Genomic DNA, 221742 nt, shown 5'->3' with positions numbered 1-221742 from the left:
GGAACGGCATGAGATAGGGGCTGAGACGCGCCTCCAGGCTGATCTCGCGCCCGAACAGCGCACGGCAGCGTACCCGGGGGTAGATGTGCTCGACGAGGCCGCGGGAAAGGCGATCGTCCTGGGTTCCGGCCGCGTCCGCGATCTTGGCGGCGATGCGGTGGAGGAACTCGGCCTGGTCGAACCGCTCGGTCGCGTCCTCGCGGGTGAAGCGGGCGTAGAAGGTGCGCGCGACCGCGCCTGCGCCGATCGGCCGGTCGGGAAGGTAGAAGAAGTTGCGGTAGATCTCCCCGCAGCCGCCCGATGCCGCGAGCCCGCCGCCGGCGTGACGGGCCTGCTGCGCCGCATGGTTGCCGCCGTTGTCGAAGATGTTGCCGTAGGTCGGCAAGCCGTCGAAAGCGTGGAAGTTGCGCTCGACCTGCTCGGCGAAGGCGTCGGGCGCAAGCGGCTCGGCGGCCTTGTTGATCCATTCGACGTGGAAGCCCTCGGCGGCGCCGATCGCCTTGGCGATGGCGACGTCGGCATCGCCGGGCGGACCGTAGACGTAGATGTCGGGCTGCGACCCCGCTGCTCGCAGCGCCCCCAGGAGCAGGCGCGAATCGAGGCCGCCCGAGAGGGGGCAATGCACGCCGTTCCCGAACTGGCGGACATGGGCGCCGACGATCGCCTCCAGCCGGGCGCGGTGGCGCTCCAGCCGCTCGCCGGTCGGCATCGGCGCGATGCCGGGGAGCGGCTTGGCGGCGGGATGGGCGATCGTGCCGTGCTCGGTCAGCTCCAGGATCGTGCCGGGGCCGAGAGTCTTCAGCTCGGCGAACACCGTATCGTCGCCGATCGGCATGACGTTGAACGCGAGCTCGTACACGCCCTGCGCGTCGAAGCTGACGCGGGGCAGCGCCTTGGCAGCCGCCAGGAGGGAGGTGGAGAACAGCCGGCGATCGGCGTCGTGGAAGAGCTGGAAGGCGGCGAAATAGTCGGCGAACAGGAAGGTGCGGCCGGCGCTGCGCACCAGCGCCACGAACTGGCCGCCGATCCGCGACCAGTCGAGCGCCGGCAGGGCCATCGCGCGCAACCGCTCGAGCGCCGGCCGGCCCATCAGCCCGTCGACGGTGATCGTGCCGGCTACGGCGACGCAATCCTCGTCCGCCGTCAGCAGGCATTCCGGCCCGCCGATCGCATAGGGCCAGTGCAGCAGCTCCCAGCCGGGCAGCGCGACCGCGCTCGGCGCGTCGAAGCCGTGGCGAGCATATTGCGCCCGCGCTTCCGCCAGCGCCGCACCGGCGAACGCACGGTCGTCGGTTCGGACGAGGAACAGGCCGGCCATCAGGCCACCACCGGCTCGGCGGCGGGACGCGGTCTGCGCAGCGGCTTCCAGCTCGTCTCGCTGCGCTTGCGCCCGACATAGGTGTCGAACCCGATCTCGGTCCCCAGCAGCAGGAACAGGAACGGATTGAGCGCGATGCCGACGAAGGCGGCGCCGAGCAGGTAGATGAGATGCGCGTGCTGGAGCGCACTGGCGAGCGGCGCGATCCATGCCTCGTCGCCCTCGGCCTTCGCATAGCGCCGGCGCAGCACCTCCATGCGGACGAGGCCGATGACCTGGATCAGCAGCCACAGCGCGAGGCCCGGATAGCCCTGCTCGCCCAGCATCTCGAAATAGGCGCTGTGATAGGCGCGCGCCTTGTCGACCTCGAGCGAGCGCTCGACGGTAGCGTTGTTGCCGTTCTTCTCGATCGCGACCTTGTCGTAGCGGATGTGGTTCTGGCGATAGGCCTCGAACCCGCCGCCCATCGGATTGCGCTGCACATAATCGAGCGTCCACTTCCACACCGCGAGCCGGGTCGAGGCGGAAGCGTCGGCCTGATAGGTGCGGATCGTGTCCATGCGCTGGGTGAAGGTGGAGGGCAGCAGCGGCACCGCCACCAGCCCGAGCACGCCGATGCCGGCGATGTAGAGCAGCCGCCGCTTGACGTCGCGCAGCATCAGCACGCCGAGCAGCGCGACGCACAGCAGCCCGGTGCGCGCCGAGGTGCCGATCGGCATCAGCAGGCAGGCGAAGATCAGGGCATAGCAGAACAGCTTCACCCGCCAGTCGGGCGGGAAGATGGTGCCGTGGCGGGTGAACCACAGCAGGATCGGCACGATCGCGATCGCCACCGCGGAGATGATGCTGCCTTCGAACAGCCCGGTGTTGTTGGCGACCATCAGGTTGAGCTCGCCGTAGCCGCCGCCGGAGGCGAGCGTCTTGATCCCGCCGACGATGACGATCGCGCCGACCGACAGCAGCGAGAACATCAGCAGCGCCTCGATCCTGAGGCGCGTGCGCAACGTCAGCGGCAGGAAGATGCCGAAGGCGATCGCCTTCCACGCCCATCCCCATTTGAACTGCGCCTCGACCGGGAAGTCCGCGTTGATCGTGGTGTACCAGCAGTAGAGCAGCAGCAGGAACATCAGACCCTGGCGCGGCGCCACGCGCACGTCGCGCTTGTCCTCGGCTGCGAAGGACAGCACGGCGAGGGCGGCGGTGATCAGCGAATAGGGGATCGAGCCCAGCGCCGTGTACATCATCAGCTGCGGCGACAGCGTGTCGATGTAGACATAGGCGAGCACGAACAGGAACGGCCGCTTGATGCCGATCCCGAGCAATGTGGCGATGAAGCCGAGAAAGACGAGATCACGCACCCGGCCGGCCCCATCGCTTCGTGTGCGCCGCCGCCTCGTCGCGCGGGCCCGGCTCGCGGTCGAGGTCGTCCCGCCGCCACAGTCGGATCGCGGCGATCAGCATCAGGCCGTGGGTGAGCGCGAGCGCGAAATTGTCGATCATCGGCTCGTCGTCTCGTCCCCGGGGTGGCGCCTGAGGCCCGCTTACGCGCTGCCGGTTGACGCGCCGTTAAACAGTCGCGTGGCAGGGGAGCTCCGGCATGCGTATCCTCCACGTCCTCGATCATGGCCTGCCGCTGCACAGCGGCTATGCCTTCCGCACCCGCGCCATCCTGACCGCGCAGATGCGGCGAGGGCATGAGATCGCCGCCGTCACCGGCCCGCGCTATCATGACGGCGAAACGGGCGAGGTGACGATCGACGGCATCCGCTTCTTCCGCACCCCCGCTTTCGCGCCGGCACCGACGCCGCTCGGCGAATGGCGCGAGATCGCCGCCTTCGCGCGGCGGATCGGCGAGGTGATCGAGGACTTCCGGCCGGACGTGCTCCACGCCCATTCGCCGGTGATCGACGCGTTGGCGGCACTCAGGGCGCGGCGCGGCCTGCCGCTGGTCTATGAGATCCGCGCCTTCTGGGAGGACGCGGCGGTCGGCAACGGTACTGGCAGCGAGGGATCGCTGCGCTATCGGCTGACCAAGGGGCTGGAGACCTGGGCGGTGCGGCAGGCCGATGCGGTCGCGGTGATCTGCGAAGGACTGCGCTCGGACCTGGTGGCGCGCGGCATTGCTGCGGACAAGATCATGGTGTCGCCCAACGGCGTCGACATGACGCTGTTCGGCGCGCCCGTCCCGCCGGATTCGGCGCTCGCCGCGGAACTGGGCGTCGACGGGGCGGAGACGATCGGCTTCATCGGCAGCTTCTACGACTATGAGGGGCTGGACACGCTGATCGCAGCAATGCCGGCGCTGGTCGCGGCGCGGCCGGGGCTCAGGCTGATCCTGGTCGGCGGCGGGCCGGAAGAGGCGGCGTTGCGGGCGCAGGCGGCCGCCTCGCCGGCCGCGGAGGCGATCCGATTCGTTGGGCGGGTGCCGCACAGTGAGGTCGAACGCTACTACAGCCTGATCGACGTCCTGGTGTATCCACGCAAGGCAATGCGACTCACCGATCTCGTCACACCCTTGAAGCCGTTGGAGGCGATGGCGCAGCGCCGCCTCGTCGCCGCATCCGACGTCGGCGGGCACCGCGAGCTGATTCGTGACGGCGACACCGGCACGCTTTTCGCCGCCGACGATCCAGCGGCACTGGCCGAGGCGGTGGCGGCGATGTTCGCCGACCGCGGCGGATGGGACGCGCGGCGGGAGCGTGCCCGTGCCTTCGTGGAAGCGGAGCGCGATTGGGCCGCGAATGTGGCTCGCTACGATCCCGTTTACCAAAAGATCACCCAATCCGGGGCAAGGAAGGCGCCATGGTCGCGTTCTCCTTCCGTCAGCGCCTGACGCTTTCGCCGGCGGCGCTCGCTGCGATCGTCGCGGCGGGTGCGGTGGCGGCGGCAATGGTCGCGCTGCCCACGCACGTTCTCGAATCACTTGCCGTCGACAGTGGCGTCGCCGCCTTCGTGCCCTCGGCCGAGCCGCCGCTCGGCGCCACCGCGCGCACGCTGCTGGCGATGTTGGGCGGTGCCTTTGCCGGTGCGGTCGGCTGGGCAGTGGTGACGCTGCTGCCGCGCCGCGGGCCGCGTTCGGCCGCGCAGCCGCAATCGGACGAAGAGACGGTGCCGGTGCTTCGCCGCGCCGACGCGCATCCCGACGCGCCGCCGCGCGCGCCGCTGCTCGCCACCCGCGATCTCGGCCCGCCGCCGTTTCCGCCCGAGCGGGCCGAACCGGCGCCGGAGCCGGAGCCCGAACCGATCGAACGCGACCTGCCGCGCGACCTGGAGGCGCCGCTCTCCGCTTTCGATCCGGGCGCGATTCCCGAAGTACCGGCGGTGCCGGTCCCGCCGGTGGCGCCGCTCTATCGCAAGCCGGATCTCCGGCCCGGCGAGCGGATCGAGACCTTCGAGCTCGCCCGCCCGGCGCCGCTGCCGATCGACGAACGCCCACTCGCCGCGCCGCGCACCGAGGCGACGATCCAGGCGCTGCTCGACCGGTTGGAAAAGGGCGTCACGCGCCGTGCCGCGGCGGCTCCTGAACCGCAGCAGCCAACGTCGCCTGCCGAATCGTCGCTGCAAGGGTTGGAGCGGGCACTCGACGAGCTTCGCCGGCTGGCGGTGCGGGTGTAGGGCGGATCCGCTCTCATCCGTCACCCCGGACTTGTTCCGGGGGCCACTGGGCAGCCGAGCGTAGGTTTCACGCCTCCAGCTACAACCGTGGCGCCAGTCCAGGTGGAGACGTGGATGCCGGAACAAGTCCGGCATGACGATTCGGGTTCATTGCAGCCGCCGGTAATCCATCCCATCGCTTACGCCGCCGGCGGCAAAGTGAAGGGGATCGCGCTGCATTCGTTCACGTTCGTCCACTTTGCCCGCTCTCATCGTTCCTCCACCGTCAGCGCTTCGACCACCGCCTCGATCCGGTCGCTCGAACGCTGCTTGCGCACGACCGCCAGGTCGGCGACGAGATGCCCGCGCAGCGGCAGCTCCGCTTCGGGCAAGGCGGCGAGCCAGCGCCCGCTCGCATCGTCCCTCCCGACCGTCATCGTCAGCACATGCCGCGCGCCGCTGAACGTCGCGCTCGCCCAACGCGTCGACTGCGCTTCGGCGACCTGCACGGGCACGCCGGCCCGAGCGGCATTGTGGATCAATGCGCGCTCGAGCAGCGTCGCCGCGTCCGGACCCCGGCTCATGGCCGGCGCTCCGGGTGGGCGGCGATGAAGGCCTCGATCCGCGCGATCATTCTCGCCCCCGGCTCGCGGCCGTTGAGGAGATCGGAAACGAGCCGCGGATCGTTGGCCGCTCTCCGCCCGAACTCCGTCGCCGGCATGCCGGTCTGTTTCATGTAACGGCGCACGCGCGCCAGCACTTCCGCCACGATCCATACCTCCGACTCGCCGTTTGTGTTCCTGATATGTTCTGTTTGGTCATTTCCAACTTGTCTAGGAAATTTCCTACGCTATGGATGAGATGTGGATGGAGCCGAGCAACGTCGCGCGCTCGAGGCGCTGATCGCCGAGGGAGGTGTGAGCTTCGCCGCGCTCTCGCGCATGCTCGGCCGCAATCCGGCATGGCTGCAGCAGTATCTGAAGCGCGGCACGCCGAGGCTGCTGCCGGAGGAGGATCGCGGACGGCTCGCGCGCTTCTTCGGGGTGGACGAGGCGGTGCTCGGCGGGCCGGCGACGAGGCTGGTCGCCGTGCCGCGGATCGAGGTGAGCGCCGCCGCCGGCTCCGGACGGCTGGTCGACAGCGAGACGATGCGGCCGACGCGCTATCCGGCCGAGGAGCTGGCCCGCATGGGCGTGCGGCCGGAGGATGCGTCGGAGATCACCGTCAGCGGCGATTCGATGGCGCCGACGCTGCACGACGGCGACCGCATCCTCGTCGACCGCGGCCAGTGCCGCCCCGGCACGCGCGCGGCGATCTGGGTGATCCGGGTGGACGAGGCGCTGCGGGTCAAGCGGCTGGCAGGCGAGGGACGGCGCTGGCGGATCGTCAGCGACAATCCCGACTGGCCGGAGGAGCTGCGCGACAAAGCCGAGGTCGAGGTGCTCGGTCGCGTGGTGCGCCTGACGCGGGAGTTTTAGGGCGGATCGGCATTTGGGGGATGGCTGACATCCCAACCCTCTTCACCGTCACCCCGGACTTGTTCCGGGGTCCACCGGGAGGCAAGAACCGGACAAGAGGCTTGGGCGCAGCCCGCGAGGCTCAGTGGACCCCGGAACAAGTCCGGGGTGACGCAGAGGAGGGCGAGATGTCAGTCCCCTCCTCACCCTGTTCGGCGCAAGTCTCCATCTACGCCGCCTCCGACAGCTCCGCCGGCAGCCGGATCAGATAATCGAACGCCGACAGCGCCGCCGTCGAGCCCGCGCCCATCGCCACCACGATCTGCTTGTAGGGCTCGGTGGTGGCATCGCCCGCCGCGAACACGCCAGGACGCGAGGTCTCGCCGCGATGGCCGATCTCGATCTCGCCGCGCGGGGTCAGCGCCACCGCGTCCTTCAGCCACTCGGTGTTCGGCACCAGCCCGATCTGCACGAATATGCCCTCCAGCTCGACCTGGTGCATCGTGTCGTGGTTGCGGTCCTTGTAGCTGAGGCCGGTCACCTTCTGCCCGTCGCCATGCACCTCGGTGGTGAGCGCCGAGGTGATGATCTTGACGTTGTTGAGGCTCGCGAGCTTGCGCTGCAGCACCGCATCGGCGCGCAGCTGGCTGTCGTACTCGATCAGCGTGACGTGCGCGACGATGCCGGCGAGGTCGATCGCCGCCTCGACGCCCGAGTTGCCGCCGCCGATCACGGCGACGCGCTTGCCCTTGAACAGCGGCCCGTCGCAGTGCGGGCAATAGGCGACGCCCTTGTTGCGGTATTCGGCCTCGCCGGGGACATTCATCGTCCGCCACCTTGCGCCGGTCGACAGGATCACCGTGCGCGCCTTGAGCGAGGCGCCATTGGCGAGCCGCACTTCGTGGAGGCCGCCCTCATGGCCGGCCGGGACCAGCGCCTCCGCGCGCTGCAGGTTCATGATGTCGACGTCGTACTCGCGGACGTGCTGCTCGAGATGTGCGGCCAGCTTCGGTCCCTCGGTGTGGGGGACGGAAATGAAATTCTCGATCGCCATCGTGTCGAGCACCTGCCCGCCGAACCGCTCCGCCGCGATCCCGACGCGGATGCCCTTGCGCGCGGCATAGATCGCCGCCGCCGCGCCGGCCGGGCCGCCGCCGACCACCAGCACGTCGAACGGCTCCTTCTTCGCGATCGCCTCGGCCGCGCGCTTGTCGGCGCCGCTGTCAAGGCGGGCGACGATCTGCTCCAGCTCCATGCGGCCCTGGCCGAACGGCTCGCCGTTGAGGAACACGGTCGGCACCGCCATGATCTGCCGCGCCTCGACCTCGTCCTTGAACAGCCCGCCGTCGATCGCCGTGTGGGTGATGCCGGGGTTGAGCACAGCCATCAGGTTGAGCGCCTGCACCACGTCCGGGCAGTTCTGGCAGGTCAGCGAGAAATAGGTCTCGAAATGATGCTCGCCGTCGAGCGCCTTGACCTGCTCGATCACCTCCTGCGCGGCCTTGGACGGATGCCCGCCGACGTGGAGGAGGGCGAGGACCAGGCTGGTGAACTCATGCCCGAGCGGAATGCCGGCGAAGCGCACGCCGATGTCGGTGCCGACGCGGCGGACCAGGAAGCTCGGCCGGCGCGCGTCGTCGTCGGCGCGGACCACTGCGACCTTGTCCGACAGCGCGGCGATCTCGCCCAGCAGCTCGCCGAGCTCGCGCGACTTGGCGCCGTCGTCGAGGCTGGCGACCAGCTCGATCGGCTCGCGGATATTGACCAGATAGGCCTTGAGCTGCTGCGTGAGATTGGCGTCGAGCATCGGGTAATCTCCGGAAACTTCAGACAAAACGGCCCGGGGCGGAGGGTCATCCACCCCGGGCCGCGGTTCGCCCAAGGGGGCTGGGCTAGCTTAGATCTTGCCGACGAGGTCGAGCGACGGGGCGAGGGTCTCTTCGCCCTCTTCCCACTTGGCGGGGCAGACCTCGCCCGGGTGCGCCGCAATATATTGGGCCGCCTTGATCTTCCGCAGCAGCTCAGCCGCGTTGCGGCCGACGCCTTCCGAGGTGACCTCGACGAGCTGGATCACGCCTCCCGGATCGACGACGAAGGTGCCGCGGTCGGCCAGGCCCTGACCCTCGCGCAGGACCTCGAAGTTGGTCGACAGGACGTGGTTCTGGTCGCCCAGCATGAAATAGTTGATCTTGCCGATCGCGGGCGAGGTGTCGTGCCACGCCTTATGGCTGAAATGCGTGTCGGTCGACACCGAATAGACTTCGACGCCCATCTTCTGCAGCGTCGGGTAGACGTCGGCCAGGTCCTCGAGCTCGGTCGGGCAGACGAAGGTGAAATCGGCCGGATAGAAGAAGAACACCGCCCACTTGCCCTTGGTGTCGGCGTCGGTGACGGTAACGAACTTGCCTTCCTTATAGGCCTGCGCGGTGAATGGCTTGATGGTGCTACCAATCAGCGACATGTGTCTCTTTCTCCAGTTTTGCGTTGCGGCACAAATCGGCGCTGCACTGCCGCATATAGGGGCGGTGCGGCGGAGGTAAAATGGGAAGCCTTGGTCGATGTGATCGACTGAGGCGATCAATCGAATAGGACTGATCGGGCAACAAGTTCCTCCCCGTGCCGGGGAGGATCTAAGATCAGCTCACCGCCTGGTAGATGCTGTACGCGCTGATGACCGTCAGCAGCGTGCCGACTAGCGCCATCATCGGCCGTGCCGGCACGTGGCGCGCGAGCCAGCCGCCGAAGGGCGCCGCGGCGACGCCGCCGATCAACAGCCCTACCGTGTGCAGCGTAAAAGCCTCCGGCCCCAGGGCGACGAGAAACGTCGCCGAGATGGTGGAGGTCAGGAAAAACTCGGCGGTGTTGACGGTGCCGATCGTCGTGCGCGGGGTCGATCCCTGGATCAGCAGGTTGCTCGTCACCACGGGCCCCCAGCCGCCGCCGCCCGCCGCATCGAGGAAACCGCCGACGAGCCCGAGCGGCTCGATCACCTTGGGCTGTTTGGGCTCGACGCGCCCGCGCCAGGCGCGCAGCAGCAGGTAGAGGCCGATGGCGGCCAGATAGGCCATCACGAACGGCCGCGCGACCGACGCGTCGACGCTCGACAGCACGAAGGCGCCCAGCGCACCGCCGATCACGCCGGGGATCACCAGACGCCGGAACAACCGCCAGTCGACGTTGCGGTGCGCGACATGGCTGATGCCGGACGCGGCGGTGGTGAAGGTCTCCACCACATGCACGCTGGCCGAGGCGAGGGCAGGGGAGACCCCCATCACGCTCACCATCAGCGTCGAGTTGATCACCCCGAAAGCCATGCCGAGCGCGCCGTCGACGATCTGCGCCGCAAAGCCCACCGCGATGAACGGCAGCAGCTGCGACCAATCGATACCGCCCATGCACGTCTCCAGCTGCCCAGGGTCCAGAATGGCTGCGGCGGCCAAATCCCACAAGACAGATAGAGTTTTACCACGCCAAACCGAAAGTTGCCGACGCTGGAATTCGGCGGCGGAGAGGCCTACATGCAGCCGATTAAGGGGATCGTGCCGATGTTTGCTGGGCTCGTGGCCTATCTTGATTCGATCAAGGCGCGTGATCCCGCGCCGCGGTCGCGCTGGGAAATCCTGTTCTATCCGGGCGTGCTCGCGCTCGGGATGCACCGCATTGCCCATGCGCTCTACCGCCGCGAGCTGTTCTTCCTGGCGCGTGCGGTGAACCATTATGCCCGCTTCCTGACCGCGATCGACATCCATCCGGGCGCGAAGATCGGCCGCAACTTCTTCATCGATCATGGCTTCACCGTGATCGGCGAGACTGCCGAGATCGGCGACGACGTGACGATCTATCAATGCGTGACGTTGGGCGGTACCAGCCCCGACAACGGCGTCGGCGGCAAGCGCCACCCGACCATCGCCGACGGGGTGATCGTCGGCTCGGGCGCGCAGGTACTGGGGCCGATCACGGTCGGTCCGCGCGCGCGGATCGGCGCCAATGCGGTGGTCACGCGCGACGTCCAGCCAAGCGCGGTGATGGTCGGCATCCCCGCCAAGCCGACTCTGGTCGAGGCCGACACCTATCAGCGCGAGTTCGTGCCCTATGGCACGCCCTGCAGCAGCGAGTGTGATCCCGCCGGCCAGCGGCTGGAAGCGATGCGCGCCGAGCTGGAGGGGCTGCGCAAGCGGATCGACAAATTGCTCGCCGAGCGCGAGGTGGAGCGCGACCGCGCCTGATGGGGACGGTCACGCCCTTCCCGCTGCCGGGCCGCACCCCGCTGCAGATCGGCTTCGAGCGGCTCGAGCTCACCCGCATCCTCGATCTCTACGGCCGGATGGTCGCGGCGGGGCATTGGCGCGACTATGCGATCCAGCTCGGCCATGAGGCGGCGGTGTTCGCCGCCTTCCGCCGCTCCGCCGAACGGCCCGAGTTCCGCATCGAGAAGCGCCCGGCGCTGCGTAACCGCCAGGGCATGTGGGCGCTGATCGGCGAGCATGGCATGGTGCTGAAGCGTGGGCATGAGCTGAACCCGGTGCTGGCGCCGGTGGAGCGGCGGCTGCTCAAGATCGTCGAAGCATAACTCCCTCTCCCCTTGGGGAGAGGGTAGGGGAGAGGGGGTGGGGTCTCACCGAGACCGTCGCTCGCGGCACTGCCCCTCTCCCAACCTCTCCTCGGAGGGAAGAGGGCTCATGGACCCTACACCGCCGCCACCGCCTGCTGCACCGGCGGCAGCCGCTTGGCGAGGTCCCGAGTAGGGACACCGCCAGCCGCCGCGCCGGATGCCAGAAGGCGGAGAGCAGCAGCAGCGCCGACCCGATCACCAGTGCGGTGAACGCCGCCGACAGCTCGACCGCGCCGACCTTTTGGAACAGCGCGTAGAGTGCATAGAGCACATAGGCGAGGCTGGAGACGAGCAGCGCGCGCCGGTCCACCGCCAGCGCGACGAAGCCGAACGCGACGTAGAGCGCCAGCACCACCAGCGCCATGCCGATCCCGATCGTCCCGTCGAACACGCCGAGCATGTGGAACACCGAATGCGCGATCATCGGCGCGGCGGCGAGGTGCAGCCAGAAGGCGACGTCGGCGCGGCGGGTACGGCGCTCGCGGTCGCTCATGTCCCACCACATCGCGACGGCGAACATCGCGACGCCGCCGACCAGCACCATCGGATAGACGGCCTCATCGCGCGCGCCGGTCGCGGCCATGAACAGCGCGACGACCACGCCGACCAGCGCCGCGCCGCCCGCGGCGACGGTGATCGGCACCATGAAGCGGCGCCAGTGCAGCCATGCCGCGCCGGCCGTCACCAGCGCGATGCCGGCGATGATCACCGCATCGAGCCGGTCGGGCAAGTCGGGATTGGTCTCGGTCATCACGCCGATCAGCGCCGCGGCGACGCCGCCGACGAAGGTCAGCAGCAGCAGGATCGACGGCAGTGCCATCCGCCGTCGGCGTGTGAAATATTCGGCGAGGGCCCAGGACACGATCGCGACCGCCGCGCCGCCTGCGGGGTCGGCGATCCATCCGCCGATCCATGCTACCGCGGTCAACAGCAGCGCGATCGCGATGGCGACGAAGATGTCGTTGAAGCCGGTGAGGAGCCGGAACGACTCCTCGTCGACCGCCGGCGCGAGCCGGGTCGCGGCGATATGGTTGCGGAACGCCGCGGCCGCCTCGGGGGTCAGCACCCCCGCGTCGACCGCGCTGTTCAGATCGGTTTCGCTGTACATGCCATGCTCCTCCCCCTCGCGACGGGGAGGATAGCATTAGTGTATTGCTTGAGCAATACAGTTGATGTGAAAGCCTTGGGACGGCCACTTTCAATCCTCCCCCGCCAGGGGGAGGTGGCACGCGAAGCGTGACGGAGGGGGAGGAAGCACGCCGATAGCGGGCCGCCGTCCGCCCCCTCCGTCAGCCTGGGGCTGACACCTCCCCCTGGCGGGGGAGGATTGAAGTGATCACCCCTGCAGCAGCTTCATGATCGACATCGCCTGCTCGGCGCCCGACTGGGGGGTCGTCTCGCCGGTGCGGTCGATGATCTCGGCCCAATGTGCCGCGACTCCCTCCGGGCTCAGTTCCTCGCCTTGCAGCCGCTTGCCTTGGGTCAGCGTGACATAGGCCGCCTGGAATACGCCGGCGCCGGCGCCGACGATCATGTTGGTCGGCGCGTCCTCGCTCACCAGGAACAGCGCCGCCGGCGCCACCGCTTCCGGCGCGAACAGCTTGAACGCGTCGCCGGGGAAGATGTCCTCGGTCATGCGCGTGCCGGCGGTCGGCGCGATGGTGTTGACGCGGATGTTGTACTTGGCGCCCTCCAGGTACAGCGTCTTGGTGAGCCCGGCGAGGCCGAGCTTGGCCGCGCCGTAATTGGCCTGGCCGAAATTGCCGTAGAGCCCGGTCGACGACGCCGTCATCAGGATCCGGCCGTAGTTCTGCTCGCGCATCGTCTCCCACACCGCCTTGGTGCAGTTGGCCGAGCCATTGAGGTGGACATCGACGACGAAACGGAAATCCTCCGGCTCCATCTTGGCGAAGCTCTTGTCGCGAAGCACGCCGGCGTTGTTGATCAGGATATGGACGCCGCCCCAGGCCTCCTTGGCCTTGGCGACCATCTCGACCATCTGGGCATATTCGGTGACGCTGCCGCCGTTCGACATCGCCTCGCCGCCGGCGGCCTTGATCTCTTCGACCACCTTGAGCGCCGCGTCCGAATGGCCTGTGCCGTCGCGCGCGCCGCCGAGGTCGTTGACGACCACCTTCGCACCGCGCCGCGCCAGCTCGAGCGCATAGGCGCGCCCCAAGCCGCCGCCCGCACCGGTGACGATCGCGACCTTGCCGTCGAAGCGAATGGACATGGAAAAACCTCCCCGAATCCGTGATCCGGGGAGGCTGTAGCGCACGTTTACGTAAAGGGAAAGCGGCCTATTTTGGGCTGCGGCGCTGCATGCAATGATCGGTCTCGCCCTTCTTGCACGGCGGGTATTTGGCGAGCGGAGCCGGCGGCGGGAACGCCTGGTCCGGCGGAGGCGCCTGCTGGAAGGTGGGCTGCACCCCAGGCTGCGGCGTGCCCTGGAGCGCCGGCGTGCTCGGCTGATAGCCGCCGGCCGGGTCTGGCGTAGTGCCGGTGGTGGGCGCCGTGGGGCTCGCCGTGTCGGGCGGCGGCGGTGGAGGTTGCGTCTGATCCTGCGCAAAGGCGGGAGCGGCGATGGCGAGCATTCCCGCCACGATGATCGACTTCATCAGTCTCTCCTCGAGAACGGCGCACGAAGCGCGTGCGTCGAGGAGGCTAACGCAGAGCGGCGAAAGTCGTTTCGCGCCTGACGCAAATGTAATGTGGGGGAGCGTTAAAGCTCCTCCCCGTGCCGGGGAGGAGCTTTGAGTTCACCCTCCCGCGTCAAGCGCGTAGCCGGCGGAGCGGACGGTGCGGATGATGTCGGGCCGGCCGCCGACGTTGATCGCCTTTCTGAGCCGCCGGATGTGGACGTCGACCGTGCGGCTCTCGATGTCGCTGTCGTGCCCCCATACCGCGTCGAGCAGCCGCTCGCGCGAGAACACCCAGCCGGGATGCTCGAGGAAATGCTTGAGCAGCCGGAACTCGGTGGGTCCCAGCGGCACCACGTCGCCGCCGCGGCGGACCTTGTGGCCGACCGTGTCCATCTCGATGTCGGCATAGGTCAGCGCCTCGCCGGCCAGCGCCGGCCGCACGCGGCGCAGCACCGCGTTGACGCGCGCGACCAGCTCGCGGGGCGAGAAGGGCTTGGTGACGTAATCGTCCGCGCCGGTCTCGAGGCCGCGCACGCGGTCCTCCTCCTCGCCGCGCGCGGTCAACATGATGATCGGCACGTTGGCGGTGTCGGGCGAGCGCCTGAGGCGCCGGCACACCTCGATGCCGGACAAGCCCTCGACCATCCAGTCGAGCAGCACGATGTCGGGCGTCGCTTCCCTGGCGAGCAGCAGCGCCTCCTCGCCGTCGGGCGTCTGGCGCACGTCGAAATCCTCGCGGCGGAAGTGCCAGGTGACGAGTTCGGCAAGCGCCGGATCATCCTCGACCAGCAGCATTCGGGCTCGGCTCATATCGGTTCCCCCGGTACTTTAGGGTTCAAACGCCGCCGCCAGCGTCGCCGGTCTCGCGGTCGGCGAGATAGCGGCCGGTGGCGGCGAAATAGACCATTTCGGCGATGTTGGTGGCGTGATCGCCGATCCTCTCCAGGTTCTTGGCGACGAACAGCAGGTGCGCGACCTGGCTGATCGTGCGCGGGTTCTCGACCATGTAGGTGACCAGCACCCGGAAGATCGAGTTGTAGAAATCGTCGAGCGCGCTGTCGCGCTCGTGCACGCGCACCGCCGCCTCGGCATCGCGCGCGGAGAAGGCGTTGAGCACATCGTGTACCATGTCGGCGGCGAGCGCGGCCATCGCCGGCAGGATCGAGATCGGCTCGATGCGGTCCTCGCCGTGGATCGACGGCACGCGCTTGGCGATGTTCTTGGCATAGTCGCCGATCCGCTCGATCACCGCGGCGATCTTGAGCGCGGCGATCACCTCGCGCAGGTCGTCCGCCATCGGCGCCCTCAGCGCGATCACGCGGACCGCCAGCTTCTCGACCTCGGCCTCGAGCGCGTCGAGGTCCTTGTCCTTGGCGCGGACTTCGCTCGCCAGCGCGGTGTCGTTGCGTTGGAGCGCGGTGATCGCGTCGGCGATCGCCTGCTCGGCGAGGCCACCCATCTGGCTGATGAGGCCGCGCAGCTCGCCGATGTCCTGGTCGAAGGCCTTGACGGTATGTTCGTGGCCGGTTGCCATTCTACTCGAACTCCTCAGCCGTAGCGGCCGGTGATGTAATCCTTCGTCCGGGGCTGCTGCGGGTTGGTGAACAGTTCGCTGGTCTCGCCATATTCGACGAGCTGCCCCAGGTGGAAGAACGCGGTGCGCTGCGAGACGCGGGCGGCCTGCTGCATGTTATGCGTAACGATCACGATCGCATAGTTGCCGCGCAATTCGTGGATCAGCTCCTCGATGCGCGCCGTGGCGATGGGGTCGAGCGCCGAGCAGGGCTCGTCCATCAGGATCACCTCGGGATCGACGGCGATCGCGCGGGCGATGCACAGCCGCTGCTGCTGGCCGCCGGACAGCGCGGTGCCGCTTTCCTGCAGCCGGTCCTTGACCTCGTCCCACAGGCCGGCGCGCTTCAGCGACCGCTCGACGATCGCATCGAGATCGGCCTTGGACGCGGCGAGCCCATGGATGCGGGGGCCATAGGCGACGTTCTCGTAGATCGACTTGGGAAAGGGGTTCGGCTTCTGGAACACCATGCCGACGCGGGCGCGCAGCTGCACCACGTCCATCGCGGGGGCGTAGATGTCCTCGCCGTCGAGCGTGATGTTGCCCTGGACCCGCGCCGACGGGATGGTGTCGTTCATGCGGTTCATGGTGCGCAGGAAGGTCGACTTGCCGCACCCGGAGGGGCCGATGAAGGCGGTGACATGCTCCATGTCGATGTCGATCGACACGTCGCTCACCGCCTGCTTGGCGCCATAGAAGACGCTGACGTTGCGGGCCGCCATCTTGAGCGTTTCGGTCGTGTCGATCGTCACCAGCGGGTCTCGAACTTGTTGCGAAGATAGATGGCGAGGCCGTTCATCGCCAGCAGGAAGAGCAGCAGCACCAGGATCGCGGCGCTGGTCTTCTCGACGAAGCCGCGGCTGACCTCGTCCGACCACAGGAAGATCTGCACCGGCAGCACCGTCGCCGGATCGGTGAGGCCGTCGGGCGCCTGGGCGATGAAGGCGCGCATGCCGATCATGAGGAGCGGCGCGGTCTCGCCGAGCGCGCGCGCCATGCCGATGATCGTGCCGGTCAGGATGCCCGGCAGCGCCAGCGGCAGGACATGGTGGAACACCACCTGGATGCGGCTCGCGCCGATGCCGAGTGCGGCATCGCGGATCGAGGGCGGCACCGCCTTGATCGCATTGCGCCCGGCGATGACGATCACCGGCATGATCATCAGCGCCAGCGTCATGCCCCCCACGATCGGCGCCGACCGCGGCAGGTGGAAGGTGCCGAGGAACACCGCGAGCCCGAGCAGGCCGAAGATGATCGAGGGCACCGCGGCGAGGTTGTTGATCGACACCTCGATCAGGTCGGTCCAGCGGTTCTTGACCGCATATTCCTCGAGGTAGATCGCCGTGAGCACGCCGACGGGAAAGGCGATCAGCAGCGTCACCAGCATGGTGAGCAGCGACCCCTTGAGCGCGCCCCAGATGCCGACCGCGCCGGGATCGGTCGCATCGGCGCGGGTGAGGAAGCCCCAGTTGAAGCCGCTCTTCACCGCATCGGCCTCAGCGAGCTTGGCATAGGCCGCCTCGGCTTCCGGGCGGCCCGATCCGCGGGCGGCGCCGTCGATGTCGGTGGAGGCGGGGACGGCGATCACCGCCTTGCGCTTGAGCAGCGAGGGATCGGCCTTCACCGCGTCGCGTACCGTCGTCCAGGCATTGCCGGCGATCCAGTTGTCGGCACCCTCGCCGAACGCCTTCACCGCCGCCACCGACACCTGCTCCTCCAGCCCGGCGCTGGCGAGCGCCAGGTCGGCGCCGCGGCCGGAGAGCTGGTCGCGCGTGACGGGCAGTTCGAGCGCGGCGAAGTCGATCGGCAGACGGATCTCGGTGCGCTGGAAGCCCTGGATGCCGCTCCCCAGCATCGTCGCCAGCAGGTAGACAAGGAATGCCGCCGACAGCACGATCGCGCCGAGCCCGAGCAGCCGGAACCGCCGCTCAGCGGCGTAGCGGCGCTTCAGCCGCCGCTGCATCGCCTGGGTGCGCCAGTCGGTCGGCACGCGCGCCGGGGCGGCGAGGGCGGGCGCGCTATTCATAAGCCTCCCGATAGCGCTTCACCACGCGCAGCGCGACGATGTTGAGCAGGAAGGTGATGACGAACAGCGTCAGGCCCAGCGCGAAGGCAGCGAGCGTCTTCGGGCTGTCGAACTCGGCCTCGCCGGTCAGCAGGTCGACGATCTGCTTGGTGACGGTGGTCGCGCTCTCGAACGGGTTGAGCGTGATCGTCGCGGCGCCGGAGGCCGCCATCACCACGATCATCGTCTCGCCGATCGCGCGGCTGACCGCGAGCAGCACGCCCGCGACCACGCCCGGCAGCGCCGCCGGCAGCAGCACGCGGGAAATGGTCTCGCTGGTGGTGGCCCCCATCGCCAGGCTGCCGTCACGCATCGCGGTCGGCACCGCCGCGATCGAATCATCGGCCATCGACGAGACGAAGGGGATGATCATCACGCCCATGACGAGTCCCGCCGCCAGCGCGCTCTCCGAGGAGGCATAGGTCATGCCCAGCATCACCGCGACGTCGCGGATCGCCGGTCCCACCGTCAGCGCGGCGAAATAGCCGTAGACCACGGTCGGCACGCCGGCGAGGATCTCCAGGATCGGCTTCATCCACCTGCGCACGGCGGGGGCGGCGTACTGGGTCAGATAGATCGCGCTCATCAGCCCGAACGGGATGGCGACGATCATCGCGATCACGGCGCCGATGAAGAAGGTGCCCCAGAACAAGGGCACCGCGCCCAGCACCGATCCGGGATCGTTCGCCGGGATCACCTGCGGGCTCCAGTGCAGCCCGAATAGGAAGTCGGTGACCGGCACCACCGCGAAGAAGCGCGCGCTTTCGAACAGCAACGACACGAAGATACCGAGCGTGGTCAGGATCGCGATCAGTGACGCGACCAGTAGAGTCAGCATCATCGTCCGCTCGACCCGCTGGCGCGCGCGGAACGCCGGGGCGAGGCGGCTCAGCGCATAGGCCCCGCCCGCGAAGGCGAGCAGCACCGCGATGCCGGTCGCGATCCAGCGGTAGCGGTGCTCGGCGGCGGCGAACAGCGGCGCGAGCTGCTCCGACAGAGGGAAGAAGGCACCATAGGCATGGCCGTTGGCGAGCGCGCGCGCCTCGTCCAGGATCGAATCGCGTTCGAAGCCGAACGGCGGCAGCGCGTTCGCGGCGGGATCGGCGAGCACGCTCGCGGCGACGATCTGCGGCTCGATCACCGCCCAGACGGCGAGGAAGATCAGCGTCGGCACCACCACCCACAGCGCGACATAGGTGCCGTGCTGGCTCGGCAGCGAATGCGGCCGCTCCGGCCCGTCGGCGAAGCGCACTGCGCGGGCGCGCGCCGTCAGCCAGCCGATCAGGCCGAGTCCAGCGACCAGGAACAGGAGCGCATAAGGATTCAAGCGGCGAAATCCGGACGGAGCATGAGGATGATCGGCTGCCTTCTCAGTGGAGCGTCGCCGGATTGAGCGCAATCCCGTTGTTGAGGATGTCCTGCGAGCGCAGCCGCGTGGTGTTGGTCGCCGCGATCAGCCCGCGCTTGACCAGCGGGCCGCTCGGCTTCCACGCCTCGGCATATTCGTCGAGGAATTCCTTGAGGCCGGGAACGGCCTTGAGATGCGCCTTCTTGACGTAGAGATAGAGCGGCCGCGCGCCGGGATAGCGGCCCATCGCGATCGTCTCATAGGTCGGCTCGATCCCTTCCAGCGGCACGCCGTGCAGCCGGTCCTTGTTCTCCTCGAGATAGCTGTAGCCGAAGATGCCGACCGCGTTCGGATTGGCCGCGAGGTTCTGGACGATGAGATTGTCGTTCTCGCCCTTGTCGACATAGGGGCCGTCGTCGCGGATCTTGCTGCACACGTCCTTGAACCGGTCGGGATTACCGGCCTTCATCGCCTTGGCCGCGGGCATGGCCGCCTCGCAGCCGGGGTCCATCACCAGCTCGACGAAGGCGTCACGCGTGCCGCTGGTCGATGGCGGACCATAGACCTGGATCGGGATCGCGGGCAGCGCCGGATTGACGTCCTTCCACGTCCTGGCGGTGTTCTTCTCCCCCTTGGGATTGGCAGCGAGCGCCAGATAGATGTCCTGGCGAGTGAGCTTGAATTTCGGCCCGTTGTTCGATTCCGCGAGTGCGATGCCGTCGGTGCCGATCTGGATCTCCATGATCTCGCCGACGCCGTTCTGCTGGCAGGTGTCGTACTCGGACTTCTTCATCTGGCGCGAGGCGTTGAGGATGTCGGGGTGCTGCGGCCCGATTCCGGCGCAGAACAGCTTCACCCCGGCGCCGGTGCCGGTCGATTCGACCACGGGCGCCTTCATGTTGGAATGCTTGTTGACGAACTGCTCGGCGACCGCGGTCGTGAACGGATAGACCGTCGACGATCCGACGATCTTGATCTGGTCGCGCGACTGGCTGCCGCAGCCGGCGAGCGCCAACATCGGCAGCGCCGCTGCCACCAGCTTTCCGAACATGCGCATGTCGATGCCTCCCGAGGACCAGGGGCGCGACTCGCGCGGCCCTCAGGCGCCCTGTGTTTCAGTCACGTTACGGGTTGATGACACCGCGGCCGGCAGCAGGATCGAAACGGTGGTGCCGCGCCCGACTTCGCTGGCGATATCGAGCTGTCCGCGGTGGCGCTCGACGATATGCTTGACGATGGCGAGCCCCAGACCGGTGCCGCCGACCGAGCGGCTGCGCCCCGAATCGACGCGGTAGAAACGCTCGGTGAGCCGCGGCAGGTGATCGGGCGCGATACCCTCGCCCTCGTCGCTGACGGTGAGCCGCACCATCGTGCTGCCGGCCGGTGCGACGGCGATCCGCACCGGCGTTCCGGCCTTGCCGTATTTCATCGCGTTGCCCGCGATATTGTGGAGGAGCTGCGAAAGCTGCGCCCTGTCGCCGATCACCACCGGGACCGCCTTGGCCTCGACCACGAGGTCGGCCCCGCGGGGATCGGGCGTCGCGGCGAGCTCCGCACGGACCTCCTCGACCAGCGCCTGGAGATCGACCTTCTCCTCCGGCACGCGGTATTTCTCCGCTTCGATGCGGCTCAGCGACATGAGGTCGTCGATCAGCCGCTGCATCCGCCGCGCCTCGTCGAACATCACCCCCAGGAAGCGCTTGCGGATCGCGGGATCGTCGCCCGCCTCGTCGCTCAGCGTCTCGATGAAGCCGAGCAGCGCGGCGAGCGGCGTGCGCAGCTCGTGGCTGGCGTTGGCGACGAAGTCGACGCGGATGCGCTCGGCGGCGTGGCGGCCGGTCGAATCGGTCAGGTGGACGACGCGGCGGCCGTCGGGCAGCGCGCTGACCTGCATCGCCCAGCGCTGGTCGCGCGCCCCGAGCCCGACGAGATGGATGGGCTGGTGGCCCTCGTCGCCGCCGGCGTTGACCAGCCGTTCGGCCGCGGCCGGATGGCGGATCGCGAGGCGGACGTCCTCGCCCAGGATATGCTCGCCGAGCAGCTGCCGCGCGGCGGCGTTGGCATGGGTGACGCGGGTGCCGGCGATCACCAGCACGGGTTCGCCGATCGCCTCGATCAACGCGCTGGTTGCCGCATGTGGCGACGGCGTCGCTGTCGGCTGGGGCGCGCGCTGCTCCGCCTCGGGCAGCGCCGCCAGCAGCAGCACCGCTGCGAAGCCGGCGACCAGCACCAGCAGCATCGCCGAGACGTCGTGATTGAGCAGATAGCCGACCAGCGCGGCGACCGCGATCAGGCCGAAGGCGACGAGCGCGCGTGCGGACAAGCCGAACCCCATGGACGATGCCTTAAACGTCAAGCGTGCGATGCGATAGGGCGAGGAGCAGGCGGCGGTTCAAAGCTCCTCCCCGGCACGGGGAGGGGGACCGCCGCGCGTAGCGCGGTGGTGGAGGGGGCTCGCCTCACTCGAGCCGCTGGCGGAGGGCCCCCTCCACCAAGCCGCTACGCGTCTTGGTCCCCCTCCCCGTGCCGGGGAGGAGCTATGCCGTCACCGAACTCAGTCCCCGCAACGCCGGCACCAACTCTTCGTAGGAATCGATCACCGCATCCGCCCCCAGCTCCTCGACCGGCTGCATCAGGAAGCCGAAGCTCACCGCAATCGACGGTATGCCGGCATTACGTGCCGCCTGCATGTCATAGATCGAGTCCCCGACGAACGCGGCGGGACCGCGCCCGCACAACTCGATCATGTGCAGGATCGGCGTGGCGGAGGGCTTGGCATTGCCTTTGCCGAGCGTGTCGCCGCCGATCAGGCAGTCGAACCGGTCGCGCAGGTTCAGCTCGCGCATCAGCTTCTCGGCCAGCGCCTCGAACTTGTTGGTGACGATCCCGACCTTCACCCCCATCGCCTTCAGCGCATCGACCGCCTCGATCATGCCGGGGAAGGGCCGACTCTCGACCGCGATGTGAGCCTCGTAGAAGCCGAGCAGCAGCTTGTAGAGCCGCCGGAACTCCTCGTCGGAGCAGCCGCCGGTGGCGTCCAGCGCGAGGCGCAGCATATTTTTGGCGCCCCCACCGATCATCGGCTCGACCTCGTCGCGCGTCAGCAGCGGCCGCCCGGCCTCGCTCAGCGCGTGATTGACCGCCGCCGTCAGATCGCCGGAAGTGTCGAGCAGAGTGCCGTCGAGATCGAACCCGACGATCGCAAAGGGAAAATCATGCATCGCCCCTGCGCATGGCCGCTTCGCTATGGAATTGGCAAGACGTTCGTGGCAGGGGCGCCGCTGTGACCCGTCCTCGACCGATCGCCGCCATCATCCTCGCCGCCGGCCAGGGCACGCGGATGAAGTCCGACCTCCACAAGGTGCTGCACCCGATTGCGGGGCGGCCGATGCTGCTGCACCTGATCGCCAGCGTCGCCGAGCTCGCGCCGCAGCGCACGATGGTGGTGGTCGGCGCGCGCCGCGAGCAGGTCGAAGCGGCGGTGGCGCCCGTCGGGGCGGAGATCGTCCATCAGGCCGAGCAACTCGGCACCGGCCATGCCGTGGCGCAGGCCGAGAATGCGCTCGGCGGCTTCGCGGGCGACGTGCTGATCCTCTACGGCGACGCGCCGCTGGTCACCGCCGCGACGATGCGGCGGATGATCGAGCGCCTCCACGCGCCGGACCAGCCGGCCTGCGTCGTGCTCGGCTTTCGCCCCGCCGACCCGGGCGCCTACGGCCGCGTGATCGCCGACGCGGATGGGCGTATCGCCAAGATGGTCGAGTTCAAGGATGCCAGTCCTGAGGAGCGTGCCGAAACGCTTTGCAACTCCGGCGTGCTGGCGGTCCGCAACGAGGATCTGTTCGCGCTCCTCGCTCGCGTCAGCAATGCCAATGCCGCTGGCGAATATTATCTTCCCGACATCGTCATGCTCGCCGCCGCCGAGGGCCGCGCCTCCGCAGTGATCGAGACCGACGCGGCGGAGGTCGCCGGCGTCAACAGCCGGGCCGAGCTCGCTGAGGTCGAGGCGATCTGGCAGGCTAAGCGTCGCACCCGCGCCATGGCCGAGGGCGCCACGCTGATCGCGCCCGAGACCGTGTGGTTCTCCTACGACACCGAGGTGGGTCGCGACGTGACGATCGAGCCCAATGTCGTGTTCGGCCCGGGCGTCAGCATCGCCGATGGCGCGACGATCCACGCCTTCTGCCATTTCGAAGGTGCCACGGTCGGACATGGGGCGGAGGTCGGCCCTTATGCGCGGCTGCGACCCGGCGCCGTGATCGGCAAGCGTGCCAAGGTCGGCAATTTCGTCGAGATCAAGAAGTCGAAGCTGGGAGAGGGCGCCAAGGCCAACCACCTGACCTATCTCGGCGACGCGACGGTGGGCGCGGGGGCGAACATCGGCGCCGGTACCATCACCTGCAATTACGACGGCTTCTTCAAATACCGGACGGAGATCGGCGAGGGCGCCTTCATCGGCTCGAACAGCGCGCTGGTCGCGCCGGTCAGCATTGGCGCCGGCGCGATCACCGGCGCGGGCGCGGTTATCACCAGGGACGTCGAGCCCGACGCGCTCGCGCTGGTCCGCCCGGAACAGACCGCCAAGCCCGGCTGGGCGAAGCGCTTCCGCGAGACGATGCTCGCCCGCAAGAAAGCCGCGAAATGACCGACCGCTACGACGGCAAGCCGTTCCTGCGGCTGCTCGACAGCTATGTGCTCGACGCGATCGGCTTCCTCGACGCGGGCGGCGAAGCGGCCGCGCGCGATGCCGAGGCGGCGGTGCGCGACACCTACGGCCTGTCGGGCGGCTGGCGTGAGATGGTGGCATCGGAGATGAAGTTCCCGGACGGAATGCCCGGCGCGCTCCGCGAGATGTGGACCAGCGGACGCAAGCGCTTCATCGAGACAGAGGGCCATGAGCCTGATCCCGGCGAGTTCGTCCGGACGTTCGTCGATACCAATTTTGCGCGCTGAGGCGCGGGGGGAGAGCATCGCGCCATGTGCGGAATTGTCGGTATCCTGGGCACCAGCGAGGTCGCAGAGCGCCTGTTCGAGGGCCTGAAGCGCCTCGAATACCGCGGCTATGATTCGGCGGGCATCGCGACGCTCACCGACCGCGGCATCGAGCGCCGCCGCGCCGAGGGCAAGCTCGCCAATCTCGCCGCGCGTCTCGCCGCCGATCCGCTTCCCGGCACGATCGGCATCGCCCACACCCGCTGGGCGACGCACGGCGCGCCGACCGAGGACAACGCCCATCCGCACATCGTCGGCGACGTGACGATCGTCCACAACGGCATCATCGAGAATTTCAAGCCGCTCCGTGACGAGCTGATCGCCGCCGGCCGCGAGTTCAAGTCGCAGACCGATACGGAGGTGGTCGCGCACCTCGTCGACCGCGAGCTCAAGGCCGGCAAGTCCCCGCGTGACGCTGTGGCGGCGGTGCTGCCGCGGCTCCACGGCGCCTTCGCGCTTGCGGTGCTGTTCGCGAGCGAGCCCGACCTGCTGATCGCTGCCCGCCTCGGCGCACCGCTCACCGTCGGCTACGGCGAAGGCGAGAACTACCTCGGCTCCGATGCCCATGCGCTCGCCGGACTCACCCAGCGCATCGCCTATCTCGACGAGGGCGACTGGGCCGTGCTGACCCGCGAGCGCATCGAGATATTCGACCGCGACAACAATCCCGTCACGCGCGAGATCGTCGCCTCCGGCGTCTCGCCGGCAATGATCGACAAGGGCAACTACCGCCACTTCATGCTCAAGGAGATCCACGAACAGCCGGTGGTCGTCGGCGACACGCTGCGGAGCTACATCCGCCCGGTCGAGCAGATGGTGGCGCTGCCCGACATGGACTTCGATCTCGGCAAGATCGAGCGCGTCGTGATCATCGCCTGCGGCACCGCCAGCTATGTCGGCATGATTGGCAAATACTGGATCGAGCGGTTCGCCCGCCTGCCGGTCGAGGTCGATGTCGCCTCCGAATACCGTTACCGCGATCCGGTGCTGCCGCCGAACACGCTCGGCGTGGTGGTGTCGCAGTCGGGCGAGACCGCCGACACGCTGGCGGCGCTGCGCCACATGAAGGCGAACGGCGTCACCACCGCCGGCATCATCAACGTGCCGACCAGCTCGATGGCGCGCGAAGTCGACCTGCTGCTCTCCACCCATGCCGGGCCGGAGATCGGCGTTGCCTCGACCAAGGCGTTCACCTGCCAGCTCGCGGTGATGGCGGCGCTCGCGGTCAACCTCGCCCGCGCCAAGGGCAGGCTGACCCCGGAGGAGGAGCGCGAGATCGTCCGGCACCTGATCGAGGCTCCCGCCGCGATCAACGCCGCGCTCGCGCATGATGAGGAGATCGAGGCGATGGCCCATACCATCGCCGGCGCCCGCGACGTGCTCTACCTCGGCCGCGGCCCTGAATATCCGATGGCGTTGGAGGGCGCGCTCAAGCTCAAGGAAATCAGCTACATCCACGCCGAAGGTTACGCCTCGGGCGAAATGAAGCACGGCCCGATCGCCCTCATCGACGACAAGGTCCCGCTGATCGTCCTCGCGCCCTCGGGTCCGCTGTTCGACAAGACGGTCAGCAACATGCAGGAGGCCCAGGCCCGCGGTGCGCAGGTGGTGCTGATCTCCGACGCCGCCGGCATCGCTCAGGCGGGCGAGGGCACGATCGCGACGATCGAGATGCCCGAGGTCCATCCGCTGATCGCGCCACTGGTCTATGCCGTGCCGGTGCAGCTGCTGGCGTACCATGTCGCGGTGGCGAAGGGCACCGACGTCGACCAGCCACGCAACCTCGCCAAGTCGGTGACGGTCGAATAACCTCGCGCGGAAGCGCTCACGGGATTGTGCAACGACAATAAAGTTTTCCCATGAACAATAAAGTCGTCCCGCCACCAATAAAGTTTTCCCCACTATCGGCGGGCTAAGCAGTTATCGAAGGAAGCACTATCACGTGGAGTTCAGCGGCAGCGCGGCAATGAAGTCGATCGTCTTAGGACCTTGAAGTCGCCGATCCGCTCGCGAGCTTGCGCCAGGATTGATGCTCGTCGAGCGCGGTGCCGGGCTTAAGCACCATCACGGCCTCGACCTCCTCGTCATTTGTCGCGGGCAAGCCGATCACGGCCATGTCCTGCACCGCCGCATGACCGAAAATCGCGCTTTATCGGAAGATAACAAGCTCGTTCCAAAATGAAATTTGTTCCAATCCTGCATGGGAATGAACTCGTTTCATTTTGTGCTGTAGACGGCTGGTCATTTATCCATGCACCGCGCCGGCCTGGAAGCCGCCGATCCGAATTGATGCGCGGTCTTTTCGTGAGCATGATTCAGTCACGGGGCGAGGCATCGCCGAGGAGATTGCCAGAGGGCTGAGCCCTATACCTCGCCGATGCCTCCATCCATCGCGAGTCGCGTACCGGTCATGTAGCTGCTCGCGGCCGATGCTAGGAAAAGGGCGGCCTGCGCCACTTCGTCCGGCTAACCGATCCTGGCCATCGGAATCCGCGGTAGAAGGCTTTCGGCGACCTCCGGGTTGACGTCGGGCGCGACGCCCGCATCTCGAAACAGTGGCGTCTCTATGCCCCGGGCATCAATGCGTTGACCCGTATCCCGCGGTTGCGGAGATCAATGGCCCAGTTCCGGGCAAGCGAACGGACCGCAGCCTTGTCGCTCCGTAGGAGGTGTAGCCGGGTGCTCCCATCTCAGCCATGCAGGAGCTCATCAGCACGATGGAAGCTCCTTCGCTCATCATCGGCAGCGCCTTTTGGATGCCAAATACGATTGCCTTGAGATTGATCGCCATGTGCCTGTCGTAGACGTCCTCTGTGATGCTTCCGAGCGGCTGTGGCGTGATGATGACCGCACAAGCAAAGTAGACACCGATCCTGCTCCACGCGTCACGCGCCGCATCGGTGACCCGGTCCAGTTCGGACATGACGGAAAGGTCGGCCCGGACCGTGATCCATCGACTGTCCGTAGCACTGACGAGGCCTTCTGGATGCTCTATTGGCTCCCGATCCGCGAGTAGCAGATTGGCACCCTCTGCGAGAAAGAGTTTCGCAGTGGCGAGGCCGATCCCTCCCGCCGCGCCTGTGATGATCACGTTTCGACCCGTCAACCTCCCATGCCATCTCTCCTGCTCGTTTTAACTTTTCATTGGCTTGCGTTGCGCTGACGCCGGCCCATGCGTTCATTCGGGGAGCACGAGTTCCTCGGCGATGGTGGGGTAGAGCGCGACCATATCGTCGAACGACTGCCTGGTGAGGCTTCTCGGCAACGGCAGCCGCTCGAAAAATTCGGGATCGGCCATCCCTCATCAAAGCTCTGCACATCCAAGTAAAACTATGATCAATTCGATGAGCCAGTTCTATTGTGACATCTTGATTGAGGCGCGGCGCCATCGGCGCTTTCGCCGAGTTGCTCGGTTCGATCACTTCTGCATCACGTCTTGATCCATGCACAAGAAACCCTGCCAAAGATCACGCTTGTGATGACGCCGCCGCTCTCGGCGGACGAAAGGGAAGGCGAGCACGCTCGAGATAGAGGTGGATGACCGGACGATTCGCATCGCAGCCTGAGCATGTGTGGCCGCCTCGTGTTGCGCACGGATAAAATTGCCTCATTCGTAAAATAAGACTGCCTCAGCGCAATGTCTGCAATGCGCCCTCCATTCGCGGCCGCTAAGCCGATGCCTAAAAGCTGCCGCTCCGGCCACTGCTACGCCGACCCGGTGGACCTCAGGCGAGTGCGCCCGCATCGGCGTTGAGGACAGCGCCGGTAATCACGCTTGCGGCCGGGCTCGCCAGGAAGACGACAGCATTGGCGATCTCGCGCGGCTCTGCATAACGCCCCAGCGAGGTCATGCTGCGTTGGAAGTCGGCAGCGTCGCCATCGGCGGGGTTAGCATCGGTATCGGTCGATCCGGGCTGGACGAGATTGACGGTGATACCCTTCGACCCGAGTTCGCGCGAAAGGCCGCGCGTGAACGAGGTCAGCGCCGCCTTCGAAACGGCATATGCCGTCACACCGGGGAACGGGACGCGCTCGCCCAGACCTGAACCAATGGAAACGATCCGCCCACCGGTCGGCAGATGCGGGATGGCGGCTTTGGCGAACAGCATTGGCGCGCGCACGTTGACGTCCATCAGCTTCTGATACTCGTTGAGATCGAGCTCGGCGATTGAGCCGTAATAGCCGATCGCGGCGCTGTTGATGAGGATGTCCAGTCCGCCGAGCGCGGCCGCAGCCTCACTGACGGCGCGGGTGATCGCATCGGGATCGGCGCTGTCGGCCTGGATCGCGATACCGCGGCGACCGGTCGCCTCGACGAGCTTGGCCACCGCTTGTGCCTTCTCGGCCGAGTTTTGGTAGGTGAAGGCGACATCAGCGCCGTTTTCGGCCAGCGTCACGGTGATCGCGGCGCCAATGCCGCGCGAACCGCCGGTTACCAGCGCGCGCTTTCCACTCAGATCGATCATATTCTTGCCCTTCCTGGCCGCGACAGGACCGCGAAGATGTTCGTGCCTATTCTGGGGGGATAAGCAGGCACCGGTAGCCCCATGAGCTGCTCAACTGTGTTGCCGGAACGGAACACGGCCGGTTAGGCCATTGCCGGCATGTGCAGCGATGGGCGACGACAGCAGTTTGCGACGCGCCGATGGCGCACCGCCCAGTGCCGTTCGCCACCCGATCGGGTCAGACCCCTGCCGTCTCCTCGGCGGGCACTGGCGTGTTCAGCAGTTGCTGTTCCCACATGTATGCGATGCCGCTGCCGGCAAGGTGATCAATCATGATCTGCGTCACCGCCCCGGCAGTTTCGAGGCGTGCCCAGTCGCGCTGCCATTCGGAGGCAACGGCGGTCCAGGTCATCATGTTGACGCCGGCTCGGATCATTCGCTGGATCGCGACCTCATGCGATTCGACTGACAGGCCGCCGGAGGCATCGGTAACCACCGTGACGTCCCAACCCTCGCCAGCCGCCTGGATCGCCGGCATCGCGACACACACTTCGGTCCACAGGCCCGCAATGATCAGCTGCTTGCGGCCGGTCGCCTTGACCGCATCGACCACCTTGTTGTCTTCCCAGGTGTTGATCAGGGTGCGGTCGATCACTTCCTGCCCGGGGAACACGTCGGTCACATGCTTGAAGATCAGCCCGCCGCGATCGGCGATCACGCTGGTCAGGATCGTGGGTACCCCGAATGCCTTCGCCGCCTTGGCGAGCCCGGTCGTATTGTTGACCACCGCCTGCGGATCGTGGCTGTTCAAGTTGGTCAGCTGAAAGGGCTGGTGATCGATCAGGACGAGGACCGAGTCCTCCGGGCGAAGAAGCGAGTCGAGGCCGTTGCGGAATTTCATGGCAGTTCCTTGGCTGCAGTTGCATGGGATCGTTGCGGCGGACATCGGCTGATCGGTGCCGCCGCGATGCGCGTTTGCCATTGCAGAAATCGCCACGGTAGCCTCACAAGCTGCCATGCTGTGTCGCGCATCGGGGAACGCTGGATGGACATCGAGGAGTTGCGAACGTTTGTGGAGGTCGCCGACGCGGGCGGGGTGTCGGCAGCTGCCCTGCGCCTCGGCCTATCCAAGTCGATCGTCAGTCGGCGTCTCGCGAGGTTGGAGGCAGACCTCGGCATCCAGTTGCTGGCGCGCACCACGCGCGGCGCTGCGCTGACTGAAGCCGGCGTCATCTTCCGCGATCATGCCGCAAAGGTCTGTGCCGAGATTGACATCGCCCGGGAGACGATCCTGCCCGAGGGCGAACTGCGCGGCAGCTTCCGGATTGCCGCGCCGCTTACCTTCGGTCCGACCCACTTCGCCCCGGTCATAGCCGAGATGGCGCGCCTCAATCCCCAGTTGCAAGTGCGATCCTGCTACACCGACCGCTTCGTCGATCTGATCACGGAAGGGTTCGATTGCGCGATTAGGGTCGGCCATCTTACCAACTCCAATCTGCTCGCACGACGCGTTGGGCAGACGCCGGCCGTTTATGTCGCGTCGCCCGCATACATCGAACAGCACGGCGCGCCGCAGACGCCCGAAGCGTTCGCTACCCACGAAGTCGTCATGCAAGGCAACGAGACCTGGCTCGCCATGGACGGCGATGCGGCCATCACGCTGAAGCCGCAGGGGCGGTTCAAGGCCGATAATGCTATCGCGCTGATCGCCGCAGCGCTGGCAGGCATTGGCGTGGCCGGCGTGCCCAGGGAGTTGGTCACGGAGCATCTTGCATCGGGGTCACTGGTCCCCGTGATGAGGCGCTTTCCGCCGCCAGCGCTGGGCATTCATGTCGTGCGGCCAGCCGGGCACCATCCTGCGCGTAAGGTGAGAGTGCTGACCGAAATGATGATCGAACACTGCCGTGCGTTGGGGTGACGGGTAGGCGGGGGCCGGCGACAGGCGGTTGCGGAGCTGACGGCTCTCATGCCCCGCATGATTCCCTCACGATCAGGTCGGTCGGCAGCAGCGCCGAATGATGGTCCGGCGCCGGATCGAGGATGCGAGCGACGAGCTGCCGGCCGGCCTCGTAGGTATCCTGTCGGATCGTGGTCAGCGTCGGTGTGCTGAGACGGCTCAGCAACATGTCGTCATAGCCAACCACCGAAACGTCGCCCGGCACTGACAGCCCAGCGCGGCGCAGCGCCCGGATCGCCCCGAGCGCGATGAGGTCGCTCGACGCGACGATGCCGTCGAAGGCGACGTGCCGCCGCAGTAGCCGGCTGACCGCGGTCTCGGCGGACTCGAACTCGAAATCGACCGGTATGATCAGCTTCGGATCGGCCTCGAGCCCGCTCTCGCGAAGCGCTTCGAGATAGCCGTTGCGGCGCTGCATCGCCTCCGGGTCGGTGCTGCCGACGAACAGGATGCGCCTGCGTCCCAGACGGGCGAGATGGAGCGTCGCCCGCCGCCCGCCGAGCAGGTTGTCCGACCCCACCGAACAATATTTCTGCCCCGGCATCTGCGCGCCCCACACCACGAAGCGCGCGTTGGTGGCGACGAGGCGGTTCAGCTCCTCGTGCAGCATGCTCTGCCCCAGGAAGATCACGCCGCTCGCCCGGCTGGTGGTGACGGCGGTAACGAGGTCGTCGTAGGTTGACGGCGCGACATGGCTGACGGTGAAGTCGCAGGCGCGGGAGCGCGCCGCCTCGCCGATGCTGGCCAGCAGCTCGAGGAAGAACGGATGCGACAGCGGCAGCGGCCGCCCGCGCATATAGGGGGTGACGACCGCGATCGATCCCTCGGCCCCGATCGGCCCCGCCGGCATGTAGGAGCGGAACGGATAGTCATGGTCGCGCGCCAGCGCCCAGATGCGCTGCTTGGTGCGCATGCTGATCAGCGGGTGATCGTTGAGCGCTCGCGACACCGTCGAGATCGACACCCCCGCCAGCCTGGCGAGGTCCTGCAGCGTCGTATTGCTGTTGCTACTGCTGCCCATTGCGCCCAAGCTCTGGAGTGGCCGACAAGCGCCGCTTTAGCGCATCGGGGGGAGGGCTTTGCAAGCGAGCGTCGGAGCGGCGGCGGGTGAGGCGGAGCTTCGCAGCCTCGCGCGGCCGCGCCTCAGCGTCCTGCAGATCTGGAACATGTGCGTCGGCCTGTTCGGCGTGCAGATCGTCTGGGGCCTGCAGAACGTCAACACCAGCCGCATCTTCCAGACGCTTGGAGCGGAGGTCGGCGAGCTGGCGATCCTGTGGATCGCGGGGCCGGTGACCGGGCTGCTCGTGCAGCCGATCATCGGCTATCTCAGCGATCGCACCTGGGGACCGCTCGGGCGGCGGCGGCCCTATCTGCTCGGCGGGTCGATCCTGGCCGCGCTGGCGCTGTTCGCCATGCCCAATGCATCGAGCCTGTGGACGGCGAGCCTGGCGCTGTGGGTGCTGACCGCCGCGGTCAACATCGCCATGGAGCCGTTCCGCGCGCTGGTCGCCGACCGCCTGCCCGAGGAGCAGCGCACCACCGGCTTCGCGCTGCAGGTGTTCTTCATCGGCGCCGGCGCGGTGTTCGCCTCCGCGTTGCCGTGGATGCTGACGCACTGGTTGGGGATGAGCGGGGAGGGCGCGCCGGGCATGCTGCCGCCGTCGGTGCGCATGGCCTTCTACATCGGTGGGATCGGCGTGCTCGCCGCGGTGAGCTGGACGGTCTTCACGACGGGCGAGCAGCGGTGGGTGGGTACCGGCCCTTGCGAGCCGGTGCCGCATACCGTGCCGACCGCGGAGGGCGCGGCCGCGCTGGTTCGTCAGGGCATGTCGTGGATGGGGGCCGGCGCCGCAGTCGCGCTGGCTGCCGCCGCGATCGGCTGGGAGCGCGAGATCTATGTCGTCGCGGCGATCGCCTTCGCCTTCGGGCTGTCGCAGCTCGCGGCGGTGCGGATGCGGCGGCGCGGCCGTGTCCGGCTCGGCATGCTCGAGATCGTCGAGGACATCCTCCACATGCCCGAGGCGCTGAAGCGGCTCGCGGTGGTGCAGTTCTTCACCTGGTTCGGCCTGTTCGCGATGTGGATCTACACCGTGCCGGCGGTGGCCGCACGTCATTTCGGCACGGCCGATGCCGCTTCCGCCACCTATAGCGAGAGCGCCGACTGGGTCGGCATCCTGTTCGCCGGCTACAACGGAGTCGCCGCGCTCATGGCGTTGCTGCTGCCCGGCATTGCCGCGCGGATCGGCCGGCGGGCCTGCCATATACTGTGCCTGATGCTGGGTGCGGCCGGGCTGACCGGCTTCCTGGTGATCGACGATCCCGCGCTGCTCTGGCTGCCGGCGGCGGCGATCGGCTGTGCCTGGGCGTCGATCCTGTCCCTGCCCTATGCCATGCTCGCGAGCGCGGTGCCGCCGCGCAAGACCGGCGTCTACATGGGCGTGCACAACATCTTCCTGGTGCTGCCGCAGCTGGTCGCCGCGATCGTGCTCGGCCAGCTCGTCGGGCGCCTGTTCGGCGGACAGGCGATCCATGCACTCGCCCTGTCCGCCGGCTCGCTCGCGCTGGCGGCGGCGTTCACGCTGGCCATTCCGCGCTCCGTCGACCGCAACGCCTGACCGCCCGACGCGGCGGATGAAAGCCTCATGGGCAAGCTCACTGGCAAAGCTCCTTTATGCAAAACTTGCATATTGATCGGTCGAAATCAAGCGTGTCCATTGGCCGATGCGAACAGATATGCAGCTAGGTAACCTGCGTATCAGGCGTTAAAATGAGTGTTAATCAGATAGTTATCTGCATCGACATCTCGATGAGAGATTTTGCTTGCCAGTTTGCGTAAACTGAGCAAAATTACGCAAATCAATAAGGGGCATGGCAGCGTCGAAGCAGCGCGGCTGGCCCGGGAGGAGAGGCCATGGAACGCTATCGGCGTCCCGACGCGATCAGGTTGGATGAAATCCGCACAGTTGAGACGATCGGCTGGTGCGCCGCCGCCTTTGCGACGCCTTTGCAACAATTCTGACGAATGCCCGTGCGCGAAGGCGCGCGGCTGCGACGAGTTATGAGGCGAGCCAATCCCGGAAAAGGGGATGGCGGGAGAGGGGAGATCGACATGGAAGACAATCGCTCGGCTGCGCATGGCAGGTTTCTGAAGGGTGGCGCGTCGCTGGTCGCGCTGATGGCGATGGGGATCGGGTCCGTTGCCCATGCCCAGACCGCGCCGCTGAGCGCGCCCGCCGCGCAGGAGGCTTCGCCCGGCGGTGCGGCTCAGGAGGAAGCGCCCGCCGCCGGTGACGGACAGCAGGACGACATCCTCGTCGTCGGCGTCCGCCAGGCGCTCGAGACCTCCCAACTGGTCAAGAAGAACGCCGACACCTTCGTCGATTCGATCACCGCCACCGATATCGGCGCCTTCCCCGACAAGTCGGCCGCGGAAGCGCTGCAGCGCGTTCCCGGCATCACCGTGAACCGGCTGCAGTCCGCCGACGATTCGACCCATCCGTCGGGCGAGCCGACCGGGGTGCTGATCCGCGGCCTGACGCAGGTCCGCACCGAGATCAACGGCCGCGACAGCTTCTCGGCGGACTCGGCGCGCGGCCTTCAGTTCAACGACGTTTCCCCCGAATTGCTCGGCCGCGTCGACGCCTACAAGAACCAGACGGCGGACATGATCGAGGGCGGCATTGCCGGCACCGTCGATCTGCGCACCAGGCTGCCGTTCGACCAGAAGGGCCTGGTCGTCACCGGCGCGTTCCGGGAGAATTACGGCGACCGTTCCGGCCGCTGGACGCCCGAGTTCTCGGGTCTCGTCAGCAAGACCTGGGATACGGCGATCGGCCGCTTCGGCGTGCTCGCCAGCTATGCCCAGAGCCATGTCGTCACGCGCACCGAGAGCGTGATCATGGACAAGATCGACACCTATTGCTCGAGCGGCTTCGGTACGGTGGACCCCGACGGGACGGCTCGCGGCACGGTCGGCGGCGACGGCAGCATCCCGTGCGCCGCCAACCCGTTCGGCGGATCGGGCTGGGCCTTCGCGCCCGACGGCATCCGCTATTCGCAGGTCGACTACGACCGCAAGCGGCGCGGCATCGCGGGGGCGCTGCAGTATGAGAACAACTCGGGCACGCTGCTCGCCACCGTCCAATACATCGACTCGCACTATCGCAATGCCTGGCTGGAGCGCGCCAGCCATGCGATCCTCGACGGCAATTACTTCGGCACGCGCGCGTTCAATCCGCGCTCCGGATCGGTGCTGGCCGGCAGCAAAGGTCTCAGCTTCGGCGCCGACGGCATGCTCGAATCCGGGCTGCTGACCCAGCCGCACGGCAGCTTCAGCGGCACCACGGAAAGCGTGCAGGCGGCGATCAATGCGGGCTCGGCGGTGCCGGGCATGCCGTTCGTCAATTACTGCGGGCCCGGCCCCGGCGGAGCGTGCGCGACACAGCGCGACGGCCTCTACTTCCAGAACGAGGCGCGCAACTTCGCGCACCGGGAGGGGACCCGCGACCTTTCGGGCAACATCCGGTGGAGCCCGAGCGAGCGGCTGCACCTCAATGCCGACGTGCAGTATATCGACGCCTCGACCTACAATAACGACATATTGGTCGCGGCCGGATCGATGGCCGATTTCGACTATAGCGTGAACCGCGACGGCACGCCGCAGGTGACGCTGCTGCCGGGCTCGAACGTCAACTATGCCGCGGGCGGCCTCGCCAATCCGCACAATTACTGGATTCCCTTCATCCAGGGGCATGTCGAGGACAATGACGCGACCGAGCTCGCGCTGCGCGGCGACGCGGAATACGACTTCCCCGACAGTGGTTGGCTCGACTCGCTGAAGGTCGGCGTGCGCTATGCGGACCGCAAGCAGACGGTGCGCTACTCGACTTTCAACTGGACGCCGATCGCGGCCAACTGGAACTGCAACGGCCCCGGCTTCAACGCCGACAACACCAGTGGCGGTGCTTATCCGACCGACACCGGGAACTGCGCCGGCAATGTCGGCCACGCGCCCTTCGCTGGCTATGGCGAGGGCATCTGGGAGGCGGCCAGCCTCGGCGATTTCTACAACGGCAGCGTCTACGACAATGGAGAGCTGGTCTATCTCAACCGGTCGACGCTGCGGGATTTCCCGCGCCTGATCGACTCGCTCAGCGGCGCAACCACCCATTCGCCGATCGGCGGCGGCTATACGGCGATCTGCGACCGCGCCGAGGCGACCGTCGACGGATGCTTCACGCCGGGCGAGGTGATGCGCGTCCGCGAGCAGACCCAGGCCGCGTACGTGATGCTCAAGTTCGGCGGCGACGACAAGCTGATGCTCGGCAACGTCGCGGTGAAGGGCAATGTCGGCCTGCGCGTCGTGCGGACGAAGGAGACGAGCTACGGCAGCGTCGCCTTCCCGGCGACCAACATCTTCGACAATCTAGCGCCCTGCGGCACGCCGCTGTCGGGCAACAATGTCGTCAATCCGAGCTGCTACCTGACCGACGCGATCCGCGCCTTCGCCAATGGCGGGAGCACGGAGGGCACCTATCGGGCGAGCCGGACCGACTGGCTGCCGAGCCTCAATCTGCGCTTCGGGCTCGACGACAAGAACTTCATCCGCTTCGCCTATTCGCGCGCCATGTCGCGGCCGGACATCGGCCTGCTGCGCAACACGCTCGCGATCAACGCGCCGGTCATCAACGCGACGCCGGACTCGCCCTATGTCGTCTATAGCTCGCCGACCGCGCCGCGCACGCCGGAGAACGTCGTCGGCTACAACTTCGTGTTCCTGGCCAATTCGGGGAACGCGGCGCTGAAGCCGTTGATGGCGCACCAACTCGACCTGTCGTTCGAGCGGTACATGGGCCGCAACAGCTCGCTGACGGTCGGCCTGTTCTACAAGAAGCTGACCAACGCGATCGCCTATGGCCAGTTCGCGCGGACGATCGCCAACGGCACTTCGACGCAGACCGTGCAGATCAACGGGCCGAGCAACGTCAAGGACGGCGGCAAGCTGCTGGGGGCGGAGGTCGCCTACCAGACCTTCTTCGATTTCCTGCCGGGATTGCTGAGTGGCCTCGGGGCGCAGCTGAACTACACCTATGTCCATCAGTCGGGAATCAACAATTCGAACCTGATCACCGCCTCGTCGAGCGGCGACGTCGGCGCGTTCGGGGCGGGGCAGCAGGCGCTGGGCGGGACGGGCTATGTGCTCGACTCGCACCGGCTGGCCGGCATCTCGACCCACACGTTCAACGCGGTGGGATTGTACGAGAAGGGGCCGATCGGCATCCGGATCGCCTACAACTGGCGCTCGCGCTATCTGACGCAGAACCTGGACTGCTGCATCGGCCTGCCGGTGTTCCAGAAGTCGGCCGGCTTCCTCGACGGATCGATCCGCTTCTCGGTCAACCGCTTCGTCGAGCTGTCGATCGATGGATCGAACCTGCTCAACACCACGACCGTCTACCAGCAGCAGATCTTCGGCGACTCGCCGCAGACGCCGGGTGCCAAGCCGGTCTATCGCGACTCCGCCTGGAACCGCGTCGACCGCCGCTTCCAGTTCGGGGTCCGCTTCAAGTTCTGATGTCCTCCCTGGGCGCCGCCGATGCTTGGTCCGGCGGCGCCCGTTTTTCGTGAGAGCCGCCCGATGATGTTCCGCGCCTTGCTGTTCCTCGCGGCGCTCGCCGTGCCCGCCACCGCCCGCGCCACCGGGCGCGAATGCGCGCAGTCGCCCGGCAAGGCGATCGAGCTATGCGTATTCGTGGAGGGCGGCCAGGCGCTTTACGAGGTTCGCCGGGGCGGCGTCGCCGTGCTCGCCCCCTCGGCGCTGGGGCTGGGCTTCGCGGGCGAGCCGGCGGCGCGCTATACGGCGCTGGGGCAGGCGAGGCGCAGCAGCGTCGATACGCGCTGGGAGCAGCCGTGGGGCGAGCAGCGCACGATCCGCGACAATCATACCGAGCTGACGGTGACGCTGACCGGCGACACGCCGCTCAACCGGGAGGTCGAGGTCACCTTCCGCCTGTTCGACGACGGCATCGGCTTCCGCTACCGGTACAGCGCCGTTCCGGCCGGGCAGGCGGTGGCGGTGACCGCCGACCGCACGCAGTTCCGCACCGTCGGCAGCTATCGTGCCTGGTGGTATCAGGCGCTGGGTGTGGATCGCGACGAGTATCTCTATACCGAGACCGACGCGCGCCGGGTCACGCTGGCCGAGACGCCGCTGACGCTGAAGGGCGACAACGGCCTCTATCTTTCCTTCCACGAAGCCGCGCTGGTCGACTTCCCCAGCATGTTGCTCGCCGGCGACGGCGCCGGCACGCTGAGCGCGTGGCTGATGCCTTGGCCGGACGGCGTGCTTGCGCGGAAGACCGGCCCCTTCACCACGCCCTGGCGCACCGTGCTGATCGGCGACAGCCCCGCCGCGCTTGCCGACAGCCGCATCGAGCTCAACCTCAACGAGCCGAACAGGCTCGGCGACGTGAGCTGGTTCAAGCCTGGCAAATACGTCGGCGTGTGGTGGGAGATGCACCTCAACCGCTCGACCTGGGCGAGCGGCGCGCGGCACGGCGCCAACACCGCCAATGTGAAGCGCTACATGGATTTCGCCGCGAAATACGGGTTCGACGGCGTGCTGGTGGAGGGCTGGAACCAGGGCTGGGACGGCGACTGGACGGTCGAGGGCGACAAGTTCAGCTTCACCCGATCCTATCCCGATTTCGATCTCCCGGGATTGGCCGCCTATGGCCGCAGCAAGGGCGTGAAGCTGATCGGCCACCATGAAACCGGCGGCGCCGTGCCCAACTACGAGGCGCAGCTCGAGGATGCGATGACGCTCTACGAGCGCGCCGGCGTCTCGACGGTCAAGAGCGGTTATGTCCGCCACAGCGGGGACATCGTGGATGCCGAGGGCGGGCGCCAGTGGTTCGCGGGGCAATATATGGTCCGCCACCACCAGCACGCGGTCGAGGTCGCGGCACGCCACCATATCGCGGTCGACACGCACGAGCCGGTCAAGGACACGGGCCTGCGCCGCACCTGGCCCAACTGGGTGAGCCGCGAGGGCGCGCGCGGGCAGGAATACAACGCCTGGGGCGTGCCGACGAATCCGCCCGAGCATGTCGCCATCCTGCCGTTCACGCGGATGCTCGCGGGGCCGATGGACTATACGCCCGGCATCTTCGACCTGGCGCACGGTAAGGACGACGTCACCCGCCGCGTCCAGTCGACGCTGGCAACCCAGCTTGCGCTCTACGTGGTGCTCTACAGCCCGATCCAGATGGCGGCGGACCTGCCCGAGAATTACGAGAAGAACCTCGCTGCCTTCCAGTTCATCCGCGACGTGCCGACCGACTGGGAGACCTCAACGACGCTCGCCGGCGAGATCGGCGACTATGTCGTCGTCGCCCGCCAGCAGCGCGGCGGGCGGGACTGGTTCCTGGGCGCGGTGACGGACGAGAACGCGCGCAAGGTCACGCAGCCGCTCTCCTTCCTCGCGCCCGGCAGGCGCTACGAAGCGCAGATCTATCGCGACGGTCCCGGCGCCGACTATCGCACGAATCCGCTCGCTTTCGAGACGGCGCGGCGGGTGGTGACCAGCAGGGACAGTGTCGAGCTGGACTTGGCGCCGGGAGGCGGCGCAGCGATCCGGTTCCGCGCGCTCGACTGACCGCCGCTCTATCGGTCGCTCAAAGGGCATGAATACGATCTTCAGCACCATGAAGACGAGGATCACCGGGATCAGCAGAACGAACATAATGATCTTCACCGGCCAAGATCTCTCGTCGCTGATTACGAGGTGTCGCATCGGACAGCTGTAACATGCTCGCGGCTATCCGTTGAGGGTGGCCTCGCATGGGCGCATCGGCATTGTCGCTCGTTTGGGCCAAACGTGCGTGACCGTGCTGGGATTCGGGCAGCCTTTCAGAACGCGCAAGCCCGTGAGGCGTGGCTCAGTGCTTTTCCAGCTTATTTCTCCGCCGTGGCGACCATCACCTCCGTGAGCGTTCCCGCGAGGCTCTGGACGAACTCAGCGCCAGGGTGCTGGCGGCTGCGGTCGCTGGGTTGGTTATCGCGCTGGCGACGTCCCTGATGGCGGAAGAGGGACTGCGCTCCGGGGGGCTTGTTAGGTTCGCCTGGTGCGGCGGCGTGATCGTCGCGCTTGCCGATGAAGGTTGACGTGGCTGACGCCGTCCCAAGCGTATCGAGATAGGGATAGCCGACAATTGCTCGCAGCCCGGACGGCGGGCCGAGGCTCCTCCGGAAAGCTCAATCCCGCGGGTGCGCTGCAGGACGAAACCGGCAACCTGGATCGAGAGATGCTGATCGAGCAGCGAATATTTCGCGCCGATTTCCTTGTTGTTGATCTTCTCGGGTGCGATGTCGGCACTGTTCGCAAGCGCGAAGGTCTCGGCCGAGGGCTGATTTGCAACAGTAAGGATCGGCGGAACGCTACGTCGGTGCCATGCCTTTGTTCCCTTCCGGTCGCGGCGGCAGCAATCGTGCCGGGACGAGGCCGCGCAAGGAGTTTCCCAGCAGGAAACCGGCCCGGCAATCCTCCGGACGCAGGTCTCCTTCGACTGCGCGTCCGGTCTCGATCAGCACCGATCGCAATACGCCCGGCAACAACCCGCGCGACAGCGGCGGCGTCACCAGCACGCCGCCCCGCTCGACGAAGAGGTTCGTGAAGCTTCCCTCGGTCAGATAGCCGTGCTCGTCGACGAGCAGATATTCGAACGCTCCCGAACCAGGCGCGGGCCAGCGGTAGAGCGAGCGATCGCTCGTCTTGTGCATGAGGCGGAAATCCCTGGCGTCGGTGGCCCTGGTCATCAGGCCGACCGGTACCGGGCCGGGGATCGCGGCGGGCACATCGGCGATCTCGACCGTGACCGCCCCGCTTGCGGCCAGAACGAGGCGGACGCGTCTCGGTTCGCCTATGCCGTCGAGCGCGGCATCGAGCTCGCGTCCGATCGTGACGGGATCGCAGGCAAACCCGAGCGCCGCGGCGCTGCGCGCCAGCCGCGCGAGATGATGATCGCGATGGCGAAGCCCAATCTCCGGGTCATAGGCCATCGTTTCGATGAGATCGAGGTCGCGCCTTGCCGCATCGAGGAACTGCGCCTTGACCAGGCATTCCGCCCATTCGCCGGCGGGATCGGAATCGGCGACGATCCCCGATCCGAGCCCGATCGTCATGCGACCGGTTCCCGGTGCATGGCGCAGCGTCCGGATCGCCACGTTGAAGCGCGCATCGCCGCCAGGGGCGATGTGGCCGATCGCGCCGGTATAGATGCCGCGCGGGCCGTCCTCGAGGTCGCCGATGACCTGCATCGCGCGCACCTTCGGCGCTCCGGTTATCGAGCCGCATGGGAACAGAGCCTCGAGTACCGCAACCGCATCCGCGTCCCGCCGCTTGCGTGCTTCGACCGAGGAGACGAGCTGCAGGACCGTCGGATAGCGTTCGACGGCAAAAAGTTCGGGAACCGCGACGCTGCCGGGCTCGGCGATCCGTGCCAGGTCATTGCGCATCAGATCGACGATCATCAGATTCTCGGCGCGCTGCTTGGGATCGCTCGCCAGCTCGGCTGCCGCCTCCCGTACATCGCGTGCGCCATGGTGGGGCATCGTGCCCTTCATCGGCCGGCACCGCACCGTGTTGCCCTCGACCGCGAAGAACAGCTCCGGCGAAAGCGACAGGATCATCTCGTCGCCGGTCGAGATCAGCGCCGAATGTGCGGCGCGCTGGGCGGCGCGAAGGCATCCATAGAGCGCGAACGGATCGCCGGCGAAGGTCAGGTCGGCCATGAAGGTCAGATTGGCCTGATAGATGTCGCCGGCGGTGATCAGCGCCTTGACCTGCTCTATGCGCCGCTGATGCGTGGCCGCCGACGGTCGCGGACGCAAGGGACCCAGCCAGGCCGCATGGGCGCCGGGCAGCAACTGCATGACCTCGGCGCTCGAGAGGATCTGGGGCGCATCGAAGGCGCCGAACCACAGCAGGCGATCGTCCGTGTCCCGGGCGGGTATCTTCGGATTGAGCGCCGCACCGGCTTCATAGGCCAGATACCCGGCCACATGATGGCCGGCGACCAGCGCATCCCGCATCCGGGTAAGCGCCGGTGCGATCTGGTCGAGCGACCTGGCCTCGAATATCGCGCGCGGAGATCGGAACAGCAGGTTCGATGCCGCCGCGTCGCGCGCATCGTCGATGAGCACGAAAGGTCCGATTGAGTGGAGCGACTGGATCACGACCCCGGGTCGTTAGAACCGGCTCCGCATCGGAACAACAGACATACGGCGGTGGTCGTCGGGATCGATCCGCTCGGCCGCGGCCCGCGTCCGGCCTAGAGCCGGCCGCGGATGCCGAAGAAGAAGGAGCGTCCCGAATATTCGTAGAAGTTCGGCACGTTGCGATAGGTGTTGAACCGCTTGATCGCCGAGCCGAGCAGGTTCGATCCCTGGACATAGACCGACAGGTTCTTGGTCACGTCGTAGGACAGGCTCGCCGACATCTCGTGATAGGGATCTTCCTTGACCGGCAGATAGCCGAGGTTGCCCGACTGCGCATAGACGTAGCGCGACTGGTAGCTGTACGACACCTGCGCGCCGATGCCGTGGTTTTCGTAGAACAGCTTGGCGTTCGCCGAGAAGGGGATCGCCCCCGGCAGGTCGGTGGTGATGTCGCCCGACTTGGCGCGCGAGTGGTTGTAGGTCGCGTTCGCCTGGATGCCGAAGCCGTTGTCGAGGAAATACTGGCCGCCGACCTCGATGCCGTAGACGTTGGCGCTGTCGCCGTTGACGACCTGATATTCGACGAAGTTGAAGTTCTGCTGCTGGTTGGCCGGCTGGTTGGTCGGCGTGACGACCACGTCGACCGGGATCGTCGAGACGAAGTTGGTGATGTGCTTGTAGAAAGCCGCGGCGGTCAGCGCGAGGCGGTTGGTCGGGTAATATTCGAGCGAGACGTCGAACTGGTCCGCCTCGGTCGGCTTCAGATTGGGATTGCCGGCGTCGTAGATGATGTAGGTGCCCGACTGCGCCGAGGTCGCGTCCTTGGCCGGGGACAGCTCGCCGAAGGTCGGCCGCGAGATCGCCTGCGAGGCGGCGAGGCGTACGCGGAAGCCGTCGGCGATGTCGTAGGAGAAATTGGCCGCCGGCAGCAGGCGCAGATAGTCGCCGCCGCCCGTGATGTCGTCCACGGGATTGAAGTTCACGTCATTGTCCTGCGTGCCGACGCGCGGGATGATGCTGGCGATGGTGGCGCCGTAGCCGGTCGACGACACCTTGGTCGACACCAGCCGTGCGCCGAGGTCCGCGCGCCAGCCCTGGCCTTCCAGGTTGAACTGGACATAGCCCGCCCAGGTCCGCTCCTTGATGAGATAGGAGGCGGGCAGGTCGGCCTCGATCACCTGCGTCGAATAGCCGGCAGGGTAGGGCGACAAGGAGCAGCCGGGGATCGGCGTCCCGGTCGCGTCCAGGCAGCTGTTGGGATCGAGGATCGCCGGATTGTTGTCCGCCCGCGGCAGCGCTGCGAGGTAGGTGTCGATGTCGAAATAGGGGAAGTTGCGCGGGAAATTCCCCTGTCGCTTCGACAGGATGTTCTCGCGTCCCGGCTGGACCACGTCGGCGCCGAGCTGGCCGAAGGTGAAGGGGTAGCCGCAATAGTTGCACGACGTCGTGTACTGGTTGTCGATCTGGTCGACGGTCTTCCTGCGGTCGGTCCAGGCGACGCCGAAGGTGATCGACTTGAAGATGTCGTTGGCCACCTCATACTCGCCGTCGAGCTTCACGCCCTGGGTGCGGTCCGCGATATTCTGGCCCTGGATGCCGATGTAGTGCGCGCGGAAATCGTCGTTGGTCGCCTGGTCGAGCGTCCGCCCGCCGGGGATGGTGATGGCGAGGTCGGGCAGGCCGTTGTCGCGGGTGGCGAACGATGCCGAGGCGCCCGGGATGCCCGCCACGACGAAGCGGTTCTGCCCGCCGCTGTTGTCGGTGGCCTTGCCGTAATAGCCGTCGAGCGCGAACTTCCACTTCTCGCCCGCCCGCCAGTCGATGCGGCCGCCGATCTGATAGGTCTCACTCTTGCGCGGCTCGTCGGTGGTCAGCACCTCGGCGACGAGATCGTTGACGTTGAAGCCGGTGACGACATTGTTGTCGTCGGTGCGGATCGAGGCGGGATCCCAGCGCAGCGAGCCGTCGTCGCCGAGCGGGTTGAGGTAGTTGGACGAACGGTAGTTGTGCTGCGACACGTCGAAATGGCTGTAGAGGCCATCGATCGTCAGCTCGAAATCGCTCGACGGCTTCCACTGGAACGATCCCGCCGCGCCGATCCGCTCGCGCTCGCCAGTGACATAGCCGACGCTGTAATAGTCGGGCCAGATATAGGCCGGGCCATTCGCGTCCGGGTCGACCCGCCCGTCGCCGTTGAAGTCGACGCCATAGCCGGCTTCGGTGCCGTCGGTGATCGAATATTCGCCGAGGTTGTCGGTGCGGAATTTGTACTTGTTGTAGCTGCCGCCCAGCACGATGCCCATGGTGTCGTCGGCGAAGGTGGTGCTGACCACCCCGGTGACCTTGTAGCCGCCTTTGTCGACCAGGTCGTTGTACTGCCCCTCGATCGAGGCGGAGGCATGGAAGCCCTTGCGGTCGAGCGGGCGCGCGGTGCGCAGGTCGACGTTGCCGCCGATGCTGCCTTCCAGCTCGGACGCGCGGACCGCCTTCTGCACCTCGGCGCCGGAGATGATCTCGGACGGCAGCACGTCGAAGGAGAAGGAGCGGTCGGGCCCGTCGGTCGGCAGGATGCGCCCGTTGAGCGTGGTGATCGCGAAATTCTCGCCGAGCCCGCGGACGGTGATGGCGCGGCCCTCGCCGCGGCCGTCGCGGCCGACGGTCACGCCCGGGATGTTGGCGAGCGCCTCGGCCACGTTGCGGTTGGGGAACTTGCCGAGCTCCTCGGCGGAGATCGCATCGACGATGGTGTCGGCGTCGCGCTTCGCCTGGATCGAGCGCAACAGGCTGCCGCGGACGCCGCGGACGACGATGTCGGGACCCGCGGCCGTCTCGGTGCTATCCGTGGCATCGGGCTGCTGGGCCGGATCGGACAGGACCGTCGAGGGGTCGGGTGCGGCGGTCGAGGACTGCGGGTCGTCAGGCTGGTTCGCCTGGGCAGCCGCTGCGGAGGCGGCCAGCAGCGCCGTCGCGCTGGCTCCAGCGAGCACCACCGTCCGCCACTTACGCCCTCTCGTCATCACCATTCCCCTTCGATGTTTCGCCACATTCTGCTCGGCTCTGGCGAACCGTCGGCGCGATATATTTCGTTTTCGTAACCCGCCTGTAGCAACACTGTCAAACAGAAAAGAAACGAAACGACGGCAATGTTGTCGGGCGCATCCCATGTTGATAAGCATCGCGTAACAGGAGGTTTTCATGTCCGTCACCCGGGACACCAGCGAGAGACGTCAGCAGATCAGCGCGCTCGTGCGCGAGCGGGGGAGCGTGCAGGTGGCGCCGCTGGCGGCGCGGTTCGGGGTATCGGTGCAGACGATCCGCAAGGACCTGCATTTCCTGGAGAAGCGCGGCGTCGCCGAGCGGTCCTACGGCGGTGCGATCTCCGCCGATGCGGTGAACGTCGCGGTCGAGCCCTCCGTCGAGACCAAGCGGGCGATCCACATCGACGAGAAGGCGCGGATCGGGGCGCTGGCGGCGTCGATGGTGAAGCCGGGCGATTCGATCGTGCTCGATTCGGGCACGACCGCGCTGCAGATCGCGCACCACCTGCCGGACGACGAGGACATCACCGTCCTGACCAACGATCTCGACATCGTGTGCGCGCTGGCGCGCAAGGAGCGGATCACGGTGGTGATGCTTGGCGGCACGCTCAGGCGCCGCAACCGCGCCTTCTACGGCGCGCAGACGGTGGGGGCGCTCGACGACCTCCATGTCGACAAGCTGTTCCTGGGCGTGGACGGCTTCGACCTCGAGCGCGGCATCACCACCCATTTCGAGCCCGAGGCGATGCTCAACCGCAAGATGGTGCAGGCCGCGCGGCAGGTGATCGCGGTGACCGACCGCTCGAAGTTCGGCCGCGTCTGCCTCCACCGCATCCTCAACGTCGGCGAGATCGACGATCTCGTCACCGACGCGACCGAGGCCGACGGGATGCACGCCGCCGCCGACCGGCTCGGGTTCCGGCTGCACATCGTCTGAGGGTTCGCCCGCCTGCGATGGGGCGACCGGTTTCCATGCACTATCGTCACCCCGGACTTGTTCCGGGGTCCACTCATCGTCTTCGTGAGGCGAAAGAGCCTCTCGCGCTACCCGTGCGGCACGGTGGCCCCCGGAACAAGTCCGGGGTGACGGTGGGGGTGGGGCTTGTCCACCCAGGCAAACGCAGTCAGCCCTTCAGATGGAAGAACCGCTGCGCGTTCTTCCAGTAGATCTTGTCGATCACGTCTCGAGGTAGGTTGAGGCCCTTCGCGTCGGCATTGATCGCCTCCACGCGCTGGCTGAGCGGCGTCGCCAGATAGCGCCAGTCGGCGCGCCACACCCGGTCGGCCTCCTCGGCGAAGTTGCCGGTTGCGGGCGGGTTCTGGGCGCGGGCGGCGGGATCGGGCGGGCTGTCGGTCAGGTCCGTGCCGTACAGGATGCGGTCCTGGTACTTGATGAAGAACGCGCGCACCTTGGCGAGGTCGGCGTTGGACTGGACCTGGAGGTTCGACATGCGCGCCGCCAGGTCGACCACCGTGTTGGGATAACGGTCGAAGAAGCGTGCGAGCTCGTCCACGCTCCACTCCAGGCTCGCCATGTGCGCGCCGTCGAAGGCGAGCTTCGGATGCCGCCCCACGAAGCGGTCGCGCGCGGCCATCAGCGCCTCGTAGCTCGGCTCCTTCGGATGCAGGTACATGTAATATTCGGGATGCTCGCGGAAATAGCTGCGGTCGTTCTCCGTCGTCATCTGGTCGAGCGGCAGCCAGCAGTTCCTGGGCTCGGCCTGATGCGCGATCAGCGGGATGCCGCGCTGCTCGAGATGCGCCATCACGCCGTCGAAGCGCGGATCGTCGAGGAACACGCGCTTGCCGTCGGCATCCTTGGCGACCATGCCGATGTTCTTCCACACCTTCACCGCGATGGCGCCCTGCGCGAACGCCGCGTCGAGCGCGCGGATGGTGCGCTCCGTCCACCCCGGCGTGCCGAAGCCCTGCATCGAGAAGGTGGTGGCGAAATGGAAATGCTTCGGATCGGCGGTCTGCATCCGATGGGCGACCGTCGCCTGATCGGCGAGCGGCGGGAAATCCGGGTAATCCACATTGATCGACAGCAGCTCGAACCCGTCGCGGCGCACGAGTTCCAGAAAGCGCTGGTCGTCGACGTTGGCATGGAAATGCGCGTCGAACTTGGCGATCTTGGTGAAATCCGCCTCGCTATAGCCCGCCTCCGGTGCAGCGCCGATCAGCAGCGCCGATCCGGTCAAAAGCAGCATCCTGGCCATCATCCGCATCGCGACCTCCCAAACGAAAACGAAACGAAACGCTCGATTATGTTGCGTTTTTGATTTGCGCCGCGCGAGCGGTTGGTGCAAGCTCTTTCTCAACCGCCGCTCGTCGCCCCCGGTGGCGAGGCCGGCCACTGGAAGGAGAGCCAGCGACATGCCGTCCAATCCCGTCACCCGCCGGATCATGCTCGGGCGCCTGCTGGCCAGCGGGGCGCTGATCGCCGCTCCGGCGATGACCGGCCGGGCTTGGGCGGCCGCGCCGGCGGGCGTGCGGCTGTCGGACGGCACGCTGACCATCGATTTCGACGCGGCGATGCGCTCGACCGTGTCGCACGCCGGCAAAGCCGTGACGCCGGGCGGGGCGGGGGAGGCATTGTTCCTCGCCGATCGCCGGCCGGTCGACCGTTTCCTCCTGCTCGACCACCAGGAGGCTCCGGTCAGCGGTCCGCACGGCGCCGGGCGGCAGCATCGCCTGCGCGGCACCGCCGAGGGCGCGGTGGAGCAGCAGCTCGCGATCACCTTCTTCGATCGCTATCCCGGCCTCGCTCTCTACGAGGTGCGCTTCCGCAATACCGGGACGGCGCCGCTGGCCGTCGCGGGCTGGCGGATCGCGACGCACGACCTGCTCGCGCATCCCGACGGCGCCTGGAGCTTCGCGGGCGCCTCCTATCCCGATCGGCGCGACTGGGTGCAGAAGGTCGGTCCAGGCTTCGAGCAGCGCAACTTCATGGGCATGAACGGCTCGGACTATGGCGGCGGCACGCCCGTCGCCGTGGTCTGGCGCCGCGACGTCGGGCTGGCGGTCGGCCATGTCGAGACGGTGCCGCGCCTCGTCTCGCTGCCCGTCGCCGCACAGCCCGACGGCACCCGCATCGGCCTCACCGGCGACGAGCCGACATTGCTCGCCCCCGGCGCCACGCTGACGCTCCCGACCGCCTTCCTGATGGTGCACACGGGGGATCATTTCCGCCCGCTCGACGCCTATCGCCGCATCATGGCCGAGCGCGGGCTGGCGGCGCCGGCGATCCCCGAATCGAGCTATGGCCCGATCTGGTGCGCCTGGGGCTATGAGCGCAACTTCACCACCGAGCAGGTCTACGGCACGCTGCCGAAAGCGAAGGCGCTCGGCTTCGAATGGGCGGTGCTCGACGACGGCTGGCAGACCGCCGAGGGCGACTGGAAGATCGACCGCACCAAGTTCCCGCGCGGCGACGCCGACATGAAGGCCTTCGCCGACCGCATCAAGGCGGAGGGGATGCGTCCGCGGCTGTGGCTGGCGCCGCTTGCGGTCGATCCGGGCACCGATCTGCTGCGCGACCATCCCGACATGCTGCTGCTCGATCAGAGCGGCGCGGCGCAGAACGTCAGCTGGTGGAGCGCCTTCACCCTGTGCCCGGCCTATCAGCCGACGATCGACTTTTTCCGTGCCCAGGTGCGCCGCATCATCGGCGACTGGGGGTATGAAGGGCTCAAGCTCGACGGCCAGCACCTCAACGGCGTCGCGCCCTGCTACAACCCCGCGCACAACCACGCCCGGCCCGAGGAATCCTACGAGAAGCTGCAGGATTTCTGGAAAGCGATCTACGACGAGGCGATCTCGATCAACCCGCAGGCGATCGTCGAGCTCTGCCCCTGCGGCGACAGCTTCGCCTTCCACAACATCCCGGCGATGAACAACACGCCGGCCTCCGATCCCACCTCGTCCTGGCAGGTCCGCTCGAAGGGCAAGACGTTCAAGGCGCTGATGGGCCCGTCGGCGCCCTATTCCGGCGACCATGTCGAGCTCAGCGACGGACGCGACGACTTCGCCTCGACCTACGGCATCGGCGCGATTCCCTCGACCAAGTTCACCTGGCCCAGGGACACGCCCAATCCCACCGACCAGCTGCCGCCCGGTGGCTTCGTGCTGACGCCGGAGAAGGAGGCGCTCTGGCGCAAGTGGATCGATCTCTACAAGACGAACATGCTCGCCAAGGGGACGTATCTGGGCGGCCTCTACGACATCGGCTTCGACAAGCCGGAGGCGCATGCGATCGAGAAGGACGGCGCGCTGCATTATGCCTTCTACGCGGGCAAGTGGGACGGCCCGATCGCGCTGCGCGGGCTGGGCGAAGGAAACTACACGCTGACCGACGCCTTCACCGGCCGCGCGCTCGGCACGGCGACCCGGACGCGCAACACCATTCCCGCGGCGTTCGAGCGATTCCTCCTGGTGCGCGCCACCCCGGCCCAGGGCGCCGCCGCGTGAGCCAGGTTGTCGCGCCGTCCAGCCGCGCCTGGCTCGTCAATGCACTCGTCACCGTCGTCCTGTGGGGCGTGTGGGGCGCCTTCTCCGGCCTGTCCCCGCAGCACGGTTTCCCCGAGACCTTGGTCTATTGCGTCTGGGCGCTGACCATGATCCCGCCGGCGCTCGTCGTGCTGGCGCAGGCGGGATGGAAGCTCGACCGCTCGCCGCGGGCGATCGGCTATGGCCTGGCGATCGGCCTGCTCGGCGCGGGCGGGCAGATGGTGCTGTTCTACGCCGTCGCGCGCGGGCCGGCCTATCTCATCTTCCCGATCATCTCGCTGTCGCCGGTCGTCACCATCGCGCTCTCGTTCCTCCTGATGCGGGAGCGGACGGGGAAGCTGGGCGCGTTCGGCATCGTGCTGGCGCTGCTCGCGTTGCCCACCTTCGACTTCGCGCCCGGCAGCGGGGGCGGGGCGTCGGCGGCGTGGCTGGTGCCGGCGCTGGTGGTGATGCTGTGCTGGGGCGTGCAGGCCTATTTCATGAAGGCGGCCAACCATATCATGTCGGCCGAGAGCATCTTCGTCTACATGACGCTGACCGGGCTGGTGCTGATCCCGGCCGCCTGGGCGATGACCGACTTCGCCAGGCCGGTCAACTGGGGGCTCGAGGGCCCCGGCCTCGCCGCCCTGATCCAGCTGCTCAACGCGATCGGCGCGCTGACCCTGGTGTTCGCCTTCCGCTACGGCAAGGCGATCATCGTCGCGCCGCTCGCCAATGCCGGGGCGCCGCTCGCCACCGCGCTGATCTCGCTGGTGGTGCTGGGCGTGATGCCCGGGCCGCTCAAGACCGTTGGCATCCTGCTCGCGCTCGCCGCGTCGCTGCTCCTCGCCATCGAGCCCGATGCCAAGGACGACGAGATGGTTGCCGAGACCGCGTAGTTTCGTTATATTTCGATTTATTGCGTTATGCGAATTTCATCGCTAACGACGATCCGGAAAGGAGCCGACGTGAAAGCGATTCGAGACATGGTGCTGCGGCACAAGGCCGGCGAGCGGATCGGCGTGACTTCGGTGTGCTCGGCGCACCCGCTGGTGATCGAGGCGACGCTGCGCCACGCGCTCGCGACCGGCCAGCCGATCGCGCTGGTGGAGGCGACCTCCAACCAGGTGAACCAGGACGGCGGCTATACCGGCATGGTGCCGGCCGGCTTCCGCGACTTCGTGCACGGAATCGCGGACAGGGCCGGTTTCCCGTGCGAGCGTCTGGTGCTCGGCGGCGATCATCTCGGCCCCAACGCCTGGACCGTGCTGCCGGCTGCCGAGGCGATGGACAAGGCCGAGGTGATGGTGGCCGACTATGTCCGCGCCGGCTTCCGCAAGATCCACCTCGACTGCTCGATGAGCTGCGCCGACGATCCGGTGCCGCTGCCCGAACGGACGATCGCCGAGCGCGCCGCCCGCCTGTGCCGTGCCGCCGAGGATGCGTTCGAGGGCGATGCGGACGACGCGCCGGTGTACGTGATCGGCACCGAAGTCCCCGTGCCCGGCGGCGCCGCCGAGGACCTGGAGGAACTGGCGGTCACCACGCCCGAGGCGGCGATCGCAACCGTCAACATCCACGACACCTTGTTCCGCGATGCCGGTCTAGGCGGCGCACTGGAACGCGTGATCGCGACCGTGGTCCAGCCGGGCGTCGAGTTCGACCACGACAAGGTGGTCGACTATCGTCCCGAGCGGGCGACGGCGCTCAGCCGCGCGATCGAGCCGGTCGACCATATCGTGTTCGAGGCGCACTCGACCGACTACCAGACGCCGGAGGCGCTCGCCGCGCTGGTCCGCGACCATTTCGCGATCCTGAAGGTGGGGCCCGGCGTCACCTTCGCGCTGCGCGAGGCGCTGTGGGCGCTCGACGCGATCGAGGCGGAGACCATCGCCGCGCCGCGCCGCGCCCGCGTGCGCGAGGTCACGCTCGCCCGGATGCATGCCGAGCCCAAGCACTGGCGCAAATATTACCACGCGACCGGCGAGGCGCTGGCGCTCCAGCTCCAGTACAGCCTGTCCGATCGCATCCGCTACTATTGGCCCGACCCCGAGATCGCCGCGGCCCAGGACCGGCTGTTCGCCAATCTGCGCGAAACGCCGCCGCCACTGCCGCTGGTCAGCCAGCATCTCCCGCTCGCCTATGCCGCCGTGCGCGCCGGCCGGGCCGCCCTCGACCCTGCCGAGCTCGTCATGGCGCATGTCGCCGCCACGCTCGACGCCTATCATGGAGCTTGCCACCCCGATGCCTGACACCCTGCGCGCCCCCGATGCCGACGGCAGCGACCCGGTGCCCTGGACCCGCCGGGAGATCGAGCAGCAGCCCGAAACGCTGCGTGCCACCCAGGCGGTGCTGCGCGCACGCCAGGCGGAGATCGAAGCATTCGTCGGACCGCTGCTGGCCCGGCCGGAACTGCGCATCGTCCTGACCGGCGCCGGCACCTCGGCCTTCATCGGCGAGTGCCTGGCACCGTGGCTGTCCGACCTGCTCGGCCGGCCCGTCGAGGCGATCGCCACCACGGACATCGTCAGCGCGCCGGCGCTGCACCTGCGCCGCGACGCGCCGACGCTGCTCGTCTCCTTCGGCCGCTCGGGCAGCAGCCCGGAAAGCATCGCCGCCGTCGATCTCGTCGACGCGACCGTCGCCGAGGCGTACCACCTCGTCATCACCTGCAACCCCGACGGCGAGCTGGGCCGGCGCACGAGCGCGAACACCCATGTCGTCGTCCTGCCGGAGGCGACCCACGACCGCGGTTTCGCGATGACGTCGAGCTTCAGCGCGATGACGCTGGCGGCGCTGTCGATCCTCGGCGGCATCACGGCGCTCGACGCACGCGTCCCGGCCATCGCCGCGGCGGTCGGTGACACGCTCGCGCGATCCGAGCCGGTGACGGCTGATCTCGCCGCGCGCGGGTTCAAGCGCGTCGTCTATCTCGGCAGCGGCGTGTTCAAGGGCCTTGCGCGCGAGGCGGCGCTGAAGCTCATGGAATTGAGCGACGGCGCGGTGGTGACGGCGTTCGACACCGCGCTCGGCTTCCGCCATGGTCCCAAGACGATCATCAACGGCGAGACGCTTGGGGTGATATTCGTGTCCAACGACCCGCTCACCCGCCTCTACGACCTCGACATCGTCGAGGAACTGCGCGGCGACGGCCGGTGCGGTGCGGTGATCACCGTCTCCGCCCGACCGGAGGACAGGGCCGACATCGCCGTCGGCGGCATGGCGGAGGCGGCCGATGCGGACCTGCTCTTCCCCTTCATCGTGCCGGCGCAGCTGTTCGGCCTCCATGTCTCATTGGCGCTGGGCCTCACGCCCGATCGCCCCAATGCGAGCGGCACGGTGAACCGAGTCGTGCAGGGCGTGCGGATCCACGCGCTTCCGGCATGACCGCCCGCGATTGCTTCCTCGGCGTGGACGGCGGCGGCACCAAGACCGAGTTCGTCTGCATCGATGTCGCCGGCACGGTGATCGCGCGCGCCGTCACCGGGACCACCTATCACCTCGAGGTCGGCCTCGAGGAGACGGTACGGCGTCTCGAGCAGGGCATCGGCGCGGTGTGCGGCGACCTCGGGATCACGCCGGCCGTGCTCGGCTTCGCCTTCTTCGGCCTGCCTGCCTATGGCGAGGACAATGTCGCCGACCCGCAGCTGCACGCCGCCTGCCGTCGCCTGCTGGGGCACGACCGCTACGCGTGCGGGAACGACGTCGTCTGCGGCTGGGCCGGATCGCTCGGCTGCGAGGACGGGATCAACATCGTCGCCGGCACCGGCTCGATCGGTTACGGCGAGCGCCAGGGCAAGGCTGCGCGCGTCGGCGGGTGGGGGGAGGTGTTCGGCGACGAAGGCTCGGCCCATTGGATCGCGATCCGGGGCCTCGCCCTGTTCTCGCGCATGAGCGACGGCCGCGCGCCCAAGGGCGTGCTGTACGACCGGATCGTCGAGGCACTGTCGCTGCGCAACGATCTCGACCTGTGCGAGCGCATCATGGGGCCTGCGGGTATGGGCCGCGGCGAGATCGCCAGCCTCGCGAGCCTGGTCTCCGGCGCGGCGACCGAGGGAGATATCGGTGCGCAGGCCATTCTCGTATCGGCCGCCGAGGAGCTGGCGGCGCTGGCGCTTGCCCTGCGCGACCGGCTCGGCTTCTCGCCCGAGGCTCTGGTACCAGTCTCCTGGTCCGGCGGCGTTCTCCTGCGCGAGCCCCTGGTGCGCGACGCGTTCCTTGCGGAGCTGGCGGGCAGGGGAGGCTTTGCCGCGGTCGAGCCTCGCTACGATCCGGCCTATGGAGCCGCTCTCTATGCCCAGCGGCTGGCGGGCTCCGTGGCGCGCGCGGACACGTAACACGCCTGTCATCCGCTTCGGTTAGCGGCCGCGTCCTTTGAACGACGGGAGCGATCGAGTGGTGTCCAGCAAGGCCGAAACTGTTCGCGAGATTGCCCGGTGGCTTCTTCTCCTGCTTGCCGCCGCGCTCGCGGCACCCGCCGCCGCCGCGTCGCCCGCGCCCCTGCCGCTCAAGCAGAACGGCGGCACCTGGCCGTCCGGGCACGTCCAGGGCATCGCGGTCGACGTGCAGGGGGGCTTCATCTACTATTCGTTCACCAATCTCCTCGCGAAATATGATTTCAACGGTCGGCTGATCGGCACGCTCGTCGGCTGGACGGGCCATCTCGGCGACCTCGACTTCAACCCGGCCGACGGAAAGGTCTACGGCTCGCTCGAATACAAGGACGACAGGGCCTTCTACGTCGCCGTGATCGACGTCGCCCGGCTCGACCGCGTCGGCATCGAGGCGAGCGGAACGGACATCTTCCGCACCGTCTATCTGCCCGAGGTGGTGAAGGACTATTCCGCCGATCTCAACGGCGATGGCAGGGTCGAGGGCGATAAGGCAACCGCCTCGCCCGATCACCGCTACGGCTGCTCCGGCATCGACGGTGTGGCGTTCGGCCCCGCGTTCGGCCGCAGCGACGGGCCGCGCTATCTGACCGTCGCCTACGGCATCTACGGCAACACCGCGCGCACCGACAACGATCACCAGGTGCTGCTCCAGTACGACGTCAGCGATTGGGCGCGCTACGCCAGCCCGCTGACCGAGGCTGCGCCGCACCGCAACGGTCCCGCCGCCGTGCACGGCAAATATTTCGTCCGGACCGGCAACACGAGCTACGGCGTGCAGAACCTCTCCTACGACGAGACGCTGCAGCGCTGGTTCCTCGGCGTCTACCAGGGCAAGAAGCCGTCCTTCCCCAACTACCTCCTGTTCGCCGTCGAAGCCCGCGAGCGGCCCGTGCTGTCCGATCTCGTCGGCGTGCCGGGACCCGGGGGCAAAGGGTGGGAGCGGGGCCTGCTGCTCGACCTCGCCGACGACGGCCTGAAGGACGCCGCCACCGATATCCGCGGATGGAACCAGAAGGCTGACGTCGGCTTCCAACCGGTCGGGCAGGGCTTGTTCTACGTCGCCGCGAACTCCGGCGGCAAGGGCGCGCAGACCGCCGACCTCACGCTCATGCGCTGGACCGGGGACGCGGCGTGGCCGTTCGTTCCGGCGACGGCGGAAGACGCGGCCAGGCGATGACCCGCGGAGCGTCCGCCGAAGCCTGAGTGTCACAATTGACGTCTAGGCGTCGCCTCGAATCGAAGCGGCGCTCGGCGGAACAGGGATGAACGGCACCGACAGGGAAAGAGCGCACTGGCTGTTGCGCAATATCCTGCCGCATGAGCCTGCGCTCAGGGGCTGGCTGTCGCGGCGCGCGCTGCCCGGGCTCGATCCCGACGACATCATCCAGGAAGCCTATACGATCCTGGCCGAGCTGGAGAGCGTCGACGCCATCCATTACCCGCGTGCCTATCTGTTCCAGGTCGCACGGTCGGTGATCACGCGCCACGTCCGCCGCACGCGCATCGTGCCGATCCATGCGGTCGACGACCTCGATCGGCTCGACCATCCCGACGACGCCGCTTCGCCCGAGCAATATGCGATCGACCGCGACGAGCTGCGCCAGCTCGCCCGCGCGATCGCGGCGATGCCGCACAAGACCCGGGAGGCTTTCATCCTCCGGCGCGTCGAGGGATTGCCGCAGCGAGAGATCGCCGCGCAGATGTGCATTTCGGAAAATACGGTCGAGACTCATATCTCGCGAGGCATTCGATTCTTGATTGATTGGTTCGGTCGTGGCGGAAAGGCACCGTCCCAAACCTCTAGGGTCACGGAATCGGAGATTGCCTGGGTTGATGGCCGAGCGCGAAACCAGTCGAGACATTGATCGGGCGGCGTCCGAATGGACGGCGCGGCTGGATCGTGGGCCACTGACTCCCGAGGAAGATGCGGCATTCCAGGCCTGGCTGGGTGGCGATCCGCGCAGCCGGGGCGCGCTGCTGCGCGCGCAGGCCTTGTCGATCATGAGCGAGTCCGCCCGGGCGCTCGGTCTCCGTTTCGACCCGGCCGCGTTCGAGGAACCGAAGCGCCCGGCCGCCGCGCGCTTGTCCCGCCGGCAGGCGCTGAGCTGGACCGGAGGAACGGTGGCGGTCGTCGCCTCGCTGGTGGCGCTGGGCGTCGGCATGCCGGCGGCCGGCGCCGTCATCAGCACTGGGCGGGGGGAGATCCGCCTGGTGCCGCTCAAGGACGGCTCGACCGTGCTCCTGAATACCGAGAGCAGCGTCAGGGTCCGGTTCGACGAGGGGGAGCGGCTGGTCACGCTGCTGAGGGGCGAAGCTTATTTCTCCGTCGCGCGTGACGAGAGGCGGCCCTTCGTCGTCGAGGTGGACGGACGCCGCCTGCATACCACGCAGGCGGGGTTCAGGGTCCGCAAACTCGACGCGGACCCGGTCGACATATTGGTGCAGCGGGGGCAGGTCGATCTTGCCGCGCTGGCGCTCACGGCCAATACGCGGCTGACCCTGGTCGATTCCACGGAACGGCCACAGTCGATCACGCCCGAGGCGGTCACGCGCGAGCTGGCGTGGCGCGAGGGGAAGCTCGCCTTCGAGGGGGAGACGTTGAAGCAGGCGGCGGACAGCTTCGCACGCTACAGCGACACGCGCATCCTGATCGGCGATCCGGGCCTAGCGCGCGAGCCGGTGACCGGCCTGTTCGCCGCCAACGATCCAGTCGGCTTCAGCCGCGCCATCGCGCGCGTGTTCGACGCCCGGCTCGAGCAAAGAGGCGACGACGTCGTGCTGACGCGCCGCGCTGCACCACACCCGTTTTAAGCCCTCCCCTTCAGGGGAGGGGTTGGGGGTGGGGGAGTGCGGCAGGCCGTGTTGGTTGAGGCGAGTCCCCACCCCAACCCCTCCCCTGAAGGGGAGGGGCTAGATTTGCTGAAAAATTTTCGCCGCCGATAGCGGAAACGGCCGGCCGACGGCTCTCAACCGCAAACGCCGCGACCGACGCGGCAAGCGGGGGAAGTCAGTCGATGAAATCTCGTCATTCCATCCTCACCTGTGGTGCTGCCATCGCGGCACTGGCGATCGCCGCGCCGGCCCAGGCGCAGGAACGCGTCTTCGACATTCCGGCGCAGCCGGCGGTCCGCGCCATTCCCGAGCTGGCGCGCCAGGCGCAGGTGCAGATCGTCGCACCCGCGCGCGATCTCCAGGGCATCTCGACGCCGGCGGTCAAGGGGCGGATGGACGTGCGGACGGCGCTGCGCCGCCTGATCGCGGGCACGCCGCTACGGATCGATTCCGACGATGGCCAGATCATCACGCTGCGTTCGTCCAGCCAGGGCGCGTCGAACGCGGGGCAGGGCGAGGCTATCGGCACCGGCGGTCTGCGCGGCCGCATCCTCAACACCGCGACCGGGGAATATGTACGCAATGCCGAGATCCGCGTCGAAGGCACGCCGATCGTCGCCTATTCCGAGGACGGCGGCGCCTTCCGCCTGACCGGCGTGCCGGCCGGCGAGGTGACGGTTGCGGTCAAATACACCGGCCTCCAGGAGGAAAAGGCCGCCGTCACGGTCGCCGCGGGCGAGGTGACGACGCTGGATGTCGAGCTGAAGGCGCTGTCCTACATCGCCTCGGGTGAGGAAAATCCCCAGGACATCACCATCACCGGCCGCCGCGACGGCCAGGCCAGCGCGATCATGGAGCGCCGCGCCGCGTTGAACGCCAAGAACGTCGTCCCCGCCGACAATTACGGCGCGCTCACCATGGGCGACGTCGGCGAGTTCCTGAAGAACATGCCCGGCCTGTCGCTCGACTATACCGAGGTGGATGCGACCAAGGCCCGCATCGGCGGCCTCGATCCCAAATATACGACCTTCACTACCGACGGCGCGCGCATGGCGACGGCGACCTCGAACAACAACAACGGCCGCGAGAACTCGTTCGAGCAGATGTCGATCACCGGCATCGCCGCGATCGAGCTCAACAACACGCTCACCGCCCGGATGGACGCCGACGCCCCCGGCGGCACCATCAACCTGCGCAGCAAATACGCGTTCGAGCGCAAGGGGCGGCAGTTCCGCTTCCAGCTCGGCGGCGTCGGCACCTCCGATTCCGGCTTCTCGCAGGCCTATTTCCCCGACGACCGGAAGCATCCGCGCATCTTCCCGTCCGCCCAGATCGGCTATTCCGACGTGCTTCTGGACGGCCGCCTCGGCATTTCGTTCAACGCCAGCTATAATGCCAATTACGTCCAGCAGGACCGTATCCAGACCGACTGGTCCTACCTCCCCGACGGCCGGGTGATCCCCTATCAGGTGATGTGGCGCCCGGGTCCCAAGCGGACGCACCGCAAGGCCGCCAATCTTGCGGTGGACTACAAGATCTCGGACAAGCTCACCTTCGGCGTGCGCAGCACCTATTCGATGTACGACGTCGAATATTTCAACCAATATACTTTCCTGATCTTCGGCACGACCGCGCGATCCTATGCCACGGCGGATTCGACGCCGACCCATATCGTCGTCAATCCCAACGGACAGAACACCCGTCTCCACACCCAATATTCGCATCGCTATGCGGGCACGCCCTCGTGGCTGGTGGCGCCGAAGCTCGAATATAAGGACGACACGTTCGAGGCGACGCTGCGCGGCAGCTATTCCAGCTCCGCCTTCCACTTCCGCGACAACAGCAAGGGCTTCTTCCAGCGTACCGACAGCTGGTTGACCGGCATCGGCTTCACGATGGACCGGGCGTCGGAGGATTCGAATGCCTGGACGCTGACGCAGACGGCCGGCCGATCCTGGGGCGATCCCACCAACTTCAACCGCGACCTCGCGATCGGCTACAACATCCGCACCTCGGAATCCGACGCCCGCAACGAGATGTACGGCGGCAACCTGGACCTGAAGAAGCAGCTCGACCTCGGCGCGCTCCCGGTCACGCTCATGGCCGGCGCCAGCGCCCGCAAGAACGACTGGCGGACCAACGAGGGCTCCTATCAGCAATTCCGATACGTCGGCCCGACAGGGTCACAGACGGCACCCGAGGCCGTCATCCCCTGGACCGAGAACTACAAGTTCCAGATCATCGGCTTCGACGCCGGCAACCTGAACGCACAGAACTGGCGCGCGGACAGCAACTATGGGGTCTACGACATCTACCAGGCGCATCCGGAGTATTTCCTGCCGGACACGCTGGGCAACCTGAAGCGCCGGCTCGACAACGACAAGCGTGTCCAGGAGGATGTCTACGCCGCCTATTTCGAGGCCCAGACGCGCATCGGCCGCGCCTCGTTCGACCTCGGCCTGCGTTACGAAAAGACCGAAACCGCGGCCAAGGTCGCGAACACCCGGCCGATATCGGAGGTCAAGGCGGCCGGCTATCCGGTGAACGGGAACTCCGCCACGACCGTCGACGGTCTGCTCTACCAGTATAACGGCGGCACCTATTCCACCCGCCGCGGCGACTATGACGACTGGTTCCTGAGCGGCGGCGTCAAGTACGACTTCACCGACAAGCTGGTCGGCCAGCTCGCCTTCAGCCAGTCCATCCTGCGCCCCGACTACGGCAACCTCGGCGGCGTCGTCTCGGTCAACGACGACACGCAGATCGTCACCGTGCCGAACCCGCTGCTGAAGCCCGAGCATTCGACGAAATACTACGCCAGCCTGCAATATTACCTCGAGCCGTCGGGCATCGTCGGCCTGTCCGTCTACAAGCTCGACATCAAGGACATGCAGGTCACCGGTATCACCGTCGATCCCGAGGACGTCGGCTACGACCCCGGCGATTATGCGGGCTACACCTTCCGCAGCGCGCAGAACGCGCCCGGCACCAGCACCAACACCGGCCTGACGCTCGAATACGACCAGCAGCTCACCTTCCTGCCGGGAATGCTGCGCGGGTTCGGCCTGCGCGGATCGGTCACGATGATCGACCCCGATGGCGTGCGCGTGAACATGCCGAAAAGGTCGGCCAACTGGGGCGTCCGCTACAGCTACAAGGCCTTCGACATCCAGCTCACCGGCAACGCGCAGTCGAAGTACCGCACCAGCGCGCTCGGCAACACGCCGACCACCGCCAACAACGGCATCCTCTACCACGACGCCCGTCAGCTGTGGAACATCAGCGCCAGCTACAAAATCTCGAAGAACTTCGAGCTGATGCTGGCCGGCCGCAACATCTTCAACGCGCCCGACGTCATCTATTCCAACATCCCCAGCCGCGTTCAGCAATACAGCATCTACGGCTCGATGTGGAATTTCGGGATCAAGGGCGTCTTCTGAGGAAATCCGCGATGACGCTGACCATCGATCGCCGCAGCCTCGTTCTCGGCGGCACGCTCGGGCTGGGAGCGCTCCTGCTCCCGACAGGGGGCGGCCTCGCGGCCGAGCTGCTCGGCGCGACGGGGTTCACGCACAATGTGGCGAGCGGCGAGCCCGGCTCCGATTCCATGCTGCTGTGGACGCGCTACGTGCCCGCAGCCGGCGACGGCATCGTGCGGCTCGACGTAGAGCTGGCGCTCGACCCCGATTTCACGAAGGTGGCCGCCGGCGGAAGCGTGCGCACCGGCGCCTATCGCGACTGGACCGCCAAGATCACCGTCGACGGACTGCGGCCGGGGACCGTCTACTGGTACCGCTTCATCGCCCCCGATGGCGCCAAGTCCCCCGTCGGCCGTACCAAGACCTTGCCTGCGGACGATGCCGCGCGCTTCGGCCTCGCCGTATTCTCCTGCTCGAACCTCCCGATCGGCTGGTTCAACGCCTATGGCCATGCGGCAGCGCGCCCGGACCTCGACCTCTGGCTGCACGTCGGCGACTATGTCTACGAATATGGCATGGCGCCCTATCATGCCGAGGACCTGGTCGCCGGCCGCATCGTCGATCCCGACCGCGAGATGATCGCGATCGGCGACTATCGCCTGCGCTACGCCTGCTACCGCGCCGACCCCGATCTCCAGCGCCTGCACCAGATGGCGCCGATGGTCGCCCTCTGGGACGATCACGAATCCGCCAACGACAGCTGGGAAGGCGGCGCGTCCAATCACCAGCCGGCGAGCGAGGGCGACTGGAACGCCCGCCGCGCCGCCGCGATGCAGGTCTATCGCGAGTGGATGCCGGTCTCCGACGAACCTTGGAAAACCTATCCGCTGGGCCGGCTCGCCACGCTCTACCGCACCGAATCGCGCCTGCTGGCCCGGACGAAGCAGGCCGACATCGGTGCGGCCTTCCGCGCGGCAAATCCCGACGCCGCGCTCGAGGCGTTCCGCGACGGCGCCTGGCAGGACCCGTCGGCGACGATGCTCGGCACGACCCAGGAAAGCTGGCTGGCGCATGAGCTGAAGGCCAATGCCCGCTCCACCGCCTGGCAGCTGATCGGCATGGGCACGATCCTGGGCCGCACGGTGATGCCCGCGGACGCGGTCGGCTGGCTCCGCCCTGACGCGAGCGAGAAGACGGTCAACGGTTTCAGGAACAATATCCGCGCGGCCAAACTCGGCCTGCCGATGTGGATGGATCGCTGGGACGGCTATCCCGCCGCGCGCTCGCGTCTGCTGAAGGCGGCACAACAGGCGGATGCCGACCTGGTGATGCTGTCGGGCGACAGCCATAACGCCTGGGCCTATGCGATGGCCGAGGACGGTCGGCCCGCCGGCGTCGAGTTCGCCGGCCACGCCGTCACCTCGGGCGGGATGGAAGGCGGCATGGGCGCCGATCCCGCAACCGTCGCCAAGGGCTTCGTCGCCGCCAATCCCGAGCTCAAATGGGCCGACACCAGCCGCCGCGGCTACATGATGATCGAGATCACGCCGAAGCGCGTGACCGGCGAGTGGCTGTTCCTGCAGACGATCAAGGCGCGCAGCACCGCGCTCGCCGGCTCGCACCGCATGTCGGTCGATCGCGGGTGGAGGGTATTCGGCGGCTGACGGAATTACCGGTTACCGGCGCTTCTGCAGATAACGCTATCAGGCGATCACCGCGCATATCGGCTTTGTGTGCACTGCACCGTTGACAGGTCTGACCACTCTTGCGTAGCTTGAAAATGTGACCGCTACCAAAAAGGGCGGCACGTCGAGCCAGGAGAGGATCATGACCAAGCTTCGCACCCGTCCGCCTATCCGTTCGGCCGCGCTGACCGCCGCAGCGCTGCTGGCCGGTGCGTCCTGGCCCGCCCTCGCGCAGGATCAGGCGCAGACGCAGCAGCAGGCCGCGCCACCCGCGACGCAGGAACCCGCCACCGCCGACGATCAGCAGGCGGATATCGTGGTCACCGGTTTCCGCGCCTCGCTGCAGAGCCAGACCGAGGCGAAGCGCAACTCGATCGGCTTCACCGACACGATCTTCGCCGAGGACATCGGCAAGTTCCCCGACACCAACATCGCCGAATCGGTGAACCGCATCCCCGGCGTCACCATCACCCGCGAGGTGACGGGCGAGGGCAGCAACGTCGCGATCCGCGGCCTCGGCACCAACTTCACCCGCGTGCTGCTCAACGGCGCGCCGGTCGCGGTCGCCTCGGTGCGCTTCGATGCGCAGAGCACCAACCGCGAGGTCGACCTCGACCTGCTCCCGACCGAGCTGTTCACGCAATTGACCGTCAGCAAGTCCCCGGTCGCCTCGATGGTGGAGGGCGGCGCCGCCGGCACCGTCAACCTGCGCTCGGCGCGTCCGTTCGACAACCCCAAGCCCTACATCAGCTACGGTTTCCAGGGCTCCAAAGTCAGCAGCGCCGACAAATGGGGCTATCGCGGCTACGCGATCGCCAGCGCGACCTTCGGCGACTTCGGCATCCTGGTGGGCGGCGCGGCGGTCAAGAACCGCTTCCGCGTCGATGGGTTCGAGACGATCGGCTGGACCAACCCCAACCTGTCGGCGACGCAGAATACGGGGGCGAACCGCAACGCGACCGGCGGCGGCAACTGGGCGATCCCCGGCACCGTCCCGGTCAACGCCGGAAATGGTCTGACCACCGGCACCGTGATCGACCAGGCCTTCCTGCTCGCGCACAATCCCGGCGCGACGATCGAGCAGATCGACAACGGCCTGCTCCCGCGCCTCGGCCGTCCGCGCACCGAGATCGGCGAGCGCACGCGCTACAACGCGCTCGCCTCGTTCGAATGGCGCCCCAGCGACGCCCTCCATTTCTACCTCGACGGCATGTACGCCAAGCGCGACACCGATTTCACCCGTACCGCGATGAACTGGGCGGTGCGCAACGGCGCGGCGATCCCCCTCAACACCACCTACGACAAGAGCGACTGCTCGGCCGGCTGCACCGTCACCGGCGGCACCTATGCCAATGCGCAGTTCTTCCTCGAATATCGCCCCTATCGCGACAAGCAGGAATATTGGGGCGTCAATCCGGGCGCCGAATTCACCATCAACGAATGGATCAAGGGCGACCTCCAGGCCAATTACACCAAGAGCACCTTCCGCCGCGAAAGCCCGACCGTCCTCGTCATCACGCCGCCCAGCAGCGGGACGACGGTGACCTACACCAACAACGGCGGTATCCCCGACATCTCGACCAACATCGACCTCAACGACCCCAACAACTTCGGCTGGGCCGGCGGCGGCCGCGTCAACTTGAACGGCGAGGAGCGCGAGACCGAGACCAAGGGCATCCGCGGCAGCCTGTTGTTCGGCGACGAGAAGCGCTTCAGCGTCCGCGTCGGCGGCGCCTATGACGATACCAAGCGCCGCATCACGCCGTTCGACAACACCAATCCCTGGCAGAACCTGATCTGCGGCAACGGTCCCAGCGTCACGCTGCCTGCGCCCAACCGCCAGCCGATCTGCGACGGCGCCAACCTGCCGGGAACGGCGGCGCCTCCCGGCTATCCGACCTATCCGGCCTATGGCACCGGCTATTCGAGCGGCCTCCCGCCGCTCGTCTATGCCGGCTCGCGCGTTCCCACCGCGCTGGTGCCGAGCTACCTTCGGCCCGGCAGCAACGGCTTCATCACCGTCGATTGGGACAAGTTCCGCGCCGACACCAATTATGACGAACTGTTGGCCGGCGCGACCGAGGTCGGCAGCGGCAGCAGCGGCGCCAACGGCGGCCTGATCCGGGAAAAGGTCACCGGCATCTTCGCCGAGGCCAACGGCGTCATCGACATCGGCGAGAATACGCTGCGCCTCAACGCCGGCATCCGCTACGTCCGTACCGAGCAGATCGTCGGCGGCCGCGTCAGCGTGCCCGATCCGCGCAACAGCGTCGGCGGCGTGACCTGTCCGGGTACGTCTCCCGCTTTCGCGCTGAACGGGGCCTGCTATCCGAACATCGACACCTTCCCGAACTCGCGCACGCTCTATTCGAACTTCCTGCCGTCGGCGAGCCTGGTGTTCAACATCGGCCGCAACGCGGTGGCGCGCGCATCGGTCTCGCGGACGATGACGCGGCCCGATCCCAATGCGATGCTGCCGGGCGCGAGCTTCGTCCAGCCTTCCGCCGACGTCGGTACGCTCGGCAACAGCGAGCTCGATCCGTACATCTCCGACAATATCGACCTCGGCTTCGAATATTACACGGGCGGCGAGGGCGTGATCGCGGTCGCGGCGTTCCGCAAGTCGATCACCGGCTTCACCGTCAACGGCCTGCGCACCGTACCGTTCAGCTTCCTCGCGCCCTACGGCATCACCTTCGCCTCGCTGACGGCGGCGCAGCAGGCCGCGCTGATCTCGCGTGCCCAGCCCGGCCAGCGGCCCGAGGATGTGGACATCGTGCTGCAGCAGCAGGTCAACGCCGACGGCAAGCTCAAGGTCAACGGCCTGGAGTTCCAGATCACCCAGCCGCTCGATTTCCTCACCCAATATATCGGCGTGCGCGGCTTCGGCTTTCAGGGCAACCTGACGCTGATCGACCAGAAGGGCGAGGGTGCCGGCGCGCCCGCGGTGGCGCTGGGCGTGGCGCCGACCACCTACACGCTGACCGGCTATTATGACGGCGGCCCGCTGTCGGCGCGGCTGACCTATACGTTCAACGAAGGCTCGCAGGGGTCGAACCCCAACCAGAACGGCATCCCCGCCGCCGCGATCTTCGGGCGCGACTATTCGCAGCTCGATTTCTCGGGCAGCCTCGATCTCGGCAAGATGTTCGACAACAAGTACCTGCCGACGCTGGTGCTGAACGTCATCAACATCACCAAGGAAGCGCAGAGCAGCTACTTTCAGTTCCCCAATGCGACGTACAACGAATACAATCCGGGCCGCACCATCCTGGTCGGCATCCGCGGCAAGTTCTGACCTTTTCCCCTCTCCCCTTGGGAGAGGGAGGGGCCCGCCGGCGCAGCCGGTGGGAGGGTGAGGGCGACCACGCTGGCCGCAGTCACCCTCACCCTCCCGCCGTCTTCGGCGGCTCCTTCCCTCTCCCAATGGGAGAGGGACAGTAGCTGCGAGATTCCCTCCCGCGCGGACAGGCGCTAGTATCCACCCGTGCCGATGCCGGGGACCGTCACCATCCGCGACCGATCGCTGCGCCTCAGGCGCAAGAGCGGCACGCCCGTCTGGCTCTCGCTGCTGTGGCGCATCGCGTTGGCGTTCGGGCTGATCGGCATCGCGCTCGCGGTCCACTGGTTCGACCGCGACGGCCTGCGCGACAATCTCGACGGCCACGTCAGCTTCGTCGACGTGCTCTACTTCACGATGATCACCGTCACGACGGTCGGCTACGGCGACATCGTGCCTGTCACCCCGCAGTCGCGGCTGTTCGACACCTTCGTGGTCACGCCGATCCGGCTGTTCGTCTGGCTGATCTTTCTCGGCACGGCCTATGATTTCCTGCTCAAGCGCGTTTGGGAGCGATGGCGGATGAGCATCATCCAGCGGAACCTGCACGGCCACGTCGTCGTCGCCGGCTATGGCACCAGCGGATCGGAGGCGGTGAACGAGCTGATCCGCCGCGGCACCGATCCGAAGCGGATCGTGGTGATCGAGGAGCGCGACGCCGCGCTCGCCGAGGCGGAGGAACGCGGCGTCGCGGTGATCGACGGCGACGCCACCCGCAACGCCGCGCTGGAGGCGGTGAAGCTCGACCGCGCCAGTGCGCTGATCGTCTCGGCCGGCCGCGACGACACCTCGATCTTGATCGTGCTGACCGCCCGCCGCATCGCGCCCAACGTGCCGATCAGCGTGGTGATCCGCTCCGAGGACAATGAGCCGCTCGCCCGCCAGGCCGGCGCCGACACCGTCATCAACCCCGCCAGCTTCGCCGGCCTGCTGCTCGCCGGATCGACGCACGGCCCCCATATCGCCGATTATCTCGCCGACCTCGCCGCCGCGCACGGGCGCGTCGCGCTGCGCGAACGTGCGGTGGCGCCGGCGGAGGTCGGCCGCCCGCTCGCCGCCATCGAGACCGGGCTCGGCGTGCGCATCTATCGTGGGGACAGCGTGTTCGGCTTCTGGGACGCCGAGGCGCGCGCGCTCGCGGCCGGCGACCAGATCGTCGAGATCGTTCCCGGTACACCGCGGGAGAGGCAGGCTTAGGGCCGGTGCAACAATTGTTTGCGCGATTTTTCGGCGCTGCCGCCTAGATAGCGCTGGCAATGCCGCATCTGACCCATCTCGACCGCCTCGAAGCCGAATCGATCCACATCCTGCGCGAAGTCGCCGCCGAGGCTGAGCGTCCGGTGATGCTCTATTCGATCGGCAAGGATTCGGCGGTGATGCTGCACCTCGCACGCAAGGCGTTCTTCCCGGCACCGCCGCCGTTCCCGCTGCTCCACGTCGACACCACCTGGAAGTTCCGCGCGATGTACGAGCTGCGCGACCGCGCCGCCGCCGCCGCGGGCATGGAGCTGTTGGTGTGGAAGAACCCCGAGGCCGAGGCGCGGGGGATCAACCCGTTCGACCACGGCAGCCTCCACACCGACCTGTGGAAGACGGAAGGGCTCAAGCAGGCGCTCGACCATTATCGCTTCGACGCCGCGTTCGGCGGCGCCCGGCGCGACGAGGAGAAGAGCCGCGCCAAGGAACGCGTGTTCAGCTTCCGCACCGCGCAGCACCGCTGGGATCCCAAGGCCCAGCGCCCGGAGCTCTGGCGCCTCTACAACGCCCGCAAGGCGAAGGGGGAGAGCATCCGCGTCTTCCCCCTCTCCAACTGGACCGAGCTCGACATCTGGCAGTACATCGCCCGCGAGGGGATCGAGATCGTCCCGCTCTACTTCGCCGCACCGCGCCCGACGGTGGAGCGCGACGGCCTGATCCTGATGGTCGACGACGACCGTTTCCGCCTGGCGCCCGGCGAGGTGCCGGTGGAACGCTCGATCCGCTTCCGCACGCTCGGCTGCTATCCGCTGACCGGCGCGGTCGAGAGCAACGCCGCCACCCTGTCCGAGGTCGTGCAGGAGATGCTGCTCACCACCACCAGCGAACGTCAGGGCCGTGCGATCGACCATGACGCGGCGGCGAGCATGGAGAAGAAGAAAGTGGAGGGCTATTTCTGATGGGAGGCGTGACTCAGATCCTCCCCGGGACGGGGAGGTGGCAGCGCGCAGCGCTGACGGAGGGGGCTCTCCTCCCGGCGTCGTCCTCGTGGCGCTCCCCCTCCACCACACCGCTGCGCGGCGCGGTCCCCCTCCCCGTGCCGGGGAGGAGCTTGTGAACCACTACCAACCCGACGCCCTCATCGCGGCCGACATCGACGCCTACCTCGCCGAACAGGCGAACAAGTCGCTGCTGCGCTTCCTCACCTGCGGCTCGGTCGACGACGGCAAGTCGACGCTGATCGGTCGGATGCTCTACGATGCACGCACCGTGTTCGACGACCAGCTCTCCCAGCTCGAGGCGGACTCGCGGCGCGTCGGCACCCAGGGCCAGAACCTCGACTTCGCCCTGCTGGTCGACGGCCTCTCCGCCGAGCGCGAGCAGGGCATCACCATCGACGTCGCCTATCGCTTCTTCGCGACCCAGCGCCGCAAGTTCATCGTCGCCGACACGCCGGGGCATGAGCAGTACACACGCAACATGGTCACCGGCGCCTCGGCCGCCGACCTCGCGGTGATCCTGGTCGACGCGCGCAAGGGCGTCCTCACCCAGACGCGGCGTCACGGCTTCCTCGTCAACCTGCTCGGCATTCGCCGCATCGTGCTGGCGGTGAACAAGATGGACCTGATCGGCTGGGACCGCGCGGCTTATGACCGCATCGTCGCCGATTTTGCCGCCTTCGGCCGCTCGATCGGCATGGCGGAGGCGGTGGCGATCCCGATGGCCGCGCTCGGCGGCGACAACATCGCCGCGCGCTCGGAACATACGCCCTGGTATCAGGGCCCGACGCTGATCGAGCATCTCGAGACGGTCGAGATCGACGCCGACGGCGACGCCGCCAAGCCGTTCGCGATGCCGGTGCAATGGGTCAACCGGCCCAACCTCGACTTCCGCGGCTTCTCCGGCCTGATCACCGCCGGCACCGTCCGCCCGGGCGACCGTATCCGCACCGTCCCCTCCGGCCGCGTCTCGCACATCGAACGCATCGTCACCCTCGACGGCGACCTCGAAGAGGCGGTCGCCGGCCAGTCGGTCACGCTGACCCTCACCGACGAGATCGACTGCTCGCGTGGCGACGTCATCGCCGCCGCCGACAGCCCGCCCGAGGTCGCCGACCAGTTCGCGACCACGCTCGTCTGGATGGACGACGAGCCGCTCCAGCCCGGCCGCGGCTATTGGCTGAAGTCGGGCGCGACCTCGGCCACCGCCAGCGTCCGCGAGCCCGACCACGCGATCGACGTCAACACCCTCGCCGAGCTGCCCGCCAGGACGCTCGGCCTCAACGACATCGGCGTCGTCGAGATCCACCTCGACCGCCCGATCCCCTTCGCGCCCTATGCCGAAAGCCGCGACCTTGGCGGTTTCATCCTGGTCGACAAGCTCACCAACAAGACCGTCGCCGCCGGCATGATCACCCGCGCGCTGCGCCGCAGCCGCAACGTCCATTGGCAGGCGATCGAGATCACCCGCGAGGCGCACGCCGCCCAGAAGCACCAGACGCCGCGCCTCCTGTGGTTCACCGGCCTCTCCGGCTCGGGCAAATCGACCATCGCCAATCTGGTCGAGAAGCGGCTGCACATGCTCGGCAAGCACAGCTTCCTGCTCGACGGCGACAATATCCGCCACGGCCTCAACCGCGACCTCGGCTTCTCCGACGCCGACCGCGTCGAGAACATCCGCCGGGTGGGCGAGGTCGCGCGCCTCATGACCGACGCCGGCCTCATCGTCCTCACCGCCTTCATCTCGCCGTTCCGCGCCGAGCGCGAGCTGGTGCGCGGCCTCATGCCCGAGGGCGAGTTCGTCGAGATCTTCGTCGACACCCCGCTGGAGGTGGCGGAGGCGCGCGACACCAAGGGCCTCTACGCCAAGGCGAGGGCAGGGGAGATCGCCAACTTCACCGGCATCTCCAGCCCCTATGAGCCGCCCGAGCACCCCGACATCCGCATCGACACCACCAGCATGTCGCCCGAGGAAGCCGCCGAGCTGATCGTCGACCGCGTGATCGGCGCCTGGACGCCGGTGATATGAGCCCCGCCGCAAAGCTCCTCCCCGGCACGGGGAGGGGGCGTTGCGGCTTTGGCTTGCCCCCGGCAAGCCAAGATCGTGTCCGGGGGACACGATCTCGCCGCAACGCCGGCCGCAGGCCGGGGGTGGAGGGGGCCCAGTTGCAACGGATTCCGGTGCCGAGGGCCCCCTCCACCGCGCCGCTGCGCGGCGCGGTCCCCCTCCCCGTGCCGGGGAGGAGCTTTGCGACAGGACTCCAACAATGACCGACGCCGAACTCGCCCACGCCATCGCCGGGGAAGCCGGCACGCTGCTGCTCGAGCTGCGCCGGGGCCGCGCGCCCGGCCGTGCGCTCGGCGACGCCGGCGACCGCGAGGCGCAGGCGCTGATCGCCGCCCGCCTCGCCGCCGCCCGGCCCGACGACTTCGTGCTGTCGGAGGAAGCGGCCGACGACCCCGCCCGCTGCGCCGCCTCGCGCCTGTGGGTGGTCGACCCGCTCGACGGAACCGCGGAATATGCGGAAGGCCGCGACGACTGGGCGGTCCACATCGGCCTCAGCATCGACGGCGCGCCCGCAGCCGGCGCGGTGGCGCTCCCCGCCCGCGGTCTGGTGATCGCGACCGACGCCCCGCCGCCGCCCGCGCCGCTCCACCATCCGCCGCGCATGGTCGTCAGCCGCTCGCGCGCGCCGCACGAATGCCCCGGCATCGCCGCCGCGATCGGTGCCGAGCTGGTGCCGATGGGCTCGGCCGGCGCCAAGGCGATGGCGGTGGTGCTGGGGGAGGCGGACATCTACCTCCACTCCGGCGGCCAATATGTCTGGGACAATTGCGCCCCGGCCGCGGTGGCGCTGGCGGCGGGGCTCCATGTGTCGCGATTGGACGGCAGCCCGCTCGTCTACAATTGCGTCGACACCTATTTACCGGATTTGCTGATCTGCCGGCCGGAGCTTGCCGAACCGGTGCTGAGATTGGTCCGCGGCTGACACCCGCACCGAGCGGCACTTCATCTCGACCATATACCGCCGGAAGTGGCCGCCACACTCTCCAAACCCGCGCACACCGTATACCGACAAAGCCATATCTGAAACTGATTGTGGTTAATAAGCAACAGTTGCGAAACAAAACTTCGTGCTTTGGAAACTTTGTGTTGAACGCTGACTGTTAAGAATTGACCATGGCGCCTCCATCGGTCCGGCAGCGATATCGCTCGCCCGCATCAAATGGGGGTTCGCATGACCAGAATATTGCGTCGTCATCTCTTGGCCACCACGTTGCTGATCTCGACGAGTGCCCTTGCTTCACCGGCCTTCGCACAGGATGCCCAGCCCGCGCAGTCAGGCCAGCCGCAGACGCCAGCCGCTGCCGATATCGCCCAGCAACAGAGCGATGCGACCACGCCCGACACGCAGGGCACCGGCAACGACATCATCGTCACCGGGACGCTGTTCCGCCGCACCGATACCGAGACGGCTTCGCCCGTCACCGTGCTCACCTCGGACAATCTCGCCAAGGCGGGCGTCACCAACATCGCCGACGCGATTCGTTCGGTCTCCGCCGACAGCGCCGGCTCGATCTCGACGGGCTTCCAGGGCGGCTTCTCCGCGGGCGGCCAGGCGGTATCGCTGCGCGGCCTCGGCGTGTCGTCGACGCTGGTGCTGATCGACGGCCTGCGCTCGACCAACTTTCCGCTCAACGACGACGGCCACAACGCTTATACCGATCTCAACTCGATCCCGTTCAGCGCGGTCGAGCGGGTCGAGGTGCTGAAGGACGGCGCCTCGTCGACCTATGGCGCCGACGCGATCGGCGGCGTGGTCAACGTCATCATGAAGAAGCAGTTCACCGGCGTCGCCGGCACGGTCGAGGCGGGCGTCGGCGAGGACGGCTATGCCTCGCGCTACCGCGCCAACCTGACCGCCGGCATCGGCGACTATGATGCCGCCGGCTGGAACTTCTACATCAACGGCGAATATCAGCGCGACGGCCGCGTCTCGGTGCAGGACGTCGGCTTTCCGTTCAATACGACCGACCTGAGCTCGATCGGGCTCAGCGACAACAACGCCGACGACAGCTCGCTGACCGGCACCGGAGCCAACGGAACGGTCAGCGCAGTGGTGCGCCGGACCACCCAGACCAACCTGAACGATCCGTTCACCGGCGGCACGACCGAGACGGGGCAATATACCACGCTCAATCTCGGCAGCTGCACGAACGGCACCTTCACCGTTGCGGGGGCGAGCGGCGGCACCGGCTGCCGTCATGATACGACTTATGAGTATTCCCAGGTTCAGCCGAAGCAGGAACGCTTCAGCTTTACCGGCCGCCTGAGCCTCCGCCTCAGCGACAATATCGAAGCCTATGCTCTCGGAAGCTATGCCCAGAGCGAGGTCGATATCATGGGCCTGCCGCCCTCGGTCCGCCAGCGCCAGCCTTATGGTGCGCCGCCGACGGTCGCATCGAACAACCCCGGCGTCGTGCTGCCGGTCTGGATCTGTCCGTCGGGCGTGGATTGCGCCAATCCCGCGACGGCGGGTCGCCAGCTCAATCCGAACAATCCCTATGCGGCCGCTTTCGCCAATGATCCGGCTAATGGTGCGGCGCGCATTTACTACCGCTTCGGCGATATCCTGGCCCAATCGCACCGCAACAATGAAGTGATCCGTGGCGCCATCGGTTTGAACGGGCAATTCGGCGACGATTGGAATTGGCGGGTCGAGGCGGTCGGCGCCCGCGACAACTACCGCCAGAACTCCTTCGGCGTGATCAACATTGCGGGGCTCCGGCAGGCGATCAACACCGGCGCATACAATTTCGTCGATCCCAGCCAGAATACCGACGCCGTACGCCAGATGATCGCGCCGGAGGTCGTATCGCGCGCCTATACCTCGATGGCATCGCTGGACGCCTCGATCGCGAAATCGCTGATGCAGCTGCCGGGCGGCCCCCTGCAGCTTGCCATCGGCGGGCAGGTGCGCCGCGAGACGCTGAACAATCCCGGCATCAACCCGGATCTCGAGAACTACGGCAACACGGCGGCCGCGTTCGGCAAGCACACGGTGTCGGCCGCCTATTTCGAGCTCAGCGCGCCGATCCTCGAGCAGCTCGAGGTTACCGCCTCGGGCCGCTACGACCATTATTCGGAAGGATTCGATCACTTCTCGCCGAAGGTTGGCTTCAAGTTCACGCCGATCCGCCAGATCGCGTTGCGCGGCACTTATTCGGAGGGCTTCCGCGCGCCGACCTTCGCGGAAAGCAATCCGCGGTCGAGCTTCCCCGGCTTCGTCAACCTGACGCCGCCATGCAGTTTCCAACTACAGCATGGCGCTACGCCGGGTCCGAACGGCACTTGCACGTCCACCAATCCTTATAACCAGCGCTATGCCGTCGGCGGCGGTTTCCAGGGTAATCCCGATCTGAAGCCTGAAACGTCGCGCAGCTTCACTGCAGGCTTGATCGCCCAGCCGACCCGCTGGCTGAGCCTCACTGTCGACTATTATAACGTGAAGAAGAAGGACGTGATCGTCGCCGGACCGGATCTCGGCCGGGCGCGCGACCTCTATTTCTCGTCGAATAGTCTCGCCGAGGCGCAGGCCGCGGTGGCGTCGCTGCCGGGCTATTCGGTCGGCGCCGTCGACGCGATCGACCCGCTGTTCCCGAATGCTCTGCCGCGTGTGCTCGTGATCAACGCGCCGTACGTCAACGCCGGCTACTTCAAGACCGAGGGTGTCGACTTCTCGGCCACCGCTACGGTGCCGTTCAGCGATACGGTGAAGTTCACGAGCCGCCTCGACGTCACGGCGATCCTCAAGTTCAACGTCGATTTCGGCGATGGCGTGATCCGCAAGTACGTCGGAACGCTGGGGCCGTATGAGCTGTCGTCGGGCGCCGGCACGCCGAAGTGGCGCGGCAACTGGCAGAACACGCTCGAGATCGGCGACTTCTCCGTGACTGCGACGACCTATTATGTGTCGAAGATCAAAGCGGTTGCCGCCGATGAGGTGAGCCCCGACGACGACGGCAACATCGACCTGTCGTGCGAGAATGCCGAGCTCTATCCGGGCCAGTGCCATATCAAGCGCTTCATCTACGCCGATCTGAACCTGGCCTATAAGGTGAACGACAACTTCACCTTCTTCGGCACCGTCAACAACGTCACCAACGAGCGGGCACCGCTGGCGGCGGCGTCCTATTCGGGCACCAACTACCTGCCGACCTGGCATTATGCCGGCGTCATCGGCCGCGTGTTCCGGGCGGGCGCCAGCTTCAAGTTCTGACGCTTATCCGCTTGCCGAATCAGGAGGGCGGCCCTTCGGGGCCGCCCTTTCTGTTCGCTGCGGCGGCCAGCGGAAACTGGAACTGGAGCGGGTCGACGTTCAGGCGTGCCGCGTCCATTTAAGCCCCCGAAGGGGGGAAACCTTGTTTGCTGAATGCTGGTCCGGGAATCGTGCTCCTGCGAAAGCAGGAGCCCTGGATCACGGGACATCGCCTGCGGCCTGAGCTCCTGCTTTCGCAGGAGCACTGGCACTGCTTCATTCTGGACAAGATCCTAGTTGCCGGCGGATCGCGGGGCGTGGTTGGACACTCTCTTGAGCAATGGCTCCGCGCCGTCACCGGGACGCGCCCGAAATAAGGGTCGCAAGCTAGCGGTAATAATTGTTCGCATGCTATTTTTACCGTGATTTACATGCAACAGTGTTGCCGTTCCTTTTCTCAAATCTGTCATTTTGTATTGAACGGCGGTCGGAAACCCTCGACGATAAGCTATCGGGCCGCAGACCCGTCTCATTCGCGTAATCGGGGGGATTACATCATGACCTATACGCTGCGCCGTCGCCTGCTGGCGACGACTCTGTTAATTTCCGTTGCCGCTTTCACCACGCCTGCGTTTGCTCAGGACGCCGGGTCCTCGAATCAGGCAGCGACGCAGGATTCCCAGACGGCCGAAGGGCAGGGGACGGGTGAGGACATCGTCGTCACCGGTTCGCTGTTCCGCCGCACCGATACCGAGACGCCGTCGCCGGTCACCGTGCTGACCTCGGACAACCTCGCCAAGGCCGGCATCACCAGCATCGCCGAAGCGATCCGCTCGATCTCGGCCGACAGCGCCGGCTCGATCGGCACCGGCTTCCAGACCGGCTTCTCGGCCGGCGGCTCGGCCGTCTCGCTGCGCGGCCTCGGCGTGTCGTCGACGCTGGTGCTGGTCGATGGCCTGCGTTCGACCAACTTCCCGATCAACGACGACGGCCACAACGCCTATGTCGACCTGAACTCGATCCCATTCAGCCTGGTCGAGCGGGTCGAGGTGCTGAAGGACGGCGCCTCCTCGACCTACGGTGCCGACGCGATCGGCGGCGTGGTCAACCTCATCCTCAAGAAGCATTTCACCGGGGTCGACGGCCTGGTCGAGGCCGGCGTCGCCGAGCGCGGCGATGCGGGCCACCAGCGCGCCAACCTGACGCTGGGCTACGGCGACTATGACGCGAACGGCTTCAACGTCTACATCAACGGCGAATATCAGCGCGACGGCCGCGTCTCCAACCACAGCCGCGGTTTCCCTTACAACACCCGTGACCTGACGCCGATTGGCGGCAACGACGGCAACTCCGCCGATCAGTCGCTGACGGTCAACACGCCGACCGCCTATGTCACCCGCGTCGGCCAGACCGATCTCAACAATCCGTTGAGCGGCGCGGCGGGGTCGCCGGCGACCAACCAGTATCTTGCGCTCGGGCTGCAGAATTGCACCACCGGCACCTTCACCGTGACCACGGGATCGGCGCGCGGCACCGGCTGCAAATACAATCTCGAGGACATGTACCGCCAGATCCAGCCGCTGCAGGAACGCTGGTCGATCAACGGCCGCGTCAGCGTGCGGGTCTCCGACGATATCGAGGCCTATGTCACCGGCAGCTACAGCCGCAGCGACGTCAGCATCACCAGCGCCTTCCCCTCGGCGGTCCGCCAGACGCAGCCGTTCGGCGCCGCGCCGAGCGTGGCGTCAAGCAATCCCGGCATCGTGCTGCCGGTCTGGATCTGCCCGTCGGGCAACAACTGCGCGGACCCCGCCACGCCGGGTCGCCAGCTCAACCCGAACAATCCCTATGCCGCCGCCTATGCCGACCGGCCGGCAGAGGGTGCGGCGCGCATCTACTACCTGTTCGGCGACATCCCCGCCGGCAGCGACCGCCGCAACGAGGTCTACCGCTTCACCGGTGGCCTCACCGGCAGCTTCGAGGGCGGCTGGGACTGGCGGGTCGAGGGCGCCTATGCCCGCGACAACCTCCACATCACCCAGCACGGCCTGCTCAACATCGCGGCGCTGCGCCAGGCGATCAACACCGGCTCGTATAACTTCGTGAACCCGTCGGCGAACAGCGACGAGCTCCGCCAGACGCTCGCTCCGGACAAGACCACGCCGTCGCATTCGGAGATGTACGGCCTCGACGCCTCGGTCGCCAAGAAGCTGTTCGACCTGCCCGGCGGCCCGCTCCAGCTCGCCGTCGGCGGCCAGGTCCGTCACGAGGAGCTCGAGAACAACAATCAGAACGCCGCGCTCGACACCTACGGCCTCACCACCGCGTCGGCGTTCGGCAAGCACACGGTCTCGGCCGCCTATTTCGAGATCGACGCGCCGGTCCTGAAGCAGGTCGAGCTCAACCTTTCCGGCCGCTACGACCATTATTCGGAAGGGTTCGACCATTTCTCGCCCAAGGTCGGCGTCAAGTTCACGCCGATCCCCGAGCTGGCGCTGCGCGGCACCTATTCGGAGGGCTTCCGCGCGCCGACCTTCGCCGAGTCCGGCCCGCGCAGCCAATATGCCGGCTTCGTCACCACCTCCCCGCCGGGCAATTTCTGCGCCCAGCACGGCGGTTCGGCGGGAGCGCAGAATGCCTGCGTCTCGGGCGGCAACCCCTATAACCTGCCCTATTCGCTGGGCCGCGGCGTCGCCGGCAACCCGGATCTCAAGCCGGAAACCTCGCGCAGCTTCACCGCCGGCGTGATCTTCCAGCCGGTCAAGTGGCTGAGCCTCACCGCCGACTATTACAACGTCAAGAAGAAGGACCTGATCATCGCCGGCCCGCAGATCGGCGATGCGGTCAACGCCTATTTCAGCGCGCCTAACCTCGCCGCGGCGCAGGCGGCGGTGGCGGCGATCGGGCCGGGCTATTCGGTCAACACGGTCGATGCGGTCGATCCGCTCTATCCGAACGCCCTGCCGCGTGTGCTGATCATCAACGTGCCCTATGTGAACGCCAACTACGCGATGACCTCGGGCCTCGATCTCGCCGCGACCGCGACGATCCCGCTCGGCGGCGACGCCACCTTCACCAGCCGGGTCGAGGTGACGCACGTCTTCAAATACGACCTCCACACCAGCGCGGGCGTGCAGCATTATGCCGGCACCATGGGGCCCTACGACCTGTCGTCGGGCAACGGCACGCCGGATTGGCGCGGCAACTGGCAGAACACGCTCGAGGTCGGACCCTACTCGATCAGCCTGACCGCCTATTATGTCGGCAAGATCAAGGCGGTGGCGACCGACCAGGGCAACCTGTCGACCGACTGCTCGGCGGCGCTCTACAAGGCGGCGGGCGACACCACCGGCGAGAAGTTCTGCTACGTCAACAGCTTCATCTCGACTGACCTCAACATGTCGGCGCGGGTGGCCGACAACTTCAGCCTGTACTTCAACGTGAAGAACCTGCTCGACGCGCGCGCGCCGGTCGCCCCGGCGGCCTATTCGAGCGCGCCGAACTTCTTCACGAGCTGGCACTATGCCGGCCTGATCGGGCGCCAGTTCCGCGCCGGCGCCACCTTCAAGTTCTAACCACGGCCAAAAGGTTGGGGAGAGGGTAGGGCGGTCCCGCAAGGGGCCGCCCTATTTTCGTGCGCGCCGTCCCGTGCGGGTACGGGATACCTCGATCCATCCGTCGTCCCGGCGAAGGCCGGGATCTCAGGCCGGATCGGATCATCGCATGAGATCCCGGCTTTCGCCGGGATGACGGCCATCTGCCGTTTCTCCGAAATCTCCTCCGCCCATTCAACCTAGAAGCCGTGCCGCAGGACCCATCGAACATCCCATGTTCTTATGAAGAACATTCCACAAACATCGCCGTTTTTCCCCGTTTCAGGCAGATTTTCCCCGTCTGTGGCAGCTAAAACCATTGCGGCCCCAAGCCAATTTTGGTAACCAAAGCAACAGAGGGGCAGACTCCCGCCTTCATGAGCCGATCCTGGTTCGGGAAACCGATTCCGGAGGCGGGGAGCCGTTTGTCCGTGGAACGGCAAAGTGGACGAGGCGGGACTTTACGAAGGTGCGGGATTGCAGGCCGTCGACCCCAAGGGTCGCGTCGCCATCCCCGCAGACTTCCGCTCGACCATCGACCGCAACTCCCAGGCGAAGATCATCGTCGTCGGCTTCCACCCGACGCTGCCGTGCCTGCGCGCCTACGACACCGCCTGGTCGCAGTCCGAGGAGCGCCGCTTCCGCAAGATGGCCGACGAAGGCGTCGACATCCGCGAGATCGAGCGCCAGCGCGAGGCGGTGTTCGGCGACGTCGAGCGCGCGAGCTTCGACCCCAGCGGCCGCTTCATCCTGCCGGAGTTCTTCAAGGACGAGGCGAAGATCGCCGACTGGGCCTTCTTCGTCGGTGCCGGTCCCACCTTCAACATCTGGGCGCCCGATGTGCTGCTCGCGTCGGACGAGGCGAGCCCCCGCCTCAAGGGCCGCTGCGCGCACATGATGGCCAACCGGAAGGCGCGCGGATGACCGCCGCGCGCGCCCATATCCCCGTCCTGCTCGACGAGGTCGTCGACGCGCTCGCCATCGCCCCCGGCGAGCGCCACGTCGACGCGACCTTCGGAGCGGGCGGCTACACGGTCGCGTTCCTCGAGCGGGGAGCCGAGGTGGCCGCCTTCGATCGCGACCCTACCGCGATCGAAGGCGGTCGACCCCTCGCTGCCGAGGCGAATGGCCGGCTGATCCTGATCGAGGCGCCGTTCTCCGCGATGGAGGGCGAGCTGAGCGCCCGCGGCCTCGTCCCCGTCGACGGCGTGACGATGGATATCGGCGTCTCGTCGATGCAGCTCGACCAGCCCGATCGCGGCTTCTCCTTCCAGGCCGATGGCCCGCTCGACATGCGGATGAGCCGCTCGGGGATGACCGCGGCGGACTTCGTCAACACCGCCGACGAGGGCGAGATCGCCGACGTGCTCTACCATTACGGCGAGGAGCCGCGTGCCCGACGCGTCGCGAAGGCGATCGTCGCCGCGCGTCCGATAACGCGCACCGGCGAGCTGGCCGAGGTCGTGCGCAAGGCGCTCGGCCACAAGCCGCATGACAAGAAGGATCCGGCGACCCGCACCTTCCAGGCGATCCGCATCCATCTGAACCGCGAGCTCGACGAGCTGAGCGAAGGGCTGGAGGCGGCCGAGCGCGTGCTGAAGCCGGGCGGCCGGCTGGCGGTGGTGACCTTCCACAGCCTCGAGGACCGCATGGTCAAGCGCTTCCTGCGCGAGCGCAGCGGCGGCGAGCCCGCGGGATCGCGCCACCGCCCGGCGGCCCAGGCGGCGAACGATCCGAGCTTCGAGACACCGGCGCGGGCGGTCCGCGCCAGCGAGAACGAGATCGCGCGTAACCCGCGCGCGCGGTCGGCGACGTTGCGGGTGGCGCGGCGCACCGCCGCCGCGCCGTGGCGTACCCTGGGAGACAAGTAATGGCGTCCATGAGCTTCAAGGGATTCGGCTGGGTCCTCGGCATCGCGACGGTGCTGCCGGCATGCTACATGGTGACTTCGGCGGTCGCCTCGGAGCGCGGCCGCGTCGAGTCGGTCGATCGCGCGATCGTGCAGGCCAAGCGCGACATCCGCAGCCTCGAGACCGAGTTCGAGACGCGCGCCAGCCTCGCCCAGCTCGAGCGCTATAACGGCGAGGTGCTCGCGCTCACCGCGCCGCGCCCCGAGCAATATCTGGCGAGCGACACCGCGCTCGCCTCGCTGCAGCCGCTCGGCGGCGGGCAGGCGCCGCAATATGCCTCGCTGGTGGTGCCCTCGGGCATCCAGGCGGCGCAGCCGCAGACCGCCGCGGTCGAGGCTCCGGCCGCCGCCCCGGCTCCGGCGCGCGCCGCCCCCGCCGCGGTCGAGGTCGCGTCGAACGAGGGCGCGTCAAACGAGGTCAGGCGCGCGGTCGCCACCGGCCGCGCGCAGGCGGTGGCGATGCTCGACCACCGGCTGATCAGCGAATCCACCCTCGGCGACGTCGTGGCGCGCGCCCGCAGCGAGACGGCGGCGTTGCGTTGATCGTCCTCGTCGCTCCTGCTGCGGCCGAGCGCCGCCGGGAGGGCGGCCGGCATTCGCTGGTCGCGGTGGCGCATCTGCGCCTGACGATCCTGATGCTGCTGTTCGTCTTCTCGACGATCCTGATCGTCGGCCGGCTCGGCTGGCTGGCGCTGTCGGCGGAGCCCGCGACCACGCGTGACGCCGCCGCGGCGCTGGTGCCGCTGCGCGGCGACATCGTCGACCGCAACGGCGCGTCGCTCGCGCGCACCATCGACGCCTGGTCGATCGGGGTGCAGCCCGGCAACATCATCGGCGACAAGGTCGAGCTGGCGCAGAAGCTCGCCGCGTTGATGCCGGAGCGCGATCCGTCCTATTACTACCGCCTGCTCACGCTGAAGGCGCCCTTCACCTACATCCGCCACCGCGCGATGCCCGAGCTGGTGACCGCGGTGAACGCGCTCGGCGAGCCCGGTATCACCTTCGCGCGCGAGCCGGAGCGGCTCTATCCGCAATCGGCGCTGGCGGCGCAGGCGCTCGGCTATCTCAACGCCGAACGGCGCGGCGTGCGGGGCATGGAGAAGGCGCTCGACGCGCGGCTCACCAACCGCGCGCTGCGGTCGCAGCCGGTCGCGCTGTCGCTCGACCTGCGCGTGCAGGGCGCGCTCGAAAGCGAGCTCGGCCGGGCGATGACCTCGTTCCAGGCCAAGGGCGCGGCCGGCATCGTCCTCGACGTCCACACCGGCGAGGTCATCGCCATGTCGTCGCTGCCGACCTTCAACCCGAACAAGGTCCGCAGCGGGGAGGGCACGCTGCTCAACAACGTGACGCAGAGCGTCTACGAGCTCGGCTCGGCGTTCAAGCCGATCACCGTCGCAGCGGCGATCGACACCGGCACCGTCACCTCGATGGCGCATCGCTACGATGCGACCCAGCCGCTCCAGGTCGGCCGCTTCAAGATCCACGACGATCATGCGCAGAAGCGCTGGCTCACCATTCCCGAGACGCTGATCCACTCGTCCAACATCGCGACGGCGCGCATCGCCGACGAGCTCGGGCAGGAGCGGCTGTCGGCGATGTTCCGCAAGCTCGGCTTCGACACGACGCCCGATATCGAGATCGAGAAGGCGCATCCGCTGTGGCCACGCTTCTGGGCGCGCACCACGGTGATGACCACCGCCTACGGTCACGGCATCGCGGTGACGCCGCTCCACCTCGCCAGCGCCTATGCCGCGCTGGTCAACGGCGGCATCTGGCGGCCGGCGACGCTGCTCAAGGTCGAGCCGGGCCATGCTCCCGAGGGCCGCCGCGTCATCTCGGAGGCGACCAGCGCGCGGATGCGCCAGCTGCTTCGCCTGATCGTGCTCGACGGCACCGGCCGCAAGGGCGAGGCGCCCGGCTACCGCGTCGGCGGCAAGACCGGCACCGCGGAGAAGCCAGGAGCGGGCGGCTATTCGAAACATGTCAACGTTTCGACGTTCGCGGCGGCTTTCCCGATGGACGCACCGCGCTATGTGGTGATCGCAATGCTCGATTCGCCCATCGGCAATGCCGAATCCTTTGGCCTGACCACCGCCGCCTATACCGCTGCGCCGGTGGTGAGCCGTCTCATCACGCGCGCGGGGCCGCTGCTCGGCGTGCAGCCCGACATGAACCGCGACGTCGACGTGTCGGACCTGGAGCCGCTGATCTGGCACAAGCCCGGCGAGGACCCGGGGCTGGCCGAGTGAGGTTGGGGAAATTTTCTCTGCCCTCGCCCCTCCGAAGGAGGGGAGAGGGTTGCGCAGACTTAGGTCTTGCGCAGCAAGGCCTTAGTCGGAGCTGGGAGAGGGGTGGGCGCTTGCGCAGCAAGCGCGCGAGGCTCCGCCTCGCTCTACCCCTCTCCCAACCTCCGCTAGGCGCCCCGGCTACGCCGGCGCACCAAGCTGCGGTAACCCTCTCCCCTATCAAGGGGAGAGGGCAGCAATGAAACTCGGCCAGCTCACCGGCAATGGCGAGGACGCAGCCGTGACCGGTTTCGCCATCGATCACCGCAAGGTCGCGCCGGGCACCGTGTTCGGCGCATTCGAGGGCACGCGCGTCAACGGCGAGGATTTCATCCCCCAGGCGGTGGCGAGCGGCGCCATCGCCGTGGTCGCGCGGCCGGAGGCGCGGGTCGAGGGCGTGCTCCACATCGCGGATACCCATCCGCGCGAGCGTTTCGCCCGGCTGGCGGCCAAGTTCTTCGCGCCCTTCCCGGAGACGGCGGTCGCGGTCACCGGCACCAACGGCAAGACCTCGACCGTCGAGCTCACCCGGCAGCTGTGGCGGATGGCGGGCTACCACGCCGCCTCGATCGGCACGCTCGGCGTCACCACCGCCGACGACCGCGTGACGACCGGCCTCACCACGCCGGACATCGTCACCTTCCTCTCCAACGTGGCGGGCCTGGCGCGCGAGGGCGTGACCCATCTCGCCTTCGAGGCGTCGAGCCACGGCCTATCGCAATACCGTACCGAGGGGCTGCCGGTCCGCGCCGGCGCCTTCACCAACCTCAGCCGCGACCATCTCGACTATCATGGCGACATGGCCGCCTATTTCACCGCCAAGCTGCGCCTGTTCGCCGAGGTGATCGATCCGGACGGGACGGCGGTGGTGTGGGTCGACGATCCCCATTCCGAGCGGGTGATCGACCTCGCCCGGATGCGCGGGCTCAAGCTGGTCACGGTCGGCGAGCACGGCGACACGCTGCGGCTGGTGTCGCGCGATCCGACCTTGCTCGGCCAGGCGCTGGTGATCGCGGCGGAGGAGCGCGAGCACAAGGTCACGCTGCCGCTGATCGGCGCCTATCAGGCCGCCAATGCGCTCACCGCCGCGGCGCTGGTGATCGCGACCGGCGGCGATGTCGCCACGACGCTCGCCAATCTCGCCCGCCTGGCGCCGGTGCGCGGCCGTCTGGAGCGCGCGGTGATCACCAAGGCTGGGGCGCCGGTCTATGTCGACTATGCCCATACTCCCGACGCGCTCGAGGCGGCGATCGCCGCCCTCAAGCCGCATACGGCGGGCCGCCTGATCGTCGCCTTTGGCGCCGGCGGCGACCGCGACACCGGCAAGCGCGAGGAGATGGGCGCGGTGGCGGCCGCACGCGCGGACGTCCTGATCGTCACCGACGACAATCCCCGCAGCGAGGATCCCGCCGCGATCCGCGCCGCGATCCTCAAGGGCGCGCCGAACGCGACCGAGATCGGCGACCGCCGCGCCGCCATCGCCCACGCCATCGCCGAGGCCGGGCCGGAGGACATCGTCCTCATCGCCGGCAAGGGTCACGAGCAGGGCCAGATCGTCGGCGACCTCGTGTTGCCCTTCGACGACGTCACTGTCGCACGCGAGGTGGCGGCATGAGCGCTCCCCTGTGGACATCCGCCGAGATCGAAAGGGCAACCGGCGGCACCGCGAACCGTAGCTTCGCGTGTGGACATGTGACATTCGACTCTCGCGAAGTGACCAACGGCTCCCTGTTCATCGCCCTCAAGGGCGAGACCACCGACGGTCATCTCTACCTGGACAAGGCGATCGCCGCCGGCGCGACCGGCGCGCTGGTCAGCCAGCCGACCGACCACCCCGCCGTCCAGGTGCCGGACACCATGGCGGCGATGGAATCGCTCGCCCGCGCCGCCCGCACCCGCACCCAGGCGACGGTGATCGGCGTCACCGGCTCGGTCGGCAAGACCGGCACCAAGGAAGCGCTCGCGGAGGCACTTTCCCGCGCGAATCAAGGCTTTGTCCACCGCTCGGTCAAGAGCTACAACAACCACACCGGCGTGCCGCTCAGCCTCGCGCGGATGCCGGCGGCAAGCCGCTTCGGCGTGTTCGAGATGGGCATGAATCACGCCGGCGAGCTCTCGGCGCTCACCCGCCTCGTCCGTCCCCACATCGCCCTCATCACCGCCATCGCTCCCGCCCATACCGCCTTCTTCCCCGACGAAAGCGCTATCGCCGACGCGAAAGGCGAGATTTTCCAGGGTCTTGAACCGGGCGGCACCGCGATCGTCCCCTACGACAGCCCCCACCGCGACCGCCTGATCGCCGCCGCCGAGCCCCATGCCGGCCGCATCGTCACCTTCGGCCTCGACCAGGGTGCCGACGTTCACGCGATCGAGACCATGCCGGCGGCGAACGGCGGCACCTTCGTCAGCGCCGCGATCGGCGAGGACCGCGAGCTCAGCTTCACCGTCGCCCATCCCGGAAACCACTGGGTTTCCAACGCATTGGCAGTGCTCGCCGCGGTCGATGCGGCGGGCGGCGACCTCGGCCTCGCCGGCCTCGCGCTCGGCGAGCTACCGGGCCTTCCCGGCCGCGGCGCGCGCCTGCTGGTCGAGGTGCAGGACGGCACCGCGCTGGTGATCGACGAGAGCTACAACGCCAACCCCGTCTCGATGCGCGCGACGCTGGCGGTGCTCGCCCGGGAGCCCGGCCGCCGCATCGCCGTGCTCGGCGGGATGCGCGAGCTCGGCGACCAGAGCGCCGCCTACCATGCCGGTCTGGTCGGACCGATCGACGAAGCGGGGCTTTCCTACGCCATCCTGGTGGGCGAGGAGATGGCCCCGCTCGCGCAAGCCCTTGAGGGCCATCTCGATTTCGTCCATGTGCCCGACGCCGCAGCCGCGCGCGACCGCCTTCAGGCGGTGCTGGCGCCGGGCGACGCGGTTCTCGTCAAGGGATCGAACGGAATCGGGCTGGCGGCGGTCGTCGCGGCGTTGGCCAGGCAATCGGTTGGGGTAGGGGGCTGATGCTGTACTGGATCGCCGAGCAGCTGGGCTTCCCGGGAGTCCTGAACCTGCTGCGCTACCTGAGCTTCCGCACCGGCGGCGCCGTGGCGACGGCGCTGCTGTTCGGCCTGATCATCGGCCCGCGCTTCATCGGCTGGCTGCGCATCCGCCAGGGCAAGGGCCAGCCGATCCGCACCGACGGACCCCAGAGCCACCTCGCCAAGCGCGGCACGCCGACGATGGGCGGGCTCATGATCCTGACCGCGATGACGCTCGCGATCTTCCTGTGGATGGATCTCGCGAGCGCCTATGTCTGGGCGTGCCTGTTCGTGACGCTGGGCTTCGGCCTGATCGGCTTCCTCGACGATTACGACAAGGTCAGGAAGGCGAGCACCGCCGGCGTCTCGGGCAAGCTCCGCCTGCTCGGCGAGTTCATCATCGCGGGCGGCGCGGCGTGGCTCATCACCCGCGGCAACGGCACGCATCTCTACGTGCCGTTCTTCTCGAGCTTCTCGCTCGACCTCGGCTATTTCTACATCCTGTTCGGGGCGTTCACGATCGTCGCGTTCGGCAATGCGGTGAACCTGACCGACGGGCTCGACGGCCTCGCGACCATGCCGGTGATCATCGCCTGCGTCGCCTTCATGATCATCGCCTATCTCGCCGGCAATGCGAAATACGCAGTCTACCTCGGCATCCCGCACGTGCCAGGGGCGGGCGATCTCGCCGTCTTCTGCGGGGCGATCGTAGGAGCAGGGCTCGCCTTCCTCTGGTTCAACGCGCCCCCGGCAGCGGTGTTCATGGGCGATACCGGCAGCCTCGCGCTCGGCGGCGCGCTCGGCACGATCGCGGTGGTCGCGCACCACGAGATCGTGCTCGGCATCATCGGCGGCCTGTTCGTGGTCGAGGCGCTCAGCGTCATCATCCAGGTGTTCTTCTACAAGCGCACCGGCAAGCGCGTGTTCCGCATGGCGCCGATCCACCATCATTTCGAGCAGATGGGCTGGAGCGAGCCGACCGTGGTGATCCGCTTCTGGATCATCGCGCTGGTGCTGGCGCTCGCCGGCCTGTCGACGCTGAAGCTGCGATGATCACCAATCCGGCCTGGCGCGGCAGACGCTATGCGGTGCTGGGGCTGGCGCGCTCGGGCGCTGCGACGGTTCGCGCTCTGGTGGCGAGCGGAGCCAAGGTGGTCGGATGGGACTCGAACCAAGACACTGCGCGCGGTCTCGTCGGACAACTGAAATCTGATCGTGAGCAATATGAGGCCGAGCCAGGCTTCATCTTGAAGAATTGGGAGCTCGCTCTCGACCTGACGGGGTTCGAAGCCGTTGTCGTCTCGCCAGGCGTGCCGCTCAATCGGCATCCGGTTGCCGAGAAGGCTGCGCGCTATGGTCTCCCGCTGATCGGCGACATCGAGCTGTTCGCCGAAGCGCGCCCGTCGCTGCCGCAGCACCGTGTCGTCGGCATCACCGGCACCAACGGCAAGTCGACCACTACCGCCCTCATCCACCACATCTGCGAGACCGCCGGCCTGCCGGCGCGGCTCGGCGGCAACATCGGCCTGCCGATCCTGGGGCAGGAGCCGCTACCTGAAGGGGGCGTCTACGTCCTCGAGCTGTCGAGCTATCAGATCGACCTCACCCACAGCCTCGACTGCGATGTCGCGGTGCTGCTCAACATCACCCCCGATCATCTCGACCGTTACGACGGCTTCGAGGCTTATGCCGCGTCCAAGGCGCGGCTGTTCGCGATGCAGTCGCCGGGCCATGCCGCGGTGATCGGCATCGGCGACGAGGCTTCCGCCGCGATCGCCCGCCAGGTCTCGCGCGCCGGCCGCGCCGAGGGCGTGACCAAGATTGCCCCCGGCGTGTGCATGGACCAATCGCGCTGGCCCGCCCTCCAGGGCCCGCACAATGCCCAGAACGCGCTCGCCGCGATCGCTGCCTGCGAGGCGCTCGGCATTGGCAATGCCGCCATCGACAAGGGGCTGGAGACCTTCCCGGGCCTGCCGCATCGCATGGAGCGGATCGCGGTCCGGCACGGCGTCACCTACATCAACGACAGCAAGGCGACCAACCCGACCTCGACCGCCCCGGCGCTCGCCGCGTTCGACCGCATCCATTGGATCCTCGGCGGCCAGGCCAAGACCGACGACCTCGACGCCTGCGCCCCCTACTTCGGCCATGTCGCGCGCGCCTATACGATCGGAGAGGCGGGGCCGATGTTCGCCCGCCTGCTCGCCCCCCACATGCCGGTCGAGGAAAGCGGCACGCTCGCCGCCGCCGTGGCCCAGGCCGCCGCACGGGCGGGGGAGGGGGAGACGGTGCTGCTCTCCCCCGCATGCGCCTCGTTCGACCAGTTCAAGGACTATGAGGACCGCGGCCGCGCCTTTCGCGCCGCGGTGGAGGCGCTGGCATGACCGACGCCGCTCGCCCCTCCGCGACCCCCAAGGGCCTGCGCGGCCGCATGGAGCAGCGTTTCGGCCGCGGCAACCAGGGGCCGATCGCGATATGGTTCTGGGAGCTCGACCGCGTGCTCCTGTTCCTCGTCTTCCTGCTGATCGCGATCGGCCTGGTCGCGGTCGCCGCCGCCAGCCCCGCCTCGGCCGTCCGTTATTCCGAGGGCGCGCACCAGATCGCGCCGATGTATTATTTCTGGCGCCAGACCGCCTGGGTCGCGGTGTCGATCCCGGTGCTGCTGGTCGTGTCGATGTTGCCGATCACGGTCGCGCGGCGGATGGCGATCGCGGGAACCATCATCTTCCTGGTCCTGCTGATGGCGGTGCCGGTGATCGGCGTGACCGTGAACGGCGCGCGGCGCTGGATCGGCGTCGGCATCGCCCAGTTCCAGCCGTCCGAGTTCCTGAAGCCGCTGTTCATCGTCACCACCGCCTGGCTGCTGTCGCTGCGCGCGCGCGATCCCCAGCTGCCGATGCTGGTCGTCACCGGGCTGCTGACCGCAGTCGTCGCGGCGCTGCTGATGCTCCAGCCCGATTTCGGCCAGACCATCGTCTTCTCCAGCGTGTGGCTGATCCTGCTGATGATCTCGGGCGTCTCGCCCAAGGCGATCGGCGCGCTGTTCGGTGCCGGGTTCATGGGCGTCATTGCGGCCTATCTCTTCTATCCGACCGCGCGCCTCAGGATCGACAACTTCCTGTTCCCGGACCGCGAGGGAGCCGGGACAGATCACTACCAGACCGACATGGCCCATGCGACGCTGACCGCGGGCGGCGTCACCGGCACCGGACCCGGCGGCGGCACCGTCAAGTTCAAGCTGCCCGAGGCGCACACCGACTATATCTATTCGGTGGTGGGCGAGGAGTTCGGCCTGCTCGCCTGCGCGATCATCGCCGTCCTGTTCCTCGCCATCGTCGTGCGTGTGTTCGTCAAGCTGCTCGACGAGGAGGATGCCTTCCGCCTGCTCGCCGCCTCGGGCCTCGCCGCGCAGTTCGGGGTGCAGGCGACGATCAACATGGGCGTCAACACCGGCCTCTTGCCGTCGAAGGGCATGACGCTGCCCTTCATCAGCTACGGCGGCTCGTCGATGATCGCCTTGTCGCTGGGGATGGGACTGCTGCTCGCCTTTACCCGCCGCAACCCGTATCTGACCCGCTCGCCCTATATCGTGAGGTGACAGGAAGAGCATGGGATCGGAACGCCACTACGTCCTCGCCGCAGGCGGCACCGGAGGCCATATGGTCCCCGCCGCGGCGCTCGCCGCCGAGCTGTCGGCGCGCGGCCACCGCGTCGCGCTGGTGAGCGACGCGCGCGGGGTACGTTTTCCCGGACTGTTCGAGGACGTGCAGACCCATGTCCTGCCCGCCGGCCGCCTCTCCGGCGGTCCGATTGGCTGGGCCAGGGCGGCCAAGCAGATGTGGGACGGCCGTGCCCAGGCGATCGAGCTCTACCGCAACTTCAAGCCGTCGGCGGTGATCGGCTTCGGCGGCTATCCGGCGCTTCCGGCGATGCTCGCCGCCTTCTCGGCTGGCATTCCCACCGTGATCCATGAGCAGAACGCCGTGCTCGGCCGCGTCAACCGCTTCGTGGCGGGGCGGGTGGCGGCGATCGCCACCTCCTATGCCGACGTCGCCCGGCTCAAGGAGAGCTGGCGCGGCAAGACCCATCTCGTCGGCAATCCCGTCCGCCAGGCGATCCTCGACATTCGCGAGCGCCCCTATCCGGTGCTGGAGGAGGACGGCATCTTCCGCGTGCTGGTGACCGGCGGCAGCCAGGGCGCCACCGTGCTGAGCCAGGTCGTGCCCGATGGCCTCGCGCTGCTCCCCGTCCATTTCCGCCGCCGCCTCCAGGTGACGCACCAGGCGCGGATCGAGGACATCGACCAGGTCCGCGCCAAATATGCCGAGCACGGCATTCCCGCGGAGCTCGCGACCTACCTTCCCGACCTTCCGGAGCATCTCGCCTGGGCGCATCTGGTGATCGCGCGCGCGGGCGCCTCGACGATCGCCGAGCTCACCGCCGCCGGCCGCCCGGCGATCCTGGTGCCGCTGCCTAGCGCCACCGACGACCACCAGACCGCCAACGCGCGCGAGATCACCGAAGCCGGAGGAGCCCGCACCATCTCGCAGCCGCAGTTCACTCCCGCCGAGCTCGCCAAGCAGATGCAGAAGCTCGGCCTCGATCCCGCCGCGCTCGCCAACGCCGCCGCGCGGGCGAAGAAATGCGGCCGCCCGGACGCGGCGCGCCATCTCGCCGATCTGGTGGAGGGATTGGCATGAAGGGTGTCGCGACGGACATCGGCGTCATCCACTTCGTCGGGATCGGCGGCATCGGCATGTCGGGCATCGCCGAGGTGATGCACAACCTCGGCTACAAGGTGCAGGGCTCGGACGTCGCCGACAGCTATGTCGTGCAGGGCCTGCGCGATCGCGGCATCGAGGTGAAGATCGGCCACGCCGCCGGAAACGTCGAGAATGTCGCCGTGGTGGTGACCTCGACCGCGATCAAGCGCGGCAATCCCGAGGTCGAGGCGGCGCTCAGCCACCGCATCCCGGTGGTGCGCCGTGCCGAGATGCTCGCCGAGCTGATGCGGCTCAAGTCGACGGTCGCGGTCGCCGGCACCCACGGCAAGACCACGACCACCTCGATGGTCGCGGCGCTGCTCGATGCGGGCGGGGTGGACCCGACCGTGATCAACGGCGGCATCATCAACAGCTATGGCTCGAACGCCCGCCTCGGCGACAGCGAGTGGATGGTGGTCGAGGCCGACGAGAGCGACGGCAGCTTCCTGCGCCTCGACGGCACGATCGCGGTCGTCACCAACATCGATCCCGAGCATCTCGACCACTACGGCAGCTTCGAGAAGGTGAAGGACGCCTTCGTCGAGTTCGTCGAGAACGTGCCCTTCTACGGCGCCGCGCTGCTCTGCCTCGACCATCCTGAGGTGCAGGCGATCATCCCGCGCGTGCGCGACCGGCGCATCATCACCTATGGTTTCGCGGCCTCGGCCGACGTGCGCGGAGTCAACGTCACCCCCTATCCCGGCGGCAACCGTTTCGAGGCGATCATCCGCCACCGCGACGGCACCACGCGGTCGATCGAGAACATCGACCTGCCGATGCCTGGCCGCCACAATGTCCAGAACGCGCTGGCCGCGATCGGCGTCGCGCTGGAGCTCGGCATCCCCGATGCGACGATCCAGCAGGGCTTCGCCAAGTTCGCTGGGGTCAAGCGTCGCTTCACCAAGGTCGGCGAGGTGAACGGCGCGGTGATCATCGACGACTACGGCCACCATCCGGTCGAGATCCGCGCGGTGCTGGCGGCGGCGCGGGAGAGCGCCCAGGGCAGGGTGATCGCGGTCGTCCAGCCGCACCGCTTCACGCGCCTCCGCGACCTGATGGACGAGTTCCAGGGCGCGTTCAACGACGCCGATATCGTCTATGTCGCACCGGTCTATCCGGCGGGCGAAGCGCCGATCGAGGGCGTCGACGCAGCGGCGCTGGTCGAGGGCCTCCAACGCCGCGGCCACCGCGCCGCGCTGCCGATCGCGGGTCCGGAGGCGCTGGCCGGGGCGCTGGCCGCCGTGGTCGCGCCCGGCGATCAGGTGATCTGCCTCGGCGCCGGCGACATCACCAAATGGGCGGCCGGCCTCGCTCCGGCGATCGAGCAGGCGCGGGTGGCGGCATGAGCGATTTCTTCTCCACCATGGTCGACATGCAGCGCGAGATCCTGCGCGCGCAGAAGGCGCAGCTCGACGCGGCCAAGCGCGGGCTCGATCTCGGTGCGCAGATCGCCGCGGCGCAGGAGGTGACGCACAAGGCGGCCGAGGCCAATCTCAAGGCGTGGAAGGCCTGGGCAGGCCTGTGGGGGTGGAAATGAGCGCCGTCTGCACCGCGCTCCCGCCGCTGCGCGGCTCGGTCGAGCATCGCGGCAGCCTCGCCGACTTCATCTGGTTCCGCACCGGCGGGCCGGCGGAATGGCTGGTGCGGCCGGACGATGTGCAGTCGCTCGCCGCTTTCCTTGCGGCGCTCGATCCGGACGTCCCGGTGCTGCCGGTGGGCGTCGGCTCCAACCTGATCGTGCGCGACGGTGGCGTGCCCGGCGTGGTGGTGCGCCTGCCCAAGGCGATGGCCAGGGTGAGCGTCGAACCCGGTAACCGCGTGCGGGCGGGCGGCGCGGCGATGGGGATCACCGTCGCCAGCGCCGCGCGTGACGCTGGCATCGCCGGGCTGGAGTTCCTCCGCGGCATCCCCGGCACCGTCGGCGGCGCGGTGCGGATGAACGCGGGCGCCTATGGCCGCGACACCAGCGACATCCTGGTCGAGGCGACCGTCGTCACCCGCGACGGCGCGATCGAGACGTGGCCGGCGGAGAAGCTCGGCTACACCTACCGCCACTCCGAAGTGCCCGCCGGCGCCGTCGTGGTCGAGGCGCTGTTCGAGGGCGCGCCCGGCGACCCGCAGACGATCGGCGCCGAGATGGACCGCATCGCCGCCGAGCGCGAGGCCTCGCAGCCGCTGCGCAGCCGCACCGGCGGCTCGACCTTCAAGAACCCGGACGGCGACAAGGCCTGGCGCCTGATCGATGCCGCCGGCTGCCGCGGCCTGCGCCGCGGCGACGCGCAGGTGAGCGAGAAGCACTGCAACTTCCTCCTCAACCTCGGCGACGCCACCAGCGCCGACATCGAGGCGCTGGGGGAGGAGGTCCGCGGGAAGGTGAAGGCGCATTCCGGCGTGACGCTCGAATGGGAGATTCAACGCGTGGGGGTGGCCAATGCGGAGTGATGCGTTCACGTTCCCCGGCGAAGGCCGGGGCCCAGTTGCCATCGGCTCGAAGCTGGGCCCCGGCCTTCGCCGGGGAACGGAGATACTGTTGTGACTCGCACGCCTCTCCACATCGCAGTCCTGATGGGCGGCTGGTCGGCCGAGCGCGAGGTGTCGCTGTCGTCGGGCAGCGGCATCGCCGATGCGCTCGAGAGCCTCGGTCATCGCGTGACGCGTATCGACATGGGGCACGACGTCGCCGTGAAGCTGGCCGAAGCGAAGCCCGACCTCGTGTTCAACGCGCTCCACGGCACGCCGGGCGAGGACGGCACCGTCCAGGGCATGCTCGACCTGATGGGGCTCAGATACACCCATTCCGGCCTCGCCACCTCAGTCGTCGCGATCGACAAGCAACTCACCAAGCAGGCGCTGGTCCCGCACGGCATCCCGATGCCCGGCGGCCGCATGGTGCGCTCCGAGGAACTCTACGAACGCGACCCGCTGCCGCGCCCCTTCGTCCTGAAGCCGGTGAACGAGGGCTCCTCGGTCGGCGTCGCGATCGTCACCGCCGACGGCAACTACGGCAACCCGATCGGCCGCGACGTCAAGGGACCGTGGCAGGAGTTCGACGAGCTGCTCGCCGAACCCTTCATCCGCGGCCGCGAGCTGACGACCGCGGTGCTCGGCGACCGCGCGCTCGGCGTCACAGAGCTCAAGCCCAAGAGCGGCTTCTACGACTATGACGCCAAATATACCGATGGCCTGACCGAGCATATCTTCCCCGCGCCGATCCCCGACGAGATCGCCGAGGCATGCAAGGCCATCGCATTGGAGGCGCATCGCCTGCTCGGCTGCAAGGGCTGCTCGCGCTCGGACTTCCGCTGGGACGACGAGCAGGGCGTCGCCGGCCTGTTCCTGCTGGAGGTCAACACCCAGCCCGGCATGACCCCGCTCAGCCTGGTGCCGGAACAGGCCCGCCACCTCGGCATCTCCTATCCCGAGCTGGTCCAGATCATCGTCGACGAGGCGCTGAGATGAGCCGCGCGCCCGCCCGCGGCAGCATCAAGCGCCGGCCGCAGCAGCGCAAGCCGGCCAAGAAGGTCGGCCTGCTCGACCAGGCGGTCGCCGCGCTCCCGGTCAGCGAGGAGACGCTGCGCCGCTGGACCGGCTGGGCGATGTTCGCGGCGGCGCTGGCGGTGCTGCTAGCGCTGGCGACCTGGCTCGGCATCCCCGGCGCGGCGGGCACGGCGATGGCGGAGGGCGTCGGCCGCGCCGGCTTCCGCGTCGAGCAGATCGAGATCACCGGCTTGAAGCGCATGGACCGCATGTCGGTCTACGCCGTCGCCACCGACCAGCAATCGCGCGCGATGCCGCTGGTCGACCTGCAGCGGGTGCGCGAGCGGCTGCTCGACTATGGCTGGATCGCCGATGCCCGCGTCTCGCGCCGCCTGCCCGACACGCTGGTCATCGACATCGTCGAGCGCCAGCCCGCAGCGATCTGGCAGAGCCAGGGCCAGCTCATGCTGATCGACGCCGCCGGCAAGATCCTGGAGCCGGTCGATCCCAACGCGATGCCGCCGCTGCCGCTGGTGATCGGCGAGGGCGCCAATGCGCAGGAACCCGCCTATCAGGCATTGATCAAGGCCGCGCCCGCGCTCAAGGGGCAGGTCAGGGCCGCGACCTGGGTCGGCGACCGCCGCTGGGACCTGACCTTCAAGAGCGGCGAGCAGCTCTCGCTGCCGGAAGGCGAGCAGGACTCGGCCCGCGCGCTCGCCAAGTTCGCCGAGCTGGAGGCGCGCGATCATCTGCTCGGGCGCGGCTATGTCCGCTTCGACATGCGCAATCCCGACCGGCTGGTGGTACGCATGCCGGGGCGGGTGGTGGATCGATCGACGGCGGCCGAGATCGCCGCGGCCGAATGAGTTGAGTTAGGGGGACGGGACAGTGGCAAAGACGGCACCGGAAGGACTGATCACCGCACTCGACATCGGATCGTCGAAGGTGTCGGCGCTGATCGCGCAGAAGGGCGACGGCGGTGAGCTGGTCGTGCTCGGCACCGGCCAGCGCGAGAGCCGCGGCGTCAAGCGCGGCTACATCGCCGACATGATCGCGACCGAGGCGGCCGTGCGCGAGGCGGTCGAGCAGGCCGAGCGCATCGCCGGCACCAACATCGAGGAGGTGTGGGTCAGCTTCTCGGCCGGCGGCCTCCTGTCCGACATCCTGCGGCTCGAGGTCGATCTCGGCGGCCACCGCGTCGAGCAGGGCGACATCGACGACCTGCTCAAGGCCGGCCGCGAGGCGATCGACCCCAGCGGCCGCATGATCCTCCATGCCCAGCCGACCCGCTACACGCTCGACGGCCTGGGCGGCGTCAAGCGCCCGCTCGGCCTCCACGCCGACCGGCTCGGCGTCGACATCCATGTCGTCGCGACCGACGGCTCGCCGGTGCGCAATCTCGACCTCTGCGTCCGCTCGGCGCATCTCGAGGTGCGCTCGATCATCGCTGCCCCGGTCGCCACCGGCCTCGCCTGCCTGACCGAGGAGGAGCGCGAACTGGGCGTCGCGCTGGTCGAGATCGGCGCGGGCGTCACCAACGTCTCGGTGTTCCGGGAAGGCGTGCTCGCCAATCTCGCCTCGATCGGCATGGGCGGCGGCGACATCACCGACGACATCGCCTCCGCCTTCGGCACCCGCCGCGCGCAGGCGGAGCGGCTGAAGTGCTTCCACGGCTCGGCCAACATGAGCCCGCGCGATCATCACGAGATGGTCGACATCGCGCCCGTGAACCCTGAGGCGGAGCCCGACGGCCACCGCATCACCCGCGCCCAGCTCAACACCGTGATCCGCGCCCGGCTCGAGCGGCTGATGGCTGAGGTGCAGAAGGAGCTGAAGCGGCTCGACTTCGCCGACCCCGTCGGGCGCCAGCTCGTGCTGACCGGCGGCGGCGCGGAACTGCGCGGCATCGCCGACTATGCGCAGCAGGCGCTCGGCAGCGCGGTGCGCGTCGGCCGCCCTCGCGGGCTGACCGCGCTGCCCGACGCGCATTCGGGGCCGGCGTTCGCGACGCTGGCGGGCCTCGCCGCCTTCGCCGCGTCCGATCCGGTCGATTTGCGATCGATCGAGCCTGCGCGCAGCCAGACGGTGGTGCGACCGACCGGTATGGCCGTTCTCGGACGGTTGCTGGCAGCGTTCAAAGCGAACTATTAAGGAATTACGACATCGGCGTGACTTTGCGCTAGGAGAGCGGAAGCGGATCGTGCAGAAGATTGAGAATTATGTGAGGGGCCCGGCGTTCTTCGAGGCTCCGGGGGAGACCAGGCGATGAGTATCGAATTCCTTCCGCCCGACGTCGACGAGCTGACGCCGCGCATCACCGTAATCGGCGTCGGCGGCGCGGGCGGCAACGCCATCGCCAACATGATCCGCGCCGAAGTGCAGGGCGTCGAGTTCCTCGTTGCCAACACCGACGCGCAGGCGCTGAAACAGTCGGCCGCGCCGCAGCGCATCCAGCTCGGCGCGAAGATCACCCAGGGCCTCGGCGCCGGCTCGCGGCCCGAGATCGGCCGCGCCGCCGCCGAAGAGACGATCGAGCAGGTGACGAAGTCGCTGGAGGGCGCCCACATGTGCTTCCTCGCCGCCGGCATGGGCGGCGGCACGGGCACCGGCGCCGCGCCGGTCATCGCCAAGGCGGCGCGCGACATGGGCATCCTGACCGTCGGCGTCGTGACCAAGCCGTTCGCGTTCGAGGGCAAGCGCCGCGCCGCCTCCGCCGAGGCGGGGATCGAGGAGCTTCAGAAGTATGTCGATACGCTGATCGTCATCCCCAACCAGAATCTGTTCCTGATCGCCAACGCCAACACCACCTTCAAGGAAGCCTTCGAGCTCGCCGACGAGGTGCTGCAGCAGGGCGTGCGCGGCATCACCGACCTGATGGTGATGCCCGGCCTCATCAACCTCGACTTCGCCGACGTCCGCTCGGTGATGCAGGAGATGGGCAAGGCGATGATGGGCACCGGCGAGGCCGGCGGCGACAGCCGCGCGATCGAGGCGGCGCAGAAGGCGATCGCCAACCCGCTGCTCGACGGCGTGTCGATGCGCGGCGCCAAGGGCGTGATCGTCTCGATCACCGGCGGCGAGGACATGCGCCTGCTCGAGGTCGACGAGGCCGCCAACCACATCCGCGAGCTGGTCGATCCCGACGCCAACATCATCTGGGGCTCGGCGTTCAATCCCGAGCTCGAGGGCAAGATCCGCGTGTCGGTGGTCGCCACCGGCATCGACGTCAACGCCCAGGCGCAGCAGGCGGCCGCCGCGGCGGCCGAGCAGCCGCGCGTCTTCTCGTTCAACACGCCGCGCCGTCCGGAGCCGGTGGCGCCGGCCGCCCCGTCCGAGCCGGTCGCTGCCGCGCCCGTGCCGGAGCTGGAACCGCCGGTGGTGGCGGAAGCGGCGGAAGCCGAGGAGCCGGACGCGCTCGACCTTACCCAGGAGTTCGCCGCGCCTGCCGAAGAGCCCGAGGACGACGAGCTGGTGCTCGGCGCCGAGTCGCAGGTCGCCCGCGAGGAGGAACCGCAGCCGTCGATCGCCCGCGACACGCCGCCGCCGGCGCCCGAGCCGACGATCCGCCGCCGCTGGCTGACCGGTGTCACCGAGGAGCCCGAGGCGCCTGCCGCCGAGGCCGCCAAGCCGCGCTCGGGCGGCACCCTGTTCGAGCGGATGTCGGGCCGCGGCCGGTCCGACGATGCCGCGGACGATCGGAATCAGCCCGATATCCCGCGCTTCCTCCATCGCCAGAACAATCAGTAATTACCGGAAAAGCCTAGGGCCGATCGACATTCAAGGGTGTTCATACGGGCGCGCTTTAAGCCCCTCCCCTTCAGGGGAGGGGTTGGGGGTGGGGGCGTGCGGCAGGCTTTATCGCTTGGGGCGAGCCCCCACCCCAACCCCTCCCCTGAAGGGGAGGGGCTTAACGGTTGAATGTCGATCCTTCCCGGCCGGCCCGGCTCATCGCCGCGCCGGCTCGGCTGGGCGAGGTGGGGGTGCATGGTCAGCGGCCGTTCACCTGGCGTCGGCTTGATCCGGCTTCGGTCATGAAGCTTTCGACGGTCCTCCGGGCCGGTCTCTCCGCCGCAGCGCTGACGCTATTGCCAGCGATGCTGCCGGCGCAGGAGGTCGTGCCTCCGCCCACGCCCAATGCCGACGCGCTCGCCGCGCAGATGCGCGTGCTCGCCTCCAATCCGCGCGACCTCAACGCGCTTATCACTGCGGGCGATCTCAGCGTGAAGCTCGGCGATCCGCAGGCGGCGATGCGCTTCTTCGACCGGGCGGAGGACGTCTCGCCCGGCAATGCGCGCCTGCTCGCCGGCAAGGCCGGAGCGTTGGTGCTGCTCGAGCGCCCGGGTGAGGCGCTCAGCTACTACGACCGGGCCGAACGTGCCGGCGCCTCGATGACCGGCTATCTGGCCCAGCGCGGCCTTGCCTACGACCTGATCGGCCAGTCCGGCTACGCCCAGCGCGACTATCGTCGCGCACTCGAGACCAACCGCGACGACGAGACGGTGCGGCGGCTCGCGCTGTCGCTAGGCATCTCGGGCAGGCGCGACGAGGCGATGCAGCTGCTCGACCCGCTGTTGAGGCGCAGCGATCGTGCCGCGTGGCGCGATCGTGCCTTCATCCTGGCGATGACCGGCGACCTGCCCGGCGCTGAGCGGATCGCGACCAGCATGATGGTGAACGGCGCGGCGATGGCGCCGTTCTTCCGCCGCCTGGCCGCGCTGGCACCGGCCGACCGCGCCTTCGCCGTCCATTTCGGCGAGCCCACGCCGACGCCCGCGCGCACCGCCGACGCCCGGCTGGCGCCACCGCTGGCGCCGCTGCCCGGGGAGGCCGCTTCTCCCGCGAGGACGGCGACCGCAATGGCGGAACGCCCGCGCCCCGAGCCGCACAGCCGCGCATCGCAGGGACGCGTCCCGCCACGGACTTCCACACCCACTCCAACTCCGACTCCGACGCCAACACCCACGCCGGCCGCGGCACCGGCGCAGCTCGCCAATGCCGCGCCGCGTAGGCCGACGGTCATCGATGCGCCGAGGCGAGAGACGCCAGCGCAGGGCTGGGCGATGACCGCGGATGCCACGCCGCCCCGCTCTGCGCCGGTGCCGACTCCGACACCTGCCGCGACTCCAACGCCCACGCCAACCCCGACACCGCCGCCGACTGCGGTGACACCTGCTTCGTCTGCCGCGACACCGGCGCCGACTGCGGTGACCTCCGCTCCCTACACCACGACACAAGCGCCGACTCCGGCACCCGCAGCGCCGCCTCCAAGTTCCGGCCAGTCGGTGCTCGCCGCGATCATCGCGAGGATCAGCATTCCGGCCTCGGAACTCGAGCGTCCGGCGTCGCCTCCACCGACCCCACGGCCGGTCACCGTGAGGAAGGCGGAGCCGAAGCAGCCCGATCCCGCTCCTGCCGCGACGGCAAGCAAGCCCGAACCGAAGAAACCAGACCCAAAGAAGCCGGACCCGAAGAAACCCGACCCGAAAAAGCCAGACCCGAAGAAGCCCGATCCGACCAAGACCGAACCCGCGCGTATCTGGGTCCAGGTCGCGGGCGGGGCCAACGCCGCCGATCTCGGCAAGGACTGGAAGCGCCTCGCTGCCAAGTCGCCCGCCGCCTTCCGCGGCAAGACCGCCTGGACCACGCCGCTGCGCGCGACAAACCGCTTGCTCGCCGGCCCGTTCAAGACGCAAGGGGAGGCCATGGCCTTCGTCAACCAGCTCGCCAAGGACGGCTCCTCCGCCTTCATCTGGCAGAGCCCGGCCGGGCAGAAGATCGACAAGCTCGGCGTGAAATGAGCGCGCTCGCGCCCTGGGCGGCGGACCCCGCGCGGACGCGCGGGCGGCTCCATCCTGAGCCCGGCGATCCCGAGCGCGGCCCGCGCGACGCCTTCCAGCGCGACCGCGACCGGGTGATCCACTCGATCAGCTTCCGCCGCCTCCGCCACAAGACCCAGGTGTTCATGGCGCCCGACGGCGACCATTTCCGCGTCCGCCTGACGCACAGCCTGGAAGTCGCGCAGATCGGCCGTACCATCGCCCGTGCGCTCGGCCTCAACGAGGACCTGACCGAGGCGCTGTGCCTCGCCCACGACATCGGCCATCCGCCGTTCGGCCATGCCGGCGAGGATGCGCTGGAGGCGGCGCTGGCGGGGCAGGGCGGCTTCGACCACAACGGCCATACCCTGCGCGTCGTCACCCACCTCGATTCGCCCTATCCGCGCTGGAGCGGCCTCAACCTCACCTGGGACACGCTGGAGGGGCTCGCCAAGCACAACGGCCCGATCTGGGAGCCGGGCTGGGCGCTCGGCGAGGCGGACGCCACCTTCCCCCTCGACCTCCACAGCTGGCCGTCGCTGGAGGCGCAGGTCGCGGCGATCGCCGACGACATCGCCTATGACAACCACGACATCGACGACGGCCTCCGCGCCGGCCTGCTGACGCTCGACCAGCTCCTGTCGGTGCCGATGGTCGCGCGCGGCTGGGATGCGGTGCGCGCGCGCCACCCGGACGTGCCGCAGGACAAGCTGGTGCGCGAGCTGGTCCGCTCGCAGATCGGCACGATGGTCAACGATCTCATCACCGAGACCCGCGCCGCGGTGGTGGGCAAGGGCGTCGCCAGCATCGACGACGTCCGCGCGGCCGGCGAGCCGCTCGTCCGCTTCTCCGCGGCGATGCGCGACGAGGAGCGCGCGCTCAAGCGCTTCATGTACGCCAATCTCTACCATCACCCGAGCCAGCTCACCGCCGCGGGCGTCGCGCGGGAGATCGTCGCCGGCCTGTTCGCCGCCTATCGCGAGGACCCGCTCCACCTGCCCGAGGAGTGGCGCGCACGCCTGCCGGAGGACGAGCCCGGCCGCAGCCGCCACATCGCCGACTTCATCGCCGGCATGACCGACCGCTATGCCGCCCGCCACTACGAGGCGATCACCGGCCGCAAGCCGGCGCTGTCCGAAGCATTCTGACGCGAACTGCCCGATTTGCGCGATGAACCGATAGGCCGGTAAATTCCTGCGACAGGTCGCGGGTAGCATCTTCGTATGACCCGAAGAGGACGATCATGACCGCCGCCGCCATCGCGCTCAATCGGTTCGGTCTCGGCGCCCGGCCCGACGACGGCCCGCCCGACGATCCCAAAGCCTATCTGCTCGCGCAGTTCGATCGATACGATCCGCGCCCGCCCGCACTGGCAGACGCGCAGACCACCGCCGCGGTCTCGTCCGAGCTCGCCGCCTATTTCGATGCGCAACGCCAGAATCGCGCCGATCGCAAGGCGATGCCCGGAGCAATGATGCAAGCCGCCGGGGGCAATCCGCCCGCCATGACCGCATCGCCGCCGCCGATGCAGCCTGCGATGAGCGGGCAGAAGCCTTCAGCGCCACCTGCCGCGCCCTTGGATCCGGTGATGGAGGCGCGCCGCCTCGCCCAGCGGCAGAACCGGCAGGTCTATGTCGACTCGGTGGGCCTGCGCGCCAATGCCGCGCTCGCCTCGCCCGCGCCGATGATCGAGCGGCTGGTGCATTTCTGGGCGAACCATTTCGCCGTCTCCGCCGACAAGCTCGAGGTGATCGGCCTCGCCGGCCCGTTCGAGTTCGAGGCGATCCGCCCGCATGTCCTCGGCAGCTTCCGCGACATGCTCTATGCCGTGGAGCGCCATCCGGCGATGCTGATCTATCTCGATCAGGCGCAGTCGATCGGCCCCGATTCGCCCTATGGCGCCCGCGTCGCGCAGCGCAATCCGCGCCGCCGGCCCGGCCTCAACGAGAATCTCGCGCGCGAGATCATGGAGCTGCACACGCTGGGCGTGCGCACCGGCTACACCCAGGCCGACGTCACCGAGTTCGCCCGGGCGATGACCGGCTGGACGACGGCCGGGCTCGGCCGTGGCGGAGGCGGAGCGCGCAGGGCGGGCAATCCCGGCGACTTCGCGTTCGTGCCGCAGCTGCACGAGCCGGGCGTGCGCACGATCATGGGCAAGAGCTACCCGCAGCAGGGCGAGGCGCAGGCGGCGGCGGTGCTCGACGACCTCGCCGTCCATCCCGCCACCGCGAAGCATGTCGCCACCAAGCTCGTCCGCCATTTCGTCGCCGACGATCCGCCGCCGGCCGTCGTCGAGCGATGCGAGCGGGCCTTCCTCAAGTCCGGCGGCGACCTCCCGACCGTCTATCGCGCGCTGATCGGCTCGCCCGAGGCCTGGGCACCGCAGCCCGCCAAGTTCAAGACGCCGTGGGAATGGTCGATCTCGATGATGCGCGGGCTCGGGATGCGCGAGTTCGGCGCGCAGCAGCTGTTCGGGCTCCAGCAGCAGCTCGGCCAGCCGGTGTGGAAGCCAGGCCAGCCCTCCGGCTGGGACGACGTCGCCGGCAGCTGGGCCGGGCCGGACGCGATCATGCGCCGGGTCGAGGCCGCGCAGCGCTTCGCCGCTCGCGCCGGCCAGGTGATCGACGCCCGCGAGCGTGCCGAACAGCTCTTCCCCGGCACGCTCACCCCTGCCACCCGCCAGGCGATCGCCCGCGCCGAAAGCCCCCAGCAGGCCGTGGCGCTGATGCTCGTCGCCCCCGAGTTCATGCGGAGATAGCCCAGATGATCGTCACCCGCCGCCGTTTCGTCTCCTGGGGCTCCGCCGCTGCGCTGTCGGCGCTGGCGCCGCGCATCGCCTTCGCCGCGGCGCCGACCGACCGCCGCTTCGTCTTCATCATCCAGCGCGGCGCCGCCGATGGGCTCGGCACGCTGGCGCCGGTCGGCGATCCCGCCTTCGCCCCAGCGCGCGGCCCCCTGGCCGAGGATTTCGCGACCGGCGCCAAGCTCGACGGAATGTTCGCGCTGCACCCCTCGCTCGCCGGCGTGGCCGGCCTCTACAAGGGCGGCGAGGCGCTGTTCGCCCACGCGGTCGCCTCGCCCTATCGCGACCGCTCGCATTTCGACGGCCAGAACGTGCTCGAGACCGGCGGGACCAGCGCCTATTCGGTCAAGGACGGCTGGCTCAACCGCCTGCTCGGCGTGCTGCCCGAGCCCGAGAAGCGCGGCATGGCGATCGCCGCGACGGTGCCGATGGCCCTGCGCGGCAAGGTCGACGTCGCCTCCTATGCCCCCTCGGCGCTGCCCGATGCCTCCGACGACCTGATCGCCCGCGTGACCACGCTCTACGCCAGCGACCCGCAGCTCCACGAGCTGTGGGAACAGGCGGTCGCGACGCGCCAGCTCACCGGCGACCTCGCCGCCAACAACGGCCAGAACGCCGCCGCGACCGGCACGCTCGCCGCCAAGCTGCTCGCGCCCGCCGACGGCGCGCGGGTGGCGATGATCGAGACCGGCGGCTGGGACACCCACGCCGGCCAGCGCGGCCGCCTGGCGGCGCAGCTGAAGGGCCTCGACGCGATGATAGGCGCGCTCAAGGCGGGGATGGGCCCGCTGTGGTCCGACACGATGGTGCTGGTCGCGACCGAGTTCGGCCGCACGGTGGCGGTCAACGGCACCGGCGGCACCGATCACGGCACGGCGTCGGCGGCGATGCTGTTCGGCGGCGCGGTGAAGGGCGGGCGCGTGCTCGCCGACTGGCCCGGCCTCGCCCAGGCCGACCTCTACGAAGGCCGAGACTTGAAACCCACCACCAGCCTCGACGCCTTCATCGCCGGCGCCGCGGCCGAGCATTTCGGCATCGAACCCGCCCGGATGGCGAGGGCGCTGTTCCCGACCGTCGGGCCGGTGAAGCCGGTCGAGGGGCTGGCGCGGGTCTGATGCTCGACACAAGCGGGTGAATCTGAATCGTGCTCCTGCGAAGGCAGGAGCCCTGGATTACAGGGGTGCCGCTTGCGGCCTGGGCTCCTGCTTTCGCAGGAGCACTGTTTCAGATTTGGAATCGAAGAAGGGCGCGGCCATGATAGCCGCGCCCTTCTCCACGCAAACAACCGGTGGGATCAGTCGCGCGCGGCGGTCTCGAAACCGGTCGAGCCGGCAGCCGCGAACTGCGCGCGGCGGGCGGCGCCGCGGCTCTCGGCGACGCTGAAGGCGACCGGCTGGCCGGCGACGTCGCCGCTGACGCGGCCGCCCTTCACGACCAGGCGGAACTCGCCGCCGGGCTGGGCATGGCCGACGAGCACGGTGTTGCCGGCGGCGTCGGTCTCGGTGTTGTAGGTGTAGGTGCGGCCCTCGAGGCGGAAGCTGTTGGCCGGCTCGCCCGCGAAGGCGCTGGTGGCGCCGAGGGCAAGGGTGGTGGCGAGGGCGATCTTGAAGAACTTGGTCATGACGTAACCTCCCGTTGGAAAACGCAGGCCGTCAGCACCCTCTCCGCAGCGTGTCTGTTGCGATGCACAATTTATATTGCGGCGCACAAAGCTTCGTCAAAAGCATTGGTTGCGATTGCAGTTGCACCATATGCAATCAGCGGCGGTGTGGCAGTTTCAAAGCCCCTCCCCTTCAGGGGAGGGGTTGGGGTGGGGCCTGGCCCCAAGCGATAATGCCTGCCGCACTGCCCTACCCCCAACCCCTCCCCTGAAGGGGAGGGGCTTCAAATTGCGTCGCCACCAACCATCCGTGCCACGTGACCTCGGGCCCTGAAGCCGCTAAGCGGCGCCACTTCCCTATCCATTGGATCCAGCGATGACCCTCTACGCCCGTTTCGCCGCCCATCTCGATGCCGCCCTCGACGCGCTCACCGTGTCGGGCGTGCTGCCGGCTGGGCTGGAGCGACGCGCGGTCACCGTCGAGCCCCCGCGCGATCCCTCGCACGGCGACCTTGCCACCAACGCCGCGATGGTGCTGGCCAAGCCCGCCGGCACCAACCCGCGCGTGCTCGCCGAGGCGCTGTCGGCCGAGCTGGCGAAGGTGCCGGGCGTTTCCGGCGTCTCGGTCGCCGGCCCCGGCTTCATCAACCTGACGCTCGACGACGCCACCTGGCGCGGCGAGCTGGAGGCGATCCATGCCGACGGCGCCGACTATGGCCGTTCGCGGGTGGGCGAGGGGATCACCGTCAACGTCGAATATGTCTCGGCCAACCCGACCGGCCCGATGCACATGGGCCATTGCCGCGGCGCGGTAGTGGGCGATGCGCTCGCCAGCCTGCTCGAAGCGGTCGGGCACAAGGTGATCCGCGAATATTACGTCAACGACGCCGGCGGCCAGGTCGACGTCCTCGCCCGCTCGGCGCACCTGCGCTACCGCGAGGCGCTGGGCGAGAACATCGGTGAGATCCCCGAGGGGCTCTATCCCGGCGACTATCTGGTCCCGGTCGGCCGGGCGCTCGCCGCCGAGTTCGGCGACCGATATGTCGGCAAGCCCGAGAGCGAATGGCTCGTCACCTTCCGCCAGATCGCGGTCGCGGCGATGATGGCGCTGATCAAGGCCGACCTCGCATTGCTCGGCATCCATCATGACCGCTTCGCTTCCGAGGCCGAGCTCCAGGCCGAGAAGAAGCCGGAGGCGGCCGAGGCATGGCTGCGCGAGCACGACCTCGTCTACGACGGGATGCTCGAAGCGCCGAAGGGCGAGACGCCCGAGGATTGGGAGCCGGTCGAGCTGCCCCTGTTCCGCTCGACCCGCTTCGGCGACGACCAGGACCGGCCGATCAGGAAGTCGAACGGCAGCTGGACCTATTTCGGCGCCGACCTCGCCTATCACTGGCAGAAGGCGCAGGACGCGGACCAGCTGATCGACATCTGGGGCGCCGACCATGCCGGCACGGTCAAGCGCATCGTCGCGGCGGTGCAGGCGCTGACCGGCGGCAAGACCCGGTTCGACGTCAAGCTCGTCCAGATGGTCCGCCTGCTCCGCGCCGGCGAGCCGGTCAAGATGTCCAAGCGGGCCGGCAACTTCGTCACGCTTGCCGACGTCGTGCGTGAGGTCGGCAAGGACGTGGTCCGCTTCACCATGCTGACGCGCAAGGCCGATGCCCAGATGGACTTCGACTTCGCCAAGGTGGTCGAGGCGTCGAAGGACAATCCCGTCTTCTACGTCCAGTACGCCCATGCCCGCGTCCACTCGCTCCACCGCCGTGCGGCGGAGGCCGGGCTGGTGCTGCCGCCCGCCGACCTGTCCCGTCTTGATACGACCGAGCTCGGCCTGGTGAAGCTCGCCGCCCAGTTCCCGCGCGTGGTGGAGGCAGCGGCGGCGGCGCGCGAGCCGCACAGGATCGCCTTTTATCTCTATGACTTGGCGGCAGAGTTTCACGCGCTGTGGAATATGGGCAACGACGATCCGTCGCGCCGCTTCCTGCTTCCGGATGATACAGCGCTCTCCGCCGCGCGGCTTTCCTTGGCCGATGCGATCGGGCAGATTATCCGCAACGGCCTGGCGATCATGGGAGTGGAGGCCGTCGAGGAGATGGGCGGATGACCACCGCGGAGGGCGAGGGGGAAGGCTATCACGAGGAGGACCGGCTTCCCTGGCTGGAATCGGCCGAGGAGGATTATCGCGAAGGCCCCTCGATCTCGCGCGTGATCGCAGCGATCATCCTCGGCCTGATGCTGATCGCGGTCGCGATCTACGGCTACAATTGGTGGCGCAACCATCGCACCACCGGCGGCACCGGCGAGCTGATCAAGGCGCCGCCCGGCGACTATAAGGTCAAGCCCGACCAACCCGGCGGCATGAAGGCGGACGGGGAGGGCGACACCGTGTTCGCCACCTCCGAGGGCAGCGCCGCCAACGGCGCGATCGACACCGGCGCGGTGCCCGAGACGCCGGTCGCGGGCAGGACCGCGGCCGCGCAGGGCCCGAGCACGCAGGGCACGGCCAAGGTGGTCGCCGCGGTTCCGCCTTCGGGCGGCACGCTCACCGCCAGGACGCCGACGGTGCCGGCGCTGCGCGCGAACGGCGGCGGCGGGCATGGCTCGCTGGTCCAGCTCGGCTCCTTCCCGAGCGAAGGCGCGGCCAACGCCGCCTGGACCCAGCTCTCGAAGCGCATCACCTACCTCGCCCCGCTCGGCAAGTCGGTCGAGAAGGCGGAGGTCAACGACCGCACCGTCTACCGCCTCCGCGTCAACGCCGGCAGCGCGGGCGCGGCGACGGCGCTCTGCGGGAAGCTGAAGGTCGCCGGGGAGGCGTGCTTCGTTCCGAATTAGGGGTGGGCCAACATCGACGCACGTCGCGGTGCAAAGTCCTAAGCCCCTCCCCTTCAGGGGAGGGGTTGGGGGTGGGGAAGTGCGGCAGGCGGTCCGGCTCGCGGATAGCCCCCCACCCCAACCCCTCCCCTGAAGGGGAGGGGCTAAATTGCTGAGCGCCGATCCGCTCTCGGACGAATAGCCTAGTCGCGCTTGCAATGTAGGATTTCGCCTGCTTGGCTCGCCCGGCCCGATCCGCGCGAGTGCCGGTCCGCTCTTTGACCTCGTCGATTTTGCCCATGTCGCGCCGCAGTCGCCTCGGTGTCGCGCCTGCGTCGCGTTGGTGTCGCGCCGCTGTCGCGTCGCTGTCGCGTCGCTGTCGTGCCTGTGTCGCGTTGCTGTCGCGTCGCCGCCGCGATCTCGTCGCGTCGGCGCAGCGTCAAGACGGACCGGCTCGCAAACACGTGACCTGAGTCAACGTAGTCAACATTTGTTGGAGTTCCCGGCACCGGAAACCCGTCCGGACGGAAGCCGTTTCTACCTATGACTTTCGTGACCTTCGACGGTTTTCCGCCACTTTTCGCGCCTGCCCGACGACCTTCGACAAGCTCGCCGCGAGCGGCTAGGGAAACGGCATGAAGCCCGTCATCTACGGCCTGTCCGGCCCGTCGCTCACCGCCGACGAACGCGCCTTCTTCGCCGCCGCCGAGCCCGCCGGCTACATCCTGTTCAAGCGCAACACCGTCGACCGCGCCCAGGTCCGCGCGCTGACCGACGAGCTGCGCAGCCTCGCCGGCCGCGACGACCTTCCCATCCTGATCGACCAGGAGGGCGGCCGCGTCGCCCGCATGGGGCCGCCCGAATGGCCCGCATTCCCCGCCGCCGCCGCCTTCGACGCGCTCTACGACGCCGCGCCGATGTCGGCGATCGAGGCGGTGCGGTCGAACGCCCATGCGCTCGGCCTGATGCTGGCCGAGGTCGGCATCACCGTCGACTGCACCCCGCTGCTCGACCGCCGCTTCCCGGAGACGACGGCGGCGATCGGCGACCGCGCGTTCGGCGGCGATGCGATGCAGGTCGCCGCGCTCGGCCGCGCGACGCTGGAGGGGCTCGCGCGTGCCGGCGTGGTCGGCGTGATCAAGCACATGCCCGGCCACGGCCGCGCGGTGGTCGACAGCCATCACGAGCTGCCGGTGGTCAACGCCGACGACACAGCGCTGGAGGAGGACATCCGCCCGTTCCGCACGCTCGCCGCCTCGGCGCCGATGGGCATGACCTGCCACGTCGTGTTCAAGGCCTGGGACCCGGACCGCCCCGCCACGCTCTCGCCGACGGTGATCCATGAGGTGATCCGCGGCCGCATCGGCTTCGACGGTCTGCTGATGACCGACGACATCGACATGAAGGCGCTGTCCGGCACCGCCGGCGAGAAGGCCGCGGCGGCGATCGCGGCGGGCTGCGACATCGTCCTCGACTGCTGGGGCCGCATGGACGAGATGGTCGACATCGCCGAACGTCTCGGCGACATCGCCCCCCAGAGCCGCGCCCGCCTAGACCGCGCCATGGCAAGCGTGTCGCGGCCCGACGGCGACTTCGGCGAGCTGATCGCGAAGCGCGACGAATTGCTGGCGCTCGCCTGACCTGCTTTACTGCACCGGATGAGCGACCCCGACACGCTGACGCTCGACCTCGACGGCTGGGAAGGTCCGCTCGACCTGCTGCTGGCGCTCGCCCGCAACCAGAAGGTCGACCTCAAGGCGATCTCGATCCTCCAGCTCGTCGAGCAATATCTCGCCTTCATCGAGGCCGCCCGCGACCTCAAGCTGGAGATCGCCGCCGATTACCTGGTGATGGCGGCGTGGCTGGCCTACCTCAAGTCGGCACTGCTGCTGCCCCGCGATCCCGAGGAGGTGCCCAGCCCCGAGGAGCTGGCGCTGCGCCTCCAGCTCCGCCTCGAACGGCTGAATGCGATGCGCGAGGCGGGAGGCCGGCTGCTCGCCCGCGACCGACTCGGCCGCGACGTGTTCCTGCGCGGGGCGCCGGAGGGGCTGCGCACCGTCCGCAAGGCGCTCTGGGAGGTCGAGATCTACGACCTGATCGCCGCCTACGGCCGGGTCAGCGCGCGCACCCGCCCGGTGATGCACGTCGTCGCCGCGCGCGACGTAATGACGCTGGAGGAGGCGATCGAGCGCGTCTCGACCCTGATCGGCACTGCCATCGACTGGGCGACGATCGAGACTTTCCTGCCCGAGGAGGCGGAGGGCAGCTACCGCAAGTCGGCGCTCGCCTCGAGCTTCGTCGCCGCGCTGGAGCTGGCGCGACAGGGTAGGGTGGAGCTCCGCCAGAAATCCCCGTTCGCCCCGCTCTACCTGAGGGCGCCGGCATGACCCCGCCCGACGATCTCGTCCGCGCGGTCGAGGCAGTGCTGTTCGCCTCGGAAACGCCACTGACCGTCGCCGAGATCCGCCTGTATCTGGGAGCCGAGGCCGACGTGCCGAGCGCGCTCGACACGCTTGCCGGGGCCTATGCCGGCCGCGGCATCGAGCTGGTCGAGCGCGGCGGGCGCTGGCACTTCCAGACCGCGGCCGATCTCGCCCATCTCCTCCGGCGCGACCGCGAGGAACCGCGCAAGCTCACCCGCGCCGGCATCGAGACGCTGGCGATCATCGCCTATCACGAGCCGGTCAGCCGCGCCGAGATCGAGGCGATTCGCGGCGTACAGACCGCCAAGGGCACGCTCGACGTGCTGATGGAGGCCGGCTGGGTGCGCCCCGCCGGCCGCCGCGAGGTGCCCGGGCGGCCGCTCACCTATGCGACGACATCGGCCTTTTTGAGCCACTTCGGCCTCGCCAGCCGCCGCGATCTGCCGGGCATCGACGACCTCAAGGCGGCCGGCCTGCTCGACCCGATTGATCTAGCCCTTGAGAATGCCGTGGAAAAGGACGCCGAGGATGACTAGATAGGGTCCGGCACAAGGAGATTTTTCGATGGGTGGTTTCAGCCTGATGCACTGGCTGGTGTTCGGCGTGGTCGCGATCCTCATATTGGGCGGCGGTCGCTTCTCGAACATGATGGGTGACGTTGCCAAGGGCATCAAGAACTTCAAGAAGGGCATGGCGGAGGAAGATGAGCCGACGCGGATCGAGGGGCAGCGCGCTGCTCCGGAGCCGTCGTACCGCTCCGAATCCGAGCGCGTCCGCGAGGAGCGCTGACCTTTCCCTCTTAGGCCTGGAGCGCGCCGGCACCGGTCGGCGCGCCGCGGACGGTTGAATGTTCGACATCGCGCCTTCCGAATTCCTGCTCGTCGCGATCGTCGCGCTGCTCGTCATCGGTCCCAAGGACCTGCCGAAGGCGATGCGCTTCGCCGGCTATTGGGTCGGCCGTGCGCGCGGCGTCGCCCGCCAGTTCCGCAGCGGCTTCGACGCGATGGTGCGCGAGGCCGAACTCGCCGAGATGGAGAAGAAATGGGCGGAGGAGAACGCGCGGATCATGCGCGAGCATCCGCTCGATTCGACGACTCCCGCGCTGCCGGCGCCTGTCGAGGCGGAAGCGACGCCCGCCGATGAGACGACCGAGCCGATGCTGACGCCGAAGCCGGAGATCACGACCGAGCCTTCGCCCGAGGCCCCCGAGCTGCCGCTCGGCGAACCGCACAAGACCCTGCCGTGAAGGACATCGACGACACCCAGGCTCCCCTGCTGGAGCACCTGATCGAGCTGCGCCGGCGCCTGCTCTACTGCGTGGTCGCGCTGGTGGTATGCTTCGGCGCCTGCTTCTACTTCGCGCGTGAGATCTTCGCCTTCCTGGTCCAGCCGCTCGTGCACGCAGGCCAGAACAAGGTGATCTTCACCCAGATCTTCGAGGCGTTCTTCGTCCAGGTGAAGGTCGCCTTCTTCGCGGCGATGATGATCTCCTTCCCGGTGATCGCCAATCAGCTCTGGCAGTTCGTCGCGCCGGGTCTCTACCGCAACGAGAAGCGCGCGTTGTTACCCTTCCTGATCGCGACCCCGGTGCTGTTCATCGCGGGCGCGGCGCTCGCCTATTACATGGCGATCCCGATCGCGCTGCATTTCCTGCTGAGCTACCAGGGCGATCTCGGCGGCGTGCAGCAGGAGGCGCTGCCGTCGGTCGGCAATTATCTCTCGTTCGTGATGCAGTTCCTGTTCGCGTTCGGGCTCGCCTTCCTGCTGCCCGTCGTACTGATGCTGCTCGAGCGGGCCGGCATCGTCACGCGCAAGCAGCTGGTGAGTGCGCGCCGTTACGCGATCGTCGCGGCGTTCGGCCTGGCGGCGGTGCTGACGCCGCCGGACATCGGCTCGCAGCTCCTGCTCGCGATTCCCCTTGTGCTGCTCTACGAGCTCGCGCTGATCGGCATCTGGTTCACCGAGCGCCAGCGAAGCCGCGAGGCCAAGCGGGCCGAAACCACCGAGGCTACCGAGGCCTGAAAAAGAGGCCGCGCACTCGGCGCGGCCCCTTCCATATAATTACTTAGCGTCGTTGGCGGTCTTGGCGACCGTGTTACCGGCGGACGAGACGTCCCGGCCGACGCCTTCGACGGTGTTGCACGCGCCCAACGCCAGCGTGGCGGCGAGAGCGAGGGCAGCGGTGATCTTGCGCATGATAGACGCTCCATGAGTGATGAAATCGGTCCGGAGGTGAAACGACCGAAGGCGCGGTATCGTTCCCGATAGGCGATGAACGCAGCATTGACCGGGATGCGCCGAAAGGACGGCCGAAAAAGATGTAGGCCCGGAAGCGTCACCGGGGGGGGGAGGGTAGACGCTTCCGGGCCCATGTCTTGGATAGCGAGAGCGGGGGGGCAAAAGGTCACTATCCGAAGCGCAGAACGCTCCTTGTGATCCCCGGTTCCCATTTCTCGAAAAAATTTTTGATGCCGCTCAGTCACGCCCGGTGATGGCGATCGCGATCTCGAACGCCCCGCTCAGCGGCTCATGGTGGAGGGGGGAGCGCAGCTGGCGGGACAGCCCTTCGATCACACGCCCATAGCGTTCTGCGATCGCCTTGCGCAGTCCCTCCGTCTCGATCAGCGCGGGAGAGCTGACCCGGACGAGGGCGTGCGTCTGGTTCTCGCCGGGCTTCACCGAGATGCGGAGCTGCGCCGCCGGACTCGCGCCCATCGCCATCTCGACCAGCTCGGTGATGAGGAAGGCGACCGCCACCGCGGTATCCTGCGAGACGAGATAGGGATCGATCTCCAGCGTCAGCCCGAAATCGCGGCTGCGACCACTCGCGGTCGCGCGGATGTTGGCGGCCAGCTCGCTGATCACCGACCGGAGCCCGAGTCCGCGATTCTCCTCGAGCTCGGCGAAATGGTGACGGTGTACCACCGCCAGCGCATCGACGCGGCGCTGGATCGCGGCATAGGCGGCGGTCGCCTCGGCATCCACGGCGCTGCGCGCGTGGAAGTTGATCAAGCTGGTGATGACCTGGAGGTTGTTCTTGACGCGGTGATGGACCTCGCGCGTGAGCTTGGTCTGACGGGTCAGTCCCTCGGCGAGATCGGATTCGTGGTCCCTGATCGTGCGGGTCAGGTCGGCGAAGGTGTCGCCGAGGTCGCGGATCTCGTGCGCGGGAATCGCGCCGAACTCGCCGGGATCGAACACGCTGCCCGGCGTATAGGCGCCGACCCGCGTGCGCAGCCGGCGGAGCGGGCGGATCAGCAGCCGGTCGACCACGAACCAGCCGATCCCCGCCGCCGCCGCCCACATCAGGATCGGCAGCAGCATCGCCGCCAGCACCGCCGAGGTGATCGGCGCGCTGTCGACCTCCATGTGCAGCACCAGCCGGTCGAGCCCGATCGGGCTGTCGTCCCGCTCGCGCCGGGACAGCACGGTGCCGGGAAGCTGGCGCAGGTCCAGCATATCCTCGTCGCGCATCAGTCTGGTACCATAGGCGCGCAGGAAACCGCTCGGGCGCGCGATGTCGGCGAGATAGGCCGTCGGGAAGAAGGCGGTCGCCCGTGCCGTACCGCTGCCGCCGGTGACGCCCAGCAGCAATCCGCCCGGCAGCAGCCGCACCGCGACGGCGTTGGGGCCGGGTTTGGGCGCCTCCCGCTCGATCGGCCCGCCGCAGCGAAGCTGTCCCGCGCGGTCGATCACGGCATAGCGGGCGCCGGCGGGAAGGCTGGGGGCGAACACGCCGCGCGTCCTGGCGCAGACAGCGGTGTCGCCCGGATCGGCCTCGATCGCCGCGACCGCCGATCGCAACGCATTGGCGTCGCCGACAAGCTCGATCGCGAGCGAGCGCGCCGCCTCGCCGGTCGCGACCCTCAGCGCGGCACGATTCTCGACGTCGGCGGTGCGGGTGGTCTGGAGCGCGGCGAACACCGCGATCAGCGCGAGCGGCAGGAGAGCCGCGCTCAGAATGAGGAACAGCTTGGCGCCTGTCGGCATCCGCGCCAGTGCTGGCAATGCGCGGTCGCCCTCAGGGAGACCGGTAACGTCGTCCATCCGCCGGCGGCTACCCCAGCTTGTTCAACAGGTCGAGCATTTCGTCGGGAATCGTCTCGGAAACAGCATCCTGGTAGACCGCGCGCAATGCCTCGCCCACGCTGCGGTCGTCTCCCTTCTGCTTCCGCTCTCCCTTCTTTCGCATCTTCGGGTCAGAATCGGTCTTCTCAGAACGCACGTCTTCCCCCCTCCGGGCCCGGCAGGGCCGGGGAACATCAAAGGCTCAGGCATCGGGTAAACGCCATTGCCGCCGCGCACAACGCGATCGTGGGCGAACGTGAAACCAAATATCGCTTCGATTGTTCCCAAGGGCGGTGCAAAATGCGGGGAGGGGCCTTCTCCCTTGTGCCGAAAGATTTAAGCTGTCGCGTGGATGGCCCCGCACGACAGGGTTTTACGACGGAGAACAACGCCGAAATGTCGCTTGGACAGCAGCTTGCGCCGCATCTTCCCTTCCTGCGGCGCTACGCCCGCGCGCTCACCGGCAGCCAGTCCGAGGGCGACCATTATGTTCGCGCCACGCTGGAAGCGATCGTCGCCGCGCCGGAAGAATTTCCGCGCGACGTCGATCCCAGATTGGGACTCTATCGCATTTTCCAGGCGATCTGGGGCCCGACTCACCCCGACGACGGCCGCACGCCCGCGGCGCCGGAAAGCGACCATGAAGCGATCGCCCGCGCCCGGCTTGCCCGGATCGCGCCGGTTTCCCGCCAGGCGCTGTTGCTGACGGCGATGGAGGGCTTCACCACCGAGGATGCCGCCTATCTGATCGACAAGACGCCGCAGGAGGTCGACGGGCTGGTCGCCGACGCGCTGGCCGAGATCGAGAAGCAGACCCGCGCCCGCGTGCTGATCATCGAGGATGAGCCGATCATCGCCATGGACATCGAGGCGATCGTCCGCGACCTCGGCCATGAGGTGACCGGCGTCGCCGTCACCCGCGACGAGGCGGTGGCGCTGGCGATGGAGGACCGGCCGGGGCTGGTGCTCGCCGATATCCAGCTCGCCGACGACAGCTCGGGCATCGATGCGGTCAAGGACATCCTGGCCGAGTTCCAGGTGCCGGTGATCTTCATCACCGCCTTCCCCGAACGGCTGTTGACCGGTGAGCGACCCGAGCCGACCTTCCTCATCACCAAGCCGTTCCAGCGCTCGACCGTGAAGGCGGCGATCAGCCAGGCGCTGTTCTTCGACCAGGCGACTGTGCCGGCAAATTGAGCCAAGTTACGGAGCCAAAACGGTTCTCAGGTGTTGAGGGGGCATGGCTGACGAAATCGACCGAGACGGAGTGCAGCACGTCGACGCCGAGCGCGCCCGCGCCGGCGCGACGCCGCACATGACCCGCTACATCCTGGGCATTTCGCTTGCCCTCGTCATCGTGATCTTTGCCGTTCTCGTCCTCCGTTGAGCGGCGAAGTCCTTCGCAAACTTCTCGAAAATTAATCCCGCACTCCTATGTTGAGCGCGACCTGAAGAACGGATCACGATGACCGAGCGTGACGACATCGCCGACGATTCCGCCGAGCCGACTGCGCCGCACGTCGCCCTGTCCGATCCCGAGTTCAAGGAGCAACTCGCGCAGGTGATCCCGCATCTGCGCGCCTTCGGGCGTTCGCTGTCGGGCAGCCGCGACCTCGCCGACGATCTGGTCCAGGAGACGCTGCTCAAGGCATGGGCGGCACGCAAGCGCTTCCAGGCGGGCACCAACATGCGCGCCTGGACCTTCATCATCCTGCGTAACCTCTATCTCAGCCAGATGCGCCGCGCGCGCTTCAAGGGCGAGTGGGACGACCTAGTCGCCGATCGGCTGCTCGCCGCGCCTGCCAGTCAGGACCGGCACGTCGAGCTCACCGACATGCAGCGCGCGCTGCTCCACCTGCCGCAGCCGCAGCGCGAGGCGCTGATCCTGGTCGGGGCGGGCGGTTTCGCCTATGAGGAAGCGGCGGAGATCTGCGGCGTCGCGGTTGGCACGATCAAGAGCCGTGTCGCGCGCGGCCGGGTGGCGCTCGAATCGATCCTCAGCGAAGGCAAGCTGCCGTCACGACGCGAGCATGATGCCGACGGCCAGTCGGCGCTCGACACGATCATGGGAGAGGTCGACGAGCTCAGCCGCGACGGCTGAAGGCGTTGCCCTGGTCGCTGCCATCCAATTGGCTGAGCAACGCTGCGAGGTCGTCCGGAATCCCGAAATCGCGCTCATAGGCTTCACGCAGGGCGACCCCGATCGCATCGCCCGCGCGCGGCCGTTCGACGACCGTCGCCTCGTCACGTGCGGAGCTGCCGAGCATCTGAGTCATGCGCCTAAAACAAATAAAGTACGGATTTGTTGCTTGACTTGATCGGACTGATCGCCCGTCAAGCGGATCGATGTCGGATTCAGAATACAGGATCGAGCAGGCGCTTGCCCGCGCTAAGGCGGAATCGCCGTTTCTTTCGGGGCTGATCGAGCGGGAGCGAGCGCTGGTCGACGGTATGGCGGAGGCGCTTGCCGATCCCCTCGCAGCGGCGGCGATCGACGATCCCGACATGCCGGTCGGCCGCCGCCTGCGGCTCGAACGGCGGCGGCTAGCGCTGGTCGTGGCGATCGGTGATCTTGCCGGCCTCTATGATCTGACCCGCACCACCGGGGCGTTGACCGCGTTCGCCGATCATGCGCTCGACAGTGCCATTGCTGCGGCGATCCGCGAGCGCGTGCCCGGCGCCGAGCCGGCGGGGCTCGCCGCGATCGCGCTCGGCAAGCAGGGCAGCCGCGAGCTCAACTATTCGTCCGACATCGATCCGATCCTGCTGTTCGACCCGGCGACGCTGCCGCGGCGCGAGCGTGACGAGCCGGGCGAGGCGGCGGTGCGGATCGGGCGCCGCGTGGTCGAGCTGCTGCAGACGCGCGACGGCGACGGCTATGTGCTGCGCGTCGACCTGCGCCTGCGGCCCTCGCCGGAGGTCACGCCGATCGTTCTGCCGGTCGAGGCGGCGATCTCCTACTACGAATCGCAGGCGTTGCCGTGGGAGCGTGCCGCCTTTATCCGCGCTCGCGCCGCGGCGGGGGACGCGACGCTGGGCGAAGAGTTCCTCGCGACGATCCGCCCGTTCGTATGGCGCCGCGCGCTCGATTTCGGCGCGATCCGGGAGATTCGCGGCATCTCCGCCCGCATCCGCGATCATCATGTGCGCGGGCAGCAGTTCGGGCCTGGCTACGACCTGAAGCGCGGGCGCGGCGGCATCCGCGAGGTCGAGTTCTTCGCCCAGATCCACCAGCTCATCCACGGCGGCCGCGAATCGGCCTTGCGCACGCCGGCGACGCGCGATGCGCTGGCGCGGCTCGCGGAGGCGGGGCGGATCGACCCGGAGGAAGCGATGGCGCTGTCCGAAGCCTATACGCTGCTGCGGACGATCGAACACCGCGTCCAGATGATCGACGACCGGCAGACGCATGCCTTGCCGGAAACGGCGGAGGGGCTCGATCGCATCGCCCGGCTGCACGGCCTCGCCGATGGGGCGGAGCTGTTCGACCTGCTCCGCCCGCACGTCGAGCGGGTCGAGCGCATCTACGGCGCGCTCGACGGCGAGGCGGCGCCGCAGCTTCCCGACGGCGTCGAGCCGCTGGCCACCGCCGGTTTCGCCGATCCGGCGGCCGCGGCCCGGCTGATCGCGACGTGGCGGTCGGGGACCTATCCGGCGCTGCGCAGCGCGCCCGCCCAGGCGGCGCTGGAGGCGGTGCTGCCGGCGCTGGTGCGCGCATTGGGCGCGGCGCCCGACGCCAATGCCGCGCTGATCCGCTTCGACGCGATCCTCGCGCGGCTCCCGACGGCGATCAACGTGCTCCACCTCATCGAGGCGCGGCCGCCGCTGCTCAAACTGCTCACCACCATCCTTGCCTATGCGCCGACGCTCGCCGATGCGCTCGGGCGGCGTGCCGAACTGCTCGACGGCCTGCTCGACACCTCCGCGCTCGATCCGGTCGGAGAGGTCGAGGCGCTCGCCGCAGAAATGGCGGCGCGGGAGGCAGGCGACGATTACCAGAGCCTGCTCGACGGCGTGCGCCGCGTGGTCGGGGAGCGCCGCTTCGCGCTCGGCACCCAGATCGTCGCCGGCACCAGCGATCCGATGCAGGTCTCCGCGGGCTATGCCCGCGTGGCCGAAGCGGCGGTGGACGTGCTTGCCGCCGCCACCGTCGAGGAGTTCGCCGTCCGCCACGGCCGCGTGCCCGGCAGCGAGCTGGTGATCCTGGCGCTGGGGCGGATGGGCGGAGCGGCGCTGACGCACGCTTCCGACCTCGATCTCATCTATCTGTTCACCGGCGATTTCGCCGCGGAATCGGACGGGGAGAAGCCGCTGGGCGCGGTGCTCTACTACAACCGTCTCGCCCAGCGCGTCAGCGGTGCGCTGTCGGTGCCGACCGCGTCGGGACCGCTCTACGAGATCGACACGCGCCTGCGCCCGTCCGGCACGTCGGGGCCGCTGGTGGTCTCGCTCGACGCCTTCGACCGTTATCAGCGCGAGGCTGCCTGGACCTGGGAGCATATGGCGCTGACCCGCGCGCGGCCGATCTTCGGCTCGGCGCAGGCGCGGGCCGAGGTGAGTGCGATCATCGCCCGCGTCCTCGCCGGCGACCGGCCGGAGCGTGACATCGTCGCCGACGCCGCCAAGATGCGCGCCGAGATGGCCGCCCACAAGCCGCCGGCAGGTCCGCTCGACGCCAAGCTGCTCGACGGCGGGCTGGTCGACCTCGAGTTCGTCGTCCATGTCGCGCAGCTCACCCGGCGCACCGGTTTCGACCCGCACCTCGGCCGCGCGATCGACCTGCTGGTGGAGGCCGGGCATCTGCCGGGCGAGCTGCGCGCGGCGCACGACTTTCTCACGCGCCTGCTGGTGACGATGCGCCTCGTCGCGCCCGATTGTCAGCCGCCGGCGCCCGCGACCCAGGCGCTGGTCGCGCGCGCCTTGTCGCTGCCCGACTGGACGGCCGTGCTTGCAACGCTGGAGACCACCCGGCAGAGCGTGCGTGCGGCATGGAATTCGGTGATCGGAGAACGGTGATGGCGATCGAAGGCGAACGGCTCCCCGACCATGAGCTGACCGGCAGCGACGGCGCACCGCTGCGGCTCGCCGGCTTCGTCGGCAAGCCGCTGGTGCTCTATTTCTATCCCAAGGACGACACCACGGGCTGCACGCGCGAGGCGCAGGACTTCACGGCGCTGATGCCCGAGTTCGAGGCGGCCGGTGTGCAGGTTCTCGGCGTCTCCAAGGACACGCCGGCAAGCCACGTGAAATTCACGAAGAAATACGATCTGACGGTGCCGCTTGCCAGCGACGCGGACGGCGCGTTGATCGAGGCGCTGGGTGCCTGGGTCGAGAAGTCGATGTACGGCCGCCGCTTCATGGGGATCGAACGCTCGACCTTCCTGTTCCGCGCCGACGGCACGCTCGCGCGGGCGTGGCGCAAGGTGAAGGTCGCCGGGCATGCCGCCGAGGTGCTGGCGGCCGCCCGCGCGCTGTGACCAACGTCGCCGAGGCGGCGCGGGCGGTACTGCTCACCGCCGATCCGCGCGCCAAAGTCGCCGCGGCGCGCAAGGCTGCGCGCGACTGGCGGCTGGGGCGGCTCGACCATGCGTTCGACCTCGTCATGCCCGATCGCCCGGCGCGGCCCGCGGAGCCCGAGCTGCTGCCGCCCAACCGCATGCCCAAGCGCGGCCGCGCCGGATCGGAGCGCAGCCGGATCGCCATGATCCACGCGCTCGCGCACATCGAGTTCGTCGCGATCGATCTCGCCTTCGACTTGGTCGGGCGGTTCGGGGCGCATTTCCCCCGCGGCTTCACTGACGACTGGATGCGGGTTGGCGCCGACGAGGCGATGCATTTCGCGCTGCTCGACCGGCGACTGAAGGCGCTCGGCAGCCGCTATGGCGCAATGCCCGCGCACGACGGCCTGTGGGAAGCGGCGGAGGCGACTGCGCATGATCCGCTGGCGCGGCTGGCCGTGGTGCCGATGGTGCTGGAGGCGCGGGGGCTGGACGTGACACCGGGGACAATCGTGCGGTTCGAGGAGGCCGGGGACCATGCCACCGCGCGCATCCTCCGCCGCATCGTCACCGACGAGGTACGCCATGTGCACGCTGGTACGCGCTGGTTCGAATCGCTATGCGCGGAAAAAGGAATCGTATCCGAAACGACCTGGCAACGCCTTGTTTCTCAGTATTTTCGGGGCGTCTTGAAGCCTCCGTTCAACGACTCGGCGCGCGACTCAGCCGGTCTGACGCGGGATTATTACGCGCCTATTGCCCAGGGCTGATCGGTCGAGCAACAAGTCTCAACGTCTTGGTGCGGAGGGGGTTCCACACGAGACACGGACGAATTGCCATTCGGGCTGTCGGCCTGAGGGGCTTTCTTTTGTTGCGGGGATCGATGGTCGCTACCACCTTTCAGAATCTGTCGAGCCGCATCGACCGGGTGCGATCGCTGTTCACCACTCGCGACTTCATTTTCCACGACGGCAAGGCGCTGCGCCGCTTCAGCATCTCCGGCCGCGCCCAGGCGCTGCTCGCCGGCACCGCCGCCGTCACGCTCGCCTTTTCCGCATATGGCGTCGCTTCGGCTGCGGTCGGTGCGGTCGCCGCCACCGGTATCGCCGGCACGCCCGCCTCGCCCGAGGCGCGGATGATCCGCATGCGGGCCGAGATGATGGCGATGCAGGCGGACGTCGCCGCGCTCAAGCTCGCGACCCGCGTCCATGCCGCGCGCGTCGAGCAGCGCCAGGCGCTGATCGCGGCGGTGCTCTCCGGCAAGGGGGATCCCGAGAAGCTCGTCGCCGCCATCCAGCCGGTTTCGGTCGATTCGCACGGCACCGGCACGGTGCTGGCGCCGCTACAGCGCATCGAGGCACGCCAGGTCGCGCTCGCCCGCGCCGCCCAGCGTGCGACCGAAGAGCGGCTGGCGATGACGACCAGTCACCTGCGCCGCCTTGGCGTCGCCCCTGAGCGCTTCGTCAGCGGCGGCATGGGTGGTCCGTTCGAGGCGGCCGACAGCGCCGAGGCGGCGGCGGAGCTCAACAGCGCCGATTCCGACGCGCAGTTCAAGACGCTGTTCCAGACCTGGAAGAAGCTCGACACGCTCGAGCAGGGTGCGATCTCGATCCCGTCGATGCAGCCGGTGCAGAACCTGAGCTTCACCAGCAACTTCGGCGTCCGCTCCGACCCGTTCCGCGGTGTCGCGGCGATGCACGCCGGCGTCGACATCCCCGGGCCGCTCGGCACGCCGATCTACGCGACCGCCGACGGCATCGTCGCCCGCGCCGGCCGCGCGTCGGGCTATGGCAATCTCGTCGAGATCAACCACGGCAAGGGCATCGAGACCCGCTACGGGCATATGTCCAAGATCCTGGTGACCCCCAACACCCGCGTGAAGCGTGGCCAGCTCATCGGCCTGATGGGCTCGACCGGGCGGTCGACGGGAAGCCATCTTCACTACGAGGTCCGCATTGACGGCCGTGCAGTCAATCCGGTCCCCTTCCTGCAGCCGTCGAGCACGCTGGTCGCGATCCAGGCGCGTGCCGCGCACGGGCAGCAGGTCGCGATGGGCGGGCCGGCGACCAGCAACTGATCTGACTGCCGGTTGCCGCTGAGGCTGGCGTCGCCTATCTGAGCGTCATGGCCACGCTCGCCGCTTCCGAAATCGCATTGACATCCGCCGCCGCGGCACGCGTCGCCGCGATCGCCGAACGCCAGGGCAAGCCCGCGATCCTGCGGCTGTCGGTCGAAGGGGGCGGGTGCTCGGGCTTCCAATACCGTTTCGGCCTCGCCGACGCGCCGGAGAGCGACGACATGATCGTCGAGACCGACGGGGTCCGGCTGGTGGTCGACGCGATCAGCCTCGATCTCGTGCGCGGCGCGGAAGTCGATTTCGTCGAGAGCCTCGGCGGTGCGGCATTCCGCGTGAACAACCCCAACGCCGCCTCCGGATGCGGCTGCGGTTCGAGCTTCTCGGTCTGAGCGGCGTCGCTTGAAGATCGTCAGCTACAACGTCAACGGTATCAAGGCGCGGCTCCCGCGCCTGATCGAATATCTGACCGAGCAGCAGCCGGACGTCGTCTGCCTGCAGGAGCTCAAGGCCGCCGACGACGGCTTTCCCGAGAAGGAGATCCGCGACGCCGGCTACGGCGCCGTATGGCATGGGCAGAAGGGCTGGAACGGCGTCGCGGTGCTCGCCAAGGGCGCCGACCCGGCCGAGCGCCACCGCGGTCTCGCCGGCGAACCGGAGGACGAGCATAGCCGTTACCTCGAAGCCGAGGTGAACGGGGTGGTGATCGCCTCGATCTATCTCCCCAACGGGAATCCGGTGCCAGGCCCCAAGTTCGACTACAAGCTACGCTGGATCGGGCGGCTGGCAGCACGGGCACGCGAGCTGCTTGCCGAGGAGCGGCCGGTGGTGCTTGCGGGCGATTACAACGTCATTCCTAACGACGACGACGTCTTCTCCGTGCGTGCAATGCAGTCGGATGCGCTGATGCAGCCGGAGAGCCGCCAGGGCTATCGCGCGCTGCTGGCGCAAGGGTGGACGGACGCGCTGCGCACCCAGTATCCGCGCGGCGGCGTATGGACCTTCTGGGATTATCAGGCGGGCGCGTGGCAGCGCGACGCAGGCTTCCGCATCGACCACCTGCTGCTCAGCCCGATCGCGGCCGACCGCTTCCACTCCGCCGGCGTCGACAAGGATTATCGCGCCCGTGAGAAGGCGAGCGATCACGCACCGACCTGGGTCAGGCTACGGCAGTAGGGGCGCCTGGGCGGTCATCTGCCGCTACGCTGAACATCTGTCTTCGATCCCACGAACTGCCCAACTACGGATGTAGACAGCACCGATGCCGTTGGCGCCGCGTCGCATGCGGCTCACGTCAGCGCGCTTGAGTGTTGTATGTCGATAATACAATCCTGGCGTGCGGGCTCGCCTCTTGGCCCCGCGAGTTCGGGAGGACTTTCGATGTTGCATTCCGCCATATTGATTGCTGCGATTGCGACCGCACTGACCGTATCGGACCCTGTTCCAGCCACGCAGGGCGCGAAGATGCTGGACGCCGCAACGCCCGCCTCGGCACCGGCGTCTGTCTCCACCTCCGATGCTCAAGCCGGGAGCAAGCGGGAGCAGCGCTATTGCGTGAAGCAGGAAACCACCGGATCGATCCTGACGTACCGCAAATGCCTCACGCGCGAGCAATGGATCGCCAAGGAGGGGTTCGACCCACTGGCCGCGAAGAAGTGATGGGCAGTCGGCGGCGTCTCGTCAGCCCGCCGGCCGTCACAGGTCCTTGCCGTAGACCTGGTAGACCTTGTTGACCTTGCTCTCGATCGTCTCGGCGATCGAACGCATCCCCTGATTGTCGTCGAGGATCCAGCCGATCTCGCCGCGGCTCGCGCCGTAGCGCGTAACCGAAGCGCGGCGGATATATTCGATCATCATGAAGGCGAGCTGGCTCGCCATCCGCGACGATTGCAGCTCCTTGACGACGCCCATCAGCGGCACGCGCATCGTGCGCACGCGCGGCCGGCGCAGCCACAGCAGCAGCTTCGCCCAACCGAACGGGAACAGGTTGCCGTTCAGCGGCTTGATCGCCTCGTTGAGGTCGGGGAGGGTGATCATGAACGCAACCGGGCGGCCGTCGAGCTCGGCGATGCGGATCAGGTCGTTGAACACGATCGGCTTCAGCTTGACGCCGACATCCTTGATCTCGGGCGGGGTCAGCGGGACGAAGCCCCAATTGTCCGCCCAGGCATCGTTGAGGATGTCGAGGATGATCGCGGCTTCCTCCTCGAACTTCGACTTGTCGACCTCGCGGACGCGGATGCGCTCGTTGCGCTCGCCGGACTTGATGATCCTCTCGACGATCGGCGGGAAGCCCTGCGTGATGTCGAGCTCATAGGTGAGGAGCTGCTTGACCGGCTGATAGCCGGCGCCTTCGATCCAGCCGCGATATTCGGGCTTGGCGTGGCCCATCATCACCGTCGGGGGATGATCGTAGCCCTCGATCAGCAGGCCGGGCTCCTCCCAGATCGACATGGAGATGGGACCGAGCGCGCGTTTCATGCCCTGTTCGCGCAGCCATTCCTCGGCGCGCGCGATGAGGGCGCGGCCGATCTCCTCATTCTCGGCATCGAACAGGCCCCATTGGCCGACGCCGGGGCCGAAGCCCTGCTCCGGCGGCTGCTCGAGCGCTAGCGTGTCGATGTGCGCCGAGATGCGGCCGACGACGCGCCCGTCCAGCTCGGCGAGGAAGAGCTGCGCCTTGGCATGGCTGAACCAGCCGTTCTTCTCGGGCGTGATCAGGCCCAGCGCCTCGGACTTGAGCGGCGGCACCCAGTTGGGATCGTCGGCATAGAGGCGGAAGGGCAGGTCGACGAAGGTCTTGCGGTCGGCCTTGGTCGTGACCGGCCGGATGGTGAGCGAGGACATTGCTGGAGCCGCCGGAGCTAGGTTGCGAAGGGCCCGTGAAGTCCTGCGTCGGCGCCCCGCTGTCAAGCCGCCCCTGTTGTTGCCCACATATAGCCACTATCTAAAGGCAATGCCCCAGGCGATGAATAGCTCGATCACCCTCGACCGTGCGTCCGCTGCGCCCGCGCCCAAGGCGGCCGCTCCGGCGCGCTCGGTCCGCGTGCCCGACGACAAGACGCTGCTGCGCACGGCGGCGGAGCTTTCGCGCGACCTCAACCGGCCCAAGCCAGCGGTCTATTGGACCGACATGCTCGCCTCCGCGCTGGTCGGTTATGCCGCGCTGGCCGGCGCGATCCTGTCGCCGTCGACCGGCTGGGCGATCGTCGCCGGCTTGGTGGCCGTGCTCGCGCTCTATCGCGCGGCGAGCTTCATCCATGAGGTCAGCCATATCAAGCATTCCGCGATGCCCGGCTTCCGGCTGGGCTGGAACCTGTTGGTCGGCATTCCGCTGATGGCGCCGTCGTTCATGTACGAGGGCGTCCACAATCTCCACCATGCCCGCACCCGCTACGGCACGGCCGAGGATCCCGAATATCTGCCGCTCGCACTGATGAAGCCGTGGACGGTGCCGCTGTTCGTGTTGGTGTCGGCGCTGGCGCCGGTCGGTTTCCTGATCCGCTGGGGCGTGCTGTCGCCGCTGTCGGTGCTGTTCCCGCGCCTGCGTGCGCTCGTGGTCGCCCGCTATTCGGCGCTGGCGATCAATCCCTCGTTCGAGCGCCGCGCGCCCGAGGGCGACGCGAAGATGCTATGGCACCGGCTGGAAGCGGCGACCAGCGTCTGGGCGATCGCGCTGATGACCGCCACGGCGACCGGCGTGCTACCGCTCCGAGCCTTCCTGATCGTCCTCGCGGTGATCTCCGCGGTGATGGTGATCAACCAGGTCCGTACGCTCGTCGCCCATCTTTGGGAGAATGACGGCGAGCCGATGAGCGTGACCGCGCAGTTCCTCGATTCGGTCAACGTGCCGCCGCCGGCGCTGCTGCCGTTCCTGTGGGCGCCGGTCGGCCTGCGCTACCATGCGCTGCATCACCTGCTGCCGGGGCTGCCCTATCACGCCCTCGGTGAGGCGCACCGCCGCCTGTCGGCCGCGCTCGATCCGCAGTCGCCCTATCACAAGGCCAATTACCGCGGCCTGCCGGGGCTACTCGAGCGGCTGGTGCGCAGCACCTTCGCCGTCGTCGGGCGGCGCTGAGCTTATCCGTCATCCCGGCGAAAGCCGGGATCTCCTGCCGTATCGCGCCTCCGCATGAGATCCCGGCTTCCGCCGGGATGACATAGAAGAGCTTATTCCTCCGTCCTGACCAGCACCGCCTCGCCGACCAGCAGGAACAGCAGGAACGGTGCCCAGGCGGCGAGGAAAGGCGGATAGGCGCCGAGGTTGCCCATCGCCAGCGCGAAATTGTCGGCGACGAAATAGGCGAAGCCCAACGCCATGCCGATCACGGCGCGGATGAAGAGCTTGCCCGAGCGCGCGACACCGAACGCCGCCACCGCCGCCAGCAGCGGCATCAGCACCGACGAGAGCGGTCCGGACAGCTTGTGCCACAGCGCGCCCTCGAGCGCCTTGGTCGGCCGCCCGGCTGCCCTGAGGTCACCGATCGCCGACGACAGCGCGCCGAACGACATGCCGTCGGCGTTGATGTTGGCCAGCGTGAACTGATCCGGCCGCACGCCGTCACCGACGTGGAGGCTGCCGAGCGGTGTGATCGTGCCCTGTGCGACATCGAAGCGGCGGGCATTCTCGATCCGCCAGCCCTTGCCCTCGCGCCGGCCGCTGTCGGCGGTGATGATCGCGGTAAGCGATCCGCCGCTGCGCTGATAGGCGGCGATCCCGGCAAGCTGCACCGCATCGCCCTTGCCGCGGACCTGCTGGACCTGAATGAGGCTGTCGTCGGCGCGCACCCAGACGTTGCTGCGCTCGCCGCGTTCGATCGGCAGCGGCCCGTAATTGACGCGCTGCCACTGGTCGAGCGTCGCGCTGGCGCGGCTCACGACACGGTCGTTGAAGGCGAACGAGACGGCGGCGACCGCTATGCTGGCGACGATCAGCGGCGCCAGCACCTGATGTGCCGACAGGCCCGAGGCCTTGAGCGCGATCACCTCAGAATTCTGGTTGAGCGTCGACAAGGTGATGATCGTGCCGAGTAGTACGGCGAAGGGCAGGAACTGGGCAATGATCTGGGGTACGCGCAGGCTGACGTAGTGCCAGATCTGCGCCTGCCCATTGCCTGGATAGGCGAGGATGTCGCCGGTCTCGGACAGGAGATCGAGCGCCTGCAGCACCAGCACGAGGGCGAGCAGGATCGACAAGGTGCGTGTCAGGAACAGTCGCGCCATATAGAGCGTGACCGTGCGTGACGGGAAGAAGCTGGGCATGTTGCTCATGCCTGCGCGTCCCGCCGGCGCCGCCCGGGCAGGCGCCGTACAATCGCTGCCGTGAGCTTCGAGAAGCCGCGCTCGAGCACGCCGATCGGCTGCCCGCCCGGCACATGGGCGACGGTATAGTACATCCACAGCACTAGCGCGGCGAACAGCGCGAACGGACCCCACAGCGCGAGCCGCGGATCGAACCGCCCGAGGCCGCCCAGGGCTTCGCCATATTCGTTGATCTTGTGATAGCTGACCAGCATCACGATCGACAGGAACACGCCCAGCGACGAGGTCGACCGCTTGGGCGGGATGCCGAGCGCCACGGCCAGCAGCGGCAGCAGGAACATCGTCGCGACCTCTGCCAGGCGGAAATGGAAGGCAGCGCGGCTGGTATCGCGCAGCTCCTCCGGCGCGCGGACATCGGCACCGATGCGCGCGAGCTCGGGCAGGGTGAGCTCGAGATTGCGGCCGCCGCGGCCGCGGAAGCTGCCGTATTTGGGCAATGCGATCGGGATGCTGTGCGAGCTGAAGGTCAGCACGCGCGGAACCGGCGAATCCTTCGTGTGCTGGACGAGCGTGCCGTTGGTGAGGCGGAACACGATCGATTCCATATCCTCGGTGCGCAGGAACTGGCCCTTTTCCGCGGTGACGGCGTAGGAGCTGCCGTCCTTGAGCTTGCTGTAGACGAAGATGCCGGACAGCTCGCGGCCGCCGTCTTTGCTGTCCTCGATGCGGACCGTGATGTTGTTCGGGAAGTTGGTGAACTCGCCGACCTTGATCGACGCGCCGAGCGCCCCCGAGCGCAGCTCGAACCGCAGCCCCTCATAGGCGTAGCGTGCATAGGGCTGGACGAAGCCGACGATCGCCAGGTTCACCAGGGCCAGCGCGATCGCGTACATATAGGGCACGCGCAGCAGCCGCGTGTAGCTCATCCCCACCGCGCGCAGCACGTCGAGCTCCGACGTGGTGGCGATGCGGCGGAAGGCGAGCAGGATGCCGAGCATCAGCCCGATCGGGATACCGAGCCCGAGATACTCCGGCAGCAGATTGGCGAGCATCTTCCACACCACGCTCACCGGCCCGCCCTGGGTCGCGACGAAGTCGAACAGGCGCAGCATGCGGTCGAGCACCAGCAGCATCGCCGCGATCACCAGCGTCGAGAACAGCGGCACCGCGATCAGCCGCGCGAGATAGCGATCGATCGAGGTCATGCTTGGCGGCGACAGGCTTCCGGGGAGAACTGGGCTGGAGAGGCTATAGAGGCGTGGGGCTGGCGCGCAAAAGGAAAGTTGGAGTCGTTTTCAGCTTCGCTGGCCGGTGCCGCCGAAACCGACTCTACTCCGCCGCGATCGCGGGCGGCGGGATGGTGCGGCCGGCAGTGGCGGTCTCGATCGCGCGGGCGAGGGCGGCGAGGGTGAAGGGCTTGCGCAACACCTCATAGTCCCCGAACCCCGTCGCCTCGCGCTCATCGCCCGCATAGCCGGTGACGTAGAGCACCGCGATGTCGGGAATGTCGGCGGTCAGCTCGGCGACGAGCTCGGGACCCGTCTTCCCCGGCATCAGCACGTCGGAGATGACCAGGTCGATCGATGCCATCCCATCGGCGACGACGTGCGCCGCCGCCGGATCGCTGCACGCGACTGGGCGGTGGCCGAGCTCGCGCAGCAGCTCGACGGTGGCGGCAAGCAGGCGCCGGTCATCCTCGATCACCAATATGTCGAGCTGTCCGGGCGAGCTCACCGGCTCGTCCGCGGCTGCAGGTACGGCAGCGGAGAGGCTCACCTCCGCCGAGGTGTCGCGGGGCAGGTAGATGGTGACGATGGTGCCCTCGCCGGGCGTCGACGCGATCGCCACGTCGCCGTGCGACTGCCGCGCGAAGCCGAACACCTGGCTGAGGCCGAGGCCGGTGCCCTTGCCGATCGGCTTGGTGGTGAAGAAGGGCTCGAACACGCGCTCGAGCACCTCCGGCGCCATGCCGCAGCCGGTGTCGCGGATGCTGATCGCGACGTAGTCGCCCGCCGCGCATTTCCCCACTTCGTTCTGGGCGAGCGCGGCGGTGGCGGTGGCGATGGTCAGCCGGCCGCGGCCCTCCATCGCGTCGCGCGCGTTGACTGCGAGATTGAGGATCGCATTTTCGAGCCCGTCGCGATCGACCCACACGTTCCAGATCGACGCGACGCCGCTCGCGTCGACCTGGACGCCGTCGCCGAGCGTGCGGTCGAGCAGGTCGGACATGTCGTGGATCAGCGTCGCCGGATCGACCGCGCGCGGCAGCAGCGGCTCGGCGCGGGCGAAGGCGAGCAGGCGGCTGGTGAGCGCGGACGCGCGGCTGGCACCCTCCTCGGCGCTGTCGAGGTGGCGGATGACGTCCTTGCCCTTGCCGCCTTCGAGGAAGCGCCGCCGCGCCAGCTCGATTCCGCCGAGAACGACCGCCAGCATATTATTGAAATCATGAGCGATGCCGCCGGTGAGCTGGCCAACCGCTTCCAGCTTCTGCATCTGGCGGAGCTTGGTCTCGGCGGCTTCGCGCTCGCGGGCCTCGGCGTGGAGCTCGTGCGTCGCGACTTGGACCGCCGCCTCGAGCTGGCCGGCGCGCATCCGCTCGGCCTCGGCCTCGGCGGCGGCGCGGGCGCGCTCTTCGGACGAGCGCATCGCCAGCCAGCCGAAGCCGATGGTCGCCAGCACCAGCAGCACGCCGAACGCCGCGAAGATCTTGGCGGCGAAGTTCGACTGCTCGATCTTGAGCGTCGCCGCGGCGGTGCGCGCGTCGAGCACGCCGCGCTCGGTGGTGATGAAGCCGTCGAGCAGCGTGTCGATACGCGTGAGCGAGGGGCTGTTGCGCGCCTCGTAATAGAGCGCGAGCGCCTGGTTGTTCTTCTTGTAGCTGGTCGACAGCGCGATCAGCGACAGCTGGTCGCTGCGCTCGCGATAGGCCTGGCGCAGCGCGAACACGCGGCCCTGCTGGGTCGGATTGTCGTTGGTGATGCGGTCGAGCCGGTCGATCTGCGCGCCGGCCTGGACCCATTCGTCGGAGAAGAGCTGGCCGAGCGTGCGGTCGCCGCTGATGACGAAACGGCCGAGCGCCGCCTCCGCCCGCGCCATCTTGCCCGACAGGCTGCGGGTGAGGATCATCACCTCATAGCTGTGCGACTGCGCGCGCAGCGCCGCGTCGCGCTCGCGGTTGGCGCTGGTCAGCGCGACGATCAGGGCAATGAGCACGCCAGCACTCAGCAGCGCGGCGACCAGCATCATGATCGCCCGCCAATGCGCGTGTAGCAGGCCCGCGCCCCCGGTTGCGGCCCGTTCGGTCATCCCGCCGCTATCTTACATGCCCGGGAGGGCGGGGCAAAGTGCCGCTTTCAGGCGATCAATTGATGACGCCGACCGCCTGTCCGGCGGCGCGGAACATGCCGAGAATGGTCTCGACCTGTTCGGACGTGTGCTCGGCGCAGAGCGAGCAGCGCAGCAGATAAGTCCCGGCCGGCGTCGCGGGCGGGCGCGCCATGTTGACGTAGAGGCCGCCTTCCAGCAGCGCCTGCCACATCCGCACCGCCTGCTCCTGATCGCGCAGGATCACCGCGATGATCGCCGACTGCGGCGTCTCGGTGCCGAGCGTGAAGCCCATCTCGCGAAGGCCGGTGTGGAGCCGGCGGGAGTTCTCCCACAGATGCGCGCGCTTGTTGCCGGCGTGCATGAGCTTGCGGATCGAGGTCGCCGCGGTCGCCACAACCGACGGCGGCAGTGAGGCGGTGAAGACATAGGGCCGGCAGACGAGGCGCAGCACCTCGAACTTGGGATGGTTGGAGACGCAGAAGCCGCCGACCGTGCCGACCGACTTGGAGAAGGTGCCGACGACGAAGTCGATGTCGCCCTCGCAGCCCAGCTCCTCATAGACGCCGCGCCCGTTGGGGCCGAAGAAGCCCATGCCGTGCGCCTCGTCGCACAGGATCATCGCGCCGTGCTTCTTGGCGACGGCGACCATCTCCGGCAGCGGGGCGATGTCGCCGAGCATCGAGTAGACGCCCTCCAGCACCACCAGCTTGCCGGCCTCGGCGGGCAGGCGGCCGAGGCGCTTGTCGAGATCCTCGACCGAATTGTGGCGGAAGCGGACGACTTCGGCGTTGCCCATCGCGCAGCCGTCGTAGATCGACGCATGGCTGTCGGCGTCGAGGATGATGTATTCGCCCTTGCCCGCGAGCGTGGAGATCATGCCGAGATTGGCCTGATAGCCGGTCGAGAATACCATGGCGTGCTCGGTGCCGTAGAACTCCTTCAGCGCCTCTTCGCACTCCTTGTGGCCCTGATAGGTGCCGTTGAGCACGCGGCTGCCGGTGGTACCCGCGCCGAAATTGTCGAGCGCATCCTTGCCCGCCTGCACCACGTCGGGGTCGAAGGTCATCCCCATGTAGTTGTAGGTGCCGAGCAGGATCGTCTCCTTGCCCTTGATCACGGCGAGGGTGGGGGACTTCACCTCGTCCATCACGATCGCGAAGGGATCGCGCACGCCGCTCGCCAGCAGCGCCTCACGCTCGGCGATCAGCGGGTCGAACTTGGAGAAAAGGTCGCGCTCGGCGCGAACCGCAGGCGGGTTCTCGGGCAAAGCGTCGGCGGTGGCGGCGGCTTCGGTCACGTCAGGCGTCCTTGAGCTTGGCGACGGCGTCGACGAGCTGGCCGACCGTCTCGATCTCGGCCTGCATGTTCATCGTGATGATGATGTCGAACTCGTCCTCGATCGCCGCGACGAAGTCCATCACGGTCAGGCTGTCCCACTCGAGGTCGCCCTGGAAGGTGGTGCTCTCGGTCAAGGTGACGCCCTTCTTGTTGAAGGGTTCGATCTGCGCCTTGACGGTCTCGAATATCTGGTTGCGGTCGCTCATGGCCGGTCCTTAGTTCGGTGCGGAGTGGCAGGCAAATGGGGCTGAAGCTTGTCGCGCCTGCGGCGGGATCACAGCAGCCCCGCTGCGCGATAGGCGGCGGCGGTGGCGGCGAGACCCTCGGGCGTCGGCACCTGCGGCTGCCAGAGCTGCGCGGGCGGACGGCGGGCGGGATCGATCACCCAGTCCTGATGGCAGAAATAGGCGACGCGGTCGGGGGTGAGCTTGGCGCGCTTGCCGCGGATCAGCCGGTCGAACTGTGCGCCCGCCATGAGCAGCGGCCGGGGCAGGGCGAACGTCGCCACGCGGCGGCCGACGGCGTCGCCGATCGCTCGGGCGAACTCCTTGTGGCTCCAGCCGCCCGGCTTGCCGTCGTCGGCGTCGAGGCTGAGGCGCTCGTCGGTGGCGGCGAGCGCGAGGAGCAGGCGGGCGAGGTCGCTCGCCTCGATCACCGACAGCCGCCCGCCCGGCGGCAGCAGCGCGAGACCGCGCCTGGCGAGCCGGAACAGCTCCAGCATCTCCATGTCGCCGGGGCCGTAGATGGCAGGCGGACAGACGACGCTCCAGGCGAGCGGCGAGGCGGCGACGAGCTTTTCGGCTTCGGCCTTGGACCAGCCGTAGACGGAGAGGCTGGGTTCCCGCGCGGCGAGGGAGGAGACGTGGACGAACCGGCGAACCCCTGCGCCCTCGGCGGCGGCGAGCATCTTACGCGTGCCTTCGATGTTGCCTCTGACGAAGCCGTCGCGGTCGGGTGCGTTGACCACGCCTGCGACGTGGATCACCGCATCGGCGCCGTCGGCCAGTCGGGCGAGTGCCACCTCGTCGCCGAGCGTGCCTTCGATCCAGGTGATGCCTGCGCGTTCGACTTGCGGCCGGCGGGTGAGGGCGCGGACCTCGTGATCCGCATCGGTCGCGAGGCGGAGCAGATGCCCGCCGACGAAGCCGGTGCCGCCGGTGACGGCGAGCTTCATACCAGCGCCATGTTGCTGCGATGGACCAGCGCCGAACGCGGTGCATAGCCGAGGATCACGGCATGTTCGTCGCTGCGCTTGCCGGCAATGCGGGAGGCGTCGGCGGCGTCATATTCGGAGAGACCGCGTGCGATCGTCCCCTCCGGCCCGGCGATGGTAACGAGGTCGCCGCGCGCGAACTTGCCCTCGATCCGCGTCGCGCCGGCGGCGAGCAGGCTGCGGCCCTGCCCGAGCGCCTTGGCCGCGCCGGCATCGACGTAGATCGCGCCCTTGGCGGTGAGCCCCCCGGCGAGCCATGCCTTGCGCGCCGGCGCCGCCTTCTCGGCCAGGAATATGGTGCAGCGCCCACCGTCGAGCGCATCGAGCGGCCGCTCCGCCTGGCCGGAGACGATCGCGAGATGCGCGCCCGCGGCGGTAGCGATGCGCGCCGCCTGAACCTTCGATGCCATGCCGCCGGAGCCCATGCCCGAAGCAGAATCTGAGCCCGCCATTGCGACGATGCGCCGGTCGATGCGCTCGACCAGCGGGATATGCACCGCATCCGGCTCGCGCGGGTCACGGTCGTAGAGGCCGTCGACGTCGGACAGCAGCACCACGCCGCTCGCCCCCGCCGCTGCGCCGGCACGGGCAGCGAGCCGATCGTTGTCGCCGAACCGGATCTCCTCAGTCGCGACGCTGTCGTTCTCGTTGATGACCGGCACCACGCCGAGCTTGAGCAGCCGCCCAAGCGTCGCCGCGACGTTGAGATAGCGGCGGCGATCCTCGAGGTCGTCGAGCGTCACCAGCATCTGCGCGGCGGTGAGCCCGTGCGCCCCGAACGCTTCCGCCCAGGCCGAAGAGAGCGCGATCTGCCCGGTCGCGGCGGCGGCCTGCGCATCCTCCAGGCTGGCGCGGCCGCCCTTCGGCAGCTTGAGCCGCCGCGCCCCCAGCGCGATCGCGCCGGACGAGACGATCGCGACCTGCTGCCCGACCGCAGCGCGCTCGGCAATGGCGGCGGCGATACCGGCCAGCCAGGCGCTGCGGACCGCACCGGAGGGATCGACGAGCAGCGCCGATCCGATCTTGACGATCAGGCGCGGGCAGGCGGCAGGGGAGAAGCGCGACGCCGCTAGATCGGCGACCATTCCACCTCGTCCTCGCCTTCGTCCTGCTCGGGCACCGGGCTGGGCTCGCCCGGACCGATCGCCTCGATCAGCCGGTCGAGCACCGCCTCGACACCCGCGCCGGTCGCGCCGGAGATCGGCAGCACCTCGGCGCCGCTCGCCTCCGCCAGTTCGGCAGACAGCGCCTCGGTCAGCTCCCCGTCGAGCAGGTCGCATTTGTTGAGCGCGATCACCTCGGGCTTGCCGGTGAGGTCGGCGCCATAGGCTTCGAGCTCCTGGCGGACGATGCGATAGGCATCCACAGGGTTATCCCCATGGGCATCCACAAGGTGGAGCAGTACCCGACAGCGCTCGATATGCCCAAGGAAGCGGTCGCCGATCCCGGCACCCTCGGCCGCGCCCTCGATCAGGCCCGGGATGTCGGCAAGCACGAACTCGCGGCCCTTGTGCGTCACCACGCCCAGCTGCGGCCGGGTGGTTGTGAAGGCATATTCGCCGACCTTGGCCTTGGCGTTGGACACCGCGTTGATGAAGGTCGACTTGCCCGCGTTGGGCAGGCCCACCAGCCCAGCATCGGCGAGCAGCTTGAGCCGCAGCCACACCCACGCTTCCTCGCCGGGCCAGCCGGTGCCGTGCTGGCGCGGGGCGCGGTTGGTCGAGCTCTTATAGCTCATGTTGCCGCGGCCGCCGTCGCCGCCCTTCAGGAACACCTCGCGCTGGCCGACGCGGGTCATGTCGAGCAACAGCGTGCGCTCCTCGTCGTCGGCCAGGATCTGCGTGCCGACCGGCACCTTGATGACGAGGTCCTTGCCGCCGGCGCCGGTCCGGTTGGCGCCGGCGCCGCCCTTGCCGCGCGGGGCGCGGAAATGCTGCGTGTAGCGGAAGTCGATCAGCGTGTTGAGGCCGGCCACCGCCTCGAACACGATGTCGCCGCCCTTGCCGCCGTCGCCGCCATCCGGGCCGCCGTATTCGATGAACTTCTCCCGCCGGAAGCTGACCGCGCCGGGGCCGCCGGCGCCCGAGCGGACGTAGATCTTGGCCTGATCGAGGAAATGCATCGCGCGCTCAGTCCTGTTCGTCGTGCATGAGCGCGGCGCGCGCGATCTCACGGGCGCGCTCGCGGGGAACGCCGAGCGCACGCGCCATCGGCCCGCCGAGCAGCGCGTCGCCGAGCGCCATCAGCACGAGCTGGAGCGTCTCGTCCTGGATCGGCCGTTCCTCCTTGGAATGATCCTGCGAAAGCTCCTCGACCAGGTCGTGGATCGCGGTGAGGATCGGATCGAGCGCGTCCTCGTTGCCCGACAGGATCATCCAGCTCGCCAGCGCGCCGCCGCCGCCCTGGCCGAAGGCGTCGAAGGCGAGATCGACCACCTCGCGCGGGTTGTGGTCGCCCTCGCGTGCGCGGAACACTGCCTCGCGGATCGTGGTGGTGATGAAGTCGGCCATCCGCTCGATCAGCGCGCGCTGCAGCCCGGCAGCCGAACCGAAATGGTGGAGAAGATTGGCGTGTGTACGCCCGATGCGCGCGGCCACGGCCTTCAGCGTCACCGCCTGCGGCCCTTGCTCGACCAGCAGCGCACGCGCGGCGTCGAGAGCGGCATCGCGCGATTCTTCGGGGGAGAGGCGTTTGCGGGTGGCGAGCATAAGTGAGGCTGTAGGAGGAAGTGATTGGAATTAAAATCCTCCCCGGCACGGGGAGGGGGACCATTCGCGTCAGCGAATGGTGGAGGGGGGCCGCCTCAGGCGGTGTCGCTAGTGGAGGGCCCCTCCACCACGCCCTTCAGGCGCGGTCCCCCTCCCCGTGCCGGGGAGGAGCTTGATTTACGCCGCCATGCACATGACCGGTCGCTCATCCTCGGCAGCGAGATCGAGCGTGTAGGTGGCCGTCGGCACGCGCGTACCGCGCGCCCGGCACTCGCGCCGCTCGATCCGGCCGGTGGCCCGGAAGCCGAGCTTGCGCAGCACCCGGCCCGAGGCGGGGTTGTCGACGAAATGGCCGGAAACGAGGCGCCGCACCCCGAGCCCGTAGCGCGCGATCCCCAGCATCGCCTTGCCCGCTTCGGTCGCATAACCGCGGCCCCAGGCATCGGGCGTCAGCCAATAGCCGATCTCATGCGCCCCTTCTTCCGCCGGATGCAGACCGATAGCGCCGACCAGCCGGGGCTGCTCGCCGCCCTCATGGGCGAGAATGAGGCAGAAGACGTCGTCGTCCCCGCGTTCCATCGTCAGCCATGCCTCGGCATCCGCCTGGGTGTACGGCCAGGGCAGGCGCGACAGCTTTGTCGCAACGCTCTCATGGGCCGCGGCACGGGCGAGGGCAGGGGCGTCCTCCGCCCAGCCGGGCCGCAGCGTCAATCTCGGGGTTCTCGCGAACATCGGCACTCTCCTCGTCGTCATCGCGCGGGGCGGCGCGATCGGTGTGAGGGAGCAAGAAAAAAGGGAGCCGGGGCGACCCGTCTCCCTTGTGCTGGTTCCGATGTGGAACCCGGGTCGCCCTGGTGGGCAACCCGGATGGTTGCCCGTTATTCGGCCGCTGCCGGAATCATCTCGACGGTGCAGAACTTGCGGCCAAGCTTGCCGTCCTTGAACGCGACGCGGCCGTCGACGAGCGCGAAGAGGGTGTGGTCCTTGCCCATGCCCACGTTCGTGCCCGGATAATATTTGGTGCCGCGCTGGCGCACGATGATGTTGCCGGCGACGACAGCCTCGCCACCGAACTTCTTCACGCCAAGACGGCGGCCGGCCGAATCACGACCGTTGCGCGAAGAGCCGCCTGCTTTCTTATGTGCCATTGCCTATACTCTCGCTTCTAAGTCTTACGCCTGGGCCGCCGCAGCCGCGTCGTCCGCGGCCGGAGCCTCTTCCGCCTTCTTCTTCGGCGCGGCCTTTGCCTTCTCGGCGGCGCCGATCGACACGATCTTCAGGATCGTGTGCTGCTGGCGGTGGCCGGCCTTGCGGCGATAGTTGTGACGGCGGCGCTTCTTGAAGATCACCACCTTCTCGCCCTTGGCCTGGGCGACGATCTCGGCGGCGACGGTCAGACCGTCGGTCGGCTTGAGCTCGGAGCCCTCGCCCGCGAGCAGCACGTCGCCGAGCGTCACCGACGCGCCGGCCTCGCCGTCGATCTTCTCGACGACGATCTTGTCTCCAGCGGCAACGCGATACTGCTTGCCGCCCGTGCGCACGACTGCGAACATGGGCCTTGCTTCTCTTTCAAATTGCATGTGCCCGCGCGAGCACGCCCGGCGGGAGAAGGCGCGCAGCTAAGGCAGACGAGGGTTTCTGTCAACTCCCGAACGGCATAATTCCCATGCCGTTCGGGATCGGGCGATCACCAGTTCAGGCCGGCGCGGGCATAGAGATAGCGCCCGTTGAACCCGAACGGCGAATAATAGGGAAAGCCGACCACGCCGGTCGAGTTGAGCGCGGCGGCGGTCGCATCGGGATAGACGTCGAACAGGTTGCTGACGCCGAGCGCGATCTGGGCGCCCTTGGCTGCCTGGTAGCGTAGCTCGAGGTCGGTGATGACGTGCCGCCCGGTGAAGATGTCGGCCGAACCGTCGGCCGCCGTGCCCGGCTGGTTGACGTTGCCGTAATAGGTCACGCGCGCCGTCGCGCCGATTCGGTCGAGCGACCAGTCGAGCGATCCCGTCACCTTCTCGCCCGGCGTGCCCTGTTCCAGCGTCAGGATACGGCTGCGGGCGAACAGGGTCGGGGCGGGGTCGAGCACCGCGGTCGAGGTCGGCACGCGGGTCACGTCGATTGTGTTGACGTTGCCCGCGACGGTGAAGTCGAAGGTGCCGGCGCCCGCCGAGCGCAGCCGATAGTGTGCCACCACGTCGATGCCCTGCGTGGTCGAGGCGAGGCCGTTGATGAAAAAGCGCGCCGCCTGCACGCCGAACGGCGCCAGAATCGCCGCGACCTCGGGGCTGAAGCTCGCCTGGATGTTCTCCGACAGGCCGATCTGGTCGCGGATCTTGATGTAATAGCCGTCGACGGTGAGGTCGAAGCCGCCGCTGCGGATCACCGTGCCGACGGAGAAGTTGGTCGACTTCTCGGGCTCGAGCGGCAGCCCGCCCAGCGCCGCACCCACGGGCGAGGTCGACGGATAGAGCCCGGTCAGCAGCGGCGCCCCGTTCTGGATCACCGAGGCGACCGAGGTGAAATACTGCTGCTGCAGCGCCGGCGCGCGGAAGCCGGTCGAGGCCGTGCCGCGCAGCGCGAACCATGGAGCGAAGTCGTAGCGGATCGAGACCTTGCCGGTCGCGGTGGTGCCGAAGTCGGAATAATCCTCGCCACGGCCGGCGAGACCGATCAGCAGCTTGTCGGTGACCTGCGCCTCGAAGTCGAGGTAGATCGATCCGTTCTGCCGGTGCTTCTCGATCGCATTGATCGGCGAGAAGCCGACGAAGCCCTGCGCACCCGGCTGCGCGAGCGGGAAGGCCGGCCCTGAATTATAGGATGCCGGCTCGCCCGGCGTGATCTTGAATCCTTCGCGCCGCCCTTCGATGCCGAAGGCGACGTTGAGCGACCGGAACACGGGGAACTCGCGCGTCACGTCGATCCCGCCGACGAGCTGGTCGTAGATCAGCGCCCCGTCCGAGAAATCGGTCTGCGAGGCATCGCCATAGCTGTAGTTCGCCGAATTGAGCGTGCGGAAGCCGATCTTGTTGCGGCCGTAGCTGACGTTCACGTCGACGTTCCAGTCGCCGAGGCTGCCCTTGACGCCGATCGCCGAGTTCACGTCGGTCGACTTGGTGTTGATGAGCGGCAGAAAGCCGTTGGGATAGAGCGTCGGCACGAAGGCTCCCGACGCGCTCGGCAGGCGCGGGAAGGCGGCGCTGCGCGTGTCACGGTCCTGATAGCCGAACCAGCCGTAGAGCTTCCAGTCGCCGGCGATGGTGGTGCCGGCGTTGGCCCAGATGCTGTACTGACGCACCTGCGGATCGCCGAAGCGACCGGTGACCCGGTTCGGCGTGACACGCGGATCATAATCGGCGCGGTTGGTCGGCTGGCGCTCGAGATACTCGCCGGACACGGTCAGGAAGCCGTCCTCGCCGAAGCCGACGCCCTGCCAGCCCGAGACGCTCAGCGTGTGCTCGCCAGTCACCGACCGGTGGCCGCGGGCAGTGTCGATGTCAGTGTCGTAGAAGCCATAGGTCGCGGAAACGCCGCCGCCCGAGCGGGCCTCCCGCAGCCGGACGTTGACCACGCCGGCGATGGCGTCGGAACCATATTGCGCCGATGCGCCGTCGCGAAGCACCTCGATCCTGTCGAGCGCGACGGTCGGGATGGTGTTGAGGTCGGTCGCCGCCGAACCGCGGCCGACGGAGCCGTTGATGTTGAGCAGCGCTGCGGTGTGCGAACGCACGCCGTTGACGAGGACCAGCGTCTGGTCGGGCGAAAGGCCGCGCAGCGTGGCGGGGCGAATCGCGTCGGTGCCATCGACCGCCGAAGGGCGCGGGAAGTCGATCGAGGGCGCCACCGTCGCCAGCGAGGCACCGAGCTCGGTCGTGCCCTGCTGGCGCAGGCTGTTCGCGCTCAGCACGTCGACGGGCGATGCCGTGTCGAGCTTGGAGCGCCCCGCGACGCGGGTGCCGGTGACGACGATGTCTCCCGCTGCGGGCGACTGGGCCTCTTCCGGACCGGCCTGTGGCGCAGTCGCGCTTTCCGCCGGCGTCGTCTGCTGCGCATGAGCGGCCTGGCCGGCCAGCGCGATGATGGAGGCGGTGAGCGCGAGCGCGGTACGCGAGTGAATCATGTCCCTACCCCGATATGTTTCCTGCGATGCGCCGATACCGGCGCGCGAGCGTGTCTTGTCACGCTTCTGCAAGATTCGTAGCGGGGGCGGCTCCGCTGCACCGCACAAGAAAAACTTGGGGGCGGCAAGGTTGGCTGGGCGGGGAAGGCTGGCCCGAGAGGACCAGCCGTTCGTCAATGCCGGTGTTCGCGCCTCAGCCGGTAGCGGCCGTCGACCAGCCGGTCGAACAGGCCGCTGATCGCCGGATGGTCGACCGGTTCGTCGCTGTCGTCAGGGACCAGGTTCTGCTGGCTCACATAGGCGATGTAGTTCGAGTCGGCGTTCTCGGCGAGCAAGTGGTAGAAGGGTTGGTCCTTGCGCGGGCGGATGTCCTCGGGGATCGCCTCATACCATTCCTCGCTGTTGGCGAAGACGGGATCGACGTCGAAGATCACACCGCGGAAATCGAACATGCGGTGGCGCACCACCTCGCCGATCGTGAAGCGCGCGCTCGCGATCGGCGGCATCGGCACGCCGGGATCGAAGGCTTCGGTGCGGGTGGGAAGGTGAGTCATGGCAATAATCTAATGCGCTTTCGCTCCCGCACAAGCGAGCGCTTGCGGCCGCCGAGGTTCTTCGCTAAGCGCCCCGGCTCCAACGACCAGCGGTGGCTTCCTCAAAGCCACCGTGGCGCGCCAGTTCTCATGCGGAGAGGTGCCGGAGTGGTCGATCGGGGCGGTCTCGAAAACCGTTGAGCCCGCAAGGGTTCCGAGGGTTCGAATCCCTCCCTCTCCGCCATTCGCTATCCTCAGCCCGCCTCACCTTCCCTGGCGAAGCCCATGCTCGATCAGGGCTTGAGCGACTTCGCCATATTGAGATGAGCCGTGACGGTCGGAACCAGCTTGGTGGCGAAATCCTTGAGCTGGGGCACGTCGCCGGTCGCCGAATAGGTCTTGAGACCGTCGAGCGCCTTCTGGTGGGCGTCGACCTGCGCCGAGGCATAGGCCTTGTCGAATTCGGCGCCCTTGAGAGCCTTCAGCGAATCGAGCGTCTGCTGCTGCTCGGCGGTGAGCGTCGGATCGGGGACCAGGGCCGGCGAGACGGTGCTTGCCGCCGCCTTGAGCTTCGCCGTCGAATCGGTGTGGGCGGTGATCATCTGAGCGGCGAATTTCTTGATCGTGGCCGACTGCGCCTGGTTGGCGGCGAGCTCGGACGTCGCGATCTCGAACGCATCGCTCGCCGCGGCGGTGTTGGCGAACGCCTGGCCCGGCGCCGCGGCCGGCGTGGAGGCATCGTTGCTGACGACCGTGTCGGTGGTCAGATTCGTGCTCGTCTCGGTCTTTTGACCACAGGCTGCCAGTGCCAGCGCAGAGGCGCCCAGTGCCAACCAACGAATTCCGCGCATATAATCCTCCCTGATCATGGGGTATAATGCCCGAGCCTGAACGTCCTCGGGACCGCGTCGTTCCGCAAGAACCTTTTGGCGAGTCGCGGCGTTTAGGCCCTCGAACCAGACCAGCAGAACCAGAATGGGAGGCACGGATGAGCATTTTCGGCAGCATCATGGGCAAGATCTTCGGGCAACGGCCGGCGGCGTCGGCAGCGCCCGCGAGCGCATCGCCGGCCCCCTCCGCGCCGGCCGCGCAGGCGCCTGCCGCCAATCCGGCGCCGGCTGCCGCACCTGCTGCCGATCAGGTCGATGTCGGCGCGGTACTCTCCGCGATGGCCGAGATGAAGGGTGGTGGCGGCAATTACCAAAGCTCGATCGTCGATCTGCTGAAGCTGCTCGATCTCGATTCGAGCCTCGCTGCGCGCAAGCAGCTGGCGGACGAGCTCAACGTCCGTGCCGGCGAAGACGGAAGCGCCGAGCAGAACATCGCGCTGCACCGGGCGGTCATGGCCAAGCTTGCCGAAAATGGCGGCGTCGTTCCGGACACGCTTCGCAATTGAGTGCACGCGGCGGAGGCTCTGAACGGCCACTGAGCGCCTCATCCAGGCGACGAAAGCCTCGGTTTAGCGACTCCTCAGAGTGATGATGTGAGGGTGGCGGACAATGTTGGCCACAGATAGGCTATCAATCCGCAACCGAGGACAATGACGATTACGGCGACAAGAGCATATATCCAGCGTCCGCCACCCGTCCGTTCGTCGCTCTCCGCTTCGTCATCGGAAAACAATGGCTGTGCCGGCACATCGGCGCCGCTCTCCCAATCGCCAGGGGCGGAGGCCGCGATTGCCCTGGCGTCGCGCCGCAGATCACCACCGGTCAGGGCGTGTTTTTCGGCAGCGATCGCCGCTTTCTGGAGTCCGATGAAGCCGGAAAGAGCCGCGTCTTTCGCCAGATGGGTCGGGGCGTCGCTCAGCCTTGCCGCGAGGCCCTCCATTTCCGCATCGATGTCGAGCAGGTTGTCGAGCGCCTGCATCGCGGCGCGGCGGTTCGATTTGTAGAGGGCGAGCTGAAGCCGAAGCAGGGTCAACTGGCTCGCTCTCGTCAGTTCCAATCCGCTTCGCAGCGTCTGCATTTCGTCGGGCATGGCCGAACTGATCGATCCGCTGATTGAAGCTGCGGCGGCTGGACTGGTCACGCGTCTTTCCTTGCTCACACCGCCACGACTAGACTCCGCATCATTTTGAATGTGAACCGCAATCTGTTCATCCGTGGGAAGAGTGCGCCCTGTTGATTCCGACCTGCGGCTGAAGGCGCGGCGCCGGCGCCGGCCGGCGACCTCATACGGTCATTGATCGCGACTATGCAGGTTGTACGCAGCTTGACCGGGAAAGGGACGGGTGGGACGGTGTCCCTACGACGAAGGAGAGGCCATCATGAAGATCGTGACCAGCCTGAGCTTTCAGGGCCAGTGCCGCGAGGCGTTCGAATTCTATGCCAAGGTCCTGGGCGGCAAGATTACCGCCGCCTATCCCTATGGCGACGGCCCGCCGGGCATGCCGGTCGACGCCAAATACAAGGATTGGCTGATGCATTGCTGGCTGGATGTCGGCGATCAGTCCATCATGGGAGCGGACATGGACGTCCAATGGGCGCCCAACGTCGACAAGCCCAAGAACGGCTTCGACGTGACCCTGCACACCGAGGACAAGGCCGAGGCGCAGCGTTGGTTCGATGCCCTGTCGGAGGGCGGCCACACCGTCATGCCGTTCGGCGAGACCTTCTGGTCGCCGGGTTATGGCTCTTTTGTGGACAAGTTCGGCGTGCCCTGGATGGTCAACACCGTTCCCGCGGCCGACTGGAGCCCGTCGCAAGGCGGATGGGCCGGCTAGGATCAGATTCGGTCCAGATTGAATCTGTTCCCCGGCGAAGGCCGGGGCCCAGTTGCGAGCGGTTAGAGACTGGGCCCCGGCCTTCGCCGGGGAACAGCTGCTTCATGCCTGATGAATGAAACTCTAGCGCCCGGAGCCGCTCGCATGCCAGTCGCCGGACTTGCCGCCGGTCTTCTCGATCAGCCGCACGCCGTCGATCGTCATGGCTTTGTCGAGCGCCTTGGCCATGTCGTAGATCGTCAGCAGCGCGACGGTGACGGCGGTGAGCGCCTCCATCTCGACGCCGGTCTTCGCGTCGGTCGCGGCGGTGGCGGTGGCGGTGACCTGGGTGTCGCCGACGTCGAGATCGATCGAGACGCTGGTCAGCGGCAGCGGGTGGCAGAGCGGGATCAGCTCCGCCGTCCGCTTCGCGGCCATGATCCCGGCGATGCGGGCTGTTGCCAGGACATCGCCTTTCTTGACGCTTCCCTCACGGATCGCCGCGGCGGCCTCTGCGGACATGGTAATGCGGCCCGTCGCCACCGCCCGGCGGGTGGTGATGGGCTTGCCGGCGACGTCGACCATCCGGGCGGCGCCGCTTTCGTCGAGGTGCGTGAGGTCGCTCATCCCATCAGCGCCCGCGTCGCCGCCTCGACGTCCTGCTGGCGCATCAGCGCCTCGCCGATCAGGAAGCAGCGGACGCCGTGCCCGGCCATCGCGTCGAGATCGGCGCGGGTAGTGAGACCGCTCTCCGCGACGAAGGTGCAATCCGTCGGTGCGCGGCCGACGAGCTCATAAGTACGTGCGAAATCGACGGTAAAGTCCTTGAGATTGCGGTTATTCACGCCGATCAGCCGCGATCGGAGGCGAAGCGCGCGGTCCAGCTCCGTCTCGTCATGCACTTCGACCAGCACGTCCATGCCAAGGCTTATGGCAGCGTCCTCGATCTCGGTCATCGGTCCATCGTCGAGCGCGGCGACGATGATCAGGATCGCGTCGGCGCCGATCGCCCGCGCCTCGAGCACCTGCCAGGGATCGATCATGAAGTCCTTGCGGATCACCGGCAGCGCGCAAGCGGCGCGCGCGGCGATCAGATAGTCCTCATGCCCCTGGAAATAGGATGCATCGGTCAGGACCGACAGGCAGGCGGCGCCGCCCGCCTCATAGGCACGGGCATGGGATGGCGGGTCGAAATCCGCGCGAATCAATCCCTTGGACGGCGAAGCTTTCTTGATTTCGGCGATCAGGCCGTAACCGCCGGCCGCCTTCGCATCGAGCGCGGCCCGAAAGCCGCGCGGCGGGGTCTGGGCCAGTGCCATGGCGTGCAGATCGGCGACCGGCGTCGCGCGGCGCCGCGCGGCGACCTCCTCCGCCTTGGTCGCGAGGATCGTGTCGAGCATCGTGCTCATGCGTAGGCGATCCAGGCGTCGAGCAGCTTTTCGGCCGCTTGGGTGTCGATCGCGGCGGCGGCCGTGGCCGCGCCCTCCTTGAGGTCGGCGGCCTGATCCGCGATCACAAGGGCAGCGGCGGCATTGAGCACCACCGCGTCGCGATAGGCGCTCGGCTCGCCCTTGAGCAGGCGGCGCAGCGCCAGCGCATTGTATTCCGGATCGCCGCCGCGGATCTCGCTGAGCGGCGAGCGAGCGAGACCGGCGTCCTCGGGGACGATGCGGTCGGGGAGGGCGGGGCAGCCGACGCGGAGCACGATGCTGGATCCGGCGCCGGAGAGCTCGTCGAGCCCTTCCTCGCCGGACACCACCGCCGCGCTGGTCGTGCCGAGGCTGGCGAGTGCCTCCGCATAGACCGGCGCATAGTCCGGCCGCGCGATGCCGAGCAGCTGGCGCGTGACGTGCGCCGGATTGGCGAGCGGGCCCATCAGATTGAAGATGGTGCGCCGGCCGATGCGCTGGCGGATCGGCTGGATGCGGCGCATCGCCGGGTGATGGTTGGCGGCGAACAGGAAGCAGATGCCGAGATCGCGCAGCGTCGCCTCGGCCATGGCGCCGGCGCGCTCCATGTCGAGGCCGAGCGCTTCCAGCGTGTCGGCGGCGCCGGCCTTGGATGAGGCGGCGCGATTACCGTGCTTTGCGACCGGCACGCCGCACGCCGCCACCACCAGGCTGACCGCGGTCGAGACGTTGAGCGTGTGATGGCCGTCGCCGCCGGTGCCGCACACGTCGATCGCGCCTTCGGGGGCGTCGATGGGGATCAGCCGCTCGCGCAGCGCCCGCGCGGCCTCGGCGATCTCGATCGAGGTCTCGCCGCGCTCCGTGAGGCCGATCAGGAAGGCGGCGATCGCCTCCTCGCTGGTGCGGCCGTCGAGGATATCGGCGAAGGCCTGCGCGGCCGACTCGTGGCTGAGCGGCGTCATGGGGTCGGGCAGGCGGGCGAAGGTGGTCACGCCGCCGCCCTGCGGTTATCGCCGGTCATCGCGACGAAATTGGCGAGCAGGGCGTGACCGTGCTCGGTGGCGATGCTCTCCGGGTGGAACTGGACGCCGTGGATCGGCAGGTCGCGGTGACGCAGGCCCATCACGCTCGCGTCGTCGGCGGTGGCGTTGACGATCAGCGTCTCCGGCATCTCCTCGACGATCAGCGAGTGATAGCGCGTCGCGGTGAACGGCGACGGAATCCCCGCGAACACGCCGGTCCCGTCATGGCGCACCGGCGAGGTCTTGCCGTGCATCAGGCCGCCGCGCACCACCCTGCCGCCGAAATGCTGGCCGATCGCCTGATGCCCCAGGCACACGCCGAGCAGCGGCCGTCGCGCCTCGGCACAGGCGGCGACGACGTCGAGGCAAATGCCCGCCTCGTTGGGCGTGCACGGCCCCGGCGAGAGCAGGATGCCGCTCGCACCGGTCGCGAGCGCATCCGCCGCGCTCAGCGCGTCGTTGCGCACGACCTCCACCTCGACCCCGAGCTCCATCAGATAATGGACCAGGTTCCAGGTGAAGCTGTCGTAATTGTCGACGACCAGGATCATGATTTCGCCATAGCCGCCGTTCAGGAGAGCGCAACAAGCGCTGTGCTTGGGGCGTTGAAAGCCTGAGGAGTCTCCCCGAATGATCGTTCCGCTGATCGCCGCGCTGCTCGCTGCCGCTCCGGCGCTGCCCCAGGACCAGGCGCAGGCCCCGGCCCCGGCTCAGACGCAGGCTCAGAATCAGCCCGAGACCGACTCGCAAGGCGGCGAGGTGAAGCGCGTGCGCAGCGTGACGCTCACCGCGGGCCAGACCTGCCCGCGCTCGACCGCGGAGGAGATCGTGGTCTGCTCGACCCTCGACGAGCCCTATCGCATCCCCAAGCAGCTCCGCGACCGGCCCAAGCAGACCGCGCCGAGCACCTCCTGGGCGGTCAAGGCCGACCGCGCGATGGAGGACGGCCGCAAAGTGCTGCCGAACAGCTGCTCCACGATCGGCACCAACGGCCAGACCGGCTGCACGATGAAGATGCTGCAGGCCTGGGCGGCCGAACAGGCGGCGAAGAAGAACGGTCAGCAGATCGACCCGGAGGATTGACCGCTAACGCAATGCCAGTGCTCCTGCGAAAGCAGGAGCTTAGGCCGCAAGCGAGTCGCCTGTGATCCAGGGCTCCTACTTTCGCAGGAGCACGATTCATTTCATCCGGACGGGACCTACTGCCCGAACCCCGCTTCGCCCGCCCGCGCCACTGCCTCGCGCGCGGCGGCGATGAGGGCGCCGGCCTTGGCCTCACATTCGCGCTGCTCGTAAGCCGGGTCGCTGTCGGCGACGATGCCGGCGCCGGCCTGGACGTGCATCATGCCATCCTTCACCACCGCGGTCCGCAGCACGATGCAGCTGTCCATGCTGCCGTCCGGCGAGAAATAGCCGACGCCGCCGGCATAGGCGCCCCGCGTCTCGGGCTCGAGCTCAGCGATGATCTCGCAAGCGCGCACCTTGGGTGCGCCGCTGACCGTGCCGGCGGGAAAGCCCGCGAACAGCGCGTCCAGCGCGTCACGGTCGGACCGCAGCCCGCCGATCACGTTCGAGACGATGTGCATGACATGGCTGTAGAATTCGATGCCGTAGCTCTCGGTCACCTTGACCGACCCCGCCGTGGCGACGCGGCCCACGTCGTTGCGGCCGAGGTCGAGCAGCATGAGGTGCTCGGCCCGTTCCTTGGGATCGGCGAGCAGGCTCTCGCGGTTCGCCTCGTCCTCCGCCGCCGTGCGGCCGCGCGGGCGAGTTCCCGCGATCGGGCGGATCGTCACCTCGCCGTCGCGCACGCGCACCAGGATCTCGGGGCTCGAGCCGATCAGCGCGAAGCCGGGCAGGTCGAGGTGATAGAGGAAGGGCGACGGATTCACCCGCCTCAGCGATCGGTAAAGCTCGAACGGCGGCAGCGCGAACGGCGCGGAGAAGCGTTGGGCGAGCACCACCTGGAAGATATCGCCGGCGACGATATAGTCCTTCGCCCGCAGCACCATCTCCCGGTAGCGTCCCTCCGGCAGCACCGGCATCGGCTCCACCGCCGCATGATCGGCCCGCACCGGCGGCGGCAGCTGTGCCGCGGCAAGCCGCGCGGCCGTGGCATCCAGGCGCTCCACCGCGGCCTCGACCGATCCGCCCGGCCACACCGGTGCGACCAGGAACAGCGCATCGGCGAGCCGATCGAACACCAGCAGCACCGTCGGCCGCACGAAGATCATGTCGGGCAGGTCGAGCGGGCTCGTCGGCGCGCGCGGCAGGCGCTCGACCAGGCCGACCGTCTCGTATCCGAAATAGCCGACCAGACAGGCGAGCGCGCGCGGCAGCTCGGGCGGCACCTCCATCCGGCATTCGGCGACCAGCGTGCGCAGCGCCGCCAGCGCCGGCTCCGCGGCCGGCACGAAGGCGTCGCGATCGGTGAGCCAGCGCGGGTTGATCTCGGCGGCATCGCTCCGTGCGCGGAACACCAGGTCCGGCGCCAGCCCGATCAGGCTGTGCCGCCCGCGCACCGATCCGCCCTCGACCGATTCGAGCAGGAAGTCGCCGCGCCCCGGTTCGATCAGCTTGAGCGCCGCCGCGACCGGCGTCTCGGTATCGGCGACCTGCCGGCGCCACACCAGCGCCGGCTGCCCGGCGGCGAGCGCCGCGCGCGCTTCGGCAACGCCCTCGATCACCTTATTGCGCGCCCGCCCCGCCGACGAGCTCGCCGCGCACCTTGGCGATCGCGCCGTCGTTGCGCTTGACCCCGACCTTCGCGCGCACGGCGGCGGTGAACTGCTCCGCCAGCTCGCGGCCGGAGACGCTGCCGAGCCCGGCGCGGGTCTGGTCGATCACCGCCTTGTTGCCCTTGGCGTTCCCCTCGTGGATCTGGTCGAGATAGACCACGAACCAGCCCTCGCGGTTGGGTGCCTCGACCATCTTCGCGGTCTTGGCGCGCATCGAGAACAGCAGCGCGACCGGCGGCGGCAGCTGCGCGCGCTGCGCGGCGAGCTGGGCACGGGCGATGTCGATCGGGCGCGGCGCCGGCACTTTGAGCCTGGTCTCGGCCAGCGCCTGCGCGAGCGGCGTGCCCTTGCCCGCCTTGGCGACCACCTGCACCGCCTGCTCGCGCGCGGTCTTGAGCGCGCGATCGATGGCGAAGTCGCGCAGCACCTGCGGCTTGATCTGCGCCAGCGGGCGCGGTGCGGCCGGGGCCACCTGACCCACGCCCACCACCGCGAAGCTGCCGTCGGCGTCGATCTGCACGAGCTGCGGCGCGTCGCCCGGCTCGGCGGTGAAGGCCGCGCCGACGATCCGCGCGATCAGCGGATCGGGATTGGTGCCGGGCGCCGCATCGGGATCGACGCCGGTGGCGAGCAGCGGCTTGGTCGCCTCGCCCTTCAGCTTGGCGTCGGCCATGATCTCGTCGAAGGTCGCGCTCTCGCCGATCGCATCGTCGATGCTGTCGTGGACCTTGGCGAGCGCTTCGGCTGTCTTGGTCTTGGTAAGCTCGGCGGTAAGCTCCGGACGCGCCTGCTCGAGCGACTTGGCAGGCACCGCCTCGACATTATCCACCTTGGCGACATGCCAGCCGAGCGGCGAGCGCACCGGCCCGATCACCGTGCCCTTGGCGGCGGCGAAGGCGGCATCGGCCACCGCCGGTGCGGTCTGGCGGGCGAGCGCGGCGTTGTCGAGACCGGTGAACTTGCTGGGCTCAAGGCCCGCGGCGCGGGCGGCGGCGTCGATCGAAGTGCCCGCCTTGACCTTGGCCGCGATCGCGTTGGCGCCGGCCTGGTCGAGCACCACCACCTGGGTGATGCTGCGCTTCTCCGACGCGGCGAAGCGGGCGGCCTGGCTCTTGTAGGCGGCGGCGATCTCCGCCTCGGTCGGCTTGGCGTTGGCGGCGACGTCGGCCGCGCGTACGATCGCGTAGCGCGCGACCCGGCGCTCGCCGAGCGTGTAGCGGCCGCGGTTGCGGGTGTAATAGGTCTGGAGCTCGGCATCGGGCGGCGGCGCGCCGAAATCGATCGCCGAGACCGGGATGAAGCCGATCGTCCCCTGCCGCCGCTCGAGCAGCAGCGAAGCATAGGGCAGCGCGAGCTGCTCGGGGATCTGCGAAGCGCCCATCGTCGGCGCGAGCAGCTGGCGGGCCAGCGCCTCGCGGACGATGTCCTCGCGGATCTGCTGGTCGGTGAGGCGCTGCTGGCGCAGGATGTTGTCATAGGCCTGCTGGCTGAACTTGCCGTCGGGACCCTGGAAGGCCGGGATGCTGGCGATCTCGCCGTCGACCGCCTTCTTGCTCATCCCGAGGCCGACCGAGCGGGCGAATTCCTGCAGCGCCAGGCCGTCGATCATGCGTCCGAGCACCGCGTCGAACCCGCCGCCGTTGACGAACGTCGCCATGTCGAGCGTCGGCTGCTGCTGACGATAGCCGTCGAGCGCGACGTTGACGCGCGAGCGCAGCTCCGCCTCGCCGATCTTGACCTTGCCGACCTCGGCCACGCCGCCGCCGAGCAGCGAGCTCTGGTTGTTGCCGCGCAGCCCGGTGATGTCGCCCGCCGCAAAGGCCAGCGCGATGATCGCCAGCACACCCAGCGTGATGATCACGCCGAAGCGCGAATAGATGATGCGGCGGAAGAAGGTGAGCATGGCGGCCTTGCGCAATGATGGGAACGCGACGCTTTACGGGCGTGGGCGGGCGCCATCAAGCTTGTCTGCGCGCGCCGCGGCGCTATCGGAGATGGCACAAGGCGAGGGAGGACATATGACGCGGCGCAAGCTGGTGGCGGGGAACTGGAAGATGCACGGCGACCGCGCGAGCCTCGCCGAGCTCGACACGATCGCCGCGGCGGCGAAGGCGGCGCCGGCGGTGGACGTGGCGGTGGCGGTGCCGGCGACGCTGATCCACTTCGCCGCGGAGCGCCAGCCCGGCCTCGCCATCGGCGCGCAGGACGTCCACGCCAATGACAGGGGCGCGCACACCGGCAACATCTCGGCCGCGATGGTGAGGGAAGCCGGCGGCATCTTCACGATCGTCGGCCATTCGGAGCGGCGCGCCGATCATGCCGAGACCAGCCACGACGCCTGGGCCAAGGCCGCGGCGGCGTATCGCCAGGGGCTCAGCGTGATCCTGTGCTGCGGCGAGACCGAGGCGGAGCGCGACGCCGGCCGCGCCGAGCGCGTGGTGCAGGCGCAGATCGAGAAATCGCTGCCCGAGAACACCGACGGCGACTGGCTGACGCTCGCCTATGAGCCGCGCTGGGCGATCGGCACCGGCCGCACGCCGACGCTGGACGAGATCGCCGCCATCCACGCGATCGCGCGCGCCAAGATGCGGATGATGGTCGGCGACGCGGCGGACCGCATCCGCATCCTCTACGGCGGCTCGGTGATCGGCGACAATGCCGAGGCGATCATGCGCACCAGCGACGTCGACGGCGCGCTGGTCGGCGGCGCCAGCCTGACCGCCGCCAAGTTCGTGCCGATCATCGAGGCGGCGGCGCGGATCGGATAGTGCGGTGCGACCCTATTCAATCCTCCCCCGCCAGGGGGAGGTGGCACGCGAAGCGTGACGGAGGGGGAGGAAGCAAGCCGATAGTGAGTCGTCGTCCTCCCCCCTCCGTCAGCCCCCGCTTTCGCGCGGACTGACACCTCCCCCTGGCGGGGGAGGATTTGAACGTTGATCGGCCTTAGGCGACTGGACGTTAGATTTTACAGGAGTTTACTTGCCAGATCGGCCGGTTCCACGCTCTGACGCGTCGAACGAGCCGAGTCTGCGCCACATGCTTCCCGAAATCCTGTTCCTGCATGAGCAGGCCCTCAAATGCCTCCGTCTCGCCAGGGCGGCCGGCGATGAGAAGACGCGGCAGGGGCTCGAGGAGCTGGCGGTGGAGTTCTCCGAACGCGCCGCGGCACTGGAGCGCGGCGAGACGCCGCAGCCGCTGAACCCGCCTGTCCGGCGCCGCGCCCGCGGCTGACGCTGTCCTTCATTCCACCGGCCGGGGAGCGGGCCGGCTGAGGATGAATGCGGCGCAGGCCGCCATCACTCCGGCGACGACCAAGTCGACCGTCAGGCTCGGTCGCGCGCGCCACCAGAACAGCGCATAGCCGAGCGCGATCCCGCCGCACGCCATCGCCTTCGCGCGCGGGCCGATCGCCCCGTCCTCGCGCCAGGCCCGGAGGGTCGGGCCGAAGCGGGGATGCGTGAGCAGCCACCGCTCCAGCCGCGGCGAAGAGCGGGCGAAGCAGCCGGCCGCCAGGATCAGGAAGATCGTCGTCGGCATCAGCGGCAGCAGCGCGCCGATGAAGCCGAGCGCCGTGAACAGCCAGCCCAGCGCGAGCCACATGGGACGTGAGACGCCGGAACGCGGAGGCTCCCGTTCAGGCGACTGCATCGCGTCCGGTCCACTCGTTCACGCGATTGTCTCCCTCGGCACTGACTTGAACCTATCAGCGGAACGTCAAGGCGGGGAGGGGGCTCGGCCGCCGTTCCGCCCCCGCGCACATGACCATCGCGCGGTCGATCATCCACAGCAGCCGGTCGCGGGCCTTGGCCAGCTCGGCGGGATCGAGTCCGCGGTCCTGCGTCTCGAAATTGAGATAGTCGAGGCGGTGAAGCACGGCATAGTTGGACAGCGATCCGTCGCTGTTGACGACCCGCTCGTGCACCACGTTGAAGTCGGCGGCGAGCATCGCGTCGTTGCAGAAGGCGTCGCTTTCCGTCTGGGTGGCGAGATAGGTGGCGAAGGCGACCGTATCGTCATCGTCGAACGGATAGGCGCGGCCTTGCGATGGGCTCGGGCGGAGCGTCGCGTCGCAGTAGCGGATCGAGATGATGCCGCTGCCGGAGGTGTCGCCCTCGGGCGGGCAGGTCGAGTCGGTGGGGTCGTAACCCCGGGCGTTGGTGTGGAGCGCGATAATCGGCCAAGCGCCCTTCGCGACCGCTGCCAGCACCTGCGAGGGATAGCGCGGCAGGCCGTCGTGGAAGTTGCGGTTGGGATCGATCGGCTGCCCGATCGTGACCGCGCGGTTGAGCCGCTGTCCGTCGCGCTGCCCGGCGATGCCCGAATCGACCGCGATCAGCGTGCCGCCATATCTGCGGACCGCGGCCAGCGCCGCCTCGAACCCCGCATTCTCGTTGTCGTGCGGCACGAACCACAGCGGCCCCTGCGGCCGCGCTGGATCGGCGATCCGCCATAACCGCCAGCTCGCGCGTTCTTCGGTGAAGGTGATGCGGCTCGCCTCGAGCCCGCGCCATTCGGCCGGATCGCGGTGGCGGGCGAAGTCGTCGTCCTCGACCGTCAGCGGGTCGATATGAGCGACTGCGATGTCGGAGGGACCGGGGCCGACCAGGGACAAGGTTGCCAGTGCAATCAGTGACCTTAAGCCCATGCCACCCCCGTCCGTGCGAGCCCCTTCGGGCGACCGCGAGGAGCTTAGGCGGTTACCGGCACCCCATAAAGATCATGCTCGTCGGCGTCCTCGATCGTCACGCGGACGATGTCGCCCGTGGCGAGATGGCCGGCATCGCGCAGGAATACCTGACCGTCGATCTCGGGTGCGTCCGCCGTGGAGCGGCCGGTGGCGCCGTCCTCGCCGACCTCGTCGATGATCACGTCGAGCGTGCGGCCGACCTTCGCCTGGAGCTTGGCCGCGGAGATCGCCGCGGTCTTCGCCATGATCCGGGCGTAGCGCTCTTCCTTGACCTCCTCCGGCACCGGATCGGGCAGGGTGTTGGCGCTGGCACCCTCGACCGGCTCGAAGCGGAACGCGCCGACGCGGTCGAGCTGTGCCTCGTCGAGCCAGTCGAGCAGGAACTGGAAGTCCGCCTCGGTCTCGCCGGGGAAGCCGACGACGAAGGTCGAGCGGATCGCGATGTCCGGCGCGATCGTCCGCCAGTTGCGGATGCGCTCCAGCACCTTGGCGTTGTTGGCCGGCCGCTTCATCGCGCGCAGCACGTTCTCGCTCGCGTGCTGGAACGGGATGTCGAGATAGGGGAGCACCAGCCCCTCGGCCATCAGCGGGATGACGTGGTCGACGTGCGGATAGGGATAGACATAGTGGAGTCGCACCCAGGGCGCGATCCTGCCCAGCTCGCGGGCGAGATCGGTCATGTGCGCGCGCACCTCCTCGCCCTTCCACATGCGAGGCTGGTGGCGGATGTCGACGCCGTAGGCCGAGGTGTCCTGGCTGATCACCAGCAGCTCTTTGGTGCCGGCGGCGACCAGCTTCTCGGCCTCGCGCAGGATCGCGTCCGGACGACGGCTGACGAGATCGCCGCGCAGGCTCGGGATGATGCAGAAGGCGCAGCGGTGGTTGCAGCCCTCGGAGATCTTCAGATAGCTGTAGTGGCGCGGCGTGAGCTTGAGCCCAGCCTCCGGCACCAGGTCGAGATAGGGCGAAGGGACGGCCGGCGCCGCCTCGTGCACCGCCTCGACGACCTGCTCATATTCATGCGCGCCGGTGATCGCGAGCACGTTCGGGAAGCGCTCGCGGATGACCTCGGCCTCCTTGCCGAAGCAGCCGGTGACGATGACGCGGCCGTTCTCGGCGATCGCCTCGCCGATCGCCTCGAGGCTCTCTTCCTTGGCGCTGTCGAGGAAGCCGCAGGTGTTGACCAGCACCACGTCGGCGCCGGCATAGTCCTGCGACATCGCATAGCCGTCCGCGCGCAATTTGGTCAGGATGCGCTCGCTGTCGACCAGGTTCTTGGGACAGCCGAGCGACACCATGCCCACGCGGGGCGGTCGAGGGAGTTGGGTTGCCATGAGTGCGCGCGCACATAGTCGTTTGCGGCCGCGACAACAATGGCTTGGGTTCTAGTCGGTTCACACGGAGGCGCGGAGAAGAAGGGAAGAGGTTCACGCAGAGGCGCAGAGGACGCGGAGATGTCTCGCCTGTAGCCCCGTCTCGTGTCAGCGAGACCTTTCGACCTGTAGCAACCGACAAGCATGAAGGCCGCTGGCGCGGCTGAGCGTGCAGCACACGGCGCATCTCTGCGCTCTCTGCGCCTCTGCGTGAATTAAATCGGCCCCCGGAACACGAACCAGGCGCCCAGCGCGATCAGGGCGAAGCCGATCGCATAATTTACAGTGAACCGCTCGCCCAGCCACAGGACCGAGAAGATCGCGAAGACGGTGAGGGTGATCACCTCCTGCATCGCCTTGAGCTGCGCGGTCGAATAGACGGCGCTGCCGAAGCGGTTGGCGGGAACGGCGAGGCAATATTCGAGGAAGGCGATTCCCCAGCTCGCCACGATCACGATCGCGAGCGGCTGCGCCTTGAAGCGCAAATGCCCGTACCAGGCGAACGTCATGAACACGTTCGAGGCGAGCAGCATCAGGATCGGGACGACGCGCTCGACCATCGGCCGGCTCAGGCGCCCGGTTCGAGCCGGTTGAGGCCGCGCAGATACGGTTGGAGCGCCTCCGGCACCGCGACCGCGCCGTCCTGCTGCTGATAGTTCTCGATCACCGCGACCAGCGTGCGCCCGACCGCCAGTCCCGAGCCGTTGAGCGTATGGACGAAGCGCGTCGCCTTCTCGCCGGCCGGCCGGCAGCGCGCATTCATGCGGCGCGCCTGGAAGTCGGTGCAGGTCGAACAGCTCGAGATCTCGCGATAGCGGCCCTGGCCCGGCAGCCACACTTCGAGATCGTAGGTACGCGCGGCGGAGAAGCCCATGTCGCCGGTGCACAGCTTCATGCGGCGGAAGGGGAGGCCGAGCCGGGTCAATATGTCCTCGGCGGCGGCGGTCATGCGCTCATGCTCGGCCTCGGACTGTTCCGGAGTGGTGATGGAGACCATCTCCGCCTTCTCGAACTGATGCTGGCGGATATAGCCGCGCGTGTCGCGCCCGGCGGCGCCTGCCTCGGACCGGAAGCAGGGGGTGAGCGCGGTGAAACGCAGCGGCAGTTCCTCCTCGGGAAGAATCTGCTCGCGGACGATGTTGGTGAGGCTCACCTCGGCGGTCGGGATCAGCCAGCGGCCATCGGTGGTCCTGAACAGGTCCTCGGCGAACTTGGGAAGCTGGCCGGTGCCGTAGACCGCCTCGTCGCGCACCAGCAGCGGCGGCACGACCTCCTCATAGCCGTGCCCGCGCGTCAGCGTGTCGAGCATGAACTGGCCGAGCGCGCGGTGGAGCCTGGCAGCGGGCCCGCGCAGCAGCGTGAATCGCGCGCCGGCGAGCGCCACGCCCGTCTCGAAGTCGAGCCCGAGCGCAGGGCCGAGCGCATCATGCTCTTTCGCCTCGAAGGCGAAGGCCGGCGGTTCGCCGACCGTCTTCTCCAGCGCATTGTCGTTCTCGTCGGCGCCTTCGGGCACGTCGGGCAACGGCAGGTTGGGGATCGAGGCGAGGCGGGTAGTGAGCTCATGCCCGACCTGCTGCTCCTCGTCCTCGAGCGCGGGCAGCCGCTCCTTGAGCGCCGCCACCTCCGCCATCAGCGCCTGCGCCGTCGCTTCGTCCTTCTGCGCCTTGGCCGCGCCGATCGCCTTGGAGGCCTCGTTGCGGCGCGCCTGGCCCGCCTGGATCTCGGTGATCAGTGCGCGGCGGCGTTCGTCGAGCGCGGCGAGGCCGGCAGCCTGGGGCTCCAGCCCGCGGCGCGCGAGCGCGGCGTCGAAGGCAGAGGGGGCATCGCGGATCAGGCGGATGTCGTGCATGGGGCGGGGCTATGGCGAGGGGCGGTGAACGGCGCAACCCCGGCGGAACCGGGGCGTTGGTTTGCGGCAACGAAAGAGAGGAGATGCCCATGCGAGTTCCGCACGACGCGGTGGTCGTCGTCGCCGACGGTCGCAAGATGCTGGTGCTGAGGAACGAAGGCGACGCAGGTCGCATCAACCTGCAGGTCGAGCACCACGAGGTGAAACCCAATCCCAGGGACGGCGAGCAGAAGACCGACGCCGCCGGCCGCGCCTCCTCCACTCAGTCGGGTCCCGGCGCGCCCGCGGTGGCGCGGAACGGATCGATGCACGCCCGCGGCGGCGGCGCCCAGTTCGCGCCATCGCGTGGGAGTATGGAGGAGGTCGACTTCCACCAGCTCGAGGAGGACCGCTTCGCGGCGGAGACCGCGGCGCTGCTCAAGGAACGTGCACTGCGCAACGATTTCGAGTCGCTGATCATCGTCGCGCCGCCCAAGACATTGGGGGAACTCAGGAAACACTATCACAAGGAGGTCAGCGACCGGCTGGCGGCGGAGATCAGCAAGGATCTGACCGGCCACACCGTGCCGCAGATCGAACAGGCATTGACCGCCGTCGAATAACGGCGGCGCGGCTTAGTCCTTCGCGGCTGCCCCCTTCTTGGCGAAGCGCTTGCGGGCGACCAGCGCCGCTGCGGCGCCGCCGAACAGCAGGACCATCGGCGGCGCCGGCACCGGCGTCGGGTTGCCGCTGCTCGAGCTGCTGGTGCTGCTGCCGTGATGGCCGCCGTTCGAGCTCCAGCCGCCGTTGGACGACCAGCCGCTGCTCGTCGAGGAGGAGGTCGAGCTGGACGTCGACGATGAGGTCGAGGTCGACGACGAGACATCGCCCGATGACGAGGATGAGGTTGAGGACGATGTCGACGAGGACACGTCGCCGCTCGAACTGGACGAAGTCGAGGACGAGACGTCGCCGCTCGACGACGAAGTCGAGCTGACGTTGCCCGAGGACGACGTCGAGCTCACGTTGCCGCTCGACGTCGATGACGAGGAGCCACCGCTCGACGTCGAGGAGGACGAGCCACCGCTCGAGGTTGAGGTGGACGAGCCGCCCGTCGACGTCGACGAACCGCCGGTCGAGGTGGAGGTCGAGCCGCCGGTCGAGGACGAGGTCGACGAGATGACGACCCCGCCCGAACCGCCGCCGCCGCCGCCGAAGAAGCCGCCGGCGAAGAAGCCGCCGCCGAAGCCCCCGAAACCGCCGCCGCCGAGCACGGCGCCACCACCGCCACCGCCGCCGCCCGCGACGATCGGCATCTCGCCGCTCGATCCGGTATAGGGTGGGGGCAGCGGGATCGGCGCGCCCTGCGCGGTCATCACCACCGCCGGCGTGGTGGTGGTCGTGGTGCGGGTGACGACGCAGCGCAGCCGCCGCGACGCGCCGGTGCCGACGTAGCTGCGGGTGACCTTGGCCCCCGCCACCGCCCGGCATACCGGACGCGAAGCGACGCGGACCTTGCGCACGACGCGCTTCGTCGCGACTCGCGGCTTGGCGACCTTGCTCGAGTAGATGCGCTGGGCTTGCGCCTGCTCGGCGACATGCACCGCACCGCCGCCGATCAGCGCGCCCCCCGCGGCGCAGGCGCACAATTTCGCGAGAGCCATCCGTACCGACATCGTCCCACTCTTCCGTTCAGCGCGGCCGCTGCATCGTGCAGCTATCCGTTGCGCCATGCGAATGAAGTGCAGAACAAAGCGTTAAGTGCAACGGCATTAACCATAGTCACGGTCCCGAATTGCAAAAATCATACGAGGCGCCGCTGGAGATCATGGTTAATGTTCTGTTCGGGGACATTTTCGCCGACTTGGCACGGCGGACAGGGCGTTTCCCGGCCGTTCCTCAACATCCGTCGCCAGCTCCGTTCAGCGCCTCGCAATCTCCGGCGAAATAGAGCTGTGGAAAGAATGATCGGCTCGCTTGTGGAGGGCTGCGGCTTTCCCTATAGGCCACGCAGGGAAAAGGCGGTCTCCCGGGACGGTCTCGGGCCGGGGAAAGCCGGTGTGGAGAGTTGGGGATGGCCACTGTTCTTGATCCGTCGGGCGACTTCGAGGCCTGGCGCGTTCCGGCAAACGACGAAAGTACCGACGGCTATCGGCCGAGCGCCGACGAGCCGTTCATGAACCCGCGGCAGCAGGAATATTTCCGCGCAAAGCTCAATGCCTGGAAGGACGCGATCTATCGCGAGGCGCAGGGGACGCTGTCGCAGCTCCAGACCGACTCGCTGCGTGAGGCCGATCTCGCCGATCGCGCCACCAGCGAGACCGACTGGTCGATCGAGCTCAGGACCCGCGACCGCCAGCGCAAGCTGATCGCCAAGATCGACGCGGCGCTGCGCCGGATCGATGAGGGCGAGTACGGCTATTGCGAGGTCACCGGCGAGCCGATCTCGCTCGCCCGGTTGGAAGCGCGGCCGATCGCGACGATGACGGTCGAGGCGCAGGAGCGCCACGAGCGCAACGAGCGCGTCTCGCGCGACGACTGACGTGGTTGGCCGGGACGACTCGGTTAACGCTTTGGAAGGCGATCCATGGTGTAAGCCGTGGCCTGCCTTTCTGGACCGATGATCGATGGACCAACTTTCGTATGATTCGCTGATGTCTGCCGCGTCGGGCGATTCGCAGCGCAGTGGCGGCCGTGACAGCCTGTTGCTCGCGGCGAACCTGCGGATGGCAGGGCTCGACGAGCCGGTGCAGGTGCGCGTGCGCAACCTTTCGGCGGGCGGGCTGATGGCCGAATATGCCGGTCACGTCGACGTCAACGATCCGCTGGAGATCGAGGTGCGCGGCCTCGGCTGGGTGCGCGGCCGCATCGCCTGGGCGACCGACGGACGCATCGGCGTGGCGTTCGAGAAGCCGGTCGATCCCAAGGCTGCGCGTAAGCCGGTCGGGACCGGACGGCGGCCGACGCCGCCGACCGGTTACACGGGGCGCTGAAACGCTCCCTAGAGGAGCGTCAGTTCCTCCTTCACGCGCAGTTTGCGGCGTTTGAGCTCCGCAATCATCATCCGGTCAGGCAAGGGACGCGCCTGCTCATCGGCGATCTTGCGATCGAGCGAGGCGTGCTTGGCCTCAAGCGCCGAAATATGCGCGGTCTGCATGGATGTTGTCCTCCTGCAAGGGGTTGCGGGATCAGTGAGTAAATCACTGTTTGATGCGCTTGTCGCGGGGCAATTTCGGTGCGATCGATAGCCCGTGCATTTTTGCGCGGCGGGGCGATCGAAAGGGGGCTTGGGAGCGCGTGGACGAGGCCGAGATCCGGCGGCGAATCGAGCTTCTGAGGGTCGAGCATCGCGACCTCGACGATGCCATCGCCGCGCTGGCCGCGAGTCCGGCGCCCGATCAGCTCCAGATCGCGCGACTCAAGCGGCGCAAGCTGCGCCTCCGTGATGAGATCGCGCTGCTCGAGGACCAGCTCATCCCCGACATCATCGCTTGAGCGCCGCGCCGAATCGGGAAGTTTCGCGACGGATACCCCCATTGAATCCTTTTGCTTTTCGGCGGTTCATGGCACGTTCTCCGGCATGACAGGCGAACACGCGCATCTCCACCGACGGCTGATCGATTCGCTCTATGTCGAATCGATGCTGCTCGCCGACGAGGCGCGGGGCTATTTCGACGAGGTCGGCCGCGGCGACCGCGAGTCGCTCGATGCCTTCTCGCGGGTGGTGTTCTCGTGCGAGTCGATGAAGGTGACGACGCGGCTGATGCACGTCATCGCCTGGCTGCTCACCCAGCGCGCGGTGCAGGTCGGCGAGCTCAAGCCGAAGGACGCGCTCGATCCCTCACGCCGACTCGGCGAGGCGCCCGAGAGCGAGGCGCAGGTGATCGACGTCATGCCCGACGCGGCGCGGGTGCTGATCACGGCGAGCATCGACCTCCACCGCCGCGTCGCCCGCCTCGACCGCGCCCAGGGCGAGCCGCCGCTGACGGTCAGCCCCGCGCGGGCGATGATCGACCGGCTGGCGCTGTCGTTCTGACGATCCGGATTAAGGGCAAAAATCACCGTTCGCGCTGAGCTTGTCGAAGCATCGTCCTTCTTCCGGACGCCGGAGAAGGAAGGACGGCCCTTCGACAAGCTCAGGGCGAACGGGGAGGGAGGTTAGAGCGCGGCGATCCGTGCCTTGGCGGCGCGATATTCCGCTTCGAGACGGTCGACGCGCGCCGCCACCGGCTCGATCTCGTGGACTGCGCCGATTCCCTGGCCCGATCCCCAGATGTCGCGCCAGGCCTTGGCCTGGTTGCCGCCGAAGTTCATCGTCTTGAGATCGCCCTCGGGCAGATTGTCCGGGTCGAGCCCTGCCGCGGCGATCGAGCCGCGCAGGTAGTTGCCGTGCACGCCGGTGAACAGGTTGGAATAGACGATGTCGGACGCGTGGCCGTCGACGATCGCCTGCTTGTAGGCATCGACCGCGTTCGCCTCATCGGTGGCGATGAAGGGCGAGCCGATATAGGCGAGGTCGGCGCCGCACGCCTCGGCCGCCAGGATCGCGCCGCCATTGGCGATCGCGCCCGACAGCACCAGCGGCCCGTCGAACCATTCGCGGATCTCCTGCACGAAGGCGAAGGGATTGAGCCGCCCGGCATGGCCGCCGGCGCCGGCGCACACCGCGATCAGCCCGTCCGCGCCCTTCTCGATCGCCTTGTGCGCGAACTGGTCGTTGATGACGTCGTGGAGCGTGATCCCGCCCCAGCTGTGGACTGCGGTATTGAGCTCTTCGCGCGCGCCCAGCGAGGTGATGACGATCGGCACCTGCCATTTGGCGCAGGTCGCGACGTCGACCTCCAGCCGGTCGTTGGAGCGATGGACGATCTGATTGACCGCGAACGGCGCGGCCGGCCGATCGGGATTGTCCCGGTTCCACGCCGCGAGCTCCTCGGTGATCCGATGAAGCCATTCGTCGAGCAGCGACTGCGGCCGCGCGTTGAGGGCGGGGAAGGAGCCAACGATCCCCGCCTTGCACTGGGCGATCACCAGATCGGGACCGGAGACGATGAACAGCGGCGAGCCGATGACGGGAAGCCGCAAGCGGTCGAAGATCGGGGGCAGGGCCATCGGTCCAGTTTCATAGCGCAACCGAAACCATAGTCCAGCCATGCGGAAACTGTCCGATTCCGGACAGGCCGGACAGGAATTGCACGGAACGGCAAAACGGCGCAGGGGCGCGTTATAGTGTATCCCGAAAGGCATCCGAATGAAGTCTTCCGCCGCTGCTGCCATCCTGCTCTTCACCGTTTCCACGCCCGCGCTCGCCGCGAGCCAGCTGCCCCGCACCGTCCTGCCGATCGCCTATGACATCCGCGTCGAGCCGAACGCGCCGGCGATGACCTTCGCCGGCACCGAGACGGTCGACATCGACGTGAAGGAGGCGACGAACACGATCGTGCTCAACGCCGCCGAGCTCGACGTCACCAAGGCGAGCTTCGACGGAGTCGCGGCGAAGGCGACGGTCGACGAGAATGCGCAAACGCTGACCGTAACGCTACCGAAGCCCGCAACCGTCGGCCGCCACAAGCTGAGCTTCACCTGGAGCGGCAAGATCAACACCTCCGCCGCCGGCCTGTTCGCGATCGACTACACCGACGACGACGGCACCAAGCAGCGGATGCTGGCGACGCAGTTCGAGGCGCCTGATGCCCGCCGCTTCGCGCCGATGTTCGACGAGCCGTCGTTCAAGGCGAAGTTCAAGCTGACGGCGGTGGCGCCGGCCGGACAGCTCGCCTTCTCGAACATGCCGGCTGCCTCGATCACCAAGGAGGGCGGCAAGCAGCTCTACAGCTTCGCCGAAACGCCGGTGATGTCGAGCTACCTGCTCTACCTCGGCATGGGCAATGTCGAGCGCAAGACGGTGATGTCGGGCAAGACCGAGATTGGCGTGATCACCCGCCGCGGCGTGGCCGACCAGGGCGACTATGCACTCGATGCGGCGAAGAAGCTGCTCACCTATTACAACGACTATTTCGGCCAGCCCTATCCGCTGCCCAAGCTCGACATGATCGCGGGGCCGGGGAGCAGCCAGTTCTTCGGCGCGATGGAGAATTGGGGCGCGATCTTCTACTTCGAGCCCGAGCTGCTGTTCGACGCCAAGCGCGCGAGCGTCAGCAGCCAGCAGCGCATCTACACGGTGGTGGCGCACGAGATGGCGCACCAATGGTTCGGCGACCTCGTCACCATGCGCTGGTGGGACGACCTGTGGCTGAACGAGGGCTTCGCCTCGTGGATGGAGGGCAAGGCGACCGGCGACCTCAATCCGCAGTGGAACCTCGCCGCCGCGGCGGTCGGCAGCGACCGCGAGGCCGCGATGCGGCTCGACGCGGTGGCGACGACGCACCCGATCATCCGCAAGGTCGAGACCGTCGACCAGATCGGCGAGGCCTTCGACGCGATCACATATCAAAAGGGCCAGGAAGTCATCAACATGCTCGAATCCGTGGTCGGCGCCGATGCCTTCCGCGAGGGCGTGCGCCGCTACATGGCCAAGTACAAATATTCGAACACGGTGACCGACCAGCTGTGGGCCGAAGTGTCGGCGGCGGCCGGCCGTGACATCGCGCCGATGATGCACGACTTCACGCTCCAGGGCGGCGTGCCGCTGGTGACGGTCAACTCGGCGAGCTGCGCAGGTGGCCGAACCAACGTCAGCTTCAGCCAGACCCGCTTCGGGCTCGATGAAGCGTCGAAGGCGGCGACGACCTGGCGCGTGCCGGTCACGTTCGCGGTGGCCGGAGGCGCGGCGACGAGCACGACGGTGCAGGGCCCGTCGGCGCAGTCGGCGAGCGCGCAAGGCTGCGGCACGCTGGTCGTGAACCCGGGCAAGCGCGGCTATTACCGCACCCGCTACGACGCAGCGAGCCATGCGGCAATCGTCCGCGATTTCGCCAGCCTTGCGGTTGGCGACCAGGTCGGCACGCTCGGCGACGACCTCGCGCTCGGCATGTCGGGCGACCAGGACCTCGCCCGCTGGTTCGAGACGCTGGGCGCGGTGAAGCCCGACGCCGATCCGCTGGTGTGGACGATGGTGGTCGGGCAGCTCGGCCGCGTCGGCGACCTCTATGACGGCACGCCGCTCGAGCAGCGCTATCATGCCAAGGCGCTCGACGTGCTGAGCCCCGCCCTGAAGCGCTTCGGGCTCGAGCCACGTGCCGGCGACAGCCCGCTCGTCACCAACCTGCGCGAGGCTCTGGTCGGGGCGCTCGGCAATATCGGCGATCCCCACGTGCTGGCGGCGGCGCGCAGCTACGTCGCCAAGCTCAAGGCCAACCCGGACGCGATCCCGCCGGCGATCCGCCGCCCGATCCTGCGCACCTATGCGCAGAACGCGACGCCGGCCGAATGGGAGACGCTGCTGGCGATGACCCGGGCAGAGACCTCGCCGGTCGTGCGCAACGGCTATATCGGTCTGCTGGGGCTGGTCCGTGACGAGGCGCTGGCGCGGCGCGCGCTCGATCTGGTCAAGGCGACCGAGTTCACGGCTCCGCAGCGTGCCGATCTGCTGTCCGCGATCGCCGACAACCACCCCGAGCTCGCGTTCGATTTCGCCGCGGCGAATACGGACCTGGTGAACGGTTTGCTGGAGACCAGCACGCGCTCGTCCTTCATCGTCAGCCTCGCCAGCGGTTCCAACGACCCGGCGACGATCGCCAAGGTGGAGGCCTGGGCGGCGAAGAACCTGCCCGAAGCGTCGCGCGGGCCGGCGAAGCGGACGGTGACGTCGATCAGGAACCGTGCGGCCTACGCCGACCGCCTGCGGCCGGCGGTGACGGCGTGGGTTGGGGGCTGAGCGGCGTCCCTTCCTCCATGTCATCCCGGCGAAAGCCGGGATCTCCTGCGAGAGTCCGATACGGCCTGAGATCCCGACCTTCGCCGGGATGACGGTTCAAGGAGGTGCCGGTTACCCAACCCGCCGCAGGCCGGCGGCATATTCGCCGGCCTTCTGAACATAGATGCGCGCCGAGGCGAGCAGCACCGCCTTCGCCGTGTCGTCCAGAGGGCGGACGGCACGGGCAGGGGAGCCGATGATGAGGTGGCCGGCGGGGAATTCCTTCCCCTCGGTCACCAGCGCGCCGGCGCCGACGATGCAATCCTCGCCGATCACCGCGCGGTTGAGGACGATCGCACCCATGCCGATCAGCGCGCGCGCGCCGATGGTGCAGCCGTGCAGCACCGCCTTGTGCCCGACCGTCACATCCTCGCCGATGGTGAGCGGCGCGCCGGGATCGGAGTGGAGCACTGCGCCCTCCTGCACATTGCTGCGCGCGCCAATCAGGATCGGCGTGTTGTCGCCCCGGATCGCCGCGCCGAACCATACGCTCGCCTGCTCGCCAAGCCGGACGTCGCCGATCAGGTCGGCGCTCGGCGCAACCCAGGCTCCGGCGGCGAGTTGTGGCTGCTGACCGTCGAATTCGTAGAGCGGCATAGCGACTCCCCTGTTTGATAGCCTCGGACGGGCTCCTCTAACTGCGCCGTCTCGGCAGGTAAAAATTTTTTCGTGAACCAAGTCATTGAAGAATCACGCCTTGCAATAATTCTGCATGCTGCATCGCAAAATGAGCCTTGACGAAACCTGCCTCGGATATATCTGCCTGCGCAGATAATGCACGGTGAGATAAATGGCCGTTCTCAAAATCGAAGACTGCGCGACCAATCGGGCGCCGGGGCGGATGATCCGCCGGATCGACAAGATCATGGCGAGCTATGTCGGATCGAAGTTCGACGAAGCTCACGGCGTCAGTTTCCTGCAGTGGGTCGCGCTCAAGGTCGTGCGCGACGGCGCGGTCGGTAACGCCGGCGAGTTGGCGCGCGAGCTCGGCATCACCACGGGCGCGACGACGCGCATGATCGATGCGCTGGAGGTGCGCGGCCTGTTGACGCGCGATCGCGGCACCGACGACCGTCGCGTCGTGCGGCTGGCAATCACGCCCGAAGGCCGGGACATCGTGGAGAAGCTCCACGAGCTGGTCGTGCCGGCATGGAACGAAGTGCTCACCGACTTCACCCAGGAAGAGGTCGATACGCTCGTCGAGCTGCTGCTCAAGCTGGTGACCGCGGCCGAGCGGGTCAGCGGCAGTCTGGCGCAGGTCAGGGAGACGGTGGAATGACGCGCGCGATCGGAATTGCGGCGCTGACGGCGCTGCTGCTCGCGGGATGCGCGAGCGTGCCGCACGATCCGCCGCAGGTGGCGAAGGTCGAGGCGGGCACGCTCGGCCTCGACAGCGGCACGGCGGCGATCGATTCGGAGTGGTGGACCGCGTTTGGCGATCCGCAGCTCGACCGGCTGGTCGGGATGGGCCTGTCCGGCAGCCCGACGCTGGAGAGCGCGCTCGCCCGCGTCCGCGCGGCCGAGGCGGCGGTGTCGGTGCGGCGGGCGGACGAGCTGCCGCAGGTCACCGTCGACGGCCAGACCCAGCTCCAGCGCTTTTCGGAGAACTACATCATCCCCCCGCCCTACGGCGGCAGCACCCGCTGGGTCTCGACGGTCCAGGCCAATCTCAACTGGAACCTCGATCTGTTCGGACGCCAGCGCGCGATGGTCGCCCAGGCCCGCGCCAGCGCCGATGCCGCGCGGCTCGACGCGGCTGCGGCTCGCCTTACGATCGCCACCTCGATCGCGGAGACTTATGTCGGGTTGGCGCGGGCGGAGCGGCTGATCCAGGTCGCCGACGGCTTCGTGACGACGCGCCAGCAGGCGCTGCGCTACGTCCAGTCGCGCATCCGGAACCAGCTCGCCAGCCAGTTCGAGCTCAGGCAGGCCGAGACGCTGCTCGCCGAGGCCGAGCAGGCCCGCACCCGGGCGCAGGCGCAGCGCGAGCTGCTGGTTCACGCGCTCGCGGCGCTGGTCGGGCGAGGGGCGGACTTCTACCCCCAGATAACCACGCCGACGCTCGCGCTCGATACGCCCCCGACGGTGCCGGATGTCCTCCCCGCCGACCTGCTCGGCCGCCGGCCTGACCTGCTCGCCGGCCAAGCGCGAATCGACGCGGCGGCGGCGGGGCGGCAGGTGGCGCGGACCGACTTCCTGCCCAACATCAGCATCACCGCGCTCGCCGGCATCGCCGCGCTCGGGCTCGGCAACGCGGTCGACTTCGGCTCGCGCACCTATGGCGCCGGGCCGGCGATCCACCTGCCGATCTTCGAGGGCGGCAAGCTCAAGGCGCAGTATCGCGGCGCCACCGCCGATCTCGACACGGCCGTCGCCAGCTACAACGGCGCGGTCGTCGGGGCGGTGCGCGAGGCGGCCGATGCGGTGACGCAGGTGCGGTCGGCCGACCAGGATCTCGCCGACCAGCGCCGTGTCCTGACGGGCCTGCGCGAGACCGCGCGGCTCGATCAGGTGCGCGTCTCCACCGGCCTCGGCTCGCGGCTCGACGCGATCGAATCGGGCTTCCGCCTGCTTGAGGCGGAGCAGGCGCTGGTCGGGCTCCAGGCCGACGCGCTCACCCGCCGCATCCAGCTGATCGCCGCCCTGGGCGGCGGCTTCGATCCCAACCGGCCGCTCGCCGCGGCCCCTGCTTCGGACAAGCACTCATGACCGACAACAGCCCCGTCGACTGGAAGAACCGGGCCGAGACCGCCGAGCCGATCGACCCCCGCGAAGAAATCGAGGACGTCATGCCGCAGTCAGCGCCTCCCGCACCGCCGGCCCCGCAGGCCAAGTCGCGCGCGCGCCGGATCGGGTTCCTGATCCTGGGCGCGGTGATCCTGATCGGCGCGATCATCTACGGCGTCATGGAGCTCACCGCGCCGCCGAGCGAGGAAACCGACGACGCCTATGTCGGCGGCAACATCGTCGCGGTGACGGCGCGCGACGGCGGCACCGTGCTCGCGCTCCACGCCGACAACACCCAGGCGGTGACGCAGGGCCAGCCGCTGATCGACCTCGATCCCGCCACCACCGACGTCCAGCTCGCCGCCGCCGAGGCCGCGCTCGGCCGGGCGGTGCGCGCGGTGCGCTCGAACACCGCGCAGGTCGACGAGGCGGGGGCGGAGATCGCCCAGGCCCAGGCCGATCTCTCCAAGGCGCTCAACGACTATGCCCGCCGCAGGGGCGCCGCCGCCGACGGCGCGGTCTCGGGCGAGGAGCTGAGCCACGCCGCCGACGCGGTCACCACCGCGCGTGCCGCGCTCAACCTCGCCCGCGCCAAGCAGGCGCAGGCGGCGAGCACGGTCGCCGGCACGACGCTCGCCAACAACCCGCAGGTGCTCGCGGCGATCGCCGACCTGCGCCAGGCGGCGATCAACAGCAGCCATATGCGGATCACGGCGCCGGTCTCCGGCGTGATCGCCCAGCGTACCGTCCAGCTCGGCCAGAAGGTCGCGGCCGGCACGCCGTTGATGGCGGTGGTGCCGCTCGACAGCCTGTGGGTCGACGCCAACTTCCGCGAGACGCAGCTCCAGCACCTGCGTGTCGGTCAGCCGGCCGTCATCCACGCCGATGTCTATGGCAAGGACGTGACTTTCCACGGCAAGGTGCTCGGCCTCGGCGCGGGCAGCGGCAACGCCTTCTCGCTGCTGCCGCCGCAGAACGCCTCGGGCAACTGGATCAAGATCGTCCAGCGCGTGCCGGTGCGCATCGCGCTCGATCCGAAGGAACTGCGCCAGCATCCGCTCCGTGTCGGCCTGTCGGTCAATGCCGAGGTCGATACCAGCAACCGCTCCGGCCCGCTGGTCGCCGGCGCCGCCCCGCCCGCTGGCGGCGTGCAGCAGAGCCTCGACGGCGGTCCCGAGGTCGAGGCGCGCATCCGCCGCATCATCGCCGAGAATCTGGGACGCGGACGGTGAGCGACGCGGCGCGCGCAGAGCCGCCGCCGCTCCGCGGCGCGGCGCTGGGGGTGACCTCGATTGCGCTGGCGCTGGGCACCTTCATGCAGGTGCTCGATTCGACCATCGCCAACGTGTCGCTCCCGACGATCGCCGGCAATCTCGGCGTCTCGACCGACAACGGTACCTGGGTGATCACCTCCTTCGCCGTGGCGAACGGCGTGACGGTGCCGCTGACCGGCTGGCTGATGCAGCGTTTCGGGGTGGTCAGGACCTTCACCGTCTCGGTGATCCTGTTCACCATCGCCTCGCTTCTGTGCGGCATCGCCTGGAGCCTGTCGTCGCTGATCGCCTTCCGCGTCCTGCAGGGTGCCGTCTCCGGGCCAATGATCCCGGGCAGCCAGGCGCTGCTCATCGCGATCTTCCCGCATCACAAGCGCGGCACCGCGCTGGCGATCTGGTCGATGACCACGCTGGTCGCGCCGGTGTTGGGGCCGGTGCTCGGCGGCTACATATCGGACAACTACCACTGGGGCTGGATCTTCCTGATCAACGTCCCCGTCGGGATCATCGCCGCGGGCATCACCTGGCGCTCGCTTTCGACCCGCGAGACGCCGACCCGCAAGCTGCCGATCGACACGGTCGGGCTGCTGCTGCTCGCCTTCTGGGTGTTCAGCCTCCAGACGATGCTCGACCTCGGCAAGGATCGCGACTGGTTCCATAACCAGCTGATCGTGGTGCTCACCGTCTTCGCCGCGATCGGCTTCGTCGCCTGGGCGATCTGGGAGGCGACCGACCGCGCCCCGGCGGTCGACCTCAGCCTGTTCCGGCGGCGCAACTTCGCCTTCGGCACGCTGGCACTCTGCCTCGGCTATGCGCTGTTCTTCGCCAACAACCTGCTGCTGCCGCTGTGGCTGCAGACGCAGATGGGCTACACCGCGACCTGGGCGGGCTTCGTCGCCGCGCCGAGCGGCATCGTCGCGGTGATCGCGACGCCTTTCATCGCGCGGCTGAGGGTGGACGCACGCTGGCTGGCGACGGGCGCCTTCCTGGCGTTCGGCATCTCCTATTTCATGCGCTCGCAATACACCCCCGACGCGAGCTTCTGGACGCTGACGATGCCGCTGCTGCTGCAGGGGCTGGCGATGAGCATGTTCTTCGTGCCGCTTGTCACCATCTCGCTCGATGGCCTGCCGCCGGAGCGGGTGCCGTCGGCGAGCGGTATCTCGAACTTCGCGCGCATCACGGCGGGCAGCTTCGCAGCATCGCTCACCACCACCTATTGGGACCGGCGCGAGGCGCTGCACCAAACGCGGCTGACCGAGGTCGGCAACGATTATTCGCCGGTCTACCGCCAGACGGTGGAGCAACTCCAGGCGACCGGCATGAGCCCGCTTCAGGCGGCGGGATCGGTGATGCGGCAGATCGTCAACCAATCCTACCTGCTCTCGTCGCTCGAGCTGTTCTGGATCTGCGGCTGGCTGACGCTGGCGATGATCGGCGTGATCTGGATCACCCGTAAGCCGGCGCCGAGCCAGCATACGGTGGCGGCGGATTGATCGAGGCTCAGCGCCGGAGCGCCGCCTCGATCAGCCCTCGCGCCAGCGCCCATGCACGGCTTTCGGGAGCGATCAGCTCGACGTGGCCGGTGCGGTCGACGGCGTTCAGCGACACCTGATCGCCGGCGCGGCGGGCGTTGTCGAGATAGCGGGTGGCGAAGTCGAAGGGGACGATCCGGTCCTGGTTGCCGTTGACCAGGTCTTGCGGGACACCGATCGGCAGCAGGCGCGGGATCGAGGTGTCGGCATAGACGTCCGGCCGCTCGGCCGTCGGAGCCCCGACCAGTTCGCCGATCACCTCGACACCGCAGCCGTTATCGGGTCGAGCAGCGGTGAGTTCGAGGTCGGGAAGCGCGCCGAGCGCGATCACATGATCGATGCGGATCGGGTCGGGCGCTGCCAGCGGACTGCTCGCCGGCAGCTTCGGCCGCGCCGCCAGCCATAGGGCGAGATGGCCGCCTGCCGAATGGCCGACGGCGACGATGCGCCGCGTGTCGAGATCGAAGCCGGCTGCATCGAGGCGAAGCCGGTCCGCGGCTGCAGCCGCATCCAGGAAAGTGCCGGGATAGCCTCCGCCGTCGCGGTCGACGCCGCGGTAGTCGATATTCCACACCGCCATGCCATGGTCGCGGAGGTCTCCGGCGATCCAGTTCATCAGCTTGCGATCGGCGATCGCGGTGGTCCAGCAGCCGCCGTGCACCATCAGCACGGTCGGGAAGGGGCCGCGGCCCTGCGGCAGCCACACGTCGATCTTCTGCATCCGGTCCGCCCCATAGGCGACGGTCGCATCGGGTTCCGGGCGGGGGCGGCCGGTGAGGTCCGGCCAGGTGAGATAGGTCATGGTCCGGACGTGATAGCGGCGGGGACGGGGCTACGGAACCGCACCCCATCCCCGCCGCCTGCGAGGGACCCGTTCAAGATTGTTACGCCGGCCGGTGCCTGCTCTGCTCGCGGCGCCAGGGAGCGTCGAACTGGTAGGCGTTGAGCCGGTCGAAGCTCTGCCGCGTCAGCACGAGCAACTTGTGGAGCCCATCGATCAGGCCGCCGCGATGGTCGGCCCAGCCGGAGGTCAGGAAATCGTCGCGCATGATCCGTACTCCATGTCTTCGAGGGGGTGACGTTGCATGATCCAATTGCGCCGGCTGGGAACAAAATGCCAACAAATCATTGGACAGAGATGATAAGTACCGCTTATGATGCGCTTCATGCGCCAGCTTCCGCCGCTCTCTGCCGTTCGCGTATTCGAGGCTGCGGCACGGCATGAGAATTTCACAAGTGCTGCCAATGAGTTGGGCATGACTCAGGCCGCGGTCAGCTATCAGATCAAGCTGCTCGAGGAGCGGCTCGGCGTACCGCTGTTCCGGCGCGAGAAGAAACGGGTCGTGCTGACGGACGCCGGCCGCCGCGCGATCCCGCAGGTGACGCGCGCCTTCGACGCGCTCGACGCCGCCTTCGCTGGTATCCGTGCCGAGGACGAGGCGCTGCTGACGATCTCCACGTCCAATACTTTCGCCAACACCTGGCTGGCGTGGCGGCTCGGCGGCTTCCAGATGGCGCATCCCGACATGGCGGTGCGGCTGCTCACCAGCGATGCGCTGGTCGATTTTGCCGCCGACGAGACCGATGTCGCGATCCGCGCCGGCCGCGGCGGCTGGGAAGGACTGCACGAGGAGAAGCTGCTGCCGATCGACTTCACGCCGATGTGCAATCCTGATTTCCTTGCCAAGCACGGCGGCCGGATCGAGGCGCGCGACCTGTTGCGGCTCCCGCTGATCAGCCCGCACGATCCCTGGTGGCCCTATTGGCTACGTGAAGCCGGGGTGGAAGTGCCGGACAGTCTGCCGCGCCCCGGCGTCCGCCTCGATTCCCAGGCGCACGAAGGTCATGCCGCAATGGCGGGGCAGGGGGTAGCGATGCTGACACCCTTCTTCTGGCGGCATGACCTTGCCGAGGGGCGGCTGGTGCGATTGTTCGACCAGGTTTCGACGCGGGGTTATGCCTATTGGCTGGTTTTCCCGGAGCATCGTCGCAGCGTGCCCAAGATCAAGCGTTTCCGCGAATGGTTGATCCGCGAACTCGCCAATGCGAACCCGCCGACGACGGTGGTGGCACGCATCTAAAGCATGGCCCCGATCGTAATTGCCGAACCACGGCATGGCGGCACGTGGGGGAGCAGAGGATGGAAGCGAGCGTAAGGAAGCTCTTCGCGCGATACGAGAGCGCGTTCAATCGGGCCCTCGGCGGCGACATCGACATGGATGCGGTTGCGGCACTCTATGCGCGGGAGTTCGTAGCGGCCTCGCCCGCCGGAGTGATGGCCGGAAAGAATGACGACCGGCTCAAGGAGGTCATGGCGCAAGGCTATGCGCGCTATCGGGCGATCGGGACGAAGGATATGCGGATACGCAATGTCCGCGTCTCTCCGATGGACGGCCATCACTGCGTCGCCCATGTCGCCTGGACCGCCACCTATGCTCGCGAGGACCGGCCGGACGTCGCGATCGATTTCGATGTTCACTATTTCGTCCAGAAGCTGGACGGCGAGCCAAAGGTTTTCGGCTGGGTGTCGGGCGATGAACAGGCGCTTCTGAGGAAGCACGGCATCACCTGACGCCGGATGGCGGGCCTCACGCTGGAAGATATCAGCACAGCTTGCAATTTTGATGGGCGAGAGCGCGCCGGCGCTCTCGCCCTGGCGAGCATCCCGATCAACGTGCCGCTACAACCGGTCCCGAGCGCGCCGCGCTCGCGATCGCCTGGGCGCGCTGGCCGGCGACGGCAGCCGTAAGGACTCGATGGCAGCGTTTGACGATCGCCTTGCGCGCCAGCTCGGCGCTATCGTCGGCTGGGCACATCGCCTTGATCGCCCGTTTGATCCGACGGTCGAGCTCGGTAACGCCGGCGGGTGTGGCGAGATCGAGATCGCGATAGGCGACATGGGCATCGCGCTGCGCACCTTGCGCGACAGCGGGGAAGGGGGAGCTGGCGAGCACGAGCATCGCCGGCAGGATCAGTCTGAACATGGCGGTTTCCTTTGCTGAGCAGTGGCTGGACTGCGCCCCAGCATGTGCCCCATCGCCGCCGCGAGAACCAACAAAGCGTTGGACATGAAATACAAGTTGGTCTTATATCTTATGGATGCACAGCCTGCCGCCGCTCGCCGCCGTCCGCGTGTTCGAGGCGGCCGCGCGCCACGAGAACTTCAGCCGCGCCGCGGAGGAGCTGGGCATGACGCAGGCGGCGGTCAGCTATCAAATGAAGGTGCTCGAGGAGCGGTTGGGCGCGCCGCTCTTCACGCGTCGCGGGCGCGGCATGGCGCTGACCGACCTCGGCCGCCGGATCGCGCCGCAGGTGACAGGGGCCTTCACCGCGCTCGGCGAGGCGTTCGCGGTCGCGCGCGCGGAGAATGCGGCAGTGCTGTCGATCACCGCGCCGCGCACGATCGCGACCAACTGGCTGGCCGGCCGGCTCGGCAACTTTCAGCTGGAGCATCCCGATCTCGCGGTGCGGCTGCACATCTCGGACGAGCTGGTCGACCTGGCCGCGAGCGAGTTCGACGTCGCCATCCGCGGCGCTCCAACGCCCTGGTCCGGGCTGGCCTCGCATTTCCTGATGCGGATGCCGGTGACGCCGCTTGCCAGTCCCGCATTTCTCGAGCGGTACCGATTGGAACGGCCGGCGGACCTGTTCGAAGTGCCGCGCATCTCGCCCGAGGATGATTGGTGGGACTTATGGTTCGAGACACTGGAGGACGTGACGCTCGACAGCCGCACCCATTCCGGGGTCCGCTTCGGTTCGCAGGTGCTGGACGGCAGCGCTGCGATCGCCGGCCATGGCGTCGCGATTCTGAGCCCGCCCATGTTTCAGCAGGCGATCGACGCCGGACTGCTCGTCCAGCCGTTCGCCCATATCGCCAACTATCGCAACGGCTTTTGGCTGCTCTATCCCGAGGGCAAGCGCAATCTGACGAAGGTCCGCGCGTTTCGCGATTGGCTGCTCGATGCGGTACGAGAGGCGGCGGGCGACGATCCGATGGGCATCTTGGTCCCGCTCGACGCGCCGTGAGCTTTCCCGGGCTCGCCAGTGCGCGGGCGGGCTGCTAGTCGACTGCGATGGCCACCGATTTCCAGGACCCCTTCAATCAGATCGTCGATGCCCCCTTCGACAGCGCCCTGTCCGATCGCTACCTCGTCTACGCGCTGTCGACGATCACCGCGCGGTCGCTGCCGGATGTCCGCGACGGGCTGAAGCCGGTCCACCGCCGCCTGCTCTGGGCGATGCGGCTGCTGCGGCTCGACCCCGACGCCGGCTACAAGAAATGCGCGCGCGTCGTCGGCGACGTGATCGGCAAATACCACCCCCATGGTGAGGGTTCCGTCTACGACGCGATGGTCCGCCTCGCGCAGACCTTCGCCACCCGTTACCCGCTGGTCGACGGGCAGGGCAATTTCGGCAACATCGACGGCGATAACGCCGCTGCCTATCGCTACACCGAAGCCCGCCTGACCCAGGTCGCGATCGATCTGATGGACGGTCTCGACGAGGATGCGGTCGATTTCCGCCCGACCTACAACGGCGAGGAGCTGGAGCCGGAACTGTTCCCGGGTCTGTTCCCCAACCTGCTCGCCAACGGCGCGCAGGGCATCGCCGTCGGCATGGCGACCAGCATCCCGCCGCACAACGCCGCCGAGCTGATCGACGCAGCGGTCGCGCTGATCGACAACCGCCACGCCAACGTCCTGGACTATGTGAAGGGGCCGGACTTCCCGACCGGCGGCATCTGCGTCGACAGCCAAGCGGCGATCGCCGAGGCCTATGCCACCGGCCGCGGCAGCTTCCGCGTCCGCGCCCGCACCACGATCGAGCGCGAGAAGGGGGGCGGGTGGCAGCTCGTTGTCAGCGAGATCCCCTACGGCGTGCAGAAGGGCAAGCTGATCGAGGGCATCGCTGCGCTCATCAACGAGAAGAAGCTGCCGATCCTCGCCGACGTGCGCGACGAATCCGACGAGGCGGTGCGCATCGTCCTGGAGCCGCGCGCGCGCACTGTCGATCCGGATACGCTGGCGGAGAGCCTCTATCGTCTCTCCGACCTCGAGGTGCGCGTGCCGCTCAACCTCAACGTGCTGGACGCGCGCCGCACGCCGCGGGTGATGAGCCTGTCGGAGGCGTTGCAGAGCTGGGTCGAGCATTGCTTCATCGTGCTGCGCCGCCGCTCGGAGCATCGGCTCGGCAAGATCGCCGACCGGATCGAGCTGCTCGACGGCTACCTCATCGCCTATCTGAACCTCGATCGCGTGATCGAGATCATCCGCACCGAGGACGAGCCCAAGCCGGTGATGATCGCCGAGTTCGGCCTCACCGACCGCCAGGCGGAGGCGATCCTCAACATGCGCCTGCGCAGCCTGCGCCGCCTCGAGGAGATGCAGATTCGCGGCGAGCGAGATACACTCGACAAGGAACGGGGCGAGCTCGAGCTGCTGCTGTCGTCCGACGCCCGCCAGCGCACGCGCATGAAGCGCGACCTCGCCAAGCTCCGCGAGCGCTATAGCCCCGAGACCGCGCTCGGCGCGCGCCGCACCACGATCGAGGAAGCCGCGCCGGCGCGCGACATCCCGCTGGAGGCGATGATCGAGCGCGAGCCGATCACCGTGATCCTCTCCCAGCGCGGCTGGGTCCGCGCGATGAAGGGGCATGTCGAGCTCGCCTCGGCCGACGCGCTCAAGTTCCGCGAGGGCGATGGGCCGTTCCTCGCCTTTCATGCCCAGACCACGGACAAGCTGCTGCTCGCGGCCGACAGCGGGCGCTTCTATACGCTCGCTGCCGACAAGCTGCCCGGCGGGCGCGGGTTCGGCGAGCCGGTGCGGCTGATGATCGACCTCGACGGCGATGCGGGGATCGTCGCGCTGCTTCCCGCCACGCGCGCCGAGAAGCTGTTGGTCGCCGCGAGCGACGGACGCGGCTTCGTGGTGAAGGCGGCCGACACGATCGCTGAGACGCGCAAGGGCAAGACGGTGGTGACGCCCCGCGCCGGGGCCAAGCTCAAGGTGGTGCGCCCGGTCGGACCGGAAGACGACTATGTCGGCGTGGTCGGCGACAACCGCAAGCTGCTGGTGTTCCCGCTCGCCGAAGTGGCCGAGCTGGCGCGCGGGCAGGGGGTGCAGCTCCAGCGCTACCGCGACGGCGGTCTGTCGGACGTCACCACCTTCCGCTTCGCTGCCGGCCTCAGCTGGACGATGGGCGGCGATGGCGGGCGGACACGCACTGAAACCGATCTGACGCAATGGCGTGCGGCACGCGGCGCGGCGGGACGGATGCCGCCAACTGGCTTCCCCCGCGACAACCGCTTCTGATCTTTACGGAAATGACTTTCGTTTTCAGCCGCTTTTAACCAATCGCCCCTAACAGGGGGGCGCGATGATCTTTCGTAAGGCGCGCCCGATCACCACGCTCGCTCCGGCGCCGCTCGCGGTTGCCGACGATGTTCCGCAGGTCGGGCCGCGGACGAGCGCTGCGATCATCGACCTGATGCCCATTCCCGCCGCCGTGGTGGAGTGGGTCGATGGCGCCTTCGCCTTCGAGGCGGTCAATCGTGCCTTCCGCAGAGCCGGCCTCGGCGCGACGGCTGAGCAGTCGCCGGTGATCCGCCTGCTTGGGGCGCGAATCCTCCAGTTCCTCGAATCCGACGAGACGCATCTCGAATTCGCGTGGCAGTTCGGCGAGGCGATCGATGCGCGCTATTTCCGCGTGATGATCGCGCGCCGCGCGGCACTCCGTCACGTCAAGCGCTGCCTGGTGAGCCTCGTTGACCAGACCGGTGAGCAGCGCACCGAAACCAGCCTCCGGCGCGAGATGCTGTCGGACAGCCTCACCGGCCTGCCCAACCGCGGCGGCTTCGGCGACGAGCTCGAAAGCCGCATTACCGAGGAGACGCGCGCCGGACATGCGGTGATGATCGTCAATCTCGACCGCTTCAGCCGCGTCAACGCCTGCATGGGCAGCCTGGCTGGCGACGAGCTGCTGATCTCGGTCGCGCGGCGGATCAAGGGCGCGCTGCGGGGCAGCGACATGCTCGCGCGGATCGGCGGCGATGAGTTCGGCATCCTGATCGCGGTCGACGACGGAGCCCGCGATGCGCTCCAGGTCGCCGCCCGCATCCATGCCGCGCTGTCGGCGCCGTTCCGCCTCTCCGATTTCGAGATCCATATCGACTGTGCGATCGGCATCGCGCTCGGCCATGACGAGCTTGCCGAGTCGGAGGACCTGATCCGCCACGCCCAGTTCGCGGTGAAGCGCGCGAAGAAGACGGGACGCACCGAAATCTATCAGGATTCGGCGTTCGACATCGTCCGCACCCAGTTCAGCATCGAGACCGAACTGCGCCGCGCGGTCGAGAATGGGGAGCTTCGCCTGAGCTTCCAGCCGATCTGCGACCTGGCGAGCGGGCGGATCGTGTCGTTCGAATCGCTGGCGCGCTGGACATTGCGCGACGGAACCGAGGTGAAGCCGTCCGATTTCATTCCGGTCGCCGAGGAATCCGGCCTGATCGTGCCGCTCGGCCGCTGGGCGATGGGCGAGGCGGCCCGTACACTCGCCGAATGGGACCGCGCCGCCGGTGGTCATTGCCGGGTCAACGTTGCGGTCAACCTGTCGGCGATCCAGCTCCAGCGCGACCAGGTGGCGCCGATGGTGCAGGCGGCGCTCGACGGTCACGGCGTTGCGGGCGAGCGGATGACGCTCGAGCTCACCGAAAGCGCGATCGTCAGCGATCCCGACCGGATCGCCGCCACGATGCATGCGCTGAAGGGGCTCGGCACCACGCTAGCCATGGACGATTTCGGCACTGGCTATTCCAACCTCGCCTATCTCCAGAAGCTGCCGATCGACGTGCTCAAGATCGATCGCAGCTTCGTGACCGGGATGCTCGCCGATCGCGACAAGGTGGCGATCGTCCGCGCGATCCTGAGCCTCGCTCAGGCGCTCGGGATGCGCACGACGGCGGAGGGCATCGAGAGCAATGAACTCGCCCAGACGCTTGCCGCGCTCGGCTGCTGCTACGGCCAGGGCTATCTCTATTCGCGGCCGCTCGAGAAGGACGCGGCCTACGCGCTGCTCGCCGAGCGCAGCGCCTGAGCGACCGCTTCTTCGGCGATCACGTCGACCCGTGCCGCATCGGGGAAGTCCTCGGCGATCCAGCGGTTCTCGATCTCGCGCAGCACGCGGGCGACCTCCGGCCCGCGGCGCAGTCCGCGCGCGACCAGCGTTCCGCCGGTGATCGGCAGCGCCGGCGGGCTCCAGGCGGCGGCGGTGCACACCTCCTCGACCGGACGGTCCGACAGCAGCAGCCGGTCGACCGCCCCTTCGGTGCCGAGGCGGTAGGCGAGCTCATACACGCCGCGGTCGCCGGCCGGCTGCGCGGCAGAGACGATCCGCTTGCGCTCGGCATTGGAGAGCTTGAGCCGCGCCCCGACCTCCTCGACCGCGTCGGCGGGCAGCAGCGCGACCAGGCGGCGCAGGGGCGCGGGCGTGATGCCGGCGGCATCTTCGCGTGAGGCCAGTGCCTCCAGCCGGTCGGCCGAGACGATCTCCGGCAGCACCGGCTTCAATATGCCGCGATCCAGCATCAGCCGCACGACCCGCACCGCGTCGCGCGCAGCGAGCAGCTTGAGCAGCTCGTCGCGGATGCGTTCGCGCGACAGCGCCATCAGGTCGTTAGCGCGCGCGGCGCAGGCCTCCAGCCCGGCCGCATCGGGCGCATTGCCGAAGCGGGCGAGGAAGCGGAAGAAGCGCAGGATGCGCAGGTGATCCTCGGCGATCCGCTGGAGCGGATCGCCGATGAAGCGGATGCGGCGCGCCGCCAGATCGGCGAGCCCGCCGAAATAGTCGAACACCTCACCGGTCGCGGGATCGGCGTAGAGCGCGTTGATGGTGAAGTCCCGCCGCGCCGCGTCCTCGCGCCAATCGCCGGTAAAGGCGACGGTCGCGCGGCGCCCGTCGGTCGACACGTCGCGGCGCAGCGTCGTCACCTCGACCGGGCCGCTCTCGATGATTGCGGTGACGGTGCCGTGATCGATGCCGGTCGGCACCGCCTTGATCCCGGCGCGGCGGAGAAGGTCGATCACCGTCGCCGGCGCATGACGAGTAGCGACGTCGAGGTCTGCGACAGGGATATCGAGCAGCGCATCGCGCACCGCGCCGCCGACGAACCGCGCCATGCCTTCATTGGCGCCGAGCACCTCGGCGAGGCGGTCGAGCCCGGCGCGATGGCGCCATTCCGCATCCGGCAGCGTCACCATGCCAACCGCCGCGACAAATTGACCAGCATCGCCGCGGTCGCGCCCCAGATGCGGCGGCCGTTCCAGTCGATCTGATAATAATGCCGCTCGCGCCCCTGCCAGACCTGGCTGGTCTCGCGCTGGTTGGCGGGATCGAGCAGGAAGGCGAGGGGGACCTCGAACACGTCGGCGACCTCCGCCTCGGCGGCGACGAGCGGCAGGTCCGGCGCGACGACGCCGAGCACGGGCGTCACCTCATAGCCGGTGACGGTGCGGTAGCGGTCGACCGGGCCGATCACCGTCACCGCCTCCGGAGGCATTGCGATCTCCTCCTCCGCCTCGCGCAGCGCGGCGGCGACCGGGCCGTCGTCGCCGGGATCGATCCGGCCGCCGGGGAAGGCGACCTGGCCGGCGTGGCGGCGCAGCGTCTCGGTGCGCTGGGTAAGGATCACGCCCGGCTCCGGCCGGTCGGTGACCGCGATCAGCACTGCCGCCTCGGCATGACGCGGTGCCTGGTCGAGCTCCAGCCCCCCCAGATCGCCGGTCAGCAGCTCGGGCATCATGCGGTTGCCCGCCTCCAGCGCGGCCGTCAGCCGCTCGACCAAGGTCATGCCGGCTCCAGCGGGAAGAAGGCGCCGTCGCTCCACAGGCCGGGCGGATCGTCGTCCCCGGCCAGTGCGATCTCCGCCAGCTCGTAATAGACCGGCCGCGCCACCAGCGCCTCAAGCCCGCCGCGGACGTGGAGATAGGGGCGGGGGCCGTCGTCATGTGCTTCAAAGCGCAACGGATGCTCGGGACCGGCGGCGACGAGCTCGTCCGTGTTGAGGCGGAAGGCGAGGCGCATGTCGCGCCCGCGTCCCTCGGCCTTCAGCTCGACCGCGACGAACGGCGCATCCTCGACTGCGATGTCGAGCTTCTCGACCGGTGTCACCAGCACATAGCCGCCATCCGGCTCGCACCTGAGGATAGTCGAGAACAGCCGCACCATCGCCGCTCGCCCGATCGGCGAGCCTTGGTGATACCAGGTGCCGTCACGCGCGATCCGCATCTCGCTGTCGCCGCAATGGCCGGGATTCCACTGCTCGACCGGCGGCAGCTTCCGTCGCGCGGCGAGGTCGGCGATCTCGGCGAGGCTCAGCGAAGCGAGGTCGGGCGGCGGCTCCATCGGCATCGCGGCAGCGTTAGCAGGAGCGCGGCGCCGGTAAACCCTCAGACGACTACCGGCAGCCGCGGTTCGATCATCCCGGCGCAGTCGGGGATAGGGCCGCGCGCGAGCAGGCGGCGGGGCTCCCATGGGCCGGGCAGGCGCCAGCGGCCGGTGCGTTCGGCGGAAAAGCCGAAGAAGCGCGCATAATATTCGGGGTCGCCGACCAACATCAGCTTGTCCCAGCCCTCGCCGCTGCCGGCATCGGCTGCGGTAAGGGCGTGGCGGGTGATGCGCTGGCCGAGCCCGCCGCCCTGGATCGTCGGTTCCACCGCGATCGGGCCGACCATCACCATCGCCACGCGCGGGCCGTCGTCGCAGGCCAAAGCCACCGGCCAGCATTGGATGCTGGCAACAAAGGCGTCCGCCTCGTCCAGCATCGCGAAGCTCAGCTCGGGAATCACCTCCAGTCCCTCGCGCACGCGATAGGCCGTCTTCGCGCGGCGATTGGGCCCGAAGGCGCGGTCGAGCAGCGCTTCGATGGCGTCGGGCGCAATGGTCGAGAGCGGGATGATGGTCATGAAGGGCGCGCGCATTAGCGCCATCGGACGGCAGCGCAAGGCTTTCGTGCGCGCGCCGATCTGCTATCGGCGCATCACCCATGAACGACAGCCTCACTCTTCAGGTGCACGATCTCGAGGTCCAGGTGCTGACCGGCATCTATTCCGAAGAGACTCACCTGCCGCAGCCGCTCCGCATCTCGCTCGATGTGGAGATCGATTGTCCGCCTCATTTCGCGCCGGACACGCCGCTGTCGGCGTCGAAAAGCTATATCGACCTGCGCGACGCGGCGACACGCGCGCTGCCCGAGGGGGTGCACTTCAAGCTGATCGAGGGCGTCGCCGACCATATCGTCGAGACCCTGTTCCTGCAGGACAGGCGCGTGCGGCGGGTCGAGGTGAAAATCATCAAGCTGGCGATCGCCGAGCGCGGCGAATCGATCGGCATCACGCTGGTGAGGCATCGGCGCTGATGCGCCCGCTCGCGCTCGTCACCGGAAGCTGCCGGCGGCTGGGCGCGCACATCGCCGCGCGGTTGGCGGATGCGGGATACGACCTCGCGCTCCACGCCGGCCATGATCCCGAGCCCGAGCCATGGCTGGAGGAGCGGCTCGCGGGCGTCGATCACCACATCTTCGCCGCCGACCTTACCGATTCGCGCGCTGTCGAGGCGCTGCCGGAGGACGTAGCGCGCCATTTCCGACGTCCGGCCGACCTGCTCGTCAATAGCGCCTCGCGTTTCGAGGCGGTGGGGGAGGGGAGCGGCGGCTACGATGATCTCCTCGACCACCTGCGCGTCAATCTCGCCGCTCCCTATGCTCTCGCGCACGGGGTGGCCAGGCTCGGCGGGCGCGTCGTGGTCAACATCCTCGACCAGCGAATCGCCCAACCTCCCGTCGACCAACTCACCTATACATTGTCCAAGCAGGCGCTGGCTGAAGCGACTCGCACGCTGGCGGCGGCGCTGGCCCCGCGCGTCCGGGTCAACGGCGTCGCACCGGGGCTGACCATTCCGACTCCGGAATATGATGCAGCCCAGCTCGACCGGCTCGCCGCGATGATGCCGCTCGCCCATCTGCCCGCGCCCGAAGCGGTGGCAGACGCCGTCGCTTGGCTGGCGGCCGCGGATTCAGTGACCGGCCAGGTGATCTTCGTCGATGCCGGCGCCCACCTCAGGAGCTGGGGGCGCGACTTTGTCCACCTCGGCCGCTGACAGTCAGCGGCCGCAGGGCCCCAGCGCCTTCAGCACGAAGTCATAATCCTCACGCGCCGCCGCCGCGTCGGCTTCCTCCATCGAGGCCAGCGCCCGGTCGGGCAGCGTCGGCGGCAGGCCGCAGGCGAGTCGATACCATAGTAGCGTGTCCTTGGCGGGCGGGCCCGCGGCTTCGTCGACGATCTCCGACAGTGCCACGGCCCAGCGCGGCTGCTCACCGGGCCGGCGCAGCACGTTGAGCGACACCGGCCGTCCGTTGGGCGTGAGCAGGAAGATCTGCGTCTCGCCCTCGCCGGGCAGCGTGCCGGGAACATGGAAGGCATTGCCGACGCCGGTGATCACCGGCGGCGCATCCGGAGCGACAAGGTCCTTCACGATACGGCGGACGAGCGCGTCGAGCGCAGGAGTCCACGGCTGCTGGGCGTCCGGATCGGTCAGCTGGATCTCGCCGGGCCGATTCGGGACCGGCCGGGCGAACAGCAGCACGCGCAGCTTCTTGAGCTTGGGCGGCTTGCCGCGCGAATCGGTCGGAACATCGGCCAGGTAGGAAATGCGCGTCGGTATCGCCGACGGGGCGCGAATCAGGGACTGGACATCGGCTTGTACATAATATCTGATCCGTCCTGCTTCGGTATTGGCCGCGGCGGCGTCCTTCAACCGGATCGCGTCGCGAACGACCGCATCGATCACGATCGGCGAGGCCGTCAGGCGGTCGGCGATGGCGGCATAGGACGGCGCAGCTTGCCCCGTTTCTGCCACGATCTGTGCGGTTTGCGCCGGATATGGGGCAAATGTGGCGAAGAGGGCGAGGGCCGCGGGAATCGCGGAAGACAGGCACTTCATGGCATTACGGGTTACGCGAAGGTGCAGCTTTGATACAGAAATAATTCTGTCGCGAGGCGCTGGTAAGTTTATTGCGCTCGACAAAGCGTTTGCGTCATCCCGAGGCCCACGATAGAGACTCGGCCGCTGCCGCAGGGATACAACAGTCAAGGCAGAAGGTGGGCAACGACATAAGGACCATGTCGGGTTCACCATTGTCAGTCATGAGGGAGTTTCGTTGCTGAATGGCTTACGCTGACCGGAATATGAGCGGCAGCCGTGTGGTAGCGCTGATCATCGTCGCGCTGATTCACGTTGCGCTCGGATATGCCTTCGTGACGGGCCTCGCCTACCAGTACATCAAGAAGGCTCAGGAAAATCTGAAGACCTTCGAGGTAGAGGAACCGCCACCCCCGCCCGAAGAGGTGCCGCCGCCGCCGCCGCCGCCGGATCAGCCGATGCAGCCGCCGCCGGTCGTGACGCCGCCGCCGATCGTGCAGACCAACACGCCGCCGCCGGTGACGATCACCGCGGTGACGACGCCGCCGCCGACCTATACGCCGGCGCCGATCGCTGCACCACCGGCACCGCCCGCACCGCCGCCGCCGCCGCCGCCGAAGCTCGCCGCCAAGGCGACGCCGAGGGGCAATCCCGGCTCGTGGTTCTCGAACGACGATTATCCTGCGGGCGCGCGTCGTGCGGGTGCCGAGGGGCGCGTCACGGTTTCACTGACCATCGGTACCGATGGCAAGGTCACCGACTGCCGTGTGACTTCGTCGAGCGGCAATTCCGAGCTCGACGCCACCACCTGCAGTCTCGCCAAGCGGCGCGGCCGCTACAAGCCGGCGCAGGATGATGCGGGCAACCCGATCGTCTCAACCGCCACCATCCCGGGCGTGCGCTGGCAGCTCGAGGAATAACTAACCATCGGCGTCGCCGGGCCCCGCCCGGGACGCCGAGCTTTTGTTGAAATCAAATCGTCAGAGGAAAGACCGACCAATGCTGACCACCATCCTCGCCGCAGGTGCGGCCCCGGCTCACGGCGGCGAAAACCCGTACGGCCTGATCCCTGCGCTCCAGCAGGGCGGCATCATCGCGCAGACCGTCTTCGGCATCCTGGTGCTGATGTCGATCGTCAGCTTTTACATCATGTTCACCAAGCTGTTCGAGCAGCAGAAGATCATCAACCAGGCGAAGCGCGTCCGCCAAAGCTTCTGGTCGAACAACTCGCTGCGTGAAGGCGCGGCGAAGCTCGAGAAGAACTCGGCCTATCGCCAGATCGTCGACGACGGCCTGGCCGCGCAGGACCAGCACGGCCGCCTGACCGATCCGGTCGAGGCGCACGACTGGCTGCACGGCTCGCTCGCCCGTTCGGAAGCGGCGATCAACTCGAAGCTGAACACCGGCCTCGCATTCCTCGCGACGGTGGGCGCGACCGCGCCGTTCATCGGTCTGTTCGGTACCGTCATCGGCATCTACCGCGCGCTGATCAAGATCGGCGCGGCGGGCCAGGCGTCGATCGACGCGGTCGCCGGTCCGGTCGGTGAGGCGCTGATCATGACCGCGCTCGGTCTCGCGGTCGCGGTGCCGGCGGTGCTTGCCTACAACTGGCTGCAGCGCCGCAACAAGAGCATCTCGGAGGACCTGTCGGCCTTCTCGAACGACGTGCTCGGCTTCCTCGCCTCGAACGGCGCGGTGCGTCCGGCCACGGCGGCGGCGAAGGCGGCTCCGGCCAAGGCCGCTGCTCCGGCGGCCAAGCCGGCGGCGACCACCGGCACGACGGGCCAGACCCGCGCGTAAGGGACTATCGGGGCCGCGGTTCGCCGCGGCCCCATCGATTGACCGGCGTCGATCAACGCGCCGGATGTGAATTTGAGGATAGGATTAGCTCGCTATGGCGATGAGCGTAGGGGGTAGCAGCGACGAAACCCCGATGTCGGACATCAACACCACGCCGCTCGTCGACGTGATGCTGGTGCTCCTGATCATCTTCCTGATCGCGGTTCCGGTCGTGATCCAGACGGTCAAAGTTGAGCTGCCCAAGGTGCCGTTCGAACCCACCACCACCAAGCCCGAGAACGTCTCGCTCTCGGTCAAGGGCGGTCCGGATGGGTGCGACGTCTATTGGAACATGACCAAGGTCAATCACGAGGAGCTGCTCGAGCGTGGCGTCGCCAAGCTCAAGGGCGTGGTCGACAAGCTCGGCGCGAACCTGAAGCCGGATGACATCCCCGAGGTGCACATCCGCGGTGACGTCAACACGCCGTATCGCTGCATCGGCGGCACGGTCTACACGATGCAGATGGCGGGCTTCGCCAAGGTCGGCTTCATCTCCGAGCCGCCGGCCGGCTCGGTCCAGACGCTCGACCGCTGACGCGACGGCACGGCCAAGGAGTAGTTTGAAATGGCAATGAGTGGTGGCCGCGACGACGGCGAGCCGATGATGGAGATGAACACGACGCCGTTGATCGACGTCATGCTCGTGCTCCTCATCATGTTCATCATCACCATCCCGGTGCAGACGCACGCGGTGAAGGTCGATCTGCCGCAGAACTCGAACGCGCCCAAGCCGCCGATCGAGCCGGACAAGAACAAGGTGTCGATCGATCCGACCGGCAACGTGTTCTGGAACGGCACGCCGATCGACGACGTGACGCTGGCGCAGTATCTCGAGCGCACCACGGCGATGAGCCCGGAGCCCGAGCTGCATTTCCAGCCCGATGCCCAGGCGCGGTACGAGAAGGTTGATCAGGTGTTGGCGATCATCAAGCGCGCCAACGTCACCAAGCTCGGCTTCGTCGGCAACGAGCAGTATCGCGGCGACTTCTGACGATCGTGGCCCGCTTCGCGTGGGCAGCTGAGACAGATGATGGTCTCATAAAGGGCGGCTTCGGCCGCCCTTTTCTTTTGACGTCACAGCTCCTTCATCGTATTGAAACATGAGTGTCATAAAACTGACACCGAAACGTAACGATGAGAGGAGCCTTCATGATGAACAAGGTTGTTGCAACCATCCTTGTCGCGTCGCTGGCGGCCGCGGCTCAGGCGGCGCCGGCGCAGACCCGCACCGATCCTTTGGCCGCGCAGGCGATCGAGCGCGGCGACTATGCCAAAGCCGAGCGCCGGCTGATCGCCGAGCGCCGCATCTTCCCCAACCGACCCGAGATTCTGCTCAACCTCGCCGCGGTCTACGCACAGACCGACCGCGCGAATGAGGCGCGCTCGCTCTACCAGCAGGTGCTGGCCAACGAGGACGTGCTGATGGACCTTTCTGCTGAGCGGACTGCCAGCGCCCATGCGATCGCCGAAACCGGCCTGCGTCAACTGGACGTCCGGACGCACATCGCAAGGAACTGAGATCGCCGGCCACGCAGGCAAGAGATTGCCGGCATCGGCTCAATCGTGACGCCCGCGCTGGAAAGCGCGGGCGTCTGCATTCCTCTCCTGGTGTGGACTGAAACCTCGGCGTTCCCCCCGAAGCGAGTTTCTGACGCGCTGTCGGAACTGGAGGAATTGAGGGGCCAGCTGCAGGGCGACGCCTGAGAAGGATCCTCGACGCATTTCTGCTATTGCGGAATATACAAGCGCTTTTATATCCTTTGCCATGTCGAGCCGGGCCGCCACCCTCGGAACCCTGCTGCGCCGCCTGATTGAGGAGCTCGACGGCGCCGTGGAGCAATCCTATGTCGATGCCGGCCTGGACTATCGGCCGCGCTACACGCCCGTCGTCCGCGCGCTGATCCGACATGGGCCGGCGACGATCCGGGCTCTGTCCGAGCACGCCTGTGTCACCCATTCGGCTGCCGGACAGACGGTGAATCAGATGGCGGAACGCGGGCTGGTCACGTTGAGGGCCGGCGACGACGCGCGCGAACGTATCGTCGCGCTTACCCCGCTTGCTGAGCGCATCGTTCCGCAGCTCGAGCAGATCTGGACCACGACGGAGGCGGCGGCGCGGACGCTGGACCAGGAATTGGGCCTTTCACTCCCGGACGTCCTGGCAAGAACGCTCGACCTGCTGGAACGAAGGCCATTCGCCGAACGGCTCAAGGCCGCGGCCGTCGAACCTGTTTCCCATGGTTGAAAGGCAACGCCCGCATGTACCCCGGTTCTGCTATGGCCTTCGCGATCCTTGCCGCTTTCGTTCCAGCATCTGTTTCCGCTCAGCGCGCCGCGCCTGTAGCGGTGGCACGCGGCGACGCTGTGGTTGCACTGACCGCCGAGCAACGGACAGCGGCGATCGCCGAGATCGCGAAGATAATCCGCAACCGCTATGTCTTTCCCGATCGTGTGCCGACGATCGTCGCGCGTCTCGACGAGGGACTGGCATCGGGACGCTACAATGTCGGCGATCCGTCGATTTTCGCCGAACGCGTGACCGCCGATCTGCGCGAAGCCAGCGGTGATCGGCACATGTATCTGAATTTCGCCCCCGCCCAATATGCGGCAGCCGGCAAGCCCGCCAACGACGGCAAGGACAGTCCCGAGCTCGAGGCGCTTTGGGCCCGCGAGGCACGGCGCGACTACCACGGCCTCACGGAGATGAAGATTCTGCCTGGAAACATCCGCTATCTGCGGATCGCCGGCTTCCAATGGGTCAATGACGAGAGCGGCGCCGCCTATGACGGCGCGATGCGGTTCCTGCGCGGCGGCGATGCGGTGATCATCGACCTGCGCGGCAACGGCGGTGGGTCGCATGCGGCGGTGCGCTATCTGCTCAGCCATTTCATGGATGGCGATACGCTCGACATCACCTTCCTCCAGGCGGGTCAGGAACCGATCCAGTCCCGGACGCTCGAATATCTGCCGGCCGGCCGGCTCAAGGGGAAGCCGCTCTACGTGCTGATCGACGGCCGCGTCGGTTCCGGAGCGGAAGCCTTCGCCTACGACGTGCAGCAGTTCCGGCTCGGCACGCTGATCGGCGCGACCACCGCCGGCGCGGCGAACAACAACGGCTTCTCGCCGATCGCGCCGGGATTCATGCTGAGCTGCTCGTTCGGCCGTCCCGTCCATCCCGTATCCAAATCGAGCTGGGAAGGTACGGGCGTACCGCCTGACGTCGCGGTCGATCCCGAGCAGGCGCCCGATGTCGCGCAATCGTTGGCGCTGGCGGTGCTCGCCAAGCGCACGGATGCCGATCCGGCCGACCGCGCCGACTGGGAATGGGCGCGCGTCGGCATCGAGGCGCGCCTGCATCCCGTGACGATCCCGGCCGCGAAGCTGTGGGCGATGGCCGGACTGTATGGCGACCGGCGTGTGACGTGGCAGGATGGGGCGCTCAACTTCGTACGGCGCGATGGCAAGGCCGCCCAGCTGATCCCTTTGACTGCAGACGGCCTGTTCGCCGTCGAGGGATTCGACGACCGCCTGCGCCTACGGCTGACCGGCGACGTCATGGAACAATATTTGATCGATCAGCCCGCGCCGATCCGGTTGGAACGGCGATAGCCCCGTCTACAGCCGCGGCAGCGTCACTCCGCGCTGACCCATATATTTGCCGGCGCGGTCGGCATAGCTGGTCTCGCAGGGCTGGTCGCCCTTGAGGAACAGGAACTGGCAGGCGCCTTCGTTGGCATAGATCTTGGCCGGGAGCGGTGTGGTGTTCGAGAATTCGAGCGTGACATGCCCTTCCCATTCGGGCTCGAGCGGGGTCACGTTCACGATGATGCCGCAGCGGGCATAGGTCGACTTGCCGAGGCAGATCACCAGCACGTCGCGCGGCACCCGGAAATATTCGACGGTGCGGGCGAGGGCGAAGCTGTTGGGCGGGATGATGCAGACGTCGGTCTGGCGGTCGACGAAGCTGTTGGCGGCGAAATCCTTGGGATCGACCGTCGCCGAATCGACGTTGGTGAAGATCTTGAACTCGTCCGCCACGCGCGCGTCATAGCCGTAGGAGGAGAGGCCGTAGCTGATGCAGCCTTCGCGCCGCTGCGCCTCCACGAACGGTTCGATCATGCCGTGATTGAGGGCCTGCTCGCGAATCCAGCGGTCGGATAGGATGGACATCCGGCACGTCTAGGCGAACAGTCGAAGGGCGGGCAAGCAGAACGCGGTGATTGTCCGGCGCGTCAGACGAAACCCAGGTCCTTGGGCCCGAAGGCGAGGGGCAGAAGCTCCGAAAGCCGGTAGGTGGCGATGCCGTCGCCTTCCGCGCCCGCGCAGAAGACGGGGATGTCGCGCCCGCTCAGCTGAGCCGCTTCGTTGATGACCTGACGGCAGCGGCCGCAGGGGCTGACCGGCGAGGAGTCGGCATGACCAATGCGGCCTCCGATCACGCCGATCGCGACCACGTCGCGCAGCCTGCCGAGGCTGTTCACCGTCGCCAGCGCCACCGTCTCGGCACAGAGCGACAGGCCGTAGCTCGCATTCTCGAAATTGGCGCCCGTCACCACCGATCCGTCGACGAGCAGCACCGCGGCGCCCACGGCGAAGCGGGAATAGGGTGCATGGGCGTTCCGCGCAGCCTCGCGGGCGGCGGCGATCAGGGCGGGAGCGTCGATCTTGGTCATCAGCCGCGGATATGGAGCACGCAGATCAGCGTGAACAGCCGTCTTGCGGTGTCGAAGTCGACCTCGATCTTGCCCTCCAGCCGCTCCATCAGCAGTTCGGCGGCCTGGTTGTGGATGCCGCGCCGAGCCATGTCGATCGTCTCGATTTGCGCCGGGCTCGCGTTGCGGATCGCGTCGTAATAGCTGTCGCAGATCGCGAAATAGTCCTTGATCGGCCGGCGGAAGCGGCCGAGCGCGAGCACCAGCGTCTCCAGATGGCTGCCGTCCTCGCGATGGATCGCGATCGCGAGCCGGCCCTCCTCGACGCTGAGCTTGATGCGGTAGGGCCCGGCATAGCCGTCGGGGGGCTTGCGCTGGGGCGCGAAATGATTCTCCTCGAGCAGGTCGAAGATCGCGATCCGCCGCTCCTGCTCGACGTCGGCCGAGCGCCAGAGGATGGTGCGCTCGTCTAGCTCGACGCCGATGATGCGGGGGTCCGCCATGCTGGCGGATTAGGAGGGTTGGGACCCCGATAGCAATATTTCCGGCATGAGCTGCGGTTCGTGGCCGGACGGTGCCGACGTGACGGCAAGGTGACGCCACCGTAACCAAACCGTCGCTGCACTGCCGCAAACTCGTAACCTGCCGCGCCTAGCCGCCCAGCCATGCCGCATCCGACGGCAAGGGATTGGGGGTTCAGCACCGTGGTAAATCGTACTTTCGTCAAATCGTTGCTCATCGTTCTTGCTGCCACGTGCAGCACCGCAGCCATGGCCCAGACCTCCATCGCCGACACCGAGTCGCAGAACGAGAGCGGCGAAGACATCGTCGTCACCGGCCGCGCCGGCGCGGGCGAGCGGACCAAGCTCGAGACCAGCTATGCGATCACTACGCTGAGCAACGACGCGTTGCGCTCGCGTGCGGCGTCGAGCGTGACCGAGACGCTGAAGTCGGTCCCCGGTTTCTGGGTCGAGGCGTCGGGCGGTGAGGGCAGTGGCAACGTCCGCGCGCGCGGCATTCCCGTCGACGGCTTCGGCTCGATCAACCTGCTCGAGGACGGGCTGCCGGTGCAGCATGATCCGGCGCTCGGCTATCTCAACGCCGACCAGGCGTTCCGCAGCGACGAATCGATCGACCGTATCGAGGTGGTGCGCGGCGGCCCGTCGTCGGTCTTCTACTCCAACGCACCGGGTGGCGTGGTCAACTACATCACGCGGCGGCCGGGCGACGAGCTGTCCGGCCATGCCCGCGTGCTCTACGGCCCGACCGCCGATCTCTATCGCTTCGACGGCTGGGTCGGCGCGCCGCTCGGCAACGGCTGGACCTTCGACGTCGGCGGCTTCTACCGCAACGAGCAGGGCGTGCGCGATCCGGGCTATACCGGCAACAAGGGCGGGCAGATCCGCGCCGATCTCGCCAAGAATTTCGACGGCGGGCGCATCGCGGTCAGCTACAAGCATCTTTCCGACAATGCGATCTTCTACACCGGCATCCCGCTGACCAAGGACGCCGACGGCGACATCGTCGGCATAGCCGGCTTCGACCCGCATTATGACACCACCGCCAGCCGCGCGACCGCGTTCATGACGCTGAAGAGCGCCAACGGGCCGGTGTTCTTCAACAATACCGACGGTTCGCGGATCCGGCTCGACCAATATTCGGCGCTGGGCGAATGGGAGTTTGCCGACGGCTGGAAGATCACCAACAACGCCCGCTACCGCGATTCGAACACGGTGCGGAATGGCGTCTATCCGGCCTCGGTCGCGACGGCGACGAACTATCTCGCCAGCTATCTCGGCAACGCCACCAACCAGAGGGCGCTCGCCGCCGCCTTCCCGACGATGGCCACGCTTCAGCTCCGGTATACGGACACCGGCCAGGTGTTCGACATCGCCAACCAGAACGGCAATGGCGACGTGTTCGTCAATGCCGCCCGGCCGGTAACCGTCGACGAGAGCGAATTCCTCGATGACCTGCGCCTGACGCACGAGTTCCAGATGGGCTCGATGACGCACAATGTCGCGCTCGGCGTCTATTATGCGCACATCGACGAGACGTTCAAACGCTACTCCGCCGTGACGCTGCAGGACGTGTCGGGTAATTCGCGCCTGCTTGATCTCGTCGCGCTCGATGCGAGCGGCAACGTGCTCGGCACCGCGACGCAGAACGGCGTCCTCACCTATGGATCGGAGTTCGCCAACGGTTCCGGATCGCAGGACACCTTCGCCATCTACGGCTCGGACGAGTGGCAGGTGACTTCGGCGCTGCGCATCGACGGCGGCATCCGCTGGGAGAAGGTGAACACCAAGGGTTCGCAGGAGGGCCAGAAAGCGGTCAACCTGGGCGATCCGACCACCTTCGCCGACGACGCGGTGCTGACCGGCAACGGCATCTTCACGCCGTTCGACCGCAGCTTCGACCGCGTCGGCTGGACGCTCGGCGCTGATTACCAATTCAGCCGCACCGCCGGGGTGTTCGCCCGCTACACCTCCACCTTCCGCCTGCCCAGCGTGGGCAGCTTCATCACCAACGCGAGCGCAATGCCGGTGACACAAGGCATCAAGATGTGGGAGGCGGGGATCAAATATGCGACGCCGCTGCTCAGCGTCTATGCGACGGGCTTCCTCACCGATTTCGACTCCTACTCGATCGGCAACACTTTCCTCGATCCCACGACGCTGAAGTTCGTCACGCAGACCATCTATACCGATACCCGTTCCTACGGCGTCGAGTTCGAGGGCACGGTGCGGCCGGTCAAGTGGTTCGACTTCACGCTCAACGCGACCTGGCAGGACCCGACCTTCCGCAACCTGCGCTTCGGCGAGTTGGGCACCGATAAGGACGGCAAGCCGATCGTCACCGACCGCGACTATTCGGGCAACCAGCTGCTGCGCGTGCCGCGGCTCGCGCTGAGGGCGACGCCGGCGGTGACGCTGTGGGGCGACCGCATCCGCGCGCAGCTCGATGTCGAGCATTATACCAAGCGTTATGCCGACGCCGCCAACACCTCGAAGCTGCCGGCCTATACCGTGCTCAACGCCAGCATCCGCTTCAACGTGACGCCGCAGATCTCGCTATGGGCCTATGGCGACAACCTCACCAACGCGCTCGGCCTCACCGAGGGCAATCCGCGCGCCGGCGAGTTGACCAGCGGCCAGGCCAACGACCTCCTGTTCATCGGCCGGCCGATCGTGGGACGGAACTTCCGCTTCGCAGTGGATTTCGCCTTCTGATGCGGACGATGCTCGCGCTGCTCCTCGCGCTTGCCGCGGCACTGCCCGCGGCGGCCGAGGAGGCGCCCAAGGCCGACGTCCACGTCACCGGCATTGTCACTGGCGAGGATGCGCAGCATTACAAGGAGGTGCCGTTCGACGTTCCCGCGGGCGTCGAGCGGATCACAGTCACGCTCGCCTACGACAAGTCGAACAAGACGGTGATCGACCTCGGCGTGCTCGGTCCCGAGGGCTTCCGCGGCTGGAGCGGCGGCCGGCGCGACCGCTTCACGATCAGCGCGAGCGACGCGACGCCCGGCTACCTCCCGGGCCCGGTGACGCCGGGCCGCTGGCGCGTGCTGATGGGTGTCCCCAATGCGCGCCAGGGAAGCAGCAGCGCTTATACCGTCGACATTTTCTTCAACCGCAAGGGCGCTGCCAACGCCACCGCAGCGATCGCCGATCCGCCGATCCGGGCGGGGGAGGGCTGGTACCGCGGCGACCTCCACATGCACGACGCCAACAGCGACGGAAGCTGCACCAGTCAGACCGGCAAGCGCGTGCCATGCCCGCTCTACCGCACCGTCGAGGCGGCAGCGGCGGCGGGGCTCGATTTCATCGCCGTCACCGACCACAACACCGTCTCGCATTTCGACGGTCTCCGCGAGCTCCAGCCCTGGTTCGACAAGCTGCTGCTGATCCCGGGAGTCGAGATCACCACCTTCCGCGGCCATGCCAACATCTTCGGGCCGTCGCGCTTCGTCGACTTCCGCGTCGGCACGCCGGCGGTGCCCGATGCTCGCGCGCTGGAGCGGTCGGTCGCGGCCGCCGGCGCGATCATGTCGATCAACCATCCCGCGCTGCCGACCGGCGAGGCCTGCATGGGCTGCGGCTGGACCTGGGATACCGACTGGTCGGGCATCACCGCGATCGAGGCGATCAATGCCGATACCGCGACGGGGCCGCTGGCCGGGACCGGCTTCTGGTATGCGCGGCTCAACGAGGGTCATCGCCTGACCGGCATCGGCGGCAGCGACAACCACGATGCCGACGCGCCGCCGGAGCGGACGCGGATCGGCCGCCCGACCACGGTGGTGCATGCCCGCGAGCTCTCGCTCCGCGGCATCCAGGACGGCATCCGCGCCGGCAATGTCTTCATCGACGTCGAGGGCACGCGCGACCGGCTGCTGGAGGTCGAGGCCAGCACGGGCAGCCAGCGCGCTGTGATGGGCGGCGAGCTGAAGCCAACGGGGACGGTGACCCTCGCAGTCCACGTTGTCGGCACGCAGGGCGGCGCGATCGAGCTCATCACCAACGGCACACCCGTCCAGAGCGCCCGCATGCCGGTGACGAGCGCCGACCAGCACACTATGCTGATGCTCGGCCCGGCACAGCCATGCGGCTGGGTGAGTGTCAACGTGGTGCTGCCCTCGGGCAAGCCGGCCCTGATCGGCAATCCGATCTACCTGCGCTGCCCGGCTTGACCCGGAGGAGCGCTTTGCCTAGTGCCCCGCCACCACGGCAACGTGGCCCCTTCGTCTAGCGGTCTAGGACGCGGCCCTTTCACGGCTGAAACACGGGTTCGATTCCCGTAGGGGTCACCAACGCTGTAATTGCTCACTTTTTTACCTCTGCTGCAGTTGCTCGTGCCCCCGGAAGAATGGCCACCGTGCCCCCGGTCATCCGCTGAGCAGCACCGCGGGCAATCATCAGGGCCCGCGCGCGCTTGCCGTAGTGGCGCACCATCTCGGGCGACATGCCCAGAATTTCGCCGACCTCGCTGTCATTGAGCCCACATTCGAGCAGGTAGCAGCAGGCGTTCTTGCGCAGCCCATGGAAGGTGAACCGCGCGCCTTCGGCAATCATCTCGCGGGCGATGAGGTCGGCGAGCACGTCCTTGACGGCCGGCTTTTCCATCAAATCCCTGAGGCGCTCCTGGATGGCGCCGGCGTCCCGGAAGGGCTTATTCGTTCGGTCGTAGAGCAGCGTGACGGAACAGCGAGCCAGTTTCGCGAGCTCGTCGATCCAGAGCGGGTGCATGGGGACCGCGACGTGTTTGCGGACACCACCCTTGCGCCGCTTCTGTTGCGGGAATTCCATGATCCCATCGTTGATCCAGCCGTACTGCATTCGGACGCAGTCTCCGATTCGCTGGCCGGAACATAGGCCGGTGATGATGGCGAGACGGGTCATCGGCGTCGCCTCCGCCAAGCACACCTGGAGCAGATCAGCCGGCCAGGGTTCGTGCTCGCCGATCGCGAGCATCGGCACCTCGGCAGCGGGGTTGCTGTCCCGCCAGTCGATCTGCATTGCGTACTTCATCAGCGATTTGAGCACGCTGAGCAGGATCGCGGCGTTGCCCGGCTTATCCTTGAACTCATCCCGCATCTTGTAGATGTGGGACGGCCGAATGCCGGCGACCGTGCGATGACCGTGCTTCTCGGCGAGCCAGTCGAGGAAGCGACCTTGGTTGGCGCAGGTTTTCGAGTCCTTGCGCTGCCACTCCTGCGAGCCTCGATACTCGATCACAAGCGCAGCTATCGTTCCCTTGGCCGCCTTCCGTGCCGCCGGCTCGGGGGCCGACAGGCGGGTGTATTCGTCAAGGAAGTCAGGGCTATCGATCGCCGGAAGGCGAACGTAGGTGTCCTTACCACCGATTTTTCGTCGGAAGTACAGGTGCCCGTGTCGTTCGGTTACGTTCTTCAATTGAAGTCGTCCCACGAATCATCCCTCTCGCGCGCCGATCCGACAGGCTGAGAGATTCGGAACTGCTTGGCAATGAGGTGGTCGAGCTGTGCGCGGGCCCAGAGGACGTTGCCCTCCTCGCGCACGCCGCACTCGCCAAACCGCTTCAGGAACGTTCCCTGAGATACGCCCATATAACGAGCCGCGACGTCGGACGTCATCCGAGCCGGCCAGTCTGGGAGGCGCTCGAGGACTTCCGGTTTCATCCCCGGCTTCCTCCCCCACCAAGGGAGGGGTTCAGAAGGGCGAGGATGGCGTCGTGCGCTCCGGTAAAGGTTGGCTCCTTTCCGGCGCGCTTCATCCTGCGGCAGTACGACGCCACCTCGCGTGCGCATTCACGGATCGTCGCTTCCCGCTCCACGGGTACGCCCTCGGTGGAGAGGGCGACGACGCGATCAGTCGCGGCATCCAAAAGCTCGATGATTCCTTCTTCGGAATCATGCCGGGCGCCCAATCCCGCCCGCGCATAGAAGCCCAGGCTGTTCGGTAGAGTATCGATGCGAGCAAGATCGAGGGCCTTATAGATCACCTCCCGCAAGGTATCGTCCGTCATGCTGATTCCTCCATTGGAGCGAGGCGGTAGGCAACGATGTCCTCCCCAAAGCCGCCATGCGTCCAAACCCAATCATGTGCAGGTCTGGCGTCCCTACCGATGCGGTGATCGCCATCGCGAAATCGGACTTCGACGAGCGCGGCTGGCGGGACCGGAGAGGTGCCTCCGAACCATGAAATCCATTCGTGATCGACCTGACGAGAGTCGCGCACGTATATGTCCGTGCGGATACTGCGGTTGCCACAGAACGGGCACTCCCGCAGGGTATCGTCCGTCATGCTGATTCTCCGGGGGTGGCGGCGCGGGTGTCGCTGTCCAGCCATGCGTCGTGCTGCACGTCTTCGGTCAGTTCGAACGCGTCGTCATCGCGCAGACAGTTTCGGGCGCAGTTGAAACCATCGTTCCATGCGCTCTCGATCAGCACCCGCTCTCGCTCTGCTGCAGCCTGTAGGGCGGCGATGCGCGCATGAGCGGCTGCTTGGACGATGTCTGTGCCGTCCCGCTCTCCTGCCAAGATCAACGCGGAATTGTGAGAGTTGGGGCGAACCTTCGCCGCCGCCTCGCGATCGACCTGCTCGACCGGAACGGTTTCAGGGTGTGACATGGGGGTGGTCCTTGGTGGAATTATCGCGCTGCTGAATCGAGAACCGCAGCGTCGTGATGTCGTAGCCGCGATCGATCAGAACTTGGCGAAGAGGCTTGCCGTCGAAAACGGGCGCGCGTTCGAATGCTCCGGCGAGAACGCGGGCATCCGGGCTGTTCGCTCCAGAGCCGCCGTGGCAATAGTAGACGTCCAGCCCCATGTCCGCCGTTCGGCCATAGACGGCCTTCAACTCGCCCGGTTTTGCGATCGGTGAGCGCCAACGCTTCGCCATCACTTCACCTCCAGGGCGTGAGCGAGGGCACGAAGGGCGGCGGCAGTTCTCGCCAGCGGCTCGGTTTCAGCTAGTGCGTGCACAGCCTCTCCCGAGGGCGGCACCGCGTCGCAGAAGAACATCGAGGGATCGCGCGACAGGGCGGAATGACCGCTGCGGTACATCGTGTCGGGCGGGAACAGTCCGGTCGCGGCGTCGAGCGAGGCGGTGGGATCCAACCAGCGTTGTAGCGGACTGACGTAGCCCTTTCCGCATGAGAGCAGCGCCTCACGGCCCAAGTGCCGATCCGGCCCCGTCGCCTGCTCGACCCGCAAAGCCAGCGCGAGGAGTTGTTCTTTGGTGGGGGTTGTCATGCTGCGCTGCCCTGCGCACGAGGCTGCCTGCGCTTGGCGTCCTCGATGTACCCGCAGTCCATGCAGAACCATCCCGGCACCCTCATGAAAATGAAGTAGTGCCGACCGCTTGGGTGGCATGGGCAGAGTGGAGGGCTCATTTGGCCCTCCGATCCAAAATCAACTTGACCGGGCTCTGACGATCAGCGTGGTGAACCGTTACGCGGAAGGCCCCCACCAGCGGCAGACCGGCCGCCTCGACGGCCTCTCTTTCGGTGGGGAAGCGGCGATCCAAGTTATTGTATCCACTCATGCCGGGTCGGCTATCGCGGACGAACCAACTTACGAGGAACGGATTGCCCTTAACCTTTCCGGGGAGTTCTCCGATTTGCCATGGCTTGGTCGTCATCGTCTTGCCTCCGTAACCGACACCGCTTATATAAGCGACACCGGTTACACAGTCAATAAGCGGTTGCGGAAATATGATGCCCTCGACAGATAAAGCGGTAGCGGATAGTTCCCGGCGAATGGGACGGCCCCCGCTTGGAGTGCGACCGCTGACGGTGCGCCTATCGGACGACGTGCTGACGCGCATTGAAGCGCTCGCCGGCAAAAACCGCACAGCGAAGTTCATCCGCGAAGCCGTCGAAGAGAAGCTGGCGCGAGACGAGAAAGCCTGACCGCTCATCCTTCCCCCTCCTCACCCTGGCTGGGTGACGGTTGGGAGAGGGCTTGGTGAAGCGACTTCGCTTCTTCGCTGAAGCGCTCGAAGGCATTGGCCGTGCGATCGGCACCTTCCCAGCCACCTGTGCGGCGCCTGTCCCGCATAATTCCGGCTGACATTTCGAGGCCGCGGTAGAGGCGTCGTGCCCGCTCCACCAGCTCATCCCGTTGGGGTGCTGACGTGGTGAGGGCGGCAAGGACCGCATCGACCGTTTCGGCTGCGTCGTTATAGAATTCCTCTTGGCTCCGCGAATACGGAGCGCCCTCGCGCTGCATCTCGATATCGGCAACAGCATGGATTGCCGCCTCCCGCAGCACGTCTGACGCTGGTGCGCTCTGTTGCTTGGGGGTGTAGGCGATGATGTCGTATTCGTTCGGTCGCCAGTTCCCGATTTTGGTGCCCACACTCCAGCTATCGCATTCAGCCTCACCCGTTTCGCCGCACCGAAACAGCACCGGCCCGCCATCCCAATCCTCGGGCGCGCTGTCTCCGCCGTGCCACGGCTTCATGCCGTCCGGGATAGCTGGTGCGCTCTGTTGGGGTGGGGTGGGTGCATCCCCCGGTTCGGATTGTGCGCTGCGCTCTGCGTCGGAGAAGGCGAGCATGGCGCGGATCGCGGGGCCAATACCCACATAAGCATCCTCGGCTGACCCGTTGCTACCGGAGAGGATGACAGTTTGCAGGGCGAGAAAGCCGCTAACCGCCTCGGCCAGCACCTCGCGCGCCCGCTGTTCACGGTTGGTCGTCATTGAGCGCTCCACTTGCAGCGCAGCCACTCGCCGAACGAAAGGCCGCTGTCGTGATCGAGGAATTGGCGGTACCGCTTCTGCGAGCGGGTCTGCTTGGCTCTGGCGGTGGCGACGGGCTATGCTCGGTCACGTACCGGTCACCGGCTCGGGTAACGCGGAACAGGTCCATCTCGCCTGTGAGCGCCGATCCCTTATGGCGCGTCATCAGACCGCGCGCGACCAGCGTCACGCAATGCGGGTGATCGATGCTGCCCTCGCCGGTCACGAAGTGGTTCCGGTACCGCCGGCCGCGCCCGTACTGGTCCACCCCGAGCGAATGCTGGAGGATGTGGAGGCACGCCTCCGAGAGCGCCACCTCGGCGATATCGGGGGTGTCAGGCATTGGCGTTGCTCCCGTTCCGGGCACGTCGTGCCCGCGACTTGGCGATACGAACGGTCAGCGGGATCGGGCACCCTCGGGGAGCAACAGCGCCACACTTCTGGCAGGGGAAGCTGTCGAGGATGTCCCCGCACTCGATACGCTCAGGCATTGGCTCCTCCTGTGGTGGGAGCAGCGGGGAGCGCAGCGCGTGCTTCCGCCTCTGTGGCGTGCTCGGTAAAGGTGAGCCGCTCATCCGCATCCTCATCGTCGGTGACGCGAACCGCGCACCAGATGCTCGGCAGAGGAGTAGCGACGTTGATTTCGATCACATGGTTGCCGGGCTCCGGATCGATGTAATCGATCACCTCGCCAGGCGACCACATGCAGCTCTCGCTGCCATAGTCGTCGGGCGGGTAGAACCACTCAGGCACGGCTATCTTCCGCAGCCGCGCGTTCTCCGCGTCCAAAGCCTCGATGAGATCGAGGAGGGCGGGGAGCACTGTGCGAATCGCCGCGATCAGGTGGGCGTTTGCGGCCTGCTCTGGCGTGTGACTATCGCGCTCTGGCCCCGGCTCCTTCTCGACCGATGCAAGATGCTGGCCGCTCGGACCAAGGATGGTCGGAATGCGATGCCAATCGCCATCGAAGCGCCACGGTCCCGCCGTCGCCGCCTCATGCAACCGCCTCAGCTCCGCTATATCGATGGGGTGGGATACGTTCGTCATTGGGCGTCTCCCCCTTCGGGGGCCGCGCTCTCGCCTTCGGTCGAGCCGCTTCGCGTCTCGCCGGCTGACGCCGCTTCGATCGCTGACGCGTTCCAGCGCACGAACGACAGTGCCGATCGCTCGTCGTCAACGCCAGTGGAGGGCAAGCCGAAGTCGGCAGGATGCGCGATCGGCTGCGGAAGCAGGATATCCGCCTCCGACATCTCGACATGGAGGGGACGGCCGCCGTTCTCTCGAACGGAGATCATCTCCTTGATTTCGGCGATCTGGCTAGCAACCCCGTCGCGCCCTTTGCCTTGATCAATGATCACCAAGGCGGTCCTGAGGCCAGCGAGGAGGCCTGTTTCAAATGAATGCTGGTCCATCAGCACACCATCCCCGCCGCGCGGGCGAGACGCTCTATCAACGAAGGGCGCTGGATGGGCTCGTCGCGAAAGACATCGGCATACCGACGCTTCATCTCAGGGCTTGAGACATAGCCAGCGAGGCGGTGGGGAGTGCGCGATTGCATCTTCGATCTTTGCAGCGGGCCTTGTTAGGTGCCCGCTGCTCCCTGGTGGAAATTGGTCAGCCCTTGGCGCCCTTCAGCGCCTCGATCCGCGCGACGCCGTATTCCCGCAGCTCCGTCGCCTCGTCGTCGTTGAGGTGCGGGGCGAGCGCGGAGACGCGGCTGTTGACGTCGGGCGCCGTGGTGGCGGCGTCGACCTCGGCCTTGGCGCTGGCGAGCGTGACGGCCTCGCCGCGATCGGTGTCAGCGGGGCCTTCGGTGGGGTCGGTGACTGGCTCAGCGTCGACCACTTCCCCGGCCGGCGTCGCCTGGTGCTCGATCATCGCGGCCGTCAGCGGCGTCGCCACCGGCTTGGCCGCCGCGATCACGTCCTCGACCTCCTCGGTGGTCTGGTAACCGAGCATCACGTCGGGCGCGTAGAAGCGGACGAGGAACGTCGCCGAGCGATACCGCAGCATCACCTCGGGCATCGTCTTATACTTCGGGTTGGACGTCCACTGCTCGGCGCGCGCCATCGCCATGTCGCAGGTGAAGGACACCTCCTCGCCGGTATCGGCCAGCGTAGCGAATGCGGTGACGGAGAGGTCCTCGCCTTTTCCCTCGACGCGCCACCCGATCCGGCCCTTGAACACCCCGGAGGCATTGGCACGCGCGATCATATACTGAGCCGCGAAGCCGGCCTTGCCCTTCACGATGTGGATGTTCTGCATGACGACGAGCGGCATTTCGCCCATCTTCTCGGCCATCTGGATAGCGATCAGGCAGTTGGCGATACCCTCCTCGAAGGTCTTGCCGCGCAGGCTGTCGGGGATCAGCGGCGACATGGCGAACATCTTCGCCTGGTCCTTCAGGATCGCGTAGCGCTCGCGCTGGGGCGACAGCGCCGGCACGTTGGCTCGCTGGGTGTCGTCGGTGGTCTGCAACTGCGTTGCCATTGTCGTTCTCCGTCAGAAAGGGATGTAAAGTTCGGTGTCGAAGCGCTCGACGAGCGTGTGAGCCTCGGTCACCGCAAGGAACGGCCAGAGCACGAAGAAGCGCTTGCCGGGGATGAGCTTGGCGAGCCGCCGCGCCTCCGCCTCCGCCGCTTCGGGCGACGGGTGCTTGACCGTCGGCTGTCCGCCGTCCTCGGCCCAGACGAGCCAAAACGGAGGCTCCTGTGTCTCGTTCGCCATCGTCATGCCTCCTCGAAAATGCGGGTGTCGGTGGTGGTGTCGGCTGCAGCCGACCAAGCGAGCTCGTGACCCTCGATGTCGTCGATTTGCTTGCGCGCCCACACCGGCAGCCCGACCTGTGCGGGCTCGTCGGCGTAGCCGGGCCAGCGGTCGGCGCTGAGGCATTCGGCGAACTTGCGGATCGCCTGCCGGTTCAGCCAGCGACCGCGCTCGATGTCCTCGCCCGGCAGCTCGTACAGCGCGACGCAGTACGGCGGTTCCTTCTCGACGACGACATGCACCCAATGCGTCGGGTAATGGCCGTACACCGCCTTGATGCCGTCCGCGTAGAAGGCTGCGGACTGGTGATAGCCGAAGTTGGCGATTGCCCGCTTGAACCCGTCCGGGCTGGCATTGGTCGGCGCCACGAACTTCAGGTCCGACACGACCATGACGTCGCGCTTCTCGAGGATGCTGTTCGGGCGGAAGTCGGGGCGGGCGCGGAGCCAAACGCCGGTTTCCGGATCTTGCCAGGCCAGCGTTTCCTCGGTGACGCCGTTGGTGAGCGTCGCCATTGCGAGGCTGTTGCGTCGGATCGCATCGGCGACTGCGCGGACGATCTCCGCGTCCTGGTGGCGGAGCACCGTCTTGCCAGCTTCCTCCGCCTGCGCCGCCTCGAAGATGGCGTCGGCGTGCTTGCTGGTTGCCGCGCGGGAGAAGCCTTCCGGCAGCACATGGTAATGCTCAGCCCACCGCTCGCTCAGCAGCAGCACGTCGTGCGCGGCCTTGCCGATGCTGAAATGCGGTTTCGCTTCCTCCGGTGGCCGCGACGGGTTCATCGGGCTGTCGAACCAGAAGTGGAACGGCGACTTGTTCAGCAGCGTCTTTGCGCCCGTCGACGACAGCGACGGCGCCGGCAGCAGGTCAGGGTTGCGGTGATAGTCCTCGGCGTCGATATCGGGATAGGCGCCGGGCGCGGTGATGACGAAGCGCCGCGGCGTGCCGCGCAGCGCCGCCCACGGATCGGGCTTCACCGGCGCCGGCTCGCCGACCGGTAGCTGCCGTTGGTCGGCACCGGGATTGCGCTCGCGCTTCGGGCCGTCCGCCTTCGGCCGCGGCATCGGCACCGCGCCCATGTCTTTCAGCAAGCGGCGGATTTCCGTGATCTTCATGTCGAGGCCACGCTGATCACTCGGCGATGACGGGTAGGGCCTGAACTGCTCGACATCGCCGAACCGGAACACCGCGCGCGGGTGCTTGCTGCCGTCCTCGAACCGGACGGACACGCCGGGCCAGCGCTCGACCTCCCGCTCGATCGCGGCCTCGTAATCACGCCGGGTCACAGCCGCACCTCGACGATCTTCTCCGCCTTCAGCGGCACGATCCGCTTGGGCTGGTGGTCGACATGCCGCCACACCGGCTTGCCCTGCCGGATCGCGTAGATGTGAAGCGTCACCCGGCCGGTCTCGATATCCGTCACCCGGATGACGAACCGGTCCTTGTGGATCGACGTCGCGGTCGCGTGCTCCAGCGCCTCGTCGAAGCTGGCTCGATCGCCGATGCTCCACATACGGCCGTCGTCGGCCAAGCGCAGCATCTCGAACGTCTCGCGGACGATCGGCTGCGGGCGGATGTTGGCGAGGGCGGTCACTGGCTCGATCCCTTCGCGCGCTGCGGTGTCGGCAGAGCCGGCAAGTCACGCGTGTCCATCGTCAGCGGCGGCGTGATGAAGTCCATCCAAGCGACAACGACACCGGTGCCCCGTGCCATGTCGCCGAGTTCTTCTAGCCGCTCGATATCCTCGGGGACGCAGCCCTGACGGCCCTCGTACATCGTCGCGGCGACGCCGACATACAGTCGGTGCCAGATCTGGCCCGAGTGCGCCCGCTCACCAACAACGGCTACGATATGGCGACCGCGCCGATGATCAGCATCCGGCACGTCGAAGCACCATTCGGTTTGCAGTGGCGCGTTCATTCCGCACCGCCCAACGCATCTTCCGCCGTGTTGATCGCGTGCCAACAAGCATCGTGCATCGCGGTGTCATTACGGTCGCGGTTCCAATACTCCGCGATGCTTTCGAGCGCCTCCCGCATCGCCTTGTGGGAATCCAGCAGAACGGCGATGTCAGCCTTGCTCGGCGACACGCGGCTATCCCACACTGCCCGTTCAAGCCGCTCCAGCGGCCCCGGCGTATCCGTTGCTGACATCACATCCAGCTCCCAACAAAGACGATCAGAACAACCCCAGCCGTTCCGATCAGGCAGGCGGTCCAGTCGGACGCAGTGGCCGACAGGAGGGCGGTTAGGGGGAGGGGCTTCACTTGCCCTGCTCCCGGGCTGCATCTTCGCGAGCGTTGTCCACGCCAGCGGCCCAATGGGCGTATGCCTTACTTCCTCTCGGGAAGAGCCGGTTCGGCGTGTCGGGCATCGTATAGCCGACGGCATAAGCGTTCCCGCCACCGCCCATGCCCCGATACTTCTCGGGATCGGGGCGCATCTTCCGGAGGCCGTCATAGGCCGCCTGATGCGAGGGCTCCTTGAAGAGCCGACGTCGCGGCCCACTCACAGCCCCACCCCCACCGGAGCGCCGGCGTGAAACCGCGCCGACCGCAGCAGATCGTCGATTGCCGGGCCGCGACCGTTCGGTCCCCACCAACCAAGCGAGCCGTACGGGCTGTCGCTGATTTCCGGCGCGTCCAGCGTCGCCTCGATCGCCGCGAGCGCGGACTTCGCCTCCTTGGCCTTCATGCCGAGGATGAAAGCGGCGGGGCCTGTCGCTGTGGCGGCGAGGCGCTCGACCTCGGCGAGCTTGGCGCTGTGGCTGGCCAGCATGGCGATCAGCCTGTCGAGCTTCTCACCGAAGCCGTCCGCGCGGATCGCGGCATGGTTCGCCTGGCGCTTGCCAAGCATCGCGGGCGGGCACCAGCGGCTTTCGTAGCGGTCGAGAATATGTGCGGCCGTGGCCACGGGTTCCTCCTAGTCGCCGGGAGGGCGATGGGAGGAATGTGCATCAAGTGCACACCGCGGTCAAGCTCAAAAGTGCATCATATGCACATTTTATCCCGGCCACTCTTCGTCCGGCCAGAAACCCGATTCGATCCCAATGCGCTGAACCTCGTCCAACGGGGTCTGCTCACGCTCAAAGGGTAGGGTGGGTTCAGCCCCATCGAAGGCGACACGGATCAGCGCGCCGTAGCTCGTGTGGCGCTGGTAGATGGCCGTGAGCTGGCGGCCGTTGCGGATCATGCCGCCAATCCACGGGGCCCGCTCGGCTGTAAGGTATCCGATCTGGACGCGGCGGCAGGAATAAACTGCTACTGCGCGCGGGTCGGCTGGGTTCTTTGGCTCCAGGCGCATTTCGATCGGCTCGCCGGGCGAGCAAAGCCGTATTTCAAATCGCCGGCCGGGACCGCGCTTATTCGGATGGTCGGCGCCCACAACCGCAAGCGACAAGCACCTCAATCGCAATCACCTATTCTGATCAGGACAATCAGATTCGCCACGAAGTAGGTTGCCGGTCCATACCTCGTTCTTTAGTCCGCAGCCAGTCACCTGCCGAACTGCGTCGTGCATTCTACGGCTCAGTTCAGGAGACTTCCTGGTCAGCATGGCCTTGCTGGCCACGATTATCTCGCCGTGCGCGCGGGTGACTCGAAAGGTCGCGCCTTCGACCTTCACCTTGGTGGTCTTCGGCTCGTGATCAACCAAAAACAGCGCTAGTGCCGCCATCGCCAACATCACAGCCCCCTCGCAAACCAAATAGCACGCCCCTCGATCCGCAGATCATCCGCCTCGACCTCCTGGTCGGCGACCGCTTGGTTATCGGAAATGACCAAAATCCGGCCTTTCCCGATGTTGCGCAGCCGCTTGATCCCGGCGGCGCCGTGCACCGACACCCAATAGATCGCGTCCTGGCGCGCGAGCATCCGGTCGGTCGTATCGACCATGATCACGTCGCCCCAGTTGAGCGTCGGGTACATGCTGTCACCGATACCGGTCACCAGACGCAGCCGGTCGGACGGTGTGCGCGTGATGCCGCGGATGAATGCCAGGTCGAAGGAGACCGGCTCGGCCTCGACCCAGTCGTCTATCAGCGTGCCCGGACCCATCGAGAGGGACAAGTCGAGCTTCTGGATTTCCACGGTGTCAGTTGATGTTGGGACCGGAAGGTGAGGGGATGGCGTAGGCGCATGATCTGTAATGCCGAAGCGATACAGGACTTCGTCTCGGCTCACCCGAAGCACATCGGCCACCGCGTCGGCGCGACGGGCATTCAGCGCAACCTTACCGTTCGCGATCTTGTTGGCGACTGACCGCTCGACGCCCATCGGCCCGGCGAGATCGCCGTCCTTCAAGCCAAGCTCTGATTTTCGGGACTTCAGCCACTCAACATCCATGTGCCTATCTTGCACAAGCGCAGCATAGCTGTCGTGCGCATTGAGTGCACACTTTTCCGTTGACGAATGTGCATTAAGTGCACATAGTGTCACCATGTCCACGATGCTTGACGCCTACATGGCCGCGAACGGTCTCAAGGACGCGGAGTTCGCGTCCCAGATCGGCCGCGAACGATCGGTGGTTTCCAAGCTCCGCCGGGGCCGAATCAAGCCGACCCTGGAGTTGGCGGCAACGATCGAGGCGAAGACCGACGGCGCAGTGCCAATGAAGGCGTGGCTGGCCGAAGAGGTGAACGTCCCAGCGGACGCGCAGGAGGCCGCATAATGCCTCGCTTTCTTGCGACGATTGGGCTGACGATCCTCGTCACTCTGGTCGGTGACATCGCGCAGCGCGCGACAGGCTGGGAAGCCCTTCACGATTTCGCTTGGTACGCTTGCGGCGTCCTCGTTGCGCGTCGTCATCTTTGCTTTGCCTCGCCCGCGGAGGCTGCATGACCTTCGCGCCGATCTGCGACCGGATGCATATCCCCGGACTTGACGCCGCAATGGCGGAAGCCGGCATCACTGCGGACGACGTCGCGCGGTATCGTCAAGCGCACCTGCGGCGGTCCAAAGGCGACCTGCGGCATTGTCATTGCCGATCCCTTCGAACAGCCGGGCCATCTCGCGGAATATCGCTGCCATTTCGGCGCCCTCGTCTGGCGACAGCAGTCCTTTGCGCTTCAGCAGGAGTGTATTTGCTGTTGCGAGCGAGGCGGTATGCAAAGCGATTTGCAGCGCAGCATCCAGCACCTTTTCCGACATCGCGATCCCCCGAATCGTCCAGCGATCCGCATAGCACGGGCACTGTCCCCGCGGAGGCCGCATAATGGGCTGGGCCTATCTCGCAACCGTCCTGCTGTTGAACGCGCATCTGCTGTTCCTCGGATGGCGCATTCTCGTGCTCGAGCGGCAGGTGTCGAACCTCCGCAATTCGGCCGCCCTCCGCGTGCGCGGCGGTGCCGTCACTCCGGAGTTTCGCCGACAGCTGTCGCAACTTGAGATCGGATGCTCTCCCAGAGGCTCTCGTGATGGCTGAGCATGCTCTGAACAAGGAGGTGCGCACGCTCGCCTGCGTTGGGCGCTCGCTCGTAGAAGCGCTCCAATTCGCGCAGGCTCTGCTCGGCCACACGATCCGTCTCGCGGAGCGGATCAACCTGGGACGCGAGGATCGTCGTCCAGAGCGCTTCGACCGCAAATCGCAGCGACAGCAGCTGGGCGTCTCGGTCCAACTGATCTCGCTCCATCGAATCCACCCCTGCGTTTCCGTGTTGCCGCAGGGTATCGGAGGCGGGGAGGGGCGCAAGCCTCTCCTCGTTTCGGCGCAATGATTTCCCGCCGCGATCTCCCCGCGGCCAGTGGGAACCGGGCCCGCACCTTCCCCGGCGGCCCGGGTGTTCTCGTAGGCGCCCCACTTTCGGGGTCCGACCGCGCCGGCGGTCCTGACAATGGCCATCCTGCGGCCCCGTGCCGTCAACGCGAGGAGGCGCCCGCCGCGATGTGCTGCGGCGGTATAATGCTCGCGAAGGTTGGCAACGGCGCACCTTCTTCCGAGCGCTGCTCGCTCTGCGATGCTCACGCCGAGCACCCGGAGGCGCGGTTCTGCTCGTTCTCCGCGTGTCCGATGCGGGGGAGGGCGTAGATGCGCTACATCGATGTCTGCTCCGGCATCAGCGCGCCCACGGCGGCATGGAAGCCGCTGGGCTGGCAGGCGCTGTGCTTCGCCGAGATCGAGGCCGCTCCCCGCGCCGTGCTCGCTCATCATTATCCGGAGGTCCCGCTGCGCGACGGAACAGAATATGGGCCAGTTGACCTTCTTGTCGGAGGCACGCCCTGCCAGGATAACAGCATCGGATTTGCCGCCGGTGCAGGTGTTGCGGGCGCTGGCTTTGACGGCCCACGCGGGAGGCTCGCCTACGATTTCGCCGAACTTGTCGGCCGAAGCGGAGCGCGATGGTTCGTCTGGGAAAACGTCCCAAACATCCTCAACAAGAGGATGGCGCCCGGTTTCCTCCGCCTCGTCGGAAGGTTTGGCGAACTGGGGTTTGGCGTCGCATGGCGAGTGCTGGATGCGCGAGGGTTCCACCTTGCCGACCAACCTCGAAAGCGCATTCTGCTGGTCGGATATCGTGGAGACTGCGCCGCAGCCGGAGCGGTACTTTTTGAGCCCGAAGGCCCTGAATGGGATTTCGGCGCGCGAAAGGCAGCCGCGCCTGTTCTTACCGCTCGCGGGGGAATGGCTTTCGACGACAGAACTCCATGCATTCTGGAGCGCGATCGCCCCCGGATAGCCACTCCCCGCGAATGGGAGCGGGCGATGGGCTTCCCCGACGATTTCACCCTCGTTCCCCATCGTGGCAAGCCGATGGCGGACGGCCCCCGCTACAAGATGCTCGGCAACAGCATGGCCGTGCCGGTGCTGCGCTGGATCGGCCGGCGCATCGAGATGGTGGACGCGCTTCATGCCCGCGCCTCGGAGGCAGCATGATCCGCCACCTCAAGCGCGCCGCCACCGCATTGTTCGACCGCATCGCGCCCAGCGACCGTGCCTGGTCCGAGGATCGCTTCCCGGTCCTGCTGCACGCGGTCGGCGAGCACCAGCAACGCAGCCGCCAGCGCACAACAGAACGGCCGAGCAGTCGGATCGGGGGCGGAAGACACCATCACGGGAGCGTTACTAAATGACGCAGCGCAGCAATGTACGCCCGAACATTCGGCAGCTGACGGACGTCGATGTCCGCATGCTGCTCGCCGACGGGCTGATCCGGGCATGCAACCTGCCGAACCAGATCGGCGGCGGTACGCTCGGCCCGACGCGGGTCGCCATGGCGATCGGGTGCGAGGAAAAGACCGTCCGCCGTGCCCGCGACCAGGAGAGCACGCTGGGGCTGGCCTATACCGTCAACCTGCTCGACGTCCTGCCGACCGCGCTCGATGCGCTGTTCGCGGCGAAGGGCTACCGGCTCGCGCCGCTGGCGATCGCGGGGGCGCCCGACCTGATCGCCGCCGGCGGTGCCGCGATCCACAAGCTTGGCGTTGCGCGTGATCCGTCCAGTCCGGGTGGTACCGAGGAAACCGACGACGAGCTGGCGGGCATGGAGCAAGAAGTCGCGCGACTCGAGGAAGCGACGGCGGCACTGCGGTCGCGGATCGCGATGGCGAAGCTCCGGAGGGTGGCGGCATGAAGCGCACCTGCTCCTGCGGCGCGCCGATTGGGCCGAAGAATCGCACCGGCCTCTGTCGGGCTTGCGTGGCGAAGCGCAACAACGCCGATCCTGAGCTAGTCGCGCGGCGAAAGGCAGGTCTGGCGGCCCATTATGCCCGGCCAGGGGTAAAGGAGGCCAGCGCGCGCCGCCTTGCCGCGTACATGGCGAACATGCCCGAGGAACATCGGGAGGCGCGGCGTCAACGTGGCCGCGTCCTCGCTCGCGATGTCCTGCACCGTCCGGATGTTTTCGCGAAGACGCAGACTCCGGAGGTCCGTGCCGCGGTCGGAAAGAAGCGCACCGCGACCGTGCTGGCCTGGTGCCCGCCCGAACTCCGCGAGGCCTATCGCACGCTGGTCCAGTCCGGGATCCGCGCCGCCCAGGCCCGCGCGATGATCGAGGAGGAAATCCCCGGCACCGCCGCCCACGCGCGCAGGGTGATCGCCAACAACGACCTGAAAATGCGCCTCAAGCATGAGCGCGATCGAATGGAGGCATACTGAGATGTTCCAGTTCTTTGGCAAGTCGAAGCCTGTGCCGGAATCGCCCGGTGCCCGCGCCGCCCGCGAGCTCGCCCGGCTGGGGGCGAAGCAGCGCGCCGAGACCATCGCGCACCGCAAGGACCGGGTGACCCGCGCTCTGGAGCGGTTCGTCGATGCCGGCGGCGTCTGCCCGCTGCCGCCGCGTGATGCAGTTGTGGCCGGTATCCGTGAGGGGAGGGCGGCACGATGAGCAATGTGATCGCCGCCGATGAGCTGCGTCTTCTGGTGGAGCGCTATGAGCGCCTCACCGAGGAAGAGCAGGGCATCCGAGATGACAAAAAAGACGTCCTCGCTGAGGCAAAGAGCCGCGGGTACGACGTGAAGGCGATGCGCAAGCTGATCCGGCTGCGCGCCATGGACCCGCACAAGCGCGACGAGGAGGCCGCGATCCTCGCGACCTACTGCCATGCGCTCGGGATGCAGATCGAGTTCGCATTCTGATGGCGATCGAGCTGCCCTGGCCTCCGTCGATCCTGTCCGGCCATGCCAAAGGCAACGGCCGCTGGGCCAAGATCGGCGCGACGAAGAAGCATCGCGCCTGGGCCGCGGCGGCTACTCTGGCGGCTGGTGTTCGCGCGCCCGATGGCACCGGCGATATCCCGATCCACTTCATCTTTGTCCCGCCGGATCGGCGCGGTGACCGAACCAACTACCCGAACCGTCTGAAACCGGCGATCGATGGCATCGCAGAATCGCTGGGCATCAATGATCGTCGGTTCCTGCCGACCTACGAGTTCCGCGCACCGGAGAAGCCTGGACGGGTGCTGGTGGAGATTGGGGGGCGGCGATGACTGAGTTTCCCGAGCCGCTGACGCCATTGGAATGCGATCTCCGCGGCCTCGAATATATGCCGCTGCTTGGGACGCACCTATTCGGTTCCGAGTTCAATGCCCGCGCCAACGATAGCGAATGGCGCGCCGCGCTAACGCTGTGGTGGGCGGCGTGGTGTCAGGTGCCGGCGGCGTCGTTGCCGGACGACGATACTGCACTGTGCCGCTTCGCCGACCTCGGCCGCGATGTAAAGGCGTGGCGCAAGCTTCGGGAGCGCGCGCTCCACGGCTGGGTCAAGTGCAACGACGGCCGCCTCTATCATCCGACCCTCGCGAAACAGGCGCTCCTCGCATGGGACAAGCGCAAGCGTGAACGTAATGAACGTAGCGCAGATACTGAGCGCAAGGCGCGAGAGCGAGCTGACCGATCACGCATGTTCGCTGACTTGGCGGAGCTTGGTGTCACGCCGGAATGGAACATCAAGACACGTGACCTCCGGGAACTTGTCACCAAGTATTTGCCCGCAAAATCCGACAGAAATCACGAACCTGTCACGCGTGACATCCGGAAACCTGTCACATCAGATGTCACGGCTAAGACGGGACGGGACGGGACGGGACGGGACGATGATTTAATATCGCTTTCTTACGAAAGCTCACCGATTTCGCCGGAACCGAAATCGGATGACCCTCCTGCGCTTCGCCCCGAGCACGTGGTCGAGGCCTGGAACGAGATGGCGGAGCGGCGGAACCTTCCCCGCGTCGCCAAGCTCACGCCGGAGCGGAAGCGCAAGCTCCAGGTCCGGATCCGCGAACACCCGCTCGACGACTGGATGGCTGCGCTCGACGCGATCGAGCGGTCTTCGTTCCTCCTCGGCGACAACGATCGCGGGTGGCGGGCCGATTTCGATTTCCTGCTCCAGCCCAGCAGCTTCCAGAAACTCATCGAGGGACGGTATGACCGACCAGTCCAATAATCCGATCATAGATCGGCGCCGAGAGGTTGCGGCCTCGACGGGAGCCCGCACGCATCCGCTCGACATCGAAGGCTACTGCGCCTGGCTTAACCAGCACGAGAAGCGCCGTGGTCGCTGGGTCATCGTCGATCGTGACGGTGAGCGCCGCGTCGACTGGCAGACTGACGTCGCAACCGACGATTGGCTGAGGGAACGCGGGTTCGTTCCCGCCATCGGGAGCAAGGCATGAACGCGATCATCGACCACGACCAGTTCGCCCTCGGCCTCTCGCTGCCGCAGACCGAGACGTTCGACGACTGGCGCGCGTTGGGTCGCCGGCTGTGCCTGGGCGCCAGGGCGATGAACTGGCTCATCGGCGACTGGCTGATCGAGGGCTCGGAACGGTTCGGGGAGAAGGCGCGGGAGGAAGCGATCTCGATCTTCCGCAGCGATGTCGCTCGGTTCGACCCCATCGTCCGGACCTGCCGGCGGTTCCCGGAGCCGAAGCGGCACCCGGCGCTGACGTTCGGGCATCACCTCGCCGTTGCCGCGATCGAGGACGATGCCGAGGCGGAGCAGCTGCTGGAGGAGGCCGAGGGCACCGGGGCGACCGTCGCGATGCTGAAGGCTGCGGTGCGGCTGCGTGTAGCTGGATCGGCACTGCCTGGGTTCGAGGATGATGATCCCGTCGACGCCGCGATGCGCAAGATCGTGCAGGCCTGGAACCTGGCAAGCCGGGCGGCACGGCAGGAGTTCATCGAATTGGTCCACGAGTCCGACATGGGGGTGATTGAGCTATGACGACGCTGCATCCGACGATCCGTACCACCGATCCGGCTGAGGTTCGGGCGCTGTTCCTGAAGGGCGGCCACAAGGCGTTGGAGCGATGCTACGGCCGGTCGAACGACGTCACGCGGCAGCTGATCGCCTTGGCGGGTGGACCAGCGTTGCTCGAGGAGCGGGCGGCTGTCCAGAAATGCGGGCGGAAGGCGGGGAGGCGGTGATGCGACCGATGCCGCCAGTCGAAGCCATGCAGCCCGCGCCGGAGCGTTTCGTGCCGGCCGAGGATGTGCAGGAGTGGATCGTCGACACGTTTATCGCGGAGGACGGCGAACTGACTAATCCGGACCATGCTCATCTCGCCGACGCCGAAATCGGTGTGCTGTGGACCAACGTCGACAACGCCCGGAATATGCGGGTGGTGCTTGGCCAGGCCGAACTGATGCCGCCGATGGCGATGGGGAAGTGGCAGCGGTCCCGGGCAGTTGCTCAGATCGAAGAGTGGTTCGGGGGATTGCCTGATTTCCTGATCACGCTGTTCGCGCCGGCCGCCTCGACGATGAGCGATGCGCAATTTTGCGCGCTGATCGAGCACGAGCTATATCACTGTGCGCAGGAGCGGGACCAGTACGGTGCCCCGAAGTTCACCCGCGAGGGGGCGCCAAAGTTCGCGATCCGTGGCCATGACGTCGAGGAGTTCGTCGGCGTCGTTGCCCGGTATGGGGCAGCATCCGCAGGCGTTCAGGCGATGGTCGATGCCGCGAATCGTAGGCCGCTGATTGCCGCGGCTGACATCGCTGGTGCGTGCGGCACCTGCGGGTTGAAGGCGGCTTGACCATGGGCGACCGCAACCCCGCGATGAACGACGAGATCAGAACCTTTATTGTTCAAGCACTTGCGTGCTTCGACACACCGTCGATGGTGGTCGCCGCCGTAAAGGAAGAGTTCGGCGTCACCGTCACGCCGCAGGCCGTGCAAGCCTATGATCCGACCAAGTATGCCGGGCGCACCGTCGCGCAGAAGTGGCGGCAGATGTTCGAGGCCGGGCGCAAGTCGTTCCTCGAGAACGTCACTGACATCCCGATCGCCAACCGCGCGACCCGCGTCCGTGCCCTGAACCGCATGGCGCAGAAGGCCGAGACGATGAAGAATTTCGCGCTGGCTGCCCAGCTGCACAAGCAGGCCGCCGAGGAAATGGGCAACGCATACACGAACCGGCGCGAGGTGACCGGCAAGGACGGTGCGCCGCTGCCGGCCGCTGCGCCTGCCGTCGCGATCTTCGCGCTTCCGGACAATGGGAGGGATGGGTGAGCGAGTGGCCTGAGATCGAATACGACGGCAGGTATCCGGTCGATGAGGATTTTGTGGGATGGGGGAATTTCTCAGCGCCAGCGCTGAGCTTCGAAGCCGCTGGTGCTTGGCTCCTCCGCGAACTTCCACGCGCTGCCGAGCACATGTGCTGCTCGTGTCGCATCACGCGGGGCAAGAACATCGTCGGCAAGCCGGTGCATCGCATCAGCTTTAGCACGCTCGGATGGTCTGGCGCGGAAAGCATCATTGCTCTCATCAATCGGCGTGTCGATCTTGAGCATCACATGGTCAGCTGGCGCCGCGGTGGGCACTACGTGTTCGAGGTGCCGATCCGCAAGGACACGCGCACGGTCAGCGACATCCGGAAACGGGCATGGGCTACGCGGCGGGCCAGATACGGCGCTCGCGGCCATGCTGGACCATATTCGCGATCGTGAACGCCCCCGCTCGCATCCAGCCCGAGATTGTCCCCGGCACCACGATCGTCCCGCAGCCCGGCCCGCAAACTCGCTTCCTCTCATCGGCGGCGGATATCGCCATCTATGGAGGCGCCGCTGGCGGTGGCAAGACATGGGCGCTGCTCATGGAGCCGCTGCGGCACGTCTCGAACCCGCAGTTCGGCGCGGTGTTCTTCCGCCGTACGACGGTGCAGATTCGCAACGAGGGCGGCCTGTGGGACGAAAGCTCGGTCCTGTACCCGCAGCTCGGCGCCGAGCCGAAGGAACACGAACTCTGGTGGAAGTTCCCCGGCGGCGCCGCAGTCAGCTTCGCGCACCTTGAGCACGACAAGACCCGCTTCAACTACCAGGGCGCGCAGATCCCGCTCATCTGCTTCGACGAACTGACGCATTTCACGCCGACGCAGTTCTGGTACATGGTCAGCCGCAACCGCTCGATGTGCGGCGTCCGGCCCTACATCCGCGCGACGTGCAACCCGGATGCCGACAGCTGGGTCGCTGAGCTGATCGCGTGGTGGATCGACCAGGAAACCGGCGTTGCCATCCCCGAGCGATCTGGCGTGCTGCGCTGGTTCGTGCGCGTCGGCGAGGATCTGAAGTGGGCCGACGATCCTGCGGACCTCGCCTGCTACACCATGCTCAACGATGCCGGCGAGACGGTGCCGATCCCGCCGAAGTCGCTGACATTCATCCCGGCCAAGCTCACCGACAACAAGGCGCTGATGGCGGCCGATCCGGGCTACATGGCGTCGCTGCTCGCGCTACCGCTGGTCGAGCGTGAACGGCTGCTCGGCGGCAACTGGAAGATCAGGCCGGCAGCGGGGCTCTACTTCCAACGATCATGGTGCCGGGTGGTCGATGCGATCCCCGCCGGCACGGTGTTCGGGCGCGGCTACGACCTCGCCGCCACGCCGCCGACTGCGGAGAACCCGGACCCGGACAGCACCGATTCCACCAAGATCGGACGCATGCCGGACGGTCGATACATCGTCGTCGACAACCGCTGGACGCAGAGCACGCCGGCGGGCGTGGAGCGGTTCATCATGAACACCGCGACGCAGGACGGGCGAGCCTGCACCATCTCGCTGCCACAGGACCCCGGCCAAGCGGGCAAGTCCCAGGGGCAGCAATTCGTGAAGATGCTGGCGGGTTATGATGCGCGCGTATCGACCGAGACCGGCGACAAGGTGACGCGCTTCTCCCCATTCTCGGCGCAGTGCGAGGCCGGCAACGTTGATGTATTGCGCGGTGAGTGGAATGAGCGTTGGTTCACACAGCTTGAGGGGTTTCCAGTCGCGAAACACGATGATGCGGCGGACAGCACGTCGCGGGCATTCGAGATCGTGTCTCTTGGTTCGACTTATACCCTGAACAACCTCTAGCCCGCCGTAATCGTCAACCCCTCCCCGGCCAATACCGGCCCCATGGGAACAGTCGTCCGCCTCTTTGACCGGCTGGTCAATCTGATGTCTGGGACGGGCACGACGGCCGACAAAGCGACCTACCGCCAATATTACCTACAACGGTTAGACAGTCGTCAGATCGAAGCGGCCTATCGCACATCGTGGTTGATGCGGAAGGCGGTTGACCTACCGCCCTACGACATGACGCGCGCCGGACGCGACTGGCAGGCAGACAAGCCCACGATCGAAAAGCTTGAGGCTGAGGAAAAGCGGCTCGGCATTTGGGACGCGCTCCGCCGGGCTCTCGTTCTCGCTCGCCTCGGTGGTGCGGGCATGGTGCTGTACGTCGATGGCGACGATCAGGAACAGCCGCTCGATCCCGCCCGCATCCGCGCCGGCATGCTCAAGACGGTCCATGTCTGGCACCGCGATCGGTTCGCCTTGGGGGAGATGATCGACGCGTGGAGCGATCCATGGTTCGGCCATCCCAAATATTATCAGGTCCAGCTTGGCGGCGCTTCCGGGCTAGTCAAGTTCCACCCGAGCCGCGTCATCGCCTTCAAGGGCCAGCAGGTGCCCGACATGGCGACGAATGCATGGGAGGATTGCTTCTGGGGCGACAGCATCGCCCAGTCCATCCAGGATGCGGTCGCCAACGCCGATGCGGCTCAGGCGGGGTTCGCCGCGCTGATCGAGGAAGCGAAGCTCGACATCATCAAGATGCCGGACCTGATGGCGAATGCCGCCACCGCCGAATACGAGCAGCGCTTCATGGAGCGGTTCCGGCTCGCCGCCCTTGGCAAGTCGACGCACCGCGCCCTCGTACTCGACGGTGATGAGGATTGGGAGCAGCGCCAGATCAATTGGTCGGGCATGCCCGACATCATCGCGACCTACATCCAGATCGTCGCTGGTGCCGCGGACATCCCCGCCACGCGCCTGCTCGGTAAGAGCCCGGACGGCATGAACGCCACCGGCAAGGGCGATGAGACCAATTACCTCACCATGATCACGGGGCGGCAGGAGAACGACCTGCGTCCGCAGATCGAGCGGTTGGACACGGTGCTGATCCCCTCGGCGCTCGGCAAACCCGATCCCGCAGTGTGGTGGAAGTTCGCGCCGCTCCAGGTGCCGACCGAGGCGGAGGAAGCTACCACTTTCAAGACCGTCATGGACGCGCTCGACAAGCTGGTGAGCATGCGGCTCGTGCCCGAAATCGCCATGGAAAAGGGCGCGCAGAACCTGCTTGAGGAGCGCGGCTGGATTCCCGGCCTGGGCGACGCGCTGGCCGAGCTGGACGAGACGGAGCGCTTCCCCTCGCTGGCCGAACCCGATCCGGACGAGGAAGACCCATCGGCACTGCAAGCGGAAGGAGGTGATCCAGCATCTCGGACGACGCCGGGGCAGTCGTTGGAAGCGGCTCCCCGGCGCCGCGCCGCAAATGACCGGCGCTTCGACGACGCCGCACCGCCCAAGACGCTCTACATCCAGCGCAAGCTGCTGAACGCCGACGAAGTGATCCGCTGGGCGAAGGGGCAAGGGCTCGAAACCACGCTCGCCCCCGAGGATATGCACGTCACCGTCGCATTCAGCCGGACGCCGGTGGACTGGTTCAGTGTCGGCACCGATTGGGCCGGTGATGAGAACGGCCGCCTGCGCGTGAAGCCCGGTGGTGCCCGCACCGTCGAGCGTCTCGGCGAGGGCGATGCTGTCGCGCTGCTGTTCTCGTCGGATGATCTGCAATGGCGCCATGATCGTGTCCGCGAGGCCGGCGCGTCATGGGATTGGCCGGACTATCGCCCCCACGTCACGCTGAGCTGGAATGCGCCGGCCGTCGATGTATCGACGATCGAGCCGTACACCGGGCCGCTGGTGTTCGGGCCGGAACTGTTCGCTGAGGTTAACGAGGACTGGAAATCCACGATCGAGGAGGAGTGAGGCGTGGCCCGCTCCAACCTCACCCTCTCCGCCGAGTTTCGCCCCGCCTTCGACGCGCTGGTCGATGCCGCGCATTGCATCGCCGAGAGCCATGGCGGTGACGTCGCGGAGGAGTGGCTGGAGCGGGTCATGTCCGACGACTTCGCCCTGTTCGTGCGGCTCAGCGTCGACAGCAGACCGGAACTGCGCCTGATCGTCGGCGGGAAGGGGTGAAGCGTGAGATTCGACCTCGCAGGAATCGTGAAGGCCGCACGCCCCGGCAGCCGCAAGACGGTGATCGAGTTCCGGCCGATCGTGCCGACGCAGGCGTTGGCGTCCGACCTGTACGTGAAATCGTATCGGCCGATCATCACCGCGCTGACCGATGCCATCCCCAGCATCACCGCGACTTATGAGCGCGGGCTGTCGCAGCTGATCCGCGACGCCGCTTCCGATGACGTCCAGTCCGCGCTCGATACGCTGGGGAGCTTCCTCGAACGGCTCGTCATCTCGATAGAACCGACGCTGCGGGATTGGGCGGTGCGGGTAGAGCAATTTCACCGAGAAAAGTGGCGCGGGGCGACGCTGACCGCGACCGGGGTGGACCTGCAGACCGTTCTCGTCGCATCTGGCGAGCCAACCTCCGTCGCCGACGCGATCCGCTGGAACGTCTCCCTCATCCGCGACGTCTCGGCGCAGGCGCAGTCCCGCATCGGCAACCTGGTGTTCTCGGCGTTTCAGGCTCGCCGGCCAGTGGCTGACCTGGCGCGCGACCTTCGCGATGCCGTTGGCATGTCGCGCACCCGCGCGCTGCGCATCGTCTCCGACCAGACCAGCAAGCTATCCGCGGCCCTCGATCGCGAGCGTCAGGCCGACGCCGGGATCGAGAAGTTCAAGTGGCGGCATTCTCGGAAACTTCACCCGCGCAAGATTCACGTCCAGCACGACGGGCAGGTCTATGCGTGGACCGCGCCGCCGAAGCTGGAGGGTAGGGCGGATTTCCCCGGCGACCTGCCGTATTGTGGGTGTCGTGCCCAGGCGGTGCTGGAGCTGGATTAGGGTGACGGCGTTCCGCGCTGGCGAAGTCGCGATCTCAATTTCTCGCCCACTGCGCCGTCACCCGTATCCGCTGCCCAATCGCAGGGACGATCCGCTTAACGGCGCGGCCCGATCCATCTAGCGGGGGACATTCCCGACCGGGGCATTCGGACAGGGTAGATTACCGGCTACCATCCCTGAACAAGCCCGTGTCGCGGTGCCCCTGCGCCTCTTGCCTTTTCGGCCCCGGAGGAACGGGTCTTTGCACACCGGCGGCGCGCTACTGCCGCAAGGACGATCTATGGGGCCGCCCTGCCACGCCGGAGCCACGAGCCGAGTAGGCTTCCGGACTAACTGCCTTCCCGAGGTTGTTATCCCTCGCATAATTTCTCGCTTGCCACGTCGCTCTTCGTGGCCTCGATGTGCTCCCTTGCGGGAAACCGGTAATGTCCCGCCTATCCGGCGACGGGCGCTACGGGCGCTGGCACTGACGGTTTCAAACCGTGTCGGGCCTCCCCGCCATGCATCTAGGCTCTCTGCGGTGCCATCCCGGATGACAGGTTCCGCCGTCAACGCCCCTCGGTATCTCGCCGGGTTTTACGGGTCCCGAAACCGTGCGTCCTGTGTTCGCCGATTAGCTCCATGCCGGATCGCGTATCCGGTACCACGGCTGGTGAGGGACGCCCCGCACCGCTGCGCTTGCCAAATTAGATGGTGGCATCTATTTGTCAATAGATGGTGGCAACAAAATTCGCGCTCTCGACTCAATTCTTGGTGGCAGATACCCCGGCCCGCGTGGGCAGGATTCGCATCAACGATCCCGGCGAAAAGGTGACGGCGCGGTTCCGCAAGGGTACGCTGGCGCGCATCAAGGCAGTGCTCGCGCCGAAGGAGCCGCAGTCGGAGTTCATACGCATGGCAGTCGAGCGCGAGTTGGAGCGGAGGGAGGGGAAATGACGATCGATCGTGCCCGGCGCGTCATGGAGGCAATGGATTCGCTGTTGGCAAACGCGGAGGAGCGCGGACGAGAGCCTTGGCACCTGATCGTATCAGAGAGCGATTGGCTTGCGATCGGCGAGCACTTTCGCGACCATCTCTTTCCCGACCCCGCAGCTCGCGGTGAGAAGTTCTACCGCGGCATTCCGGTCCAGCTGCGGAGTGTCACCGATGACCAGTTGGCGGCATTGGTCGATAGCAACGGTGAGCAGACCCATGCCTGATCAGACCCTCCTCGAACGCGCCGCGCGGGCAGCGGAAATAGCACGAGGGGATGGCCGAGGCCGCGGATGAGGTCGGCCCTGACCGATCGGGGGCGCAATACTGGCCAGTCATGATCGACGCGCTGCTGGCGGAGGGGGAGTGATGGCGGCTATCACCCGCCACCCCGATGTTATGGCCGGCCGCTATTGCCTGGCAGGCACACGGATGCCGGTCTCGCAGATCAAGCAGATGATCGCCGATCCGGACGGCGGCCGCGAGTGGGTGAAGCAAAATTTCCCATGGATCACTGACGAACAAATCGATGCGGCGCTGAGTTTCCGGGCCACCCCAACTAACTGACCGCCGTAATAGCCCCGCCAGCGCCCGCATATCGATGCGGGCCATGTTGTTCGCCGATGCCCTGACGCTGGACGCGCCGCGCCGCACGCAGGATGGCTACATGGCCGTCCGAGCGAAGGCGGCACGTACCGGGGTGTACGACTATCTCGCCTCCGAGCCGTCGATCGCCGACGCGCTGCCCGAGGGCCACAGCTTCAAGCCCACCGATGTCGTAAAGGTGCTGCGGGACGAGAACACCGTCTTCGACCCGGCCGCCGTCCGCAGCTTCATCGGCAAGCCGATCACCGACGATCATCCGCATGAAGCGGTGACCTCCGACAACTGGCGGGAGCACGCCCGAGGCGTCGTCATGGGTGCGAAGTGGGAGGAAGGCGGCTATCTCGCCTTCGATCTCATGCTCACCGACGCCGACGCAATAGCCAAGGTAGAGGCGGGCAAGCGGGAACTCAGCAACGGCTATTCGGCCGCGCTGGAGTTCGGCGATTTCACCGCGCCCGATGGCACCAAGTGCCACGCCCGCCAGACTTCGATCATCGGAAACCATGTTGCAATCGTCGACCGCGGCCGCGCCGGCTCGACCTGCCGCATCACCGATGCCGCGACCTGCGAATCCCTTCCCTCCAACCTGTTCGACCACCTGAAAACGGAGAAGCCCGTGAAGACCATGCTCATCGACGGGCTGACCGTCGACGTCTCCAACGCCGATACGGCCGAGGCGACAATCAAGACCCTCGTGGCCGCGCGCGATGCGGCGACGGCCAAGGTGACCGGCCTGGAGACCCAGGTCGCGACGCTCACCACCGACAAGGCCACGTTGGAGGCCGAGAAGGTCACGCTCACCCAGCAGCTCGCCGATGCCGCGAGCCCGGCAAAGCTCCGCGATGCCGCCAAGGCGTATGCCGCCGTGGTCGAGAAGGCGAAGGCGCTCGGCGTCGCTGTCACCGACGCGATGGGCCAGACCGACATCGTGAAAGCGGTCGTCGACGCGAAGATCGACGCATCCCTGCGCGAGGGCTGGACCGATGCGCAGTACGCCGCCTCCTTCGCCTCGCTGACGAAGGACGTGAAGCCCGAGCAGGGCACGGCACCGAGCATCTCGGGTTCGCCCGTCAATCTCGGTGACGCGGCCACGCAGGCCGACACCGCGTGGGCGAAGGCCAACGACGATCTCAACGCCTGGAGGGCCGCATAATGGCTATCACGTACCGCGAAACGATCCCGGCGTTCGCGCTGGGCCGCCGCGTCAACATGGAGGAGTGGAACACCTTCACTCGCACCAAGGAAGGCGCGGCGACGCTGGGCTTCGGGGTTCCGGTCATGCCGGGCACGGGCGCCCATACCTGTGTCGAGCTGGACGCCACTACGGGCCGCAACGTCCTCGGCATCACCGAGGCGTCGCTCTGCATGCCGCACACCGGCGACGCCTATAACCAGTACGACAACGTCGGCATTTGCGAGGTCGGCGTCATCGGCGTGATGCTCGGAGCCAACGTCACCAAGGGCGCGCAGGCCCGCTGGGACACCGCCAACAAGGCGTGGACCGGCGCGGCGCAGTCGGCGACCGTGGTCACCATTCCCGGCGCTCAGTTCGAGGAGGACGGTGTCAGCGGGGCAATCGGCGCCGTTCGCTACCGTCGCCCTGTTCCTTCCAACTCTGTCTCGGGGGCCTGATCAATGTTCGGACTCGGTCACAACAACGGCCCGCGCATGGTCAATGACGCGCAGGCGCTCACGCTCGTCACGGCACAGGCCTATCGGATCAACCAGCGGGTCTACGAGACGCGCTTCCCGGATTGGGATTTCGGTCGTCTCGTCTACGTCGACACGACCGGCCCTGCCTGGGCTCCGGGCATCCTGACCTACACGTCGGACCTTTCCGGCCGCGCGAACTGGCAGTCCGGCTATGCCAAGGACATCCCGCTCGCTGACGTGTCGCAGGACATGCAGACCAAGACGTTCCACCTGGCCGCGATCGGCTACCAGTGGAATATCGAGGAGGTGAACACGGCGATTCAGATCCAGGCGCCGCTCCCAGATCGTCGCGCCCGCGCCGCGCGTCTCGCCTATACCAAGTTCATGTACGACCTGACCCTGTTCGGCTCGGCCGAGAAGGGCCTGGGCGGCATCACGAACTACTCGGGCGTGACTGTTGTCGTTGCTCCTGCCGACGGCACTGGCAACGTCACCTACTGGGTCGACGAGAATGGCGTCGGCACCAAGACGCCGGCGCAGATCGGCCGCGACATCAACCTCGCCCTGCAGGGCATCTCCCTCGCCACCTTCGAAACCGAGATGGCGGACACGATCCTGCTGCCGGTCGAGGCCTACAACTACATCGCGGCGACGCCCTACAGCGCGACCACGATGGAGACGATCCTGTCGTTCGTGCTGCGGACCAACATCTACACGCTCACGACGGGCCGGCCGCTCACCATTCGCTCGGTGCGTGACCTCGGCACCGCCGCGGTCGGCGCCGCGGCCGGCACCGGTCGCATGGTAGCCTACAAGAACGACCAGGACTATGTGAAGCTGCACCTGCCAATGCCTCACCAGTTCCTCGAGGTCTATCGCGACGGGCCGCTGAACTATGCCGTGCCGGGCATCTTCCGCACAGGCGGGGTCGAGATGCTCACCACGGCGGCAATCCGTTACCTCGACGGCATCTCGCAGCCGCCGGCGGCCTAATCCAGCGCCCCGCCTGTCTCCGGATGGGCGGGGCTTCACTTCGAGGTGTGCCGTGCCGAAACTTCTCGTCCGCAACCTGACCAACTCGCCGCAGGACCTTGAGGGCGGCCTTCGGCTGCCGGCCATGGGCACTGCGACGGGCAACTTCACCGACCACTATGTATCGCTGCTGCGCGGCTCACCGGGGGTTGAGGTTGAGGCAGTGGAGGACGCGCCGTCACCATCGCCTCCCACGCCGGCGGCTGCGCCTTCCGCGACGCCTCACCGAACTGGCCGCCGCAAGAAGGCGCGCTAATTCCAGTTCCTCCTACCTCGGCCGGTCCTTCGAGGCCGGCCTTTTCGTGTCCGCCGTAATAGCTCGCTAGTGCGCGCGGTACGCCGCAGCCATGGCCTACGAGCTACCCACGCCCGCCGAGCTGAAGGCCTTCTATCCGGCATTTGCGGCGGTGCCCGACGAAGCGATTCAGCTCTACATCGATCGCGTCAGCGGCCCCGGCGGTGATGTCGACCAAAGCTGGCCAGAGGGCGTCTACAAAGCAGCGGTCATGGCTGCGGCGGCGCACCGCATGGCGCGCAACGGTATCCTGTCGGCGGGGTCATCGGGTGACGGAAGCGGCGGTGGCGAAAGCCTCGACGGTGTCACCTCGTTCAAGTCCGGCACGTTCTCGGTCCAGATTTCCGAGGCTTACGTGAAGGCGCAGGTTCAGGGCGGGTGGGAGTCGACCACCTACGGCCAGGACTATCTTGAGCTGCTGCGGCAGGTGAAGGGCGGCCCGCGTGTCACGGCGCCGGGCGTAGTGCCGTGTTGCGGCGGCTATCGCGATGGACCGTTCCCTTGGGGCGGAGGTTGCTGATGCGCATCGAGCACATCGGCCTGGCTACGCTATATCTCGGCCAATGGGAGGACATTCCTGATCTGCCGCGTCCCGCCGCGATCATCAGTGATCCGCCTTATGGGCAATCGCTGAAGACGAATATTATCGGTGCGAAGCGTGCGGTGCCAATAGGGATGCGTGCAGCGCCTGCCTCCGGCCGCCTTCAGGGCGGAAGGCCGACCTTAAATCGCCTCTGGCCCGACACAATCCGAGGTGACGATAGGCCATTCGATCCAACTCTCCTCCTAGGCAAGGCCGATATCATCGCACTCTGGGGAGCCCACAAATTTGCCGATCGCTTGCCGGAAGGCTCATGGTTGTGCTGGGACAAGGTTCCGAACGGGAAAGTTCGCGATCAGGGTGATGGCGAGGCGGCGTGGCTCAACATACGTGGCCGACCGCTTCGTATTTTCCGCCACCTCTGGGACGGTCTTTGCATCGCTGGAGGGTACGAGACGCGGGTCGAAAGGCAGGGCGCGGCCGCCGCGCGGCGCATTCACCCGACGCAGAAGCCGGTAGACCTGATGTCATGGACGATCCATCAGGCCAAAGTACCTGCCGGCGCCGTGATCCTCGATCCCTATATGGGCTCAGGATCAACGGGCATCGCCGCAGTGCTGGCCGGACATCCGTTTGTCGGCGTCGAATGTGAGCCGATGTATTTCGATGCAGCCTGTGAACGGCTGGAGCGGGCGCAGCGGCAGGGTAGGCTCGTCGCATGAACCTCCCAGCCACCTTCCTCAACCTTGCAACAGCGTTCTCAGGCGTGCTCGGCGCCCCGTTCTACGACGGGGCAATCATCTCGGAGGAGACGCCCGGCCATTACGACGACGACGGCAACTGGGTGCCCGGCGAGCCCGCGACTGAGCGGCCGTGTAAGGTGCAGATCGACGCTGTCGACGAGCGGATGCGGCCGGAAGGTTGGACCGACAAGGATTACCGCTTCATCGTCCTGTCGGCGTCATTCACCGGCTCGATCGACACCGACGCGAGCATCGAGGTCACCGACGCAAAGGCGCCGGAGGACTTCCGTGGGGCATGGATGATCTCGGGCCTCCAGCGTGATCCCGGGGGCATCGGCTGGGTAGGGCGGGGGCGGCGGGCATGACGACGGTAAAGCCTCCATGCTCGGTCGATGGTTGCCCGAGCGTCGCCAATGGTAAACGCGGGATGTGCAATGCGCACTATCTGCGCTGGTATCGACACGGCGATCCACAAATCCGGAAGCGCGCCGCAAACGGCGATGTCGAGGCATGGTTGCGCAGCCACGTCAACTATGATGGAAACGGGTGCCTGATTTGGCCATTCGCGCGCGGTCGCGACGGACGAGGAAGGCTCAACTCGAGCATCGCACCCCAAGCCCACCGGGCAATGTGCACTCTCGTGCATGGGCCTGCGCCGTCGCCGATCCACGAAGCTGCCCATAGCTGTGGGAAAGGACATGAAGGCTGCGTCCACCCGCGCCACCTTCGCTGGGCGACTCCGATTGAGAACTCGGCAGATCGGTGGAAGCACGGCACCGAAACTCACGGCACAGCCGTCTGGAATGCCAAGCTCACCGAGGCGGATGTTCTCCAGATTCGCGCTCTCAAGGGCTCCATGACTCAGGCCGAAATCGGCGCGCGTTTTGGCGTCGATGGTGAGACGGTGGGAAACATTCATCGCGGCGAGACGTGGGCATGGCTCGGATAGTAGGTCGAGAGCGAGCGCGACGGCG

The 221742-nt window shown here is 67.6% G+C and carries 231 protein-coding genes, 2 tRNA genes and 1 pseudogene (1 of these 234 running past the window's edge); 134 read left to right on the top strand and 100 right to left on the bottom strand.

All coding sequences use genetic code 11. The features are described from left to right. The 3 genes in view from AC2YHA_RS08130 to AC2YHA_RS08120 are tightly spaced (each overlapping or abutting the next) and all read right to left on the bottom strand, a layout consistent with a single transcriptional unit that may run on beyond the window. A protein-coding gene (locus AC2YHA_RS08130) for an asparagine synthetase B family protein (protein ID WP_487401076.1) crosses the window boundary here: on the bottom strand, positions 1-1318 show its 5' portion. The gene continues 419 nt to the left of window position 1, outside the view; 1318 of the gene's 1737 nt are visible here — the first part of the coding sequence; its start codon is at positions 1316-1318; its stop codon lies off the left edge, out of view. Beyond that, a complete protein-coding gene (locus tag AC2YHA_RS08125; RefSeq protein WP_487401075.1) occupies positions 1318-2676 on the bottom strand; it encodes a DUF5935 domain-containing protein in 1359 nt (452 codons plus the stop codon). Before AC2YHA_RS08125 ends, AC2YHA_RS08130 begins: the two co-directional genes overlap by 1 nt. Next, complete coding sequence (locus tag AC2YHA_RS08120; RefSeq protein WP_233785894.1) at positions 2669-2818, bottom strand: hypothetical protein; 150 nt, start codon at positions 2816-2818, stop codon at positions 2669-2671. The genes AC2YHA_RS08125 and AC2YHA_RS08120 overlap by 8 nt, the downstream gene beginning before the upstream one ends. Positions 2819-2915: 97 nt before the next feature. On the opposite strand from AC2YHA_RS08120, the gene AC2YHA_RS08115 reads away from it, so the two are divergent. Further along, positions 2916-4151, top strand: coding sequence for a TIGR04063 family PEP-CTERM/XrtA system glycosyltransferase (locus AC2YHA_RS08115; RefSeq protein WP_487401074.1), 1236 nt, complete (start codon positions 2916-2918; stop codon positions 4149-4151). After that, entirely contained in the window at positions 4121-4933 is an 813-nt protein-coding gene (locus AC2YHA_RS08110; protein ID WP_487401073.1) for a hypothetical protein, read from the top strand. Before AC2YHA_RS08115 ends, AC2YHA_RS08110 begins: the two co-directional genes overlap by 31 nt. Before the next feature lie 248 nt (positions 4934-5181). Here the strand turns inward: AC2YHA_RS08110 and AC2YHA_RS08105 are convergent, their stop codons facing one another. Beyond that, entirely contained in the window at positions 5182-5496 is a 315-nt protein-coding gene (locus AC2YHA_RS08105) for a hypothetical protein (protein WP_487401072.1), read from the bottom strand. Next, positions 5493-5681 (bottom strand): hypothetical protein, encoded by a 189-nt coding sequence (locus AC2YHA_RS08100; RefSeq protein WP_319937546.1) that lies wholly within the window; start codon positions 5679-5681, stop codon positions 5493-5495. Before AC2YHA_RS08100 ends, AC2YHA_RS08105 begins: the two co-directional genes overlap by 4 nt. 94 nt (positions 5682-5775) lie before the next feature. Between AC2YHA_RS08100 and AC2YHA_RS08095 the strand changes: the two genes are divergently transcribed. Then, positions 5776-6390, top strand: coding sequence for a S24 family peptidase (locus tag AC2YHA_RS08095; RefSeq protein WP_487401071.1), 615 nt, complete (start codon positions 5776-5778; stop codon positions 6388-6390). A 208-nt stretch (positions 6391-6598) separates the two neighbouring features. Here AC2YHA_RS08095 and ahpF read toward each other — a convergent pair whose 3' ends face one another. The 3 genes from ahpF to AC2YHA_RS08080 form a co-directional block, all read right to left on the bottom strand. Continuing rightward, a complete protein-coding gene (ahpF, locus tag AC2YHA_RS08090; protein WP_487401070.1) occupies positions 6599-8176 on the bottom strand; it encodes an alkyl hydroperoxide reductase subunit F in 1578 nt (525 codons plus the stop codon). Positions 8177-8266: 90 nt separating this feature from the next. Continuing rightward, positions 8267-8830, bottom strand: a complete 564-nt coding sequence (gene ahpC / locus AC2YHA_RS08085; protein ID WP_487401069.1) for an alkyl hydroperoxide reductase subunit C — start codon at positions 8828-8830, stop codon at positions 8267-8269. Positions 8831-9005: 175 nt separating this feature from the next. Continuing rightward, positions 9006-9764 carry a sulfite exporter TauE/SafE family protein gene (locus tag AC2YHA_RS08080; RefSeq protein ID WP_233785994.1) on the bottom strand — a complete coding sequence of 253 codons (759 nt, stop codon included), beginning with the start codon at positions 9762-9764 and terminating at the stop codon, positions 9006-9008. A 150-nt stretch (positions 9765-9914) separates the two neighbouring features. On the opposite strand from AC2YHA_RS08080, the gene epsC reads away from it, so the two are divergent. Together epsC and AC2YHA_RS08070 are read left to right on the top strand one after the other, a co-directional pair. Continuing rightward, complete coding sequence (gene epsC / locus AC2YHA_RS08075; RefSeq protein ID WP_487401068.1) at positions 9915-10595, top strand: serine O-acetyltransferase EpsC; 681 nt, start codon at positions 9915-9917, stop codon at positions 10593-10595. Continuing rightward, the gene (locus AC2YHA_RS08070; protein ID WP_487401067.1) at positions 10595-10939 is read left to right on the top strand and encodes a DUF2794 domain-containing protein; all 345 of its coding nucleotides are present in this window, start codon (positions 10595-10597) and stop codon (positions 10937-10939) included. The genes epsC and AC2YHA_RS08070 overlap by 1 nt, the downstream gene beginning before the upstream one ends. Here AC2YHA_RS08070 and AC2YHA_RS08065 read toward each other — a convergent pair. The 11 genes from AC2YHA_RS08065 to AC2YHA_RS08015 all read right to left on the bottom strand — a co-directional run bounded on the left by AC2YHA_RS08065 (position 10920) and on the right by AC2YHA_RS08015 (position 21830). Then, the gene (locus tag AC2YHA_RS08065) at positions 10920-12089 is read right to left on the bottom strand and encodes a hypothetical protein (protein WP_487401066.1); all 1170 of its coding nucleotides are present in this window, start codon (positions 12087-12089) and stop codon (positions 10920-10922) included. The two genes, AC2YHA_RS08070 and AC2YHA_RS08065, sit on opposite strands and share 20 nt — an antisense overlap. Positions 12090-12317: 228 nt before the next feature. Further along, the gene (locus tag AC2YHA_RS08060; RefSeq protein ID WP_487401065.1) at positions 12318-13214 is read right to left on the bottom strand and encodes an SDR family NAD(P)-dependent oxidoreductase; all 897 of its coding nucleotides are present in this window, start codon (positions 13212-13214) and stop codon (positions 12318-12320) included. Between the two features lie 67 nt (positions 13215-13281). Next, positions 13282-13599 (bottom strand): hypothetical protein, encoded by a 318-nt coding sequence (locus AC2YHA_RS08055; protein WP_233785999.1) that lies wholly within the window; start codon positions 13597-13599, stop codon positions 13282-13284. A gap of 141 nt (positions 13600-13740) precedes the next feature. Next, positions 13741-14433 (bottom strand): phosphate regulon transcriptional regulator PhoB, encoded by a 693-nt coding sequence (phoB, locus tag AC2YHA_RS08050; RefSeq protein WP_233786000.1) that lies wholly within the window; start codon positions 14431-14433, stop codon positions 13741-13743. A gap of 25 nt (positions 14434-14458) precedes the next feature. Then, positions 14459-15157, bottom strand: a complete 699-nt coding sequence (gene phoU, locus AC2YHA_RS08045; protein ID WP_233786001.1) for a phosphate signaling complex protein PhoU — start codon at positions 15155-15157, stop codon at positions 14459-14461. Between the two features lie 14 nt (positions 15158-15171). Then, entirely contained in the window at positions 15172-15918 is a 747-nt protein-coding gene (pstB, locus tag AC2YHA_RS08040; RefSeq protein ID WP_233786533.1) for a phosphate ABC transporter ATP-binding protein PstB, read from the bottom strand. A gap of 26 nt (positions 15919-15944) precedes the next feature. Then, a complete protein-coding gene (gene pstA, locus AC2YHA_RS08035; protein ID WP_487401064.1) occupies positions 15945-17222 on the bottom strand; it encodes a phosphate ABC transporter permease PstA in 1278 nt (425 codons plus the stop codon). After that, positions 17215-18588 carry a phosphate ABC transporter permease subunit PstC gene (gene pstC / locus AC2YHA_RS08030; protein ID WP_487401063.1) on the bottom strand — a complete coding sequence of 458 codons (1374 nt, stop codon included), beginning with the start codon at positions 18586-18588 and terminating at the stop codon, positions 17215-17217. The genes pstA and pstC overlap by 8 nt, the downstream gene beginning before the upstream one ends. A gap of 43 nt (positions 18589-18631) precedes the next feature. Next, the gene (locus AC2YHA_RS08025) at positions 18632-19666 is read right to left on the bottom strand and encodes a PstS family phosphate ABC transporter substrate-binding protein (protein ID WP_487401062.1); all 1035 of its coding nucleotides are present in this window, start codon (positions 19664-19666) and stop codon (positions 18632-18634) included. Positions 19667-19708: 42 nt separating this feature from the next. Beyond that, on the bottom strand, positions 19709-20944 hold the full coding sequence (locus tag AC2YHA_RS08020) for a sensor histidine kinase (protein WP_487401061.1): 1236 nt from the start codon (positions 20942-20944) through the stop codon (positions 19709-19711). Between the two features lie 202 nt (positions 20945-21146). Then, on the bottom strand, positions 21147-21830 hold the full coding sequence (locus AC2YHA_RS08015; protein WP_487401060.1) for an HAD-IA family hydrolase: 684 nt from the start codon (positions 21828-21830) through the stop codon (positions 21147-21149). Positions 21831-21841: 11 nt separating this feature from the next. Here AC2YHA_RS08015 and glmU point away from each other — a divergent pair, with 11 nt between their 5' ends. Genes glmU through glmS form a run of 3 tightly spaced genes read left to right on the top strand, consistent with a single transcriptional unit; the run spans position 21842 to position 25410 of the window. Continuing rightward, the gene (gene glmU / locus AC2YHA_RS08010; protein ID WP_487401059.1) at positions 21842-23254 is read left to right on the top strand and encodes a bifunctional UDP-N-acetylglucosamine diphosphorylase/glucosamine-1-phosphate N-acetyltransferase GlmU; all 1413 of its coding nucleotides are present in this window, start codon (positions 21842-21844) and stop codon (positions 23252-23254) included. Beyond that, a complete protein-coding gene (locus AC2YHA_RS08005) occupies positions 23251-23562 on the top strand; it encodes a hypothetical protein (RefSeq protein WP_233786009.1) in 312 nt (103 codons plus the stop codon). Before glmU ends, AC2YHA_RS08005 begins: the two co-directional genes overlap by 4 nt. Positions 23563-23586: 24 nt before the next feature. Beyond that, complete coding sequence (gene glmS / locus AC2YHA_RS08000; protein WP_487401058.1) at positions 23587-25410, top strand: glutamine--fructose-6-phosphate transaminase (isomerizing); 1824 nt, start codon at positions 23587-23589, stop codon at positions 25408-25410. Between the two features lie 172 nt (positions 25411-25582). Here glmS and AC2YHA_RS07995 read toward each other — a convergent pair whose 3' ends face one another. The 5 genes and pseudogenes from AC2YHA_RS07995 to AC2YHA_RS07975 all read right to left on the bottom strand — a co-directional run bounded on the left by AC2YHA_RS07995 (position 25583) and on the right by AC2YHA_RS07975 (position 28947). Further along, entirely contained in the window at positions 25583-25717 is a 135-nt protein-coding gene (locus AC2YHA_RS07995; RefSeq protein ID WP_264757871.1) for a hypothetical protein, read from the bottom strand. 248 nt (positions 25718-25965) lie between these two features. Beyond that, a complete protein-coding gene (locus AC2YHA_RS07990) occupies positions 25966-26058 on the bottom strand; it encodes an SDR family oxidoreductase (protein WP_487401057.1) in 93 nt (30 codons plus the stop codon). 107 nt (positions 26059-26165) lie between these two features. Next, positions 26166-26692, bottom strand: a pseudogene (locus AC2YHA_RS07985) (SDR family NAD(P)-dependent oxidoreductase). Positions 26693-27326: 634 nt separating this feature from the next. Next, entirely contained in the window at positions 27327-28067 is a 741-nt protein-coding gene (locus AC2YHA_RS07980) for an SDR family NAD(P)-dependent oxidoreductase (RefSeq protein ID WP_487401056.1), read from the bottom strand. Positions 28068-28284: 217 nt separating this feature from the next. Next, positions 28285-28947 carry a hydrolase gene (locus AC2YHA_RS07975; protein WP_487401055.1) on the bottom strand — a complete coding sequence of 221 codons (663 nt, stop codon included), beginning with the start codon at positions 28945-28947 and terminating at the stop codon, positions 28285-28287. 144 nt (positions 28948-29091) lie between these two features. On the opposite strand from AC2YHA_RS07975, the gene AC2YHA_RS07970 reads away from it, so the two are divergent. Then, positions 29092-29964: a LysR family transcriptional regulator gene (locus tag AC2YHA_RS07970; RefSeq protein WP_487401054.1), complete on the top strand. Its 873-nt coding sequence runs from the start codon at positions 29092-29094 to the stop codon at positions 29962-29964. A 46-nt stretch (positions 29965-30010) separates the two neighbouring features. On the opposite strand, the gene AC2YHA_RS07965 is transcribed toward AC2YHA_RS07970, so the two are convergent. After that, positions 30011-31024, bottom strand: coding sequence for a LacI family DNA-binding transcriptional regulator (locus tag AC2YHA_RS07965; RefSeq protein ID WP_487401053.1), 1014 nt, complete (start codon positions 31022-31024; stop codon positions 30011-30013). A gap of 58 nt (positions 31025-31082) precedes the next feature. Between AC2YHA_RS07965 and AC2YHA_RS07960 the strand changes: the two genes are divergently transcribed. The 3 genes from AC2YHA_RS07960 (at position 31083) to AC2YHA_RS07950 (ending at position 38659) form a co-directional block, all read left to right on the top strand. Further along, positions 31083-32618 (top strand): MFS transporter, encoded by a 1536-nt coding sequence (locus tag AC2YHA_RS07960; protein WP_487401052.1) that lies wholly within the window; start codon positions 31083-31085, stop codon positions 32616-32618. A 494-nt stretch (positions 32619-33112) separates the two neighbouring features. Continuing rightward, the gene (locus AC2YHA_RS07955) at positions 33113-36577 is read left to right on the top strand and encodes a TonB-dependent receptor (RefSeq protein ID WP_487401051.1); all 3465 of its coding nucleotides are present in this window, start codon (positions 33113-33115) and stop codon (positions 36575-36577) included. Between the two features lie 63 nt (positions 36578-36640). Continuing rightward, the gene (locus AC2YHA_RS07950) at positions 36641-38659 is read left to right on the top strand and encodes a glycoside hydrolase family 97 protein (protein ID WP_487401050.1); all 2019 of its coding nucleotides are present in this window, start codon (positions 36641-36643) and stop codon (positions 38657-38659) included. A 782-nt stretch (positions 38660-39441) separates the two neighbouring features. Here the strand turns inward: AC2YHA_RS07950 and pabB are convergent. Together pabB and AC2YHA_RS07940 are read right to left on the bottom strand one after the other, a co-directional pair. Continuing rightward, a complete protein-coding gene (pabB, locus tag AC2YHA_RS07945; protein WP_487401049.1) occupies positions 39442-41205 on the bottom strand; it encodes an aminodeoxychorismate synthase component I in 1764 nt (587 codons plus the stop codon). A gap of 128 nt (positions 41206-41333) precedes the next feature. Then, positions 41334-44237 carry a TonB-dependent receptor gene (locus tag AC2YHA_RS07940; RefSeq protein ID WP_487401048.1) on the bottom strand — a complete coding sequence of 968 codons (2904 nt, stop codon included), beginning with the start codon at positions 44235-44237 and terminating at the stop codon, positions 41334-41336. A gap of 178 nt (positions 44238-44415) precedes the next feature. Here AC2YHA_RS07940 and agaR point away from each other — a divergent pair, with 178 nt between their 5' ends. Further along, a complete protein-coding gene (gene agaR, locus AC2YHA_RS07935) occupies positions 44416-45195 on the top strand; it encodes a transcriptional repressor AgaR (protein ID WP_233786028.1) in 780 nt (259 codons plus the stop codon). A 187-nt stretch (positions 45196-45382) separates the two neighbouring features. Here the strand turns inward: agaR and AC2YHA_RS07930 are convergent, their stop codons facing one another. Then, the gene (locus AC2YHA_RS07930) at positions 45383-46486 is read right to left on the bottom strand and encodes an amidohydrolase family protein (protein ID WP_487401047.1); all 1104 of its coding nucleotides are present in this window, start codon (positions 46484-46486) and stop codon (positions 45383-45385) included. A gap of 148 nt (positions 46487-46634) precedes the next feature. On the opposite strand from AC2YHA_RS07930, the gene AC2YHA_RS07925 reads away from it, so the two are divergent. From AC2YHA_RS07925 to AC2YHA_RS07740, 38 genes are all read left to right on the top strand, one after another. Next, positions 46635-48728, top strand: coding sequence for a glycoside hydrolase family 36 protein (locus tag AC2YHA_RS07925; RefSeq protein ID WP_487401046.1), 2094 nt, complete (start codon positions 46635-46637; stop codon positions 48726-48728). Further along, positions 48725-49645 (top strand): EamA family transporter, encoded by a 921-nt coding sequence (locus AC2YHA_RS07920; protein ID WP_487401045.1) that lies wholly within the window; start codon positions 48725-48727, stop codon positions 49643-49645. The genes AC2YHA_RS07925 and AC2YHA_RS07920 overlap by 4 nt, the downstream gene beginning before the upstream one ends. Positions 49646-49714: 69 nt before the next feature. Beyond that, positions 49715-50998 carry a D-tagatose-bisphosphate aldolase, class II, non-catalytic subunit gene (locus tag AC2YHA_RS07915; RefSeq protein WP_487401044.1) on the top strand — a complete coding sequence of 428 codons (1284 nt, stop codon included), beginning with the start codon at positions 49715-49717 and terminating at the stop codon, positions 50996-50998. Continuing rightward, entirely contained in the window at positions 50991-52133 is a 1143-nt protein-coding gene (locus tag AC2YHA_RS07910; protein ID WP_487401043.1) for an SIS domain-containing protein, read from the top strand. Before AC2YHA_RS07915 ends, AC2YHA_RS07910 begins: the two co-directional genes overlap by 8 nt. Further along, the gene (locus AC2YHA_RS07905) at positions 52130-53083 is read left to right on the top strand and encodes an N-acetylglucosamine kinase (protein WP_487401042.1); all 954 of its coding nucleotides are present in this window, start codon (positions 52130-52132) and stop codon (positions 53081-53083) included. The genes AC2YHA_RS07910 and AC2YHA_RS07905 overlap by 4 nt, the downstream gene beginning before the upstream one ends. Before the next feature lie 58 nt (positions 53084-53141). After that, a complete protein-coding gene (locus AC2YHA_RS07900) occupies positions 53142-54317 on the top strand; it encodes a hypothetical protein (RefSeq protein WP_487401041.1) in 1176 nt (391 codons plus the stop codon). Between the two features lie 85 nt (positions 54318-54402). Beyond that, complete coding sequence (locus AC2YHA_RS07895; RefSeq protein ID WP_487401040.1) at positions 54403-55005, top strand: RNA polymerase sigma factor; 603 nt, start codon at positions 54403-54405, stop codon at positions 55003-55005. Beyond that, positions 54974-55951 carry a FecR family protein gene (locus tag AC2YHA_RS07890; protein WP_487401039.1) on the top strand — a complete coding sequence of 326 codons (978 nt, stop codon included), beginning with the start codon at positions 54974-54976 and terminating at the stop codon, positions 55949-55951. Before AC2YHA_RS07895 ends, AC2YHA_RS07890 begins: the two co-directional genes overlap by 32 nt. Positions 55952-56154: 203 nt before the next feature. Beyond that, positions 56155-59412: a TonB-dependent receptor gene (locus AC2YHA_RS07885; RefSeq protein ID WP_487401038.1), complete on the top strand. Its 3258-nt coding sequence runs from the start codon at positions 56155-56157 to the stop codon at positions 59410-59412. Between the two features lie 11 nt (positions 59413-59423). Continuing rightward, positions 59424-61055, top strand: coding sequence for an alkaline phosphatase D family protein (locus AC2YHA_RS07880; protein ID WP_487401037.1), 1632 nt, complete (start codon positions 59424-59426; stop codon positions 61053-61055). A 163-nt stretch (positions 61056-61218) separates the two neighbouring features. Further along, positions 61219-64374 carry a TonB-dependent receptor gene (locus tag AC2YHA_RS07875; protein WP_487401036.1) on the top strand — a complete coding sequence of 1052 codons (3156 nt, stop codon included), beginning with the start codon at positions 61219-61221 and terminating at the stop codon, positions 64372-64374. A 195-nt stretch (positions 64375-64569) separates the two neighbouring features. Beyond that, positions 64570-65613: a potassium channel family protein gene (locus AC2YHA_RS07870; protein WP_487401721.1), complete on the top strand. Its 1044-nt coding sequence runs from the start codon at positions 64570-64572 to the stop codon at positions 65611-65613. Between the two features lie 59 nt (positions 65614-65672). Continuing rightward, complete coding sequence (cysD, locus tag AC2YHA_RS07865) at positions 65673-66572, top strand: sulfate adenylyltransferase subunit CysD (RefSeq protein WP_233786047.1); 900 nt, start codon at positions 65673-65675, stop codon at positions 66570-66572. A gap of 154 nt (positions 66573-66726) precedes the next feature. Beyond that, positions 66727-68640 (top strand): sulfate adenylyltransferase subunit CysN, encoded by a 1914-nt coding sequence (cysN, locus tag AC2YHA_RS07860; protein WP_487401035.1) that lies wholly within the window; start codon positions 66727-66729, stop codon positions 68638-68640. A gap of 238 nt (positions 68641-68878) precedes the next feature. Beyond that, positions 68879-69601, top strand: coding sequence for an inositol monophosphatase family protein (locus AC2YHA_RS07855; RefSeq protein WP_487401034.1), 723 nt, complete (start codon positions 68879-68881; stop codon positions 69599-69601). 249 nt (positions 69602-69850) lie between these two features. Then, entirely contained in the window at positions 69851-72892 is a 3042-nt protein-coding gene (locus AC2YHA_RS07850; protein ID WP_487401033.1) for a TonB-dependent receptor, read from the top strand. 536 nt (positions 72893-73428) lie between these two features. Further along, on the top strand, positions 73429-76446 hold the full coding sequence (locus AC2YHA_RS07845; protein WP_487401032.1) for a TonB-dependent receptor plug domain-containing protein: 3018 nt from the start codon (positions 73429-73431) through the stop codon (positions 76444-76446). 462 nt (positions 76447-76908) lie between these two features. Continuing rightward, positions 76909-77388 carry a division/cell wall cluster transcriptional repressor MraZ gene (locus AC2YHA_RS07840; RefSeq protein WP_487401031.1) on the top strand — a complete coding sequence of 160 codons (480 nt, stop codon included), beginning with the start codon at positions 76909-76911 and terminating at the stop codon, positions 77386-77388. Next, complete coding sequence (gene rsmH / locus AC2YHA_RS07835) at positions 77385-78335, top strand: 16S rRNA (cytosine(1402)-N(4))-methyltransferase RsmH (protein ID WP_487401030.1); 951 nt, start codon at positions 77385-77387, stop codon at positions 78333-78335. The genes AC2YHA_RS07840 and rsmH overlap by 4 nt, the downstream gene beginning before the upstream one ends. Beyond that, entirely contained in the window at positions 78335-78916 is a 582-nt protein-coding gene (locus tag AC2YHA_RS07830; protein WP_487401029.1) for a hypothetical protein, read from the top strand. Before rsmH ends, AC2YHA_RS07830 begins: the two co-directional genes overlap by 1 nt. Next, positions 78913-80622, top strand: coding sequence for a peptidoglycan D,D-transpeptidase FtsI family protein (locus AC2YHA_RS07825; RefSeq protein WP_487401028.1), 1710 nt, complete (start codon positions 78913-78915; stop codon positions 80620-80622). Before AC2YHA_RS07830 ends, AC2YHA_RS07825 begins: the two co-directional genes overlap by 4 nt. A gap of 235 nt (positions 80623-80857) precedes the next feature. Continuing rightward, positions 80858-82273 carry a UDP-N-acetylmuramoyl-L-alanyl-D-glutamate--2,6-diaminopimelate ligase gene (locus AC2YHA_RS07820; RefSeq protein ID WP_487401027.1) on the top strand — a complete coding sequence of 472 codons (1416 nt, stop codon included), beginning with the start codon at positions 80858-80860 and terminating at the stop codon, positions 82271-82273. Next, on the top strand, positions 82270-83661 hold the full coding sequence (locus AC2YHA_RS07815) for a UDP-N-acetylmuramoyl-tripeptide--D-alanyl-D-alanine ligase (protein WP_487401026.1): 1392 nt from the start codon (positions 82270-82272) through the stop codon (positions 83659-83661). Before AC2YHA_RS07820 ends, AC2YHA_RS07815 begins: the two co-directional genes overlap by 4 nt. After that, positions 83661-84731, top strand: coding sequence for a phospho-N-acetylmuramoyl-pentapeptide-transferase (gene mraY, locus AC2YHA_RS07810; RefSeq protein ID WP_487401025.1), 1071 nt, complete (start codon positions 83661-83663; stop codon positions 84729-84731). Before AC2YHA_RS07815 ends, mraY begins: the two co-directional genes overlap by 1 nt. Next, positions 84728-86062: a UDP-N-acetylmuramoyl-L-alanine--D-glutamate ligase gene (gene murD, locus AC2YHA_RS07805; RefSeq protein WP_487401024.1), complete on the top strand. Its 1335-nt coding sequence runs from the start codon at positions 84728-84730 to the stop codon at positions 86060-86062. The genes mraY and murD overlap by 4 nt, the downstream gene beginning before the upstream one ends. Then, entirely contained in the window at positions 86059-87276 is a 1218-nt protein-coding gene (locus AC2YHA_RS07800) for an FtsW/RodA/SpoVE family cell cycle protein (protein WP_487401023.1), read from the top strand. Before murD ends, AC2YHA_RS07800 begins: the two co-directional genes overlap by 4 nt. 10 nt (positions 87277-87286) lie before the next feature. Then, on the top strand, positions 87287-88378 hold the full coding sequence (murG, locus tag AC2YHA_RS07795) for an undecaprenyldiphospho-muramoylpentapeptide beta-N-acetylglucosaminyltransferase (RefSeq protein WP_487401022.1): 1092 nt from the start codon (positions 87287-87289) through the stop codon (positions 88376-88378). Continuing rightward, entirely contained in the window at positions 88375-89787 is a 1413-nt protein-coding gene (gene murC, locus AC2YHA_RS07790) for a UDP-N-acetylmuramate--L-alanine ligase (protein WP_487401021.1), read from the top strand. Before murG ends, murC begins: the two co-directional genes overlap by 4 nt. Further along, positions 89784-89978 carry a hypothetical protein gene (locus tag AC2YHA_RS07785; protein WP_487401020.1) on the top strand — a complete coding sequence of 65 codons (195 nt, stop codon included), beginning with the start codon at positions 89784-89786 and terminating at the stop codon, positions 89976-89978. The genes murC and AC2YHA_RS07785 overlap by 4 nt, the downstream gene beginning before the upstream one ends. Continuing rightward, on the top strand, positions 89975-90883 hold the full coding sequence (gene murB / locus AC2YHA_RS07780) for a UDP-N-acetylmuramate dehydrogenase (RefSeq protein WP_487401019.1): 909 nt from the start codon (positions 89975-89977) through the stop codon (positions 90881-90883). Before AC2YHA_RS07785 ends, murB begins: the two co-directional genes overlap by 4 nt. Positions 90884-91006: 123 nt before the next feature. Further along, positions 91007-91900 (top strand): D-alanine--D-alanine ligase, encoded by an 894-nt coding sequence (locus AC2YHA_RS07775; RefSeq protein WP_487401720.1) that lies wholly within the window; start codon positions 91007-91009, stop codon positions 91898-91900. Continuing rightward, positions 91897-92784 (top strand): cell division protein FtsQ/DivIB, encoded by an 888-nt coding sequence (locus tag AC2YHA_RS07770; RefSeq protein ID WP_487401018.1) that lies wholly within the window; start codon positions 91897-91899, stop codon positions 92782-92784. Before AC2YHA_RS07775 ends, AC2YHA_RS07770 begins: the two co-directional genes overlap by 4 nt. 22 nt (positions 92785-92806) lie before the next feature. Continuing rightward, the gene (gene ftsA / locus AC2YHA_RS07765) at positions 92807-94069 is read left to right on the top strand and encodes a cell division protein FtsA (RefSeq protein ID WP_487401017.1); all 1263 of its coding nucleotides are present in this window, start codon (positions 92807-92809) and stop codon (positions 94067-94069) included. A 114-nt stretch (positions 94070-94183) separates the two neighbouring features. Further along, on the top strand, positions 94184-95665 hold the full coding sequence (gene ftsZ / locus AC2YHA_RS07760; protein WP_487401016.1) for a cell division protein FtsZ: 1482 nt from the start codon (positions 94184-94186) through the stop codon (positions 95663-95665). 284 nt (positions 95666-95949) lie between these two features. Beyond that, positions 95950-97716 (top strand): SPOR domain-containing protein, encoded by a 1767-nt coding sequence (locus tag AC2YHA_RS07755; RefSeq protein ID WP_487401015.1) that lies wholly within the window; start codon positions 95950-95952, stop codon positions 97714-97716. Further along, a complete protein-coding gene (locus tag AC2YHA_RS07750) occupies positions 97713-98882 on the top strand; it encodes a deoxyguanosinetriphosphate triphosphohydrolase (RefSeq protein WP_487401014.1) in 1170 nt (389 codons plus the stop codon). Before AC2YHA_RS07755 ends, AC2YHA_RS07750 begins: the two co-directional genes overlap by 4 nt. A gap of 95 nt (positions 98883-98977) precedes the next feature. Beyond that, entirely contained in the window at positions 98978-100495 is a 1518-nt protein-coding gene (locus AC2YHA_RS07745; RefSeq protein ID WP_487401013.1) for a DUF1800 domain-containing protein, read from the top strand. 5 nt (positions 100496-100500) lie between these two features. Continuing rightward, entirely contained in the window at positions 100501-101655 is a 1155-nt protein-coding gene (locus AC2YHA_RS07740) for a DUF1501 domain-containing protein (protein ID WP_487401012.1), read from the top strand. A 179-nt stretch (positions 101656-101834) separates the two neighbouring features. Here AC2YHA_RS07740 and AC2YHA_RS07735 read toward each other — a convergent pair whose 3' ends face one another. Next, positions 101835-102161 carry a hypothetical protein gene (locus AC2YHA_RS07735; protein WP_233786087.1) on the bottom strand — a complete coding sequence of 109 codons (327 nt, stop codon included), beginning with the start codon at positions 102159-102161 and terminating at the stop codon, positions 101835-101837. 355 nt (positions 102162-102516) lie between these two features. On the opposite strand from AC2YHA_RS07735, the gene argS reads away from it, so the two are divergent. The 8 genes from argS (at position 102517) to tatC (ending at position 109399) form a co-directional block, all read left to right on the top strand. Next, positions 102517-104247 carry an arginine--tRNA ligase gene (gene argS / locus AC2YHA_RS07730; RefSeq protein WP_487401011.1) on the top strand — a complete coding sequence of 577 codons (1731 nt, stop codon included), beginning with the start codon at positions 102517-102519 and terminating at the stop codon, positions 104245-104247. Next, positions 104244-104975, top strand: a complete 732-nt coding sequence (locus tag AC2YHA_RS07725) for an SPOR domain-containing protein (RefSeq protein ID WP_487401010.1) — start codon at positions 104244-104246, stop codon at positions 104973-104975. The genes argS and AC2YHA_RS07725 overlap by 4 nt, the downstream gene beginning before the upstream one ends. Before the next feature lie 614 nt (positions 104976-105589). Next, entirely contained in the window at positions 105590-106594 is a 1005-nt protein-coding gene (gene nagZ / locus AC2YHA_RS07720) for a beta-N-acetylhexosaminidase (RefSeq protein WP_487401009.1), read from the top strand. An 18-nt stretch (positions 106595-106612) separates the two neighbouring features. Beyond that, positions 106613-107341 (top strand): segregation and condensation protein A, encoded by a 729-nt coding sequence (locus tag AC2YHA_RS07715; RefSeq protein ID WP_487401008.1) that lies wholly within the window; start codon positions 106613-106615, stop codon positions 107339-107341. Then, entirely contained in the window at positions 107338-107913 is a 576-nt protein-coding gene (gene scpB, locus AC2YHA_RS07710; protein ID WP_487401007.1) for an SMC-Scp complex subunit ScpB, read from the top strand. Before AC2YHA_RS07715 ends, scpB begins: the two co-directional genes overlap by 4 nt. 28 nt (positions 107914-107941) lie before the next feature. Next, positions 107942-108166, top strand: a complete 225-nt coding sequence (locus AC2YHA_RS07705; RefSeq protein WP_233786096.1) for a twin-arginine translocase TatA/TatE family subunit — start codon at positions 107942-107944, stop codon at positions 108164-108166. 58 nt (positions 108167-108224) lie between these two features. Next, on the top strand, positions 108225-108623 hold the full coding sequence (gene tatB, locus AC2YHA_RS07700) for a Sec-independent protein translocase protein TatB (RefSeq protein ID WP_487401006.1): 399 nt from the start codon (positions 108225-108227) through the stop codon (positions 108621-108623). After that, on the top strand, positions 108620-109399 hold the full coding sequence (gene tatC, locus AC2YHA_RS07695; RefSeq protein WP_233786099.1) for a twin-arginine translocase subunit TatC: 780 nt from the start codon (positions 108620-108622) through the stop codon (positions 109397-109399). Before tatB ends, tatC begins: the two co-directional genes overlap by 4 nt. A gap of 39 nt (positions 109400-109438) precedes the next feature. Here tatC and AC2YHA_RS07690 read toward each other — a convergent pair whose 3' ends face one another. The 3 genes from AC2YHA_RS07690 to AC2YHA_RS07680 form a co-directional block, all read right to left on the bottom strand. Next, positions 109439-109573 (bottom strand): entericidin A/B family lipoprotein, encoded by a 135-nt coding sequence (locus AC2YHA_RS07690; RefSeq protein WP_233786100.1) that lies wholly within the window; start codon positions 109571-109573, stop codon positions 109439-109441. A 279-nt stretch (positions 109574-109852) separates the two neighbouring features. Beyond that, entirely contained in the window at positions 109853-111424 is a 1572-nt protein-coding gene (locus tag AC2YHA_RS07685; protein WP_233786101.1) for a sensor histidine kinase, read from the bottom strand. Positions 111425-111434: 10 nt separating this feature from the next. Next, positions 111435-111602: a NepR family anti-sigma factor gene (locus tag AC2YHA_RS07680; RefSeq protein WP_233786102.1), complete on the bottom strand. Its 168-nt coding sequence runs from the start codon at positions 111600-111602 to the stop codon at positions 111435-111437. 239 nt (positions 111603-111841) lie between these two features. On the opposite strand from AC2YHA_RS07680, the gene AC2YHA_RS07675 reads away from it, so the two are divergent. The 3 genes from AC2YHA_RS07675 (at position 111842) to AC2YHA_RS07665 (ending at position 113546) form a co-directional block, all read left to right on the top strand. Then, positions 111842-112642 carry a response regulator gene (locus AC2YHA_RS07675; protein ID WP_233786103.1) on the top strand — a complete coding sequence of 267 codons (801 nt, stop codon included), beginning with the start codon at positions 111842-111844 and terminating at the stop codon, positions 112640-112642. A 43-nt stretch (positions 112643-112685) separates the two neighbouring features. After that, positions 112686-112832, top strand: coding sequence for a hypothetical protein (locus AC2YHA_RS07670; RefSeq protein WP_233786104.1), 147 nt, complete (start codon positions 112686-112688; stop codon positions 112830-112832). Positions 112833-112910: 78 nt separating this feature from the next. Next, a complete protein-coding gene (locus tag AC2YHA_RS07665; RefSeq protein ID WP_233786105.1) occupies positions 112911-113546 on the top strand; it encodes a sigma-70 family RNA polymerase sigma factor in 636 nt (211 codons plus the stop codon). On the opposite strand, the gene AC2YHA_RS07660 is transcribed toward AC2YHA_RS07665, so the two are convergent. Then, entirely contained in the window at positions 113530-113712 is a 183-nt protein-coding gene (locus AC2YHA_RS07660) for a hypothetical protein (protein ID WP_487401005.1), read from the bottom strand. The two genes, AC2YHA_RS07665 and AC2YHA_RS07660, sit on opposite strands and share 17 nt — an antisense overlap. 79 nt (positions 113713-113791) lie before the next feature. Between AC2YHA_RS07660 and AC2YHA_RS07655 the strand changes: the two genes are divergently transcribed. The 7 genes from AC2YHA_RS07655 to AC2YHA_RS07625 all read left to right on the top strand — a co-directional run bounded on the left by AC2YHA_RS07655 (position 113792) and on the right by AC2YHA_RS07625 (position 120676). Next, a complete protein-coding gene (locus AC2YHA_RS07655) occupies positions 113792-116461 on the top strand; it encodes a bifunctional [glutamine synthetase] adenylyltransferase/[glutamine synthetase]-adenylyl-L-tyrosine phosphorylase (protein ID WP_487401004.1) in 2670 nt (889 codons plus the stop codon). Next, positions 116461-116922 carry a peroxiredoxin gene (locus AC2YHA_RS07650; RefSeq protein ID WP_233786110.1) on the top strand — a complete coding sequence of 154 codons (462 nt, stop codon included), beginning with the start codon at positions 116461-116463 and terminating at the stop codon, positions 116920-116922. The genes AC2YHA_RS07655 and AC2YHA_RS07650 overlap by 1 nt, the downstream gene beginning before the upstream one ends. Beyond that, on the top strand, positions 116919-117713 hold the full coding sequence (locus AC2YHA_RS07645; RefSeq protein ID WP_233786111.1) for a ferritin-like domain-containing protein: 795 nt from the start codon (positions 116919-116921) through the stop codon (positions 117711-117713). The genes AC2YHA_RS07650 and AC2YHA_RS07645 overlap by 4 nt, the downstream gene beginning before the upstream one ends. Before the next feature lie 113 nt (positions 117714-117826). Next, positions 117827-119020 carry a M23 family metallopeptidase gene (locus AC2YHA_RS07640; protein ID WP_487401003.1) on the top strand — a complete coding sequence of 398 codons (1194 nt, stop codon included), beginning with the start codon at positions 117827-117829 and terminating at the stop codon, positions 119018-119020. Positions 119021-119067: 47 nt separating this feature from the next. Further along, positions 119068-119409: an iron-sulfur cluster insertion protein ErpA gene (gene erpA, locus AC2YHA_RS07635; RefSeq protein ID WP_233786115.1), complete on the top strand. Its 342-nt coding sequence runs from the start codon at positions 119068-119070 to the stop codon at positions 119407-119409. A 10-nt stretch (positions 119410-119419) separates the two neighbouring features. Beyond that, positions 119420-120193 carry an exodeoxyribonuclease III gene (xth, locus tag AC2YHA_RS07630; RefSeq protein WP_233786117.1) on the top strand — a complete coding sequence of 258 codons (774 nt, stop codon included), beginning with the start codon at positions 119420-119422 and terminating at the stop codon, positions 120191-120193. A gap of 204 nt (positions 120194-120397) precedes the next feature. Further along, positions 120398-120676, top strand: a complete 279-nt coding sequence (locus tag AC2YHA_RS07625) for a hypothetical protein (protein ID WP_233786119.1) — start codon at positions 120398-120400, stop codon at positions 120674-120676. A gap of 36 nt (positions 120677-120712) precedes the next feature. On the opposite strand, the gene AC2YHA_RS07620 is transcribed toward AC2YHA_RS07625, so the two are convergent. Beyond that, positions 120713-121864 (bottom strand): GNAT family N-acetyltransferase, encoded by a 1152-nt coding sequence (locus AC2YHA_RS07620; protein ID WP_233786121.1) that lies wholly within the window; start codon positions 121862-121864, stop codon positions 120713-120715. Positions 121865-121985: 121 nt separating this feature from the next. Here AC2YHA_RS07620 and AC2YHA_RS07615 point away from each other — a divergent pair, with 121 nt between their 5' ends. Beyond that, positions 121986-123095 carry a fatty acid desaturase family protein gene (locus AC2YHA_RS07615; RefSeq protein WP_487401002.1) on the top strand — a complete coding sequence of 370 codons (1110 nt, stop codon included), beginning with the start codon at positions 121986-121988 and terminating at the stop codon, positions 123093-123095. A 92-nt stretch (positions 123096-123187) separates the two neighbouring features. Here AC2YHA_RS07615 and lptG read toward each other — a convergent pair whose 3' ends face one another. The 14 genes from lptG to hspQ form a co-directional block, all read right to left on the bottom strand. Then, positions 123188-124279 (bottom strand): LPS export ABC transporter permease LptG, encoded by a 1092-nt coding sequence (gene lptG / locus AC2YHA_RS07610; RefSeq protein WP_233786538.1) that lies wholly within the window; start codon positions 124277-124279, stop codon positions 123188-123190. Between the two features lie 5 nt (positions 124280-124284). Next, on the bottom strand, positions 124285-125484 hold the full coding sequence (lptF, locus tag AC2YHA_RS07605; RefSeq protein ID WP_487401001.1) for an LPS export ABC transporter permease LptF: 1200 nt from the start codon (positions 125482-125484) through the stop codon (positions 124285-124287). Between the two features lie 124 nt (positions 125485-125608). Further along, complete coding sequence (locus AC2YHA_RS07600; protein ID WP_233786126.1) at positions 125609-127585, bottom strand: ATP-binding protein; 1977 nt, start codon at positions 127583-127585, stop codon at positions 125609-125611. Positions 127586-127640: 55 nt separating this feature from the next. Beyond that, complete coding sequence (gene spt, locus AC2YHA_RS07595) at positions 127641-128873, bottom strand: serine palmitoyltransferase (protein WP_487401719.1); 1233 nt, start codon at positions 128871-128873, stop codon at positions 127641-127643. Between the two features lie 31 nt (positions 128874-128904). After that, complete coding sequence (locus AC2YHA_RS07590; RefSeq protein ID WP_233786128.1) at positions 128905-129150, bottom strand: acyl carrier protein; 246 nt, start codon at positions 129148-129150, stop codon at positions 128905-128907. Positions 129151-129218: 68 nt separating this feature from the next. Next, positions 129219-130118, bottom strand: coding sequence for an NAD(P)H-binding protein (locus AC2YHA_RS07585; protein WP_487401000.1), 900 nt, complete (start codon positions 130116-130118; stop codon positions 129219-129221). Continuing rightward, positions 130115-131242: a glutamate 5-kinase gene (proB, locus tag AC2YHA_RS07580; RefSeq protein ID WP_487400999.1), complete on the bottom strand. Its 1128-nt coding sequence runs from the start codon at positions 131240-131242 to the stop codon at positions 130115-130117. Before proB ends, AC2YHA_RS07585 begins: the two co-directional genes overlap by 4 nt. Next, on the bottom strand, positions 131227-132279 hold the full coding sequence (gene obgE / locus AC2YHA_RS07575) for a GTPase ObgE (RefSeq protein ID WP_487400998.1): 1053 nt from the start codon (positions 132277-132279) through the stop codon (positions 131227-131229). Before obgE ends, proB begins: the two co-directional genes overlap by 16 nt. Before the next feature lie 7 nt (positions 132280-132286). Continuing rightward, positions 132287-132865: a TetR family transcriptional regulator gene (locus AC2YHA_RS07570; RefSeq protein ID WP_487400997.1), complete on the bottom strand. Its 579-nt coding sequence runs from the start codon at positions 132863-132865 to the stop codon at positions 132287-132289. Positions 132866-133042: 177 nt separating this feature from the next. Then, the gene (locus AC2YHA_RS07565; RefSeq protein WP_233786137.1) at positions 133043-133597 is read right to left on the bottom strand and encodes a GNAT family N-acetyltransferase; all 555 of its coding nucleotides are present in this window, start codon (positions 133595-133597) and stop codon (positions 133043-133045) included. Between the two features lie 146 nt (positions 133598-133743). Continuing rightward, positions 133744-134013: a 50S ribosomal protein L27 gene (gene rpmA, locus AC2YHA_RS07560; protein WP_233786138.1), complete on the bottom strand. Its 270-nt coding sequence runs from the start codon at positions 134011-134013 to the stop codon at positions 133744-133746. A gap of 24 nt (positions 134014-134037) precedes the next feature. Further along, positions 134038-134418, bottom strand: coding sequence for a 50S ribosomal protein L21 (gene rplU / locus AC2YHA_RS07555; protein WP_487400996.1), 381 nt, complete (start codon positions 134416-134418; stop codon positions 134038-134040). Positions 134419-134552: 134 nt separating this feature from the next. Beyond that, positions 134553-136982 (bottom strand): TonB-dependent receptor plug domain-containing protein, encoded by a 2430-nt coding sequence (locus AC2YHA_RS07550; protein ID WP_487400995.1) that lies wholly within the window; start codon positions 136980-136982, stop codon positions 134553-134555. Positions 136983-137155: 173 nt separating this feature from the next. Continuing rightward, the gene (gene hspQ / locus AC2YHA_RS07545) at positions 137156-137536 is read right to left on the bottom strand and encodes a heat shock protein HspQ (protein ID WP_233786141.1); all 381 of its coding nucleotides are present in this window, start codon (positions 137534-137536) and stop codon (positions 137156-137158) included. Positions 137537-137669: 133 nt separating this feature from the next. Here hspQ and AC2YHA_RS07540 point away from each other — a divergent pair. After that, positions 137670-137759, top strand: a tRNA-Ser gene (locus AC2YHA_RS07540). Between the two features lie 49 nt (positions 137760-137808). Here AC2YHA_RS07540 and AC2YHA_RS07535 read toward each other — a convergent pair. Further along, positions 137809-138366 carry a DUF4142 domain-containing protein gene (locus AC2YHA_RS07535; protein ID WP_487400994.1) on the bottom strand — a complete coding sequence of 186 codons (558 nt, stop codon included), beginning with the start codon at positions 138364-138366 and terminating at the stop codon, positions 137809-137811. Positions 138367-138503: 137 nt separating this feature from the next. Here AC2YHA_RS07535 and AC2YHA_RS07530 point away from each other — a divergent pair, with 137 nt between their 5' ends. Then, positions 138504-138911, top strand: coding sequence for a DUF3597 family protein (locus AC2YHA_RS07530; protein ID WP_233786143.1), 408 nt, complete (start codon positions 138504-138506; stop codon positions 138909-138911). Between the two features lie 74 nt (positions 138912-138985). On the opposite strand, the gene AC2YHA_RS07525 is transcribed toward AC2YHA_RS07530, so the two are convergent. After that, entirely contained in the window at positions 138986-139546 is a 561-nt protein-coding gene (locus AC2YHA_RS07525; RefSeq protein WP_487400993.1) for a hypothetical protein, read from the bottom strand. Between the two features lie 238 nt (positions 139547-139784). Between AC2YHA_RS07525 and AC2YHA_RS07520 the strand changes: the two genes are divergently transcribed. Further along, positions 139785-140240, top strand: coding sequence for a VOC family protein (locus AC2YHA_RS07520; RefSeq protein ID WP_487400992.1), 456 nt, complete (start codon positions 139785-139787; stop codon positions 140238-140240). Positions 140241-140363: 123 nt separating this feature from the next. Here AC2YHA_RS07520 and moaC read toward each other — a convergent pair whose 3' ends face one another. From moaC to AC2YHA_RS07500, 4 genes are read right to left on the bottom strand one after another with little or no spacing between them, the layout of a single operon-like run. Next, on the bottom strand, positions 140364-140846 hold the full coding sequence (gene moaC, locus AC2YHA_RS07515; protein WP_487400991.1) for a cyclic pyranopterin monophosphate synthase MoaC: 483 nt from the start codon (positions 140844-140846) through the stop codon (positions 140364-140366). Then, on the bottom strand, positions 140843-141628 hold the full coding sequence (trpC, locus tag AC2YHA_RS07510) for an indole-3-glycerol phosphate synthase TrpC (RefSeq protein WP_487400990.1): 786 nt from the start codon (positions 141626-141628) through the stop codon (positions 140843-140845). The genes moaC and trpC overlap by 4 nt, the downstream gene beginning before the upstream one ends. After that, complete coding sequence (gene trpD, locus AC2YHA_RS07505; RefSeq protein ID WP_487400989.1) at positions 141625-142620, bottom strand: anthranilate phosphoribosyltransferase; 996 nt, start codon at positions 142618-142620, stop codon at positions 141625-141627. Before trpD ends, trpC begins: the two co-directional genes overlap by 4 nt. Beyond that, the gene (locus AC2YHA_RS07500) at positions 142617-143201 is read right to left on the bottom strand and encodes an anthranilate synthase component II (RefSeq protein WP_487400988.1); all 585 of its coding nucleotides are present in this window, start codon (positions 143199-143201) and stop codon (positions 142617-142619) included. Before AC2YHA_RS07500 ends, trpD begins: the two co-directional genes overlap by 4 nt. Positions 143202-143280: 79 nt before the next feature. Between AC2YHA_RS07500 and AC2YHA_RS07495 the strand changes: the two genes are divergently transcribed. Continuing rightward, positions 143281-143733, top strand: coding sequence for a hypothetical protein (locus AC2YHA_RS07495; RefSeq protein ID WP_233786156.1), 453 nt, complete (start codon positions 143281-143283; stop codon positions 143731-143733). Between the two features lie 116 nt (positions 143734-143849). On the opposite strand, the gene trpE is transcribed toward AC2YHA_RS07495, so the two are convergent. Both trpE and AC2YHA_RS07485 read right to left on the bottom strand, forming a co-directional pair. Then, positions 143850-145337 (bottom strand): anthranilate synthase component I, encoded by a 1488-nt coding sequence (gene trpE / locus AC2YHA_RS07490; RefSeq protein ID WP_487400987.1) that lies wholly within the window; start codon positions 145335-145337, stop codon positions 143850-143852. Position 145338: 1 nt separating this feature from the next. Then, entirely contained in the window at positions 145339-147306 is a 1968-nt protein-coding gene (locus tag AC2YHA_RS07485; RefSeq protein WP_487400986.1) for a SurA N-terminal domain-containing protein, read from the bottom strand. 100 nt (positions 147307-147406) lie between these two features. Between AC2YHA_RS07485 and tpiA the strand changes: the two genes are divergently transcribed. Continuing rightward, positions 147407-148156 (top strand): triose-phosphate isomerase, encoded by a 750-nt coding sequence (gene tpiA / locus AC2YHA_RS07480; RefSeq protein WP_487400985.1) that lies wholly within the window; start codon positions 147407-147409, stop codon positions 148154-148156. Positions 148157-148424: 268 nt separating this feature from the next. Beyond that, the gene (locus AC2YHA_RS07475) at positions 148425-148619 is read left to right on the top strand and encodes a hypothetical protein (protein ID WP_233786162.1); all 195 of its coding nucleotides are present in this window, start codon (positions 148425-148427) and stop codon (positions 148617-148619) included. A 9-nt stretch (positions 148620-148628) separates the two neighbouring features. Here AC2YHA_RS07475 and AC2YHA_RS07470 read toward each other — a convergent pair whose 3' ends face one another. The 5 genes from AC2YHA_RS07470 to serS all read right to left on the bottom strand — a co-directional run bounded on the left by AC2YHA_RS07470 (position 148629) and on the right by serS (position 153297). Further along, positions 148629-148988, bottom strand: a complete 360-nt coding sequence (locus AC2YHA_RS07470; protein ID WP_487400984.1) for a YbaN family protein — start codon at positions 148986-148988, stop codon at positions 148629-148631. A gap of 103 nt (positions 148989-149091) precedes the next feature. Beyond that, positions 149092-150033: a hypothetical protein gene (locus AC2YHA_RS07465; protein ID WP_487400983.1), complete on the bottom strand. Its 942-nt coding sequence runs from the start codon at positions 150031-150033 to the stop codon at positions 149092-149094. A gap of 44 nt (positions 150034-150077) precedes the next feature. Next, a complete protein-coding gene (rimO, locus tag AC2YHA_RS07460; protein WP_487400982.1) occupies positions 150078-151409 on the bottom strand; it encodes a 30S ribosomal protein S12 methylthiotransferase RimO in 1332 nt (443 codons plus the stop codon). 254 nt (positions 151410-151663) lie between these two features. After that, entirely contained in the window at positions 151664-152008 is a 345-nt protein-coding gene (locus AC2YHA_RS07455; RefSeq protein ID WP_487400981.1) for a DMT family protein, read from the bottom strand. A gap of 8 nt (positions 152009-152016) precedes the next feature. Beyond that, on the bottom strand, positions 152017-153297 hold the full coding sequence (serS, locus tag AC2YHA_RS07450) for a serine--tRNA ligase (protein ID WP_487400980.1): 1281 nt from the start codon (positions 153295-153297) through the stop codon (positions 152017-152019). 89 nt (positions 153298-153386) lie between these two features. Between serS and AC2YHA_RS07445 the strand changes: the two genes are divergently transcribed. Next, on the top strand, positions 153387-153899 hold the full coding sequence (locus AC2YHA_RS07445; RefSeq protein ID WP_487400979.1) for a host attachment family protein: 513 nt from the start codon (positions 153387-153389) through the stop codon (positions 153897-153899). A gap of 12 nt (positions 153900-153911) precedes the next feature. On the opposite strand, the gene AC2YHA_RS07440 is transcribed toward AC2YHA_RS07445, so the two are convergent. After that, positions 153912-154952, bottom strand: a complete 1041-nt coding sequence (locus tag AC2YHA_RS07440; RefSeq protein WP_487400978.1) for a PEP-CTERM sorting domain-containing protein — start codon at positions 154950-154952, stop codon at positions 153912-153914. A 398-nt stretch (positions 154953-155350) separates the two neighbouring features. Here AC2YHA_RS07440 and dksA point away from each other — a divergent pair, with 398 nt between their 5' ends. Together dksA and AC2YHA_RS07430 are read left to right on the top strand one after the other, a co-directional pair. Continuing rightward, complete coding sequence (gene dksA, locus AC2YHA_RS07435; protein WP_233786177.1) at positions 155351-155818, top strand: RNA polymerase-binding protein DksA; 468 nt, start codon at positions 155351-155353, stop codon at positions 155816-155818. Between the two features lie 85 nt (positions 155819-155903). Then, positions 155904-156269, top strand: coding sequence for a PilZ domain-containing protein (locus AC2YHA_RS07430; protein WP_233786179.1), 366 nt, complete (start codon positions 155904-155906; stop codon positions 156267-156269). Between the two features lie 8 nt (positions 156270-156277). On the opposite strand, the gene AC2YHA_RS07425 is transcribed toward AC2YHA_RS07430, so the two are convergent. Continuing rightward, a complete protein-coding gene (locus AC2YHA_RS07425) occupies positions 156278-156433 on the bottom strand; it encodes a YdcH family protein (protein WP_233786181.1) in 156 nt (51 codons plus the stop codon). A gap of 140 nt (positions 156434-156573) precedes the next feature. Between AC2YHA_RS07425 and AC2YHA_RS07420 the strand changes: the two genes are divergently transcribed. Together AC2YHA_RS07420 and AC2YHA_RS07415 are read left to right on the top strand one after the other, a co-directional pair. Further along, positions 156574-156771: a DUF465 domain-containing protein gene (locus AC2YHA_RS07420; RefSeq protein WP_233786182.1), complete on the top strand. Its 198-nt coding sequence runs from the start codon at positions 156574-156576 to the stop codon at positions 156769-156771. Between the two features lie 85 nt (positions 156772-156856). Then, positions 156857-157312 carry a DUF1465 family protein gene (locus tag AC2YHA_RS07415; RefSeq protein WP_233786184.1) on the top strand — a complete coding sequence of 152 codons (456 nt, stop codon included), beginning with the start codon at positions 156857-156859 and terminating at the stop codon, positions 157310-157312. A gap of 122 nt (positions 157313-157434) precedes the next feature. On the opposite strand, the gene AC2YHA_RS07410 is transcribed toward AC2YHA_RS07415, so the two are convergent. Continuing rightward, entirely contained in the window at positions 157435-158388 is a 954-nt protein-coding gene (locus AC2YHA_RS07410) for an NAD(P)H-dependent flavin oxidoreductase (RefSeq protein WP_487400977.1), read from the bottom strand. 139 nt (positions 158389-158527) lie between these two features. On the opposite strand from AC2YHA_RS07410, the gene AC2YHA_RS07405 reads away from it, so the two are divergent. Further along, positions 158528-161113 carry a M1 family metallopeptidase gene (locus tag AC2YHA_RS07405; RefSeq protein WP_487400976.1) on the top strand — a complete coding sequence of 862 codons (2586 nt, stop codon included), beginning with the start codon at positions 158528-158530 and terminating at the stop codon, positions 161111-161113. A gap of 111 nt (positions 161114-161224) precedes the next feature. Here AC2YHA_RS07405 and AC2YHA_RS07400 read toward each other — a convergent pair whose 3' ends face one another. Beyond that, positions 161225-161749: a gamma carbonic anhydrase family protein gene (locus AC2YHA_RS07400; RefSeq protein ID WP_233786190.1), complete on the bottom strand. Its 525-nt coding sequence runs from the start codon at positions 161747-161749 to the stop codon at positions 161225-161227. A 193-nt stretch (positions 161750-161942) separates the two neighbouring features. Here AC2YHA_RS07400 and AC2YHA_RS07395 point away from each other — a divergent pair, with 193 nt between their 5' ends. Genes AC2YHA_RS07395 through AC2YHA_RS07380 form a run of 4 tightly spaced genes read left to right on the top strand, consistent with a single transcriptional unit; the run spans position 161943 to position 166649 of the window. Continuing rightward, positions 161943-162431, top strand: coding sequence for a MarR family winged helix-turn-helix transcriptional regulator (locus AC2YHA_RS07395; RefSeq protein ID WP_487400975.1), 489 nt, complete (start codon positions 161943-161945; stop codon positions 162429-162431). Next, positions 162428-163861, top strand: a complete 1434-nt coding sequence (locus AC2YHA_RS07390; protein ID WP_487400974.1) for an efflux transporter outer membrane subunit — start codon at positions 162428-162430, stop codon at positions 163859-163861. Before AC2YHA_RS07395 ends, AC2YHA_RS07390 begins: the two co-directional genes overlap by 4 nt. After that, positions 163858-165111, top strand: a complete 1254-nt coding sequence (locus AC2YHA_RS07385; RefSeq protein ID WP_487400973.1) for an EmrA/EmrK family multidrug efflux transporter periplasmic adaptor subunit — start codon at positions 163858-163860, stop codon at positions 165109-165111. Before AC2YHA_RS07390 ends, AC2YHA_RS07385 begins: the two co-directional genes overlap by 4 nt. Next, positions 165108-166649 carry a DHA2 family efflux MFS transporter permease subunit gene (locus AC2YHA_RS07380; RefSeq protein WP_487400972.1) on the top strand — a complete coding sequence of 514 codons (1542 nt, stop codon included), beginning with the start codon at positions 165108-165110 and terminating at the stop codon, positions 166647-166649. The genes AC2YHA_RS07385 and AC2YHA_RS07380 overlap by 4 nt, the downstream gene beginning before the upstream one ends. Before the next feature lie 7 nt (positions 166650-166656). Here AC2YHA_RS07380 and AC2YHA_RS07375 read toward each other — a convergent pair whose 3' ends face one another. Further along, the gene (locus AC2YHA_RS07375; protein ID WP_487400971.1) at positions 166657-167490 is read right to left on the bottom strand and encodes an alpha/beta hydrolase family protein; all 834 of its coding nucleotides are present in this window, start codon (positions 167488-167490) and stop codon (positions 166657-166659) included. An 82-nt stretch (positions 167491-167572) separates the two neighbouring features. Beyond that, positions 167573-167737 (bottom strand): hypothetical protein, encoded by a 165-nt coding sequence (locus tag AC2YHA_RS07370; protein WP_487400970.1) that lies wholly within the window; start codon positions 167735-167737, stop codon positions 167573-167575. 105 nt (positions 167738-167842) lie between these two features. Between AC2YHA_RS07370 and gcvA the strand changes: the two genes are divergently transcribed. Both gcvA and AC2YHA_RS07360 read left to right on the top strand, forming a co-directional pair. Beyond that, positions 167843-168769: a transcriptional regulator GcvA gene (gene gcvA, locus AC2YHA_RS07365; protein WP_487400969.1), complete on the top strand. Its 927-nt coding sequence runs from the start codon at positions 167843-167845 to the stop codon at positions 168767-168769. Positions 168770-168828: 59 nt separating this feature from the next. Continuing rightward, positions 168829-169260 carry a DUF6841 family protein gene (locus AC2YHA_RS07360; RefSeq protein ID WP_487400968.1) on the top strand — a complete coding sequence of 144 codons (432 nt, stop codon included), beginning with the start codon at positions 168829-168831 and terminating at the stop codon, positions 169258-169260. 97 nt (positions 169261-169357) lie between these two features. On the opposite strand, the gene AC2YHA_RS07355 is transcribed toward AC2YHA_RS07360, so the two are convergent. After that, positions 169358-169672 (bottom strand): UrcA family protein, encoded by a 315-nt coding sequence (locus AC2YHA_RS07355; RefSeq protein ID WP_233786206.1) that lies wholly within the window; start codon positions 169670-169672, stop codon positions 169358-169360. A 115-nt stretch (positions 169673-169787) separates the two neighbouring features. On the opposite strand from AC2YHA_RS07355, the gene AC2YHA_RS07350 reads away from it, so the two are divergent. From AC2YHA_RS07350 to AC2YHA_RS07340, 3 genes are all read left to right on the top strand, one after another. Further along, the gene (locus AC2YHA_RS07350) at positions 169788-170714 is read left to right on the top strand and encodes a LysR substrate-binding domain-containing protein (protein ID WP_487400967.1); all 927 of its coding nucleotides are present in this window, start codon (positions 169788-169790) and stop codon (positions 170712-170714) included. Positions 170715-170761: 47 nt separating this feature from the next. Next, positions 170762-172999 (top strand): DNA topoisomerase IV subunit A, encoded by a 2238-nt coding sequence (parC, locus tag AC2YHA_RS07345; protein ID WP_233786210.1) that lies wholly within the window; start codon positions 170762-170764, stop codon positions 172997-172999. Between the two features lie 64 nt (positions 173000-173063). Further along, entirely contained in the window at positions 173064-174779 is a 1716-nt protein-coding gene (locus AC2YHA_RS07340) for a putative bifunctional diguanylate cyclase/phosphodiesterase (RefSeq protein WP_406694091.1), read from the top strand. Here AC2YHA_RS07340 and AC2YHA_RS07335 read toward each other — a convergent pair. The 4 genes from AC2YHA_RS07335 to AC2YHA_RS07320 are packed head-to-tail and all read right to left on the bottom strand — an operon-like array spanning position 174749 to position 177646. Beyond that, a complete protein-coding gene (locus AC2YHA_RS07335) occupies positions 174749-175942 on the bottom strand; it encodes a CCA tRNA nucleotidyltransferase (protein WP_487400966.1) in 1194 nt (397 codons plus the stop codon). The two genes, AC2YHA_RS07340 and AC2YHA_RS07335, sit on opposite strands and share 31 nt — an antisense overlap. Then, positions 175936-176532, bottom strand: a complete 597-nt coding sequence (locus AC2YHA_RS07330) for a CoA pyrophosphatase (RefSeq protein WP_487400965.1) — start codon at positions 176530-176532, stop codon at positions 175936-175938. The genes AC2YHA_RS07335 and AC2YHA_RS07330 overlap by 7 nt, the downstream gene beginning before the upstream one ends. Further along, entirely contained in the window at positions 176529-177092 is a 564-nt protein-coding gene (locus AC2YHA_RS07325; protein ID WP_487400964.1) for a DUF1285 domain-containing protein, read from the bottom strand. The genes AC2YHA_RS07330 and AC2YHA_RS07325 overlap by 4 nt, the downstream gene beginning before the upstream one ends. A 38-nt stretch (positions 177093-177130) precedes the next feature. After that, positions 177131-177646 carry a GNAT family N-acetyltransferase gene (locus tag AC2YHA_RS07320; RefSeq protein WP_487400963.1) on the bottom strand — a complete coding sequence of 172 codons (516 nt, stop codon included), beginning with the start codon at positions 177644-177646 and terminating at the stop codon, positions 177131-177133. An 80-nt stretch (positions 177647-177726) separates the two neighbouring features. Here AC2YHA_RS07320 and AC2YHA_RS07315 point away from each other — a divergent pair, with 80 nt between their 5' ends. Together AC2YHA_RS07315 and AC2YHA_RS07310 are read left to right on the top strand one after the other, a co-directional pair. Next, positions 177727-178098: a dihydroneopterin aldolase gene (locus AC2YHA_RS07315; RefSeq protein ID WP_487400962.1), complete on the top strand. Its 372-nt coding sequence runs from the start codon at positions 177727-177729 to the stop codon at positions 178096-178098. Beyond that, complete coding sequence (locus AC2YHA_RS07310; protein ID WP_487400961.1) at positions 178098-178838, top strand: SDR family oxidoreductase; 741 nt, start codon at positions 178098-178100, stop codon at positions 178836-178838. The genes AC2YHA_RS07315 and AC2YHA_RS07310 overlap by 1 nt, the downstream gene beginning before the upstream one ends. A 3-nt stretch (positions 178839-178841) precedes the next feature. On the opposite strand, the gene AC2YHA_RS07305 is transcribed toward AC2YHA_RS07310, so the two are convergent. Further along, a complete protein-coding gene (locus AC2YHA_RS07305; protein ID WP_406694094.1) occupies positions 178842-179681 on the bottom strand; it encodes a hypothetical protein in 840 nt (279 codons plus the stop codon). Between the two features lie 224 nt (positions 179682-179905). Between AC2YHA_RS07305 and AC2YHA_RS07300 the strand changes: the two genes are divergently transcribed. The 7 genes from AC2YHA_RS07300 (at position 179906) to AC2YHA_RS07270 (ending at position 185108) form a co-directional block, all read left to right on the top strand. Continuing rightward, entirely contained in the window at positions 179906-180580 is a 675-nt protein-coding gene (locus AC2YHA_RS07300; protein WP_233786222.1) for an energy transducer TonB, read from the top strand. Between the two features lie 79 nt (positions 180581-180659). Beyond that, the gene (locus tag AC2YHA_RS07295) at positions 180660-181460 is read left to right on the top strand and encodes a MotA/TolQ/ExbB proton channel family protein (protein ID WP_487400960.1); all 801 of its coding nucleotides are present in this window, start codon (positions 180660-180662) and stop codon (positions 181458-181460) included. Positions 181461-181554: 94 nt separating this feature from the next. Then, on the top strand, positions 181555-182034 hold the full coding sequence (locus AC2YHA_RS07290) for an ExbD/TolR family protein (RefSeq protein ID WP_487400959.1): 480 nt from the start codon (positions 181555-181557) through the stop codon (positions 182032-182034). 30 nt (positions 182035-182064) lie between these two features. Then, positions 182065-182490 carry an ExbD/TolR family protein gene (locus AC2YHA_RS07285; protein WP_487400958.1) on the top strand — a complete coding sequence of 142 codons (426 nt, stop codon included), beginning with the start codon at positions 182065-182067 and terminating at the stop codon, positions 182488-182490. A 158-nt stretch (positions 182491-182648) separates the two neighbouring features. Further along, positions 182649-183017, top strand: a complete 369-nt coding sequence (locus tag AC2YHA_RS07280; protein ID WP_487400957.1) for a tetratricopeptide repeat protein — start codon at positions 182649-182651, stop codon at positions 183015-183017. A 247-nt stretch (positions 183018-183264) separates the two neighbouring features. Next, positions 183265-183744, top strand: a complete 480-nt coding sequence (locus tag AC2YHA_RS07275; protein ID WP_487400956.1) for a MarR family winged helix-turn-helix transcriptional regulator — start codon at positions 183265-183267, stop codon at positions 183742-183744. A 14-nt stretch (positions 183745-183758) separates the two neighbouring features. Then, positions 183759-185108 carry a S41 family peptidase gene (locus AC2YHA_RS07270; protein WP_487400955.1) on the top strand — a complete coding sequence of 450 codons (1350 nt, stop codon included), beginning with the start codon at positions 183759-183761 and terminating at the stop codon, positions 185106-185108. Positions 185109-185114: 6 nt separating this feature from the next. Here AC2YHA_RS07270 and dcd read toward each other — a convergent pair whose 3' ends face one another. The 3 genes from dcd to AC2YHA_RS07255 all read right to left on the bottom strand — a co-directional run bounded on the left by dcd (position 185115) and on the right by AC2YHA_RS07255 (position 186654). Next, a complete protein-coding gene (gene dcd, locus AC2YHA_RS07265; protein ID WP_233786229.1) occupies positions 185115-185669 on the bottom strand; it encodes a dCTP deaminase in 555 nt (184 codons plus the stop codon). A gap of 62 nt (positions 185670-185731) precedes the next feature. Then, a complete protein-coding gene (locus AC2YHA_RS07260; RefSeq protein ID WP_487400954.1) occupies positions 185732-186172 on the bottom strand; it encodes a cytidine deaminase in 441 nt (146 codons plus the stop codon). Beyond that, positions 186172-186654, bottom strand: coding sequence for a UPF0262 family protein (locus AC2YHA_RS07255; RefSeq protein ID WP_487400953.1), 483 nt, complete (start codon positions 186652-186654; stop codon positions 186172-186174). The genes AC2YHA_RS07260 and AC2YHA_RS07255 overlap by 1 nt, the downstream gene beginning before the upstream one ends. A gap of 267 nt (positions 186655-186921) precedes the next feature. Between AC2YHA_RS07255 and AC2YHA_RS07250 the strand changes: the two genes are divergently transcribed. The 3 genes from AC2YHA_RS07250 to AC2YHA_RS07240 all read left to right on the top strand — a co-directional run bounded on the left by AC2YHA_RS07250 (position 186922) and on the right by AC2YHA_RS07240 (position 190967). Then, positions 186922-189384: a TonB-dependent receptor gene (locus tag AC2YHA_RS07250; RefSeq protein ID WP_487400952.1), complete on the top strand. Its 2463-nt coding sequence runs from the start codon at positions 186922-186924 to the stop codon at positions 189382-189384. Further along, positions 189384-190847: a CehA/McbA family metallohydrolase gene (locus AC2YHA_RS07245; RefSeq protein WP_487400951.1), complete on the top strand. Its 1464-nt coding sequence runs from the start codon at positions 189384-189386 to the stop codon at positions 190845-190847. The genes AC2YHA_RS07250 and AC2YHA_RS07245 overlap by 1 nt, the downstream gene beginning before the upstream one ends. Positions 190848-190891: 44 nt before the next feature. Continuing rightward, a tRNA-Glu gene (locus tag AC2YHA_RS07240) sits at positions 190892-190967 on the top strand. A 13-nt stretch (positions 190968-190980) separates the two neighbouring features. Here the strand turns inward: AC2YHA_RS07240 and AC2YHA_RS07235 are convergent. The 7 genes from AC2YHA_RS07235 to AC2YHA_RS07205 form a co-directional block, all read right to left on the bottom strand. Next, complete coding sequence (locus AC2YHA_RS07235) at positions 190981-192069, bottom strand: tyrosine-type recombinase/integrase (protein ID WP_487400950.1); 1089 nt, start codon at positions 192067-192069, stop codon at positions 190981-190983. After that, the gene (locus AC2YHA_RS07230) at positions 192066-192314 is read right to left on the bottom strand and encodes a hypothetical protein (RefSeq protein WP_487400949.1); all 249 of its coding nucleotides are present in this window, start codon (positions 192312-192314) and stop codon (positions 192066-192068) included. Before AC2YHA_RS07230 ends, AC2YHA_RS07235 begins: the two co-directional genes overlap by 4 nt. Next, positions 192311-192661, bottom strand: coding sequence for a hypothetical protein (locus AC2YHA_RS07225; protein WP_487400948.1), 351 nt, complete (start codon positions 192659-192661; stop codon positions 192311-192313). The genes AC2YHA_RS07230 and AC2YHA_RS07225 overlap by 4 nt, the downstream gene beginning before the upstream one ends. Positions 192662-192935: 274 nt before the next feature. Beyond that, positions 192936-193265 carry a hypothetical protein gene (locus tag AC2YHA_RS07220; RefSeq protein WP_487400947.1) on the bottom strand — a complete coding sequence of 110 codons (330 nt, stop codon included), beginning with the start codon at positions 193263-193265 and terminating at the stop codon, positions 192936-192938. Then, complete coding sequence (locus AC2YHA_RS07215) at positions 193252-193536, bottom strand: hypothetical protein (protein WP_487400946.1); 285 nt, start codon at positions 193534-193536, stop codon at positions 193252-193254. The genes AC2YHA_RS07220 and AC2YHA_RS07215 overlap by 14 nt, the downstream gene beginning before the upstream one ends. After that, the gene (locus AC2YHA_RS07210) at positions 193536-193889 is read right to left on the bottom strand and encodes a hypothetical protein (protein WP_487400945.1); all 354 of its coding nucleotides are present in this window, start codon (positions 193887-193889) and stop codon (positions 193536-193538) included. Before AC2YHA_RS07210 ends, AC2YHA_RS07215 begins: the two co-directional genes overlap by 1 nt. 136 nt (positions 193890-194025) lie before the next feature. Beyond that, the gene (locus AC2YHA_RS07205) at positions 194026-194277 is read right to left on the bottom strand and encodes a hypothetical protein (RefSeq protein ID WP_487400944.1); all 252 of its coding nucleotides are present in this window, start codon (positions 194275-194277) and stop codon (positions 194026-194028) included. Between the two features lie 139 nt (positions 194278-194416). On the opposite strand from AC2YHA_RS07205, the gene AC2YHA_RS07200 reads away from it, so the two are divergent. Then, entirely contained in the window at positions 194417-194548 is a 132-nt protein-coding gene (locus AC2YHA_RS07200; protein ID WP_487400943.1) for a hypothetical protein, read from the top strand. Positions 194549-194552: 4 nt separating this feature from the next. Here AC2YHA_RS07200 and AC2YHA_RS07195 read toward each other — a convergent pair whose 3' ends face one another. From AC2YHA_RS07195 to AC2YHA_RS07130, 14 genes are all read right to left on the bottom strand, one after another. Next, positions 194553-195341 (bottom strand): hypothetical protein, encoded by a 789-nt coding sequence (locus AC2YHA_RS07195; protein WP_487400942.1) that lies wholly within the window; start codon positions 195339-195341, stop codon positions 194553-194555. Next, positions 195325-195723 (bottom strand): hypothetical protein, encoded by a 399-nt coding sequence (locus AC2YHA_RS07190; RefSeq protein WP_487400941.1) that lies wholly within the window; start codon positions 195721-195723, stop codon positions 195325-195327. The genes AC2YHA_RS07195 and AC2YHA_RS07190 overlap by 17 nt, the downstream gene beginning before the upstream one ends. Positions 195724-195863: 140 nt before the next feature. Continuing rightward, positions 195864-196427 (bottom strand): hypothetical protein, encoded by a 564-nt coding sequence (locus AC2YHA_RS07185; protein WP_487400940.1) that lies wholly within the window; start codon positions 196425-196427, stop codon positions 195864-195866. Beyond that, entirely contained in the window at positions 196424-196792 is a 369-nt protein-coding gene (locus tag AC2YHA_RS07180; RefSeq protein WP_487400939.1) for a hypothetical protein, read from the bottom strand. The genes AC2YHA_RS07185 and AC2YHA_RS07180 overlap by 4 nt, the downstream gene beginning before the upstream one ends. A gap of 202 nt (positions 196793-196994) precedes the next feature. Beyond that, on the bottom strand, positions 196995-197870 hold the full coding sequence (locus AC2YHA_RS07175) for a hypothetical protein (RefSeq protein WP_487400938.1): 876 nt from the start codon (positions 197868-197870) through the stop codon (positions 196995-196997). Positions 197871-197882: 12 nt separating this feature from the next. Further along, positions 197883-198107, bottom strand: coding sequence for a hypothetical protein (locus tag AC2YHA_RS07170; protein WP_487400937.1), 225 nt, complete (start codon positions 198105-198107; stop codon positions 197883-197885). Positions 198108-198109: 2 nt separating this feature from the next. Further along, the gene (locus AC2YHA_RS07165) at positions 198110-199429 is read right to left on the bottom strand and encodes a PD-(D/E)XK nuclease-like domain-containing protein (protein WP_487400936.1); all 1320 of its coding nucleotides are present in this window, start codon (positions 199427-199429) and stop codon (positions 198110-198112) included. Next, a complete protein-coding gene (locus AC2YHA_RS07160; protein WP_487400935.1) occupies positions 199426-199737 on the bottom strand; it encodes a hypothetical protein in 312 nt (103 codons plus the stop codon). Before AC2YHA_RS07160 ends, AC2YHA_RS07165 begins: the two co-directional genes overlap by 4 nt. Next, the gene (locus AC2YHA_RS07155; RefSeq protein WP_487400934.1) at positions 199734-200063 is read right to left on the bottom strand and encodes a hypothetical protein; all 330 of its coding nucleotides are present in this window, start codon (positions 200061-200063) and stop codon (positions 199734-199736) included. The genes AC2YHA_RS07160 and AC2YHA_RS07155 overlap by 4 nt, the downstream gene beginning before the upstream one ends. Further along, positions 200060-200296 carry a hypothetical protein gene (locus AC2YHA_RS07150; RefSeq protein ID WP_487400933.1) on the bottom strand — a complete coding sequence of 79 codons (237 nt, stop codon included), beginning with the start codon at positions 200294-200296 and terminating at the stop codon, positions 200060-200062. Before AC2YHA_RS07150 ends, AC2YHA_RS07155 begins: the two co-directional genes overlap by 4 nt. 354 nt (positions 200297-200650) lie before the next feature. Next, entirely contained in the window at positions 200651-201055 is a 405-nt protein-coding gene (locus AC2YHA_RS07145; RefSeq protein WP_487400932.1) for a hypothetical protein, read from the bottom strand. Between the two features lie 90 nt (positions 201056-201145). Further along, positions 201146-201526 (bottom strand): HIRAN domain-containing protein, encoded by a 381-nt coding sequence (locus AC2YHA_RS07140; RefSeq protein WP_487401718.1) that lies wholly within the window; start codon positions 201524-201526, stop codon positions 201146-201148. A gap of 30 nt (positions 201527-201556) precedes the next feature. Next, positions 201557-201826 carry a hypothetical protein gene (locus AC2YHA_RS07135; RefSeq protein ID WP_487400931.1) on the bottom strand — a complete coding sequence of 90 codons (270 nt, stop codon included), beginning with the start codon at positions 201824-201826 and terminating at the stop codon, positions 201557-201559. After that, positions 201826-202443 carry a S24 family peptidase gene (locus AC2YHA_RS07130; RefSeq protein ID WP_487400930.1) on the bottom strand — a complete coding sequence of 206 codons (618 nt, stop codon included), beginning with the start codon at positions 202441-202443 and terminating at the stop codon, positions 201826-201828. The genes AC2YHA_RS07135 and AC2YHA_RS07130 overlap by 1 nt, the downstream gene beginning before the upstream one ends. A gap of 145 nt (positions 202444-202588) precedes the next feature. On the opposite strand from AC2YHA_RS07130, the gene AC2YHA_RS07125 reads away from it, so the two are divergent. Then, positions 202589-202810, top strand: a complete 222-nt coding sequence (locus AC2YHA_RS07125) for a helix-turn-helix domain-containing protein (RefSeq protein WP_487400929.1) — start codon at positions 202589-202591, stop codon at positions 202808-202810. Between the two features lie 236 nt (positions 202811-203046). Here AC2YHA_RS07125 and AC2YHA_RS07120 read toward each other — a convergent pair whose 3' ends face one another. After that, on the bottom strand, positions 203047-203289 hold the full coding sequence (locus tag AC2YHA_RS07120; protein WP_487400928.1) for a hypothetical protein: 243 nt from the start codon (positions 203287-203289) through the stop codon (positions 203047-203049). Positions 203290-203353: 64 nt separating this feature from the next. Between AC2YHA_RS07120 and AC2YHA_RS07115 the strand changes: the two genes are divergently transcribed. From AC2YHA_RS07115 to AC2YHA_RS07105, 3 genes are all read left to right on the top strand, one after another. Beyond that, on the top strand, positions 203354-203563 hold the full coding sequence (locus tag AC2YHA_RS07115) for a hypothetical protein (RefSeq protein ID WP_487400927.1): 210 nt from the start codon (positions 203354-203356) through the stop codon (positions 203561-203563). After that, positions 203556-203855, top strand: a complete 300-nt coding sequence (locus AC2YHA_RS07110; RefSeq protein ID WP_487400926.1) for a hypothetical protein — start codon at positions 203556-203558, stop codon at positions 203853-203855. The genes AC2YHA_RS07115 and AC2YHA_RS07110 overlap by 8 nt, the downstream gene beginning before the upstream one ends. 311 nt (positions 203856-204166) lie before the next feature. Further along, positions 204167-205012, top strand: coding sequence for a DNA cytosine methyltransferase (locus AC2YHA_RS07105; protein ID WP_487400925.1), 846 nt, complete (start codon positions 204167-204169; stop codon positions 205010-205012). Here AC2YHA_RS07105 and AC2YHA_RS07100 read toward each other — a convergent pair. Then, the gene (locus tag AC2YHA_RS07100; RefSeq protein ID WP_487400924.1) at positions 204985-205188 is read right to left on the bottom strand and encodes a hypothetical protein; all 204 of its coding nucleotides are present in this window, start codon (positions 205186-205188) and stop codon (positions 204985-204987) included. The genes AC2YHA_RS07105 and AC2YHA_RS07100 overlap by 28 nt on opposite strands. Positions 205189-205205: 17 nt before the next feature. On the opposite strand from AC2YHA_RS07100, the gene AC2YHA_RS07095 reads away from it, so the two are divergent. From AC2YHA_RS07095 to AC2YHA_RS07045, 11 genes are read left to right on the top strand one after another with little or no spacing between them, the layout of a single operon-like run. Then, positions 205206-205709, top strand: a complete 504-nt coding sequence (locus AC2YHA_RS07095; protein ID WP_487400923.1) for a hypothetical protein — start codon at positions 205206-205208, stop codon at positions 205707-205709. After that, positions 205706-206233 (top strand): hypothetical protein, encoded by a 528-nt coding sequence (locus AC2YHA_RS07090; RefSeq protein WP_487400922.1) that lies wholly within the window; start codon positions 205706-205708, stop codon positions 206231-206233. Before AC2YHA_RS07095 ends, AC2YHA_RS07090 begins: the two co-directional genes overlap by 4 nt. Position 206234: 1 nt before the next feature. Further along, on the top strand, positions 206235-206462 hold the full coding sequence (locus AC2YHA_RS07085; protein ID WP_487400921.1) for a hypothetical protein: 228 nt from the start codon (positions 206235-206237) through the stop codon (positions 206460-206462). Then, complete coding sequence (locus tag AC2YHA_RS07080; RefSeq protein ID WP_487400920.1) at positions 206459-206713, top strand: DUF2312 domain-containing protein; 255 nt, start codon at positions 206459-206461, stop codon at positions 206711-206713. The genes AC2YHA_RS07085 and AC2YHA_RS07080 overlap by 4 nt, the downstream gene beginning before the upstream one ends. After that, positions 206713-207063, top strand: coding sequence for a hypothetical protein (locus AC2YHA_RS07075; RefSeq protein WP_487400919.1), 351 nt, complete (start codon positions 206713-206715; stop codon positions 207061-207063). Before AC2YHA_RS07080 ends, AC2YHA_RS07075 begins: the two co-directional genes overlap by 1 nt. Beyond that, positions 207060-208019 (top strand): hypothetical protein, encoded by a 960-nt coding sequence (locus tag AC2YHA_RS07070; protein ID WP_487400918.1) that lies wholly within the window; start codon positions 207060-207062, stop codon positions 208017-208019. Before AC2YHA_RS07075 ends, AC2YHA_RS07070 begins: the two co-directional genes overlap by 4 nt. After that, positions 208000-208248 (top strand): hypothetical protein, encoded by a 249-nt coding sequence (locus AC2YHA_RS07065; protein WP_487400917.1) that lies wholly within the window; start codon positions 208000-208002, stop codon positions 208246-208248. The genes AC2YHA_RS07070 and AC2YHA_RS07065 overlap by 20 nt, the downstream gene beginning before the upstream one ends. Further along, positions 208245-208799, top strand: a complete 555-nt coding sequence (locus AC2YHA_RS07060) for a hypothetical protein (RefSeq protein WP_487400916.1) — start codon at positions 208245-208247, stop codon at positions 208797-208799. Before AC2YHA_RS07065 ends, AC2YHA_RS07060 begins: the two co-directional genes overlap by 4 nt. After that, positions 208796-209002, top strand: coding sequence for a hypothetical protein (locus AC2YHA_RS07055; protein WP_487400915.1), 207 nt, complete (start codon positions 208796-208798; stop codon positions 209000-209002). Before AC2YHA_RS07060 ends, AC2YHA_RS07055 begins: the two co-directional genes overlap by 4 nt. Beyond that, the gene (locus tag AC2YHA_RS07050; protein WP_487400914.1) at positions 209002-209613 is read left to right on the top strand and encodes a putative metallopeptidase; all 612 of its coding nucleotides are present in this window, start codon (positions 209002-209004) and stop codon (positions 209611-209613) included. Before AC2YHA_RS07055 ends, AC2YHA_RS07050 begins: the two co-directional genes overlap by 1 nt. 2 nt (positions 209614-209615) lie before the next feature. Continuing rightward, a complete protein-coding gene (locus tag AC2YHA_RS07045; RefSeq protein WP_487400913.1) occupies positions 209616-210089 on the top strand; it encodes a DUF2280 domain-containing protein in 474 nt (157 codons plus the stop codon). Between the two features lie 71 nt (positions 210090-210160). Here AC2YHA_RS07045 and AC2YHA_RS07040 read toward each other — a convergent pair whose 3' ends face one another. Next, positions 210161-210370, bottom strand: coding sequence for a hypothetical protein (locus tag AC2YHA_RS07040; protein WP_487400912.1), 210 nt, complete (start codon positions 210368-210370; stop codon positions 210161-210163). Positions 210371-210462: 92 nt separating this feature from the next. On the opposite strand from AC2YHA_RS07040, the gene terL reads away from it, so the two are divergent. The 15 genes from terL (at position 210463) to AC2YHA_RS06965 (ending at position 221717) form a co-directional block, all read left to right on the top strand. Continuing rightward, a complete protein-coding gene (gene terL / locus AC2YHA_RS07035; RefSeq protein ID WP_487400911.1) occupies positions 210463-211929 on the top strand; it encodes a phage terminase large subunit in 1467 nt (488 codons plus the stop codon). A 42-nt stretch (positions 211930-211971) separates the two neighbouring features. Beyond that, the gene (locus AC2YHA_RS07030; RefSeq protein ID WP_487400910.1) at positions 211972-213888 is read left to right on the top strand and encodes a phage portal protein; all 1917 of its coding nucleotides are present in this window, start codon (positions 211972-211974) and stop codon (positions 213886-213888) included. Positions 213889-213891: 3 nt separating this feature from the next. After that, positions 213892-214101: a hypothetical protein gene (locus AC2YHA_RS07025; RefSeq protein WP_487400909.1), complete on the top strand. Its 210-nt coding sequence runs from the start codon at positions 213892-213894 to the stop codon at positions 214099-214101. 3 nt (positions 214102-214104) lie between these two features. Further along, entirely contained in the window at positions 214105-214926 is an 822-nt protein-coding gene (locus AC2YHA_RS07020; protein ID WP_487400908.1) for a phage minor head protein, read from the top strand. A 753-nt stretch (positions 214927-215679) separates the two neighbouring features. Next, positions 215680-215862 carry a YlcI/YnfO family protein gene (locus AC2YHA_RS07015; RefSeq protein WP_487400907.1) on the top strand — a complete coding sequence of 61 codons (183 nt, stop codon included), beginning with the start codon at positions 215680-215682 and terminating at the stop codon, positions 215860-215862. Beyond that, a complete protein-coding gene (locus AC2YHA_RS07010) occupies positions 215859-216125 on the top strand; it encodes a hypothetical protein (RefSeq protein WP_487400906.1) in 267 nt (88 codons plus the stop codon). Before AC2YHA_RS07015 ends, AC2YHA_RS07010 begins: the two co-directional genes overlap by 4 nt. Before the next feature lie 142 nt (positions 216126-216267). After that, the gene (locus AC2YHA_RS07005; protein ID WP_487400905.1) at positions 216268-216465 is read left to right on the top strand and encodes a DUF433 domain-containing protein; all 198 of its coding nucleotides are present in this window, start codon (positions 216268-216270) and stop codon (positions 216463-216465) included. A gap of 43 nt (positions 216466-216508) precedes the next feature. Then, complete coding sequence (locus AC2YHA_RS07000; protein WP_487400904.1) at positions 216509-217657, top strand: DUF2213 domain-containing protein; 1149 nt, start codon at positions 216509-216511, stop codon at positions 217655-217657. Beyond that, complete coding sequence (locus AC2YHA_RS06995; RefSeq protein ID WP_487400903.1) at positions 217657-218136, top strand: structural cement protein Gp24; 480 nt, start codon at positions 217657-217659, stop codon at positions 218134-218136. The genes AC2YHA_RS07000 and AC2YHA_RS06995 overlap by 1 nt, the downstream gene beginning before the upstream one ends. Positions 218137-218139: 3 nt before the next feature. Beyond that, positions 218140-219150 carry a DUF2184 domain-containing protein gene (locus AC2YHA_RS06990; RefSeq protein ID WP_487400902.1) on the top strand — a complete coding sequence of 337 codons (1011 nt, stop codon included), beginning with the start codon at positions 218140-218142 and terminating at the stop codon, positions 219148-219150. Between the two features lie 52 nt (positions 219151-219202). Beyond that, the gene (locus AC2YHA_RS06985) at positions 219203-219445 is read left to right on the top strand and encodes a hypothetical protein (RefSeq protein WP_487400901.1); all 243 of its coding nucleotides are present in this window, start codon (positions 219203-219205) and stop codon (positions 219443-219445) included. Positions 219446-219536: 91 nt separating this feature from the next. After that, complete coding sequence (locus AC2YHA_RS06980; RefSeq protein WP_487400900.1) at positions 219537-220004, top strand: DUF4054 domain-containing protein; 468 nt, start codon at positions 219537-219539, stop codon at positions 220002-220004. Next, a complete protein-coding gene (locus tag AC2YHA_RS06975; protein ID WP_487400899.1) occupies positions 220004-220747 on the top strand; it encodes a DNA methyltransferase in 744 nt (247 codons plus the stop codon). The genes AC2YHA_RS06980 and AC2YHA_RS06975 overlap by 1 nt, the downstream gene beginning before the upstream one ends. Beyond that, positions 220744-221133, top strand: coding sequence for a hypothetical protein (locus AC2YHA_RS06970; protein ID WP_487400898.1), 390 nt, complete (start codon positions 220744-220746; stop codon positions 221131-221133). The genes AC2YHA_RS06975 and AC2YHA_RS06970 overlap by 4 nt, the downstream gene beginning before the upstream one ends. After that, positions 221130-221717, top strand: coding sequence for a hypothetical protein (locus AC2YHA_RS06965; protein WP_487400897.1), 588 nt, complete (start codon positions 221130-221132; stop codon positions 221715-221717). Before AC2YHA_RS06970 ends, AC2YHA_RS06965 begins: the two co-directional genes overlap by 4 nt. Positions 221718-221742: the final 25 nt, after the last annotated feature.

This window comes from Sphingomonas sp. SRI_018 (assembly GCF_057586275.1).
Note: the sequence above shows the minus strand (reverse complement) of the source record. Positions and strands in the feature narration are given on the sequence as shown.

What these genes read in the sequence shown, in the direction of transcription:
- AC2YHA_RS07150 (WP_487400933.1), bottom strand. Translation starts at nt 200,296, where the DNA reads ATGTCAGCAACGGATACGCCGGGGCCGCTGGAGCGGCTTGAACGGGCA.
- AC2YHA_RS07190 (WP_487400941.1), bottom strand. Translation starts at nt 195,723, where the DNA reads ATGCCTGACACCCCCGATATCGCCGAGGTGGCGCTCTCGGAGGCGTGC.
- AC2YHA_RS07690 (WP_233786100.1), bottom strand. Translation starts at nt 109,573, where the DNA reads ATGCGCAAGATCACCGCTGCCCTCGCTCTCGCCGCCACGCTGGCGTTG.
- AC2YHA_RS07280 (WP_487400957.1), top strand. Translation starts at nt 182,649, where the DNA reads ATGATGAACAAGGTTGTTGCAACCATCCTTGTCGCGTCGCTGGCGGCC.
- AC2YHA_RS07195 (WP_487400942.1), bottom strand. Translation starts at nt 195,341, where the DNA reads ATGACGACCAACCGTGAACAGCGGGCGCGCGAGGTGCTGGCCGAGGCG.
- AC2YHA_RS07245 (WP_487400951.1), top strand. Translation starts at nt 189,384, where the DNA reads ATGCGGACGATGCTCGCGCTGCTCCTCGCGCTTGCCGCGGCACTGCCC.
- murC (WP_487401021.1), top strand. Translation starts at nt 88,375, where the DNA reads ATGAAGGGTGTCGCGACGGACATCGGCGTCATCCACTTCGTCGGGATC.
- AC2YHA_RS07475 (WP_233786162.1), top strand. Translation starts at nt 148,425, where the DNA reads ATGCTTCCCGAAATCCTGTTCCTGCATGAGCAGGCCCTCAAATGCCTC.
- AC2YHA_RS07405 (WP_487400976.1), top strand. Translation starts at nt 158,528, where the DNA reads ATGAAGTCTTCCGCCGCTGCTGCCATCCTGCTCTTCACCGTTTCCACG.
- AC2YHA_RS07220 (WP_487400947.1), bottom strand. Translation starts at nt 193,265, where the DNA reads ATGTCACACCCTGAAACCGTTCCGGTCGAGCAGGTCGATCGCGAGGCG.
- AC2YHA_RS07670 (WP_233786104.1), top strand. Translation starts at nt 112,686, where the DNA reads ATGGCTGACGAAATCGACCGAGACGGAGTGCAGCACGTCGACGCCGAG.
- moaC (WP_487400991.1), bottom strand. Translation starts at nt 140,846, where the DNA reads ATGAGCGACCTCACGCACCTCGACGAAAGCGGCGCCGCCCGGATGGTC.
- AC2YHA_RS07395 (WP_487400975.1), top strand. Translation starts at nt 161,943, where the DNA reads ATGGCCGTTCTCAAAATCGAAGACTGCGCGACCAATCGGGCGCCGGGG.
- dksA (WP_233786177.1), top strand. Translation starts at nt 155,351, where the DNA reads ATGGCCACTGTTCTTGATCCGTCGGGCGACTTCGAGGCCTGGCGCGTT.
- AC2YHA_RS07205 (WP_487400944.1), bottom strand. Translation starts at nt 194,277, where the DNA reads ATGACGACCAAGCCATGGCAAATCGGAGAACTCCCCGGAAAGGTTAAG.
- AC2YHA_RS07225 (WP_487400948.1), bottom strand. Translation starts at nt 192,661, where the DNA reads ATGACGGACGATACCTTGCGGGAGGTGATCTATAAGGCCCTCGATCTT.
- AC2YHA_RS07325 (WP_487400964.1), bottom strand. Translation starts at nt 177,092, where the DNA reads ATGCCGATGGAGCCGCCGCCCGACCTCGCTTCGCTGAGCCTCGCCGAG.
- AC2YHA_RS06965 (WP_487400897.1), top strand. Translation starts at nt 221,130, where the DNA reads ATGACGACGGTAAAGCCTCCATGCTCGGTCGATGGTTGCCCGAGCGTC.
- AC2YHA_RS07875 (WP_487401036.1), top strand. Translation starts at nt 61,219, where the DNA reads ATGACCAAGCTTCGCACCCGTCCGCCTATCCGTTCGGCCGCGCTGACC.
- AC2YHA_RS07905 (WP_487401042.1), top strand. Translation starts at nt 52,130, where the DNA reads ATGACCGCCCGCGATTGCTTCCTCGGCGTGGACGGCGGCGGCACCAAG.
- AC2YHA_RS07180 (WP_487400939.1), bottom strand. Translation starts at nt 196,792, where the DNA reads ATGGACCAGCATTCATTTGAAACAGGCCTCCTCGCTGGCCTCAGGACC.
- AC2YHA_RS07735 (WP_233786087.1), bottom strand. Translation starts at nt 102,161, where the DNA reads ATGACCAAGTTCTTCAAGATCGCCCTCGCCACCACCCTTGCCCTCGGC.
- tpiA (WP_487400985.1), top strand. Translation starts at nt 147,407, where the DNA reads ATGACGCGGCGCAAGCTGGTGGCGGGGAACTGGAAGATGCACGGCGAC.
- AC2YHA_RS07815 (WP_487401026.1), top strand. Translation starts at nt 82,270, where the DNA reads ATGAGCGCTCCCCTGTGGACATCCGCCGAGATCGAAAGGGCAACCGGC.
- trpC (WP_487400990.1), bottom strand. Translation starts at nt 141,628, where the DNA reads ATGAGCACGATGCTCGACACGATCCTCGCGACCAAGGCGGAGGAGGTC.
- AC2YHA_RS07675 (WP_233786103.1), top strand. Translation starts at nt 111,842, where the DNA reads ATGTCGCTTGGACAGCAGCTTGCGCCGCATCTTCCCTTCCTGCGGCGC.
- AC2YHA_RS07845 (WP_487401032.1), top strand. Translation starts at nt 73,429, where the DNA reads ATGACCTATACGCTGCGCCGTCGCCTGCTGGCGACGACTCTGTTAATT.
- phoB (WP_233786000.1), bottom strand. Translation starts at nt 14,433, where the DNA reads ATGAGCCGAGCCCGAATGCTGCTGGTCGAGGATGATCCGGCGCTTGCC.
- AC2YHA_RS06990 (WP_487400902.1), top strand. Translation starts at nt 218,140, where the DNA reads ATGTTCGGACTCGGTCACAACAACGGCCCGCGCATGGTCAATGACGCG.
- AC2YHA_RS07090 (WP_487400922.1), top strand. Translation starts at nt 205,706, where the DNA reads ATGAAGCGCACCTGCTCCTGCGGCGCGCCGATTGGGCCGAAGAATCGC.
- AC2YHA_RS07115 (WP_487400927.1), top strand. Translation starts at nt 203,354, where the DNA reads ATGGGCTGGGCCTATCTCGCAACCGTCCTGCTGTTGAACGCGCATCTG.
- AC2YHA_RS07275 (WP_487400956.1), top strand. Translation starts at nt 183,265, where the DNA reads ATGTCGAGCCGGGCCGCCACCCTCGGAACCCTGCTGCGCCGCCTGATT.
- AC2YHA_RS07880 (WP_487401037.1), top strand. Translation starts at nt 59,424, where the DNA reads ATGACGCTGACCATCGATCGCCGCAGCCTCGTTCTCGGCGGCACGCTC.
- AC2YHA_RS07315 (WP_487400962.1), top strand. Translation starts at nt 177,727, where the DNA reads ATGAACGACAGCCTCACTCTTCAGGTGCACGATCTCGAGGTCCAGGTG.
- AC2YHA_RS08080 (WP_233785994.1), bottom strand. Translation starts at nt 9,764, where the DNA reads ATGGGCGGTATCGATTGGTCGCAGCTGCTGCCGTTCATCGCGGTGGGC.
- AC2YHA_RS07745 (WP_487401013.1), top strand. Translation starts at nt 98,978, where the DNA reads ATGACCGCCGCCGCCATCGCGCTCAATCGGTTCGGTCTCGGCGCCCGG.
- AC2YHA_RS07530 (WP_233786143.1), top strand. Translation starts at nt 138,504, where the DNA reads ATGAGCATTTTCGGCAGCATCATGGGCAAGATCTTCGGGCAACGGCCG.
- epsC (WP_487401068.1), top strand. Translation starts at nt 9,915, where the DNA reads ATGTTTGCTGGGCTCGTGGCCTATCTTGATTCGATCAAGGCGCGTGAT.
- AC2YHA_RS07110 (WP_487400926.1), top strand. Translation starts at nt 203,556, where the DNA reads ATGGCTGAGCATGCTCTGAACAAGGAGGTGCGCACGCTCGCCTGCGTT.
- obgE (WP_487400998.1), bottom strand. Translation starts at nt 132,279, where the DNA reads ATGCATTTCCTCGATCAGGCCAAGATCTACGTCCGCTCGGGCGCCGGC.
- AC2YHA_RS07370 (WP_487400970.1), bottom strand. Translation starts at nt 167,737, where the DNA reads ATGCGCGACGATTTCCTGACCTCCGGCTGGGCCGACCATCGCGGCGGC.
- AC2YHA_RS07895 (WP_487401040.1), top strand. Translation starts at nt 54,403, where the DNA reads ATGAACGGCACCGACAGGGAAAGAGCGCACTGGCTGTTGCGCAATATC.
- AC2YHA_RS07155 (WP_487400934.1), bottom strand. Translation starts at nt 200,063, where the DNA reads ATGAACGCGCCACTGCAAACCGAATGGTGCTTCGACGTGCCGGATGCT.
- lptG (WP_233786538.1), bottom strand. Translation starts at nt 124,279, where the DNA reads ATGCCCAGCTTCTTCCCGTCACGCACGGTCACGCTCTATATGGCGCGA.
- AC2YHA_RS07535 (WP_487400994.1), bottom strand. Translation starts at nt 138,366, where the DNA reads ATGCGCGGAATTCGTTGGTTGGCACTGGGCGCCTCTGCGCTGGCACTG.
- AC2YHA_RS07640 (WP_487401003.1), top strand. Translation starts at nt 117,827, where the DNA reads ATGGTCGCTACCACCTTTCAGAATCTGTCGAGCCGCATCGACCGGGTG.
- AC2YHA_RS07385 (WP_487400973.1), top strand. Translation starts at nt 163,858, where the DNA reads ATGACCGACAACAGCCCCGTCGACTGGAAGAACCGGGCCGAGACCGCC.
- AC2YHA_RS06975 (WP_487400899.1), top strand. Translation starts at nt 220,004, where the DNA reads ATGCGCATCGAGCACATCGGCCTGGCTACGCTATATCTCGGCCAATGG.
- AC2YHA_RS07050 (WP_487400914.1), top strand. Translation starts at nt 209,002, where the DNA reads ATGCGACCGATGCCGCCAGTCGAAGCCATGCAGCCCGCGCCGGAGCGT.
- AC2YHA_RS07070 (WP_487400918.1), top strand. Translation starts at nt 207,060, where the DNA reads ATGACTGAGTTTCCCGAGCCGCTGACGCCATTGGAATGCGATCTCCGC.
- AC2YHA_RS06995 (WP_487400903.1), top strand. Translation starts at nt 217,657, where the DNA reads ATGGCTATCACGTACCGCGAAACGATCCCGGCGTTCGCGCTGGGCCGC.
- AC2YHA_RS07170 (WP_487400937.1), bottom strand. Translation starts at nt 198,107, where the DNA reads ATGGCGAACGAGACACAGGAGCCTCCGTTTTGGCTCGTCTGGGCCGAG.
- AC2YHA_RS06980 (WP_487400900.1), top strand. Translation starts at nt 219,537, where the DNA reads ATGGCCTACGAGCTACCCACGCCCGCCGAGCTGAAGGCCTTCTATCCG.
- AC2YHA_RS07310 (WP_487400961.1), top strand. Translation starts at nt 178,098, where the DNA reads ATGCGCCCGCTCGCGCTCGTCACCGGAAGCTGCCGGCGGCTGGGCGCG.
- AC2YHA_RS07415 (WP_233786184.1), top strand. Translation starts at nt 156,857, where the DNA reads ATGACAGGCGAACACGCGCATCTCCACCGACGGCTGATCGATTCGCTC.
- AC2YHA_RS07655 (WP_487401004.1), top strand. Translation starts at nt 113,792, where the DNA reads ATGTCGGATTCAGAATACAGGATCGAGCAGGCGCTTGCCCGCGCTAAG.
- AC2YHA_RS07955 (WP_487401051.1), top strand. Translation starts at nt 33,113, where the DNA reads ATGGAAGACAATCGCTCGGCTGCGCATGGCAGGTTTCTGAAGGGTGGC.
- AC2YHA_RS07005 (WP_487400905.1), top strand. Translation starts at nt 216,268, where the DNA reads ATGGCGGCTATCACCCGCCACCCCGATGTTATGGCCGGCCGCTATTGC.
- AC2YHA_RS07830 (WP_487401029.1), top strand. Translation starts at nt 78,335, where the DNA reads ATGGCGTCCATGAGCTTCAAGGGATTCGGCTGGGTCCTCGGCATCGCG.
- AC2YHA_RS07775 (WP_487401720.1), top strand. Translation starts at nt 91,007, where the DNA reads ATGGGCGGCTGGTCGGCCGAGCGCGAGGTGTCGCTGTCGTCGGGCAGC.
- rpmA (WP_233786138.1), bottom strand. Translation starts at nt 134,013, where the DNA reads ATGGCACATAAGAAAGCAGGCGGCTCTTCGCGCAACGGTCGTGATTCG.
- AC2YHA_RS07425 (WP_233786181.1), bottom strand. Translation starts at nt 156,433, where the DNA reads ATGCAGACCGCGCATATTTCGGCGCTTGAGGCCAAGCACGCCTCGCTC.
- AC2YHA_RS07340 (WP_406694091.1), top strand. Translation starts at nt 173,064, where the DNA reads ATGATCTTTCGTAAGGCGCGCCCGATCACCACGCTCGCTCCGGCGCCG.
- AC2YHA_RS07215 (WP_487400946.1), bottom strand. Translation starts at nt 193,536, where the DNA reads ATGGCGAAGCGTTGGCGCTCACCGATCGCAAAACCGGGCGAGTTGAAG.
- pstB (WP_233786533.1), bottom strand. Translation starts at nt 15,918, where the DNA reads ATGGCGGCCCGCAACGTCAGCGTCTTCTATGGCGCCAAGCAGGCGGTG.
- AC2YHA_RS07210 (WP_487400945.1), bottom strand. Translation starts at nt 193,889, where the DNA reads ATGACAACCCCCACCAAAGAACAACTCCTCGCGCTGGCTTTGCGGGTC.
- AC2YHA_RS07725 (WP_487401010.1), top strand. Translation starts at nt 104,244, where the DNA reads ATGACCACCGCGGAGGGCGAGGGGGAAGGCTATCACGAGGAGGACCGG.
- AC2YHA_RS07550 (WP_487400995.1), bottom strand. Translation starts at nt 136,982, where the DNA reads ATGATTCACTCGCGTACCGCGCTCGCGCTCACCGCCTCCATCATCGCG.
- AC2YHA_RS08105 (WP_487401072.1), bottom strand. Translation starts at nt 5,496, where the DNA reads ATGAGCCGGGGTCCGGACGCGGCGACGCTGCTCGAGCGCGCATTGATC.
- AC2YHA_RS07850 (WP_487401033.1), top strand. Translation starts at nt 69,851, where the DNA reads ATGACCAGAATATTGCGTCGTCATCTCTTGGCCACCACGTTGCTGATC.
- scpB (WP_487401007.1), top strand. Translation starts at nt 107,338, where the DNA reads ATGACCCCGCCCGACGATCTCGTCCGCGCGGTCGAGGCAGTGCTGTTC.
- AC2YHA_RS07755 (WP_487401015.1), top strand. Translation starts at nt 95,950, where the DNA reads ATGAAGCTTTCGACGGTCCTCCGGGCCGGTCTCTCCGCCGCAGCGCTG.
- AC2YHA_RS07350 (WP_487400967.1), top strand. Translation starts at nt 169,788, where the DNA reads ATGCACAGCCTGCCGCCGCTCGCCGCCGTCCGCGTGTTCGAGGCGGCC.
- AC2YHA_RS07125 (WP_487400929.1), top strand. Translation starts at nt 202,589, where the DNA reads ATGCTTGACGCCTACATGGCCGCGAACGGTCTCAAGGACGCGGAGTTC.
- AC2YHA_RS07615 (WP_487401002.1), top strand. Translation starts at nt 121,986, where the DNA reads ATGAATAGCTCGATCACCCTCGACCGTGCGTCCGCTGCGCCCGCGCCC.
- AC2YHA_RS07075 (WP_487400919.1), top strand. Translation starts at nt 206,713, where the DNA reads ATGGCGATCGAGCTGCCCTGGCCTCCGTCGATCCTGTCCGGCCATGCC.
- AC2YHA_RS08120 (WP_233785894.1), bottom strand. Translation starts at nt 2,818, where the DNA reads ATGATCGACAATTTCGCGCTCGCGCTCACCCACGGCCTGATGCTGATC.
- AC2YHA_RS07040 (WP_487400912.1), bottom strand. Translation starts at nt 210,370, where the DNA reads ATGCTCAAGATCGACACGCCGATTGATGAGAGCAATGATGCTTTCCGC.
- AC2YHA_RS07940 (WP_487401048.1), bottom strand. Translation starts at nt 44,237, where the DNA reads ATGACGAGAGGGCGTAAGTGGCGGACGGTGGTGCTCGCTGGAGCCAGC.
- AC2YHA_RS07085 (WP_487400921.1), top strand. Translation starts at nt 206,235, where the DNA reads ATGTTCCAGTTCTTTGGCAAGTCGAAGCCTGTGCCGGAATCGCCCGGT.
- AC2YHA_RS07300 (WP_233786222.1), top strand. Translation starts at nt 179,906, where the DNA reads ATGGCTTACGCTGACCGGAATATGAGCGGCAGCCGTGTGGTAGCGCTG.
- AC2YHA_RS07740 (WP_487401012.1), top strand. Translation starts at nt 100,501, where the DNA reads ATGATCGTCACCCGCCGCCGTTTCGTCTCCTGGGGCTCCGCCGCTGCG.
- AC2YHA_RS07870 (WP_487401721.1), top strand. Translation starts at nt 64,570, where the DNA reads ATGCCGGGGACCGTCACCATCCGCGACCGATCGCTGCGCCTCAGGCGC.
- AC2YHA_RS08015 (WP_487401060.1), bottom strand. Translation starts at nt 21,830, where the DNA reads ATGCATGATTTTCCCTTTGCGATCGTCGGGTTCGATCTCGACGGCACT.
- AC2YHA_RS07500 (WP_487400988.1), bottom strand. Translation starts at nt 143,201, where the DNA reads ATGATCCTGGTCGTCGACAATTACGACAGCTTCACCTGGAACCTGGTC.
- AC2YHA_RS07410 (WP_487400977.1), bottom strand. Translation starts at nt 158,388, where the DNA reads ATGGCCCTGCCCCCGATCTTCGACCGCTTGCGGCTTCCCGTCATCGGC.
- mraY (WP_487401025.1), top strand. Translation starts at nt 83,661, where the DNA reads ATGCTGTACTGGATCGCCGAGCAGCTGGGCTTCCCGGGAGTCCTGAAC.
- AC2YHA_RS07330 (WP_487400965.1), bottom strand. Translation starts at nt 176,532, where the DNA reads ATGACCTTGGTCGAGCGGCTGACGGCCGCGCTGGAGGCGGGCAACCGC.
- AC2YHA_RS07885 (WP_487401038.1), top strand. Translation starts at nt 56,155, where the DNA reads ATGAAATCTCGTCATTCCATCCTCACCTGTGGTGCTGCCATCGCGGCA.
- AC2YHA_RS07185 (WP_487400940.1), bottom strand. Translation starts at nt 196,427, where the DNA reads ATGACGAACGTATCCCACCCCATCGATATAGCGGAGCTGAGGCGGTTG.
- AC2YHA_RS07375 (WP_487400971.1), bottom strand. Translation starts at nt 167,490, where the DNA reads ATGACCTATCTCACCTGGCCGGACCTCACCGGCCGCCCCCGCCCGGAA.
- AC2YHA_RS08020 (WP_487401061.1), bottom strand. Translation starts at nt 20,944, where the DNA reads ATGGGGTTCGGCTTGTCCGCACGCGCGCTCGTCGCCTTCGGCCTGATC.
- AC2YHA_RS07600 (WP_233786126.1), bottom strand. Translation starts at nt 127,585, where the DNA reads ATGACCGAACGGGCCGCAACCGGGGGCGCGGGCCTGCTACACGCGCAT.
- murB (WP_487401019.1), top strand. Translation starts at nt 89,975, where the DNA reads ATGAGCGCCGTCTGCACCGCGCTCCCGCCGCTGCGCGGCTCGGTCGAG.
- ahpC (WP_487401069.1), bottom strand. Translation starts at nt 8,830, where the DNA reads ATGTCGCTGATTGGTAGCACCATCAAGCCATTCACCGCGCAGGCCTAT.
- AC2YHA_RS07250 (WP_487400952.1), top strand. Translation starts at nt 186,922, where the DNA reads ATGGCCCAGACCTCCATCGCCGACACCGAGTCGCAGAACGAGAGCGGC.
- AC2YHA_RS07440 (WP_487400978.1), bottom strand. Translation starts at nt 154,952, where the DNA reads ATGTCGGTACGGATGGCTCTCGCGAAATTGTGCGCCTGCGCCGCGGGG.
- parC (WP_233786210.1), top strand. Translation starts at nt 170,762, where the DNA reads ATGGCCACCGATTTCCAGGACCCCTTCAATCAGATCGTCGATGCCCCC.
- AC2YHA_RS07625 (WP_233786119.1), top strand. Translation starts at nt 120,398, where the DNA reads ATGTTGCATTCCGCCATATTGATTGCTGCGATTGCGACCGCACTGACC.
- AC2YHA_RS07950 (WP_487401050.1), top strand. Translation starts at nt 36,641, where the DNA reads ATGATGTTCCGCGCCTTGCTGTTCCTCGCGGCGCTCGCCGTGCCCGCC.
- AC2YHA_RS07820 (WP_487401027.1), top strand. Translation starts at nt 80,858, where the DNA reads ATGAAACTCGGCCAGCTCACCGGCAATGGCGAGGACGCAGCCGTGACC.
- AC2YHA_RS07980 (WP_487401056.1), bottom strand. Translation starts at nt 28,067, where the DNA reads ATGATCGATCTGAGTGGAAAGCGCGCGCTGGTAACCGGCGGTTCGCGC.
- proB (WP_487400999.1), bottom strand. Translation starts at nt 131,242, where the DNA reads ATGGTCGCCGATCTAGCGGCGTCGCGCTTCTCCCCTGCCGCCTGCCCG.
- AC2YHA_RS07890 (WP_487401039.1), top strand. Translation starts at nt 54,974, where the DNA reads ATGGCCGAGCGCGAAACCAGTCGAGACATTGATCGGGCGGCGTCCGAA.
- AC2YHA_RS07390 (WP_487400974.1), top strand. Translation starts at nt 162,428, where the DNA reads ATGACGCGCGCGATCGGAATTGCGGCGCTGACGGCGCTGCTGCTCGCG.
- rsmH (WP_487401030.1), top strand. Translation starts at nt 77,385, where the DNA reads ATGACCGCCGCGCGCGCCCATATCCCCGTCCTGCTCGACGAGGTCGTC.
- AC2YHA_RS07295 (WP_487400960.1), top strand. Translation starts at nt 180,660, where the DNA reads ATGCTGACCACCATCCTCGCCGCAGGTGCGGCCCCGGCTCACGGCGGC.
- AC2YHA_RS07665 (WP_233786105.1), top strand. Translation starts at nt 112,911, where the DNA reads ATGACCGAGCGTGACGACATCGCCGACGATTCCGCCGAGCCGACTGCG.
- AC2YHA_RS07660 (WP_487401005.1), bottom strand. Translation starts at nt 113,712, where the DNA reads ATGCTCGGCAGCTCCGCACGTGACGAGGCGACGGTCGTCGAACGGCCG.
- AC2YHA_RS07270 (WP_487400955.1), top strand. Translation starts at nt 183,759, where the DNA reads ATGTACCCCGGTTCTGCTATGGCCTTCGCGATCCTTGCCGCTTTCGTT.
- AC2YHA_RS07975 (WP_487401055.1), bottom strand. Translation starts at nt 28,947, where the DNA reads ATGAAATTCCGCAACGGCCTCGACTCGCTTCTTCGCCCGGAGGACTCG.
- AC2YHA_RS07785 (WP_487401020.1), top strand. Translation starts at nt 89,784, where the DNA reads ATGAGCGATTTCTTCTCCACCATGGTCGACATGCAGCGCGAGATCCTG.
- AC2YHA_RS07400 (WP_233786190.1), bottom strand. Translation starts at nt 161,749, where the DNA reads ATGCCGCTCTACGAATTCGACGGTCAGCAGCCACAACTCGCCGCCGGA.
- AC2YHA_RS07355 (WP_233786206.1), bottom strand. Translation starts at nt 169,672, where the DNA reads ATGTTCAGACTGATCCTGCCGGCGATGCTCGTGCTCGCCAGCTCCCCC.
- AC2YHA_RS06970 (WP_487400898.1), top strand. Translation starts at nt 220,744, where the DNA reads ATGAACCTCCCAGCCACCTTCCTCAACCTTGCAACAGCGTTCTCAGGC.
- AC2YHA_RS07010 (WP_487400906.1), top strand. Translation starts at nt 215,859, where the DNA reads ATGACGATCGATCGTGCCCGGCGCGTCATGGAGGCAATGGATTCGCTG.
- AC2YHA_RS07230 (WP_487400949.1), bottom strand. Translation starts at nt 192,314, where the DNA reads ATGAAACCGGAAGTCCTCGAGCGCCTCCCAGACTGGCCGGCTCGGATG.
- AC2YHA_RS07925 (WP_487401046.1), top strand. Translation starts at nt 46,635, where the DNA reads ATGCCGTCCAATCCCGTCACCCGCCGGATCATGCTCGGGCGCCTGCTG.
- AC2YHA_RS07470 (WP_487400984.1), bottom strand. Translation starts at nt 148,988, where the DNA reads ATGTGGCTCGCGCTGGGCTGGCTGTTCACGGCGCTCGGCTTCATCGGC.
- AC2YHA_RS08025 (WP_487401062.1), bottom strand. Translation starts at nt 19,666, where the DNA reads ATGCGCATGTTCGGAAAGCTGGTGGCAGCGGCGCTGCCGATGTTGGCG.
- AC2YHA_RS07430 (WP_233786179.1), top strand. Translation starts at nt 155,904, where the DNA reads ATGGACCAACTTTCGTATGATTCGCTGATGTCTGCCGCGTCGGGCGAT.
- glmU (WP_487401059.1), top strand. Translation starts at nt 21,842, where the DNA reads ATGGCCGCTTCGCTATGGAATTGGCAAGACGTTCGTGGCAGGGGCGCC.
- AC2YHA_RS07685 (WP_233786101.1), bottom strand. Translation starts at nt 111,424, where the DNA reads ATGGACGACGTTACCGGTCTCCCTGAGGGCGACCGCGCATTGCCAGCA.
- AC2YHA_RS07120 (WP_487400928.1), bottom strand. Translation starts at nt 203,289, where the DNA reads ATGTCGGAAAAGGTGCTGGATGCTGCGCTGCAAATCGCTTTGCATACC.
- AC2YHA_RS07910 (WP_487401043.1), top strand. Translation starts at nt 50,991, where the DNA reads ATGCCTGACACCCTGCGCGCCCCCGATGCCGACGGCAGCGACCCGGTG.
- nagZ (WP_487401009.1), top strand. Translation starts at nt 105,590, where the DNA reads ATGAAGCCCGTCATCTACGGCCTGTCCGGCCCGTCGCTCACCGCCGAC.
- AC2YHA_RS07620 (WP_233786121.1), bottom strand. Translation starts at nt 121,864, where the DNA reads ATGTCCTCGCTCACCATCCGGCCGGTCACGACCAAGGCCGACCGCAAG.
- AC2YHA_RS07095 (WP_487400923.1), top strand. Translation starts at nt 205,206, where the DNA reads ATGACGCAGCGCAGCAATGTACGCCCGAACATTCGGCAGCTGACGGAC.
- AC2YHA_RS07970 (WP_487401054.1), top strand. Translation starts at nt 29,092, where the DNA reads ATGGACATCGAGGAGTTGCGAACGTTTGTGGAGGTCGCCGACGCGGGC.
- AC2YHA_RS07565 (WP_233786137.1), bottom strand. Translation starts at nt 133,597, where the DNA reads ATGTTCGCGAGAACCCCGAGATTGACGCTGCGGCCCGGCTGGGCGGAG.
- AC2YHA_RS07590 (WP_233786128.1), bottom strand. Translation starts at nt 129,150, where the DNA reads ATGAGCGACCGCAACCAGATATTCGAGACCGTCAAGGCGCAGATCGAA.
- AC2YHA_RS07360 (WP_487400968.1), top strand. Translation starts at nt 168,829, where the DNA reads ATGGAAGCGAGCGTAAGGAAGCTCTTCGCGCGATACGAGAGCGCGTTC.
- AC2YHA_RS07800 (WP_487401023.1), top strand. Translation starts at nt 86,059, where the DNA reads ATGACCGACGCCGCTCGCCCCTCCGCGACCCCCAAGGGCCTGCGCGGC.
- hspQ (WP_233786141.1), bottom strand. Translation starts at nt 137,536, where the DNA reads ATGACTCACCTTCCCACCCGCACCGAAGCCTTCGATCCCGGCGTGCCG.
- AC2YHA_RS07260 (WP_487400954.1), bottom strand. Translation starts at nt 186,172, where the DNA reads ATGACCAAGATCGACGCTCCCGCCCTGATCGCCGCCGCCCGCGAGGCT.
- AC2YHA_RS08110 (WP_487401073.1), top strand. Translation starts at nt 4,121, where the DNA reads ATGGTCGCGTTCTCCTTCCGTCAGCGCCTGACGCTTTCGCCGGCGGCG.
- argS (WP_487401011.1), top strand. Translation starts at nt 102,517, where the DNA reads ATGACCCTCTACGCCCGTTTCGCCGCCCATCTCGATGCCGCCCTCGAC.
- AC2YHA_RS07060 (WP_487400916.1), top strand. Translation starts at nt 208,245, where the DNA reads ATGAACGCGATCATCGACCACGACCAGTTCGCCCTCGGCCTCTCGCTG.
- AC2YHA_RS07175 (WP_487400938.1), bottom strand. Translation starts at nt 197,870, where the DNA reads ATGGCAACGCAGTTGCAGACCACCGACGACACCCAGCGAGCCAACGTG.
- AC2YHA_RS07770 (WP_487401018.1), top strand. Translation starts at nt 91,897, where the DNA reads ATGAGCCGCGCGCCCGCCCGCGGCAGCATCAAGCGCCGGCCGCAGCAG.
- AC2YHA_RS07065 (WP_487400917.1), top strand. Translation starts at nt 208,000, where the DNA reads ATGACCGACCAGTCCAATAATCCGATCATAGATCGGCGCCGAGAGGTT.
- AC2YHA_RS07465 (WP_487400983.1), bottom strand. Translation starts at nt 150,033, where the DNA reads ATGGGCTTAAGGTCACTGATTGCACTGGCAACCTTGTCCCTGGTCGGC.
- erpA (WP_233786115.1), top strand. Translation starts at nt 119,068, where the DNA reads ATGGCCACGCTCGCCGCTTCCGAAATCGCATTGACATCCGCCGCCGCG.
- AC2YHA_RS08115 (WP_487401074.1), top strand. Translation starts at nt 2,916, where the DNA reads ATGCGTATCCTCCACGTCCTCGATCATGGCCTGCCGCTGCACAGCGGC.
- serS (WP_487400980.1), bottom strand. Translation starts at nt 153,297, where the DNA reads ATGCACGACATCCGCCTGATCCGCGATGCCCCCTCTGCCTTCGACGCC.
- AC2YHA_RS07045 (WP_487400913.1), top strand. Translation starts at nt 209,616, where the DNA reads ATGGGCGACCGCAACCCCGCGATGAACGACGAGATCAGAACCTTTATT.
- AC2YHA_RS07520 (WP_487400992.1), top strand. Translation starts at nt 139,785, where the DNA reads ATGAAGATCGTGACCAGCCTGAGCTTTCAGGGCCAGTGCCGCGAGGCG.
- AC2YHA_RS07135 (WP_487400931.1), bottom strand. Translation starts at nt 201,826, where the DNA reads ATGTTGGCGATGGCGGCACTAGCGCTGTTTTTGGTTGATCACGAGCCG.
- AC2YHA_RS07495 (WP_233786156.1), top strand. Translation starts at nt 143,281, where the DNA reads ATGATCGTTCCGCTGATCGCCGCGCTGCTCGCTGCCGCTCCGGCGCTG.
- AC2YHA_RS07650 (WP_233786110.1), top strand. Translation starts at nt 116,461, where the DNA reads ATGGCGATCGAAGGCGAACGGCTCCCCGACCATGAGCTGACCGGCAGC.
- AC2YHA_RS07080 (WP_487400920.1), top strand. Translation starts at nt 206,459, where the DNA reads ATGAGCAATGTGATCGCCGCCGATGAGCTGCGTCTTCTGGTGGAGCGC.
- AC2YHA_RS07105 (WP_487400925.1), top strand. Translation starts at nt 204,167, where the DNA reads ATGCGCTACATCGATGTCTGCTCCGGCATCAGCGCGCCCACGGCGGCA.
- glmS (WP_487401058.1), top strand. Translation starts at nt 23,587, where the DNA reads ATGTGCGGAATTGTCGGTATCCTGGGCACCAGCGAGGTCGCAGAGCGC.
- AC2YHA_RS07705 (WP_233786096.1), top strand. Translation starts at nt 107,942, where the DNA reads ATGGGTGGTTTCAGCCTGATGCACTGGCTGGTGTTCGGCGTGGTCGCG.
- tatB (WP_487401006.1), top strand. Translation starts at nt 108,225, where the DNA reads ATGTTCGACATCGCGCCTTCCGAATTCCTGCTCGTCGCGATCGTCGCG.
- rimO (WP_487400982.1), bottom strand. Translation starts at nt 151,409, where the DNA reads ATGGCAACCCAACTCCCTCGACCGCCCCGCGTGGGCATGGTGTCGCTC.
- pstA (WP_487401064.1), bottom strand. Translation starts at nt 17,222, where the DNA reads ATGAATAGCGCGCCCGCCCTCGCCGCCCCGGCGCGCGTGCCGACCGAC.
- AC2YHA_RS07290 (WP_487400959.1), top strand. Translation starts at nt 181,555, where the DNA reads ATGGCGATGAGCGTAGGGGGTAGCAGCGACGAAACCCCGATGTCGGAC.
- dcd (WP_233786229.1), bottom strand. Translation starts at nt 185,669, where the DNA reads ATGTCCATCCTATCCGACCGCTGGATTCGCGAGCAGGCCCTCAATCAC.
- lptF (WP_487401001.1), bottom strand. Translation starts at nt 125,484, where the DNA reads ATGACCTCGATCGATCGCTATCTCGCGCGGCTGATCGCGGTGCCGCTG.
- AC2YHA_RS07585 (WP_487401000.1), bottom strand. Translation starts at nt 130,118, where the DNA reads ATGAAGCTCGCCGTCACCGGCGGCACCGGCTTCGTCGGCGGGCATCTG.
- AC2YHA_RS07255 (WP_487400953.1), bottom strand. Translation starts at nt 186,654, where the DNA reads ATGGCGGACCCCCGCATCATCGGCGTCGAGCTAGACGAGCGCACCATC.
- agaR (WP_233786028.1), top strand. Translation starts at nt 44,416, where the DNA reads ATGTCCGTCACCCGGGACACCAGCGAGAGACGTCAGCAGATCAGCGCG.
- AC2YHA_RS08005 (WP_233786009.1), top strand. Translation starts at nt 23,251, where the DNA reads ATGACCGACCGCTACGACGGCAAGCCGTTCCTGCGGCTGCTCGACAGC.
- AC2YHA_RS07965 (WP_487401053.1), bottom strand. Translation starts at nt 31,024, where the DNA reads ATGGGCAGCAGTAGCAACAGCAATACGACGCTGCAGGACCTCGCCAGG.
- AC2YHA_RS07995 (WP_264757871.1), bottom strand. Translation starts at nt 25,717, where the DNA reads ATGGCCGTGATCGGCTTGCCCGCGACAAATGACGAGGAGGTCGAGGCC.
- AC2YHA_RS08055 (WP_233785999.1), bottom strand. Translation starts at nt 13,599, where the DNA reads ATGAAGTCGATCATCGTGGCGGGAATGCTCGCCATCGCCGCTCCCGCC.
- AC2YHA_RS07750 (WP_487401014.1), top strand. Translation starts at nt 97,713, where the DNA reads ATGAGCGCGCTCGCGCCCTGGGCGGCGGACCCCGCGCGGACGCGCGGG.
- phoU (WP_233786001.1), bottom strand. Translation starts at nt 15,157, where the DNA reads ATGGCAACCGGCCACGAACATACCGTCAAGGCCTTCGACCAGGACATC.
- ahpF (WP_487401070.1), bottom strand. Translation starts at nt 8,176, where the DNA reads ATGCTCGACGCCAATCTCACGCAGCAGCTCAAGGCCTATCTGGTCAAT.
- rplU (WP_487400996.1), bottom strand. Translation starts at nt 134,418, where the DNA reads ATGTTCGCAGTCGTGCGCACGGGCGGCAAGCAGTATCGCGTTGCCGCT.
- AC2YHA_RS08060 (WP_487401065.1), bottom strand. Translation starts at nt 13,214, where the DNA reads ATGTCCATTCGCTTCGACGGCAAGGTCGCGATCGTCACCGGTGCGGGC.
- gcvA (WP_487400969.1), top strand. Translation starts at nt 167,843, where the DNA reads ATGATGCGCTTCATGCGCCAGCTTCCGCCGCTCTCTGCCGTTCGCGTA.
- murG (WP_487401022.1), top strand. Translation starts at nt 87,287, where the DNA reads ATGGGATCGGAACGCCACTACGTCCTCGCCGCAGGCGGCACCGGAGGC.
- AC2YHA_RS07055 (WP_487400915.1), top strand. Translation starts at nt 208,796, where the DNA reads ATGACGACGCTGCATCCGACGATCCGTACCACCGATCCGGCTGAGGTT.
- AC2YHA_RS07570 (WP_487400997.1), bottom strand. Translation starts at nt 132,865, where the DNA reads ATGCTCGCCACCCGCAAACGCCTCTCCCCCGAAGAATCGCGCGATGCC.
- AC2YHA_RS07855 (WP_487401034.1), top strand. Translation starts at nt 68,879, where the DNA reads ATGACCGACGCCGAACTCGCCCACGCCATCGCCGGGGAAGCCGGCACG.
- AC2YHA_RS07930 (WP_487401047.1), bottom strand. Translation starts at nt 46,486, where the DNA reads ATGCGGATGATGGCCAGGATGCTGCTTTTGACCGGATCGGCGCTGCTG.
- AC2YHA_RS07100 (WP_487400924.1), bottom strand. Translation starts at nt 205,188, where the DNA reads ATGGTGTCTTCCGCCCCCGATCCGACTGCTCGGCCGTTCTGTTGTGCG.
- AC2YHA_RS07030 (WP_487400910.1), top strand. Translation starts at nt 211,972, where the DNA reads ATGGGAACAGTCGTCCGCCTCTTTGACCGGCTGGTCAATCTGATGTCT.
- AC2YHA_RS07000 (WP_487400904.1), top strand. Translation starts at nt 216,509, where the DNA reads ATGTTGTTCGCCGATGCCCTGACGCTGGACGCGCCGCGCCGCACGCAG.
- AC2YHA_RS07305 (WP_406694094.1), bottom strand. Translation starts at nt 179,681, where the DNA reads ATGAAGTGCCTGTCTTCCGCGATTCCCGCGGCCCTCGCCCTCTTCGCC.
- murD (WP_487401024.1), top strand. Translation starts at nt 84,728, where the DNA reads ATGATCACCAATCCGGCCTGGCGCGGCAGACGCTATGCGGTGCTGGGG.
- AC2YHA_RS07455 (WP_487400981.1), bottom strand. Translation starts at nt 152,008, where the DNA reads ATGGTCGAGCGCGTCGTCCCGATCCTGATGCTGCTCGCCTCGAACGTG.
- terL (WP_487400911.1), top strand. Translation starts at nt 210,463, where the DNA reads ATGGGCTACGCGGCGGGCCAGATACGGCGCTCGCGGCCATGCTGGACC.
- AC2YHA_RS07715 (WP_487401008.1), top strand. Translation starts at nt 106,613, where the DNA reads ATGAGCGACCCCGACACGCTGACGCTCGACCTCGACGGCTGGGAAGGT.
- AC2YHA_RS07320 (WP_487400963.1), bottom strand. Translation starts at nt 177,646, where the DNA reads ATGACCATCATCCCGCTCTCGACCATTGCGCCCGACGCCATCGAAGCG.
- ftsZ (WP_487401016.1), top strand. Translation starts at nt 94,184, where the DNA reads ATGAGTATCGAATTCCTTCCGCCCGACGTCGACGAGCTGACGCCGCGC.
- AC2YHA_RS08070 (WP_487401067.1), top strand. Translation starts at nt 10,595, where the DNA reads ATGGGGACGGTCACGCCCTTCCCGCTGCCGGGCCGCACCCCGCTGCAG.
- AC2YHA_RS07285 (WP_487400958.1), top strand. Translation starts at nt 182,065, where the DNA reads ATGGCAATGAGTGGTGGCCGCGACGACGGCGAGCCGATGATGGAGATG.
- cysD (WP_233786047.1), top strand. Translation starts at nt 65,673, where the DNA reads ATGCCGCATCTGACCCATCTCGACCGCCTCGAAGCCGAATCGATCCAC.
- AC2YHA_RS08065 (WP_487401066.1), bottom strand. Translation starts at nt 12,089, where the DNA reads ATGTACAGCGAAACCGATCTGAACAGCGCGGTCGACGCGGGGGTGCTG.
- AC2YHA_RS07445 (WP_487400979.1), top strand. Translation starts at nt 153,387, where the DNA reads ATGCGAGTTCCGCACGACGCGGTGGTCGTCGTCGCCGACGGTCGCAAG.
- AC2YHA_RS07335 (WP_487400966.1), bottom strand. Translation starts at nt 175,942, where the DNA reads ATGGTGACGCTGCCGGATGCGGAATGGCGCCATCGCGCCGGGCTCGAC.